The 229,393-nt window shown below is 54.3% G+C and carries 221 protein-coding genes, 3 tRNA genes, 2 rRNA genes, 1 other RNA gene and 3 pseudogenes (1 of these 230 cut by a window edge); 109 read left to right on the top strand and 121 right to left on the bottom strand.

Going from position 1 to position 229,393, the window contains the following annotated elements:
• The 20 genes from L466_RS17655 to L466_RS17730 form a co-directional block, all read right to left on the bottom strand.
• Nucleotides 1–532 carry the 5' end (the start) of a phage late control D family protein gene (locus L466_RS17655; protein WP_032680260.1) on the bottom strand. It extends 566 nt beyond the left edge of the window, so 532 of the gene's 1,098 nt are visible here — the first part of the coding sequence; its start codon is at nt 530–532; the stop codon falls past the left edge of the window.
• Nucleotides 532–1,014, bottom strand: coding sequence for a phage tail protein (locus L466_RS17660; RefSeq protein ID WP_032680258.1), 483 nt, complete (start codon nt 1,012–1,014; stop codon nt 532–534). The genes L466_RS17655 and L466_RS17660 overlap by 1 nt, the downstream gene beginning before the upstream one ends.
• Nucleotides 1,011–3,812 carry a phage tail tape measure protein gene (locus L466_RS17665; protein ID WP_032680257.1) on the bottom strand — a complete coding sequence of 934 codons (2,802 nt, stop codon included), beginning with the start codon at nt 3,810–3,812 and terminating at the stop codon, nt 1,011–1,013. The genes L466_RS17660 and L466_RS17665 overlap by 4 nt, the downstream gene beginning before the upstream one ends.
• Entirely contained in the window at nt 3,805–3,924 is a 120-nt protein-coding gene (locus tag L466_RS0122295; protein ID WP_032680256.1) for a GpE family phage tail protein, read from the bottom strand. Before L466_RS0122295 ends, L466_RS17665 begins: the two co-directional genes overlap by 8 nt.
• A gap of 14 nt (nt 3,925–3,938) precedes the next feature.
• Entirely contained in the window at nt 3,939–4,241 is a 303-nt protein-coding gene (locus L466_RS17670) for a phage tail assembly protein (protein ID WP_032680255.1), read from the bottom strand.
• Between the two features lie 55 nt (nt 4,242–4,296).
• Nucleotides 4,297–4,812 (bottom strand): phage major tail tube protein, encoded by a 516-nt coding sequence (locus L466_RS17675; protein WP_032680254.1) that lies wholly within the window; start codon nt 4,810–4,812, stop codon nt 4,297–4,299.
• Between the two features lie 9 nt (nt 4,813–4,821).
• Nucleotides 4,822–5,994 carry a phage tail sheath protein gene (locus L466_RS17680; protein ID WP_032680253.1) on the bottom strand — a complete coding sequence of 391 codons (1,173 nt, stop codon included), beginning with the start codon at nt 5,992–5,994 and terminating at the stop codon, nt 4,822–4,824.
• Between the two features lie 151 nt (nt 5,995–6,145).
• Nucleotides 6,146–7,231 (bottom strand): acyltransferase family protein, encoded by a 1,086-nt coding sequence (locus tag L466_RS17685; protein ID WP_032680252.1) that lies wholly within the window; start codon nt 7,229–7,231, stop codon nt 6,146–6,148.
• 60 nt (nt 7,232–7,291) lie between these two features.
• Nucleotides 7,292–7,498 (bottom strand): tail fiber assembly protein, encoded by a 207-nt coding sequence (locus L466_RS17690; RefSeq protein ID WP_071993095.1) that lies wholly within the window; start codon nt 7,496–7,498, stop codon nt 7,292–7,294.
• Nucleotides 7,495–7,680 (bottom strand): hypothetical protein, encoded by a 186-nt coding sequence (locus L466_RS22740; protein WP_050594862.1) that lies wholly within the window; start codon nt 7,678–7,680, stop codon nt 7,495–7,497. The genes L466_RS17690 and L466_RS22740 overlap by 4 nt, the downstream gene beginning before the upstream one ends.
• The gene (locus L466_RS17695; RefSeq protein WP_032680251.1) at nt 7,677–9,026 is read right to left on the bottom strand and encodes a phage tail protein; all 1,350 of its coding nucleotides are present in this window, start codon (nt 9,024–9,026) and stop codon (nt 7,677–7,679) included. Before L466_RS17695 ends, L466_RS22740 begins: the two co-directional genes overlap by 4 nt.
• Complete coding sequence (locus tag L466_RS17700; protein WP_032680249.1) at nt 9,023–9,628, bottom strand: phage tail protein I; 606 nt, start codon at nt 9,626–9,628, stop codon at nt 9,023–9,025. The genes L466_RS17695 and L466_RS17700 overlap by 4 nt, the downstream gene beginning before the upstream one ends.
• Nucleotides 9,621–10,547 carry a baseplate assembly protein gene (locus tag L466_RS0122290; protein WP_369797144.1) on the bottom strand — a complete coding sequence of 309 codons (927 nt, stop codon included), beginning with the start codon at nt 10,545–10,547 and terminating at the stop codon, nt 9,621–9,623. The genes L466_RS17700 and L466_RS0122290 overlap by 8 nt, the downstream gene beginning before the upstream one ends.
• 20 nt (nt 10,548–10,567) lie before the next feature.
• On the bottom strand, nt 10,568–11,425 hold the full coding sequence (locus tag L466_RS17705) for a DNA adenine methylase (RefSeq protein WP_081750640.1): 858 nt from the start codon (nt 11,423–11,425) through the stop codon (nt 10,568–10,570).
• On the bottom strand, nt 11,422–11,649 hold the full coding sequence (locus L466_RS17710) for a TraR/DksA family transcriptional regulator (RefSeq protein ID WP_032680248.1): 228 nt from the start codon (nt 11,647–11,649) through the stop codon (nt 11,422–11,424). The genes L466_RS17705 and L466_RS17710 overlap by 4 nt, the downstream gene beginning before the upstream one ends.
• Nucleotides 11,649–11,882, bottom strand: a complete 234-nt coding sequence (locus L466_RS17715; protein ID WP_032680246.1) for a DUF2732 family protein — start codon at nt 11,880–11,882, stop codon at nt 11,649–11,651. The genes L466_RS17710 and L466_RS17715 overlap by 1 nt, the downstream gene beginning before the upstream one ends.
• A gap of 66 nt (nt 11,883–11,948) precedes the next feature.
• Nucleotides 11,949–12,290 (bottom strand): DUF5347 family protein, encoded by a 342-nt coding sequence (locus L466_RS17720; RefSeq protein ID WP_032680244.1) that lies wholly within the window; start codon nt 12,288–12,290, stop codon nt 11,949–11,951.
• A complete protein-coding gene (locus L466_RS22930) occupies nt 12,254–12,454 on the bottom strand; it encodes a phage filamentation protein Fil family protein (RefSeq protein ID WP_071993118.1) in 201 nt (66 codons plus the stop codon). Before L466_RS22930 ends, L466_RS17720 begins: the two co-directional genes overlap by 37 nt.
• Nucleotides 12,455–12,461: 7 nt before the next feature.
• Nucleotides 12,462–12,971, bottom strand: coding sequence for a phage regulatory CII family protein (locus L466_RS17725; protein WP_032680242.1), 510 nt, complete (start codon nt 12,969–12,971; stop codon nt 12,462–12,464).
• Nucleotides 12,972–13,006: 35 nt separating this feature from the next.
• Nucleotides 13,007–13,243 carry a hypothetical protein gene (locus L466_RS17730; RefSeq protein WP_032680241.1) on the bottom strand — a complete coding sequence of 79 codons (237 nt, stop codon included), beginning with the start codon at nt 13,241–13,243 and terminating at the stop codon, nt 13,007–13,009.
• Nucleotides 13,244–13,344: 101 nt separating this feature from the next.
• On the opposite strand from L466_RS17730, the gene L466_RS17735 reads away from it, so the two are divergent.
• The 4 genes from L466_RS17735 (at nt 13,345) to L466_RS17750 (ending at nt 17,353) form a co-directional block, all read left to right on the top strand.
• The gene (locus L466_RS17735; protein ID WP_032680240.1) at nt 13,345–13,971 is read left to right on the top strand and encodes a phage repressor protein CI; all 627 of its coding nucleotides are present in this window, start codon (nt 13,345–13,347) and stop codon (nt 13,969–13,971) included.
• Nucleotides 13,972–13,982: 11 nt separating this feature from the next.
• The gene (locus L466_RS17740) at nt 13,983–14,876 is read left to right on the top strand and encodes a BRCT domain-containing protein (RefSeq protein WP_032680239.1); all 894 of its coding nucleotides are present in this window, start codon (nt 13,983–13,985) and stop codon (nt 14,874–14,876) included.
• A gap of 3 nt (nt 14,877–14,879) precedes the next feature.
• Nucleotides 14,880–15,917: a phage integrase gene (locus tag L466_RS17745; protein WP_032680238.1), complete on the top strand. Its 1,038-nt coding sequence runs from the start codon at nt 14,880–14,882 to the stop codon at nt 15,915–15,917.
• An 86-nt stretch (nt 15,918–16,003) separates the two neighbouring features.
• Nucleotides 16,004–17,353 carry an AAA family ATPase gene (locus L466_RS17750; protein WP_032680236.1) on the top strand — a complete coding sequence of 450 codons (1,350 nt, stop codon included), beginning with the start codon at nt 16,004–16,006 and terminating at the stop codon, nt 17,351–17,353.
• 422 nt (nt 17,354–17,775) lie between these two features.
• Here L466_RS17750 and L466_RS0122285 read toward each other — a convergent pair whose 3' ends face one another.
• Nucleotides 17,776–18,423 (bottom strand): hypothetical protein, encoded by a 648-nt coding sequence (locus L466_RS0122285; protein ID WP_155962748.1) that lies wholly within the window; start codon nt 18,421–18,423, stop codon nt 17,776–17,778.
• 177 nt (nt 18,424–18,600) lie between these two features.
• On the opposite strand from L466_RS0122285, the gene L466_RS23905 reads away from it, so the two are divergent.
• Nucleotides 18,601–18,735: a hypothetical protein gene (locus L466_RS23905; RefSeq protein WP_255320647.1), complete on the top strand. Its 135-nt coding sequence runs from the start codon at nt 18,601–18,603 to the stop codon at nt 18,733–18,735.
• Nucleotides 18,736–18,793: 58 nt separating this feature from the next.
• Here the strand turns inward: L466_RS23905 and L466_RS23575 are convergent, their stop codons facing one another.
• Nucleotides 18,794–19,159 (bottom strand): hypothetical protein, encoded by a 366-nt coding sequence (locus tag L466_RS23575; RefSeq protein ID WP_155962746.1) that lies wholly within the window; start codon nt 19,157–19,159, stop codon nt 18,794–18,796.
• A gap of 38 nt (nt 19,160–19,197) precedes the next feature.
• Nucleotides 19,198–19,806: pseudogene (locus L466_RS17755) on the bottom strand (hypothetical protein); the annotation flags it as partial.
• 64 nt (nt 19,807–19,870) lie between these two features.
• Here L466_RS17755 and L466_RS17760 point away from each other — a divergent pair.
• Both L466_RS17760 and L466_RS22735 read left to right on the top strand, forming a co-directional pair.
• Nucleotides 19,871–20,656 carry a hypothetical protein gene (locus L466_RS17760; protein WP_032680234.1) on the top strand — a complete coding sequence of 262 codons (786 nt, stop codon included), beginning with the start codon at nt 19,871–19,873 and terminating at the stop codon, nt 20,654–20,656.
• A 309-nt stretch (nt 20,657–20,965) separates the two neighbouring features.
• A complete protein-coding gene (locus L466_RS22735) occupies nt 20,966–21,841 on the top strand; it encodes a TIR domain-containing protein (protein WP_050594859.1) in 876 nt (291 codons plus the stop codon).
• Nucleotides 21,842–22,185: 344 nt separating this feature from the next.
• On the opposite strand, the pseudogene L466_RS22925 reads toward L466_RS22735, so the two are convergent.
• A pseudogene (locus L466_RS22925) lies at nt 22,186–22,535 on the bottom strand (terminase large subunit domain-containing protein); the annotation flags it as partial.
• Between L466_RS22925 and L466_RS0122270 the strand changes: the two are divergent.
• Both L466_RS0122270 and L466_RS17765 read left to right on the top strand, forming a co-directional pair.
• Nucleotides 22,515–23,009, top strand: a pseudogene (locus tag L466_RS0122270) (helix-turn-helix domain-containing protein); the annotation flags it as partial. The pseudogenes L466_RS22925 and L466_RS0122270 overlap by 21 nt on opposite strands.
• A 271-nt stretch (nt 23,010–23,280) precedes the next feature.
• Nucleotides 23,281–24,450: a coiled-coil domain-containing protein gene (locus L466_RS17765; RefSeq protein ID WP_032680232.1), complete on the top strand. Its 1,170-nt coding sequence runs from the start codon at nt 23,281–23,283 to the stop codon at nt 24,448–24,450.
• On the opposite strand, the gene L466_RS17770 is transcribed toward L466_RS17765, so the two are convergent.
• Nucleotides 24,451–25,215: a siderophore-interacting protein gene (locus L466_RS17770; protein WP_032680231.1), complete on the bottom strand. Its 765-nt coding sequence runs from the start codon at nt 25,213–25,215 to the stop codon at nt 24,451–24,453.
• 146 nt (nt 25,216–25,361) lie between these two features.
• On the opposite strand from L466_RS17770, the gene L466_RS17775 reads away from it, so the two are divergent.
• Nucleotides 25,362–25,856: a PadR family transcriptional regulator gene (locus tag L466_RS17775; protein WP_032680230.1), complete on the top strand. Its 495-nt coding sequence runs from the start codon at nt 25,362–25,364 to the stop codon at nt 25,854–25,856.
• Here L466_RS17775 and L466_RS17780 read toward each other — a convergent pair.
• Nucleotides 25,853–27,412 (bottom strand): methyl-accepting chemotaxis protein, encoded by a 1,560-nt coding sequence (locus L466_RS17780; RefSeq protein ID WP_032679007.1) that lies wholly within the window; start codon nt 27,410–27,412, stop codon nt 25,853–25,855. The genes L466_RS17775 and L466_RS17780 overlap by 4 nt on opposite strands.
• A 335-nt stretch (nt 27,413–27,747) precedes the next feature.
• Nucleotides 27,748–29,268, bottom strand: a complete 1,521-nt coding sequence (locus tag L466_RS17785; protein ID WP_032680229.1) for a methyl-accepting chemotaxis protein — start codon at nt 29,266–29,268, stop codon at nt 27,748–27,750.
• A 435-nt stretch (nt 29,269–29,703) separates the two neighbouring features.
• Here L466_RS17785 and ygjG point away from each other — a divergent pair, with 435 nt between their 5' ends.
• Complete coding sequence (gene ygjG / locus L466_RS17790) at nt 29,704–31,083, top strand: putrescine aminotransferase (RefSeq protein WP_020883590.1); 1,380 nt, start codon at nt 29,704–29,706, stop codon at nt 31,081–31,083.
• Nucleotides 31,084–31,116: 33 nt separating this feature from the next.
• Here ygjG and L466_RS17795 read toward each other — a convergent pair whose 3' ends face one another.
• Nucleotides 31,117–31,719 carry a helix-turn-helix domain-containing protein gene (locus L466_RS17795; RefSeq protein ID WP_032680228.1) on the bottom strand — a complete coding sequence of 201 codons (603 nt, stop codon included), beginning with the start codon at nt 31,717–31,719 and terminating at the stop codon, nt 31,117–31,119.
• A gap of 42 nt (nt 31,720–31,761) precedes the next feature.
• On the opposite strand from L466_RS17795, the gene L466_RS17800 reads away from it, so the two are divergent.
• The gene (locus L466_RS17800; RefSeq protein ID WP_032680227.1) at nt 31,762–32,448 is read left to right on the top strand and encodes a B3/B4 domain-containing protein; all 687 of its coding nucleotides are present in this window, start codon (nt 31,762–31,764) and stop codon (nt 32,446–32,448) included.
• A gap of 12 nt (nt 32,449–32,460) precedes the next feature.
• Nucleotides 32,461–33,309, top strand: a complete 849-nt coding sequence (locus L466_RS17805; protein WP_032680226.1) for a dihydrodipicolinate synthase family protein — start codon at nt 32,461–32,463, stop codon at nt 33,307–33,309.
• Nucleotides 33,310–33,347: 38 nt separating this feature from the next.
• Here L466_RS17805 and lsrG read toward each other — a convergent pair whose 3' ends face one another.
• The 6 genes from lsrG to lsrA are packed head-to-tail and all read right to left on the bottom strand — an operon-like array spanning nt 33,348 to nt 39,034.
• On the bottom strand, nt 33,348–33,641 hold the full coding sequence (gene lsrG / locus L466_RS17810) for a (4S)-4-hydroxy-5-phosphonooxypentane-2,3-dione isomerase (RefSeq protein WP_020883586.1): 294 nt from the start codon (nt 33,639–33,641) through the stop codon (nt 33,348–33,350).
• The gene (gene lsrF, locus L466_RS17815; protein ID WP_014171710.1) at nt 33,638–34,525 is read right to left on the bottom strand and encodes a 3-hydroxy-5-phosphonooxypentane-2,4-dione thiolase; all 888 of its coding nucleotides are present in this window, start codon (nt 34,523–34,525) and stop codon (nt 33,638–33,640) included. The genes lsrG and lsrF overlap by 4 nt, the downstream gene beginning before the upstream one ends.
• Before the next feature lie 11 nt (nt 34,526–34,536).
• Nucleotides 34,537–35,538, bottom strand: a complete 1,002-nt coding sequence (gene lsrB / locus L466_RS17820; protein WP_025202959.1) for an autoinducer 2 ABC transporter substrate-binding protein LsrB — start codon at nt 35,536–35,538, stop codon at nt 34,537–34,539.
• The gene (gene lsrD / locus L466_RS17825; RefSeq protein WP_014171712.1) at nt 35,535–36,518 is read right to left on the bottom strand and encodes an autoinducer 2 ABC transporter permease LsrD; all 984 of its coding nucleotides are present in this window, start codon (nt 36,516–36,518) and stop codon (nt 35,535–35,537) included. Before lsrD ends, lsrB begins: the two co-directional genes overlap by 4 nt.
• Nucleotides 36,519–37,550 carry an autoinducer 2 ABC transporter permease LsrC gene (lsrC, locus tag L466_RS17830; RefSeq protein WP_014171713.1) on the bottom strand — a complete coding sequence of 344 codons (1,032 nt, stop codon included), beginning with the start codon at nt 37,548–37,550 and terminating at the stop codon, nt 36,519–36,521.
• Nucleotides 37,547–39,034: an autoinducer 2 ABC transporter ATP-binding protein LsrA gene (gene lsrA, locus L466_RS17835; RefSeq protein ID WP_032680225.1), complete on the bottom strand. Its 1,488-nt coding sequence runs from the start codon at nt 39,032–39,034 to the stop codon at nt 37,547–37,549. The genes lsrC and lsrA overlap by 4 nt, the downstream gene beginning before the upstream one ends.
• A gap of 215 nt (nt 39,035–39,249) precedes the next feature.
• Here lsrA and lsrR point away from each other — a divergent pair, with 215 nt between their 5' ends.
• The 3 genes from lsrR to L466_RS17850 all read left to right on the top strand — a co-directional run bounded on the left by lsrR (nt 39,250) and on the right by L466_RS17850 (nt 44,017).
• Complete coding sequence (gene lsrR, locus L466_RS17840) at nt 39,250–40,221, top strand: transcriptional regulator LsrR (protein ID WP_032680224.1); 972 nt, start codon at nt 39,250–39,252, stop codon at nt 40,219–40,221.
• A 33-nt stretch (nt 40,222–40,254) separates the two neighbouring features.
• The gene (gene lsrK / locus L466_RS17845; RefSeq protein ID WP_020883580.1) at nt 40,255–41,835 is read left to right on the top strand and encodes an autoinducer-2 kinase; all 1,581 of its coding nucleotides are present in this window, start codon (nt 40,255–40,257) and stop codon (nt 41,833–41,835) included.
• 160 nt (nt 41,836–41,995) lie between these two features.
• On the top strand, nt 41,996–44,017 hold the full coding sequence (locus L466_RS17850) for an NADPH-dependent 2,4-dienoyl-CoA reductase (protein ID WP_032680223.1): 2,022 nt from the start codon (nt 41,996–41,998) through the stop codon (nt 44,015–44,017).
• Nucleotides 44,018–44,078: 61 nt separating this feature from the next.
• Here the strand turns inward: L466_RS17850 and rlmG are convergent, their stop codons facing one another.
• Entirely contained in the window at nt 44,079–45,215 is a 1,137-nt protein-coding gene (gene rlmG, locus L466_RS17855; protein ID WP_014171718.1) for a 23S rRNA (guanine(1835)-N(2))-methyltransferase RlmG, read from the bottom strand.
• A gap of 85 nt (nt 45,216–45,300) precedes the next feature.
• Here rlmG and L466_RS17860 point away from each other — a divergent pair, with 85 nt between their 5' ends.
• From L466_RS17860 to sstT, 4 genes are all read left to right on the top strand, one after another.
• The gene (locus L466_RS17860; protein WP_025202954.1) at nt 45,301–45,804 is read left to right on the top strand and encodes a YgjP-like metallopeptidase domain-containing protein; all 504 of its coding nucleotides are present in this window, start codon (nt 45,301–45,303) and stop codon (nt 45,802–45,804) included.
• Nucleotides 45,805–45,874: 70 nt separating this feature from the next.
• The gene (locus L466_RS17865; RefSeq protein WP_014171720.1) at nt 45,875–46,873 is read left to right on the top strand and encodes a Gfo/Idh/MocA family protein; all 999 of its coding nucleotides are present in this window, start codon (nt 45,875–45,877) and stop codon (nt 46,871–46,873) included.
• A 263-nt stretch (nt 46,874–47,136) separates the two neighbouring features.
• Nucleotides 47,137–48,105: a TerC family protein gene (locus L466_RS17870; protein WP_025202952.1), complete on the top strand. Its 969-nt coding sequence runs from the start codon at nt 47,137–47,139 to the stop codon at nt 48,103–48,105.
• A gap of 235 nt (nt 48,106–48,340) precedes the next feature.
• Complete coding sequence (gene sstT / locus L466_RS17875; RefSeq protein WP_014171722.1) at nt 48,341–49,582, top strand: serine/threonine transporter SstT; 1,242 nt, start codon at nt 48,341–48,343, stop codon at nt 49,580–49,582.
• A gap of 102 nt (nt 49,583–49,684) precedes the next feature.
• On the opposite strand, the gene L466_RS17880 is transcribed toward sstT, so the two are convergent.
• Nucleotides 49,685–51,172: a UxaA family hydrolase gene (locus tag L466_RS17880; RefSeq protein WP_014171723.1), complete on the bottom strand. Its 1,488-nt coding sequence runs from the start codon at nt 51,170–51,172 to the stop codon at nt 49,685–49,687.
• A gap of 17 nt (nt 51,173–51,189) precedes the next feature.
• Nucleotides 51,190–52,602 (bottom strand): glucuronate isomerase, encoded by a 1,413-nt coding sequence (gene uxaC, locus L466_RS17885; protein ID WP_032680221.1) that lies wholly within the window; start codon nt 52,600–52,602, stop codon nt 51,190–51,192.
• Nucleotides 52,603–53,075: 473 nt separating this feature from the next.
• On the opposite strand from uxaC, the gene L466_RS17890 reads away from it, so the two are divergent.
• The 11 genes from L466_RS17890 (at nt 53,076) to L466_RS17940 (ending at nt 60,334) form a co-directional block, all read left to right on the top strand.
• Nucleotides 53,076–54,374 carry an MFS transporter gene (locus L466_RS17890; protein ID WP_014171725.1) on the top strand — a complete coding sequence of 433 codons (1,299 nt, stop codon included), beginning with the start codon at nt 53,076–53,078 and terminating at the stop codon, nt 54,372–54,374.
• Between the two features lie 117 nt (nt 54,375–54,491).
• On the top strand, nt 54,492–55,268 hold the full coding sequence (exuR, locus tag L466_RS17895) for a transcriptional regulator ExuR (protein ID WP_014171726.1): 777 nt from the start codon (nt 54,492–54,494) through the stop codon (nt 55,266–55,268).
• A gap of 344 nt (nt 55,269–55,612) precedes the next feature.
• A complete protein-coding gene (gene yqjA / locus L466_RS17900) occupies nt 55,613–56,275 on the top strand; it encodes a DedA family general envelope maintenance protein YqjA (protein WP_014171727.1) in 663 nt (220 codons plus the stop codon).
• Between the two features lie 2 nt (nt 56,276–56,277).
• The gene (mzrA, locus tag L466_RS17905) at nt 56,278–56,661 is read left to right on the top strand and encodes an EnvZ/OmpR regulon moderator MzrA (protein WP_020883575.1); all 384 of its coding nucleotides are present in this window, start codon (nt 56,278–56,280) and stop codon (nt 56,659–56,661) included.
• A gap of 143 nt (nt 56,662–56,804) precedes the next feature.
• Entirely contained in the window at nt 56,805–57,173 is a 369-nt protein-coding gene (locus L466_RS17910) for a DUF1090 domain-containing protein (protein WP_014171729.1), read from the top strand.
• A gap of 29 nt (nt 57,174–57,202) precedes the next feature.
• Entirely contained in the window at nt 57,203–57,508 is a 306-nt protein-coding gene (locus L466_RS17915; protein WP_003862645.1) for an ElaB/YgaM/YqjD family protein, read from the top strand.
• A gap of 1 nt (nt 57,509) precedes the next feature.
• The gene (locus tag L466_RS17920) at nt 57,510–57,908 is read left to right on the top strand and encodes a phage holin family protein (RefSeq protein ID WP_013098867.1); all 399 of its coding nucleotides are present in this window, start codon (nt 57,510–57,512) and stop codon (nt 57,906–57,908) included.
• Entirely contained in the window at nt 57,905–58,201 is a 297-nt protein-coding gene (locus L466_RS17925; RefSeq protein WP_020883574.1) for a YqjK-like family protein, read from the top strand. The genes L466_RS17920 and L466_RS17925 overlap by 4 nt, the downstream gene beginning before the upstream one ends.
• Nucleotides 58,202–58,410: 209 nt before the next feature.
• On the top strand, nt 58,411–58,803 hold the full coding sequence (locus tag L466_RS17930; protein WP_006178691.1) for a DoxX family protein: 393 nt from the start codon (nt 58,411–58,413) through the stop codon (nt 58,801–58,803).
• 72 nt (nt 58,804–58,875) lie between these two features.
• On the top strand, nt 58,876–59,862 hold the full coding sequence (locus L466_RS17935; RefSeq protein ID WP_020883573.1) for a glutathione S-transferase family protein: 987 nt from the start codon (nt 58,876–58,878) through the stop codon (nt 59,860–59,862).
• 106 nt (nt 59,863–59,968) lie between these two features.
• Nucleotides 59,969–60,334 (top strand): DUF805 domain-containing protein, encoded by a 366-nt coding sequence (locus L466_RS17940; protein ID WP_014171733.1) that lies wholly within the window; start codon nt 59,969–59,971, stop codon nt 60,332–60,334.
• Between the two features lie 40 nt (nt 60,335–60,374).
• On the opposite strand, the gene L466_RS17945 is transcribed toward L466_RS17940, so the two are convergent.
• A complete protein-coding gene (locus L466_RS17945) occupies nt 60,375–61,277 on the bottom strand; it encodes a LysR family transcriptional regulator (RefSeq protein WP_014171734.1) in 903 nt (300 codons plus the stop codon).
• 103 nt (nt 61,278–61,380) lie between these two features.
• Between L466_RS17945 and L466_RS17950 the strand changes: the two genes are divergently transcribed.
• The gene (locus L466_RS17950; protein ID WP_020883572.1) at nt 61,381–62,082 is read left to right on the top strand and encodes a pirin family protein; all 702 of its coding nucleotides are present in this window, start codon (nt 61,381–61,383) and stop codon (nt 62,080–62,082) included.
• Between the two features lie 42 nt (nt 62,083–62,124).
• On the opposite strand, the gene L466_RS17955 is transcribed toward L466_RS17950, so the two are convergent.
• The 12 genes from L466_RS17955 to garL form a co-directional block, all read right to left on the bottom strand.
• Nucleotides 62,125–63,426, bottom strand: coding sequence for an L-cysteine desulfidase family protein (locus L466_RS17955; RefSeq protein ID WP_020883571.1), 1,302 nt, complete (start codon nt 63,424–63,426; stop codon nt 62,125–62,127).
• A 20-nt stretch (nt 63,427–63,446) separates the two neighbouring features.
• Nucleotides 63,447–64,778 (bottom strand): SLC5/6 family protein, encoded by a 1,332-nt coding sequence (locus L466_RS17960; protein WP_025202948.1) that lies wholly within the window; start codon nt 64,776–64,778, stop codon nt 63,447–63,449.
• 262 nt (nt 64,779–65,040) lie between these two features.
• On the bottom strand, nt 65,041–65,451 hold the full coding sequence (locus L466_RS17965) for a Spy/CpxP family protein refolding chaperone (protein WP_014171738.1): 411 nt from the start codon (nt 65,449–65,451) through the stop codon (nt 65,041–65,043).
• 151 nt (nt 65,452–65,602) lie between these two features.
• Nucleotides 65,603–67,897, bottom strand: coding sequence for a formate C-acetyltransferase (pflB, locus tag L466_RS17970; protein WP_032680220.1), 2,295 nt, complete (start codon nt 67,895–67,897; stop codon nt 65,603–65,605).
• A gap of 15 nt (nt 67,898–67,912) precedes the next feature.
• Nucleotides 67,913–69,121: a propionate kinase gene (gene tdcD / locus L466_RS17975; protein ID WP_032680219.1), complete on the bottom strand. Its 1,209-nt coding sequence runs from the start codon at nt 69,119–69,121 to the stop codon at nt 67,913–67,915.
• A gap of 30 nt (nt 69,122–69,151) precedes the next feature.
• Nucleotides 69,152–70,483, bottom strand: coding sequence for a threonine/serine transporter TdcC (tdcC, locus tag L466_RS17980; protein ID WP_014171741.1), 1,332 nt, complete (start codon nt 70,481–70,483; stop codon nt 69,152–69,154).
• Nucleotides 70,484–70,493: 10 nt separating this feature from the next.
• Nucleotides 70,494–71,483: a bifunctional threonine ammonia-lyase/L-serine ammonia-lyase TdcB gene (tdcB, locus tag L466_RS17985; RefSeq protein WP_032679736.1), complete on the bottom strand. Its 990-nt coding sequence runs from the start codon at nt 71,481–71,483 to the stop codon at nt 70,494–70,496.
• A gap of 116 nt (nt 71,484–71,599) precedes the next feature.
• Nucleotides 71,600–72,520, bottom strand: coding sequence for a transcriptional regulator TdcA (tdcA, locus tag L466_RS17990; protein WP_014171743.1), 921 nt, complete (start codon nt 72,518–72,520; stop codon nt 71,600–71,602).
• Between the two features lie 795 nt (nt 72,521–73,315).
• Nucleotides 73,316–73,694: RNase P RNA component class A (gene rnpB, locus L466_RS22775), an RNA gene on the bottom strand.
• A gap of 32 nt (nt 73,695–73,726) precedes the next feature.
• The gene (gene garK / locus L466_RS17995; RefSeq protein ID WP_032680218.1) at nt 73,727–74,872 is read right to left on the bottom strand and encodes a glycerate 2-kinase; all 1,146 of its coding nucleotides are present in this window, start codon (nt 74,870–74,872) and stop codon (nt 73,727–73,729) included.
• Nucleotides 74,873–74,932: 60 nt separating this feature from the next.
• Entirely contained in the window at nt 74,933–75,823 is an 891-nt protein-coding gene (gene garR / locus L466_RS18000; RefSeq protein WP_020883565.1) for a 2-hydroxy-3-oxopropionate reductase, read from the bottom strand.
• Between the two features lie 21 nt (nt 75,824–75,844).
• Nucleotides 75,845–76,615, bottom strand: a complete 771-nt coding sequence (gene garL, locus L466_RS18005) for a 2-dehydro-3-deoxyglucarate aldolase (protein ID WP_032680216.1) — start codon at nt 76,613–76,615, stop codon at nt 75,845–75,847.
• Nucleotides 76,616–77,022: 407 nt separating this feature from the next.
• On the opposite strand from garL, the gene garD reads away from it, so the two are divergent.
• A complete protein-coding gene (gene garD / locus L466_RS18010) occupies nt 77,023–78,594 on the top strand; it encodes a galactarate dehydratase (RefSeq protein WP_032680215.1) in 1,572 nt (523 codons plus the stop codon).
• Between the two features lie 34 nt (nt 78,595–78,628).
• Here the strand turns inward: garD and L466_RS18015 are convergent, their stop codons facing one another.
• The gene (locus tag L466_RS18015; protein WP_020883561.1) at nt 78,629–79,438 is read right to left on the bottom strand and encodes a DeoR family transcriptional regulator; all 810 of its coding nucleotides are present in this window, start codon (nt 79,436–79,438) and stop codon (nt 78,629–78,631) included.
• A 251-nt stretch (nt 79,439–79,689) separates the two neighbouring features.
• Here L466_RS18015 and kbaZ point away from each other — a divergent pair, with 251 nt between their 5' ends.
• The 11 genes from kbaZ to L466_RS18070 all read left to right on the top strand — a co-directional run bounded on the left by kbaZ (nt 79,690) and on the right by L466_RS18070 (nt 91,777).
• Nucleotides 79,690–80,985: a tagatose-bisphosphate aldolase subunit KbaZ gene (kbaZ, locus tag L466_RS18020; RefSeq protein ID WP_020883560.1), complete on the top strand. Its 1,296-nt coding sequence runs from the start codon at nt 79,690–79,692 to the stop codon at nt 80,983–80,985.
• A gap of 19 nt (nt 80,986–81,004) precedes the next feature.
• Complete coding sequence (gene agaV, locus L466_RS18025; RefSeq protein ID WP_032680213.1) at nt 81,005–81,478, top strand: PTS N-acetylgalactosamine transporter subunit IIB; 474 nt, start codon at nt 81,005–81,007, stop codon at nt 81,476–81,478.
• A gap of 10 nt (nt 81,479–81,488) precedes the next feature.
• On the top strand, nt 81,489–82,268 hold the full coding sequence (gene agaW / locus L466_RS18030) for a PTS N-acetylgalactosamine transporter subunit IIC (RefSeq protein WP_032680212.1): 780 nt from the start codon (nt 81,489–81,491) through the stop codon (nt 82,266–82,268).
• Complete coding sequence (gene agaE, locus L466_RS18035; RefSeq protein ID WP_020883558.1) at nt 82,258–83,136, top strand: PTS N-acetylgalactosamine transporter subunit IID; 879 nt, start codon at nt 82,258–82,260, stop codon at nt 83,134–83,136. The genes agaW and agaE overlap by 11 nt, the downstream gene beginning before the upstream one ends.
• Nucleotides 83,137–83,151: 15 nt before the next feature.
• Nucleotides 83,152–83,586 (top strand): PTS galactosamine/N-acetylgalactosamine transporter subunit IIA, encoded by a 435-nt coding sequence (agaF, locus tag L466_RS18040; protein ID WP_032680211.1) that lies wholly within the window; start codon nt 83,152–83,154, stop codon nt 83,584–83,586.
• Nucleotides 83,583–84,716: an N-acetylglucosamine-6-phosphate deacetylase gene (gene nagA, locus L466_RS18045; protein ID WP_032680210.1), complete on the top strand. Its 1,134-nt coding sequence runs from the start codon at nt 83,583–83,585 to the stop codon at nt 84,714–84,716. Before agaF ends, nagA begins: the two co-directional genes overlap by 4 nt.
• Nucleotides 84,717–84,962: 246 nt before the next feature.
• Nucleotides 84,963–86,111 carry an SIS domain-containing protein gene (locus L466_RS18050; RefSeq protein ID WP_032680208.1) on the top strand — a complete coding sequence of 383 codons (1,149 nt, stop codon included), beginning with the start codon at nt 84,963–84,965 and terminating at the stop codon, nt 86,109–86,111.
• A gap of 12 nt (nt 86,112–86,123) precedes the next feature.
• Nucleotides 86,124–86,996 carry a tagatose-bisphosphate aldolase subunit KbaY gene (kbaY, locus tag L466_RS18055; protein ID WP_032680207.1) on the top strand — a complete coding sequence of 291 codons (873 nt, stop codon included), beginning with the start codon at nt 86,124–86,126 and terminating at the stop codon, nt 86,994–86,996.
• Nucleotides 86,997–87,114: 118 nt separating this feature from the next.
• The gene (gene malX, locus L466_RS18060) at nt 87,115–88,686 is read left to right on the top strand and encodes a maltose/glucose-specific PTS transporter subunit IIBC (RefSeq protein WP_032679035.1); all 1,572 of its coding nucleotides are present in this window, start codon (nt 87,115–87,117) and stop codon (nt 88,684–88,686) included.
• 12 nt (nt 88,687–88,698) lie between these two features.
• Nucleotides 88,699–89,871, top strand: a complete 1,173-nt coding sequence (locus L466_RS18065; RefSeq protein WP_032680206.1) for a MalY/PatB family protein — start codon at nt 88,699–88,701, stop codon at nt 89,869–89,871.
• A gap of 16 nt (nt 89,872–89,887) precedes the next feature.
• A complete protein-coding gene (locus L466_RS18070) occupies nt 89,888–91,777 on the top strand; it encodes an alpha-galactosidase (protein ID WP_032680204.1) in 1,890 nt (629 codons plus the stop codon).
• Between the two features lie 36 nt (nt 91,778–91,813).
• On the opposite strand, the gene rsmI is transcribed toward L466_RS18070, so the two are convergent.
• On the bottom strand, nt 91,814–92,674 hold the full coding sequence (gene rsmI, locus L466_RS18075) for a 16S rRNA (cytidine(1402)-2'-O)-methyltransferase (protein ID WP_032680203.1): 861 nt from the start codon (nt 92,672–92,674) through the stop codon (nt 91,814–91,816).
• Nucleotides 92,675–92,736: 62 nt separating this feature from the next.
• Between rsmI and L466_RS18080 the strand changes: the two genes are divergently transcribed.
• The 4 genes from L466_RS18080 to dolP are packed head-to-tail and all read left to right on the top strand — an operon-like array spanning nt 92,737 to nt 96,518.
• Nucleotides 92,737–94,968 (top strand): penicillin-binding protein activator, encoded by a 2,232-nt coding sequence (locus L466_RS18080; RefSeq protein WP_032680202.1) that lies wholly within the window; start codon nt 92,737–92,739, stop codon nt 94,966–94,968.
• Nucleotides 94,926–95,321 (top strand): YraN family protein, encoded by a 396-nt coding sequence (locus L466_RS23570; RefSeq protein WP_020883549.1) that lies wholly within the window; start codon nt 94,926–94,928, stop codon nt 95,319–95,321. Before L466_RS18080 ends, L466_RS23570 begins: the two co-directional genes overlap by 43 nt.
• 21 nt (nt 95,322–95,342) lie before the next feature.
• Nucleotides 95,343–95,933 carry a DnaA initiator-associating protein DiaA gene (diaA, locus tag L466_RS23565; RefSeq protein ID WP_003861754.1) on the top strand — a complete coding sequence of 197 codons (591 nt, stop codon included), beginning with the start codon at nt 95,343–95,345 and terminating at the stop codon, nt 95,931–95,933.
• A gap of 9 nt (nt 95,934–95,942) precedes the next feature.
• Entirely contained in the window at nt 95,943–96,518 is a 576-nt protein-coding gene (gene dolP / locus L466_RS18095; protein ID WP_014171764.1) for a division/outer membrane stress-associated lipid-binding lipoprotein, read from the top strand.
• A gap of 51 nt (nt 96,519–96,569) precedes the next feature.
• On the opposite strand, the gene L466_RS18100 is transcribed toward dolP, so the two are convergent.
• Entirely contained in the window at nt 96,570–97,607 is a 1,038-nt protein-coding gene (locus L466_RS18100; RefSeq protein WP_032680201.1) for a permease, read from the bottom strand.
• A 40-nt stretch (nt 97,608–97,647) separates the two neighbouring features.
• Nucleotides 97,648–98,292 (bottom strand): NAD(P)H-binding protein, encoded by a 645-nt coding sequence (locus tag L466_RS18105; protein WP_025202931.1) that lies wholly within the window; start codon nt 98,290–98,292, stop codon nt 97,648–97,650.
• A gap of 130 nt (nt 98,293–98,422) precedes the next feature.
• Here L466_RS18105 and L466_RS18110 point away from each other — a divergent pair, with 130 nt between their 5' ends.
• Complete coding sequence (locus L466_RS18110) at nt 98,423–98,941, top strand: type 1 glutamine amidotransferase domain-containing protein (protein ID WP_014171767.1); 519 nt, start codon at nt 98,423–98,425, stop codon at nt 98,939–98,941.
• On the opposite strand, the gene L466_RS18115 is transcribed toward L466_RS18110, so the two are convergent.
• On the bottom strand, nt 98,921–99,355 hold the full coding sequence (locus L466_RS18115; protein WP_032680200.1) for a YhbP family protein: 435 nt from the start codon (nt 99,353–99,355) through the stop codon (nt 98,921–98,923). The genes L466_RS18110 and L466_RS18115 overlap by 21 nt on opposite strands.
• Nucleotides 99,356–99,369: 14 nt before the next feature.
• On the opposite strand from L466_RS18115, the gene L466_RS18120 reads away from it, so the two are divergent.
• A complete protein-coding gene (locus tag L466_RS18120) occupies nt 99,370–99,699 on the top strand; it encodes a GIY-YIG nuclease family protein (protein WP_014171769.1) in 330 nt (109 codons plus the stop codon).
• On the opposite strand, the gene L466_RS18125 is transcribed toward L466_RS18120, so the two are convergent.
• Both L466_RS18125 and L466_RS18130 read right to left on the bottom strand, forming a co-directional pair.
• Complete coding sequence (locus L466_RS18125) at nt 99,686–100,189, bottom strand: GNAT family N-acetyltransferase (protein WP_014171770.1); 504 nt, start codon at nt 100,187–100,189, stop codon at nt 99,686–99,688. The genes L466_RS18120 and L466_RS18125 overlap by 14 nt on opposite strands.
• Entirely contained in the window at nt 100,183–100,707 is a 525-nt protein-coding gene (locus tag L466_RS18130; RefSeq protein WP_020883544.1) for a ubiquinone anaerobic biosynthesis accessory factor UbiT, read from the bottom strand. Before L466_RS18130 ends, L466_RS18125 begins: the two co-directional genes overlap by 7 nt.
• Nucleotides 100,708–100,918: 211 nt before the next feature.
• On the opposite strand from L466_RS18130, the gene L466_RS18135 reads away from it, so the two are divergent.
• The 3 genes from L466_RS18135 to L466_RS18145 all read left to right on the top strand — a co-directional run bounded on the left by L466_RS18135 (nt 100,919) and on the right by L466_RS18145 (nt 103,897).
• A complete protein-coding gene (locus L466_RS18135) occupies nt 100,919–101,914 on the top strand; it encodes a ubiquinone anaerobic biosynthesis protein UbiU (RefSeq protein WP_020883543.1) in 996 nt (331 codons plus the stop codon).
• Between the two features lie 7 nt (nt 101,915–101,921).
• Entirely contained in the window at nt 101,922–102,800 is an 879-nt protein-coding gene (locus L466_RS18140; protein WP_032680199.1) for a U32 family peptidase, read from the top strand.
• Nucleotides 102,801–102,889: 89 nt separating this feature from the next.
• Nucleotides 102,890–103,897 (top strand): luciferase-like monooxygenase, encoded by a 1,008-nt coding sequence (locus L466_RS18145; protein ID WP_032680198.1) that lies wholly within the window; start codon nt 102,890–102,892, stop codon nt 103,895–103,897.
• Nucleotides 103,898–103,942: 45 nt separating this feature from the next.
• Here L466_RS18145 and mtr read toward each other — a convergent pair whose 3' ends face one another.
• The 12 genes from mtr to L466_RS18200 form a co-directional block, all read right to left on the bottom strand.
• On the bottom strand, nt 103,943–105,187 hold the full coding sequence (gene mtr / locus L466_RS18150; protein WP_032681935.1) for a tryptophan permease: 1,245 nt from the start codon (nt 105,185–105,187) through the stop codon (nt 103,943–103,945).
• Between the two features lie 142 nt (nt 105,188–105,329).
• On the bottom strand, nt 105,330–107,234 hold the full coding sequence (locus tag L466_RS18155; RefSeq protein ID WP_020883539.1) for a DEAD/DEAH family ATP-dependent RNA helicase: 1,905 nt from the start codon (nt 107,232–107,234) through the stop codon (nt 105,330–105,332).
• The gene (gene yrbN, locus L466_RS24095) at nt 107,227–107,307 is read right to left on the bottom strand and encodes a protein YrbN (RefSeq protein ID WP_100122156.1); all 81 of its coding nucleotides are present in this window, start codon (nt 107,305–107,307) and stop codon (nt 107,227–107,229) included. The genes L466_RS18155 and yrbN overlap by 8 nt, the downstream gene beginning before the upstream one ends.
• 107 nt (nt 107,308–107,414) lie before the next feature.
• Nucleotides 107,415–108,299, bottom strand: a complete 885-nt coding sequence (gene nlpI, locus L466_RS18160) for a lipoprotein NlpI (protein ID WP_013098912.1) — start codon at nt 108,297–108,299, stop codon at nt 107,415–107,417.
• A 108-nt stretch (nt 108,300–108,407) separates the two neighbouring features.
• The gene (gene pnp / locus L466_RS18165; RefSeq protein ID WP_014171780.1) at nt 108,408–110,546 is read right to left on the bottom strand and encodes a polyribonucleotide nucleotidyltransferase; all 2,139 of its coding nucleotides are present in this window, start codon (nt 110,544–110,546) and stop codon (nt 108,408–108,410) included.
• A 242-nt stretch (nt 110,547–110,788) separates the two neighbouring features.
• Nucleotides 110,789–111,058: a 30S ribosomal protein S15 gene (gene rpsO / locus L466_RS18170; RefSeq protein WP_013098914.1), complete on the bottom strand. Its 270-nt coding sequence runs from the start codon at nt 111,056–111,058 to the stop codon at nt 110,789–110,791.
• A 155-nt stretch (nt 111,059–111,213) separates the two neighbouring features.
• A complete protein-coding gene (gene truB, locus L466_RS18175; protein ID WP_014171782.1) occupies nt 111,214–112,164 on the bottom strand; it encodes a tRNA pseudouridine(55) synthase TruB in 951 nt (316 codons plus the stop codon).
• A complete protein-coding gene (gene rbfA, locus L466_RS18180) occupies nt 112,164–112,568 on the bottom strand; it encodes a 30S ribosome-binding factor RbfA (RefSeq protein ID WP_014171783.1) in 405 nt (134 codons plus the stop codon). Before rbfA ends, truB begins: the two co-directional genes overlap by 1 nt.
• An 88-nt stretch (nt 112,569–112,656) precedes the next feature.
• Nucleotides 112,657–115,344, bottom strand: coding sequence for a translation initiation factor IF-2 (gene infB, locus L466_RS18185; RefSeq protein ID WP_014171784.1), 2,688 nt, complete (start codon nt 115,342–115,344; stop codon nt 112,657–112,659).
• Between the two features lie 24 nt (nt 115,345–115,368).
• Entirely contained in the window at nt 115,369–116,871 is a 1,503-nt protein-coding gene (gene nusA, locus L466_RS18190) for a transcription termination factor NusA (protein WP_014171785.1), read from the bottom strand.
• Nucleotides 116,872–116,899: 28 nt separating this feature from the next.
• The gene (gene rimP, locus L466_RS18195) at nt 116,900–117,352 is read right to left on the bottom strand and encodes a ribosome maturation factor RimP (RefSeq protein ID WP_014833432.1); all 453 of its coding nucleotides are present in this window, start codon (nt 117,350–117,352) and stop codon (nt 116,900–116,902) included.
• Between the two features lie 207 nt (nt 117,353–117,559).
• Nucleotides 117,560–117,636: transfer RNA gene (locus L466_RS18200), tRNA-Met, on the bottom strand.
• A gap of 287 nt (nt 117,637–117,923) precedes the next feature.
• On the opposite strand from L466_RS18200, the gene argG reads away from it, so the two are divergent.
• Nucleotides 117,924–119,270, top strand: coding sequence for an argininosuccinate synthase (gene argG, locus L466_RS18205; RefSeq protein ID WP_020883538.1), 1,347 nt, complete (start codon nt 117,924–117,926; stop codon nt 119,268–119,270).
• 165 nt (nt 119,271–119,435) lie between these two features.
• On the opposite strand, the gene L466_RS18210 is transcribed toward argG, so the two are convergent.
• The 6 genes from L466_RS18210 to rlmE form a co-directional block, all read right to left on the bottom strand.
• Nucleotides 119,436–119,522 (bottom strand) — tRNA-Leu (locus L466_RS18210).
• 9 nt (nt 119,523–119,531) lie between these two features.
• The gene (gene secG / locus L466_RS18215; protein ID WP_020883537.1) at nt 119,532–119,864 is read right to left on the bottom strand and encodes a preprotein translocase subunit SecG; all 333 of its coding nucleotides are present in this window, start codon (nt 119,862–119,864) and stop codon (nt 119,532–119,534) included.
• 223 nt (nt 119,865–120,087) lie between these two features.
• The gene (glmM, locus tag L466_RS18220) at nt 120,088–121,425 is read right to left on the bottom strand and encodes a phosphoglucosamine mutase (protein ID WP_014171789.1); all 1,338 of its coding nucleotides are present in this window, start codon (nt 121,423–121,425) and stop codon (nt 120,088–120,090) included.
• Nucleotides 121,418–122,266, bottom strand: coding sequence for a dihydropteroate synthase (folP, locus tag L466_RS18225; protein ID WP_020883535.1), 849 nt, complete (start codon nt 122,264–122,266; stop codon nt 121,418–121,420). Before folP ends, glmM begins: the two co-directional genes overlap by 8 nt.
• 98 nt (nt 122,267–122,364) lie before the next feature.
• Nucleotides 122,365–124,299, bottom strand: a complete 1,935-nt coding sequence (gene ftsH, locus L466_RS18230) for an ATP-dependent zinc metalloprotease FtsH (RefSeq protein ID WP_025202925.1) — start codon at nt 124,297–124,299, stop codon at nt 122,365–122,367.
• A gap of 102 nt (nt 124,300–124,401) precedes the next feature.
• The gene (gene rlmE / locus L466_RS18235; protein ID WP_014171792.1) at nt 124,402–125,028 is read right to left on the bottom strand and encodes a 23S rRNA (uridine(2552)-2'-O)-methyltransferase RlmE; all 627 of its coding nucleotides are present in this window, start codon (nt 125,026–125,028) and stop codon (nt 124,402–124,404) included.
• Nucleotides 125,029–125,155: 127 nt separating this feature from the next.
• Here rlmE and yhbY point away from each other — a divergent pair, with 127 nt between their 5' ends.
• Nucleotides 125,156–125,449, top strand: coding sequence for a ribosome assembly RNA-binding protein YhbY (gene yhbY, locus L466_RS18240; protein WP_003861814.1), 294 nt, complete (start codon nt 125,156–125,158; stop codon nt 125,447–125,449).
• A gap of 151 nt (nt 125,450–125,600) precedes the next feature.
• Here yhbY and greA read toward each other — a convergent pair whose 3' ends face one another.
• A complete protein-coding gene (greA, locus tag L466_RS18245) occupies nt 125,601–126,077 on the bottom strand; it encodes a transcription elongation factor GreA (protein WP_014171793.1) in 477 nt (158 codons plus the stop codon).
• Between the two features lie 227 nt (nt 126,078–126,304).
• On the opposite strand from greA, the gene dacB reads away from it, so the two are divergent.
• The 3 genes from dacB to pmrB are packed head-to-tail and all read left to right on the top strand — an operon-like array spanning nt 126,305 to nt 129,443.
• On the top strand, nt 126,305–127,738 hold the full coding sequence (gene dacB, locus L466_RS18250; RefSeq protein WP_025202924.1) for a serine-type D-Ala-D-Ala carboxypeptidase: 1,434 nt from the start codon (nt 126,305–126,307) through the stop codon (nt 127,736–127,738).
• A 2-nt stretch (nt 127,739–127,740) separates the two neighbouring features.
• Entirely contained in the window at nt 127,741–128,403 is a 663-nt protein-coding gene (gene pmrA / locus L466_RS18255; RefSeq protein ID WP_014171795.1) for a two-component system response regulator PmrA, read from the top strand.
• Complete coding sequence (pmrB, locus tag L466_RS18260; protein WP_020883533.1) at nt 128,400–129,443, top strand: two-component system sensor histidine kinase PmrB; 1,044 nt, start codon at nt 128,400–128,402, stop codon at nt 129,441–129,443. Before pmrA ends, pmrB begins: the two co-directional genes overlap by 4 nt.
• Before the next feature lie 32 nt (nt 129,444–129,475).
• On the opposite strand, the gene cgtA is transcribed toward pmrB, so the two are convergent.
• From cgtA to rplU, 4 genes are all read right to left on the bottom strand, one after another.
• A complete protein-coding gene (gene cgtA, locus L466_RS18265) occupies nt 129,476–130,648 on the bottom strand; it encodes an Obg family GTPase CgtA (RefSeq protein WP_014171797.1) in 1,173 nt (390 codons plus the stop codon).
• Nucleotides 130,649–130,663: 15 nt separating this feature from the next.
• Complete coding sequence (locus tag L466_RS18270; RefSeq protein ID WP_014171799.1) at nt 130,664–131,629, bottom strand: DMT family transporter; 966 nt, start codon at nt 131,627–131,629, stop codon at nt 130,664–130,666.
• 96 nt (nt 131,630–131,725) lie between these two features.
• Nucleotides 131,726–131,983: a 50S ribosomal protein L27 gene (gene rpmA / locus L466_RS18275; protein WP_004385076.1), complete on the bottom strand. Its 258-nt coding sequence runs from the start codon at nt 131,981–131,983 to the stop codon at nt 131,726–131,728.
• Between the two features lie 19 nt (nt 131,984–132,002).
• Nucleotides 132,003–132,314: a 50S ribosomal protein L21 gene (rplU, locus tag L466_RS18280; protein ID WP_003025032.1), complete on the bottom strand. Its 312-nt coding sequence runs from the start codon at nt 132,312–132,314 to the stop codon at nt 132,003–132,005.
• A 256-nt stretch (nt 132,315–132,570) separates the two neighbouring features.
• On the opposite strand from rplU, the gene ispB reads away from it, so the two are divergent.
• Complete coding sequence (gene ispB, locus L466_RS18285) at nt 132,571–133,542, top strand: octaprenyl diphosphate synthase (protein ID WP_032680196.1); 972 nt, start codon at nt 132,571–132,573, stop codon at nt 133,540–133,542.
• A 231-nt stretch (nt 133,543–133,773) separates the two neighbouring features.
• Nucleotides 133,774–134,061 (top strand): DNA-binding transcriptional regulator SfsB, encoded by a 288-nt coding sequence (gene sfsB, locus L466_RS18290; protein ID WP_014171802.1) that lies wholly within the window; start codon nt 133,774–133,776, stop codon nt 134,059–134,061.
• 61 nt (nt 134,062–134,122) lie between these two features.
• Here the strand turns inward: sfsB and murA are convergent, their stop codons facing one another.
• The 7 genes from murA to mlaF all read right to left on the bottom strand — a co-directional run bounded on the left by murA (nt 134,123) and on the right by mlaF (nt 138,916).
• Nucleotides 134,123–135,382 carry a UDP-N-acetylglucosamine 1-carboxyvinyltransferase gene (gene murA / locus L466_RS18295; protein ID WP_020883531.1) on the bottom strand — a complete coding sequence of 420 codons (1,260 nt, stop codon included), beginning with the start codon at nt 135,380–135,382 and terminating at the stop codon, nt 134,123–134,125.
• Nucleotides 135,383–135,432: 50 nt separating this feature from the next.
• Nucleotides 135,433–135,687 (bottom strand): BolA family iron metabolism protein IbaG, encoded by a 255-nt coding sequence (gene ibaG, locus L466_RS18300; protein ID WP_008501458.1) that lies wholly within the window; start codon nt 135,685–135,687, stop codon nt 135,433–135,435.
• A 126-nt stretch (nt 135,688–135,813) separates the two neighbouring features.
• Nucleotides 135,814–136,107 carry a lipid asymmetry maintenance protein MlaB gene (gene mlaB, locus L466_RS18305; protein WP_014171806.1) on the bottom strand — a complete coding sequence of 98 codons (294 nt, stop codon included), beginning with the start codon at nt 136,105–136,107 and terminating at the stop codon, nt 135,814–135,816.
• Complete coding sequence (gene mlaC, locus L466_RS18310) at nt 136,107–136,742, bottom strand: phospholipid-binding protein MlaC (protein WP_032680195.1); 636 nt, start codon at nt 136,740–136,742, stop codon at nt 136,107–136,109. Before mlaC ends, mlaB begins: the two co-directional genes overlap by 1 nt.
• Nucleotides 136,743–136,760: 18 nt before the next feature.
• Nucleotides 136,761–137,309 (bottom strand): outer membrane lipid asymmetry maintenance protein MlaD, encoded by a 549-nt coding sequence (mlaD, locus tag L466_RS18315; RefSeq protein ID WP_025202923.1) that lies wholly within the window; start codon nt 137,307–137,309, stop codon nt 136,761–136,763.
• Nucleotides 137,310–137,313: 4 nt separating this feature from the next.
• Nucleotides 137,314–138,096, bottom strand: a complete 783-nt coding sequence (gene mlaE, locus L466_RS18320; RefSeq protein WP_010436044.1) for a lipid asymmetry maintenance ABC transporter permease subunit MlaE — start codon at nt 138,094–138,096, stop codon at nt 137,314–137,316.
• 7 nt (nt 138,097–138,103) lie between these two features.
• On the bottom strand, nt 138,104–138,916 hold the full coding sequence (mlaF, locus tag L466_RS18325) for a phospholipid ABC transporter ATP-binding protein MlaF (RefSeq protein WP_020883529.1): 813 nt from the start codon (nt 138,914–138,916) through the stop codon (nt 138,104–138,106).
• Nucleotides 138,917–139,147: 231 nt separating this feature from the next.
• Between mlaF and L466_RS18330 the strand changes: the two genes are divergently transcribed.
• The 11 genes from L466_RS18330 (at nt 139,148) to npr (ending at nt 147,067) form a co-directional block, all read left to right on the top strand.
• Entirely contained in the window at nt 139,148–140,125 is a 978-nt protein-coding gene (locus tag L466_RS18330; RefSeq protein ID WP_020883528.1) for a calcium/sodium antiporter, read from the top strand.
• Between the two features lie 13 nt (nt 140,126–140,138).
• The gene (kdsD, locus tag L466_RS18335; RefSeq protein WP_020883527.1) at nt 140,139–141,125 is read left to right on the top strand and encodes an arabinose-5-phosphate isomerase KdsD; all 987 of its coding nucleotides are present in this window, start codon (nt 140,139–140,141) and stop codon (nt 141,123–141,125) included.
• 14 nt (nt 141,126–141,139) lie between these two features.
• Nucleotides 141,140–141,706: a 3-deoxy-manno-octulosonate-8-phosphatase KdsC gene (gene kdsC / locus L466_RS18340; RefSeq protein ID WP_032680194.1), complete on the top strand. Its 567-nt coding sequence runs from the start codon at nt 141,140–141,142 to the stop codon at nt 141,704–141,706.
• Nucleotides 141,703–142,278: an LPS export ABC transporter periplasmic protein LptC gene (gene lptC / locus L466_RS18345; protein ID WP_014171814.1), complete on the top strand. Its 576-nt coding sequence runs from the start codon at nt 141,703–141,705 to the stop codon at nt 142,276–142,278. The genes kdsC and lptC overlap by 4 nt, the downstream gene beginning before the upstream one ends.
• Nucleotides 142,247–142,801: a lipopolysaccharide ABC transporter substrate-binding protein LptA gene (gene lptA, locus L466_RS18350; RefSeq protein WP_020883526.1), complete on the top strand. Its 555-nt coding sequence runs from the start codon at nt 142,247–142,249 to the stop codon at nt 142,799–142,801. Before lptC ends, lptA begins: the two co-directional genes overlap by 32 nt.
• Before the next feature lie 6 nt (nt 142,802–142,807).
• The gene (gene lptB, locus L466_RS18355; protein ID WP_014171816.1) at nt 142,808–143,533 is read left to right on the top strand and encodes an LPS export ABC transporter ATP-binding protein; all 726 of its coding nucleotides are present in this window, start codon (nt 142,808–142,810) and stop codon (nt 143,531–143,533) included.
• 47 nt (nt 143,534–143,580) lie between these two features.
• A complete protein-coding gene (gene rpoN, locus L466_RS18360) occupies nt 143,581–145,014 on the top strand; it encodes an RNA polymerase factor sigma-54 (RefSeq protein WP_014171817.1) in 1,434 nt (477 codons plus the stop codon).
• Between the two features lie 22 nt (nt 145,015–145,036).
• Nucleotides 145,037–145,324: a ribosome hibernation promoting factor gene (gene hpf, locus L466_RS18365; protein WP_014171818.1), complete on the top strand. Its 288-nt coding sequence runs from the start codon at nt 145,037–145,039 to the stop codon at nt 145,322–145,324.
• An 82-nt stretch (nt 145,325–145,406) separates the two neighbouring features.
• Nucleotides 145,407–145,898: a PTS IIA-like nitrogen regulatory protein PtsN gene (gene ptsN / locus L466_RS18370; protein WP_014171819.1), complete on the top strand. Its 492-nt coding sequence runs from the start codon at nt 145,407–145,409 to the stop codon at nt 145,896–145,898.
• Nucleotides 145,899–145,943: 45 nt separating this feature from the next.
• Nucleotides 145,944–146,798, top strand: coding sequence for an RNase adapter RapZ (gene rapZ, locus L466_RS18375; RefSeq protein WP_014171820.1), 855 nt, complete (start codon nt 145,944–145,946; stop codon nt 146,796–146,798).
• Nucleotides 146,795–147,067 carry a PTS phosphocarrier protein NPr gene (gene npr, locus L466_RS18380; protein ID WP_003861872.1) on the top strand — a complete coding sequence of 91 codons (273 nt, stop codon included), beginning with the start codon at nt 146,795–146,797 and terminating at the stop codon, nt 147,065–147,067. Before rapZ ends, npr begins: the two co-directional genes overlap by 4 nt.
• A 38-nt stretch (nt 147,068–147,105) precedes the next feature.
• Here npr and mtgA read toward each other — a convergent pair whose 3' ends face one another.
• From mtgA to lptF, 5 genes are all read right to left on the bottom strand, one after another.
• Nucleotides 147,106–147,831: a monofunctional biosynthetic peptidoglycan transglycosylase gene (mtgA, locus tag L466_RS18385; RefSeq protein WP_032680193.1), complete on the bottom strand. Its 726-nt coding sequence runs from the start codon at nt 147,829–147,831 to the stop codon at nt 147,106–147,108.
• Nucleotides 147,828–148,481: an isoprenoid biosynthesis glyoxalase ElbB gene (gene elbB / locus L466_RS18390; protein WP_032670144.1), complete on the bottom strand. Its 654-nt coding sequence runs from the start codon at nt 148,479–148,481 to the stop codon at nt 147,828–147,830. Before elbB ends, mtgA begins: the two co-directional genes overlap by 4 nt.
• 231 nt (nt 148,482–148,712) lie before the next feature.
• Nucleotides 148,713–151,046 (bottom strand): aerobic respiration two-component sensor histidine kinase ArcB, encoded by a 2,334-nt coding sequence (gene arcB / locus L466_RS18395; protein ID WP_032679053.1) that lies wholly within the window; start codon nt 151,044–151,046, stop codon nt 148,713–148,715.
• 135 nt (nt 151,047–151,181) lie between these two features.
• Nucleotides 151,182–152,264 (bottom strand): LPS export ABC transporter permease LptG, encoded by a 1,083-nt coding sequence (lptG, locus tag L466_RS18400; RefSeq protein ID WP_020883523.1) that lies wholly within the window; start codon nt 152,262–152,264, stop codon nt 151,182–151,184.
• Nucleotides 152,264–153,364, bottom strand: a complete 1,101-nt coding sequence (gene lptF, locus L466_RS18405; protein WP_014171825.1) for an LPS export ABC transporter permease LptF — start codon at nt 153,362–153,364, stop codon at nt 152,264–152,266. Before lptF ends, lptG begins: the two co-directional genes overlap by 1 nt.
• Nucleotides 153,365–153,630: 266 nt before the next feature.
• Between lptF and pepA the strand changes: the two genes are divergently transcribed.
• The 5 genes from pepA (at nt 153,631) to L466_RS18430 (ending at nt 160,282) form a co-directional block, all read left to right on the top strand.
• Nucleotides 153,631–155,142, top strand: coding sequence for a leucyl aminopeptidase (gene pepA / locus L466_RS18410; protein WP_014171826.1), 1,512 nt, complete (start codon nt 153,631–153,633; stop codon nt 155,140–155,142).
• Nucleotides 155,143–155,253: 111 nt separating this feature from the next.
• A complete protein-coding gene (gene holC, locus L466_RS18415; RefSeq protein WP_008502815.1) occupies nt 155,254–155,697 on the top strand; it encodes a DNA polymerase III subunit chi in 444 nt (147 codons plus the stop codon).
• Nucleotides 155,697–158,552, top strand: coding sequence for a valine--tRNA ligase (locus L466_RS18420; RefSeq protein ID WP_020883522.1), 2,856 nt, complete (start codon nt 155,697–155,699; stop codon nt 158,550–158,552). The genes holC and L466_RS18420 overlap by 1 nt, the downstream gene beginning before the upstream one ends.
• A gap of 123 nt (nt 158,553–158,675) precedes the next feature.
• Entirely contained in the window at nt 158,676–159,179 is a 504-nt protein-coding gene (locus L466_RS18425; RefSeq protein WP_020883521.1) for a GNAT family N-acetyltransferase, read from the top strand.
• A gap of 83 nt (nt 159,180–159,262) precedes the next feature.
• Nucleotides 159,263–160,282 (top strand): NADPH-dependent aldehyde reductase Ahr, encoded by a 1,020-nt coding sequence (locus tag L466_RS18430; protein WP_032680192.1) that lies wholly within the window; start codon nt 159,263–159,265, stop codon nt 160,280–160,282.
• A 91-nt stretch (nt 160,283–160,373) separates the two neighbouring features.
• Here the strand turns inward: L466_RS18430 and L466_RS18435 are convergent, their stop codons facing one another.
• Nucleotides 160,374–162,020: a glycerone kinase gene (locus tag L466_RS18435; protein WP_032680191.1), complete on the bottom strand. Its 1,647-nt coding sequence runs from the start codon at nt 162,018–162,020 to the stop codon at nt 160,374–160,376.
• Nucleotides 162,021–162,157: 137 nt separating this feature from the next.
• Between L466_RS18435 and L466_RS18440 the strand changes: the two genes are divergently transcribed.
• Complete coding sequence (locus tag L466_RS18440) at nt 162,158–163,660, top strand: helicase HerA-like C-terminal domain-containing protein (protein WP_032680190.1); 1,503 nt, start codon at nt 162,158–162,160, stop codon at nt 163,658–163,660.
• On the opposite strand, the gene L466_RS18445 is transcribed toward L466_RS18440, so the two are convergent.
• Entirely contained in the window at nt 163,640–164,581 is a 942-nt protein-coding gene (locus tag L466_RS18445) for a tRNA modification radical SAM protein MnmL/YtqA (protein ID WP_123266848.1), read from the bottom strand. The genes L466_RS18440 and L466_RS18445 overlap by 21 nt on opposite strands.
• 682 nt (nt 164,582–165,263) lie before the next feature.
• On the opposite strand from L466_RS18445, the gene gltB reads away from it, so the two are divergent.
• Nucleotides 165,264–169,724: a glutamate synthase large subunit gene (gltB, locus tag L466_RS18450; RefSeq protein WP_032679060.1), complete on the top strand. Its 4,461-nt coding sequence runs from the start codon at nt 165,264–165,266 to the stop codon at nt 169,722–169,724.
• Between the two features lie 9 nt (nt 169,725–169,733).
• Nucleotides 169,734–171,152, top strand: coding sequence for a glutamate synthase small subunit (locus L466_RS18455; RefSeq protein ID WP_014171835.1), 1,419 nt, complete (start codon nt 169,734–169,736; stop codon nt 171,150–171,152).
• Nucleotides 171,153–171,257: 105 nt separating this feature from the next.
• Here the strand turns inward: L466_RS18455 and L466_RS18460 are convergent, their stop codons facing one another.
• From L466_RS18460 to sspA, 6 genes are all read right to left on the bottom strand, one after another.
• Nucleotides 171,258–171,818, bottom strand: coding sequence for a DUF1120 domain-containing protein (locus L466_RS18460; protein ID WP_032680188.1), 561 nt, complete (start codon nt 171,816–171,818; stop codon nt 171,258–171,260).
• Nucleotides 171,815–174,235 carry a fimbrial biogenesis outer membrane usher protein gene (locus tag L466_RS18465; RefSeq protein WP_032680187.1) on the bottom strand — a complete coding sequence of 807 codons (2,421 nt, stop codon included), beginning with the start codon at nt 174,233–174,235 and terminating at the stop codon, nt 171,815–171,817. The genes L466_RS18460 and L466_RS18465 overlap by 4 nt, the downstream gene beginning before the upstream one ends.
• A gap of 9 nt (nt 174,236–174,244) precedes the next feature.
• Complete coding sequence (locus L466_RS18470) at nt 174,245–174,949, bottom strand: fimbria/pilus chaperone family protein (protein WP_032680186.1); 705 nt, start codon at nt 174,947–174,949, stop codon at nt 174,245–174,247.
• Nucleotides 174,950–175,069: 120 nt separating this feature from the next.
• The gene (locus L466_RS18475; RefSeq protein WP_020883513.1) at nt 175,070–175,753 is read right to left on the bottom strand and encodes a DUF1120 domain-containing protein; all 684 of its coding nucleotides are present in this window, start codon (nt 175,751–175,753) and stop codon (nt 175,070–175,072) included.
• A 379-nt stretch (nt 175,754–176,132) separates the two neighbouring features.
• Nucleotides 176,133–176,624 (bottom strand): ClpXP protease specificity-enhancing factor, encoded by a 492-nt coding sequence (sspB, locus tag L466_RS18480; protein ID WP_025202910.1) that lies wholly within the window; start codon nt 176,622–176,624, stop codon nt 176,133–176,135.
• 5 nt (nt 176,625–176,629) lie between these two features.
• A complete protein-coding gene (gene sspA, locus L466_RS18485; RefSeq protein ID WP_014071978.1) occupies nt 176,630–177,268 on the bottom strand; it encodes a stringent starvation protein SspA in 639 nt (212 codons plus the stop codon).
• Between sspA and L466_RS23555 the strand changes: the two genes are divergently transcribed.
• Nucleotides 177,267–177,569, top strand: a complete 303-nt coding sequence (locus tag L466_RS23555) for a hypothetical protein (RefSeq protein WP_136342246.1) — start codon at nt 177,267–177,269, stop codon at nt 177,567–177,569. The two genes, sspA and L466_RS23555, sit on opposite strands and share 2 nt — an antisense overlap.
• A gap of 11 nt (nt 177,570–177,580) precedes the next feature.
• On the opposite strand, the gene rpsI is transcribed toward L466_RS23555, so the two are convergent.
• The 3 genes from rpsI to zapE all read right to left on the bottom strand — a co-directional run bounded on the left by rpsI (nt 177,581) and on the right by zapE (nt 179,831).
• Entirely contained in the window at nt 177,581–177,973 is a 393-nt protein-coding gene (gene rpsI / locus L466_RS18490; protein ID WP_003860436.1) for a 30S ribosomal protein S9, read from the bottom strand.
• Nucleotides 177,974–177,988: 15 nt separating this feature from the next.
• Nucleotides 177,989–178,417, bottom strand: a complete 429-nt coding sequence (gene rplM, locus L466_RS18495) for a 50S ribosomal protein L13 (protein WP_003860434.1) — start codon at nt 178,415–178,417, stop codon at nt 177,989–177,991.
• A 289-nt stretch (nt 178,418–178,706) separates the two neighbouring features.
• Nucleotides 178,707–179,831 (bottom strand): cell division protein ZapE, encoded by a 1,125-nt coding sequence (gene zapE / locus L466_RS18500; protein ID WP_032680185.1) that lies wholly within the window; start codon nt 179,829–179,831, stop codon nt 178,707–178,709.
• 189 nt (nt 179,832–180,020) lie between these two features.
• Here zapE and zapG point away from each other — a divergent pair, with 189 nt between their 5' ends.
• The 3 genes from zapG to degS all read left to right on the top strand — a co-directional run bounded on the left by zapG (nt 180,021) and on the right by degS (nt 183,116).
• Nucleotides 180,021–180,419: a Z-ring associated protein ZapG gene (gene zapG, locus L466_RS18505; protein WP_014171843.1), complete on the top strand. Its 399-nt coding sequence runs from the start codon at nt 180,021–180,023 to the stop codon at nt 180,417–180,419.
• Between the two features lie 169 nt (nt 180,420–180,588).
• The gene (degQ, locus tag L466_RS18510; protein WP_014171844.1) at nt 180,589–181,956 is read left to right on the top strand and encodes a serine endoprotease DegQ; all 1,368 of its coding nucleotides are present in this window, start codon (nt 180,589–180,591) and stop codon (nt 181,954–181,956) included.
• A 92-nt stretch (nt 181,957–182,048) separates the two neighbouring features.
• A complete protein-coding gene (gene degS, locus L466_RS18515) occupies nt 182,049–183,116 on the top strand; it encodes an outer membrane-stress sensor serine endopeptidase DegS (RefSeq protein WP_020883511.1) in 1,068 nt (355 codons plus the stop codon).
• 83 nt (nt 183,117–183,199) lie between these two features.
• Here degS and mdh read toward each other — a convergent pair whose 3' ends face one another.
• The gene (gene mdh / locus L466_RS18520; RefSeq protein WP_014171846.1) at nt 183,200–184,138 is read right to left on the bottom strand and encodes a malate dehydrogenase; all 939 of its coding nucleotides are present in this window, start codon (nt 184,136–184,138) and stop codon (nt 183,200–183,202) included.
• A gap of 397 nt (nt 184,139–184,535) precedes the next feature.
• Between mdh and argR the strand changes: the two genes are divergently transcribed.
• The 3 genes from argR (at nt 184,536) to yhcN (L466_RS18535) (ending at nt 186,024) form a co-directional block, all read left to right on the top strand.
• A complete protein-coding gene (argR, locus tag L466_RS18525; protein ID WP_014171847.1) occupies nt 184,536–185,006 on the top strand; it encodes a transcriptional regulator ArgR in 471 nt (156 codons plus the stop codon).
• Between the two features lie 377 nt (nt 185,007–185,383).
• The gene (gene yhcN, locus L466_RS18530) at nt 185,384–185,647 is read left to right on the top strand and encodes a peroxide/acid stress response protein YhcN (protein WP_014171848.1); all 264 of its coding nucleotides are present in this window, start codon (nt 185,384–185,386) and stop codon (nt 185,645–185,647) included.
• A gap of 110 nt (nt 185,648–185,757) precedes the next feature.
• Entirely contained in the window at nt 185,758–186,024 is a 267-nt protein-coding gene (gene yhcN, locus L466_RS18535; protein ID WP_014171849.1) for a peroxide/acid stress response protein YhcN, read from the top strand.
• A gap of 67 nt (nt 186,025–186,091) precedes the next feature.
• On the opposite strand, the gene L466_RS18540 is transcribed toward yhcN (L466_RS18535), so the two are convergent.
• The 5 genes from L466_RS18540 to aaeX form a co-directional block, all read right to left on the bottom strand.
• Nucleotides 186,092–186,364, bottom strand: a complete 273-nt coding sequence (locus L466_RS18540) for a barstar family protein (RefSeq protein WP_014171850.1) — start codon at nt 186,362–186,364, stop codon at nt 186,092–186,094.
• 45 nt (nt 186,365–186,409) lie between these two features.
• Entirely contained in the window at nt 186,410–187,864 is a 1,455-nt protein-coding gene (locus tag L466_RS18545) for an NAD-dependent succinate-semialdehyde dehydrogenase (RefSeq protein WP_025202906.1), read from the bottom strand.
• 89 nt (nt 187,865–187,953) lie between these two features.
• Complete coding sequence (aaeB, locus tag L466_RS18550) at nt 187,954–189,921, bottom strand: p-hydroxybenzoic acid efflux pump subunit AaeB (RefSeq protein ID WP_014171852.1); 1,968 nt, start codon at nt 189,919–189,921, stop codon at nt 187,954–187,956.
• 5 nt (nt 189,922–189,926) lie between these two features.
• Nucleotides 189,927–190,859 (bottom strand): p-hydroxybenzoic acid efflux pump subunit AaeA, encoded by a 933-nt coding sequence (aaeA, locus tag L466_RS18555; RefSeq protein ID WP_020883509.1) that lies wholly within the window; start codon nt 190,857–190,859, stop codon nt 189,927–189,929.
• 7 nt (nt 190,860–190,866) lie between these two features.
• Nucleotides 190,867–191,070: a p-hydroxybenzoic acid efflux pump operon protein AaeX gene (gene aaeX, locus L466_RS18560; protein ID WP_003860416.1), complete on the bottom strand. Its 204-nt coding sequence runs from the start codon at nt 191,068–191,070 to the stop codon at nt 190,867–190,869.
• A gap of 179 nt (nt 191,071–191,249) precedes the next feature.
• Between aaeX and aaeR the strand changes: the two genes are divergently transcribed.
• Together aaeR and L466_RS18570 are read left to right on the top strand one after the other, a co-directional pair.
• On the top strand, nt 191,250–192,176 hold the full coding sequence (gene aaeR, locus L466_RS18565) for an HTH-type transcriptional activator AaeR (protein WP_014171854.1): 927 nt from the start codon (nt 191,250–191,252) through the stop codon (nt 192,174–192,176).
• Between the two features lie 218 nt (nt 192,177–192,394).
• A complete protein-coding gene (locus L466_RS18570) occupies nt 192,395–193,009 on the top strand; it encodes a YagU family protein (protein WP_032680184.1) in 615 nt (204 codons plus the stop codon).
• A 51-nt stretch (nt 193,010–193,060) separates the two neighbouring features.
• Here the strand turns inward: L466_RS18570 and tldD are convergent, their stop codons facing one another.
• From tldD to csrD, 8 genes are all read right to left on the bottom strand, one after another.
• The gene (gene tldD / locus L466_RS18575) at nt 193,061–194,506 is read right to left on the bottom strand and encodes a metalloprotease TldD (RefSeq protein WP_014171856.1); all 1,446 of its coding nucleotides are present in this window, start codon (nt 194,504–194,506) and stop codon (nt 193,061–193,063) included.
• Between the two features lie 84 nt (nt 194,507–194,590).
• Nucleotides 194,591–198,391, bottom strand: a complete 3,801-nt coding sequence (gene yhdP / locus L466_RS18580) for an AsmA2 domain-containing protein YhdP (protein ID WP_032680182.1) — start codon at nt 198,389–198,391, stop codon at nt 194,591–194,593.
• A gap of 42 nt (nt 198,392–198,433) precedes the next feature.
• Complete coding sequence (gene rng / locus L466_RS18585; RefSeq protein ID WP_014885432.1) at nt 198,434–199,903, bottom strand: ribonuclease G; 1,470 nt, start codon at nt 199,901–199,903, stop codon at nt 198,434–198,436.
• On the bottom strand, nt 199,893–200,486 hold the full coding sequence (locus L466_RS18590) for a Maf family protein (RefSeq protein ID WP_014171859.1): 594 nt from the start codon (nt 200,484–200,486) through the stop codon (nt 199,893–199,895). The genes rng and L466_RS18590 overlap by 11 nt, the downstream gene beginning before the upstream one ends.
• Nucleotides 200,487–200,495: 9 nt before the next feature.
• Nucleotides 200,496–200,984 carry a rod shape-determining protein MreD gene (gene mreD / locus L466_RS18595; protein ID WP_014071997.1) on the bottom strand — a complete coding sequence of 163 codons (489 nt, stop codon included), beginning with the start codon at nt 200,982–200,984 and terminating at the stop codon, nt 200,496–200,498.
• On the bottom strand, nt 200,984–202,000 hold the full coding sequence (mreC, locus tag L466_RS18600; protein ID WP_014171860.1) for a rod shape-determining protein MreC: 1,017 nt from the start codon (nt 201,998–202,000) through the stop codon (nt 200,984–200,986). Before mreC ends, mreD begins: the two co-directional genes overlap by 1 nt.
• A gap of 61 nt (nt 202,001–202,061) precedes the next feature.
• Nucleotides 202,062–203,105, bottom strand: a complete 1,044-nt coding sequence (mreB, locus tag L466_RS18605) for a rod shape-determining protein MreB (protein WP_000913396.1) — start codon at nt 203,103–203,105, stop codon at nt 202,062–202,064.
• Between the two features lie 281 nt (nt 203,106–203,386).
• Nucleotides 203,387–205,327 carry an RNase E specificity factor CsrD gene (csrD, locus tag L466_RS18610; RefSeq protein ID WP_032680181.1) on the bottom strand — a complete coding sequence of 647 codons (1,941 nt, stop codon included), beginning with the start codon at nt 205,325–205,327 and terminating at the stop codon, nt 203,387–203,389.
• A 182-nt stretch (nt 205,328–205,509) separates the two neighbouring features.
• On the opposite strand from csrD, the gene L466_RS18615 reads away from it, so the two are divergent.
• The 14 genes from L466_RS18615 to L466_RS18680 all read left to right on the top strand — a co-directional run bounded on the left by L466_RS18615 (nt 205,510) and on the right by L466_RS18680 (nt 218,452).
• On the top strand, nt 205,510–206,484 hold the full coding sequence (locus tag L466_RS18615) for an acrylyl-CoA reductase (NADPH) (RefSeq protein ID WP_020883505.1): 975 nt from the start codon (nt 205,510–205,512) through the stop codon (nt 206,482–206,484).
• 77 nt (nt 206,485–206,561) lie between these two features.
• A complete protein-coding gene (msrP, locus tag L466_RS18620) occupies nt 206,562–207,563 on the top strand; it encodes a protein-methionine-sulfoxide reductase catalytic subunit MsrP (RefSeq protein ID WP_020883504.1) in 1,002 nt (333 codons plus the stop codon).
• Nucleotides 207,564–208,163 carry a protein-methionine-sulfoxide reductase heme-binding subunit MsrQ gene (msrQ, locus tag L466_RS18625; RefSeq protein WP_014171864.1) on the top strand — a complete coding sequence of 200 codons (600 nt, stop codon included), beginning with the start codon at nt 207,564–207,566 and terminating at the stop codon, nt 208,161–208,163.
• Between the two features lie 234 nt (nt 208,164–208,397).
• Nucleotides 208,398–208,850, top strand: coding sequence for a type II 3-dehydroquinate dehydratase (gene aroQ / locus L466_RS18630; protein ID WP_014171865.1), 453 nt, complete (start codon nt 208,398–208,400; stop codon nt 208,848–208,850).
• A gap of 21 nt (nt 208,851–208,871) precedes the next feature.
• Nucleotides 208,872–209,333, top strand: a complete 462-nt coding sequence (accB, locus tag L466_RS18635; protein ID WP_014171866.1) for an acetyl-CoA carboxylase biotin carboxyl carrier protein — start codon at nt 208,872–208,874, stop codon at nt 209,331–209,333.
• A gap of 10 nt (nt 209,334–209,343) precedes the next feature.
• A complete protein-coding gene (gene accC / locus L466_RS18640) occupies nt 209,344–210,693 on the top strand; it encodes an acetyl-CoA carboxylase biotin carboxylase subunit (RefSeq protein ID WP_020883502.1) in 1,350 nt (449 codons plus the stop codon).
• Nucleotides 210,694–210,803: 110 nt separating this feature from the next.
• The gene (locus L466_RS18645) at nt 210,804–211,046 is read left to right on the top strand and encodes a YhdT family protein (RefSeq protein WP_006178860.1); all 243 of its coding nucleotides are present in this window, start codon (nt 210,804–210,806) and stop codon (nt 211,044–211,046) included.
• Nucleotides 211,036–212,487, top strand: coding sequence for a sodium/pantothenate symporter (panF, locus tag L466_RS18650; RefSeq protein WP_020883501.1), 1,452 nt, complete (start codon nt 211,036–211,038; stop codon nt 212,485–212,487). Before L466_RS18645 ends, panF begins: the two co-directional genes overlap by 11 nt.
• Before the next feature lie 11 nt (nt 212,488–212,498).
• A complete protein-coding gene (gene prmA, locus L466_RS18655) occupies nt 212,499–213,380 on the top strand; it encodes a 50S ribosomal protein L11 methyltransferase (RefSeq protein ID WP_014171869.1) in 882 nt (293 codons plus the stop codon).
• Nucleotides 213,381–213,517: 137 nt separating this feature from the next.
• Nucleotides 213,518–214,258, top strand: coding sequence for a carbonic anhydrase (locus L466_RS18660; RefSeq protein WP_032680180.1), 741 nt, complete (start codon nt 213,518–213,520; stop codon nt 214,256–214,258).
• A gap of 330 nt (nt 214,259–214,588) precedes the next feature.
• On the top strand, nt 214,589–215,554 hold the full coding sequence (gene dusB, locus L466_RS18665; RefSeq protein WP_014171871.1) for a tRNA dihydrouridine synthase DusB: 966 nt from the start codon (nt 214,589–214,591) through the stop codon (nt 215,552–215,554).
• Nucleotides 215,555–215,577: 23 nt separating this feature from the next.
• Nucleotides 215,578–215,874 carry a DNA-binding transcriptional regulator Fis gene (fis, locus tag L466_RS18670; protein ID WP_000462905.1) on the top strand — a complete coding sequence of 99 codons (297 nt, stop codon included), beginning with the start codon at nt 215,578–215,580 and terminating at the stop codon, nt 215,872–215,874.
• A 180-nt stretch (nt 215,875–216,054) separates the two neighbouring features.
• A complete protein-coding gene (locus L466_RS18675) occupies nt 216,055–216,219 on the top strand; it encodes a DUF2556 family protein (RefSeq protein ID WP_020883498.1) in 165 nt (54 codons plus the stop codon).
• 139 nt (nt 216,220–216,358) lie between these two features.
• A complete protein-coding gene (locus L466_RS18680; RefSeq protein ID WP_032680178.1) occupies nt 216,359–218,452 on the top strand; it encodes a putative bifunctional diguanylate cyclase/phosphodiesterase in 2,094 nt (697 codons plus the stop codon).
• Here the strand turns inward: L466_RS18680 and envR are convergent.
• Nucleotides 218,356–219,075 (bottom strand): acrEF/envCD operon transcriptional regulator, encoded by a 720-nt coding sequence (envR, locus tag L466_RS18685; protein WP_032680177.1) that lies wholly within the window; start codon nt 219,073–219,075, stop codon nt 218,356–218,358. The genes L466_RS18680 and envR overlap by 97 nt on opposite strands.
• 383 nt (nt 219,076–219,458) lie before the next feature.
• On the opposite strand from envR, the gene L466_RS18690 reads away from it, so the two are divergent.
• The 7 genes from L466_RS18690 (at nt 219,459) to L466_RS18720 (ending at nt 228,889) form a co-directional block, all read left to right on the top strand.
• On the top strand, nt 219,459–220,598 hold the full coding sequence (locus tag L466_RS18690) for an efflux RND transporter periplasmic adaptor subunit (protein WP_032680176.1): 1,140 nt from the start codon (nt 219,459–219,461) through the stop codon (nt 220,596–220,598).
• Between the two features lie 11 nt (nt 220,599–220,609).
• Nucleotides 220,610–223,723 carry an efflux RND transporter permease subunit gene (locus L466_RS18695; RefSeq protein ID WP_032680175.1) on the top strand — a complete coding sequence of 1,038 codons (3,114 nt, stop codon included), beginning with the start codon at nt 220,610–220,612 and terminating at the stop codon, nt 223,721–223,723.
• Nucleotides 223,724–224,026: 303 nt separating this feature from the next.
• Entirely contained in the window at nt 224,027–224,248 is a 222-nt protein-coding gene (locus L466_RS18700; protein ID WP_008502867.1) for a lipoprotein, read from the top strand.
• Between the two features lie 487 nt (nt 224,249–224,735).
• Nucleotides 224,736–225,761 (top strand): amino acid ABC transporter substrate-binding protein, encoded by a 1,026-nt coding sequence (locus L466_RS18705; protein WP_014171877.1) that lies wholly within the window; start codon nt 224,736–224,738, stop codon nt 225,759–225,761.
• Nucleotides 225,762–225,828: 67 nt separating this feature from the next.
• A complete protein-coding gene (locus tag L466_RS18710; protein WP_014171878.1) occupies nt 225,829–227,010 on the top strand; it encodes an amino acid ABC transporter permease in 1,182 nt (393 codons plus the stop codon).
• A gap of 9 nt (nt 227,011–227,019) precedes the next feature.
• Entirely contained in the window at nt 227,020–228,123 is a 1,104-nt protein-coding gene (locus L466_RS18715) for an amino acid ABC transporter permease (protein ID WP_032679078.1), read from the top strand.
• Between the two features lie 7 nt (nt 228,124–228,130).
• The gene (locus L466_RS18720; protein ID WP_014171880.1) at nt 228,131–228,889 is read left to right on the top strand and encodes an amino acid ABC transporter ATP-binding protein; all 759 of its coding nucleotides are present in this window, start codon (nt 228,131–228,133) and stop codon (nt 228,887–228,889) included.
• Nucleotides 228,890–228,992: 103 nt separating this feature from the next.
• On the opposite strand, the gene rrf (L466_RS18725) is transcribed toward L466_RS18720, so the two are convergent.
• The 3 genes from rrf (L466_RS18725) to rrf (L466_RS18735) form a co-directional block, all read right to left on the bottom strand.
• Nucleotides 228,993–229,108, bottom strand: a 5S ribosomal RNA gene (gene rrf, locus L466_RS18725).
• 43 nt (nt 229,109–229,151) lie between these two features.
• Nucleotides 229,152–229,227: transfer RNA gene (locus L466_RS18730), tRNA-Thr, on the bottom strand.
• Between the two features lie 14 nt (nt 229,228–229,241).
• Nucleotides 229,242–229,357, bottom strand: a 5S ribosomal RNA gene (gene rrf / locus L466_RS18735).
• Nucleotides 229,358–229,393 lie beyond the last annotated feature (36 nt).

Raw genomic sequence — 229,393 nt, 5'->3', positions numbered from 1 at the left:
CAATGGCCCCAAACTGTCGCGCCAGCTTCATCAAAAAACTTGCGTCGCTTTCGTTGGTCTGGTCCAGGTGATCCAGTGGCTTATCGGTCAGGTCTTTGCCCAGGGCCATTGTAAGATTGTGGCGGGCGGCAATATCTTTCACCACGTCGCCCACCGTGGTCTGATGCCAGGATTTCTCCCGCCGGGTGTTCAGGGTTTCCCGGAAGTCAGCACTGCGGGCGCGGATGGTCAGTCTGTCCGGCGCGCCTGCGTGTTCAATTTCATCCACCGTGAAGCTCCCCTTCGGGAAAAGTGGCTGGCCCTTCCAGCCCAGCGCCAGGGTGATCACCGCCCCGCGTCGGGGCAGCACAATCTGCCCGTCCGCGTCGTCCAGTTCCAGATCGAGCTGGTCAGCGTCAAAACCCCGGTTGTCCGTCAGAGTCAGGCTCATCAGGCGCTTATCCAGCACCTCCGTCACGTTCTTACCCTCAATCACGATACTGAAAGCGGGCGTTTTGTTGCTCAGGTCCAGCTGTTCCGAGCTGATATTCATTACAGCAGCCCTCCAACGGTACTGGTGATATTCCTGATGGCTGACGCGGCAGAGTCCTGCAGGTTGCTCAGCTGGTCGCTGAGGCTGCCGAACATTTCAGACAGGGATTCATCCACCCGCTTGAGAGTCAGTGAAAACTCAATCCGGCGCGCCTCACCTCCGTCGAAAAACTCCGTTTTAGTCTGGCTCAGGCTCTCGATCACAAACATGCCGTAGATCGTGCCGCTGCCCTCAATCAGGGGCCAAGCCTTGCCCAGCTCCGCCATCTGCTCCAGCGCCAGCAGGGACAGCCTGCCGCCCGTGATTTCAGGCAGCAGGACGCCGGAAAGCGTCAGTGGATCATTGTCCGGACCCAGAAACTGCGTTGAAGGTCGGCGGCTCACCCGGCTGTTGGTCGCATAACGCCAGCTGCGCTGATACTGCAGCTCCTGGTAAGGCACGGTGCGCAGCTGAAAAACATATAACCCCAGCACCATCATCATGATTCATATCCCCCCTGATCGCTGTAGTTGCTGCGGGCTTTCGCCCTGGCGCGGCGTTCCCGTTCGTCCAGCTGCCTTGCCACCTCGCGGGCAATGTCCTGCACGCTTTGCCCCGGCTGGGCGACAATATGAATGGGCGCGTTGATTTCGTAGCGCACAGATGGCGGCTGGCTGGCGGCTTTCTCCTGGGGGGCGCGATACGTCGCGGCTGGCAGGCTCATTGGATGGAGTGGTGCAGCCTCTGCAAGTATTGCGGCGGTGCCCATCATTCCGGCAACGACTGATGCCAGCGCTGCCGTACGCCTTCGGCTGGTCACATTCGCCGGACCGTTAACAATCTCCGGGCCATTCTCCCCGACAATGCCAAACTGACCGCGCGGGATAGCTCCGCCCCTGTCATACATCCCGGCAAACGGAACCGCTGCAGCAGCTGCGCCGCCGACCACCTGCACCTGCGTTTTTCCCGGTGCTTTATTATTTCCGGTCATCCAGTCCGGCAGGTAATCGGTCACAGAGGACAGCTTGCTTTTTAGCGTCTCCCACTTCGCATTGATGCCGCTCAGAATGCTGTCAATAATGGCGCCGCTCATCTCCTGGAACTTTGCCGGGAGGGCGGCGACGTCAGCCAGAATCGCAGCCCATTTATCACTGATGGTTTGCCGGACAGTGGTCCATGCCTCAGACACTCCAGCCTTAATGGCATCCCAGTTTTTCGCAATCAGGCCTGGCAGTGTAAAGTTGAAGAACAGAAACTTAATACCCTCCCAGGCGACGCTCACCGCCTGCTTAATCCAGGCCCAGGCGGCATCCGTGGCAGCGCAAACCGCATCCCACATGGCCTTGAATTTCGGCCCCAGCGTGTCCCAGTTCTGCCAGATTAGAATCGCCCCCATGGCAATCAGCCCGATCACCGCCAGGATAGGGTTTGCCATCATCAGGCGGCCCAGCCACATAATCCCGCTCCCGACACCACTGATGGCTTTTGTGATCAGACCAAATGCACTGCCACCCTTAATGCCCAGGATGGAAAACTGCAGGCGCATCAGCGCCAGCGGCCCCAACACAGCAGCGATTGCCAGCATCACAGTGCCCAGCACCACCGCAATAGACGCCAGCGCAGCCACCACTTTAAGCAGCCCGCCTGCCAGCTTCGGGTTTTCTTCCACCCAGCGGCGGAATGAGCCAGTGACCTGCTTCACCGTGTTCATTATTGCCATCAGTGGCTCCCGCAGTGTTTCGCCCAAGCTGCTAAACGTATTTTGCGCGCCTGTTTTGACCAGCAACCACTGCGCAGACAGGGAGTCTTTATTGATGTCAGATTCTTTCTGCATAGAGCCAGCAGCATCGCTGCCGGAGGTGAGCTTGAGCTGGCGCTGCAGCTCCGGCAGGTTGTTGGCAAGTTTCGCCGCATCATCACCAAACTCCTTGCCAAAAATCAGCGTCATCGCGCCCAGGCGTTTGTCTTTCGGCAGGTTGTTGACCTTCTCCAGCACGCGCTGAATGGTGCCCATTGCATCCTGGGTCATCTCTTTTTCAATCTGTGCCGGGTTCAGCTTCAGCAAATCCATACCTGCAAAAAAGCTTTTGCTCTGCATGGTGGCAATGGACAGCTCACGCACCATGGCATTTGCCGCACTGGCAGCCACTTCCGGCGCGGTGCCGAGGGAAAGGAACGTGGAGCCGAGCGCCGCAGCCTTGCGATAATCCAGACGGTCAGCCACGCCACCCATACGCTGCAGGACGTCGATAATGTCCCCGCCCTTTGACATGGCGTTATCGTCCAGATAGTTCAGCGCATCGCCCAACTGCTCAATGTTGCGGGTCGGGACTTTGTAGAGTTGGGCAATTTTACCCAGGCTTTCGGAAAGTTCATCTGCCGGAAGTTCAAACGCTGTGGACGCTTTCGCCGCCGTGGCAGCGAAGGCCAGCAGATCACGCTTTTGGTCAGCCCAGGAGTCATTGAGGTTTGCCACGTTCATGCGTGCGCCGCCCTCGACCAGCGCGGCAAAGTCCACCGCGCCGTTTTCCATCGGCAGCTGCTCGCTGGCGGCCTTGATGGCGTCCTGCATTTCATAGAACCGGGCGGTACGGTTGCCGTTATCATCGCGCAGGCCATTAACCTGTTTCGCCACCCCTTTCATGGCATCTTCCATGCTGGCGTAGCTTTTCACGGCAGCCATTACCGGCGCGCCCATCCCTACCCCGGCGGCAGTGGTCGCCGCCCCGGCCCCGGCAATCCGATCACGAACCTCCAGACGGCGGGAATAGTCCGCACGGGCAGCGTGCATTTTCCGCTGCTGCTCCCCTAACCGTTTTAGCCTCGCCTCCTGCACAGACAGCTGGCTATTGTAGCGTTCCGTTTCACGGGTAATTCTGGCGGTGGCGCTCGCCCCCTCCTTTGCAGAAATGCCCGTCCGGTAAAGCTCAGCACGAACCAGCGCACTCTGGCGCTGCAGTTTTTGCTGTTTTTCTTCCAGCCGTTGCACCGCCAGCCGCTGACGCTCCAGCGCAACAATCTGACGCTGCGACGGCGGCCCCATCGCGCCCAGCTCATTTCTCAACAAAGAAGAACGCTGGCGGGCGTAGCTCAGCCTGTCGCCCAGCTTCTGGCTTTCGGTCTGCAGTTTGCGGAAGTTGTCCAGGCTGCTTCCGGCCTGGTCGAGCTGTTTAATGGCGTCACGGGATTTTTTGACTGCGCAGGCCAGCTCTTTTGAGCTGGCCTGCGCATTCCGAAATGGGCGGGTGAGTTTATCAACCGCATTCAGTACCACCTGCAGGCGCAGGTTATTGTCACTCATCGCTGGCCCCGCTTCTCAGGATTGCTTTATGCCGCCACTCCAGCACCTCTGTCAGCGGCATAACGTCAGTGACGGACGGCGGCCAGTGAAAAATGGTGGCAATGTCTGCCACCAGATCATCAACCGTCAGGCTGTCGGCAAATCGGCAAGCACCGACTTCTTCAACAAAAAAGTGACCACCTCCACGGACATAGCGGTGAGGTCCGCCGGGTCCAGCTCAGCCATTTCCTGTGGGGTCAGCGTGGGGCTGGAGATACGCGGAATGATGGTCATCATCGCGCTCACATCCATATCCATAATGGCCTGCAGGCGGGTGCCACGTAGTGCACCGGATTGCGGCTTACGCAGCACCACCTCTTTGATTTCGCTTTTACCGCGCAGGATTGGCGTATCGAGCACCACGGTTTTTTCGTTTACTTTGTCGCTCATTTTCATGTCCTTACATCGAAAAACAGGGCGCGGAAGCCCGCGCCGTTAGGGGTTATCAGAGGCCGATGGCGCGACGGTGCGCCTCCATCAGGTCCACGCCGTCCACGATTTCAACCATATTGATCGTGTCGACCTCATAGAGCACTTCGCCGTTAATGGTCAGTTTGGCGTAGCTGTTGGTGCTGCTGACTTTGGTAGTGTTGCTCTCCCCGGTTTTCAGTTCGCCGGAATCAATTTCTTTATGACGTCCGCGCACAACCAGCTCCACGGCCCACACTTCTCCGGTGTCATCACGCTGGATGGACGCGGTAAAGCGCAACTGCACGCCGTCGGCGGTGGTTTTGGCGAGCTGCTTAAAGATCAGCGACTCCATCCCGCCAATAGAAAATTCCGTGTCCAGCGCGCCGTCATCCAGCCCCATGTCCACATCCACCGCGCCAGCCATGCCGCCGCCGCGATACTTCTCAAACTTGCGGGTGAATTTCGGCAGGGTCAGGGACTCAACGATCCCCTGCCAGTTGTTCCCGTCGTTGAACAGGTTCAGGTGTTTTAACTTACGTGGTAAAGCCATGATGCCCCCTTATGCGCTGACCTGGCTGGCAAAGTTCATCAGGTACTGGTCAGTGATGCGCTGGCGTAACAGCAGATTTTCCAGTGGTGGCACTGGCGTGTAGTCGTAATCGATCAGCAGCTTCCCGGCCTTGAGCGTGTCCTTATCGTTCACGGCCTCATCCAGCCAGCAGTCACCGCCGATGAGATAGCCCTGGCTCACCAGGCTGCGCATTTTGGCGCGGATACCTTCGATAATGTCGCGGGCCAGCGACGGGTTAAGCGGCTTATCCACCGCCCACATATGCGCCTCTGCCATGGTGTCAGCCAGCACCTGCGCCGTGCGGGTGTAGCTTTCAAACTGGAACAGCGGATCGTCGCTAAGGCTGCGGGAACCCCAGAAACGGAAGCCGTCTTTGCGGATAAGCGTGGTGACGTCGTTCTGGTTCAGCAGCCCCGCATCCGTTGCCGGGTCCTGCAGATCCCAGAACACATCCGCAGACAGTCCGGTGACACCGTTCACGCCGACGTTGGACAGGGTTTTGTGCCACCCGGTCTGTTCGTCAATTTTGGCGCGCAGGCCCAGGGCGCGGGCCGTGGCAAACGCGGTGGCATCGGCCTGCAGCACGGTGTCAAAGTTGATGAAATCAGGCCAGATCAGCATCCCCTCACGCTGGCTGAAGTTTTCACGATAGGTGATCGCTTCTTCCACAGTTTTGCAGCCGTAGGCGGACAGGTACGCAAACCCGCGCAGACTCTGCGCCACGCCCAGCAGTTCAGTCGCCACCGCCTGGTTGTCATGGCCCGGCACGCCGAGGATGCGCGGCTTAACGCCCAGCTGCGACTGCGCAGACAACAGCGCCTTGATACCCGTTTTTTTGCCGTCAGAGGTCACGCCGCCGATGATGTTGGTGGTGGTTTCCGCTTCGGTTTCGCCCTGTTCCACGAGGACAACCACGGTGACAGGTTTGGCCTGGTCGGCAATTGCATCAAGCGATCGGGCCAGCGTGCCGGACTCGCCCGCTTTGCCGCTGGCAGTCAGCACATCAGTCAGTAAGACAGGTTTATTGAGGGGAAACACAGACGGATCGGCGTCGTCCCCGGTACAGACCATTCCCACAATGGCGGTGCTCACCGTGGTAATGGTGCGGGTGCCCTCGTTGATTTCCTCAACGCGCACCCCGTGGTGGTAATCCTGAGCCATAAGGCATTTCTCCGGTTTACAGGGGTGCGTCTATGTTCTGGTGGTTGCGTGCGTGGCGCACGTGCAGGGCTTTGTGTGGTAGTTGGTACAATGTGAGGATGACGAGGATTGAAAATGCACGCCCATGACAAGTGGACGTGCTTCTCAGAATTTAGGCTGACGTTTTTAAGTTATTCTGTGCTTTGCTGGTCGATAAACGCTTACTCATCCTGATGATTGGCTTTTCAATACCGATATGGCAGAGCCAGGATAGAATCAGCAATAGCCCCAGCAGTCCGAGACCAGATAAAATAAGTTGTTGATCGGTCATTCCCGGCGTAACAATAAGTTTTCTGAAATAAAGAAACGAAACCCCATGCAGCAAATATAACGGATAGGATACATCGCCTAAGAATTTTAACAGTAGATGCAAAGGTTTAATGCTCTGCAAATCCCCAACAAGAAAAAACGCTGAACACAGCCCTAATATTAAAAGACTAAAAACGATCTTTGTCGAACTTGTAATAATATTAATCTGATCACCACTTGCGGGGTAACACACAAAGGCTATGAACAATAACAATGCAGCCAGGACTATTATTTTTCTTTTTTCCCCAACATGCGGCAAAAGCCATTTTGCGGCAAGCACCCCAAGGGAAAAGTAGTACACCTGATTCATTGGATCAATATAGATTGCCCATTGTTTAGAGAGTGTGGCCGTTGGGTCTATAAAATAAAATGCGCAATAAACGAGCAAAGCCGCTGATGCAGAAAGTAGCAAAACGGACAACATTTTATTATTTGCCATCAAAATAAAGATAGGGAACAGTAAGTAAAACACAACCTCATTGCCAATGGACCAGCCCCCCATAATCATATATTCGGTGGGATTAGTAAGACCGAAAATGAGAAATATATTCTGAAAATACTTCCAGCCATCTATAACAAAGCCGTTATAATACTGAAAACAAAAAACAGTATAAACAATGAGCGGAACCCAATATACCGGGGCGAGCCTTAAAAATCGCCGTAAGATAAATACTCCATACTGAGGGACGGTCCATTTATCTTTACGATGCGCAAGATAAAGTGCCATTCCACTGATAACATAAAATGCCGTCACAGCATAAATCCCCAGCCGCCCTAAAACAGTGCTGGAATCTGTCATGCCCCAAGTGGTGAACTGCGTCGAAAAGTGGTAAATCACAATACTCAGTGACATCAAACCACGTAAATAGTCAATTGATTGAATACGCATAACCAAGTCTCAAAATGCTCTATGCGCATAATCTACCAAACCAGAAGATGAATGCCCAACTTATGCCATCGGTTTATCTGGCCATAAGATATGCGGCGCGAGACTTACATCTACACGCCGAAGCATTACACGGTAAGCTTTCCATTTCAGAAGCAGTTCTTTTTCTGCTTCATTCGCCATTTTGAGATCGGCAGCATCCTGTAATGTATCAATAATCATGGTGCAGTCGGTTAGCAAAGCGCTTTTTGTCTGCTCTGCCTCCATCATGGCATCAACACCAGATTGCTCAGACTCTGCTGGCGGTGTAAAAAGCTGCCAATCACACAATTGTCAGAATTACAGGCAACGACTTCCATGCCAGCAGGGCAATCCCACTCTGACACCCCGTCCCATTGAATGGTATTGAGAACCAAGCCCGCACTATCAATGACCGCATAAAAATTCATCATGAGTACTCCCACACAACGACAATCCCATTTGCCCCACTGCCGCCTGCATATGCAACATCAGCCCCACCCGCTATCCAGCTTTTAGCACCAGAACCACCTGAGCCGTATGCAACAGCATTAGCCCCGGCTCCAGAACCTGTGCCAGATCCACCACCTGCGCCAAAAAAAGAGCGCCCGCCCATTCCCGTAACTCCACCTACTGCGTAAGCAGTGCTTAGTCGGATGGCAAAATAAAACGTCCCCGCATAACCGCTTGAGAAAAGATTAGCGCCCGTCACTGTTGGTGGTGTTGGCAAGGTTGACCCATCAATACCGATGACTGAAACGCTGGCCCCATCATTCATCCGGCCGCCACCATATCCCCCACCAGCAGAAAGAAGACTGCCAAATGAAGTCGTTCCGCCGCCGCCGCCATTGCCTCCAACAACACCTTTCCCTCCGGTTCCAATCGTCACGGAGTAACTGGCTCCCAGGCCAGTAAAAAGCAATTTACCATAACACCCCTCAGCCCCTCCCGATCCCAAACTCACATTCCCTGATGTGGTTGCAGAACTGCCACCACCTGCACCGCCACCTCCCTGCGCCTCAACAATGATCGTTTTTGTCCCTTTAGTCGGGGTATAAGTCCCCGAAGAGGTGAAAGTCTGGACATTCAGGAGGCGACCCAAAAACTTTTCATCCGATAAACTCAGAGCCGAGATCGCCGCTTGAACAAACGCCGTGGTGGCAAGCTGAGTAGTATTACTCCCTGCCGCTGCCGTCGGCGCTTTTGGCGTGCCGGTTAACGTCGGGCTGGCCTTTGGTGCATACTGCGTGTGAGGGTCAGCGGCAGCGATATGCTTTGCCATCTGGTCATCCACGTACAGCTTTAACTCCAGCACCTTGTCATCCACATACTTGCGGGTTGCCAGCACCACCGCCGGGTCAATTTTCAGGGTGATATTATCGGTGCTACTGGTGATCAGTACCATGCGCACCGTCTGTGTGCGCCCGCTGCCCTCTGCCAGCTGCGGCTTATAACTCTCCGGGCAGTTGCCAACGGCAATCAGCGCGCCTGTCTCATCGAACAGGCCAACCTCACGAATCCACCAACCGCCCTCCGTTTCGGGAATAACCTGCTCTGCAATAATCTGGCTGCTGTTCTGCGGGTCGATGTACAGCATATTGAGATCGGCACGGCGCTTTTCAGCAACCAGCGTCGTCTGCTGTGCGTTAGGTGTCGGCAGCACACCGCCGCCATCACCCACCGCCATTTTGGTAATTTTCAACGGCACGCCGAGCGCGGCGGCGCTTGCCAGTTTCGCCGCGCCGATTTCCGTCAGCAGGGTATAAAATTTTGCGCTCATGGGTTCACTCTCACTGTGTCAATAACATGTACCGCGCCGCCCTCATACAGGGCACCGCCGGAAACAATGGTTTCGTTGATGTACGGATAGATGGTGATTTCTTCCCCGATATAGGTCCCCGCCCCCACCCAATACGGGCCGCTGGTCTGCAGGTTGATGGACATGCCGATCAGGTGGCGGCTGCATGGCTTCGCATCGCAGATCAGGCGCTCCAGCTCCAGATATGTTTCCTCCGTGATGCCCTGGTCCTGCACGCCAATATCCAGCCTGAACGTGCCGGGGGCCTCATTGGTCTGCCACCACTCCAGGATGCGGATCAGAAAGCCGAATGGCTCCACCACACGGCGCACGGCGCTGGTTGTTCCTTTGCGCTGATGGACATAAAACGCATCCTGCACCACCCGGCGCTTAACGCTCTCCGTCCAGCTTTCGTCCCAGCGATCTACGGAAAACGCCCAGGCCAGATACGGCAGAAAACGGACCGGGCACGTCGCGGGGTTCCACAGGTCGCGCAGCGACACCTGCAGATCGGAAATACCGCTGCAGCTCTGCGCCAGGCGGCGCTCAAGCGCTGACGAACCCGGCGGCAACAGGCTATTCATCGGTTCCCCCGTTGGTCACACTCCACGCTGTGCAGGAGGCCGCCTGGGTTTTATCCAGCACCACATCATCCAGCGGGGAGGCCAGCTCAACGCGCTGCACCCCCTCAACATGCAGGGCAGCATAGATGGCGCTAAGGCGAATATCCCGCCCCAGGCGTGTCTGGCTGGCGATGTATTTCTGCAGACTGGCGCTGGCCTCTGCCATTACCGGCTCCGCCTCCGGCCCCGGATAAATAAAGATCGTGGCAAACACGCTGTACGGGATGATTTCAGCGCTGCGTACCGTCAGACGGTCAGCCACAGGGCGCACGCTCTCGCTGTTCAGCGCCTTATCAACCACCGCCAGCAGATCAGCGCCTGCCGTGCCGTCCCCCTCACGACTCAGGACGGTAAGCACCACCTCCGCCGGGGCCGGGCTGGTTGCGCTGGCATCCGCCACGCGCCCGTCCGCACTTTTGGCATGAAACTCATAAGCCGCTATTGGCCCGGCGACAGACAGCCCTTCAAAGGCTTCCGGGATACGCGGGCGCAGTTCTTCGTCAGACTCGTACACCGCCGGGACAGGTGGCACGGCGTTATCATCGGCAGGCGTCACAAGCAGGCGCTTCACATTGCAGTTGGCGGCGAGCTGCTCACGGGCCATTTTTGCCCGGCTGATGAGGTTATCCTGCTCCATTTCTCGCTGGACAGGATCGCGGGACTCATTGAAGAAATAACGCTCCCAAACCTCATCACTCAGTGCCTCACTACGCAGTTGCTCCTGCTCGTTGTCGGCAGCGTACAGAGTGATCAGGTTTGAAAGTGCTGAACCCGACGCTACTTCTGCCGGGTCAAGGTATGGATTAACTGCTTTTTTCGGGGCGCTCCAGGAAAAAATCCCGGCGGCCTCTTTTGAGCCGCCAGCCGTTTGTTGAGCCAAGGATACAGATTTGCTTGCCGTCACGCCCTAGCCTCATCAATTCCAGGGCAAACCCGTGCAAGGCAGGAATGAGTACGGCGAGATCGCAGCCCCCTGGATACAGCAATAATTTCCTCTGCGGACTTACGCTCCCCCGCGTCAACGCCCATGCTCCGCTTGGCCATGATGCCGTGAAGGTTGAAGTTGCGATAAAGCGAACGCGTCAGCGAGGTGTCACTGTTTGAAACGACAACCGGGTGCCCTTCTGATGAGCGGCACTCAAGAATTGAGGCCAGGTGATACTGGTCATCCTCGTTAAAGCCCGCAGTGTGATATGCAGTGAAAGTGCCGTCGTACGGTGGATCGCAGTAAACCACATCACCTGCCTGCAGCATTGCCAGTGTTTCGTCATAGCTGGCGCAGATGAACGTGGCCCGGCGGGCCTTTTCCGCAAAGGTGAGGATTTCAGCGTGAGGGAAATAGGGCTTTTTATAGTTACCAAACGGAACATTAAACTGCCCGCTCAAGTTGTAACGGCACAGCCCGCGATAACAATGACGATTCAAATATACAAACAGTGCCGCGCGCTCCAGCGCGGTCAGCGTCGTATCGGTATTGAATCGCAGGCGATGCTGGTAATAACTTTCAGCGTTATTGTCTTCACTGAAAAATACCAGCGCACATGCAATTAACGCCTCAGTGTGCTGCGCAACTTTCTGATAAAGGTTGATTAAGTCGGCGTTAATATCCGCGACAAGATAATGAGGATAGTCTGTCGCCATCATCACAGCGCAAGAACCTGCAAACGGCTCAACCAGTCGAGAACCGGCAGGCAGGTGCTGCATCAACTCAGGCATGACAGCGGTTTTATTGCCCGCCCATTTCAGGATGGTGCTCATACCGCACCTCTGTTGTAGTGCTTGCCTTTCAGTTCAGCGATTTCCTGACAAGTGATGCAGCACTGCACGCCCGGAATGGCGCGGCGGCGAGCTGGCGGGATCGGTGCATCGCAATCAATGCAGAGAACACGGGAAAAGCCCGGTACTTTGGCGCGGGCGTTGTGGATGTGGCGCTGGAGGTCTTCTTCCACGCGCTGCTGCACGAGGTCCATTGAATCAGCCATCAGTGGATCTCCTGCGCTTCGTTCTGGATGGTTTCAGCAGCGTTACGCAGCAGCTCTGCAGCTTCGGTGCCGTTGAGTTTGCCGCGAGTGATATGCACCGCCAGCTTTTCCAGATGAGCAGCAAATACATCAGCGCGTCCCCGGCGTTCTTCCATGCGCGCCGTAGTCAACATCAGATTAAGCCCGGCATCATCTGGTTCGGTTTTGGTGGTTAGGGTTTCAATATTTCGCATTGTGTTTCTCCTGAATTTGGGCAATAAGAAGCCCGGCGGGTTTACGCCATTAATTTCTGTTTTGGTTTAATTCGGCATGGTTAGCCGTTTTGGAAATAAGCTCACCACTGCACGAAAATGATTCATTGCCTTTATCAGCTCCCGCTTTTCGTCAGTCGTCAGCTCACTAATTTTGACGCCGTGACGCTCTGCCGGAATGTTAGCCATGAAAAATATGGCGGCTAATGCGCGCTTGTTCTGTTTATTATTTGCGTCCCGTGGGTCGCTCATTTCGTTAATAAACCGATCAAGCTCTGACTCAATGTTAATTCCAAATACCTTTGCCCTTAATTCCGCTATGTGGTTCAACCCTTCATAGCGTTCACCTGGGCTTATCGTGCGAGTCGCTGTAGCACCTTCAATAGCCATGGTTTCCCCTGTTTGATGGTTGACAGGTCAGCCAGCAATTCAGCCTGCGAGTGGCACGGGTGCCAACGCTTGCCATCTTTACCTGCAATCCAGCCATGGCCAAAGTGCATTCCTGGGCTTTTCTTAACAAGTATTGATGCAAATGACGGTTCGTTATTCAGCATAAGCACCTCAAATCAGACCAAATGAAGCGCCCAGACCCGTCACGGTATCAATCGCACTTGCCATTGCCGGGCTTGCCTGCAGCCTGGCGTGCATAGAAACAGCCGTCAGCGCCATCAAACGAGTAACAGAGTTGATGCTGTCGATCACCTGCCGACGGCTGGCGGTGGTTTGTGGCTCGCCAGAGACTGCGCTGGCAGCAACACGCCCGATCTCTGCTGTAGCATTCAGCACGTAATGCGGCATCTTCTCGCTTGCCACTTCGTTCAACGGGACACACGGCAGGCAGTGAATCTGTGCCAGAAAGCCATCAACTAGAGTTGAGTCCTCAGTGAGATCGGTAAGCAGCCAGATTTCCGGCGCGGTGAGCTGGTGCGGCTGTTCCGGGTTCAGCTTGTTGCGCAGTGTCTGAACGTTCATTTCTGCACGCTCTGCCAACTTTGCCATGTTGTGACGTAAAGCAAAGGCCCGGCAGGCTTCATTAAAGTGCGGATGTTTAGAAACGCGATAATCAAATATGTCGTAATTCCTTTTCTTATCTCAAAATGGAACTATCAAGCTTGCATTGCGATTTCACAGCCCTGGGCTGCTTCCATCGTCAAAGCGAACATGTTGATTTCGATGAGGCTGTTAACACCCGCTTTCTTTCTAATTGGCAGGCGGTTTTCACGGATCATCTGGCGGGCATAGCTTGGCTTATAGCCAGTACGACGGCAGAACTCATCCAGTGTGATGTAAGGCTCAGACACCACAAGATTGATGCTAGGGCGCATTGAAAAATTTCGATTCATGATGCACTATCTCTCGGTTTGACACCAAATCTTCACTATTTGGTGTTATTGAACGCTATACAACATATCAACAACCAAGATACTAGGATCTCATTTAGAGAATGTCAACAATCAAAAAAATCTCCATTAGTGAATCAACCAAAGAGACACGCTTAGTCATCGAGAGTAACAAGGGTGGCAAAGAGACCATTGATCGCATAATGGAGGCTTATGGATTCAGTACAAAAATCTCTCTTTGTAATCATCTTGGCGTATCACAAAGTACCTTAGCTAACAGGTACTTAAGGGATACCATGCCCAATGATTGGGTTGTTATCTGTAATCTTGAAACAGGTGCAAAGCTTGAGTGGCTGCTGACAGGCAAAGGGCCAATGTTCGCTTCACTCAACGCATCACAACCATCTCAACTTGAGCTAACAACCATTAAAAATGGGAAACTGGAAAACCCAATTGAGGTATCTCTAAGCTCTGACTTGCTTCCTGATCATGTAAGCGATGCTTTTTTTATCAAAAATGACCAATCGGTGTTCGTCGTAGAAAGAGCATTCAATGTAATTAACGATGGAAAATGGGTAGTTGAGATTGATGGCCTAGTGAGTATCAGGGAGTTATATCGTTTGCCTGGTGGAAGATTGCGGGTCGAAAGCGGGCCATCGTCATTTGAGTGCCAAGCAGACGACATTAAAATTTTGGGCAAAGTAATTGGTATAACTGAGTTTATAGAATAAGGAGATTGAATATGAGTCAGTTCAGCGCATTTAATTACTCACAAAACAGAGACAAAGCTATTGCTAACCTCATTAATATTATTGAGGGAATGACCTGTGATGGAAAAATCAGCGAGAAGGAAATGATTTTTCTTGATACATGGCTGCTGGAATCAGAGGTTCTCTCACAGAACTACTATGTAAATTGCATAAGAGAAAAAATCTCTGACATCCTTTCTGACGGCATTGTGGAACAAAGCGAGCTGGATGATTTGAAAGAACTCTTACTCGAAATGCAGCGCGGTTTGATGGATACGCCAAACATTGACCTCTATTCGACGGATTCAGACAAACATCTTCTGGAAGGCTTATGCAAAGGGATGGCGTCTGATTATCATCTGAGTGATGAAGAAATCGGCTATCTTAACTGGTTCCTATCCACAAACGCCGCCCTCAAAAGCAATTATCCAGGCAAACATTTATATTCAATAGTTCAGTCAATCCTGTCTGATGGCGTCATTACAGAGGATGAGAGAGTATCGCTTCTGGAAGAAATCACAGCATTCACTGGCTCTAATATTTCAGAGGGTATTGTGGATGGATATTCCACAACATCCCCCGTCGATCTCATCGACCAGTTTTACCTGGAAGATAGCAAAGTGTGCCTCACAGGTAAGTTCCTTTGCGGTTCACGCCGTCAGTGTGAAGCAGATCTAGTTAAACTCGGATGCACAATATCCGATCGGGTAACCCAAGATTTAGACTACCTCATCATCGGAGCACTCAGCTCGAAGGATTGGAAATTTCAGAGTTTCGGCAGAAAAATTGAGCAGGCCATCGATTATCGAGACAACAAAGGCACCCCCCTTAAAATCCTTAGCGAGGAACACTGGCAGAGCCTAATGCGCGCAGCAGAACAAGGCTAAGCCATGGCAGTAAATAAATTAAGTAATGGAAAATGGCAGGCACAGGTTTTTCCTAATGGGCGAGATGGGCGGCGAGTGCGCCGCCAGTTTGCTACCAAAGGGGAAGCATTAGCATTTGAGCGCCACCTGAAAGAGCAGTCTCAAGAAAAGCCCTGGCTGGGTGAGAAGGTGGACAGACGCCGAGTCACTGATCTCGTTGAAACATGGTTCAATGCTCACGGCGTGACTCTGTCAGATGGAGTGAAACGAAAGGGGGCGATGGAGTTTGCCTGCTTGGCTATGGGCAACCCTTTAGCGACTGAGTTCAACGCAAAGCTTTTTGCAACCTACCGCGAGCAACGATTAAGCGGAAAAATCACCCGCTCAGATCGTGTGAAGTCCGTTACCCCACGCACAGTTAATCTTGAGCTAGCCTATTTCCGGGCCATGTTTAACGAACTGAAAAGGCTTGATGATTGGATAGCACCGAACCCTCTGGAGAATGTACGCGAGTTTAAGATCAGCGAATCAGAGATGGCATATCTCACCATTGAGGAAATCAAAACCCTACTCTCCGAATGTGAGAAAAGCCGATCTAAAGATCTCACAACTATTGTGAAAATCTGTCTGGCAACAGGGGCGCGATGGAGTGAGGCCGAAGGGCTGAAGGGAAACCAAATCCGCGTCGGTCAGATCATATATGTAAAAACGAAAGGCAAGAAAAATCGGGCGGTGCCGATAACTGAAAAATTACAGGCTGATTTACCATCAATCAGGGATGCGCAAATGCTCTTTAAACCTTGCTATTCAGCTTTCAGAAAGGCATTGCAGAGAGCCGGGATCGAGACGCCTGCCGGGCAGCTAACGCATGTTTTGCGCCACACCTTTGCGTCTCATTTCATGATGAACGGCGGCAACGTACTTGTACTTCAGCGGATATTGGGACACACCGACATCAAGGTCACGATGCGGTATGCACATTTTGCACCGGATCATTTGTCCGAAGCAATGTTACTCAATCCTCTGAATCAGATAGAGTTGTTAACCAAAGCAAAATCCTAAAATTTAAACAGAGGCTTCAGCTTTGTGAAGACATTAACAGCCAATTTATAATGCAAACTCTTTAAAATACTAAAACGGATTAAGAAATGAATCTTAGAAAGATAAAATGGGTAAATCATCCAGTATTAGGTGATCTGACATTAGATTTCATCAACCCTAAAACAGGAAAAGTATACAATACTATACTTTTAGCGGGTGAAAATGGAACAGGTAAATCAACAATTCTTGAATCAATTAGTACCTTTTTAAATTACGGTTCATATGAATATTTTGATTACATCGAGTATGAGGTTAATAGTGACATATATAGAACTGCAAATAATAGCGGAATTACATACACGAAAAACTTTTTCAATATAATCACACCAAATGGCGAAATCCATCCCATAACATATGATAGAATGTACGATGCTAGTAGTATAGGTTCAGACAATAAAGATTTGAGAAATTATGGCTGCGTATATTCCAGAGCGCGCGCAGATTATAAAACACAAAAAATAACTTCAACCACCATCAGTGAGCTTGATAAAAGCAAGCACGACATTGATACAGTTGAGGATTTTACCTCACTAAAACAGCTTATAATTGATATTGTAAATCAAGACAACTCAGCATATGTAGAAGAAAATAAAACGTTAGGCAATACCCCTAAGCCTTGGGATGTATTCTTTAAAACCTCAAAATTATTTAGATTTCAAAATGCATTTGACAATTTTTTTGAAAAGATTAAATATGGGCACGTTGATGATATTGATGATGAAAAAACTATCCTATTTAAAAAGAATAACAAACTAATTCCAGTTGATAAACTAAGCACTGGCGAAAAGCAAGTTGTATTCAGAGGTGCATTTTTACTGAGGAATACAAGCATACTAAATGGTGCATCAGTCATGATTGATGAACCTGAGTTGAGTATGCATCCTAAGTGGGAAAGAAAAATATTCAGCTACTACAAAAAATTATTCTCAATGAGTGGACAACAAACTGCTCAAATAATTTTCGCCACACACTCAGATCATGTTCTCAAAGAAGCTTTAATTGATACTATTAATAATCTTGTTATCACTTTAGTAGAAAGAAATGGCTTAATAAACTGTCAGCATATTAATGCCCCATCAGTGTTACCTTCAGTAACCAATGCTGAAACAACGTACTTAGCTTTCGATGTGGTTTCAAATGATTACCATATTGAGCTCTACGGATGGCTTCAAGATAAGGAAGGAAAAAATAAAGTTAAGGACTGTGATACTTTCATAAAATCTCACATTAAATACGATCCTTCTAAACATGCAAAGCAATCAGGTCATAATACAATTACGTATGATACACTTTGCACATATGTTAGAAACTGCATCCATCATCCAGATTCTGGGAATACTTTCACAGAGCAGGAATTGAGGACATCAATCGAGTTACTCATTGAGATGTGTAAATAATAATCTTTGCTAATTAAAGAATTGTATAGTTAGAATCCACTTAATGTACAGTGGGTTCTAACTTACAAGAGCAAATTTAAAAATATTACATTAATAATATTGAATTAATGACAGTTCTAAAGTTAATGTGCTTTACGAAAATTTTAGGTTTTAGGAATTGGCAGCAAAGTGGCAGCAGAGCTATTCACTATGCTTTCATATTTGGCATTATTCGATGCAGCAACTATCTGAAAACAAAGTAACTTATTGTTTTATAAGACTTCAGCTTGGGACTCATAATCGCTTGGTCGCTGGTTCAAGTCCAGCAGGGGCCACCAAATTTAAGCAGTAAATACATACAGTTAGGCCACTCTCGCGAGTGGCCTTTTTGTTTATTGATGTTTGAGTGTCGCAAAAGTGTCGCAGCAGTTGCTATTACAAGCTCATCTATCAGCGCCTCTATCACCATTCCTCTGATTTTCCTGCTGAAGCTTTTTAATCATCGGAATGAGCTTTTTCGCCTTTTCTTCTGCATAGTTGTCAAGATGAGGTTGCAAGCGCTCGTCAAATGATGTTTCTGACCGCTTTAGGAGTGTAGTTTCTGGGGGCACAAATTTACTCTTTCCGGGACTTTGATCAGCCATCAAAAGCCGCCCATCTTCCAGGGTAAAACTTAATTCCGCAAAAATATATTTGTGACCGCCAATGTATTCAAAGGCTCTTGCTTCAAAGGAGTGGCTGAACAATGTTCGATGGCCTTCAAGCATAAAATAATCTACCATTTGAGGGGTATTATCGATGAACTCTCTAATCTGAGGCGTTGATATGATTCCGGAAACATCACGTCCGTTTATAGAAACTTCAACAACTATTTGCTCTGGCGATTCAATCCACTTATTTTCAGACAAGCCTTCAAAATCTTCTCCTGGATAAGAGGAGGACCATGAGCCTTCAAGTGTCGGACTAGACATAACCCATTCTTTAGCAAGATTATAATTATCAATGAGTTGCTTGGAGTCCATAGTTGCCACCATGAACAAAGAAGATGCCACTACAGCAAGTACTGCCCACCATTTTTTAATAATTTGCATTTACCGTAACCAAAATTCCCAAAGATAGTATTAATTTACAGCGCGAAGGCACTAATTAGAAATAGTATATTAAACTCTCAATCAGGTTGTAATCTGAATACGATTTCATAAAGATGTGGCTTGCTATCGTGTAATGAAAATTAGCATTGAATCTTGATTACCATCGGGCATTGCTGAATGAATTACACACAATTTGGTTCGAATAATACTGAAAATTTTTTCAGTCTTTTTAAAATGCTGATCTCGGTTCAAACCCGCACCAACCACGGCTTTGCAGGTTTTTCTTTGTCTGCCGCCTATCGCGCCACTTGATCTTCCTTCCTCACATAAAATAGAAAATTCCCTTACTTATCTGTTGGTTGCGTTTTCGTTAGATCCTCCGCAGATCCATAAAACTGAAAAACACTGAAATTCTTTTCAATCTTTTCAGTTCTGGCTTTACGCAAAGCCGCCAGCACTGGCGCGGTCTGGCGGTCTGGTTTGTAGAAAAATAAAACTGAAAAATTTTTATGATCCAAAAACCGCAGGCGGGTGCGGTGTAGTGCGATTTTGGTCTGCGAAAGATTTTTTTTGCCATGCTGTGACGCGCCAGCGCTCTGCTGTGCGCACGATCTGTTTTAAGGGTGGCTCTGAGCGCCTCAAAAGACTGAACGCGGTACAGCGCCGCTGGCAGCGCGCAGCGATAGCCGCTTGTGAGGAAAGAAAAGAGATATCCCCGGCAGGGGATGAAGGGCATAAAAAAACCCGCTTTCGCGGGTAATGTTCTGGACAGGTTTACTTGCCAATCACCGGGGAGTATTTGCCGTTCAGCGTGTCCGCTTTTGTTCCGGTGTTCCGGATGGCTTCCGCGTTGGTCGGTGCTCCCGTATTGCTGTGCGTGTGGCTTGCCGTTTGCTCTGCCAGCTCTTTCACCACGTCGAGCGTGTCGAGCATCAGCTGCGCCACGTTGATTGTGCCAGAGCCAATCCACACTACCGGGGCAATAATCTGCTGTTGTACTGCCGCCACGCTTTTACGTATCTGGCCGATTTTCTCGATCAGGTCTTTACCCGTTGTGATGGTCTGGCTCCCGGCAATGTCCGTTTCATCATTGCCGCCGATACTCGCCACGCGGTTATTTACTGCCTGGCTGTAATCACCCGTGCATACCTGCTGAATGGCTCCGGCCAGCAGTGTGGACGTGCCCAGCACGGTAATTTTATCCGTGGCCTTAACCGTGGTTTCGCGGCTGACCAGCTCCCGCTGTTCTGTATCGGCCTGAACCACGCGTGCCATAGAAGTTTCACTGATCGTCTGGTCTGTCTGCCTCACCCAGTCACCCGCCTGGGTAACGCGCTGCGACACTTCCGCACGCTGCTGTTGCAGCTGTTCGCCAGGCTGGATATGCTCATTTTGCCCCAAATCATTTAGAATAAGCTCTATTACTCAATCCTTTGGTAAAAAGATTATGAATATAGAACTAAAAATAACATTATGGGCGCTTGCATGCGCGTATGCTTTAGGAAATTCTTTTATTTACTCATGGACATTTTGGACGGCATTTGACATTGACATATTGCAATTCGCCTCTTTAACAGACTTGATCCCTTCGATTATTTATAACCTGACTATTCCTTTTGTTATAGTGGTTTTGGCCGTTATAGTCGCTGAAGTTTGGATTAGGCTAAAAACAAGAATTGAAGAAATTATAGATGCGTATCTGTCCTCATACATAAAAAACTATGAAAAAGTTAAGCTGATGTCTAGTCTTATAGCTAGTTTTATATTTGCTATAATAGGAGTCATAGGAGCTATCTATAGTTTTAAAACAATACCTCCCCGCCCATCATCAGAAGATTTCCCTTGGTTAGATGTATTAAAAATCGGCGTACCTATTCCGTTAACCTTCTTTATTATTTATATAATCATTGAAAACACTTCGTTCTTTTCAAACATTAAATACAGGAGATTAGTAATATTTTGCTTGTGCATTGTCCCTGTAACGAGCTATTTTTGGGGCGTGATAAACTCCCAAAAGATTAAACAAGGTAAAAATACCTTCATAGTTAAATCAGACACTCAATGTAAATCAACACCTGGAACACAGTTTCGATATATATCTTCTGTATCTGACAAAGCATTTGCCTTATCTTTAAGAGACGGTTCAGTCTGTATATTCAAATATAACAATCTTGAATTAATACCAGAAATCAATTATCACTACACGATATCGCTTGAAAGCAAGGCAATCTAAAAGTGTCGCAAGAGTGTCGCAACAACTTAATGATATTGGCATATATAGGTGGACATTGGTTTTTTAAGTAACTGATTTTACGCTAACTTATTGTTTTTACTTTGCCTGTTATGGTTCTCATAATCGCTTGGTCGCTGGTTCAAGTCCAGCAGGGGCCACCAAATTTTTCAATGAGTTACAGAAAAATTCTTTAAGTGACACTTCAGCCAGGATACCTATAGGATACCGTAGTTAAGTAATCAGGAGTATCTTTGTAAATATCCTTGCCATTGCTACACACCTCCCAATTTTACAAAAGCAGGATTCTTGATGAACGTATTCATAAGTTGGTCTGGCGATACAAGTCATCGTGTTGCAAAAGTGCTAAGGGGCTGGATACCTAGTGTTATTCAAGCCGTTGAGCCTTATGTTTCTTCAGAAGATATTGACAAAGGGACCAGATGGTCCAGTGACATAGCGACAGAACTTGATAAATCATCTTATGGTATTATTTGTCTTACAAAACAGAATATTCACGCACCATGGATCAATTTTGAAGCTGGTGCATTAGGAAAAAGTGTTGATAAAAGCAAGGTCAGCCCTTTTCTATTTCGAATGAATCCATCAGATGTCAATGGACCACTCTTACAATATCAGTCAACTCGGCATGAAAAAGATGACATCTATAAACTGATGATGTCCATCAACACCTCCTGTGGTGAGCAGACCCTTGATAATGAGAGGTTAAGTAAGATATTTGAAGTTTGGTGGCCAAATTTAGAGCAAAATTTGAAGGATATTCCTCAAGAGGTAGTTGAGCAGCCAGCAACTAAACAAGGCACAGGAAAATCAGCAGATCTAGAGAGATTCTCTAAAATCTTTGAAGAATTATTAGATCTTAGCCGAACCAATCATCAACTGTTGCGCTCTCCTGAAGCAATTTTACCTAAAGATTATTTAGATTATATTTTAACCAATGTTAATAAAGATCTTTCAGGAGAATTGCCAGACGTCATTAGTGATGCCGTGGATAGACTAAAGGATCTGGAAACAACAGTGCTTGAATTGGAGCTTTCGACAGATATAAATCTTTCTGAATTAAGAAAATCAATCGAAGTTCTTAAACGGCCAATAAATTACTTATCTAGTAGTTACGGCGGCGCTAAAAGGCTCCGTTCGAGAAGATTAATTAGACAAACTAACTGATATAATCAGGCACACATCGTGTGCCTGATTCATTAACCATTTAATACATTGATTTTTGGTATTTTTTTCATAAAAATATTATCAACAAGCTCATTTTATGCTTAGTCACTTCCTTCCAAAATTGGTTCTAGCGGACGCCAAAATAATCACGCCCATGGTCCGATAATACGTTGTATTTGTCGTTTTACCATCTATCAGATACCGTTAAATCTCGCCAACCTTTTTTTATGGCTCACACTCGTCTCAAATACAAAATCCTCATGCTCAGCCTGAAATGTTCCAATTGCCATTAGCGCTGATACTGCTGGGTCAATCTTGTTGGAAGACTTCTTCTTGTTGGGTTTGATACCCAGCTCAAGCGCGGAATAAACGCCGTTATCCGGGTGAAGGTGGTATTCATCGACAATCGCCAAGCTGGGGTTAGTCCCCTCAATGGTGGCCGTTTTGCCGCCAGCGGCTTTAACAGGCTGTTGCTCTTCGGGAAAATGACCTTATGCGCCTGAATACTGACGCGCTTTTTTAGCGGTTTTGACAGCAGGCACATCTGGCGGGCATCGTCGAACACGATTCGGGCCTGATCCCGGCTCACCGCAGCCGTGTAGATATCCTGCTGGCCCTTCTCCATCACCAGAAACCAGTTAGCCAGCATGGCGGCCACGGTGGACTTGGCATTCTTGCGCGGCACCTCAATATTGCCGCCAGTTCCCTTCAGAACCGCTACGCGCGCGGCACCATCTCCTACGACTTCGCGGTACAATGTGCACTGGACACAGGGGCCAGCCTGCGCTGGTTGATGACCGGACAAGGTGCCCAGTTTGAAGGTAACCCTGCACCTGGCGATCCCGTTGCTGTTGTTACATTCACTCTCAGTGATGGTCAGCTGGAAGAAAATTCCACTTTGAGTATCGATTCACATCTCTTTAGCAAACCGCTCACTCGCGGTATCGCAGTCCGGTCTGAGGCAAAGCTCCACTTTGTTGAAAAAGGGGCGCCATTAACCGACGGGCTATGGCTGGTTGAGATTGAAGGCACTATCAGTCTTCGTGATTTAACCCTGCTGCCGGGGAAAAAACTCCACGTCGCGGGCGGCAAAGTCCCCTTTGAATGCGGTATCGATGAGATAAAAACACTGAGCCGTGTGGTGGGCATCTACAGCGAGGTGAACTGATGGCGGGTCGTATGGTACGTATAGCATCATTCGATTTCGCTATGCAGGGCATTCAGCCTTAGGTATTCCTTCAGGACTGGCAGAACAAGAACCGGGGCCAACGCTCCCCCGCCAGCCTTTCGGCTTCCTGTTCGTGCCACTCTTCTTCACAAACCCTAAAAACTAAAGAAATCCCCCATCGCGCCGATCATCATCCGTGTGTATTATTTCCTGTAGCGTTTACAACAATTAACCTTAACTCAAATACTTAAGCGCCAAAGCGAAAGGCATCATGAGCACACCGATCAAACGGCTAGAAATCATAAAAAATGCGATTGAGCTGGAAGACGACGACATCATCCAGAGCCAGCTGACACGGCTGAAAAATGAAGCGTTTGACGATGAGCTACAGGCAATCGTCGCGGCGCTTGAGCAGAAAAACTATACCGTTGCCATGGCGGCGATCGCTGCCTGGCTACAGGGCCAGCGCGCCATGACGCAATGGCGTGACCCGCAGGTGGCGGCCAGCAAGATGGAGCTGAAAGCGCTGGAAGAGCGCCTCAGGGATTTGATTGACCGTCGCAATGCCCGCGTGCAACAGCTCGATGAATTCAACGATCTCTATTTCTCCCGCCTCGGACCGCTGATGCAGCAGATCCTCGCCCTGCGTAAAACGCTGGCGGAGCTGAACCTGCGACGTCAGCAGGCGGAGGCGCGTCGACGTGAGGAAGATTACCGTCGCTGCCAGCGCTATATGGCGCAGGCGGTGGAGGTGCTGGCGATGCTGACCCAGCGCTGGCGCGATCTGCCTGCGGATTCCGTACAGGCCGCCGAGGCGCGTAAGCAACTGCAGCAGCAAAGCAATCTGATTGCTAACCTGCTGGCCGAAGCGCTGGAGCTGGAGAGTGGCTTAACGCGCGAAGAAGAGCCTGCACGTCAGGCGCGCGACGAAGCCAATGAAGAGTACGAGAAATACCGCGAGCAGCATCACGATGCCGAAATGCGTCTGCGTAAAGGCAAGAACCTCTCCGAGGAAGATCAGAACGAACTGAAGCGTCTCTGGCGTCAGGCGAGCAAGCTCTGCCATCCGGACCTGGTCGCTGACGATCTGAAAGAAGAAGCCAACGCGATGATGGTGCAACTCAACCAAGCCAAACAGCGTGGTGACGTTAAAGCCATTCGTTCGCTGGTGGCACGTCTGCAGCAGGGCTTTGAGCCGCTGATGGCCAGCGACAGGCTGAACGATCTGGAACGTATCCGCAAAAAAATGGCGCAGGTTCGCGAGCAGATTGACACGTTAGTGAACGAGCTGGCGGAGCTGGAGAAAGAGGAGTCCTGGCTGCTGGTCTCGTCGCTAAGCAATATGGAAACCTACTTTGCCCAGCAGGAGAAGGCGCTGCACGACGTTCGCGCCTCGCTCGAACATCAGGTGAGCGAAGCGCAGCTGGAGTCCGCAGCCTGATTATTTAGCGTGCCAGTATGCACTGGCACGCACCAGCTGCTGGTCGATTGCGTCGGTTTCAAACTGACGGCTCAGGTTTTTCACCACCTTCCCTTCCCCGGTCAGCCAGATAAAATAATCTTCCGCAGGCACCGTCAACGCCGCCAGACGCTCGGCCACCGCCTGTTCGCTGTGGCCGACAACCCAGGTGATGTTGAACGCGCTCAGATGGGCCAGATAGTCCTGATACGACGCATCACCGACCGTCACCACCGCATGAATGTCCGGGCGAACCGGCAGTGTTGCGATGCTTTCCAGGCGACGGCGCAGCGCGGGCATGCCGGATTCATCGCACACGTACAGTTGCCAGGCATAATCTTCCGGCACAACCAGCGAACCGCGCGGGCCGCCAATCGTGAGCGTGTCACCCACTTTTGCCTCTGTCGCCCAGTGACTGGCAACGCCGCCATCGTGTATGAAGAAATCGAGCACCAGCTCATGCCGTTCGGCATCGTACAGAGGTGTATAGTCTCGCGCCTGCGGACGCACACCGTCGCCCCAGTCGATACCTTCATCGGTAACAACCGGTGGTACAAAGGTCGCCCCCGGGGCCGGGAAAAACACTTTTGTGTGGTCGTCGAAACCGCGAGAGCTAAAGCCCTCCAGCGCCTCGCCGCCTAAAACAATGCGCTGGAAACCTGCGCTGACACGCTCAACGCGAAGCACGTCCAGCTTGCGAAAACGGAGATCATTACGAACACGTTGTGGGTAACGGGTGGATGTCATGGTGAGACCCTTCTCAGGTGAATACGATATATCTAAATCAATTTTAAATGATAATGATTGCTAATCAGCAAGAATGCAAGATCTTTTAGATTGCATCTGAATATATCTAAGATATAGTTTAGATATATCAATTTGAAGGGATGAGTATGCGAAACGAACACGACGGCGGCGGACGCCGACCACGCTTTTTTGGTCACGGCGATCTGCGTCTGGTGATACTGGATATCCTGACCCACAACGCGAGCCATGGCTACGAGTTGATCAAGGCGATCGAGAACATGACGCAGGGGAATTACACCCCAAGCCCTGGCGTTATCTACCCGACCCTCGATTACCTTCAGGATCAGACCTATATCACCATCACCCAAGAAGAGAATGGCCGCAAGAGAATTGCGATTACCGTGGCCGGCCAGCAGTGGCTGGATGAAAATCAGGAGCAGCTGGCGCAGATTCAGGCGCGTATTAAAGCGCGCTCCGTCGGCTTCCAGCTGAGAAAAAACCCGCAAATGAAGCGGGCTCTGGATAACTTCAAAGCGGTGTTAGACCTGAAGGTGAACCAGGGCGAACTCAGCGATGCGCAGCTCAAGCAGATCATCGGCGTGATCGACCGCGCAGCGCTGGAGATCTCCCAGCTGGATTAAGCCAGTACGCGATCGCTCACGCGGAAGACGCGGACAAGGTCTTTCAGGTGCATCGCCTGTTCGTTCAGGGACGCTGCTGCCGCGACAGACTCCTCCACCAGGGCGGAGTTCTGCTGCGTGGTGGCATCAATCAGACCAATCGCGCTGTTAATTTGCGAGATCCCTTCCGTCTGCTCATGGCTGGCCTGGCGGATCTCACGCAGAATGACGTCCATCTCTTCCACGTTGCCGACCATACCGTTAATCAACTCGCTCGCTTTCTCGACCAGGTTCATCCCGTCCTGCGTCTGGCTGGTAGAACTTTCGATCAGCTGACGAATTTCACTGGCAGATGACGCACTCTTCTGCGCAAGCTGACGCACTTCGCCCGCCACCACCGCAAAACCACGACCGTGCTCGCCCGCACGTGCCGCTTCCACCGCCGCGTTCAGCGCCAGAATGTTGGTCTGGAAAGCGATGGCATCGATCAGGTCGATGATGTCGGACATCCGGTTAGAGGTCTCGTTAATCAGGCGCATTTTGCTGGTGACCTGCTTCATCATCTCGCCGTTGTTTTTGACCACCATGGCGGCGTCCGCCGAGAGGTGAGTTGCTTCTCCGGTGTGTGAGGCGGTGTTTTTTACCGTCGCCGTGATCTGCTCCATCGAGGCAGCGGTCTGTTCAACAGAGCTGGCCTGCTCTTCGGTGCGCGCGGCAAGATCCTGGTTCCCCGCGACAATCTGCGCGGCGGCACTCGAGATATTCTCCGAACCGGTCTGGACCTGCTGCACAATGTCCAGCAGACGCGTTTTCATCTCCATCAGCGCATGCAGCAGCAGGCCGGTTTCGTCTTTACCGTGCGGCGTGATGCTGCCGGTCAGATCGCCTTCGGCAATGGCTTTTGCAAAATCCACTGCCTGGCCCAGCGGACGCGTGATTGAGCGCACGATAAACCAGCCAATCAGGCTGCCGGTCGCGACGCTAAAGAGCGTGATCAGGATCAGCAGCAGGCGGTTCGATTTGAAATCGCCCTCGACCTGCACTCCTGCGCTTTGCATTTCCTGGTTCTGAATCGCGATCAACGCCTGCACGTTGGCTTTATAGGCCTGCTGTAGCTTCAGGGTGTTGGTCATCATCTCCTGAATAGCGCCCGCCCGATCGTTATTCTGCACCGCCTGCAAAATGCGATAACGCGAGTCCAGATACTGCTGACGCACGCCGCGTATCTCAGCAAGAACCCGCTGTGATTCAGGATCCTGCAGCGCAGTATTCAGCTCGCCGAGGATCACCGTAATCTGTTCGCTGATCGCTTTAAGACGCTGCTGTGACTGCGCTGTATACGTTCCCTGTTCATCCAGTAACATCAGCTGCTGAGTGCCAATAAATTCCTGGAAGTTGTCGATTAACTGGTTCGCTTTTACCGTGGTCGGATAATCACGGGTAATGATGGATTGCATTCCGTTGTTCGCCCGGTTCAGGCTTAGCAAGGATAAACTCGCACTGACCACCATCAGGACAATAAAGAATCCAAACGCCAGAAATAATTTCGTGCCGATCTTTACGTCATGTAAGAACATATTTTCTCCATCGATGTGATTATTTCTCAGACGATCACCGTTATCGGTAACGAAACCGCTAACTTTATGACTTTGATCGTTTTTTTATTTCATAACCACGACAATGGATAGGTGTAGGCTATTAATATCCGTAAATCGATCGTTACACCACCCTCTGATGAGGCATTTTCAAAATAGCATCGGGGAAAACGGACTTAGGCTGGGGTAAATATCTGATGTGCTTTCTTTAGTTATTTAATATAAAGTTAACAACAAAAGACATTAATAATTACATTCAGAAAAAATAAAGCCGCTTATTCCTGATGAAATAAACGGCTTTCTGGAACCTTACTGGCTCAATGGAGCACGGTTACCGCATCCTTAAGACGCCCGGCGCGATGCTTCACCATTGCGGATATGTGGGCACTTTCCTCAACCAGATCGGCATTTTTCTGCGTGATGCTGTCCAGCTCGGCCACCGCACGGGTGAGCTCTGACAAGCCGGTAGCCTGTTCAGAGGTCGAGTGGCTGATCTGCGCGATAAGCTGCGTCACGTTTTTCACCTGCTCGACGATATCATCCATTGTACGGCCGGCGGCATGAACCTGCTCAGAGCCGGACTGCACCTTGCTGGCGCTGGCATCAATCAGCTTGCGAATATCGTTGGCTGCACTGGCGCTACGGCTGGCGAGATGGCGCACTTCGCCGGCGACAACCGCAAAGCCTTTCCCCTGCTCACCGGCTCTTGCCGCCTCCACCGCCGCATTCAGCGCCAGAATATTGGTCTGAAACGCGATGTCGTTAATAAGGGAGGTAATCGAGCCAATCCGCTGCGTGCTATCCGCGATGTCATCCATGGTTTTCACCACCGTCTGCATCGCGTTTCCGCCTTTGGTCGCCGCGCTGCTGGCGGCCACTGACAGCTTGTCCACTTCGGCGGCGGTTTCTGAATTACTCTGCACGGAGGCGGCCATCTGGTTCATTGTCGCCACGGTCTGCTGCACATTGGCCACGGTCTGACGCGTCCGATCGTTCAGATCTTCATTCCCCTTTGCCAGCCTGTCGCTGCCATCACGCACGCTCACCACCTGGCTTGACACATCGTTAATCAACCAGCGGCACATCAGCCCCAGCTGCCCTACCGCACGCAGGGTCAACCCCAGCTCGTCGCTGCGGTTCAGGTGCTGCACGCTGTTGCGCTCGCCGGTGGCGACTTTCAGCGCCTGACGCGCCACGTTTTCGATCGGACGAACAATCTGCTGCTCAAACAGCAGCGTGCCCAGCAGCATGACTACCGCGGCGGCAGCCAGCGGGTACGCACCCGCGGAGGTGGCCACCAGCGTGGCAGCCAGCACCGCAAACAGCCCCGCCATCACGCTGCGCACACGCCAGCGCAGCGGCATTGCCGGAAGTTTCCCCAGCCAGCCTTTACTTACCACCAGTCCTTTATGAATACGTTTCTTGCAGCGCCCGTCATTCAAAGCCCGATAGAGCGGCTCCACGCCAGCAATCTCTTCTGCCGTGGCTTTGGTGCGAATCGACATATAGCCCGTCACCTGCCCGTGACGCACCATCGGCACCGCGTTGGCGCGCACCCAGTAGTGGTCGCCATTTTTACGTCGGTTTTTGACAATGCCGCTCCACGGCTCGCCCTTTTGCAGGGTGTACCACATATCGGCAAACGCCGCTTTTGGCATATCGGGGTGGCGCACCAGATTGTGCGGCTGGCCCATCAGCTCATCAAGCTGATAGCCACTCACCTGCACAAAGGTGTCGTTGGCGTGGGTCAGGTAACTGTGGATATCGGTGGTCGACATTAAGGTGGTGTCATCGTCCAGAGGATATTCATTCTGGGTGACAAAGGTTGGAGCGGACATCGTGAGCATCCCTTGCAGGTTATTTGAATGTTAATTTTGTGGATTAATGTTTTTTCGGCGGTAAAGAATTTATCTTTAGTTGTTAAAGTTGATAGAGATCGCAGATTTCACTTAAACCGCACTTTTTGTGAGATTTTATAATTCATTGATTTCAAATACTTTCACAGAGAAATTACCTGCAGAGTATGACGCGTTAACGCCCACTTAAGTCGCAGCGTCTGCACTCTATAAGTGCAATTGCCTCTTGTTCGCACCTCCCCAGCCTTTTCCGCCGTACCGCTAAATCCCGTATCGGTTATATCGGCATGATTAAATTTTGCGCAACATAATGTTAACCTGGTGTTTATCCTGATTTTCGTTAAGGCATCTGAAGTGGCGTAATCCCTGCAATACTTAATCCAGTATCATGTGATACGCGATCCCCGGGAGCACATTTTGAACAGGTTACCTTCCAGCGCCTCGGCTCTTGCCTGTACCGCGCACGCACTGAATCTCATTGAGAAGCGAACGCTTGATCATGAGGAGATGAAACAACTTAACCGAGAGGTCATCGATTACTTTAAAGAGCATGTCAATCCAGGGTTTTTGGAGTATCGCAAATCTGTTACCGCCGGCGGGGATTACGGAGCCGTAGAGTGGCAAGCGGGAAGTCTTAATACGCTTGTCGACACCCAGGGACAGGAGTTTATAGATTGCCTGGGTGGTTTTGGAATTTTCAACGTGGGGCACCGTAATCCAGTTGTGGTTTCCGCCGTACAGAATCAACTTGCGAAACAACCTCTCCATAGCCAGGAACTGCTCGATCCACTTCGCGCTATGCTCGCGAAAACGCTCGCGGCCTTAACGCCCGGCAAACTGAAGTACAGCTTCTTTAGCAACAGCGGCACGGAATCGGTCGAAGCGGCGATTAAACTCGCCAAAGCGTACCAGTCGCCGCGCGGCAAATTCACGTTTATCGCCACCAGCGGCGCGTTCCACGGAAAATCCCTGGGCGCACTGTCGGCTACCGCCAAATCTACCTTCCGCAAACCGTTTATGCCGCTGCTGCCGGGCTTCCGCCACGTGCCGTTTGGTGACATTAGCGCTATGCGCACCATGCTGAGCGAATGCCGTAAAACCGGCGACGACGTGGCAGCGGTGATCCTGGAGCCTATTCAGGGTGAGGGTGGCGTGATCCTGCCCCCGCAGGGCTATCTGCCTGCTGTGCGTCAGTTGTGCGATGAGTTTGGCGCACTGCTGATCCTCGACGAAGTCCAAACCGGGATGGGGCGTACGGGCAAGATGTTTGCCTGCGAGCATGAGAACGTCCAGCCGGACATTCTCTGTCTGGCAAAAGCGCTGGGCGGCGGCGTGATGCCGATTGGCGCGACGGTGGCAACCGAAGAGGTCTTCTCGGTGCTGTTCGATAACCCGTTCCTGCACACCACTACGTTTGGCGGTAACCCGCTGGCCTGCGCGGCCGCGCTGGCGACCATCAACGTGCTGCTGGATCAAAACCTGCCTGCACAGGCGGAACAGAAAGGCGATATGCTGCTGGACGGTTTCCGCCAGCTGGGCCGGGAATATCCGGATCTGGTGCAGGATGCGCGGGGTAAAGGGTTGCTAATGGCCATTGAGTTTGTCGACAACGAAATCGGCTACAGCTTCGCGAGCGAGATGTTCCGCCAGCGTGTCCTGGTTGCCGGAACGCTCAACAACTCGAAGACCATTCGCATTGAACCGCCGCTGACGCTGACGGTTGAACAGTGTGAGCAGGTGCTGAAAGCGGCGCGTAAAGCGCTGGCAGCCCTGCGGGTAAGCGTGGAAGAAGCGTGATATCCCCTCCCCCTCCTGACGGAGGGGGCGTTTTTAGCGGTGAAACTCCGCCACCGTCATGGTAAACCGCAACACATTTTCGCCCTCATTCGCGTAGCCGTGTGCCGCTTCCGTTTTCGCCACCGCCGAAGCGCCTGCCGCCACCTGCGTCACCGCCTCTTCGACCGTCAGGGTCAATCCTCCCTCAGTGACATGCAGCAGCTCAAACGTTCCCGCCGGATGCCCCGGTGAGGTAAAACGCTCCCCCGGATGCATCACCCACTGCCAGAGTTCAATCATATCCGGGCCAGACGTGCCCGCGAGCAGCCGGGCATATCCGCCCTGTGGGCCCTGCCACAGAACCGGGATCGCCGCTGCTTCTATGACGTGCACCCGCGGCTCGCTGGAGACGTTTACGATATCCGCCACCGAAACGCCCAGCGCGGCAGCCAGCTTGCAGAGAATGGCAATGCTGGGATTCGCCGCCCCTTTTTCAATCTCCACCAGCATGCCTTTGCTGACGCTGGCGCGGCGTGAAAGCTCATCCAGCGACAGTTTTTTCTCTTTGCGCCAGTTGCGAATGCGGGTGGCGACGGCCAGGCTTACCTGGGCGATATCGGCACCCGAATCGGTCATTATATTGACTTTATCAGTCATTGGTCACTACCATAGTATAAAACAGTCAATACAGGATTATTTATGTCTCTCGTTACGCCGTCAATAGACCCGCGTCTTGCCGGGATTGCCCCCGGCTTTCGGGCGCTGAGCATTCTGGTTGAAGCCGCCCCGATAACCCAGCCGGACGTGGCCTCTGCCGCGCTGGCACAGGCCTGCCAGCAGGTCCTCACTGATGATGTCGTCTGGGCGGAAGCGCACCTCAGCGCCTGGGATGACGTGTTCAGGGCATTTGGTGCGAAACCGAAACGCACGCCCTGCTCGGCATCGGCCCTGCGTAAGCGAGTGCTGAAAGAGGGCGCACTGCCCCCGCTCGATCCAGTGGTCGATATTTACAATGCCATCAGCATTCGTTACGCCATTCCCGTCGGGGGTGAGAACCTTGCCGCTTATGCAGGCGCACCGCGTCTGACGCTTGCCGAAGGTAATGAACCGTTTGATACCCTGAAAGAGGGCCAGCCGGTTATCGAATACCCGGATGCGGGCGAAGTTATCTGGCGCGATGATATTGGCGTCACCTGCCGTCGCTGGAACTGGCGCCAGGGCGTGCGTACACGTCTCGATAGCCAGGCGCAACACATGTGGTTTATTCTCGAAAGTCTGCCGTCGATGCCGTTATCGGCGTTGCAGGAGGCTGGCGATGAGTTAGTCAGCAACCTGCAGCGGCTGATGCCGGGCTCCACTGCTCACCTTCAACTGATTGAACTCTAAAAGGATAAGCGGATGTTTCACGGGTTAAGCGCATTCCCTCTGACGCCATTGCGAGAGGGGAAATTTGATGAGCAGGCGTTTGTGCAGTTGCTGCGCCCGCTGGTGGATGCCGGTGTCGATTCGCTGGGGATCCTCGGTTCGACGGGCAGTTACGCGTATCTGATGCCTGAAGAGCGCACGCATATCACCCGTTGCGCCGTGGCGCATGCCGACAACATTCCGGTGAGCGTAAGTATTGGCGCGCTTCGCCTCGACGATATTCTCCGTCTGGCGGATGAGGCGCAAAGCGCCGGCGCCCGCGGGGTGTTACTGGCCCCCGTGTCGTACCAGCGCCTGACGGCAGAGGAAGTGTTTACCCTGTATGAGACGGTGACCCACCGGATCTCTGTTCCGCTGTGCATTTACGACAACCCGGCCACCACCGGGTTCGAGTTTAACGACGATTTGCTGTATGCCGTGGCGGCGCTACCGAACGTCAAATCCGTCAAGCTCGGGCGCATACCGGACGATATCGCCCACATGCGTGCCCATCTTCCTGAAAACGTCACCCTGGGCATCAGCGGCGACTGGCGGGCGGCGTCAGCCCTGCAGGCCGGATTTGATGTCTGGTATTCGGTTATCGCAGGGCTGTATCCGCAGACGGCACTGGCGATTGCACGAGCCAAAGACACCGCCCCCTCTGACCGGCTGGCACCGCTGTGGGCGCTGTTCCGCCAGTACGGCAGTTTGCGGGTGATGGCCGCAGCAGCAGAAATGTCAGGGAAAGTGGCCGCGCCTGCACTGCCGTTCCCGCTTGCGTCGCTGAGCGGGAAACCGCGCGAAACGCTGGCGGCGATCCTGGCGGAACTGGCCCTCGCCTGAGCATCGCCGGGCTAGCGTAAGCGCTACCCGGCGGTCTGTTACGCCGGCAACAACCCGACAAAACTGCGTTTTTTGCGCGGCTCTGACATCAGGTCCTCAAGCTTATCCACGCAGGCAAGATAGTGCGGGGTTTTCTTGTGCGCCAGCACCGCCTCTTCATCCTTGTAGGCCTCGTAGATAAAGAACCGGGTTTTCACGCGCGGATCCTGTAAAACATCAAAGCGCAGATTGCCCGGCTCCTGAATCGCCCCTTCGTGGTTAGCGCGAAACACCTCCAGAAACTCATCGACCCGCTCGGGTTTGATGTTGATTTCCACTAATGTCACGTTCATTTTGCTTCTCCCTGTTTCTCTTCCTGCCAGAACTGGAACGCGTCCCGCGCGCTCATGTTCTCATGTACCACTTTTTTCACCGCTTTCAGCATGGCCAGCGGGGCGCTGGACTGGAAGATATTGCGGCCCATGTCAACGCCGGACGCCCCCTGGTCAATCGCCCGCCAGCACATCTCCAGCGCGTCGTGCTCCGGCAGCTTTTTGCCTCCGGCAATCACGATCGGCACCGGGCAGCTGGCGGTTACTTTTTCAAACCCTTCGTCGACATAATAGGTTTTGACGAACTGCGCCCCCATCTCGGCCGCGATACGGCTGGCAAGCGAGAAATACCGCGCGTCGCGCGCCATCTCTTTGCCAACGCCCGTCACCGCCAGGGTCGGCATGCCATAGCGCGCACCGGCATCCACCAGTTTGATGATGTTGTTGATCGACTGATGTTCAAACTCACTGCCGATGTACACCTGCGCCGCCACCGCGCAGACGTTCAGGCGCAGCGCATCTTCCATCGCCACCGCCACGCACTCGTTGGAAAGTTCCCCTAAAATCGAATTGCCGCCGGAGGCGCGCAACACGACGGGTTTATTGGTGGCGACAGGCACCTGGCTGCGCAAAATACCGCGGGTGCACATCAGCACGTCGGTTTCCCCAAACAGCGGGGCGATAGAGAGATCGATACGCTCAAGGCCGGTCGTCGGTCCCTGGAAATAGCCGTGGTCAAAGGCCAGCATCACCGTGCGGTTGCTTTTTGGGTTGAAGATGCGCGCCAGCCTGGACTGCATTCCCCAGTCCAGCGAGCCGCACCCCTTCAGGGTAAACGGCACGTTCTGCTGCGGTGTGCCGATGCCAAAATCTTTGCCGTCTTTGATGTCGTCTAAATCAGCCATTTGCTCCCCCGTCAGAAATCGTATTTGTTGATGTTCTCTTTGGTAAACACCACCCGCTCCGGCAGCAGCACAATGCCGTTGCCCTTCGCTTCATACTGGTAGCCCTGCACGCTGTTCGGCTCGACCTTCAGCGTACCGATATCTTTCACGTCCACGCTGTCGCCAACGTTAAGATCGCCTTTTTTCAACAACCGATCGGCGACATTGACCGCAATTTTGCCCTGTTGCACCACATCCCACAGGCCGAAGGCTTTCACCGTGCCGCGCTCTACGTACGGACGCATCACGTTAGGCGTGCTGAAGCCGACAATCGCCACCCCTTCTCGCTTCAGGTTTTCCGCCGCCTGCGCCGCCGCCGGCAGGGCGTTGGCATCCGGGGCGATGATCGCATCCAGATCCGGATACGCTTTTAAGATCCCCTCGGCGGTTTGTAGCGATTTGGTGGCATCGTTATAGCCAAACTGCGTGGTCACGACCTGCCACTGCGGATGATCTTTCTCGATTTTGGCCTTCGCCTCTTTCACCCACTGGTTCTGGTCGGTAACGGTCGGGCTGGAGTAAAAGAACGCCACTTTGGCATTCGGTTTGGTGACCTGTTTACCGGCCATGTCGACCAGCAGGCCGCCAAGCTGCGCCGGGGTGCCCTGGTTGATGTAGATGCTGCGGCATTCCGGTTTGGTGTCGGAGTCCCAGGTCAGTACTTTGACGCCACGCTGCATCGCGCGCTTCAGCGCCGGGCAGAGGCCATCCGGCGACACCGCCGAAACGATAATGGCGTTATAGCCCTGGTTAACGAAGTTGTTGATAAGCTGCACCTGGCCTGAGACGCTGGGCTCGGTCGGGCCGTCGTAGGTGACGTCCACGCCGAGATCTTTACCCGCCTCTTTCGCGCCATTGCCGCCGCTGGTAAAGAAGCCAACGCCCACCAGCTTGGGGATAAAGGCGATGCGGTCCGCGGCCTGTGCCGACGCGAAGCTGAGTGCCATCGCCAGGACTATCAGTTTTGTTTTCATCTTACGCTCCGGGTATGTTTTGTGAGGAGAGAGCGCACCCATTCACGGTGCAAACTCAGTGAACGTCCCATCACCACCACAACCAACAGCGCCCCTGACAGCGCGCTCGACACCTGGTTGGGGATGCCGACCATCTGTAAACCCTGCTGCAGATACCCCACCAGCAACGCCGCCAGGGCCGTACCGATTACCGACCCCGAACCGCCATAGATATTGGCGCCCCCGAGGACCGCTGCGGTCAGTGCAGGCATCAGTAAATCGCGTCCCAAATCCGAACGGGCCGAACCGAAATAGGAGACCATCACCAGCGCAGCAATGGCCGAAGCGACGCCCACCAGGCCATACAGGGCGTAGGGCATCCCGTTGACCGAGAGCGCCGCATAGCGCGCCGCGCGCGGGTTCTGCCCAATCAAAAACAGATGGCGGCCAAAGCGTCCGCGATGGGTAATCAGCCAGAAGAAGACGGTAATCACGGCGAACAGCACCAGCGGGATTGGCAACCCCAGGAACGTGAGGTTAGCGAACGCGGTAAAGCTGTCCGGGAAGCCACCGATGCCTTCGTAACCGGTCGCCCCCGCCATGCCGGAGAGCAGCAGTGCGCCACCGCCGTAGAGATAGAGCGTGCCGAGGGTGATAACCAGTGGGCTGATGCCGGTGTAGTGGATCAGCGCAGCGTTGACCAGACCGCACAGCAGGCCGAGCAGCAACGTCAACGGTATCGCCAGCGCCATCGGCCAGCCCGCCTGCATCATCACCCCCAGCGCGATGGCACACAGGCCGATGGTCGAACCGAGAGAAATATCAATGCCGCCGCTGATGATCACCAGGGTGAGCGGCAGCGCCACAATGCCAATGCAGATAAAATCACTGGTGCTGAACAGCAGCATGTTGATATCGAGCATGCGCGGATTGATGGCCCCAAAGAGCAGGATTTCCAGCACCAGTAATATCAGCAGCGCGCTTTCCCAGTTAAGCTTCATTTACGCCACCTCTTTTTTGTGTTTCGTAAACGGGGTGACATGCTTCCCCCCTTTGTTACCGGGCTGGAAGCGGCTGTACTTAAGTGCGCGCTGATGCCGGGCCAGCGCCTGGCGCAAGCGCCCGTCGAGCACCAGCACACCGAGCAACACCAGCCCGGCGATAAAGTCATTCCACCACGCGGGCAGCCTGAACAGCACCAGCACGGTGTCGATTTGAGTCAGGAAAAAAGCCCCCAGTAAGGCGCCAATAAGCGTCCCGGTACCGCCCAGCAGAGAGATCCCCCCGAGTACGCAGGCGGCAATGGCTTTCATCTCCAGCCCGCTGCCGGTCTGGTTAGGTACAAAGCCAATCTGCGAAGCGAAGACAATCCCCGCACACGCGGCCAGCATGCCGTTCAGCGTAAAAGCGATCATTCGCGTCCGGTTCACCGCCACGCCCAGCTGGCGTGCGGCGGTAAGGTTATCGCCCACGGCGTAGAAATCGCGTCCGAAGGCGGTGCGCGACAACGTCCATGCGCCGACCGCGGCTAAAAACACCACGCCCATTCCGAGCGGTGAAATACCCATAGCGGCAGGTTCAGAGAGCGATTTCAGGCTCGGCGGTAGCCCTTCAATCCACTTTCCTCCCGTCCACAGCAGCATCGCCCCGCGATAGAGGCCCAGCGTGCCGAGGGTGGCCACAATTGCCGGAATACGCAGCCCCACCACCAGAAAACCGTTAAATGCTCCCGCCAGTGCGCCAATCGACAGCGCAAAGAGGATCGATACCGGCAGGGTGTAGCCGCTGTTCAGGGCCACCCCCACGGCAATGGCAGACAGCCCGACGGTAGAGCCGACGGAAACATCAATATTGCGGGTCAACATCACCAGCGCGGCGCCGAGCGCCAGCAGGATCAGGATTTGCGAACTGGCGAAGATCATCCCCAGCGTTTGCAGGCTGAAATAGGCCGGATTGAGCCCCACCAGCACCGCGAACAACGCCAGAATGGCGATGAACGCGCTCAGTTCGCGATTTTTCAGTAAGGTCTTCATGACTGCCCTCCGAATGCCAGCGCCATCATTCTGTCGAGACTGACCGCGTGCCGGGACAACTCGCCGCTGAGCACGCCCTGGTGCATCACCAGCACGCGATCGGCAAGCCCGGGGAACTCATCCAGATCGCTTGAGATCATCAGCACCGCCACGTTCTGCGCCGCCACGCTTTTGATGAGCTGATAGATATCGGCCCGCGCCGACACATCCACTCCGCGTGTCGGTTCATCGACGATCAGCAGCAGCGGGTTCGCCTCCAGACAGCGCGCCAGCAACACCTTCTGCTGGTTGCCGCCGGAGAGCGTGCGCACGGTTTGATCCGCATGGTTAAGCTTGATCCCCAGCGCCCGGTGATAGCGCTCCACCACCGCCGACTCCCGTTTGCGCTGCTGCCAGACCGAGGGCTCATTCAGCGCCACGGTGTTCCAGCGAATCGGCGCATCCAGGAACAAGCCGGAAACCTGTCGGTCCTCTGGCAGGTAGACCAACCCTTTCTCCAGCCGTGCCGCCACGGGTTCGCCGGTTATTTCCTGATTTTCCAGCCAGACTCGCCCGCCGCGCACCGGGCGCAGCCCATACAGCGTTTCCGCAAACTCGGTGCGCCCGGAGCCGACCAGCCCGGCGAGGCCAACTATTTCCCCGGCATAGATTTCCATGCTGAGATCGATAAACCCCTCACCGGTAAGCTCTTCCACCCGCAGCACCGGGAAATCCTGCGGCTGCGTGCGGCGATTGCCCGGCAGTGCCAGCCACAGTTTTTGCGCATCACTTAATCCTTTTTCGCGGCTCACCGGCGTCATGGCCGCAATCAGGGCGTTATCGTCGAACTGTGCAGTTTCACCGCTGAGCACGATCGCGCCGTCGCGCATTACCGAGACGTGGCTCGCCAGCTGGCGGATCTCCGGTAATTTGTGCGAGATAAAAACAATGCCGACGCCCAGCGCCTGCAACGCGCGGATCTGGCGGAACAGCCGTTCGGTTTCCCCCGGGGTGAGCGACGCCGTGGGTTCATCAAGGATCAGGATCTTCGCGTTACGCATCAGGCCGCGCAGGATCTCCACCATCTGTTGATCCGCCACTTCCAGGGTGCTGGCGGTGGCATCAAGATTGAGCTGACACTGCAGCTGCTGGAGTTTCTCCGCCAGCCGTTCCCCCATACCGGCCTCACGCGGCAGGCGGAAAAGGATGTTTTCCCGCACCGTCAGGTTGGGGAAAAGCAGGGGTTCCTGCGGCACCAGATAAATCCCCAGCCTGTGGGCCTGCGCGGGCGAAAGCCGCGCAAACGCGTGGCCGTCAACCGAAAGTTCGCCACTGTCCGGTGTTTCCACCCCGGCGATGATTTTCATCAGCGTTGATTTTCCCGCGCCGTTACCGCCCATCAGCGCATGCACCTGACCCGTAAGCAGCGTGAAATGAATACCTTTCAGGACCGGTACGCCGGAGAACTGCTTGCTGATATCACGTGCTTCGATAAGTGGCGTCATTATCGCTCCGCTATTGAACAAATGATTTTTAGATTTAATAATGTTCAAAAGCGTAGACGGTGAACTATATTTAGAACCGTGCAGGGATCACAAATTTATCGATTAAGATCCACACAGACACAAATCAATCTAAAAGATCTGTTTTGTCGCGTGGTTCACACTTTCTTTCTGCGCGATCACGAACATATGATCTAAATTTTTATAAGAGTTCAATTATGAGCGATAAACGCACTGCGGAAGAAGGTCGTTTTGCCGGGCTGGCACTGGCGGAAGAAGAGCTGGTTGCCCGCGTCGCCTGGTGCTACTACCACGACGGATTAACCCAGAATGACATCGGCGAGCGGCTCGGACTGCCGCGCCTGAAGATCTCGCGTCTGCTGGAGAAAGGACGCCAGTCCGGGGTGATCCGCGTGCAGATCAACTCCCGCTATGAGGGGTGTCTGGCGCTGGAAACCGAGCTGCAGCAACGCTTCGGGCTCAAGCTGGTTCGCGTGTTGCCGGCCCTGAATACCCCGCCCATGAATGTCCGGCTGGGCATTGGCGCAGCGCAATCGCTGATGGGCGTGCTGGAGCCCGGCCAGCTGCTGGCGGTGGGATTTGGTGAAACCACCATGAGCAGCCTGCAGCACTTAAGCGGTTTTATCAGCTCGCAGCATATCCGCCTGGTGACGCTCTCCGGCGGCGTTGGGCCGTATATGACGGGCATCGGTCAGCTTGATGCCGCCTGCAGCGTCAGCATGATCCCCGCCCCGCTTCGCGTTTCCTCCGCCGAAGTGGCCGGGATCCTAAAACGTGAATCCAGCGTGCGGGACGTGATCCTCGCCGCCGCCGCGGCCGATGTGGCGGTGGTAGGCATTGGTTCGGTGAACCAGCGCCGGGACGCCACCATATTGCGCTCCGGCTATATCAGCGAAGGTGAACAGCTGATGTACGCCCGCAAAGGGGCGGTGGGCGATATCCTCGGCTATTTCCTGAACGCCGAAGGGGAATGCGTGCACGAGCTGGAGATCCACCGGGAGTTACTGGGCGTCACGCTCGATGAACTGGCGCAGTTGCCCACCATCGTTGGCGTGGCCGGAGGTGAAGAGAAAGCCGATGCGATTTATGCCGCACTCAAAGGCCGCCGTATTAATGGCCTGGTGACGGAGGAGACGACAGCCCGCGCGGTGCTGGCTCTGGCGAGCTAAGAGCCTGTCCTGCGCCTGACACGAGGCATGCTCATGAGTTACCTTTTAGCGTTAGATGCAGGGACAGGCAGCGTTCGCGCCGTAATTTTCGATTTGCAGGGCAACCAGGTTGCCGTTGGCCAGGCCGAGTGGAAACACCTGAGCGTGGAGAATGTGCCGGGCTCGATGGAGTTTGATCTCGACATTAACTGGCGGCTCACCTGCCAGTGTATTCATCAGGCGCTGGAGCGCGCCCGCCTGAGCGCAGCGGATATCCAGTCCGTGGCCTGCTGCTCAATGCGCGAGGGGATCGTGCTGTATGACCGCAACGGCGACGCCATCTGGGCGTGCGCCAACGTCGATGCCCGCGCCAGCCGCGAGGTAGCCGAACTCAAAGAGATCCACGACTACCGTTTTGAATCCGAAGTGTATGACGTCTCTGGCCAGACCCTGGCCCTGAGCGCCATGCCGCGCCTGCTGTGGCTGGCGCACCATCGTCCGGACATCTATCGCAAAGCCGCCACGATCACCATGATAAGCGACTGGCTGGCGGCAAAACTGTCCGGCGAGCTGGCCGTTGATCCGTCCAATGCCGGGACTACCGGTATGCTGGATCTCTTCTCCCGTGACTGGCGTCCGGCGCTGCTCGACATGGCCGGGCTGCGTGCCGATATCCTCTCTCCGGTGAAGGAGACCGGCACCGTGCTCGGTGCGATCACCAAAGATGCCGCACAGCAGAGCGGCCTGCGCGAAGGCACGCCGGTGGTGATGGGCGGTGGCGACGTGCAGCTTGGCTGTCTTGGGTTAGGCGTCGTGCGGGCCGGGCAAACGGCCGTGCTGGGCGGTACCTTCTGGCAGCAGGTGGTCAACCTGCCGCAGGTACGCACCGACCCGGAGATGAACATCCGCGTGAATCCGCATGTGATCCCCGGCATGGCGCAGGCGGAGTCGATCAGCTTCTTTACCGGCCTGACCATGCGCTGGTTCCGTGACGCCTTCTGCGCGGAAGAGAAACTCATCGCGGAGCGGATGGGAATGGACACTTACTCCCTGCTTGAGGAGATGGCCAGCCGCGTGCCTGCCGGTTCACACGGTGTTATGCCGATCTTCTCAGATGCTATGCACTTCAAGCAGTGGTATCACGCCGCGCCGTCTTTTATTAACCTCTCCATCGACCCGGAAAAATGCAACAAAGCCACGCTGTTCCGTGCGCTGGAAGAGAACGCGGCGATTGTCTCGGCGTGTAACCTGACGCAGATCTCACGGTTCTCAGGGGTAACGTTCGACGGTCTGGTGTTTGCAGGCGGTGGCTCGAAAGGCGCGTTGTGGAGCCAGATTTTAAGCGACGTGACCGGTCTGCCGGTGCGCGTCCCGCAAGTGAAAGAGGCGACAGCGCTGGGCTGTGCGATTGCTGCCGGAACGGGAGCCGGGCTGTTTTCGGATATGGCGGCGACAGGCGAACGGCTGGTGAAATGGAGCCGCGAGTTCACGCCGAACCCGGCGCACCGGGAGCTGTATGACGGTATGATGCAGAAGTGGCAGGCCGTTTATGCCGACCAGCTTGGGCTGGTGGACAGCGGACTGACGACATCGATGTGGCAGGCACCGGGTTTAGTGCGTGCCCCCTCTCCCTGAGAGCTATAACGCCCCCTCTCCCTCAGGGAGAGGGCATCAGGCCACACCAATATTTGAATCCCATCACAATCGCCGCATTCCCCTTTTCCCTTTTACTCATCGCTGGCTAAATTAGTAACTCATCCGACCACATAACAATAATTTTACACTGGAAGAGACTATGAGCCACTACCCGTCGTTATTTGCCCCCCTCGAGCTGGGGTTCACCACCCTTAAAAACCGCGTGCTGATGGGCTCAATGCATACCGGGCTTGAAGAACATCCGGACGGAGCCGAACGTCTGGCGGCCTTCTATGCCGAGCGCGCACGTCACGGGGTGGCGCTGATTGTTACCGGCGGGGTGGCCCCTGCGCCTTCTGGCGTGGGGATGGAAGGCGGTGCGGTGCTGAACGACGCCAGCCAGCTGCCGCAACATCGCGTGGTCACTGACGCCGTTCACCGGGAGGGCGGAAAAATTGCCCTGCAGATCCTGCACACCGGGCGTTACAGCTATCAACCGAATCTGGTCGCACCGTCGGCCATTCAGGCCCCGATTAACCGCTTTACGCCCCATGCCCTCAGCCACGATGAGATCCTGACGCTGATTGACGACTTCGCCCGCTGTGCGGCACTGGCGCGTGAAGCGGGCTATGACGGTGTTGAGGTGATGGGCTCGGAAGGCTACCTGATCAACGAATTCCTCGCGGCCCGCACAAACCAGCGCGACGATGAGTGGGGTGGCGATTACGCGCGCCGCATGCGCTTTGCAGTGGAAGTGGTGCGTGCCGTGCGTGAACGTGCCGGGGCGGATTTTATTATTATCTACCGCCTGTCGATGCTCGATCTGGTGGAAGGTGGCGGGACGTTCGACGAAACCGTGCAACTGGCGCAGGCGATTGAAGCCGCCGGCGCGACCATCATCAATACCGGCATCGGCTGGCACGAGGCGCGTATTCCGACCATCGCCACGCCGGTGCCACGCGCGGCGTTCAGCTGGGTCACGCGCAAGCTGAAAGGGAAAGTGTCTGTCCCGCTGGTGACCACTAACCGCATTAACGACCCGCAGGTGGCGGAAAATGTGATCGCCGCCGGTGATGCCGACATGGTCTCCATGGCGCGTCCGTTCCTTGCAGATGCCGAGCTGCTTTCCAAAGCACAGAGCGGACGTGCAGATGAGATTAACACCTGCATCGGCTGTAATCAGGCCTGTCTGGATCAGATTTTTGTTGGCAAGGTCACTTCGTGTCTGGTCAACCCCCGCGCCTGCCACGAAACCAAAATGCCGATTTTCCCGGCGGTGCATAAAAAACGCCTGGCCGTGGTCGGTGCCGGCCCGGCGGGTCTGGCGTTTGCGGTGAATGCCGCCTCGCGCGGTCACAGCGTGACGTTATTCGATGCCGCCGCTGAGATCGGCGGGCAGTTCAATATCGCCAAACAGATCCCGGGCAAAGAAGAATTTTACGAAACCCTGCGCTATTACCGCCGAATGCTCGACCTGACGGGCGTGGATCTGCGCCTCAACCAGTTTGTAAATCCGGCGGATGTAATGGATTACGATGAGGTGATCCTGGCAAGCGGGATTGCACCACGCAGGCCTGCGATCGAGGGCATCGATCATCCGAAAGTCCTGAGCTATCTGGACGTTTTGCGTGACAAAGCGCCGGTGGGGGCAAAAGTGGCGATCGTCGGCTGCGGCGGGATCGGGTTCGATACCGCGATGTACTTAAGTCAGCCCGGCGAACCCACCAGCCAGAACATTGCCGACTTCTGCGTAGAATGGGGTATCGACACCAGCCTTAACCAGTCCGGCGGCTTGCGACCGGAAGGACCCCAGCTGCCGAAAAGCCCGCGTCAGATCGTCATGCTGCAGCGTAAAGCCAGCAAACCCGGTGAAGGCCTGGGCAAAACCACGGGCTGGATCCATCGCGCAACCCTGCTCTCTCGCGGGGTGAAGATGATACCGTCGGTGAGCTATCAGAAGATCGATGACGCGGGGCTGCACGTGCTGATCGGCGGTGAGCCGCAGCTGCTGCAGGTGGATCATGTGATTTTGTGTGCGGGTCAGGAGCCGAAGCGCGATCTGGTGGATCCGCTACGTGAGGCGGGAAAAACGGTACACCTGATCGGCGGATGCGACGTGGCGATGGAGCTGGATGCGCGACGCGCCATTGCGCAGGGGACAACGCTGGCCTTGAGTCTCTGAGTGACGCAACGCTCACCGGGCCTGCACGCGAGGCAGGCCGGTGTAAACTCAGCGCCCCGCGTTAGCGGCGGCGACCCAGCTTGACGGATTTCAGCACCACGAACTTGTTGTTGGTGGCAACCGTGGTGCAGTTACCGAAGATTTTCTTCAGCTTGTGGAAGTAGTCCAGGTGACGGTTCGCCACGATATACAGCTCGCCGTTAATTTTCAGGCAGCGGCGTGCATGGTGGAACATCTCCCAGGCGACGTTATCCGTCAGGGCGTGTTTCTGGTGGAACGGGGGATTACAGAACACGGCATTAAAGCGGAACGGCTCAACGCCCGACAGCGCGTTGTTAATCATAAACTCGCAGCGATCCAGCGCGTCCGGCATGTTGGTTTCAACGTTCAGACGACTGGAGGCCACCGCCATCGGCGACTCATCACTAAATACAACGCTCGCGTCAGGGTTCTTCGCCAGCAGCGTCAGGCCAATCACACCGTTACCGCAGCCCAGATCGACGATTTCGCCTTCCAGGTTATCCGGCAGATTTTCAATAAAGAAACGCGCCCCGATATCAAGGCCGGTGCGGGAGAAGACGTTCGCGTGGTTGTGGATTGTCCAGTCAGTGCCTTCCAGCGTCCAGCTCAGGGTTTCTGGCGCGTCGGCCAGTTCCGGGGCACTGAAAGTACAGTTAATGAGACGCGCTTTTTTCCAGGCCAGCGTCGTGGTGGTTGGGCCGAGCACTTTCTCGAACAATTCCAGCGTTGAGGTATGGATATCACGCGCCTTGGCCCCCGCGATAATACGCGTTTGTGGGGTAACGACGTTGCGCAGTGCGCGCAATTGTTGTTCCAGCAGCGCCATTGTTTTCGGCACTTTGATCAGCACCACGCCCGGCGCCTGCGGGTAGTCCGCGGTACTGTCGAGGAACTTAACGCTGGATTCGTCGATGTCGTTGTGGCGCAGGTTTTCCCGCGTCGCCAGCTCGCTTAAGTAGGAATCACCGATGCTGTAAGGCGTGTGTTCAGCCAGAGCACAGCCCAGCGCGCCAAACGCGTCATTCAGGATCAAAACCGGGCCGCTGATTTCAGTGTCATCCAACTGTTGCAGCAGATATTCATCCGCCGCTTCCCACGCCTGAAGCGGGTTAACGTCGTCCGTTTCCGGGAAACGTTTAAGGTTGAGTGAACGGAAACCGTTGTCTAAGTGGCTCATCGGCCCTCCTGAATGGTAAAATTTCGGCGTTATCCCTGAAAAGGGTGCGTGAGTATACCCGTTTTATTGTCAAATTGGGGCGTTGATGAACCAACTAACTTATCTCCAGGGCTACCCGGAGAACTTACTTTCTCAGGTTCGCAGCTTGATTGCCGAGCAAAAGCTGGGCGCGGTGCTGGAAAAACGCTATCCGGGTACGCATGACTTCGCGACCGATAAGGCGCTCTGGCAGTATACCCAGGATCTGAAAAACACCTATCTGAAGAGCGCGCCACCCATCAATAAGGTGATGTACGACAACAAGATCCATGTGCTGAAAAACGCGCTCGGCCTGCACACTGCCGTTTCCCGTGTTCAGGGCGGCAAGCTCAAAGCGAAAGCGGAGATCCGCGTTGCCACCGTGTTTCGTCACGCGCCAGAAGCGTTCTTGCGGATGATCGTGGTGCATGAGCTGGCACACCTGAAGGAAAAAGAGCACGACAAGGCCTTCTACTCCCTGTGCTGCCATATGGAGCCGCAGTACCACCAGCTGGAGTTCGATACCCGTTTATGGCTTACGCATTTATCGTTAAAGAGTAATGCGCAGTAGCGCACTGGTTTTGCAATAATCACGTGCTACAGTGGCTAAAGGTTCCCTGCTACGGAGTACGTAAACGTTTATGATACGTTTCGCAGTTATTGGCACGAACTGGATCACCCGCCAGTTCGTCGACGCCGCCCATGAAACCGGCAAATTTAAGCTCACCGCAGTCTATTCCCGCAGCCTGGAGCAGGCGCAGAGTTTCGCGAACGACTATCTGGTTGAACATCTGTTCACGTCGCTCGATGAGATGGCGCAAAGTGACGCCATTGACGCGGTCTACATCGCCAGCCCAAACTCCCTGCACTTTCCGCAAACGTCGCTGTTTCTTAGCCATAAAAAACATGTGATTTGCGAGAAGCCGCTGGCCTCGAACATTCAGGAAGTGGAAGCCGCGATTCAGCTTGCCCGCGACAATCAGGTGGTGCTGTTCGAAGCGTTCAAAACCGCCAGCCTGCCAAACTTCCTGCTGTTACAGCAGTCTCTGCCGAAGATTGGCAAAGTGCGTAAAGCGTTTATTAATTACTGCCAGTACTCGTCGCGCTATCAACGTTATCTGGACGGTGAAAACCCGAACACCTTTAACCCGGCCTTCTCTAACGGCTCGATTATGGACATCGGTTTTTACTGTCTGGCCTCTGCCGTTGCGCTGTGGGGCGAGCCGCACGGCGTCACCGCCACGGCCAGCCTGCTGGAAAGCGGTGTGGATGCGCACGGCATCGTGGTGCTGGATTACGGTGATTTCAGCGTTACGCTGCAGCACTCCAAGGTGAGCGATTCCGTTCTGCCCAGCGAAATTCAGGGCGAAGCGGGCTCACTGGTTATCGAGAAGATTTCCGAGTGTCAGAAGCTGAGCATTGTCCCACGCGGCGGCAAAGCGCAGGAGCTGACGCAGCCTCAGCATATTAACACTATGCTCTATGAGGCAGAGGTCTTCGCCCGTCTGGTGGAAGACAACGAAGTGAATCACCCTGGGCTGGCGGTCAGCCGCACCACGGCGAAACTGCAAACCGAGATCCGCCGTCAAACCGGCGTGGTTTTCCCTGCAGATGGCGTGGGCGCAGAAGCTATCGCGTAAAGCTGTGTAATGAAACGGTGCAGACCATTGACGAAATCACTGGTCTGACATATTTTGTTACCTGCAAAGGGGAGTAACTTCCTTGCCGGTGGATCGTCATTACGATGCGTGCAAAACCGCATCCGGTCGCCGGGCAACCAAAAAGCCCGTCTTTTTGGTTGTAAGTGAGACCTTGCCGGAAGGCGAGGTCTATGCATAAAAAGCTAACGGCTATCGTCTTCTGACCATGGCCGTTTTTGTTTTTTATGTGTAAGGAAAATAGTATGCATTCTGTCGGCACTCCCATGTTGTGGGGCGGATTCGCGGTTGTCGTGCTCATCATGCTGGCGATCGACCTCTTTTTGCAGGGGCGTCGCGGCGCACATGGCATGACCATGAAACAGGCTGCGGCCTGGTCACTGGTGTGGGTCACCCTCTCCCTGCTCTTCTGTGCTGCCTTCTGGTGGTACCTGGCCTCAACGGAAGGCCGCGCGGTTGCCGATCCTCAGGCGCTCGCGTTCCTCACCGGCTATCTGATCGAAAAAGCCCTGGCGGTCGATAACGTCTTCGTCTGGCTGATGCTGTTCAGCTACTTTGCCGTGCCTGCGGCCCTGCAGCGTCGCGTGCTGGTGTACGGCGTGCTGGGCGCGATTATCCTGCGTACGATTATGATCTTCGCCGGAAGCTGGCTGATCACGCAGTTCGAATGGCTGCTGTATGTCTTCGGCGCATTCCTGCTGTTCACCGGGATCAAAATGGCGCTGGCAAAAGAAGATGGCTCCGCCATTGGCGACCGTCCGCTGGTGAAGTGGATCCGTGGTCATCTGCGCATGACCGACAAGATCGAGAGCGAGCACTTCTTCGTGCGTAAGAACGGCCTGCTTTTTGCCACGCCGCTGCTGCTGGTGCTGATTCTGGTTGAGCTGAGCGATGTGATTTTCGCGGTAGACAGCATTCCGGCTATCTTCGCGGTCACCACTGACCCGTTCATTGTGCTGACATCTAACCTGTTCGCCATCCTCGGTCTGCGTGCCATGTACTTCCTGCTGGCAGGCGCGGCTGAGCGCTTCTCAATGCTGAAATATGGTCTGTCGGTGATCCTGGTGTTTATCGGTATCAAGATGCTGATTGTCGATTTCTACCACATCCCTATCGCTATCTCGCTCGGTGTGGTGTTTGGCATTCTGATCGTGACGTTGCTTATCAATACCTGGGTTAATCGTCAGCACGATAAGAAGCAACAGGTGGAGTAATTACGGTCCTTCCTGCTGCCTTTACGCTGGCCCTCTTCCCCCCAGGGAGAGGGCCAGCACACTTTTGTAAATGAATAGTTAAAAACTATGACGCAACACGTAAAATGCAGCATTTTACGCTTCCCTCCGCATCCGGTTTCCCTATACTCAACCAGGCAAACATTTTCTTACATCCGGACATAAATGTGACTTAGAGCACATAAAGGATGGAACGCAATTTCACTTAGGAATTTTTATGAGCACACAATCAACTGGTCTCTTTGCGCGCCTGGCGCAAGGCAGTCTCGTTAAACAAATTCTGGTAGGGCTGGTACTGGGGATTCTGCTGGCAATGGTGTCAAAACCGGCTGCGGAAGCGACGGGGCTGCTTGGCACCATTTTCGTTGGCGCACTGAAAGCCGTCGCACCGGTGCTGGTGCTGATGCTGGTCATGGCGTCAATTGCCAATCATCAACACGGACAAAAAACCAACATTCGCCCTATCTTGTTCCTGTATCTGCTGGGCACCTTCTCTGCAGCCTTAACAGCCGTCGTTTTCAGCTTCCTGTTCCCGTCCTCGCTGCACCTGACCAGCGCTGCGGGTGATATCACCCCGCCATCCGGTATTGTGGAAGTGCTGCGCGGCCTGCTGATGAGCATGGTCTCTAACCCGATTACGGCACTGATGAACGCTAACTACATCGGCATCCTGGTCTGGGCGATCGGTCTTGGTTTTGCCCTGCGTCACGGCAACGAAACAACGAAAAACCTGGTCAACGACGTGTCGAACGCCGTGACCTTTATGGTCAAAATTGTGATTCGCTTTGCGCCAATCGGGATCTTCGGTCTGGTCTCTTCCACGCTGGCGACCACCGGCTTTGGCGCACTGCTGGGCTATGCGCAGTTGCTGGTGGTACTGATTGGTTGCATGCTGCTGGTTGCGCTGGTAATTAACCCGCTGCTGGTGTTCTGGCAGATCCGCCGTAACCCGTATCCGCTGGTGTTAACCTGCCTGCGCGAGAGCGGTGTGTATGCGTTCTTCACCCGCAGCTCTGCGGCAAACATTCCGGTTAACATGGCGCTGGCGGAGAAGCTGAATCTGGATCGCGACACCTACTCGGTTTCCATCCCGCTGGGTGCGACCGTGAATATGGCGGGTGCGGCAATTACCATTACCGTGCTGACGCTGGCGGCTGTGCATACGCTGGGCATTCCGGTCGATCTGCCCACGGCGCTGTTGCTGAGCGTGGTGGCGTCGCTGTGTGCGTGTGGTGCATCGGGTGTGGCGGGTGGTTCGCTGCTGCTGATCCCACTGGCGTGCAATATGTTCGGTATCCCGAATGAGATTGCCATGCAGGTAGTGGCCGTCGGCTTTATCATCGGTGTATTGCAGGACTCCTGCGAAACCGCGCTGAACTCCTCAACGGACGTGCTGTTCACCGCAGCGGCATGCCAGGCGGAAGACGCGCGTTTAGCGAAGAACGCGTTACGCGGGTAAACAAAAGCCCGGTGACAAAACGTAAAGCAAAACGGCAACCGAAGGTTGCCGTTTTAGTATTTGACCCTCTCCACAGGGGTGAGGGCATCACCCGCACCACACTTACAGCGTCACGCCACTCTTGAAGATCGCCAGTTCGCGGAAGTCATTCTTCTCGTTACAGGTCTGTCTGCCGTTGGCAAACTCCACAATGGTATCCACGAATTCCGTCAGCAACTGCGGCATCCCTTTGCCGTGGATTAACTGGCCTGCATCAAAGTCGATCCAGTGTTTTTTCTTCGCTGCCAGCTCGCTGTTGGTCGCGATTTTGACCGTCGGCACAAAGCCACCGTACGGTGTCCCGCGCCCGGTGCTGAACAGCACCATGTGACAGCCGGCGCCGGCCAGCGCGCTGGTCGCAACCGCATCGTTACCCGGTGCGCTGAGCAAATTCAGACCGTGCGTTTTCAGACGTTCACCGTAGCGCAGAACATCAACTACCGGGCTGGCACCCGCTTTTTGCGTGCAACCGAGAGACTTCTCTTCAAGCGTGGTGATCCCGCCCGCTTTGTTACCCGGAGACGGGTTTTCATAAATCGGCTGGTTGTGGGCGATAAAGTACTGTTTGAAGTCGTTCACCATCGTGACGGTCTTCTCAAACGTCTCTTCGTCGCGACAGTGGCTCATCAGAATACGTTCAGCGCCGAACATTTCCGGCACTTCTGTCAGCACCGTCGTACCGCCGTTGGCGATCACATAGTCTGAAAAGCGGCCCAGCATCGGGTTCGCGGTGATCCCGGACAGGCCATCAGACCCGCCGCACTCCAGGCCGAACTTCAGCTCGCTCAGCTTGCCCGGCTCACGCCTGTCGTGACGCATCACCTCATACAGCTGGTGAAGGTGCTCAATGCCCGCTTCCACTTCATCATCCTGGTGCTGACACACCATAAAGTGCACGCGCTCGGGGTCAAACTCACCCAGCGTGTCGCGAAACGCATCCACCTGATTGTTCTCGCAGCCCAGGCCAATCACCAGCACCGCGCCCGCGTTCGGGTGGCGGACCATGTTTTGCAGCATGGTGCGGGTGTTGATGTGGTCGTCGCCAAGCTGAGAACAGCCGTAGGTGTGGCTGAACAGGTGCACACCGTCCGTACCTTCGGCGTCGTGGGTCTCTTTCAGGAAACGCGTCTGGATTTGACGCGCGATCCCATTCACGCAGCCGACGGTGGGAAGGATCCACAGCTCGTTGCGGATCCCCACCTCACCGTTCGCCCGGCGGTAGATCTGTACCTCGCGATCCGCCGCCTGCGCTTCTTCCGCCGCTAAATCAGGTTGATAGCTGTACTCGTCCAGATCGCTCAGATTGGTGCGGGTGTTGTGGGAATGAATATGCTCACCCGGCGCAATATCCGCCAGCGCATGACCAATCGGGAGACCGTATTTAACAACGTTGTCTCCTTGGGCGATCGGCTTCACGGCAAACTTATGCCCGCGAGTCACCGCCTGACGCAGGGTTACCGTCTGGTTATCAACGGTGACAACTTCACCTTCGGCCAGATCCGCCAGCGCGACGGCAACGTTATCCAGCGAATGGATTTTGATGTATTGCATATCAACCTCAAACGGCCTTAGTTCAGTTCAATGGCGAAGTAGTCGCGCGCATTGTTAAAGCAGATGTTTCTCACCATTTCGCCCAGCAGCTGAATATCGGCAGGGGCCTCACCCGCGGTCACCCAGCGGCCAATCATCTGGCACAGAATGCGGCGGAAATATTCGTGGCGCGTGTAAGAAAGGAAGCTACGGCTGTCGGTCAGCATGCCCACAAAGCGGCTTAACAGACCCAGCTGTGCCAGCTGCGTCATTTGACGCTCCATCCCGTCTTTCTGGTCATTGAACCACCAGCCGGAACCGAACTGCATCTTGCCTGGCATACCTTCACCCTGGAAGTTACCGATCATGGTACCCACCACTTCGTTATCGCGCGGGTTCAGGCAGTAGAGGATGGTTTTTGGCAGCAGATTTTGCTCGTTCTGTTTGCTCAGCAGCTTAGAGAGCTCTTCCGCAAGCGGGCGATCGTTGATGGAGTCGAAGCCCACGTCCGCGCCCAGCAGTTTAAACTGACGCTGGTTGTTATTGCGCAGGGCACCAATGTGGTATTGCTGCACCCAACCGCGACGAGCATATTCCGCACCGAGGAAGACCAGCACCGCCGTTTTGAACTGTGCCACTTCGTGCTCGCTCAGGGATTCACCGGACAGGCGACGTGCCAGAATGCTATCAAGCTCAGCTTCATTTGATTCCGCAAACATCACCACATCCAGCGCGTGGTCAGAGACTTTACAGCCATGTGCCGCGAAGTGGTCCAGACGTTTGGTCAGCGCGCTCTGCAGGTCTGCAAAACGACGAATGTCGGTGTCAGACACTTCCGCCAGCTTCGCCATGTAATCATTGAACGTCGCCTGTTCGATATTAAAGGCTTTATCCGGACGCCAGCTTGGCAGCACTTTAATATCAAACGAGGTATCGCGGGCGACCACCGCGTGATGTTCCAGGGAGTCAATCGGATCGTCAGTGGTCCCCACCATCTTCACGTTCATCTGCTTCATGATACCGCGGGCGGAGAAGGTATCCTGTGCCAGTAATTCATTGCACCGATCCCAGATTTCATCGGCGGTAGCCGGGGAGAGCAGCTTTCCGGTGATGCCGAACGGACGGCGCAGCTCAAGGTGCGTCCAGTGATATAACGGGTTGCCGATGGTGTGCGGAACGGTCGCCGCCCAGGCGTCAAACTTCTCGCGGTCGCTTGCATCACCGGTACACAGGCGCTCCGCCACGCCGTTGGTGCGCATCGCACGCCATTTGTAGTGGTCACCTTTCAGCCAGATGTCATACAGGTTTTTGAAACGGTAATTTTCGGCAACCTGCTGCGGCGGTAAATGGCAGTGGTAGTCGAAAATTGGCTGGTCTTTGGCGTAGTCGTGGTACAGGCGGCGAGCAAATTCGGTATCTAACAGAAAATCTTCGGTCATAAACGGTGTCATTATCGTCTTCCTCGTAACGAGAGCGTCAGAAAGCTTATGCTCAGATGCTGCAAAGTTATCACACCAATTTCCAGAGACAGAACATTTTTTCGTGAGTTAGATCAATAAACGCAGACAAATTAATTACCTCAAATGAGGTAAACCCTTCGCCAGGCCGCGCCAGAACTGGCTTTATCCGTAACACATAATGTCCCTACAAATAATCATGCATTTGTGATGTCACTCACCTTTTAAAGTTGTATGACAAGTTATCTTTTCGCCGTCGCAAACACTAAGCCGACGGAATGCATTCCCGGTGTGAAAACATCGGTTTTAACGGTACGGATACCGACTTATGCACGCTTACTTATGGCAAGGTTCGGGCCGTTCCGGGACATCTCCCGGTTAAGCCCCTCCCGTTACACAACCGCTCCCGGACACGGTCGAGAGGTTGCCGTGCAAGGCACGGAATTAACATAACGATGAGGTTTTAGATGCGTAAAATTAAAGGGTTACGTTGGTATATGATCGCACTGGTGACGTTAGGCACCGTGCTGGGCTACCTGACACGTAACACCGTGGCAGCCGCAGCCCCGACGTTGATGGAAGAGCTGCATATCTCCACTCAGCAATATTCCTACATCATTGCTGCTTATTCCGCGGCTTACACCATCATGCAGCCTGTTGCAGGCTATGTTCTGGATATTCTCGGGACCAAAATCGGCTACGCCTTCTTCGCCATCGCCTGGGCTATTTTCTGCGGCGCCACAGCGCTGGCAGGCAGCTGGGGCGGTCTGGCGCTGGCACGTGGTGCGGTAGGTGCGGCGGAAGCGGCAATGATCCCGGCCGGGCTGAAAGCCAGCTCTGAGTGGTTCCCGGCGAAAGAGCGTTCTATTGCCGTCGGCTATTTCAACGTCGGTTCTTCCATCGGTGCGATGATTGCACCACCGCTGGTGGTGTGGGCTATCGTGATGCACAGCTGGCAGATGGCGTTCATTATCTCTGGTGTACTGAGCTTTGCGTGGGCCATGGCGTGGCTGATTTTCTATAAACACCCGCGCGATCAGAAAAAACTGTCTGAAGACGAACGCGAATACATCATTGGGGGTCAGGAAGCTCAGCATCAGACCAACAACGGCAAAAAAATGACGGTCTGGCAGATTCTGGGTACCCGTCAGTTCTGGGGGATCGCCCTGCCGCGCTTCCTCGCCGAACCCGCCTGGGGGACCTTCAACGCCTGGATCCCGCTGTTCATGTTTAAGGTCTACGGCTTTAACCTGAAAGAGATTGCGATGTTCGCGTGGATGCCAATGCTGTTTGCCGATCTGGGCTGTATCGTGGGCGGTTATCTGCCACCGCTGTTCCAGCGCTGGTTTGGCGTGAACCTGATCGTTTCCCGTAAAATGGTCGTGACGATGGGCGCAGTGCTGATGATTGGCCCGGGCATGATCGGCCTCTTCACCAGCCCGTATGTGGCAATCGCCCTGCTGTGCGTCGGTGGTTTTGCTCACCAGTCACTGTCCGGTGCGCTGATTACACTCTCTTCTGACGTCTTCGGGCGTAACGAAGTGGCCACCGCTAACGGCCTGACCGGTATGGCTGCCTGGACGGCGAGCACCCTGTTTGCTCTGGTGGTCGGTGCACTGGCGGACACCATCGGCTTCAGCCCGCTGTTTGCCGTACTGGCTATCTTCGACCTGATGGGTGCAGTGGTTATCTGGACGGTGCTGAAAAGTAAGTCGGCAGAAGAGGTGCTAAAAGAGTCCCTGGGGGGACCGGCAACGCAAAGTTAGCGCCCCTCCTGATGTCACAGAAGCCGCCTCCGGGCGGCTTTTTTCATGGCAAAATCTGGAGACTGGCACGCAAAAGTGGTATAACAAATAATCCGCCGTACCCTGCCTGGAGCGCATATGGAAATCACCGAACCACGTCGTTTATATCAACAACTTGCTGCCGAGCTGAAAGATCGCATCGAGCAAGGTGTCTACCTTGTCGGTGATAAACTCCCCGCTGAGCGCTTTATCGCTGATGAAAAAAGCGTAAGCCGCACCGTGGTGCGTGAAGCGATTATCATGCTGGAAGTGGAAGGCTACGTTGAAGTTCGCAAAGGCTCCGGCATTCACGTGATTTCTAATCAGCCGAAACACTCCCCGGTCGCCGACGAAAGTCTCGAATTCGCCAGCTACGGTCCGTTTGAACTGCTCCAGGCGCGCCAGCTTATCGAAAGCAATATTGCGGAATTTGCAGCGACCCAGGTGACCAAGCAGGACATCATGAAGCTGATGGAAATCCAGGAAAACGCGCGCAAGGAAAAATGTTTCCGTGATTCAGAGTGGGACCTGCAGTTCCACGTTCAGGTCGCGCTGGCAACGCAAAACACGGCGCTGGCGGCAATCGTGGAAAAAATGTGGACTCAGCGCGTTCACAACCCGTACTGGAAAAAACTGCACGATCACATCGATTCCCGCACCGTGGATAACTGGTGCGACGATCACGATCAGATCCTTAAAGCGCTGATTCGCAAAGATCCCCATGCGGCAAAACTGGCCATGTGGCAGCACCTGGAAAACACCAAGCAGATGCTGTTCAATGAAACCAGCGATGACTTCGAATTTAACGCTGACCGCTATCTTTTTGCCGATAATCCTGTCGTTCATCTCGATACGGCAGCCAGTGCGGCAAAATAGTTTACCTTTTCGCTGGCAGGCGCTTCGCTGCGCCTTCTGGCAGAGGTGGGTAAGCAAAACATATATAGTGTCAGCCTTTGTAAATCCCCTCGCTCCCCTCCATGGCTTACGCCAAAATCATCACACCCCTGCAAATTCTGTGACGCAGAACCTTGGGCTTTGTTACAATTGGATTCAATTCGTTATTTTGTAAGTTAGTGCTTGCTAACCAGCCAATTAACAGGGAACAGTGTTGGCCACACCTCAATGTGTCCGCGAGCGACCATAATGAAATCACAACAATGTCGCCGTGCTGTTTGTCCCGGATAACAGGCGTGACGTTAACCGATTTCCAGGAACACTGAATGGAACTTTTGACCCAACTACTGCATGCCCTCTGGGCGCAGGATTTTGAAACGCTGGCCAACCCTTCCATGATTGGCATGCTCTACTTCGTCTTATTTATGATTCTGTTCCTTGAGAACGGTTTACTGCCTGCCGCCTTTTTACCTGGCGACAGCTTACTGGTGCTCGTCGGCGTGCTGTGTGCCAAAGGGGCAATGGCCTTTCCGCAAACCATTTTATTACTGACCATCGCCGCCAGCCTTGGCTGCTGGGTGAGCTATATCCAGGGACGATGGCTGGGCAATACGCGTCTGGTGCAGAACTGGCTCTCCCACCTTCCTGCGCATTATCACCAGCGGGCGCACCATCTTTTCCATAAGCACGGGCTTTCCGCGCTCCTGATTGGCCGCTTCATCGCCTTTGTACGCACCCTGCTGCCTACTATTGCGGGTCTTTCCGGATTAAGCAGCACCCGTTTCCAGTTCTTCAACTGGATGAGCGGCCTGCTGTGGGTTCTGATCCTGACCACGCTGGGCTATGCGCTGGGCAAAACGCCGGTCTTCATGAAATATGAAGATCAGCTCATGTCCTGCCTGATGCTGTTACCGGTGGTTCTGCTGGTCTTTGGTCTGGTCGGTTCGCTGGTGGTGCTGTGGAAGAAGAAATACGGGGCCAGAGGTTAACGATGGTTATCTCACCGCTTGCCGTGCGCCGTTTTGCCGTGGCCATGATTGCCCTGGGGTTGCTCAGCCTCATGTTCCTGGCCTGGACGACGCTTTCGCATCAGGAATCGACGCTGGCCATTCGTCCGGTGAGTCAGGGTGTCAGCGTGCCTGACGGTTTTTCGGTGTGGCATCATCTTGATGCCAACGGCATCCGCTTTAAGAGCATCACCCCGCAGGACGATGTTTTACTGATTAAGTTTGATTCCCGCGCGCAGAGTGCCGCCGCGAAAGTGGTGCTCGACCGTACGCTGCCGCACGGTTATATCATTGCCCAGCAGGAAGATGACAACCAGCCTGCAGCCTGGCTGTCACTGATTCGCGATTCGTCGCATAGATTTGGATAATTACCAGGATTCCGAATCTTTTCACTCACTTTGGTGAATCCCCCGTTTACTTACTATGCTTAAGTACGCGGAGCACCCCATGTATGTACTCCGCTTGACTCTGGATAGCGGCTCACGCCGCAACACAATGGAAGGTTTCGATAATGAAATTCCGCATTACTCTGGCTCTGGCCCTTTTTTCTTTAAGCACAGCGTCCTTCGCCAACTCTCTCTGTCAGGAGAAAGAACAGGATATTCAGCGTGAGATCAGTTATGCCGAAAAGCATAACAATCAGCATCGTGTTGAGGGTCTCAAAAAAGCGCTGAGCGAAGTGAAAGCGAACTGTTCTGATAGCAAGCTACGTGCCGATCACCAGAAAAAAATCGCTGAACAGAAGGACGAGATAGCCGAGCGCCGTCACGACCTGCAGGAAGCGAAAGAGAAAGGGGATGCGGAAAAAATTGCTAAGCGCGAGAAGAAGTTGAAAGAAGCGCAGGACGACCTGAAAGCGCTGGAAGCTCGCGATTATTGAGTTAACGGAAATCTCAACAGGAGAGAATCATGTCAAAAGATACGACGTCTGAAAATCTGCGCGCTGAACTGAAATCCCTGGCCGATACCCTGGAAGAGGTGCTGAACTCCTCTGCAGATAAGTCAAAAGAAGAGGTCAGCAAATTGCGCAGCAAAGCTGAGCAGGCGCTGAAAGAGAGCCGTTATCGCCTGGGTGAAACCGGTGATGCACTGGCGAAACAGACCCGAGAAGCGGCAGCTCGCGCGGACGAATATGTTCGCGATAATCCGTGGACGGGTGTAGGGATTGGTGCCGCGGTAGGTGTGGTACTGGGTGTCCTCCTGACGCGTCGTTAATATGGAAGATCCTCGTCACGCACAAGGGCCTGCTAATAACGTCCTCGGCATCGGCCAGCGTATTCTGACGACGCTGGTCGGGATTGCCGAAACGCGCGTCCGACTGGCAGTGGTTGAACTGGAAGAGGAGAAAGCGAACCTTTTCCAGATGCTGCTGATGCTCGGGCTTACCATGCTCTTCGCCGCGTTTGGTCTGATGAGCCTGATGGTGTTAATCATCTGGGCCATTGACCCGCAATATCGACTCAACGCGATGATTGCCACCACCGTTGTTCTGCTGGTTGCGGCATTGATTGGCGGCATATGGACGATGCGTAAAGCACGCAAATCCACTTTCCTGCGCCATACGCGCCAGGAACTGGCCAACGATCGCGCCCTGCTGGAGGATGACAAGCCGTGAGCGATAAAGCCGAACGTCAGAAGCGAAAAGCATTCCTGCTCAGTCAGATCCAGCAGCAACGGCTGGATTTGTCTGCCAGTCGTCGCGACTGGGTTGACGCGACGCGTCGTTTTGACCGGGGCTGGAATACCTTCCTGAGCCTGCGCTCATGGGCGCTGGTCGGAAGCAGCGTGATGGCTATCTGGACGGTTCGTCATCCAAATATGCTGATCCGCTGGGCCCGCCGCGGCTTTGGTGCCTGGAGCGCCTGGCGTCTGGTGAAAGCGACGATTCGTCAACAACAGCTGCGTTAGTTCTTATGCCGGGTAGCGTTTCGCTTACCCGGCACACTTTCCCCCTTCCCCGTTACTCAATATCTTTGAAGAAGATTGACAGTTTTCCTTGCTAACAATTCCCATCTGCCCCGTTTACACTCCTCTCCATCGACAGCAAAGACGCGGTATCTACCCGAATTTGCACACAAATAAAGTTCAGCCGCTGATGTGGTTTCCTGGAGAGTAAAATGAAAAAATTAGAAGATGTTGGTGTTCTGGTAGCGCGTATTCTGATGCCGGTTCTGTTTATCACCGCAGGCTGGGGCAAAATCACCGGTTATGCGGGCACGCAGCAATACATGGAAGCCATGGGTGTTCCCGGGTTCCTGCTGCCACTGACTATTCTCCTTGAGTTCGGCGGCGGCCTGGCGGTACTGTTCGGCTTCCTGACCCGCACCACGGCACTGTTTACCGCAGGCTTCACCCTGCTGACGGCGTTCATCTTCCACAGCAACTTTGCGGAAGGCGTGAACTCCCTGATGTTCATGAAAAACCTGACCATCGCGGGTGGCTTCCTGCTGCTGGCCATCACTGGCCCAGGCGCATACAGCATCGACCGCGTTCTGAATAAGAAGTGGTAAGCACGCTATACTGAATGAACACAAAGCGAGGAGATATCTCCTCGCTTTTGCTTATTGACGGAGGAGTAAAAAATGGGACAACTCGTAGACGGCGTCTGGCAGGATGTCTGGTATGACACCAAATCCACCGGGGGACGCTTCAAGCGCTCTGTTTCGGCCTTCCGTAACTGGCTAACCGCCGATGGCGCACCGGGCCCAAGCGGCGAAGGCGGCTTTGCGGCTGAGAAAGACCGTTATCATCTCTATGTTTCTCTGGCCTGCCCGTGGGCGCACCGCACGCTGATTGTGCGCAAGCTGAAAGGACTCGAATCCTTAATTCCGGTTTCGGTGGTCAACCCCCTGATGCTGGAAAACGGCTGGACGTTTGACAGTGATTTCCCGGCCGCCACCGGTGATGACCTCTACCACCACGATTTTCTCTACCAGCTCTATCTGCGCGCCGATCCGCACTACACCGGACGCGTGACCGTACCCGTGCTGTGGGACAAGAAAAACCAGACCATTGTCAGCAATGAATCCGCAGAGATCATCCGCATGTTCAACACCGCGTTTGATGCCCACGGGGCCCGCGCCGGGGATTACTATCCGGTCGAGCTGCGCGATAAGATTGATGAGCTGAACAGCTGGATTTACGACAACGTGAATAACGGTGTCTACAAGGCCGGCTTTGCCACCAGCCAGGAAGCGTATGACGACGCGGTGGGAAAAGTGTTTGAATCGCTGGAGCGTCTTGAGCAGATCCTCGGCCAGCATCGCTACCTGACGGGCGACCGCCTGACGGAAGCAGACATTCGTCTGTGGACAACGCTGGTTCGCTTTGATCCTGTTTATGTCACCCACTTCAAGTGTGATAAACACCGCATCAGCGATTACCTGAACCTGTACGGTTTCCTGCGCGATATTTATCAGATGCCGGGCATTGCTGAAACGGTCGATTTCAACCATATCCGCACCCACTATTTCCGCAGCCATAAGACCATCAACCCGACGGGTATTATCTCGGTGGGCCCGTGGCAAGACCTGGATGAACCGCACGGTCGCGACGTGCGTTTCGGATAAATATCAAGGGCATCAATTGATGCCCTTTTTTAATTCACAATCTCCATCTATCCTTACCTCGATCGCTTAAAAAACAAGTGATTGACTGACTAATGAGGCAAGGAAAATGGACTGGTATTTAAAAGTACTGCGCAACTACATTGGATTTGGTGGCCGCGCTCGCCGTAAAGAGTATTGGATGTTCGTTCTGGTGAACTTCATCCTCATCATGGTGCTGGGCATTATCGATAAAATTCTCGGCTGGGAACGAGCCGGCGGTGAAGGTGTTCTCACCACGATTTACGGCCTGCTGGTCCTGCTTCCCTCATGGGCCGTACTGTTCCGACGGCTACACGATACCGATCGTTCAGCCTGGTGGTTACTGCTGCTGCTGATCCCGATTGTGGGCTGGCTGGTCATTCTGGTCTTCAACTGTCAGGCCGGCACGCCGGGCGAAAACCGCTTCGGGCCCGATCCAAAACTCAACGCATAAAACAAAGCCCGGTGGCGTTTCGCGTACCGGGCTCGATTTTTTATTTGTTGTGATGGGCAAAGAGCTTGGGTATTTCGCGCAGGCACCACGATTTGGCCTCACCCATGCTGTCGCGCCGCCACGCCATAATGATGTCCACTTCGCTGGTGTACTCCGGGCTGACCACGCGTAGCCGCCCTTCTGCAATATCTTTTTCGACAAACGGATACGGCATCGTTGCCACACCCAGGCCTGCCAGCAACGCCTGACGTTTGTCTTCAAGCGACGTGACGGTCAGACGCGGTTGTTTATCCAGCAACTGCACCGTTAACACCGGACGCTCGCGGGCTGTGTCTGCGACCGCGACCCCGCGGTATTTCACCCGCGTCACTTCCGAGAGCGGCTCCGGCTCCTGGTGAATCGGGTGATCCGGTGCGGCGACATAGACGTTCATCACGCTGTAGAGCTTGCGGGAGTTGATTTCAGATGAGGAACGGAAGTGCATATCCGGGGCAATGACGATATCCGCCCTGCCCGTCTCCAGTCGCTCCCAGGCCCCGGCCAGCACCTCGGTGATGATAGATAACTGGGTGTTTGCTTTGTCGGCCAGCCGGTTCACCAGCGGGAACAGCGCCTCGGTGGGCACCAGCGCTTCCGTCACCAGCGTCAGATGGGTTTCCCAGCCGCGCGCCAGCGCTTCGGCGTCCGTCGTCAGCTTGTCCGCCGCTTCCAGCAGGACGCGACCACGCTCCAGCAGCATCCGTCCGACGTTAGTGAATTTTGTTCGATGACCGGAGCGGTCAAAGAGCACCACGTCCAGCTCTTCCTCCAGCTTCTGCATGGTATAGCTGAGCGCAGACGGAACGCGCCCCAGTTCATCTGCCGCCGCGGCAAAACTGCCACGCCGGTCAATTGCGTCCATGACGCGAAGCGCCTCAAGCGTCAATGCTCTCTCTTTAGCCATCTCGTTCTCATTCAGGAAATTTGAACATACCGGGCAGAATATCTGGCTAACAATGAAGCGTCCATACCTTTACCATTGTTTAGTGTAAAGAGAGGTCAAGTTTATGATTACGACAAGAACAGCTAAACAGTGCGGACAAGCCGATTTCGGTTGGCTGCAGGCCCGCTACACCTTTTCCTTTGGACACTACTTTGACCCTAAACTGCTCGGTTACGCTTCATTGCGCGTATTGAATCAGGAAGTGCTCGCCCCAGGCGCGTCCTTCCAGCCGCGTACGTACCCGAAAGTCGATATCCTGAACCTGATCCTGGAAGGCGAAGCAGAATACCGCGACAGCGAGGGCAATCATGTCCAGGCGAAGGCCGGCGAAGCATTATTAATCTCCACGCAGCCGGGCATCAGTTACAGCGAGCATAACCTCAGCAAAGATAAAACGCTGACCCGTATGCAGCTGTGGCTGGATGCCTGCCCTGAGCGGGAAAACCCGCTGGTACAGAAGTTAGATTTGACGGGCGACAGGCAGCAGTTGATGGCCTCCCCGGACGGCAGTCAAGGCAGCCTGCAGTTGCGCCAGCAGGTGTGGCTGCACCATATCGAACTGAAGAAAGGGGAACAGGCGAGCTTCCAGCTTCATGGTCCGCGCGCCTATCTGCAATCGATTCACGGTACGGTGCATGCGGTGACGCATACGGAAGAGAAAGAAGCGCTCACCTGCGGTGACGGGGCGTTTATTCGTGACGAAGCGAATATCACGCTGGTTGCTGATTCGCCACTGCGCGCGCTGTTAATTGATTTACCGGTTTAACACCCGATGATCCTCTCTCCCCGGCGGGGAGAGAGGAAACCGTTACACCTTACGTGCCATAATCTCAATAATCTGCCGGTCCGTCGCCTGCATGGCGCGGCACGCCAGCGAACACAGGTTCGCGATCGACTGCTCCACATCGTGCGCCACAATCCCTTCATTGCCCGTTACAGCCGAATCATCCAGCGCCATCATCACCGCTTTCCAGGCACTGCCGACGCTGGTTGAGACCTTCATGGCACAACTGTTGGACGCGCCATCGCAGATCATCCCGCTGACATCGCCAATCATGCTGCTGATTGCCATTGAGAGCGTCTGATAGCTTCCGCCCATCAGCCAGGCCATGCCTGCCGCCGCCCCCATCGCCGCCGTGGTAGCCGCACACAGCGCCGACAGGCGCGGAAGCTGGGCGTGGATATAAATAGCCGAAAGGTGTGAAAGCATCAGCGCCCGGGCAAGGCGTTCATCATCCGCCTGGACATGTTCCGCCACCACCACAACCGGCATGGTGGCCGTGATCCCCTGGTTGCCCGATCCGGAATTGCTCATTGCCGGCAGCGTCGCACCGCCCATTCGGGCGTCCGAGGCCGCGCTGGTGCGAATGACAATATCCGAGCCCAGGTCCTGCGCTATCCATCCGCGAGCGCGCTGCTTATTGAGCGTCGCGCCAATATGCAGCCCCCATTTTCCGCTTAAACCTTCACGGGAGAGCGCATCATTTAATTGTCCGGCAGCCAGGATAAAGCGGATCGCGTCAAACGGCACCTGCTCCACAAACTCAAGGATCTGCGATAGCGTGGCGTTTGAAAGTACCGCCAGCGGATCGTCGTTCCTCTCATCGGGTTGAGAATCAAGCGTAAAGCGGGTTTCGCCCTGACAGACAATCTCCACCACCCGCGTATGCCCACCGGCGATGGTCACCATCGCCGAGGCCTGTCCGGCGTGAACGCAGGCGCGGGAGTAGAGGATGTCATCGCACGGCTCCTGCAGCTTGACCTGCACCTGTCCGGCGTCCAGCAGCGCTTTGGCACGCACCAGCGCATCAGCAGTGGCATCTTTCAGTACCTCCAGCCCGGCGTGCGCGTTGCCGCCAATGGCCCCCAGTGCCGCCGCAATCGGCAACCCAACCATCCCGGTGCCAGGTACCGTCACGCCAAGGCCATTTTTCATCAGATTCGGTGAAACCCACGCCTCAATCTGTGTGACGTCACCCGGCAGAAGCTCCGCGGCCATCGCACAAGCCAGCGCCAGAGAGATCGGCTCGGTACACCCCAGTGCAGGTTTAACTTCCTCCTGCACCGCCCGAATAAATTGATTCCATAAAGATTGAGTTTGCTCTGACATCGTTACGACCTTGTTTGCCCTTAAGAAAACGCGAGGAAAGGAGAAACACACAGCAGCAGACCGGTGATGATAATGATCACCAGCGACACGCCTTTATATTTGTGCAGCGCCGGCACTTTGTAGACCAGCCACGCCGGAATCAAACACCCCACCATGCCGAAGATGGGGCTGCAAATAGAGGTGAAGCTCAGTACCGGCGCGTTTAACACAATCGCGCTCCATGCCAGCAGAATGGCAAACAGCATGATGCCGCGCTGTACGGTGTTTTCGTTGATTTTCTCTGCCGGCATTTTGCGGCGCAGAATGTTCATTACAATGCCCTGCGTCGCTTCACGAAAGCCCAGGTACACGCCGAAGAACGCGGTCATGACGGCAAAAATATTCAGGATAACGCTGACAATTTTGACCCAGCCGGCACCGTCGCCACTGATAAACTGCGCGGCAATTGCCAGTGCGGAAATATTCTGTTCGTAGGCTTTGACCGCCTCATCATGCCCCATTGCCAGGGTGAACGAGACCGCGTAGAAAAAGACCGTCACGAAGAGGATCGCGAAGGCGATATTCATCGCCCGCAGCGCTTTATGGCGCGCCACTTCAACCGATTTTTCGCGTGAACGATAGGAGATCACCATCGGGCTTAATGTCTGAATAAACAGAATCGACGTTAAGGTAAACGGCAACGTGATAATCGCGTTTTTAATGAGTAGCCCCACGGGTGGCAGCATGCCCACGTTGGCTAAATGCCAGAGGCCAATCATCGACAACCCGAGCGCCGCCACCACAAATAACTTGGTCAGCACCATCAGGCTGGAGACTTTAAACAGCAGTTTCTCGCCACGGGAGGAGATCGCCACCAGGATGCAGATCAGGAACAGACCGTAGAACGGATTTTCAGAGAGCAGCCCCTCCGTCACGCCGAAGGTGTGTAAATAGGAAGCGCTGTCGTTGGTGATGGCGGTGGAGTAGACGAACATCCAGATAACCAGCATCACGAAATAGAGCGCACCTAATAAGATACCCCAGTTCTTACCGAGGTAGCCGCTGATGACGCTTGGATAATCTTTGCACTCCGGCGATTCTGCCAGCGTGTTAATAAACAGCCGCTGAAACAGGTACATGGCCGGATAGCCAATCACTGACGAAAGCAGAAACACCCACAGTCCCATCAGCCCCACCTGTACCGGGAGAAAAACAATCCCCGCGCCGATAGCCATTCCGATACTCATGATGACCCAGCCCGTATCGGTGCTGTCGAATTTAATGGCCTCCTGCCACTCGCTTTCACTCATCCCTGCCCGCTTCGCCGCGGGTGAATCGTTCACAATCACACTGCTGTTTGTTGCCGTATCCATAAGGCACTCGCTTATTTTGTAGGGTAACCAGTTGTTTTTATGGGATTCTGACCACCAGCGATAATGAGCCAGACTGCTGCAGGTGTGTGTTATTGGAATGGACAAATCATACGTGGAGAGCGGGAGAAAAAAGTCACAATATTTATAAGGCTTTTCGCAAGCGAGAGAAATAAATACTCTGAGATGATAAATAATCGATGGGTTTTTCTAAAAGTGATGCCGATCAAGAAATAAAAAACCCGCGACATGCGCGGGTGTGTCATCAGTTAGCCAGCGCGTTCGCCATATCGGTTTTCACCTGTTTACGCTGCTCCGCTGTCAGAACCTGGCTGACATCAAAGTAGTATTTGACGCGGTAATAGCGGGTCTGCTCTTCAATTTTACTGAATGCGGCAAGCTGGTTTTTCACCGTGCTTTCATCCCATTTCCCGGTCTGGAACATCTCGATCAGCGCACCGTCTTTCACGCCGGTCATCGGGATCTTGCTGACATTTTGTTCCAGCGTCTGATGCAGCGCGTCGATCTTCTTAATCTGATCGTTGCTCAGCTTGAGGTGTTGCACCAGCGGATCCTGCGCCGGAGAGGGGGCAGCTTCAACGTCAGCGGCCTGTGCGGCAAAACTGCACGCCACCAGCGAGGCAGCAACCAGGGTGATACGGGTCATTTTCATCATCTTACTGTCCTTACATACTGTTTCAGGGGAAAAGCAGGCGCATTGTTTTTCAGAAGCGGATGAAGATGTGTGAGTAATTATATAAACATTTTTGTATGTTCCGCGGACAAAAAAGCCCCCTTAACCAAAGGGGGCCTGTTTCAGACGACGATCACAGTGCCTGGGTAAACGTCCTTGAGATCACGTCCTGCTGCTGCTCGCGCGTCAGCGCATTAAAGCGCACCGCATACCCTGAGACACGAATGGTCAGGTTGGGATAGTTCTCCGGGTGCTCAATCGCCTCCATCAGCATCTCCCGGTTCATGACGTTAACGTTGAGGTGCTGTCCCCCCTCAATGGCCGCTTCGTGGTGGAAATACCCGTCCAGCAGCCCGACAAGGTTGGTTTTGCGCACCCTCTCATCCTTGCCCAGCGCCTGAGGCACGATGGAGAAGGTGTAAGAGATCCCGTCTTTCGCATAGGTGAACGGCAGCTTAGCGACGGAGGTTAACGAGGCCACCGCCCCTTTCCTGTCTCGTCCGTGCATCGGGTTCGCGCCCGGTGCGAATGGCGTACCGCCGCGGCGTCCGTCCGGCGTATTGCCGGTTTTCTGGCCGTAGACCACATTCGACGTAATGGTCAGGATCGACTGGGTCGGCACCGCGTTGCGGTAGGTCGGCAGCGCCTGAATTTTCTTCATAAAGCGTTCCACCAGGTCACAGGCAATGCTGTCCACGCGGTCATCATTGTTACCGTACTGCGGGTAGTCCCCTTCAATCACAAAATCGACCGCCAGGCCGGTATGGTCGCGTACGGGTTTTACCGTGGCATATTTGATGGCGGACAGCGAGTCCGCCGCCACCGACAGCCCGGCGATACCGCAGGCCATGGTGCGGTAAACGTCCCGGTCGTGCAGCGCCATCAGCGAGGCTTCGTAGCTGTACTTATCGTGCATGTAATGAATGAGATTCAGCGCGCTAATGTACTGCACCGCCAGCCAGTCCATAAAGTGATCCAGACTCGCCATCACGGTGTCGTAATCCAGCACCTCATCCAGCAGCGGCGCGGTTTTCGGCCCGACCTGGATCTTCAGCTTCTCATCCACCCCGCCGTTGATCGCATACAGCAGCGTTTTCGCCAGGTTAGCGCGGGCGCCAAAGAACTGCATTTGCTTGCCGATCACCATCGGGCTGACGCAGCAGGCAATGGCGTAGTCGTCGCTGTTGAAATCCACGCGCATCAGGTCGTCGTTCTCATACTGCAGCGACGAGGTGTCGATCGACATCTGTGCAGCGTATTTCTTGAATGCGACGGGCAGTTGTTCGGACCACAGGATCGTCAGGTTTGGCTCCGGTGCAGGTCCCATCGTGTGCAGGGTATGCAGGTAACGGAAGCTGTTTTTGGTGACCAGCGTGCGACCATCCAGCCCCATTCCGCCAATCACTTCGGTGGCCCAGACAGGATCGCCGGAGAAGAGCGTGTCGAACTCCGGAGTACGCAGGAAGCGCACCATGCGGATCTTCATGATGAAATGATCGATCAGTTCCTGCGCCTGGATCTCACTCAGGCGACCCGCCTGCATATCGCGTTCGAGATAAATATCCAGGAACGAGGCCGTGCGACCCAGCGACATCGCCCCGCCGTTCTGGGATTTCACTGCGGCCAGGTAGGCAAAGTAAACCCACTGTACCGCTTCCTGCGCATTCATCGCCGGGCGAGAAATATCGAAGCCATAGTTCGCTGCCATCTGCTGGATCTGCAGCAGTGCGCGTTTGTGTTCCGCCAGATCTTCACGCAGGCGGATCGTCGCCTCCAGATCTTCACCCCGCTCGAGTTTGCCCTGCAGATCCGCGAACTGGCGCTCACGCTCGTGCACCAGATAGCGGATGCCGTACAGCGCCACGCGACGGTAATCGCCGATGATGCGCCCGCGTCCGTAGCCGTCCGGTAGCCCGGTCAGCACGCCTGATTTACGGCAGCGCATCATCTCGGGGGAGTAAACGTCAAAGACACCCTGATTATGGGTTTTGCGGAGTTCGGTAAAAAGATATTCGAACTGCGGATCCATCTCGCGGCCATAGGCTTCGAATGAACTGCGGATCATATTGATCCCGCCGTACGGATGCAGCGCACGTTTGAGCGGCTTATCGGTTTGCAGGCCGACGATCGTCTCCAGCTGCTGGTCAATATAGCCAGGTCCGTGGGCCGTGATGGTGGTGGCAATGTTGGTGTCAAAATCCACCGGCGCATGGGTGGCATTCTCCTGACGAATGCCCACCATTACCTTCTCCCAGAGCGCCGTCGTTGCTGGCGTCGCCTGCGCGAGGAAAGTTTCGTCGCCTTCATAAGGGGTATAGTTATGCTGAATAAAATCGCGCACGTTGACGGTGTCTTTCCATTCTTCACCGCGAAACCCGGCCCATGCGTCGCTGTAAGGGGCAACGCGCGTATCGATTGCTACTTTCATGAATTTCTCGCTCTGTCAGGCATAAGCCGCAGCCGGAGTGACCTTCCCAAGACGGAGGGCATCCAGCGCGATCATTTTTTCTTCGTTGGTTGGGATCACCGCGCAGGCCACGCGGGACGAATCGGTAGTGATCACACGCTCACCTGCGCTGCCCGGCAGGGCATTTTTGGCTTCATCGAGGGTGATGCCAAAGACGGCCAGGTGTTCCGCCACCAGCGTGCGGATCAGTCTGGAGTTCTCACCAATCCCGCCGGTGAACACCACACCGTCCAGGCGGTGTAACGATGCCGCGTGCCCGGCAATATGCCGTGCGATACGGTGAACAAAGGTCTGGATCGCCAGCTGTGCCCGCTGATGTCCCTCATGCCAGGCCTTTTCGAGGGCTCGCAGATCGGAGGATATTCCCGAGATCCCCAGCAGGCCGGACTCTTTATTGACGACGCGTTCCAGATCCTCAAATGACTGTCCGGTCTGTTGGGCTATCCAGGCCATGGCACCGAAATCAACGTCGCCACAGCGGGTCCCCATGATCAGCCCTTCCAGCGGCGTCATGCCCATGGAGGTATCCACGCTCTCACCATTGCGTACCGCGCAGATGGATGCCCCGTTGCCGAGATGGGCAATCACCAGCCCGCTGTCCTCAGGCGAAATCCCGAGCAAGGCACGCGCCTGCCCGGCAACGTAGCGGTGGGACGTCCCGTGGAAGCCATAGCGCCGCACGCCAAGCTCTTCAAAATAGCGGTACGGCAGCCCGTACAGATAGGCCTGCGGGGCCAGCGTCTGGTGGAAGCTGGTGTCAAACACCGCCACCTGCTGTATGCCCGGAAACAGGCGTTCGGCTGCCTCGACGCCGCTTAAGTTGGCGTAATTATGCAGCGGCGCCAGCGAGGAAACCTGACGGATCTGCTCAATAACCTGTTCCGTGATAAGGGTCGACTCGCTGAAGAGGTCGCCGCCGTGCGCAATACGATGGCCAATCAGGGCCACGCTGCTCATCAGGTCACGCTTCTCCAGCTCCAGGGCGATGGCTGCCAGCGCCCCTTCGTAGTCATGGTGAGCCAGTCTGGCTGGCTCACCCCCGTTCACGGAAATAAAGGCTTTTTCAGTGTTAATCCCGTCTGCAATGCCCGTCATCAGGGCATCACAGCTGCTGGCATCGAGTACTGAAAACTTAACAGAGGACGATCCGCAGTTAATAACCAATACAACCGGAAACTCAATCATGGTGTTACTCCGCTCTTCCTGAGCCAGGGTTTAGAACAGTTTGTAGACGATGTTCAGGATGGTCAGCAGGCCCACAACCGTGACGAAGATGTTCTCGGGTCTGCCCTTATATTTCGCCATTGCCGGCGCTTTACGAATGGCATACATCGGCAACAGGCACAGCAGGGAGGCAATGATTGGCGCCCCCATGGCTTCGATAAGGTCAAGAATGTTCGGGTTGGCATAGGCAACGACCCAGGTCGACCCCATGATGAATACCATGCTGATAGTGTTCAGTTTGCCCACGGAGACTTTCTTCTTATCGCCCTTATAACCGAACTTCAGGATCAGGCCGTTCAGCCCTTCCAGCGTGCCCAGATAGTGGCCGAAGAAGGATTTGAAGATAGCGACCAGCGCAATGATGGAGGCACCGTATTCCAGCACCGTGGCAAACGTTGATTTAGTGCCTGACATGGTCGCAAAGTGGTTCGCCAGGTAAGAGAGCACGGGAATATTCTGCGCTTTGGCATCGGCCATGTTCTGCGGCGAGAGCGTGAACAGGCAGCTAAAGGCGAAGAACATCACCACCGCAACCATCAGCAAGCTGGCGCGACCGATGATTTTGGAACATTTCTGCTCGGTAAACGCTTTACCGAACTCGGGTTCGTACTCTTCACGTTTAGAGACCACAAACGAGGAGACGATGGGCGAGAAGTTGAAGGAGAAGACCATGATGGAGATCCCCAGCCAGACCGTCACCAGAATGCCGTCATGCCCGGTAAACGCGATATCGCTCAGATTGACCTGGTCAATCACCGACGAGTTCCAGTAAGGGATCAGCGACAGGGAAATCAGCACCAGGCTGGCGATAAACGGGAACACCAGGAAGCTCATCACCTTCACCATCAGGTCTTTACCAAACCAGATAACAAAGGCCATCAGCAGCAGCAGGAACAGCGCCACCACGCCGCGGTTAAGCGCGGGCAGCTGGAGCTGGTTTTCCCAGAAGGTCATAAAGGTGTTCGTAATGGTGACGCCGTAAATCCACAGCAGCGGGCAAATGGCGAAGAAGTAGAGGAACGTGATCACCACCCCACCGGTCTTACCAAAATGCTCTTCCACCGTTTCGGTGATGTTGCCAGACACGTTACTGCCGGACAGACACAGGCGTGCCAGCGCCCGGTGGCAATAAAACGCAATCGGGAAAGCGAGAACCAGCATCAGCAGGATAGGAATCAAGCCGCCGAAGCCTGCGCGAATCGGGAAGAACAGCACACCTGCGCCAATGGCGGTTCCAAACAGGCCAAGCGTCCAGGTGGTATCAGACTTACGCCAGGAGGACGTTTTTGTCTGGCCAACGATAATGCTTTCTGTGTTGCTCATAGGTCATCCTTTATGCGTCAACGAAGCCGGTAATTTGGGATACGCGGGAGAGATCGATATTGCCGCCGGAAATAATGCAGACGGTTTTACGACCCTGAATATAGTGATCAAGCTTGCCGCTTAATAACGCCGCACAGGCCAGTGCGCCAGCACCTTCTGTAACCACTTTATTTCGCTGAATGAGGGCAATCATGCTGTTACGAATATCGTCTTCGCTGACCAGCACAATGTCATCGACTAATTCACGAACAATCTCGAAGGTTAATTTACCCGGGCGAGACACATCACATCCGTCGGCTAATGTCCCGGTAACGCGGTGGTTAATGATTTCTCCTGCCTGATACGATGCGGCCATTCCATGTACGTTTTCAGACTGCACGCCGATAATATTAATGGTCGGGTTGATGGATTTAATGGCCGTTGCAATTCCGGCAATTAAACCACCACCGCCGATGGGTACAATCACGTTATCCACATCATACAAATCTTCGAGAATTTCCAGACCAATGGTGCCCTGGCCGGCAATCACTTTCGGATCGTCATACGGTGGGATAAAAATGCGCCCTTCCAGCTCCACGATTTCGCTGACTTTGGCGATGGTGTCGTTGAAGTTTTCGCCGTGCAGCACCACTTCAGCCGAGTAGTCACGGGTAGCGGCGACTTTAGATTTCGGCGCGCCCATCGGCATGACCACTTTGCCGTCGATACCGAGCATTGCGCAGGAGAGCGACACGCCCTGCGCATGGTTGCCTGCAGAACAGGCGACCACGCCTTTACGTTTTTCAGCCTCGGTCAGCGAACTTAATTTATTAAACGCACCGCGGATCTTGAAGGAGCCAGTACGCTGCATATTTTCAAACTTCAGGAATATCTCACCTTTACAGCGTTCGCTGAGATAATTTGAGCGCGGCATGCCGGTTTTATATATTTTTCCTGCCAGTCGTTTTCTGGCGTCCTGAATATCTTCAATGGTCACCGGGAGATCGTAGGTAATATGCATAATATCCTCGTTATAATAATTCATTTTCTTCAGGCAAAGTCAGGGTATCAGAGCACGGATAAAATAAGCTCTGGGTGTTTTTAAAAAGGTTAACGCGTTATCAGAGGGTTATTTAATCATCGTCGTCTTTCACTGGTCAGTGACGCGTATTGTTTTGCCAGTTCGACTAATACTGACGCCGATTTCTTAATTCTGTAATTTTTTGACCACACGGCGGCATAACGCGCTATGGGTAATTCATCTTCCACCGGCAGTACAATAAACTGGTCGGAACCGAATGGCGCAATCATGTCGCGGGGAATAACCGTCAGGTAATCGGCATTCAGGACAAGGTTATAAATGGTCACGACGGAATCGGTCTGGACGATGTTTTCAATGCTGATGTGATTGTCTTGCAGGGTGGTTAGAAGTTCTTTGTAGTAGCCCATATCGGTTTGCGGCATCACCCATTGTTCATCCGTGAGTGATGCCAGTGTAGTCGAGCCGGTGCACGTTCGTGATTTGTTGGCTACCAGGACAAACTCAGACTCAAACAGCGGCTCGACATGAAGATCCTGCAGCAGCATTTCATCACTTAAGGTGCCGATGGCAAAATCCAGCCGACCGTCGCGAATGGCCGGCAGGAAAGAGGACAGCTGAGCTTCGTACATCGAGACGCGCGCTTTCGGGAACACTTCCTTGAATTTTTTGATCATTTCGGACAGGAAGGTGAAGCCAATGAGCGACGGGTAACCAAAGGAGACATCCATGACGGTACTGAAACTGAGGCTGTTAATCTCGCTCACCATGTTTTTCATCTCGCGGGTGATCGACTCAGAATACGAGAGTAATACCTGGCCTGCCGCAGTCAGTTTAACGCCGGTGTTTTTGCGCACCATGACTTCAACGCCAAAGTAAGATTCGATATCGCTGATAATTTTGCTGACGGCAGGTTGCGTCAGGCCCAGTTGTCTTGCAGCAGAACCAATGGAGCCACTTTTAATGACTTCCTGAAATACCACGAGGTGCTGTGTTTTCGGTAGAATAATAGTGTTCATAATATTCTGCGCTTATTTCCCTATGACGGGGTGGATTCTACTCAATATGGCTGACGGGGGTATGTGCTGTTACTCACAATTTGCTTTTTCACACCCTTAATCAGCATAACGACAACCCTTTAAAACACCTTATTATCAATGAGTTACATTAAAATAAATACGCCATAACGCTGATATTGATCAACAAAAAGAGCAGTAATAAATTTATTTTATGGCGATAACACAGGTAAATTTTTCGGCGTTAAAAAAATCGATAAAGACTATCTTTCAGGCAATTAAAGATTAATAAATAACCGTAATTCGTTTAAAACATTCTTTCAATTTATCAAATTTGTCAGGGGTGATTTTGCTGACTTTCGGGAAACAGTGGAATGCATCACACATTCATGAGCTAAATGTTTTTGAATTCAATATACATATATCAAATAAGAAAACATTCACGATCATAAAAGCAACATTCATAACAAATTAACAATACTGCAGAATCAGGATTATTTAGCGAGAAATTTTGTGATTACGATCGCCAGCAGATGCGAAAAAGACACTGAAGGGATGAAAGCAGTGAAATGTGCTTAATGTCGCAAATGTGATAATTGATGTCGTGTGAGCGATGCATCGGGTGGCCCTTGCTTGCAATTTCTAAGGCCGATAAAAGAAAAACCCGCCGAAGCGGGGTTTTATAAAAAGTTGAAGCTGACCGATAAGCCGCGTTCTTTCATAGAAAGCGGAGTGGACAGTCATTCATCTCATTTAGTGCAGATAGCAAAAACCCCGCCGTAGCGGGGTTTTGTAAAAAGTTGAAGCTGACCGATAAGCCGGGTTCTGTCGTGGACAGTCATTCATCTAGGCCAGCAATCGCTCACTGGCTCAAGCAGCCTACCCGGGTTCAGTACGGGCCGTACCATGTGAACCCCTATTTGGCCTTGCTCCGGGTGGAGTTTACCGTGCCACGGACTGTTGCCAGCCGCGCGGTGCGCTCTTACCGCACCCTTTCACCCTTACCTGATCCCGCTTGCGCGGGCCATCGGCGGTTTGCTCTCTGTTGCACTGGTCGTGGGTTTCCCCCCCAGGCGTTACCTGGCACCCTGCCCTATGGAGCCCGGACTTTCCTCCCCTCCGCCCGTCTCCCCCCGAAAGGGGACGACGACGAAGCGGCGACTGTCTGGTCAGCTTCGGCGCGCAGTATAGAGGGTTTGTGCCCCGCTGTCACCCTTGGGCGTGCATCCCTATCTGCAAAGTGGCGGCGATATTGCGCGAGGCGCGGTAAATATTGTCAAACGCCCCACGGTAAGCCTCTTCCAGCGACTCGGCGCGGCTCAGCACGCTGAACACCGCGTCGATGCCATACTGATGCACGACCTCCACATCCCGGGTCAGACTGCCGGCAATGCCGATCACCGGCTTATGGTATTTTTTGGCGATACGGGCGATACCGACGGGCACTTTGCCCTGAATGCTCTGGCTGTCAATGCGCCCTTCGCCCGTCAGTACCAGCGTGCAGTCGTGAATATGTTCTTCGAGGTTAAGTGCCTGGGTGACAATCTCAATACCGCTCTTCAGTTCCGCGCCGAGGAAGGCCATCAGGGCCGCCCCCATGCCCCCCGCGGCACCCGCACCGGGAACCTGTTTCACGTCAATTCGCAGAGATTTTTTTATCACATCGGCATAGTGGCTGAGATTAGCGTCGAGAGTGAGGATCATCTCCTCTGTCGCCCCTTTTTGCGGGCCAAAGATACGGGAAGCGCCTCTCTCGCCAACCAGCGGATTCGTGACGTCGCACGCGACGTGGATTGTGCAATCTTTTAGCCTGGCGTCGAGGCCGGAGAGATCGACGCTGTTGAGCGCCATCAGGCTGCCGCCGCCATAACCCATTTCAGTACCGTTGGCGTCGCAGAGCGTGGCCCCCAGCGCCTGCATCATTCCGGCGCCGCCGTCGTTGGTGGCACTGCCGCCAATGCCGATAATGATATGTCGGGCACCTTTATCCAGCGCGCTGAGAATAAGCTCCCCGGTACCCCGGGACGTGGTGACGAGCGGGTTACGTTGGGTGGCCGGGACCAGTGACAGACCGCTGGCGGCGGCCATCTCAATAAATGCCGTGCTGCCATCGCCGGACATGCCCCAGCGGGCGTTTACCTGTTCACCCAACGGGCCCGTGACCCAAGCATACTGTTCTATGCCCTGGGTGGCGGCGATCATCGCGTCAACCGTACCTTCCCCGCCGTCAGCAACCGGCACCGAAACATAAAGTGCGTCGGGGAAAATTTCCCGAAATCCTTTTTCAATCGCCTGAGCAACCCCGGAGGCAGAAAGGCTTTCTTTCCAGGAATCTGGCGCGATTACGATTTTCATAGTTGTCGCCTGTTACCGCACTCGGCAAAAATAGCGGACGCGTTCCCGCGTCCGTTTTTATTAGCGAGAGACTTCCACCTTCGCCAGTTTTTCGTAGTAGCACGCAATCGCGCTGTGGTCGGCAGTGCCCAGACCATCCGCGCGCAGGGCCTGCATCATCTCCATGACGGCGGCGGTCAGCGGCAGCTGCGCGCCCACGCCGTGGGAGGTATCCAGGGCATTCGCCAGATCTTTAATGTGCAGGTCGATTCTAAAGCCGGGCTTGAAGTTACGATCCATCACCATGGGCGCTTTGGCATCCAGCACGGTGCTGCCCGCCAGGCCGCCACGGATCGCCTGATACACCAGATCAGGGTTAACGCCCGCTTTGGTGGCCAGCGTCAGCGCTTCCGACATTGCGGCAATGTTCAGCGCCACAATCACCTGGTTTGCCAGCTTGGTGACGTTACCCGCCCCGATATCGCCGGTATGCACCACGGAGCCCGCCATGGCTTTCATCAGGTCGTAGTATTTATCAAAAACAGCTTTGTCGCCGCCAACCATCACCGACAGGGTGCCGTCGATGGCTTTGGGCTCTCCGCCGCTGACCGGGGCATCCAGCATATCGACGCCCTTCGCATTTAGCGCCTCACTGATTTCACGGCTTGCCAGCGGCGCGATAGAACTCATGTCAATCACCACCAGGCCAGGTTTGGCACCGTCAATGATGCCGTTCTCCCCCAGGGCCACCTCTTTCACATGCGGGGAGTTTGGCAGCATGGTGATAATGACATCGCACTGCTCAGCAATCGCTTTGGCGTTTGCTGCGGTTTCTGCGCCTGCGGCAATCACCTCGGCCACGGCTTGCGGATTATGGTCTGCAACCACCAGGGAGTAACCTGCTTTGATGAGGTTTTTACTCATGGGTTTACCCATGATCCCAAGGCCAATAAAACCCACTTTCAGCGTCATAATTCGTTTCCTCAATGATGGTTATTTTTTAAAGGCGTCCGCTAACTTCTGCGTGGCCGAGCGGAATACGCCGAGGTCGCTACCGACGGCAACGAAGGTCGCGCCCCACTCCAGATAGCGGCGGGCATCCGCCTCAACCGGCGCCAGAATGCCGCACGGTTTGCCGTGCGCGTTGGCACGGGCAAAGATGTGCTGAATAGCGCGCTGCACCTCAGAATGACCCGCATTGCCCAGATGGCCGAATGCCGCAGCAAGATCGCTTGGACCAACGAAGATGCCATCCACACCGTCGGTGGCAGCGATAGCGTCGACGTTATCGACCCCCTGCTGGCTCTCAATCTGTACCAGGATGGTGATGTTGCTGTTGGACTGTGTGAAGTAGTCCGGGACGGTGCCAAACATGTTGGCGCGATGGGAAACGGAGACCCCGCGGATCCCTTCCGGCGGATAACGTGTTGACGCCACGGCCTGCACCGCCTGCTCTTCCGTTTCCACAAACGGGATCAGGAAGTTGTAGAACCCAATATCCAGCAGACGTTTGATGATTACCGGCTCGTTGGTCGGGACGCGAACCACTGGCGCGCTATGGCTCCCTTTGAGCGCCATTAACTGCGGAATAAAGGTGCTGATATCGTTCGGCGCATGTTCGCCGTCCAGCACCAGCCAGTCGAAACCGGCCAGGCCCAGTACTTCGGTGCTGATGGGGCTTGCCAGCGCGGACCAGCAGCCAATCTGGATCTGGTGCGCCGCGAGGGCCGCTTTAAACTTATTCGGGAAGATATCATTATTCATCACGTTTACCTTTTTAATTCCGCAGTCTTATTCAGGTTCATATTTATATTTTCAGACGCAGCGTCAGCGTTATATTTATTTCCTGACTTAATTTAGGCGTTATAAAATCGTCATTCAGTATAATCCTCACGTCATGACAGCACATTGTTTTAACGCTCAAGCATTGCGGCGTGTTTTGATAATATTTTGAGCATATGCACAACGTGATGGGCGCTGATGCACAGAATCAGGCATTGCTGGCCGGGTGGCATCTGCGCCGGGTTTAAGGAGCGATCGGGATCACATTTTGATATCTCGTCTCCTGACATTCTTTATTGACTCAAGCCGCGTCTTTATTTCTGCGATAAGAAAATAAACATCCCCTGGCTGCATTTACTATCAGACATTTTGCTGGAGAATATTGAACAATGGCCGACATTGAAATTCGACAAGCGTCGCCGACGGCGTTCTATATCAAAGTTCACGACACGGATAATGTGGCGATAATTGTTAACGACAACGGTCTAAAAGCGGGAACTCGTTTCCCGGATGGGCTGGAGCTGACTGAACATATTCCGCAGGGGCATAAAGTCGCTCTGGTGGATATCCCGGCCCACGGTGAAATCGTGCGGTATGGCGAAGTTATCGGGTATGCGGTTCGCGCCATTCCTCAGGGGAGCTGGATCGAGGAGTCGCTGGTTGAGCTACCCGAAGCGCCGCCGCTGAACACGCTCCCCCTGGCCACCCGGGTTCCTGAGCCACTGCCCCCGCTTGAAGGGTACACATTCGAAGGGTACAGGAATGCGGACGGCAGCGTAGGCACCAAGAATCTGCTCGGTATCACCACCAGCGTGCACTGTGTGGCAGGCGTGGTGGATTACGTGGTGAAAATCATTGAGCGCGACCTGCTGCCGAAATACCCGAATGTCGACGGCGTGGTAGGTCTGAACCATCTGTACGGCTGCGGCGTGGCCATCAATGCTCCGGCGGCCGTGGTACCGATTCGTACCATCCATAACATCGCGCTGAACCCGAATTTCGGTGGCGAAGTGATGGTCATTGGTCTCGGTTGCGAAAAGCTGCAGCCAGAGCGTCTGCTGCAGGGCACCGAAGATGTGAATGCCATTCCGGTCGACGAGGCCAGCATTGTTCGTTTACAGGATGCGCATCACGTCGGATTCCGTTCAATGGTTGACGATATCCTTCAGGTGGCGGAGCGCCATCTGGAAAAACTGAACCAGCGCCAGCGCGAGACCTGCCCGGCGTCAGAACTGGTGATAGGCACTCAGTGCGGCGGCAGCGATGCGTTTTCAGGCGTCACGGCGAACCCGGCGGTGGGCTATGCCTCGGATCTTTTTGTCCGCTGTGGCGCCACGGTGATGTTCTCCGAAGTGACCGAAGTGCGTGATGCCATCCATCTGCTCACCCCACGCGCCATCAATGAAGAGGTGGGCAAACGCCTGCTTGAGGAGATGGCCTGGTACGATAACTATCTCGACATGGGACAAACCGATCGCAGCGCCAACCCCTCTCCGGGCAATAAAAAAGGCGGTCTGGCGAACGTGGTGGAAAAAGCCCTCGGCTCGATTGCCAAATCCGGCCAGAGCGCCATTGTTGAAGTGCTCTCCCCGGGCCAGCGCCCCACCAGACGCGGCCTGATTTACGCCGCGACCCCGGCCAGCGACTTCGTCTGTGGCACACAGCAGGTGGCATCCGGCATTACGGTGCAGGTCTTTACCACCGGGCGCGGCACGCCGTACGGGCTGATGGCGGTACCGGTGATTAAAATGGCCACCCGTACCGAGCTGGCAAACCGCTGGTATGACCTAATGGACATCAACGCAGGCACCATTGCCACTGGCGAAGAGAGTATTGAGGATGTCGGCTGGAAGCTGTTCCGCTTCATTCTGGACGTGGCAAGCGGCCGTAAGAAGACGTTCTCCGATCAATGGGGATTACATAACCAGCTGGCGGTGTTTAACCCGGCACCGGTGACGTGACCGCTTTCCCCCTCTCCCGAAGAGAGGGGGCAACTTATCCCTTCACCAACACCACATCTATCCCGCTCTTACGCAGCCCTTCCAGGCTCTCAGGCGGAATCCCTTCATCGACGATAATCATATCGATTCTCTGGGTATCGATGATTTTATGCAGGCTCGAACGGTTAAATTTGCTGGAGTCAGTGACCACGATAATACGCTCTGCCACCTCGCACATCCGCCGGTTCAGTCGGGCTTCATCTTCATTGTGGGTACTGACGCCGCGATCGAGGTCGATGGCGTCGACCCCCAGAAAAAGCAGATCAAAGTGGTAATTCTGTAAGGACTGCTCTGCCTGGTCGCCGTAAAAGGATTGCGACTGGCGGCGCAAGTGCCCACCGGTCATCAGCAGCTCCACCCCTTCCGCTTCCAGTAATGCATTCGCCACGTTCATTCCGTTGGTCATGGCAATCACATCCGTGTGCTGACGCAGCATACGGGCGATTTCAAACGTCGTGGTTCCGGAATCCAGAATGATGCGATGACCCGGCTTCACCAGCGCGGCGGCCGCCTGCGCGATACTGCGCTTAACTGCAGTATTGAGCGAACTTTTGTCCTCCACGGAGGGTTCAGTGCCAGGCGCATTGCCTTCACAAATCAGCGCTCCGCCATAAGCACGAACGGCAATGCCCTGCTTCTCAAGAAACGCCAGGTCGTTACGGATCGTCACCGTGGAAACACCATATAAATGAGAAAGATCGTTAACCTGCACGCTTCCCTGTGCCCGCAACCGCTGAATGATCTGCTCTCGCCTTTCACTGGTGCCGGTGACGCGCTTCTCCGCGGATGAATCGGTGCTGCTCATGCGAGCTCCTTAATAAATGGTCTTTCGTTTCATTTCGTTTTGTCTATTAACGCCTTTCTTTTATGGGAATGCAAGCCCTGCCTGCTTCCAGTCAGCGCACTCTCTCGTCGCTGAAACCTTTCATTATGTTTCTTTTGTGAAACAGATCGGAAAACTATTATCTTTCGTTTTATTTTTATACCACCATGATGCAGGATTAAATGAAACAAAACGAAAGATGAAAACCATCACCATCCGAAATGGAGAGGAAAGTGAAACATCTGACAGAAATGGTGGAACAACATAAACGGGGGAATGCGAACGGGATTTATGCCGTTTGTTCCGCACATCCACTGGTACTTGAAGCCGCAATTCGTTACGCCCAACTGCATCACACGCCGCTGCTGATTGAAGCCACCTCTAATCAGGTGGATCAATTTGGCGGTTACACCGGTATGACACCCGCCGATTTTCACGGGTTCGTCTGTAAGCTGGCGGAATCCCTTGGTTTCCCGACATCGCAACTGATCCTCGGCGGCGATCATTTAGGGCCAAACCGCTGGCAAAACTTGCCTGCCCGGCAGGCGATGGCGAATGCCGAAGATCTGATCAGAAGCTATGTCGCTGCCGGGTTTAAAAAGATCCACCTCGACTGCAGCATGTCCTGCGAAGACGATCCAGTACCGTTAACCGACGCCATCGTTGCCGAGCGCGCGGCACGCCTGGCGAAAATTGCGGAGAAAACCAGCCTGGCGCACGCTGATGTCGCTGACCTGGTCTATGTCATCGGTACGGAAGTGCCGGTTCCGGGCGGCGCGCATGAAACGCTCACCGAGCTTGCCGTCACGACCCCTGAAGCCGCGCGTGCCACCCTTGAAGCTCACCGCCACGCGTTCGAGAAAGAAGGGTTAAGCGACATCTGGCCACGCATTATTGGCCTGGTGGTTCAGCCTGGCGTTGAGTTTGACCACGCACATGTGTGTGACTATCAACCGCAAAACGCCGTCGCCCTAAGTCATATGGTTGAAGCTTACGACACGCTGATATTTGAAGCGCACTCTACCGACTACCAGACACCGCAGGCGCTGCGCCAGCTGGTGAAAGATCACTTCGCCATCCTCAAAGTTGGCCCGGCACTAACCTTTGCCCTGCGTGAAGCGTTGTTCTCGCTGGCCGCCATTGAAGAAGAGTTGCTGCCTGCAAAAGCCTGTTCGGGCCTGCGTCATGTCCTGGAAAACGTGATGCTCGATCGCCCCGAATACTGGCAAAGCCATTATCACGGTGATGGCAATGCGCGACGCCTGGCACGCGGGTATAGCTACTCCGATCGGGTGCGCTATTACTGGCCGGACAGCCAGATCGACGAAGCCTTTGCGCGGCTGGTACGCAACCTGGCAGACGAACCGATCCCGCTGCCGCTGATCAGCCAGTACCTGCCGTTGCAGTACAGCAAAGTTCGCGAGGGTGCTCTCAAGTCGACACCACGGGACCTCATCCTCGACCACATTCAGGACATACTCCAGCAGTACCATGCCGCCTGCGAAGGCGTAACGACTCAAAACGCATAATTAAAAAGAGGAAAGCGCTATGCCAAACATTGTCTTATGCCGCATCGATGAACGCCTGATCCACGGTCAGGTAGGTGTGCAATGGGTTGGGTTTGCGGGGGCCAACCTGGTGCTGGTCGCTAATAATGAAGTCGCTGAGGATCCGGTTCAACAAAACCTGATGGAGATGGTGCTCGCAGAAGGGATCGCCGTGCGTTTCTGGTCGCTGCAAAAAGTGATCGACAACATTCATCGCGCTGCCGAGCGCCAGAAAATTCTGCTGGTCTGCAAATCACCCGCGGATTTTCTGACGCTGGTCGAAGGCGGCGTGCCCATCACCCGTATCAACGTAGGAAACCTGCATTACGCCAGTGGCAAAAAACAAATTGCCAAAACGGTCTCTGTCGATGCGAACGATATCGCCGCATTTAACGGCCTGAAAGCCGCCGGAGTGGAATGCTTCGTTCAGGGTGTTCCGACTGAGACTGCTTTGGATCTCTTTAAACTGCTCTGAGGGATTCACAATGGAAATTAGTCTCTTGCAGGCATTCGCGCTGGGCATTCTCGCCTTTATCGCGGGCCTGGATATGTTTAACGGGTTAACACACATGCACCGCCCGGTGGTGCTCGGGCCGCTGGTTGGCCTCATTCTGGGCGATCTGCACACCGGTATTTTAACGGGCGGTACGCTGGAGCTGGTCTGGATGGGGCTGGCTCCGCTGGCCGGCGCGCAACCGCCAAACGTCATTATCGGCACGATTGTCGGCACCACGTTCGCGATCAGCACCGGTGTGAAGCCGGATGTCGCCGTTGGGGTCGCCGTCCCGTTTGCGGTTGCGGTACAGATGGGGATCACTTTCCTGTTCTCCGTCATGTCCGGGGTGATGTCCCGCTGTGACCGCATGGCAGCCAATGCGGACACGAACGGCATCGAAAGGGTCAACTATCTGGCACTGCTGGCGCTCGGTATCTTCTATTTTCTGTGTGCCTTCCTGCCGATCTACTTTGGCGCTGAACACGCGAAAACCGCCATTGATGTGCTGCCGGAACGTCTGATTGACGGCCTCGGCATCGCCGGCGGCATCATGCCCGCGATTGGCTTCGCCGTATTGCTGAAAATCATGATGAAAAACGTCTATATCCCCTACTTTATCATCGGCTTTGTTGCCGCAGCCTGGTTGAAACTGCCGGTGCTGGCGATTGCCGCGGCTGCGCTGGCAATGGCGCTGATTGACCTGATGCGTAAATCGCCTGAACCGGCGACACCTGCAGCCCAGAAAGAGGAATTCGAAGATGGCATCTAATCAAACTACGCTGCCTGGCGTTTCTGAACACGAAGAGACGCTGCTCACGGGCGTGAATGAAAACGTCTATGAAGATCAACATATTGGTGCCGAGCTGACGAAAAAGGATATTAACCGTGTCGCCTGGCGTTCGATGCTGCTGCAGGCCTCGTTTAACTATGAACGTATGCAGGCTTCCGGCTGGCTGTATGGCCTGCTGCCCGCGCTGAAAAAGATCCATACCAACAAGCGGGATCTGGCCCGCGCCATGAAAGGCCATATGGGCTTCTTCAATACGCATCCATTTCTGGTGACATTTGTCATTGGCATCATCCTGGCGATGGAGCGCTCCAAGCAGGATGTCAACAGTATCCAGAGCACCAAGATCGCCGTGGGGGCACCGCTTGGCGGCATTGGCGATGCCATGTTCTGGCTTACGCTATTGCCAATTTGCGGCGGGATCGGCGCAAGCCTTGCCCTGCAAGGCTCCATACTGGGTGCGGTGGTCTTTATTGTGCTGTTTAACGTAGTGCATCTTGGCCTGCGTTTTGGCCTGGCACATTACGCCTACCGGATGGGTGTGGCTGCCATCCCGCTGATTAAAGCTAATACCAAAAAGGTCGGCCACGCGGCTTCCATCGTGGGGATGACGGTCATTGGCGCGCTGGTGGCAACCTACGTACGTCTCAACACCACGCTTGAAATCAAGGCCGGGGATGCGGTGGTCAAGCTGCAAGCCGACGTTATCGACAAACTGATGCCCGCTTTCCTGCCGCTGGTCTATACCCTGACCATGTTCTGGCTGGTTCGTCGCGGCTGGACCCCACTGCGCCTGATCGGTATCACCGTGGTGCTGGGGGTTGTCGGTAAGTTCTGTCACTTCCTGTAAAGCAAAGAGGTCGCAATGTTAGGCATTATTTTGACGGGTCACGGCGGGTTTGCCAGCGGGCTTGAACAGGCGATGAAACAAATCCTCGGCGAGCAGCCGCAGTTTATCGCCATCGATTTTCCTGAAAGCTCCACCACCGCGCGGCTGACCGCGCAGCTTGAACAGGCAGTCAGTGAACTGGACGAGCAGCACGATATTGTGTTTCTCACCGATCTGCTCGGGGGGACGCCGTTCCGGGTGGCATCAATACTCGCCATGAAAAGACCCGGCAGCGAAGTGATTACCGGTACAAACCTGCAGCTGTTGCTTGAGATGGTACTGGAGCGCGACGGGTTAAGCAGCGAAGCCTTTCGTCTGCAGGCCCTGGAATGCGGGCATCGCGGCCTGACCAGCCTGGTGGATGAGCTGGGGCGCTGTCGTGAGGAAGCCCCCGCTGAGGAAGGGATATGAGTCAGGTGCTGCGCGCGCGTCGTCTGCTGACCGAGCAGGGCTGGCTGGAGGATCACCAGCTACGCATGGAGAGCGGAATTATCACCGCCATCGAGCCGATCCCAGCTGGCGTGCATGCCCGGGATGCCGACCAGCTTTGCCCGGCGTATATCGATACCCACGTTCACGGTGGCGCGGGTGTGGACGTGATGGATAATGCCCCAGAGGTGCTGGACACGCTGGCGATGCATAAAGCGCGTGAAGGCACAGGGGCTTTTTTACCGACGACCGTCACCGCACCGCTGGAGACTGTCCACCGGGTGCTCGCACGCATCGCCCGGCGCTGTATGTCCGGGGGTCCTGGCGCGCAGATACTGGGCAGCTATCTTGAAGGTCCCTATTTTACGCCACAGAACAAAGGGGCACATCCGCCTGCGCTGTTTCGTGAACTGGATGTCAGCGAACTGGACTCGCTGATTGAAGTATCGCAACACACCCTCAGGGTTGTCGCTCTGGCACCGGAGAAACCCGGTGCGTTGCAGGCCATTCGCCACCTTAAGCAGCGTGGGATACGGGTCATGCTCGGCCACAGCGCCGCGACGTACGATCAAACGCTTGCCGCTTTTGAGGCGGGCGCTGATGGGCTGGTGCACTGTTATAACGGCATGACCGGGCTCCATCATCGTGAACCCGGTATGGTCGGTGCAGGCTTGACGGACCCGCGGGCATGGCTGGAACTGATTGCCGACGGGCATCACGTTCACCCGGGTGCTTTGCGGCTGTGCGCCTGCTGTGCCAAAGAGCGGATCGTTCTGATTACCGATGCCATGCAGGCCGCAGGGATGCCCGACGGACGTTACAGGCTATGTGGCGACGAGGTCAACATGCACGCTGGGGTGGTACGCACCGCTTCCGGTGGGCTTGCAGGCAGCACGCTGTCTCTCGATGCCGCCGTGCGCAATATGGTGGCGCAGGCGGGAATAACGCCAGCGGATGCGATCCATATGGCCTCGCTGCACCCTGCCCGCTTGCTGGGTATTGATCACCAGCTCGGTTCCTTAAAACCGGGCAAGCGTGCCAATATTATTGCGCTGGATGAAGGTTTCCACCTTCAGCAGATCTGGATCCAGGGTTTGGCTCTCCCCCTTTAGACCTTTCATTGTCCCGTTATTGGGCCTTGCGGCAAGCGATCGCAAGGTCTTTCTTTTCCTTTCCTTAATCATTGCCTTTTCTTTGCCGATCACACTTTTCGTTTTATTTCTTTTCTTTCATTGAACTTTCGATTTCTTTTCTATAGATTTTATTTAACTGCTTAAGTGAACAAGTGAAACGAAACGAAAGATAGCGACACGTTTGCCAGCGTCTGATGTGGAATTCACACGACTAAGGACTGAGTTATGTCAGAAACCAACACTACCGCCACCACCGGCACATGGACCGAAGAAGAGATCCGCCAGCAACCTGCCAGCTGGATCCGCTCACTCAACAATATCGATAACCTGCGCGCGTCGATCGATAACTTCCTGACGCCGCTGCTGCGCAAGCGCGAGCTGCGGATCGTGTTGACGGGGGCAGGCACCTCGGCCTTTATCGGCGACATCATTTCGCCCTGGCTCGCCAGCCACACCGGGAAAAACATTACCGCCGTACCGACGACCGATCTGGTCACGAATCCGATGGACTACCTGAGCGCCGCACACCCGCTGCTGCTGGTGTCGTTTGCCCGTTCCGGCAATAGTCCGGAAAGCGTAGCCGCCGTTGAACTGGCAAACCAGTGTGTGCCGGAGTGCTACCACCTGTCGATCACCTGTAATGAGGCGGGAAGCCTTTATCAGACCGCGGTAAACAGCGATAACGCGTATGCGCTGCTGATGCCTGCCGAAACACACGATCGCGGGTTCGCGATGACCAGCAGCATTACCACCATGATGGCAAGCTGCCTGGCAGTCTTCGCCCCGGAGACGATCAACAGCCATACCTTCCGCGATGTGGCCGATCGCTGCCAGACGATCCTCACGTCACTGGGCGATTTCAGCCAGAGCGTCTTTGGCAACGATCCGTGGAAAAGGATCGTCTATCTGGGAAGCGGGGGGCTGCAGGGAGCCGCTCGTGAATCGGCGCTGAAGGTGCTGGAGCTGACGGCAGGCAAGCTGGCGGCGTTCTACGATTCCCCAACCGGTTTCCGTCATGGCCCTAAATCGCTGGTGGATCGCGAAACGCTGGTGGTGGTGTTTGTCTCCAGCCACCCCTATACGCGGCAGTACGATCTGGATCTGCTTGCTGAGCTGCGCCGCGATCGTCAGGCCATGCGCGTGGTGGCCATTGCCGCCGAAACCGATCCGGTCATTGAGGCTGGCCCGCATATCCTGCTGCCCCCTGCCCGCACGTTTATCGATATGGAACAGGCCTTCTGCTTCCTGATGTACGCCCAGGTCTTTGCCCTGTCTCAGTCACTTCGTGTGGGCAATACCCCGGATACACCGTCCGCCAGCGGCACGGTTAACCGTGTCGTGCAGGGCGTGGTTATTCATCCGTGGCAGGCTTAAGAGGATCCGATCATGAGTATTATTTCGACAAAATATCTTCTGCTGGACGCCCAGGCGAAAGGCTACGCCGTACCGGCGTTCAACATCCATAACGCGGAGACGATCCAGGCGATCCTCGAAGTGTGTAGTGAAATGCGATCGCCGGTGATCCTCGCGGGCACGCCGGGCACCTTTAAGCACATTGCCCTGGAAGAGATCTACGCCCTGTGTAGCGCGTACTCCACCACTTACGACATGCCGCTGGCGCTGCACCTCGATCATCACGAATCGCTCGACGACATTCGTCGCAAAGTTAACGCGGGTGTGCGCAGCGCGATGATCGACGGCAGCCACTATCCGTTTGAGCACAACGTAAAGCTGGTGAAAGCAGTGGTCGACTTCTGCCACCTCAACGATTGCAGCGTTGAAGCCGAACTGGGCCGCCTGGGCGGCGTGGAAGATGACATGAGCGTGGACGCTGAAAGCGCGTTCCTGACCGACCCGCAGGAAGCAAAACGCTTCGTTGCGCTGACCGGCGTCGACAGCCTGGCTGTGGCCATCGGAACCGCTCACGGTCTTTATACCAAACGGCCAAAAATCGACTTTCGACGGCTGGCTGAAATCCGCGACGTGGTGAGCGTACCGCTGGTGCTGCACGGGGCGAGTGATGTGCCGGATGACGATGTTCGCCGCACCATAGAGCTGGGCGTCTGCAAAGTGAACGTGGCAACCGAGCTAAAAATTGCGTTCTCTGGCGCCGTTAAGGCCTGGTTTGCTGAGAACCCGCAGGGCAACGATCCGCGTTTCTACATGCGGGTTGGCATGGATGCCATGAAAGACGTGGTCAGAAGCAAAATCACCGTGTGCGGCTCGGCGAACCGATTGCTGCTCCCGGCGGAAGCCTGATCTCATCGCATAGAACATCAATAACTCAAAAATAACTATAAGCCTCGCAAATATGAAGGCGCGTCCTTAAGCCAGACAGCGCCTTCCATTACGATAAATAATTCCGAGGAGTCCCTACATGACACAGGAAAAGTCGTTTAAATCGAAAGCGTGGGAGTTTTTTCAGAGCCTGGGAAAGACCTTTATGTTCCCGGTCTCCCTTCTGGCCTTTATGGGGTTATTGCTGGGTATCGGTAGTTCTGTTACCAGCCCCTCCACCCTCAAAAGTTTCCCCTTTCTGGGCGGCGAATTAACTCAGCTCACCTTTGGCTTTATTGCCATGGTCGGCGGCTTCGCCTTTACCTATCTTCCCCTCATGTTTGCCATGGCGATCCCAATGGGGCTGGCCAGACGCAACAAAGCAGTGGGCGCTTTTTCCGGGTTTGTTGGCTATATGCTGATGAACATGAGCATCAATTATTACCTGATTGCGACCCACCAGCTTGCCGATGCCGCCTCCATGAGACAAGTCGGGCAATCGATGGTGCTGGGCATTCAAACCCTGGAGATGGGTGTGCTGGGCGGCATCGTGGTTGGGGTCATAACCTTTTTCCTGCACGAGCGTTTTCAGGATACCGTTTTACACGACGCGTTCGCCTTCTTTAGCGGCATTCGTTTTGTGCCGATTATCACCGCCCTCACCCTCTCACTGGTGGGGCTGTTTATTCCCCTGCTGTGGGAGTATGTTGCGCTGGGCATTACCGGGATTGGCCATATTATCCAGAGCACCAGCGTGTTCGGCCCGTTCCTCTACGGCGTGGGGGTACTACTGCTCAAACCCTTTGGCCTGCACCATATTTTGCTGGCGATGGTGCGCTTCACGCCCGCGGGCGGTATTGAAATGGTCAATGGTCATGAAGTCGCCGGGGCGCTGAACATTTTCTACGCCGAACTGAAAGCGGGTCTGCCGTTCAGCCCGCACGTTACCGCGTTCCTGTCGCAGGGCTTTATGCCGACCTTTATCTTCGGCTTACCGGCAGTGGCATACGCCATCTATCGCACGGCCCGCCCGGAAAACCGCCCGGTGATTAAAGGCCTGCTGCTCTCCGGCGTGCTGGTCTCCGTCGTCACCGGGATCTCCGAGCCAATTGAATTCCTGTTCCTGTTTATCGCCCCTGCCCTTTACGCCTTCCATATTGTGATGTCGGGCCTGGCCCTGATGGTCATGGCTCTGCTGGGGGTGACCATCGGCAACACCGACGGCGGCATTCTGGACCTGCTTATCTTCGGGGTCATGCAAGGGATGTCGACCAAATGGTATCTGGTATTCCCGGTAGGCATTGCCTGGTTTGCCCTCTACTTCTTCGTCTTCCGCTGGTACATCCTCAAACACGATATTAAAACGCCGGGCCGTGAAGTGGACACCCAGGGTGCACAGCAGGCCGTCGAGGCCAATACCCGGGCACGCGGAAAATCGAAATACGATCATGGGCTTATCCTGCGTGCGCTCGGCGGTAAAGAGAACATCGAGTCGCTTGATAATTGCATTACCCGGCTGCGTCTGGTGGTGAAAGACATGAGTCTCATCGACCAGCAGGCGTTAAAAGAGGCCGGTGCATTGTCCGTCGTGGTGCTGGATGCGCACAGCGTCCAGGTGATCATCGGCCCGCAGGTGCAAAGCGTAAAAACCGGCATTGAAGCCTTAATTTAACAGGGGGTTGTGGTGTTTAATTTTGACGAAATCATTGAGCGTAAAAGCGACCGGTGTCGAAAATGGGATCACGCCTTTGTCCGCTCGCGCTTTGGTGATGTGCCTGAAGGTTTTATCCCGCTGTGGATTGCCGATATGGATTTCACCTCCCCACCTGCCGTGACAGAAGGTTTCCAGCGCATCGTGGAGCATGGCACCTTCGGCTACACCTGGTGCTTTGACGAATTTTACGATGCGGTTATCGCCTTCCAGCGCGAACGTCATCAGGTTGACGTCGATAAATCGTGGATCACGCTGACGTACGGTACCGTCTCCACGCTGCATTATACGGTTCAGGCGTTTTGTAAACCTGGCGACACGGTGATGATGAACACACCGGTGTACGATCCGTTTGCCATGGCCGCCCAGCGTCAGGGGGTAGCGATACTGGCAAACCCGCTGTGCGTGAGGGAAAATCGCTACCAGCTTGATTTTAATCTGGTGGAAGAACAGCTCAGAACGCACCGTCCAAAACTGTGGTTCTTCTGCTCGCCGCATAACCCTTCCGGCAGGATCTGGCACGCCGATGAGATACGTCAGATTTCAGACCTCTGTCAACGCTACGGCACCCTTCTGGTGGTTGATGAGGTCCACGCTGAACATATTCTGGACGGTCATTTCGTCAGCTGTCTGGCATCCGGCTGCGCGGCGCAGGACAATCTGATCCTGCTGACCTCCCCGAATAAAGCGTTCAACCTTGGCGGGCTGAAAACCTCCTACGCCATCATTCCGGATGCCACCCTGCGCCAGCGCTTTCGCCACCAGCTTGAGAAGAACGCCATCACCTCACCCAATATATTCGGGATATGGGGAATTATTCTTGCCTACCAGCATGGTTTGCCGTGGCTCGACGCGCTGAACGGTTATCTGCGCCGTAACGCTGGCTATCTGGCAGAGGCCATCCAGACCCACTTCCCGGCCTGGAAAATGATGAACCCGGAATCATCGTATCTGGCCTGGGTTGACGTCAGCGCAGATGAACGTAGCGCCACTGAATTGACCCGACATTTCGCCCATCAGGCTGGCGTCGTCCTCGAAGATGGCAGCCACTACGTCCAAAACGGCGAACACTACCTGCGCATTAATTTCGGCACCCAGCGCTACTGGCTGGAGCAGTCCATCACCCGAATGCTGAAGCATTACTAATAAGGATCTTACCCTGATGAAAAAAGTGCTCACACTCTCGATGCTTGCCTTGTGTGTTTCTCATGGCGCGGCGGCAGCGCAATACGCGCTCGATAATGACTCCATTGCCCTCTCGTTTGATGACGCCAGTTCAACGGTGGTAGTGAAAGACAAAACGGCTAACCATCCGCTTACGCCGCAGGAGCTGTTCTTTCTGACCCTGCCGGATGAGACCAAAATTCATACTGCAGACTTTACAATTAAGCATGTAGAAAAACAGGCCAACGCGATTGTCATTGATTTCACCCGTCCGGATTTTAACGTGACGGTGAAGCTGAATCTGGTGAAGGGAAAATATGCCAGTATTGATTACACCATTGCGGCCGTCGGCCAGCCGCGAGAGGTGGCGAAAATCACCTTCTTCCCGACGAAAAAGCAGTCTCAGGCACCGTACGTTGATGGCGCCATCAACAGCTCGCCCATTATTGCTGATTCGTTCTTTATCCTGCCGGATAAGCCAATCGTTAATACGTATGCCTATGAAGCGACGACCAATCTGAACGTGGAGCTGAAAACGCCGGTTCAGCCTGACGCGCCGGTCAGCTTTACCACCTACTTTGGCACGTTCCCGGAAACCAGCCAGCTGCGCCGTAGCGTAAACCAGTTTATCGACGCCGTGCGTCCACGGGCGTACAAACCCTATCTGCACTACAACAGCTGGATGGATATCGGCTTCTTTAACCCCTACACCGAACAGGATGTGCTGGGGCGGATGGATGAGTGGAATAAAAAATTTATCACCGGACGCGGCGTGGCGCTGGATGCGTTCCTGCTGGACGATGGCTGGGACGATCGTACCGGACGCTGGCTGTTTGGCCCGGCCTTCAGCCACGGCTTTGGTAAGGTCAGGGAAAAAGCGGACAGTCTGCACAGCTCCGTCGGGCTGTGGCTCTCACCGTGGGGAGGTTATAATAAGCCGCGCGATATTCGCGTCTCCCATGCCAAAGAGTACGGCTTCGAAACGGTAGACGGGAAGCTGGCTCTCTCGGGCCCGCGCTACTTCAAAAACTTCAATGAGCAGATCATCAAGCTGATTAAAAACGAACATATCACCTCGTTTAAGCTCGACGGGATGGGCAACGCCAACTCGCATATTACTGGCAGCCAGTTCGCGTCCGATTTTGATGCGTCTATCGCCCTGCTGCATAACATGCGCAGCGCAAACCCCAATCTGTTTATCAACCTGACAACGGGTACCGACGCCAGCCCATCCTGGCTGTTCTATGCCGACTCCATCTGGCGTCAGGGGGATGACATCAACCTTTACGGCCCCGGCACGCCGGTACAGCAATGGATGACCTACCGCGATGCTGAAACATACCGCTCTATTGTGCGTAAAGGCCCACTGTTCCCGCTGAACTCGCTGATGTACCACGGGATAGTCAGCGCGGAAAATGCCTATTACGGACTGGAGAAGGTGCAAACGGACAGCGATTTTGCCGATCAGGTCTGGAGCTACTTCGCCACAGGGACGCAACTGCAGGAGTTATATATCACGCCATCAATGCTGAATAAGGCGAAATGGGACACCCTGGCGCAGGCAGCAAAATGGGCGCGAAATAACGCCAGCGTGCTGGTGGATACGCATTGGATCGGTGGCGACCCGACGGCGCTTGAGGTTTACGGCTGGGCCTCCTGGAGCAAAGACAAAGCCATTCTGGGCTTGCGAAACCCGTCAGATAAGCCGCAAAGCTATTATCTGGATTTGGCAAAAGACTTTGAAATCCCGACAGGGGGCATGGCGCAGTTCAGTCTGAACGCCGTGTACGGCAGTAACACAAGCGTACCAGGGGAGTATCGAAAGGCCGTGGTGATTACGCTGCAGCCGCTGGAAACGCTGGTGTACGAGGCCATTCCCGCGAAGTAAAATAAACTGGCCCGGCGTGATTGCCGGGCCGATATATTACCCCTGCTGCTCCAGCGCATATTTATACAGTGCGTTTTTCTTCACGCCGTGGATCTCTGCCGCCAGCGCAGCCGCTTTCTTGAGCGGCAGTTCAGCCTGCAGCAGCGCAAGTGTACGAAGCGCATCGGCAGGCAATGCGTCCTCCTGCGCCTTATGTCCTTCAACAATCAGCACCATCTCGCCCTTGCGGCGGTTTTCGTCTTCCTTCACCCACGCCAGCAGTTCTCCTACCGGTGCGCCGTGAATGGTTTCCCAGGTTTTGGTCAGCTCGCGTGCCAGCACCACGTAGCGGGCTTCCCCCCAGACGGTCACCATATCTTCCAGGCTTTCCAGCAGGCGATGCGTAGATTCGTAGAAAATCAGGGTGCGCGGTTCAGCTTCCAGCGCTTTTAACACGTCGCGGCGGCCTTTGGATTTGGCAGGCAGGAAACCTTCATAGCAGAAGCGGTCGGAAGGCAGACCCGCAGCGCTCAGCGCCGCGATAGCCGCACATGGGCCAGGCAGCGGCACCACGCGGATCCCGGCTTCACGGCAGGTACGCACCAGATGGTAGCCGGGGTCGTTAATCAGCGGCGTACCCGCATCGGAGACCAGGGCAATGTTCTGCCCCTCTTTCAGCTTCGCCACCAGCGTTTCGACTTTTTGTTGCTCATTGTGATCGTGTAACGCGAACAAACGCGCGCTAATGGCGAAGTGCTGGAGCAGTAAGCCTGTGTGTCGGGTATCTTCAGCGGCAATTAAATCAACAGCCTGCAATACGGTAAGCGCACGTTGGGTAATATCAGATAAATTCCCGATAGGAGTAGGTACAATATAGAGCTGGCCTTGAGAATTATCTGCCGTTTCGTGTTGTTTCATTGTTTCGTCCGTATTGCCGATTTAATATTGAGCATTGCGTAAAAAAAATCACTGGATACAGTATGGTACCGTTAACGTTTCTTCGAAAAAAAGCCACGCGCAGCGTGCCGCTCCTGCTGGCAGCCCTGATCTTTGCAGGCTGTGGCACCCAGGCACCCGACCAGAGCACCGCCCATTTGCAGGGTTCTGCTCAGGCTGACTCTGGCTTTTATCTGCAACAAATGTCGCAGAGCTCAAATGATACCAAGACCAACTGGCAATTACTCGCCATTCGTGCACTGCTGAAAGAGGGTAAAACCCAGCAGGCTGCCGAATTGTTCAACCAGTTGCCAAAAGATCTGAATGATGTTCAGCGTCGTGAGCAGAGCCTGCTCTCTGCCGAGCTGAAAGTCGCGCTGAAAGATTACGATGCCGCGAAAAAGATCCTCGGGGATATCGACGTGAGCGCGCTGGACAAAAATCAGCAGGCTCGCTTCTGGCAGGCGGGCATTACCGCTGAACAGGGCCGCCCTTCCCTGACGCTGCTCCGTGCGCTGATCGCCCAGGAGCCTCTGCTCGGCGGTGCTGATAAGCAGAAAAATATCGATGCCACGTGGCAGGCGCTGGCCTCTATGACGCAGGAACAGGCGCGTGCACTGGTGATCAATGCAGATGAAAACGTCCTGCAGGGCTGGCTGGATCTGCAGCAGATGTGGTTTAACAACCGCAACGATCCGAAGATGCTGAAAGCCGGTATCACTGACTGGCAGACCCGCTACCCGCAGAATCCGGGCGCGAAAATGCTGCCAACGCAGCTGGTAAACGTGCAGAACTTTAAGCCGGCCTCGACCAGCAAGATTGCACTCCTTCTGCCCTTAAACGGTCAGGCGGCGGTATTCGGTCGCACTATTCAACAAGGTTTTGAAGCCGCGAAAAACGGCACGACGCCAGTGACGGGCAGCGCAGTGCCGACCCAGGCGGCACAGGCGGCAAACGTGAATGACGTGGTTAGCCCTTCCGGCGCTGAAACCAGTGACCTGACCACCGCGCAGACGCCGGCACAGGGGACGATGCAGAACCCGGTAACGGCCCCTACGACGGCAACGCCAGCGCCGGCTGAAACGCAAGCAGCTCCGGCGACTGACACCGCTTCTGAACAACCTCAACCGCAGAACGTTCAGCCTGCACCGCCCGCCACGCCGGCTGAGACTCAAGCAGCCCCGGCGGCTGACACCGCGTCTGAACAACCTCAACCACAGAACGTTCAGCCTGCCCAGCCCGCAGAACAAACGGCACAACCTGCCGCGCAAACACCGTCGGTGGCCACCACCAGCGCGAACCCGGGGGCTGAGCTGAAAATCTACGACACCAGTTCGAAGCCGCTTGACCAGGTACTGGCGCAGGTTCAACAGGATGGTGCGAGCATCGTTGTCGGCCCGCTGCTGAAAAACAATGTCGAAGAGTTGATGAAGAGCAATACCACGCTGAACGTGCTGGCACTCAACCAGCCAGAGCAGGTTCAGAACCGGGCCAATATTTGCTACTTCGCGCTGTCGCCGGAAGATGAAGCCCGCGATGCGGCGCGTCATATTCACGAGCAGGGTAAACAGGCTCCGCTGTTGCTCATCCCACGCAGTACGCTGGGGGATCGCGTTGCTAATGCTTTTGCCGATGAGTGGCAGAAGTTGGGCGGCGGCATTGTGCTACAGCAGAAATTCGGCTCCGCGTCTGAACTGCGCGCGGGCGTCAATGGCGGAGCGGGCATTGCCCTCAACGGCAGCCCGGTCAGCGCAAGCCTGCCGCAGCAGCAGAGTGTGACCATTGGCGGTCTGTCGATCCCTGCACCACCTACCGACGCGCAGATCAGCGGTGGCGGTAAAGTGGATACAGCGTATATCGTTGCCACCCCGCAGGAAATCGCCTTCATCAAACCGATGATTGCAATGCGTAACGGCAGCCAGAGCGGCGCAACGCTGTACGCCAGTTCACGCAGCGCGCAAGGTACCGCCGGCCCGGATTTCCGTCTGGAGATGGACGGCCTGCAGTACAGCGAGATTCCCATGCTCGCAGGCAGCAACCCGGCACTGATGCAGCAGGCGCTGAGCACCGTCCGCAACGACTACTCTCTGGCACGTCTGTATGCCATGGGTGTCGATGCCTGGGCGCTGGCGAACCACTTTACCCAGATGCGTCAGGTGCCGGGCTTTGAGCTTAACGGCAATACCGGCGATCTGACGGCCACTCAGGATTGTGTGATTAACAGGAAGTTATCATGGCTCAAATACCAGCAGGGGCAAATCGTCCCGGCCAGTTAAGCCGTAAAGAGACCGGTGACGCGTGGGAATTAAAAGCGCGTCGCTGGCTTGAAGGCAAAGGACTGCACTTTATCGCCGCTAACGTTCGCGGACGTGGCGGCGAAATCGACCTCATCATGAAAGACGGTGAGGTCATCGTGTTTGTAGAAGTTCGCTACCGACAGTCTTCCCGTTTTGGCGGCGCTGCCGCCAGCGTGACGTTCGCCAAACAACATAAATTATTACAGACTGCCCACTTGTGGCTTGCCCGCCATAATGGGAGTTTTGATACTGTGGATTGCCGGTTCGATGTGGTAGCCTTCACCGGCAATGCGATCGAATGGCTGAAAAACGCTTTTGGCGAAGACGCATAATTAAGATTTAAAAGGGATAACGTGCTCGAAAGAATTAAAGTGTGCTTCACTGAAAGCATCCAGACTCAGATTGCAGCGGCGGAAGCCCTTCCGGACGCTATCTCTCGTGCCGCCATGACGCTGGTGCAATCCCTGCTCAACGGCAACAAAATCCTCTGTTGTGGCAATGGCACTTCAGCCGCCAACGCACAGCATTTTGCTGCCAGCATGATCAATCGTTTTGAAACAGAACGACCGAGTTTACCCGCCATTGCACTTAATACCGATAATGTGGTCTTAACAGCGATTGCTAACGATCGTCTGCATGATGAGATTTACGCAAAGCAGGTGCGAGCCCTGGGTCATGCCGGAGATGTTCTGCTGGCAATCTCCACGCGCGGCAACAGCCGGGACATTGTCAAAGCCGTTGAAGCCGCCGTCACCCGCGATATGACTATCGTTGCCTTAACAGGCTATGACGGTGGTGAGCTGGCGGGTTTGCTTGGGCCGCAGGATGTGGAAATCCGCATTCCCTCTCACCGTAGCGCGCGCATTCAGGAGATGCATATGCTCACGGTGAACTGCTTATGCGATTTGATCGATAACACGCTTTTCCCTCACCAGGATGATTAAGGAGTTCTTATGAAGGCTTTATCGACCCTCGCAGTCCTTATGTCTGCATTACTGCTTCAGGGATGTATCGCTGCGGCTGTCGTGGGTACCGCCGCGGTTGGTACTAAAGCGGCAACCGACCCGCGTTCCGTAGGGACACAGGTCGATGACGGTACGCTGGAGTTGCGCGTCAACAGTGCGCTGTCGAAAGACGAACAAATCAAGAAAGAAGCGCGTATCAACGTCACGGCCTATCAGGGCAAAGTGTTGCTGACGGGCCAGTCGCCGAATACCGAACTCTCCAGCCGCGCAAAACAGATCGCAATGGGCGTTGAGGGCACCACGGAAGTCTTCAATGAAATCCGTCAGGGGCAGCCAATCAGCCTGGGTACCGCGTCGTCTGATACCTGGATCACCACCAAAGTACGCTCCCAGCTGCTGGGCTCGGACCAGGTGAAATCCTCAAACGTGAAAGTGACAACGGAAAACGGCGAAGTGTTCCTGCTGGGTCTGGTCACCGACCGTGAAGGGAAAGCGGCGGCCGATATCGCCAGCCGGGTGAGCGGCGTGAAACACGTCACCACCGCCTTCACCTACATCAAGTAACCAGAACGTCTGACAGAAAGCCCGGTAAGCAGTAACGCTACCGGGCTTTTTTTATACCAGTGCAATACTTCCTACCATCACTCCGCTCAGTGCCACCAGCCCCGCGGTCAGCCACAGCGCTTTCGCCGGGAATGACTTACGCAACATGACAAGCGACGGCAGGCTGATTGCAGGCAGGGTAATGAGCAGCGCCAGTGCAGGCGCGGTGCCCATCCCGGCCAGCATCATGGTCTGAACAATGGGAATTTCAGCGGCCGTTGGGATCACGAACAGGCAACCGGCAACCGCCATTGCAACGACCCACAGCAGCGTGTTGTCGATAGCCCCGTCCGCATGCGGGAACAGCCAGACGCGCGCCGCGCCCAGCACCAGAACCGCCAGGATATAGACCGGGATGGTGCTCCAGAAAAGTTGCCACAGCGCCCTGCCCCAGCGCGCGAAGAAGCCGCCCTGCGGTTCACTGATATCCACGTCAACTGACGCAGGCGCTACGGTTTTGTCTTTCACCAGATGTTGCACCAGTGTCGCCACGACCAGCACCGTCAGCAGCCCGGCCACCAGACGAATAAAGGCGAAATGCCAGCCCAGCACAAAGCCCATAAACACCAGCGTCGCCGGGTTTAACAACGGGTTCCCCATCCAGAAAGCAAGCGCACCGCCCATCGAGACGCGCTGACGACGCATCCCGGCGGCCACAGGCGCTGCACAGCACGAGCACATCATGCCCGGCAGGGAGAAAATCGTCCCCAGCAGCGTACCCTGAAAGCGGGGCTGACCGAGGGTTTTCACCAGCCAGTGACGCGGGATAAGCACCTGAATCAGCGAGCCCAGCAGGACGCCCAGTACCGCGGCTTTCCAGACGGCAAGGAAATAGACCATGGCGTAATCCCACGCCGCCTGAAGCGGGCTGGAATCAGCCTGAGCGAGAATAGATTTTCCGATACTGTGCGTTTCGGCGGCCGTAAAGGCTTTACCGTAGTACGGCTGCCATTTCACATACCAGAGGCCGATGATGACCACGAGAAAGAAGAGCGCGGGCTTCCACCATTGAACAGGTGAAGCCGCCTGAGATGAAGACTGACCAGTCATAGCATTCCCCGGAGAGTAGTAGGTTATTAGCCGGGGGAGTTTACGCCTCGCCCTGTGCGATTTCACGCAGTTTTGCCGACGGGATGATATTCACGCCCTCCTGCGATGGCGAGAGCCCTTCTTTTAGCATCGCACGCGCCACGTCCGCTGCCTCAATGGATTTCCAGTTACCCGGCAGGATGCGGAACAGAGGCGCGAAAAACGATTCGTTAAAACGGCGTTCATCCCGGTGCCCGAGCAGCATGGAGGGGCGAACAATGGTCAGTTGCTCCCACTTCTGGGCAATCAGCGCCTCTTCCATTTTGCCCTTCACCTTGTTGTAGAAAAAAGGTGACCCGGCATTGGCACCGAGCGAACTGACCACCACAAAATGTGTTGCCCCCAGCTTTTTAGCCGTCAGCGCCGTATCGACCACCAGCGTGTAGTCCGCATGCACAAACGCCTCTTTACTGCCCGCTTCACGCAGCGTTGTACCGAGGCAGCAAAAGGCGATATCCACAGGATCCTGCACCTGCGCCAGTGCATCGGTAAGCTGCGGGTCGTGGGGGTTAAAGACGCCGGAGATATCCGCGAGAGGCCGACGCGTCGGGGCGGCAATATAGTTAACCCGGTGCTCCTGAAGCAGCAGCCGCAGCAGATGCCCGCCCACCAGCCCGGTCGCGCCGGTAATCAGTACCTGACTCATTTCATCTCCCCTTTACAGAATTGTCCGTTTGCGAACTCAGCGTCGTCGACCACACTTAGAAGTCTGTTACAGGTAAGTATTTACCACAAGCGGAGAAAAATCTGTCTGAAGCCAAAACAACGGAGGAAGCATGGGCAAGAAAATCGCAGTCTTGATCACCGACGAGTTTGAAGATTCAGAATTCACCTCGCCAGCCGAGGCATTTCGCAAGGCAGGACATGAGGTCATCACCATTGAGAAAGAGGCGGGTAAAACGGTGAAAGGCCATAAGGGCGAAGCCAGCGTGACCATCGATGAAACCATCGATAACGTCAGCCCGTCAGATTTCGATGCCCTGCTGTTACCCGGCGGTCATTCACCGGATTCCCTGCGTGGGGATGAACGGTTCGTGACCTTCACGCGAGACTTTGTCTCGACGGGCAAACCGGTCTTTGCCATCTGCCACGGTCCGCAACTGCTCATCAGCGCAGATGTCGTGCGCGGGCGTAAACTCACGGCCGTAAAACCGATCGTTATCGATCTGAAAAATGCGGGGGCTGAGTTTTACGATCAGGAGGTTGTGAACGACAAAGACCAGCTGATCACCAGCAGGACCCCGGACGATCTGCCCGCGTTTAACCGTGAAGCGCTACGCCTGCTCGGCGCGTAGCCAGTGAAGCTTTGTGCCAAAGCCCAGGGTGTTGTCGGTAAATTTCAGCTCATCAAGGCGGATTTCCCACACCGGAGCTTTTAGCGCAATGGCAACCGGAAAGCGGCGCGTGTAGCGTTTTCGCTGCGCGTCGCTCTCTTCTCCGTCCAGACGGCGGATCTCCCCTTTAAACTGCAGGCCACGAATCAGCGCGACCGTTTTAGGCTGGCCGTTCACCGTGCCCGCCACCTTCGTCTGCGAACCCGACATTTGCGCATGACGGGTTTTATCCTCGCTCAGGACATAAAAGGCGACACGCTCGGGATCGTAATAATAAAACGCGTTTGCACACCACATTTCACCTTCGTCATACACGCACCAGGTGACGACATGCTGTTTTGCCAGCCAGCGGTTAATGGTGGTCAGAGTTTCCATTTTCGCTCTCTCTCATGCTAAGGTGCGTTCACCTTAACATACTGAATCTGTTTACCGTGTGCTGGTTTCTCTATCTTGTTCGTACCGCCGACAACGCCCTGTACACCGGGATCACTACCGATGTGGCGCGGCGTTTTCTGCAACATCAAACGGGGAAAGGTGCCAAAGCGCTGCGGGGGAAAGGGGAATTACAGCTCGCCTTTTCAGCGCCCGTTGGCGACAGGTCGCTGGCGCTCAGAATGGAATACCGCATTAAGCAACTGACGAAGCGTCAGAAAGAGCGCCTCGTCACCGGAGACGGCTCCTTTGAGGCGCTTCGCGAGAGCCTGATTAAAAGCGATTGAAATGGTCGTGGTACTCAACCAGACCGTTCACGCCGTTAAACGCGTCATCCGCCAGACGGTGCACCTGGAAGGCGGATTCCGTTCCCGGCCAGCGGCAGCGGAGATCGTAATGCGCTGCCGGTTCGAAGCCTAAACGGCCATAGAACGTAGCATCTCCCAGCGTCACCACGGCGGCATAGCCAAATTCGTTGAGCGAGTCCAGTCCTTCGTAAACCAGCTGGCGCGCCAGCCCCTGGCCGCGGTAGTGCTCATCAACCGCCAGCGGTGCCATTCCTACCCACTGTAGCTCTTCGCCCTGAACGGTAACCGGGCTGAAGGCAACATAGCCCACCACCTGACCTTCGTCATCGGTGGCAACCAGCCCCAGCGTAATCAGGCCGTCTTCGCGGAGATCGTGGACCAGTTGCGCTTCGTCATCCCGCGCAAAAGAGCGGCGTAACAACGCATCGATACCCGGTGCATCAATCCCAATTTCGACTCGAATCAGCATGGCTCACCTACTGAAGTGTGTTTACTTTCCGGCGGGGTTTTCAGCCCCGCCTCAACGAAATCTGCCATTTGCATCAACATCACACGCAGCGCTTTCGGCATCTGCTCCAGCTCAATGGCATCCATTAAATTCTTCACGTACAGACCAAGTTCCGTATCGCCTTCGATAACCAGTCGGCGCTGGAAGAAGAGTGTGTCCGGATCCTGCTTACGCGCGGCGATCATCAGCAGATCGCTGGCGCTGGCGCTAAAGCTCACATCCGCGTCGGCGGACTCACGGACGATCAGTTGGTCATTCTCAACAGAGGTAAACCAGCGCAGCCCGATATCGTGGACGTCAATGCTTAACCAGCGCCCTTCCAGGAACGCCAGCTCACCGTCCTGCAGTGCCTGGCGGAATTGCCAGCTCAGCACCTGCTCCAGCACCTGGCGTTTAAGCGCGAACGGGGCCAGTTTTACCGGCACGCTCAGCATTGATGGACCAAATTGTACGAGACGTGAACGCAGTTTATCCAGCACGAGCTTTACTCCCTGATAGCTATAGTCCTGCTATTTTGCCATATCCGAAGCACAACATAGCGGCGTAAATCAACAAACTGTCGTCAGGTGTACCTCATTATTGGTGCCATCAATACGCCATTAGCTGCCTTAAATCAAAAATTGTCGCGTATGGGTTAATTAAAATCCCAGCTCGTTAACAAATTTGCGATCGACTACATCAGGATAAATTATGGAGCTGCTCTGCCCAGCCGGAAATCTTCCGGCGCTTAAGGCGGCCATCGAAAATGGGGCCGATGCGGTCTATATCGGGCTGAAAGATGATACCAACGCCCGCCATTTTGCTGGCCTCAACTTTACGGAGAAAAAGCTTCAGGAAGCCGTTACCTTCGTCCACCAGCACCGCCGCAAACTGCATATCGCCATCAATACCTTCGCCCATCCTGATGGCTACGCCCGTTGGCAACGCGCGGTGGATATGGCAGCACAGCTGGGCGCCGATGCGCTGATCCTCGCCGACCTCGCTATGCTTGAGTATGCGGCAGAACGCTATCCCCATATTGAGCGTCACGTCTCCGTTCAGGCATCTGCCACTAACGAAGAGGCGGTGCGTTTTTATCATCGTCACTTTGATGTTGCCCGCGTGGTGCTGCCACGCGTGCTCTCTATTCATCAGGTTAAGCAACTCGCGCGCGTCACGCCAGTACCACTGGAAGTTTTTGCCTTTGGCAGCCTGTGTATCATGGCCGAAGGCCGTTGCTATCTCTCCTCCTATTTAACCGGCGAATCCCCCAATACCGTTGGGGCCTGCTCACCCGCCCGCTTTGTTCGCTGGCAACAGACGCCGCAGGGGCTGGAATCGCGCCTGAACGACGTGCTGATTGACCGCTATCAGGATGGCGAAAATGCCGGTTACCCGACGCTGTGCAAAGGCCGCTATCTGGTAGACGGCGAGCGTTACCACGCGCTGGAAGAGCCAACCAGCCTTAATACGCTGGAACTGCTGCCAGAACTGCTGGCCGCCAATATCGCCTCGGTGAAAATTGAGGGCCGCCAGCGCAGCCCGGCGTACGTAAGCCAGGTGGCGAAAGTCTGGCGCCAGGCTATCGATCGCTGCATGGCAGACCCGCAGAACTACGCACCGCAACCGGCGTGGATGGAGACACTCGGTGCGATGTCCGAGGGTACACAAACCACGCTTGGCGCGTATCACCGTAAATGGCAGTGAGATAATCATGAAATATTCATTAGGGCCGGTGCTCTACTACTGGCCAAAAGAGACGCTGGAAGATTTTTACCACCAGGCCGCGACCAGCAGCGCAGATGTGATTTACCTCGGGGAAGCGGTATGCAGCAAGCGCCGCGCCACCAAAGTGGGCGACTGGCTGGATATGGCGAAAAGCCTCGCCGGAAGCGGTAAACAGGTGGTGCTCTCAACGCTCGCCCTCGTCCAGGCCTCCTCCGAACTGGGTGAACTCAAACGCTACGTAGAGAACGGTGAATTCCTGCTGGAAGCCAGCGATCTGGGCGTAGTGAACATGTGCGCCGAACGCAGGCTGCCGTTTGTCGCAGGCCATGCGCTGAACTGCTATAACGCCGTGACGCTGCGCCTGCTGCTTAAACAGGGGATGACGCGCTGGTGCATGCCGGTCGAACTCTCGCGCGACTGGCTGGCTAACCTGCTCAACCAGTGCGAAACGCTGGGCATTCGCAATCAGTTTGAGGTGGAAGTACTGAGCTATGGTCATCTGCCGCTGGCCTATTCTGCCCGCTGCTTCACCGCCCGCTCTGAAGACCGTCCGAAAGACGAGTGTGAAACCTGCTGCATCAAGTACCCGAACGGGCGCAGCATGCTGTCGCAGGAAAATCAGCAGGTGTTCGTCCTGAACGGTATTCAGACCATGAGCGGCTATGTGTATAACCTCGGCAATGAACTGGCGTCGATGAACGGTCTGGTCGACATGGTGCGCCTGTCACCGATGGATACGGGCGTATTCGCCATGCTGGATGCCTTCCGCGCCAATGAAAACGGTGACGCTCCGCTGCCGTTAACCGCTAACAGCGACTGTAACGGCTACTGGAAACGCCTCCCCGGGCTGGTGCTACAGGGCTGAAGAAGAAATGTAAAAGCTCACTTTGTTAACAACGGTTATTAAATTTTAATGCACTATTAAAAGATTCACCGTCGACAAAGTGAGCTGTTATGACTGATAAAACCATTCCGTTTTCGGTGCTGGATCTGGCGCCGATCCCTCAAGGCTCCTCAGCACGAGAAGCCTTTACCCACTCTCTCGATCTCGCTCGCCTGGCAGAAAAACGCGGTTATCACCGTTACTGGCTGGCTGAGCACCACAATATGGTTGGTATCGCCAGTGCGGCGACCTCCGTGCTGATTAGTTACCTGGCGGCGAACACCACCACGCTGCACCTTGGCTCCGGTGGCGTGATGCTGCCGAACCACGCCCCGCTAGTGATTGCCGAGCAGTTTGGTACGCTGAATACCCTCTATCCTGGCCGTATCGACCTGGGTCTTGGCCGTGCGCCGGGCAGCGACCAGCCGACCATGCGCGCCCTGCGTCGCCATATGAGCGGCGACATCGATAACTTCCCGCGCGATGTGGCTGAACTGGTGGACTGGTTTGACGCGCGTGACCCTAACCCGCACGTGCGCCCGGTGCCAGGCTACGGTGAGAAGATCCCGGTGTGGCTGCTGGGTTCAAGCCTGTACAGCGCGCAGCTTGCCGCGCAGCTGGGGCTGCCGTTCGCCTTTGCCTCACACTTCGCGCCAGATATGCTCCATCAGGCGCTTCACCTCTATCGCACAAACTTCAAACCTTCAGAGCGTCTGGAAAAACCGTATGCGATGGTGTGCATTAACATCGTTGCCGCCGACAGCAATCGCGATGCGGAATTCCTGTTCACCTCCATGCAACAGGCTTTTGTGAAGCTGCGTCGCGGTGAGACCGGCCAACTGCCGCCGCCGGTGGAGAATATGCATCAGCTGTGGTCGGCATCCGAACAGTATGGCGTTCAGCAGGCGTTGAGCATGTCGCTGGTGGGGGATAAGGCAAAAGTGCGTCACGGGCTGGAGGCGGTGCTGCGTGAGACGCAGGCGGATGAAATTATGGTTAACGGCCAGATTTTCGATCATCAGGCACGCTTGCATTCGTTTGACCTGGCGATGCAGGTGAAAGAGGAAGTGTCAGGTTAGCGCGGTTTGTCACCCTCTCCCGTCGGGAGAGGGTGACAGGTGGTGTTACTGATACACCGGCAGCAGGTTAAAACTCGACAGGACATGCACCAGCGCGTTGCCAATACCGAACACCAGAATCAGCGCAATCATCGGCTTTCCGCCCCAGACGCGGAATTTCGGGCTGCCGAAGCGTTTACGTGATTTGCGTGCCAGCAGCGCAGGCACAATCGCCGCCCAGATGGTCGCCGCCAGCCCGGCATAGCCGATGGCATAGAGGAAACCATTCGGCCACAGCAGACCGCCAACAATCGGTGGCAGGAAAGTCAGCAGCGCGGTTTTAAAGCGCCCCATAGCGGAATCATCAAAACCAAACAGATCGGCCAGGTAGTCAAACAGGCCCAGTGTCACGCCGAGGAAAGAGCTCGCGACGGCAAAGTTAGAGAACACCACCAGCAACAGATCCAGACTGCGGCTGTTCAGTACGCCGCTCAACGCCTGTACCAGCACATCAATGTTACCGCCCTTCTGCGCAATGCCGATAAATTCAGGACGCGGGATATTGCCCATCGTCCCCAGCAGCCAAATCACGTACAGCGCCAGCGCCAGCAGCGTGCCGTAGATCAGGCACTTCACAATCGTGCGGGGATCTTTACCGTAATACTTCATCAGGCTCGGCACATTACCGTGGTAACCAAACGATGCGAGACAGAACGGCAGGGTCATCAGCAGGTACGGCGTGTAAGCGGTATTCGTCTCCGCCACGTTGAACAGCGTGGCCGGCGTAACGTGCCCAAGCAGGCTGCCGAAGGTCAGGAAAAAGGTGATCACCTTCGCGCCCAGCACAATCGCCGTCATGCGGCTCACCGCTTTGGTGCTCATCCAGACGATAAACGCGACGCCAAGCGCGAAGCACAAGCCCGCCACTCTTGCCGGCACGTTCAGCGACAACTCCGAGAATGTGTGATGCAGAATGGAGCCACTCGCTGAGATGTACGCGTAAGTCAGGATGTAGAGCACAAAGGCAATGGAGAGGCCGTTTACCAGGTTCCAGCCTTTGCCTAACAGGTCTTTAGTGATGGTGTCGAAGCTGGAGCCAATGCGGTAGTTCAGGTTGGCTTCGAGGATCATCAGCCCGGAATGAAGCATACAGAACCAGGTAAACACCAGTGCCGCCAGCGACCAGAAGAACCACGCACCGGACATAACCACAGGCAGGGAGAACATCCCGGCACCAATGATGGTTCCGCCGATGATCACCACGCCGCCAAGCAGCGAAGGTGACGTTTGGGTGGTGGTAAGTATCGCCATACAGCCTTTTCTCCAGTCAATAATGCGGTTATGCATGTTAATGCGCAGCACTGTACCAGTACAAGAGTACAAAAGAAATAAAAAAAGCCCCGACAGTGTTTATCGGGGCTGTATAGATTACTTTACGTCAGAAACGAAAGGCTTACGCGTCACCGAAACGACGACGAGCGGTACCTTCTTCACGACGTGGGCCGCGGCTTTCGCGACGCTCGCCAGAGAAACGACGACCTTCGCCTGCGCCAGCGCGGTTGCCTTCGCTACGACCGCCTTCACGACGTTCGCCACCGAAACCACGACCACCGCCACGACGTTCGCCACCACGGTCAGTACGTGGCTGGGCATCACCCATCAGCTGCATGTTCATCGGCTTGTTCAGGATGCGGGTGCGAGTAAAGTGCTGCAGTACTTCGCCCGGCATGCCTTTTGGCAGCTCGATAGTAGAGTGAGATGCGAACAGCTTGATGTTACCGATGTAACGGCTGCTGATGTCGCCTTCGTTAGCGATCGCGCCAACGATATGACGAACTTCAACACCATCATCACGGCCCACTTCAATGCGGTACAGTTCCATTTCGCCAGCGTCACGACGCTCACGACGTGGACGCTCTTCGCCACTGCGCTCTGGACGGTCAGCACGTGGACCACGATCGTTACGGTCGCCACGACGTTCGAAACGCTCGTCACGGTCACGGAACTCACGCTTAGGACGCATCGGTGCATCTGGTGGCACGATCAGGGTACGTTCGCCCTGTGCCATTTTCAGCAGTGCTGCGGCCAGCGTTTCCATATCCAGCTCTTCGCCTTCAGCGGTAGGCTGAATCTGTGCCAGCAGCGCACGATACTGGTCCAGGTCGCTGCTTTCCAGCTGCTGCTGTACTTTCGCGGCGAATTTTTCCAGACGGCGTTTGCCCAGCAGTTCTGCATTTGGCAGTTCCGCTTCTGGAATGGTCAGCTTCATGGTGCGTTCAATGTTACGCAGCAGACGACGCTCGCGGTTCTCAACGAACAGCAGAGCACGACCTGCACGACCCGCACGACCGGTACGACCGATACGGTGAACGTAGGACTCGGAGTCCATTGGAATATCGTAGTTCACAACCAGGCTGATACGCTCAACGTCCAGACCACGTGCTGCCACGTCGGTTGCAATCAGGATATCCAGACGACCGTCTTTCAGGCGCTCCAGCGTCTGCTCACGCAGAGCCTGGTTCATGTCACCGTTCAGCGCTGCGCTGTTGTAGCCGCTACGCTCCAGCGCTTCAGCCACTTCCAGGGTCGCGTTTTTGGTACGAACGAAGATAATCGCCGCATCAAAATCTTCCGCTTCCAGGAAACGAACCAGCGCTTCGTTTTTACGCATACCGTATACAGACCAGTAGCTCTGGCTGATGTCCGGGCGAGTGGTCACGCTGGACTGAATGCGCACTTCCTGCGGCTCTTTCATGAAGCGGCGGGTAATGCGACGAATCGCTTCTGGCATGGTTGCAGAGAACAGAGCGGTCTGATGACCTTCCGGGATCTGCGCCATAATCGTTTCTACGTCTTCGATGAAGCCCATACGCAGCATTTCATCTGCTTCATCCAGTACCAGACCGCTCAGTTTAGAGAGGTCAAGGGTACCGCGCTTCAGGTGATCCAGCAGACGGCCCGGCGTACCGACAACAATCTGTGGACCCTGGCGCAGGGCACGTAACTGCACGTCATAACGCTGGCCACCGTACAGGGCCACCACGTTTACGCCGCGCATATGTTTAGAGAAATCAGTCATAGCTTCTGCAACCTGAACAGCCAGTTCACGGGTTGGAGCCAGGACGAGGATCTGCGGTGCACGCAGTTCCGGATCGATGTTATGCAGCAGCGGCAGCGAGAACGCTGCGGTTTTGCCGCTACCAGTCTGGGCCATGCCCAGCACGTCACGACCAGACAACAGATGTGGGATACATTCTGCCTGGATCGGAGATGGTTTTTCGTAACCCAGATCGGTAAGGGCTTCAAGGATAGGAGCCTTCAGGCCCAGATCTGCAAAAGTGGTTTCGAATTCAGCCATGTAGTACGAGTGCCTCAATGTCAATGGCGGCCAGTCTACTTAGCTCATCGTGAAAATGATTAGCAATTTTCATTGAAAAGTGTGAACCGGCTCAAAGTAGATGTATTGACGAACAACAACGCCCTCACCAGTTAAGGTGATGGCAATCAAAAGATTACGGGCTGATGTTTATGTCGTCAGCTATTGCTGGTCCGATTCTGCCAGGTCGTCTTGCTCCTGGCCCAAGAGCGATAATTCCAACAATGCATAACGGTGCTCAACGAAGTTGTGTACGTTGTTAGCAACCGCTAATTTGAACAGTGCCGTAGCGCTGTCCTTATCCCCCAGACTTAGGTAGTACTTACCTAAATAGAAGTTGGTTTCACTGAGATGCTCAGCGAGCGAGGTGTTATCCGTTGCGTCCGCCTTGAGGCGTTCCATCAGCGTTGCTTCGCTAATGTTGCCCAGGTAGAACTCGACAATGTTCCATCCCCACTGTTCCTTGTCCGATTTATCGAAGCGCTGTTTCAGTGCTTCTTTTGCCTGCTTCTCATCGAGCTTCTGCTCAACGATGTATAACCACAGACTGCGGAAAGGATCATTAGGATCGTCTTGATAAAACGCCAGCAGATCATCTTGCGCTAACTTATCACGACCGCCGTAATACAGGGCGATACCGCGATTCAAGTGCGCGTAGTTGTAAGTTGGATCAAGCTCAAGTACAGAATCAAACGCTTCATAGGCAGCATCAAAATTGCCTGCCTGCGTTAAATAAATGCCTAAGTAATTGAATACTTCAGGCATATCAGGTCGGATTGCCAGCGCTTGTGAGAAATCATTCCGCGCTAATGCCCTCAGACCGAGACTATCATACAACACTCCGCGCTCATATAAAAGCTGTGCGCGTTCGTCATCGGTTAAAGCCCGACTGGCAAGAATTTGTTCCATGCGTGCCAGAATCACTTCCTGCTGCAAAGTCGGTTGCAATGGCACTGCGAGGACTTCGCTCTTACGCCAGGCAGAGTTGCTGCATCCTGCCAGCGTTAAAGCTGTCGCAACGAAACACCAGCGCAAAAAAGGCTTCATTTCCCACTCCCGAAGACAACTATTGGATGAACGTCCTGTCCCCCGGCGGCTTAACAAGGCGTCCTGCCTGATAATAGGCCCTCCGCCGAAGCGGAGGGCAAATGCAACTTACTCGCCTTGCTGTTCTGCTGCCGATGCTTCTGGCGCAGCAGCCGGCTGAGACTGCTCGGTTGCTTCTTTAATGCTCAGACGGATACGGCCCTGGCGGTCAACTTCCAGAACTTTAACCGGGACTTCCTGACCCATCTGCAGGTAATCGGTCACTTTCTCAACGCGCTTGTCAGCGATTTGAGAGATGTGAACCAGACCTTCTTTACCGCCACCGATGGCAACAAACGCGCCAAAGTCAACGATACGGGTCACTTTACCATTGTAGATACGGCCCACTTCGATTTCTGCAGTAATTTCTTCGATGCGACGAATAGCGAATTTCGCTTTCTCGCCGTCGGTCGCTGCAATTTTCACCGTACCGTCATCTTCGATTTCGATAGTGGTGCCAGTCTCTTCGGTCAGAGCACGGATAACGGAACCGCCCTTACCGATAACATCTTTGATCTTGTCTGGATTGATCTTGATGGTGTGGATACGCGGAGCGAACTGAGAAATGTCGCCACGTGGCGCGTTGATCGCCTGTTCCATCACGCCCAGGATGTGCAGACGAGCACCTTTAGCCTGGTTCAGCGCAACCTGCATGATCTCTTTGGTGATACCTTCAATTTTGATATCCATCTGCAGCGCAGAGATACCGTCGCGGGAACCCGCAACTTTGAAGTCCATATCGCCCAGGTGGTCTTCGTCGCCCAGAATGTCAGACAGAACAACAAAGTTCTCGCCTTCTTTCACCAGGCCCATTGCGATACCCGCAACGGCGGCTTTGATTGGCACGCCTGCATCCATCAGCGCCAGAGATGCGCCACACACGGAAGCCATGGAAGAAGAACCGTTAGATTCGGTGATTTCAGAAACCACACGAACGGTGTACGGGAATTTGTCAGCATCCGGCATCACTGCCAGCACACCACGCTTCGCCAGACGACCGTGACCAATTTCACGACGCTTAGGTGAACCCACCATACCGGTTTCACCTACGGAGTATGGAGGGAAGTTGTAGTGGAACAGGAAGCTGTCAGTACGCTCGCCCATCAGTTCGTCGATGTTCTGCGCGTCACGTGCTGTCCCCAGGGTCGCGGTAACCAGCGCCTGCGTTTCGCCACGGGTGAACAGTGCAGAACCGTGAGTACGTGGCAGAACGCCAGTACGCACGTCCAGACCACGAATCATGTCTTTTTCGCGGCCATCGATACGCGGCTCACCCGCCAGGACGCGGCTACGAACCACGTTTTTCTCGATAGCGTGCAGAATTTCGCTCAGCTCGTTAGCATCCAGCGTTTCGTCTTCAGCAATCAGCGTTGCGATAGTTTCGTCTTTGATCACGTCAACCTGAGCATAACGCTCCTGTTTGTCGGTGATGCGATAAGCATCGCTCAGACGAGATTCAGCCAGCGCAGCAACGCGTGCATTCAGCGCGTCGTTGACGGCTTCAGGCTGCCAGTCCCAACGTGGTTTGCCCGCTTCTTTAACCAGATCGTTGATGTTCTGAATAACGATCTGCTGCTGATCGTGGCCAAAGACCACCGCGCCCAGCATCTGGTCTTCGCTCAGCAGTTCAGCTTCGGATTCAACCATCAGCACAGCCGCTTCAGTACCAGCAACAACCAGGTCCAGCTTACTTTCTTTCAGCTCTTCCTGCGTTGGGTTCAGCACGTACTGGTCGTTGATGTAACCAACGCGTGCAGCACCAATTGGGCCATTGAATGGAATACCAGACAGTGACAGGGCCGCGGAAGCACCGATCATCGCAACGATATCCGGGTTAACCTGTGGGTTAACGGAAACAACGGTCGCGATAACCTGCACTTCGTTCACGAAGCCTTCCGGGAACAGCGGACGAACCGGGCGGTCAATCAGACGCGCAATCAGGGTTTCGCCTTCGCTTGGACGGCCTTCACGACGGAAGAAGCCACCCGGAATTTTACCGGCAGCGTAGGTACGCTCCTGGTAGTTAACGGTCAGTGGGAAGAAGTCCTGACCTGGTTTTGCTTTTTTCTGGCCAACTACGGTTACGAATACCGCAGTGTCATCCATGCTTACCATAACGGCAGCAGTAGCCTGACGTGCCATCATGCCGGTTTCCAGCGTGACGGTGTGTTGACCATACTGGAATTTACGAACGATCGGATTCAGCAAAGTTCTGTCCTTTCTTAAATGTATGACAGCACACCACCGGTGTGCTGACGATTTAACCCGACCTTCTTCGCATCCTCGCGACTAATGACAACCAACACCCCCATGGGTGAAGCCTCTCATTAGCCGCGCGAACCTCTGCAATGAAGATCATTTATAGCAACAATACAATAGTTTCCAGTGAATTGCTGCCGTCTGGTTGAAAAAAGGGGCCATCAGGCCCCCTTTTCTGAAACTCGCAAGACTTAGCGACGCAGACCCAGACGCTCGATCAGCGCGGAGTAACGTGCAACATCTTTACGTTTCAGGTAGTCGAGCAGTTTACGACGCTGAGAAACCATACGCAGCAGACCACGACGGCTGTGGTGATCTTTTTTGTGCTCTGCAAAGTGACCCTGCAGGTGGTTAATCTGTGCAGTCAGCAGTGCAACCTGAACTTCGGTAGAACCGCTGTCGTTAGTACCACGACCAAACTCAGAAACGATTTTAGCTTTAGCTTCAACGCTTAGAGACATTTTCAAACTCCAGAATATAAAGAATGTAAGGATGCCGATCTCTAATTCAGCAATCCCAGTATACGTCCCGCAATATGTTAAACAATTTGCCGAACGTTAAGCCGCGATATTCTACTCGTCTCACCTGCTTATCGCAAGGCGAGCCGTTATCGCTATCAGGCTTCAACCGGATACTCAACGACCAGGCGACGCGGCGCGACGCGCCCTTCGCCATCCATTTCACCCATGCCTATAAACTTACCTTCATCCCCCTCGGTCACGCGTACCAGGCCTTCAGAAGGAGCACTGGTGGTACGAACCGGGTTTCCGTTCTTAAAGTAAACGGAGGATGTTAAAGGAAGATTAACAACCGGGAAATCGGCCGCCGGGCTGTCCATTGGCATTAGCAGCGGATCGAGCAAATCGGCAGGCGCAATCTCCTGCGCTTCCGCCTGCTCAACCAACTCGCGCAGATGTTCAAGGGTCACCATTCGCTCAACCGGGTACGTGCTGACAGCCAGGCGACGCAGGTAAATCACGTGCGCACCGCAACCCAGCTTTTCACCCAGGTCGTCAATGATGGTACGAATATAGGTGCCTTTCGAACAGTGAACTTCCAGCTCCAGCTCATCGCCTTCGTGACGAATAAAGAGCAGTTCGTACACGGTAATCGGACGGGGTTCGCGAGGAACGTCAATGCCCTGGCGTGCATATTCGTACAGTTTTTTACCCTGGTACTTCAGCGCCGAATACATTGATGGTACCTGCAGCGTGTCGCCACGGAAACTTTCCAGCGCGGCATCAAGTTGCTCCGCGCTGAAGGTCACCGGACGCTCTTCTACCACCTGACCATCGGCATCGGAGGTGTCCGTGCGCTGGCCTAGTCGGGCGATGACCCGATAGCGCTTATCGGAGTCCAGTAGGTACTGGGAAAACTTTGTCGCTTCCCCCAGGCAGATCGGCAACATGCCGGTCGCCAGCGGATCGAGCGCGCCCGTGTGGCCCGCACGGTTGGCGTTAAAAATACGCTTAACTTTTTGCAGCACGTCGTTGCTGGAAGCGCCCTGGGGTTTATCCAGCAGCAGCACACCATGCACGTCGCGACCGCGACGACGAGGACGACTCATTAGTCCTCCTTGCTGTCGTCCGTTGGGTTAACACGACGTTCGTCGTCATGTTTCACCACGCTGGTCACCAGGTTGGACATGCGCATACCTTCGACCAGAGAGTTGTCGTAGAAGAAGGTCAGCTCAGGTACGATACGAAGACGCATCGCTTTGCCGAGCAGAGAGCGGATGTAGCCAGAGGCTTCCTGCAGCGCTTTAATGCCGTTTTTTACCGCGGCTTCGTCCTGATCGTTCAGGAAGGTCACGAACACTTTGGCATACGCCAGGTCGCGGGACATTTCCACGCCGGACACGGTGGTCATCACACCCACGCGTGGATCTTTAATTTCACGTTGCAGGATGAGGGCGATCTCTTTCTGCATTTCTTGCGCTACGCGCTGCGGGCGACCAAATTCTTTCGCCATAATAAATTCTCCAGACAAAAAAGGGGCAAAAAGCCCCTTTTAAAATTATTACCGGGTGGCGCTTTGCTTACCCGGCCTGCATCGATGATTAAGCAATCGTACGCTGAATTTCGATGATCTCGAACACTTCGATCATGTCGCCAACGCGAACGTCGTTGTAGTTCTTCACGCCGATACCACATTCCATGCCGTTACGGACTTCGTTAACGTCATCTTTGAAGCGGCGCAGGGATTCCAGCTCGCCTTCGTAGATAACCACGTTGTCACGCAGTACGCGGATTGGGTTGTGACGTTTGATGATACCTTCGGTAACCATACAGCCCGCGATCGCACCAAATTTCGGTGATTTGAACACGTCACGCACTTCAGCCAGACCGATGATCTGCTGTTTCAGCTCTGGAGACAGCATGCCGCTCATCGCTGCTTTCACTTCGTCGATCAGGTTATAGATGACGGAGTAGTAACGCAGATCCAGACTTTCAGCATCAATCACTTTACGTGCAGATGCGTCAGCACGTACGTTGAAGCCGACCAGGATTGCATTGGATGCAGCAGCCAGGGTGGCGTCGGTTTCGGTGATACCACCTACGCCAGAACCGATGATCTTCACTTTAACTTCGTCAGTAGACAGTTTCAGCAAGGAGTCGGAGATCGCTTCCACGGAACCCTGAACGTCGGCTTTCAGAACGATGTTCACTTCGTGAACTTCGCCTTCGGTCATGTTCGCAAACATGTTCTCGAGTTTAGATTTCTGCTGACGAGCCAGTTTAACTTCACGGAATTTGCCCTGACGATACAGTGCAACTTCGCGCGCTTTCTTCTCGTCACGTACGACGGTCACTTCATCGCCCGCAGCCGGCACACCGGACAGGCCCAGGATTTCCACTGGAATGGACGGACCTGCTTCCAGAACTTCCTGACCCAGTTCGTTACGCATCGCACGAACACGACCGTATTCGAAACCACACAGGACGATATCGCCTTTATGCAGCGTACCTTCACGAACCAGAACGGTTGCAACCGGACCACGACCTTTATCCAGGAAGGATTCGATAACCGCGCCGCTCGCCATACCTTTACGAACCGCTTTCAGCTCCAGAACTTCAGCCTGCAGCAGGATAGCGTTCAGCAGGTCGTCGATACCGGTACCGGCTTTCGCAGATACTGGGATGAACTGCGCTTCACCGCCCCACTCTTCCGGCATAACACCGTACTGGGAGAGTTCGTTTTTAACGCGATCCATGTCAGCTTCTGGCTTATCGATCTTGTTCACTGCAACCACCAGAGGCACCTGCGCCGCTTTCGCGTGCTGGATAGCTTCAATGGTCTGTGGCATCACGCCGTCGTCTGCAGCAACAACCAGTACAACGATATCCGTTGCCTGAGCACCACGAGCACGCATAGAGGTAAACGCTGCGTGGCCCGGGGTATCCAGGAAGGTGATCATGCCGTTGTCGGTTTCTACGTGGTACGCACCGATGTGCTGGGTAATACCACCCGCTTCACCGGAGGCCACTTTCGTCGAACGAATGTAGTCGAGCAGAGAGGTTTTACCGTGGTCAACGTGACCCATGATGGTCACTACAGGCGCGCGCGGTTCTGCCGCTGCGCCGGTGTCACGGTCGCTCATTACTGCTTCTTCCAGCTCGTTTTCACGACGCAGGATAACTTTGTGGCCCATCTCTTCGGCTACCAGTTGCGCAGTTTCCTGGTCGATAACCTGGTTGATGGTGGCCATTGCGCCCAGTTTCATCATCGCTTTGATGACCTGAGAGCCTTTAACCGCCATTTTGTTGGCCAGATCGCCAACGGTGATGGTTTCACCAATCACTACGTCACGGTTAACAGCCTGAGCTGGCTTCTGGAAGCCCTGCTGCAGTGCGGAACCTTTACGCTTGCCGCCTTTACCACCGCGGATCGCTGCACGTGCTTCTTCACGGTCAGCTTTAGATTCAGCGTGCTTGTTGCCTTTTTTGGCTGGGCGAGCAGCTTTGGTGCTGCGAGTACGGCCACGACCACCTTCAACTTCACGGTCGTTATCGTCTTCTGCCTGGCGCGCATGCTGAGAAGTAGTGACGTGATAATCGCTGGTGTCTTCAGACGCTTCAGCAGGGTTCACACCGTTCTTCTCGTTTTCTTCAGCCATACGGCGCGCTTCTTCAGCTACACGGCGAGCTTCTTCTTCAAGCTTGCGGCGGGCTTCTTCTTCCGCTTTACGCTTCAGCTCGGCAGCTTCATTTTCACGGCGGGCTTTTTCAGCCTGGGCGGTTTTTGTCATTTCGTCGGTCTGTTGATTGCTCACTTTGTCTTTTTCCGCAGCTTCACGCTTCACTTTATCACTTGCGTCGCGTTTCGCTTTTTCTGCGGCCTCACGTTCAGCTTTTAATTCTGCTTCACGTTTGGCAGTCGCTTCTGCCTCACGCTGAGCTTGTTCTTCCGCTTCACGCTGTGCCTGCTCTTCCGCAGCAAGGCGTTCTGCCTCTTGCGGATCACGTTTTACAAAGGTGCGTGTCTTGCGGACTTCAATTTGTACCGATTTGCTTTTACCACCGGTACCAGGGATATTCAACGTGCTACGCGTTTTGCGCTGCAGCGTCAGCTTGTCAGGCGTCGAACCGTGTTCACGGTTCAGGTGCGCTAACAAGGTTTGTTTTTCTTGCGCGTTCACCGAGTCATCAGCGGACTTCGGGATCCCTGCATCAGCAAATTGCTGTACCAGGCGGTCCACGGAGGTCTGAATCTCGGCAGCCAGCGATTTTACAGTTACATCAGTCATGCTGTTCCTTCCTGCTACAGTTTATTACGCTTCGTCGCCGAACCAGCAAATATTACGTGCGGCCATGATGAGTTCGCCGGCTTTCTCGTCGGTTAAACCTTCGATATCAGCCAGGTCATCAACGCCTTGCTCAGCGAGATCTTCCAGCGTACAAACACCACGGGCAGCCAGCTTGAACGCAATCGCACGATCAAGACCTTCCAGATTCAGCAGGTCATCAGCCGGCTTCTTATCGCCAAGGCTTTCTTCCTGAGCCAGTGCCAGGGTGGTCAGTGCGTTTTTAGCGCGTTCACGCAGGGCTTCAACGGTGGCTTCATCAAGACCGTCGATTTCCAGCAGCTCTTTCATTGGCACATAGGCCAGTTCTTCAAGGGTAGAGAAACCTTCTTCAACCAGAACAGTGGCGAAATCTTCGTCAATATCCAGGTATTTCGTGAAGGTATCGATCGCCGCATGGGCTTCAGCCTGATGCTTAGCCTGCAGGTCATCAACGGTCATTACGTTGAGTTCCCAGCCGCTCAGCTGTGACGCCAGGCGTACGTTCTGACCGTTACGGCCGATTGCCTGCGCCAGGTTGCCCGCTTCAACAGCGATATCCATGGTGTGTTTGTCTTCGTCAACAACGATAGACGCCACATCCGCCGGAGCCATTGCGTTAATCACGAATTGCGCCGGGTTGTCGTCCCACAGGACGATATCGATACGCTCGCCGCCCAGTTCGGTAGAAACCGCCTGAACACGCGCACCGCGCATACCTACGCAAGCACCGACCGGGTCGATACGCTTGTCGTTGGTTTTCACCGCGATTTTCGCGCGTGAACCCGGATCGCGGGCAGCCGCTTTAATTTCGATAACTTCTTCGCCGATTTCCGGTACTTCGATACGGAACAGTTCAATCAGCATCTCTGGCTTGGAACGGGTCACAAACAGCTGTGCACCACGCGCTTCAGGGCGTACGGCATACAGAACGCCACGAATACGGTCACCCGGGCGGAAGTTTTCACGCGGCAGCATGTCTTCACGCAGGATAACGGCTTCAGCGTTACCTGGCAGCCCTTCAGATTTGATTTCCAGAGAGATGTTGTCGCGGTTTACTTTCTTCACCACGCCGGTAATGATCTCACCTTCCTGATCGCGGAACTGATCGACAACCAGCGCGCGCTCAGCTTCACGGACTTTCTGGACGATAACCTGTTTTGCGGTTTGCGTGGTGATACGGTCGAAGGTGACAGATTCAATCTGGTCTTCAACATAGTCACCCACGTTCAGGCTTTCGTCTTCAAAACGCGCCGCTTCCAGGGTGATCTCTTTCGTCGGCTGGGTCACCTCTTCAACGATTACCCAACGACGGAATGTATCGAAGTCACCGCTTTTACGATCGATTTCTACGCGAACATCGATCTCTTGTTCGTATTTTTTCTTGGTTGCTGTAGCCAGTGCACTTTCCAGCGCTTCGAAAATCTTCTCACGCGGCAGTGATTTCTCGTTGGAGACGGCTTCAACAACAGCCAAAATTTCTTTGTTCATCGCGGGCTTTTCACCTCAATCCAGACTGTTAAAAGTGGGGAACCAGGTTCGCCTTCTGGATATTACTCAGCGCGAACACTTCATCTTTGCCTTCGACTGTAACCGTGATCATTTCACCATCAACGGCTTTGATAATTCCCTGCCATTTACGGCGGTTCTGTACGGCCATACGCAGAACGAGAGCCACTTCTTCACCGGTAAAGCGCACATAGTGCTCGGCCGTGAACATCGGGCGATCGAGGCCGGGTGAGGAAACTTCCAGGTTGTACGCAACGGTAATCGGGTCTTCAACATCAAGAACCGCACTCACCTGGTGGCTAACATCAGCACAATCATCAACATTGATGCCATCTTCACTATCAATATAGATGCGCAGCGTCGATGTACGGCCGCGAACGAATTCGATGCCGACCAGTTCGTAGCCCAGTGCTTCGACCGGTGCAGTAATCATCTCTGTTAATTTTTGCTCTAATGTGGACAAGCCCACCCCCAAGACATAAAAAAAGGGCGTAAAGCCCAGTTATTCTGTAGTCAGATAACAAAAAACCCCGATAAATCGGGGCTTTAGATAACTGAACCCTATAGCCGCAACTGCGGCCTGGAGCACTCTCCGAAAGAATTTTTTCAAATCCAGCTACGAAGGCTCTAAGTCTTCACAGTATATTTGAAAAAGAACTTTATGGGAAAGTGGTTGCGGGGGCCGGATTTGAACCGACGACCTTCGGGTTATGAGCCCGACGAGCTACCAGGCTGCTCCACCCCGCGCCTGAAACGTGGCAAATTCTACGCGTTTTGGAGAGAATTTGCAAATAATGCTGGGATTTGGTACCGAAGACGGGACGTAAAATCGGCGTTTAGTATATTGATAGTGAACCCCACCTGTCAAGCCAGTTTCCGCCAGGTCAAACAAAGGGAAAATTTTACAAAAAACGCACGAGTCTCTTCCGGTCATCGACAAAAGATGATTAAATGAATACTCACTTATTTTGCATAAACATGCATCGAGAGCGAAAGCGGTCTCTTAATCAGTCAATCAAGCAGGGTTTTATTTTATGACGACGATTCTCAAGCATCTTCCGGTAGGACAACGTATTGGCATCGCTTTTTCAGGCGGCCTGGATACCAGCGCTGCACTGCTGTGGATGCGCCAGAAGGGAGCGGTTCCGTATGCATATACTGCGAACCTGGGTCAGCCGGATGAGGACGATTATGATGCAATCCCTCGTCGCGCTAAAGAGTATGGCGCAGAGAACGCGCGCCTGATTGACTGCCGTAAGCAACTGGTCGCTGAAGGTATTGCTGCTATTCAGTGTGGTGCTTTCCATAACACTACCGGCGGCCTGACCTATTTCAATACCACCCCGCTTGGCCGTGCAGTGACCGGTACCATGCTGGTTGCCGCCATGAAAGAAGATGGCGTAAACATCTGGGGTGATGGCAGTACGTATAAAGGAAACGATATCGAACGTTTCTATCGTTATGGCCTGCTGACCAACGCCGAGCTGCAGATTTATAAACCGTGGCTCGATACCGACTTTATCGACGAGCTGGGCGGCCGTCATGAAATGTCCGAGTTTATGATCGCCTGTGGCTTTGACTATAAGATGTCCGTTGAGAAAGCCTACTCTACCGATTCCAATATGCTGGGTGCGACGCACGAAGCGAAAGACCTGGAATTCCTGAACTCCAGCGTGAAGATCGTTAACCCGATCATGGGTGTGAAGTTCTGGGACGAAAACGTCAAAATCCAGGCGGAAGAAGTCACCGTTCGTTTCGAGCGCGGCCACCCGGTTGCCCTGAACGGCAAGACCTTCTCTGACGATGTGGAACTGATGCTGGAAGCTAACCGTATCGGTGGCCGTCACGGTCTGGGCATGAGCGATCAAATTGAGAACCGTATTATTGAAGCAAAAAGCCGTGGCATCTATGAAGCCCCTGGGATGGCGCTGCTGCACATCGCTTATGAGCGTCTGCTGACCGGTATTCACAACGAAGACACCATCGAGCAGTATCACTCTCATGGTCGTCAGCTCGGTAAACTGCTGTACCAGGGCCGTTGGTTCGACCCACAGGCCCTGATGCTGCGCGATGCACTGCAACGTTGGGTGGCAAGCGCGATCACCGGCGAAGTGACGCTGGAGCTGCGTCGCGGGAATGACTACTCGATTCTGAACACCGTGTCCGACAACCTGACTTATAAAGCAGAACGTCTGACCATGGAGAAAGGTGAATCCGTGTTCTCTCCGGACGATCGTATTGGCCAGCTGACCATGCGTAACCTGGACATCACCGATACCCGTGAGAAGCTGTTCAACTACGTTGAGAATGGCCTGCTCTCCGCAAGCGCCGGTAATGGCCTACCGCAGGTTGAAAACCTGGAGCACAGCGTTAAGAAGTAAGGCTTACGCAGAAATGCAAAAGGCGCCCAGTGGGCGCCTTTTTTACGATCGCTGCAGAACCGGTCCCGCTGGCACGAACGTACCCGCCGACGAAAACGCTCCTTCTACAGACGAAATCTACAGACGAAAAAAAAGACGTCTTTCGACGTCTTTCTTCTGGAATATTGGTACCGAGGATGGGACTCGAACCCACAAGCCCGTTAGGGCACTACCACCTCAAGGTAGCGTGTCTACCAATTCCACCACCTCGGTACTGAATACTTAGTGCGGGATATCGCTGGTCGGCTTAGCCGGTGCAGCTGGCTGAGTCTGCTCAGTTTTCGCTGGCGCGCTCAGATTTTCCCACTCGCTTCCTTTGCTGGTCTTGTTGCTGTTGATATTGCCAAGCGCCAGACTGATGATGAAGAACAGCGTAGCCAGAATCGCCGTTGTGCGGGTCATGAAGTTCGCAGAACCACTTGAACCGAACAGCGTACCGGAAGCGCCTGCTCCGAAGGAGGCTCCCATATCAGCGCCTTTACCTTGCTGCAGCATGATCAGCGCTACGAGAGCGATGGCTACAATAAGGAAAATAACTAAAAGAGCTTCGTACATAATCAACCTGTTCCTTGCGGATTTGCCGCATACCAATGCTTCGACCAATTAGCAGGATTTTTGTTTCCCACTGAAGCGGGTGTGAATACTAACCAAAGCGAATGTGCTTCGCAAGGGCAATTTTGACGCATTGTATCAACTGCGGAAAAAAACAGCAAAAAGCCATCAATTGCTCAAAACAAAGGCGGCAAGCGCCGCCTTTTTAATCACTTAACGTGAAAAACTATGCAGCTTTTACGGCATCCGCAATACGGTGCGCAAATTCATTCACCTGCGCCTCGTCTTCGCCTTCCACCATTACGCGGATCAGCGGTTCAGTTCCAGACTTACGCAGCAGCACACGCCCACGGTTGCCCAGCGCGGCTTCAACGTCAGCCATCACCGCTTTCACATTTTCATTTTCCAGCGGGTCGCCTTTACCGGCGGTGAAACGCACATTCACCAGGATCTGCGGGAACATTTTCATGCCGCTGCAGAGATCGTGCAGGCTCATATGGTTGCGCGCCATGGCGGCAACAACCTGCAGCGCAGCGACGATACCGTCTCCGGTGGTGGTTTTATCCAGCAGGATCACGTGGCCTGAGTTTTCAGCCCCGATGCGCCAGCCTTTTTCCTGCAGTTTTTCCAGCACATAGCGGTCGCCCACTTTTGCACGGACAAACGGAATACCCAGCTGTTTCAGCGCCAGCTCCAGACCCATGTTGCTCATCAGCGTGCCTACTGCACCGCCGCGCAACTGGCCCTGACGCAGACCTTCACGCGCAATGATATAGAGGATCTGGTCGCCGTCGACCTTATTACCTTCGTGATCGACCATGATCACGCGATCGCCGTCGCCATCCAGTGCGATGCCCAGATCGGCTTTTTCCGCCAGAACGCGCGCCTGCAGAGCACGAACGTCAGTCGCACCCACCTGTTCGTTAATATTCAGGCCATCAGGCTCACAGCCGATGGTAATCACGTTCGCACCCAGTTCGCGGAAAACATTCGGCGCAATGTGATAGGTCGCACCGTTGGCGCAGTCCACCACAATTTTAAGATGGGCCAGGCTCAGTTCATTCGGGAAAGTACCTTTGCAGAATTCGATGTAACGACCCGCGGCATCGACAATGCGGTTCGCTTTACCCAGCTCGGCGGAGTCGACACAGGTGATCTCTTTTTCCATCTCCGCTTCGATCGCCTCTTCCACTTCATCCGGCAGCTTAGTGCCGTCGATGGAGAAGAATTTAATGCCGTTGTCATAAAACGGGTTATGCGAGGCCGAAATCACAATCCCTGCTTCAGCACGGAAAGTACGCGTCAGATATGCCACAGCAGGCGTTGGCATTGGGCCAGTGAAGGAAGCGGAAAGCCCCGCGGCAGCCAGACCGGCCTCCAGCGCTGACTCCAGCATATACCCGGAGATACGGGTATCTTTACCAATGATGATTTTACGGGAGCCATGACGCGCAAGGACTTTACCCGCTGCCCAGCCCAGTTTCAGTACAAAATCAGGGGTGATTGGCGCATCACCCACGCGCCCACGAATACCATCGGTACCAAAATATTTACGATTACTCATAGCGTTTGTTTTCCTTCGCTGCCAGTGTAGCTTCCACTACACGCATGGCTTCTACTGTTTCTTTAACGTCATGGACACGAATAATGTGCGCGCCCTGCATCGCCGCAATTACAGCGCAGGCCAGGCTTCCGCTCAGACGTTCGCTCGGCCCTACATTCAGTAACTGACCAATCATCGACTTTCTCGACATACCAACCAGCAATGGCAGGTCGAAATGATGGAATTCCGATAAGCGCGCAAGCAGCTCATAATTGTGAGAGAGATTTTTACCGAAACCGAACCCCGGGTCGAGCAGCAATTTCTCTTTTGCGATACCCGCACGTTCACAACGTGCAATATGCTCAATAAAGAAGCGATTTACGTCGGCATAAACATCGTCATACTTTGGCGCTTCCTGCATGGTTTTCGGCTGTCCTTGCATGTGCATCAGGCAAACCGGTAGCCCGGTCTCCGCGGCCGCCTCCAGTGCGCCAGGCTCCGTCAGCGAACGAATATCATTGATGATGTGAGCACCCACTCTCGCGACTTCACGGATCACTTCAGGTTTAGACGTATCGACGGAGATCCACACCTCGAACCGCTGTGCGATAGCTTCAACCACAGGCACCACGCGCGCCAGTTCTTCTTCCACCGAAACGTCTGCCGCCCCCGGGCGCGTCGATTCCCCACCTACGTCAATGATGGTGGCGCCCGCGTTAATCATCAAATTTGCGTGCTTCACAGCCTCGATAAGCGTGTTATGCGTGCCGCCGTCAGAGAAGGAGTCAGGCGTGACATTCAGGATACCCATCACATGCGGATGTGAGAGATCGAGATGTGAGTCCTGGGCGAATAGTTTCATGGTCAAATCCCTGGTATCAATATGGTTTTACAGAAAAGAAAAACCCCGGAGCAAGCTCCAGGGTTTGAGGTGCAAACATAGACTTCAACAGCAGTGACTTACTTGTCGCCCAACTGTTCTGACATGGTGTTGCCCGGGTTCGGCGTACGCGGTTCATCGACCGGACGCGGCGCACGCGGTGTGCCATTGTTGTCAGAATTGTTGGAAGCGCCTGGGTCTTCCCAACCCGCTGGCGGACGCACTTCGCGGCGAGCCATCAAGTCGTCAATCTGCGGAGCATCAATGGTCTCATATTTCATGAGCGCATCTTTCATCGAATGAAGAATGTCCAGGTTATCGTTCAGGATCTGACGGGCGCGATTGTAGTTACGCTCGATCAGCAGCTTCACTTCCTGGTCAATGATACGTGCGGTTTCATCGGACATGTGTTTCGCTTTCGCCACGGAGCGGCCCAGGAACACTTCGCCTTCTTCTTCCGCATACAGCAGGGGACCCAGCTTCTCGGAGAAGCCCCATTGGGTCACCATGTTACGCGCCAGGTTGGTCGCGACTTTAATGTCGTTGGACGCACCGGTCGAAACATGTTCCGCGCCGTAAATAATCTCTTCAGCCAGACGACCGCCGTAAAGAGTTGAAATCTGACTTTCCAGCTTCTGACGACTGGCGCTGATGGCATCACCTTCCGGCAGGAAGAACGTCACACCCAACGCACGACCGCGCGGAATAATCGTCACTTTATGCACCGGATCGTGTTCCGGCACCAGGCGACCGATAATCGCGTGACCGGCTTCGTGGTAAGCCGTGGACTCTTTCTGCGCTTCCGTCATCACCATGGAGCGACGTTCCGCACCCATCATGATTTTGTCTTTCGCTTTCTCGAACTCCACCATCGACACAACGCGTTTGTTACCGCGAGCAGCGAACAGTGCAGCTTCGTTGACCAGGTTTGCCAGGTCAGCACCGGAGAAGCCCGGCGTACCACGCGCGATGATCGCCGCGTCGACATCCGGTGCCAGCGGTACGCGACGCATGTGAACTTTCAGAATCTGTTCACGACCACGTACATCCGGCAGACCAACCACAACCTGACGGTCGAAGCGGCCTGGACGCAGCAGCGCAGGGTCAAGAACGTCCGGACGGTTAGTCGCCGCGATAACGATAATACCTTCGTTACCTTCGAAGCCATCCATCTCAACCAGCATCTGGTTCAGCGTCTGTTCACGTTCATCGTGACCACCGCCCAGGCCTGCGCCACGCTGGCGGCCTACGGCGTCGATTTCATCGATGAAGATAATGCACGGTGCTGCCTTCTTGGCCTGCTCGAACATGTCACGCACACGAGATGCACCAACACCCACGAACATTTCAACGAAGTCAGAACCTGAAATAGTAAAGAACGGCACCTTCGCTTCACCCGCGATGGCTTTCGCCAGCAGGGTTTTACCGGTACCCGGAGGCCCCACCATCAGAACGCCTTTCGGGATCTTACCGCCCAGTTTCTGGAAACGGCTCGGCTCGCGCAGGTATTCAACCAGTTCGCCCACTTCTTCTTTTGCTTCGTCGCAACCTGCAACGTCGGCAAACGTGGTCTTGATCTGATCTTCCGTTAGCATACGCGCCTTGCTCTTACCGAACGACATGGCACCTTTGCCACCGCCGCCCTGCATCTGGCGCATAAAGAAGATCCAGACGCCAATAAGAAGTAGCATCGGGAACCAGGAGATGAAGATAGAAGCCAGCAGGCTTGGTTCTTCTGGCGGCTCGCCTACCACCTTGACGTTTTTGGTCAGAAGGTTATCAAGCAGCTTAGGATCGTTCACCGGGATGTAAGTCGTGTAACGGTTACTATCTTTCTTGGTAACGTTGATCTCACGTCCGTTGATACGCGCTTCGCGAACCTGGTCCTGATTGACCTCCTGCAGGAAGGTAGAATAATCCACCTTGCGGCCATTCGACTCGCTGGGCCCAAAGCTCTGGAATACTGACATCAGCACAACGGCAATGACCAGCCAGAGTATTAGGTTTTTCGCCATGTCACTCAAGGGATTAACCTCATATTACAACTGTGTTAAAAACAGCGTCAGGATACTCTATATCCCGTGTCATTCAAACTTTCGTCTGAAAGACGCGGGTTATCATTTTCGCCCGGTCGCTACAATATACACTTCTCGGGAACGGGCCCGGGAAGAGTCCGGCTTACGAACTTTAACCTTCGCAAACAGGGAGCGAATTTCCTTAAGATACTCCTCGAAACCTTCGCCCTGAAACACCTTCACAACAAAACTACCACCAGGCGCTAGTACATCACGACACATTTCTAACGCTAGCTCCACCAAATACATGGCGCGGGGGATATCCACCGCCGGTGTTCCACACATATTTGGTGCCATATCTGACATGACAACCTGGACCTTACTATCACCTACACGCTCAAGTAGCGCTTTCAGCACTAATTCATCACGAAAGTCGCCCTGAAGGAAGTCGACACCGACGATGGGATCCATTGGTAAAAGGTCGCATGCGATGATTCGGCCCGTTCCGCCGATCTGCGTAACCGCATACTGGGACCATCCGCCAGGTGCTGCACCGAGATCGACAACCGTCATTCCCGGCTTAAAAAGTTTGTCACTTTGCTGTATTTCATCAAGTTTAAACCAGGCACGGGAACGCAACCCCTTTTTCTGTGCCTGTTGAACATATTTATCGCTAAAGTGTTCCTGAAGCCAGCGGCTGGAGCTGGCAGAACGCTTTTTACCTGTCATTTAACATTTCCGTCCTGGTTCATCGTTACTTGCCTGTGACGTAAATTTCTACGCAGCTATTTGGCGATATAAGGGAGATGGCGGTAGAATGAACCGTTTTCAATCCCAACGTAAGCAAAAATATACGATGAATCTGAGTACTAAACAAAAACAGCACCTTAAAGGTCTGGCACATCCGCTCAAGCCTGTAGTCATGCTTGGCAACAATGGTTTGACCGAAGGGGTGCTTGCCGAGATTGAACAAGCGCTGGAACACCACGAGCTGATCAAGGTGAAAATCGCCTCTGAAGACCGAGACACTAAAAACCTGATCGTGGAAGCCATCGTGCGTGAAACGGGTGCCTGTAATGTACAGGTCATCGGTAAAACGCTGGTGCTCTATCGCCCATCTAAAGAGCGTAAAATCTCGCTGCCACGCTAAGGATATCCTGAATCGAACACATTTTCTGTGTAAAACGAGGGATTTCTGTCAGCAGGTGAGCAAAATGCCACGCTCCTTGAGTTGATAAAAGGCCGCTATGCGGCCTTTTTCTTTTCTTTACAATGTATCAACATCTTAGTCGAGATGCGAATTACAGGTATTCAACCTTAATAATTTCGTATTCCACTTCGCCACCCGGGGTGCGGATAGTGACAACATCATCCTGCTCTTTGCCAATCAGGCCGCGAGCAATCGGGGAGTTCACCGAAATGAGATTCTGTTTAAAGTCCGCTTCATCATCACCCACGATACGATAAGTCTGCTCTTCGTCATTGTCCAGGTTCAGCACGGTAACGGTTGAACCAAAAATGACGCGGCCATTGTTAGGCATTTTGGTGATATCGATAACCTGCGCATTGGACAGTTTTGCTTCGATATCTTTAATACGCCCTTCACAGAAGCCCTGCTGCTCACGCGCCGCGTGGTATTCAGCATTCTCTTTCAGGTCGCCATGCTCACGCGCATCCGCGATAGCGGCGATGATTTCAGGGCGACGAACGGATTTCAGAAAATCCAGCTCTTCGCGCAGTTTTTCGGCACCACGTAAGGTCATCGGAATAGCTTGCATTTGTTATACCTCTTAAACATTCCTGTTGGGAGCAGTGTTCCCTGCCCCGGCCCCCATGAGCGGGCCAGAAGCAAAAAGAAAACCGACCCGGGAGCGAAGCCCCAGGTCAGCAACAATTTTCAATTTGATACGCATTTTACCGCGAAGTTCACTATGGGTCATCGTTTACTTTGCAGTGCTATGCACCGTAGTATGACGGTTTGTTTTCGGGTTGTTAGCGCGAGATTATGCGATTTTCCAGATTTATCATCGGATTGACTACCAGTATAGCGTTCAGCGTTCAGGCCGCGAATGTTGATGAGTACATTAATCAGCTCCCCGCAGGTGCCAACCTTGCCTTGATGGTGCAGAAGGTCGGGGCGCAGTCGCCAGAGATTGACTATCACAGTCAACAGATGGCGCTGCCTGCCAGTACCCAGAAGGTGATCACCGCACTCGCCGCCCTGCTTCAGCTTGGACCTGACTTCCGTTTTACCACCACGCTCGAGACCAAAGGCAACATCGAGGGTGGCGAACTGAAAGGCGATCTTATCGCTCGTTTCGGGGGAGATCCTACGTTTAAACGCCAGGATATCCGCAACATGGTCGCGTCGCTGAAAAAATCTGGCGTGCAGAAGATTGATGGCAATGTGTTGATCGACACCTCTATTTTTGCCAGCCACGATAAAGCGCCAGGATGGCCGTGGAACGACATGACGCAGTGCTTTAGCGCTCCGCCAGCCGCCGCGATTGTGGATCGTAACTGCTTCTCCATTTCACTCTATAGCGCGCCAAAACCGGATGACTTAGCGTTTATTCGCGTGGCGTCTTACTACCCGGTGACGATGTTTAGCCAGGTTCGTACCCTCGCAAAAGGCTCCCCGGATGCGCAGTATTGCGAGCTGGACGTGGTGCCAGGCGATCTTAACCGCTTCACGCTGACCGGGTGCCTGACACAGCGCGCCGACCCGCTGCCGCTGGCCTTTGCGATACAGGATGGCGCAAGCTATGCGGGTGCCATTCTCAAGGATGAACTGAAGCAGGCGGGAATAACCTATTCCGGTACCCTGCTGCGCCAGACGCAGGTCAATCAACCCGGTACGGTCATCGCCAGCAAACAATCTGCGCCGCTGCACGATTTGCTACGGATTATGCTGAAAAAGTCTGACAACATGATTGCTGACACGGTGTTCCGCATGATTGGTCACGCGCGTTTCGGCGTGCCAGGAACCTGGCGTGCGGGTTCCGACGCCGTGCGTCAGATCCTGCGCCAACAGGCGGGGATCGATCTTGGCAACACCATTGCCGTCGATGGCTCCGGGTTATCGCGGCATAATTTGATCTCCCCGGCAACGATGATGCAAGTACTTCAGTACATTGCACAACATGACACTGAGCTAAACTTTATTTCGATGCTGCCACTCGCCGGGCATGACGGTTCACTTCAGTACCGTGCCGGCCTTCATGCGGCCGGGGTGGACGGAAAAGTTTCAGCCAAGACAGGTTCACTGCAGGGGGTTTATAACCTTGCAGGCTTCATCACTACCGCCAGCGGGCAACGCATGGCATTCGTGCAGTATCTTTCCGGCTATGCCGTCGAACCGACCGACCAGCGTAATCGTCGTATTCCACTGGTTCGCTTCGAAAGCAGGCTTTATAAGGACATCTACCAGAATAACTAGCGATGAAACTACTCATAGTTGAAGACGATCTGTTATTGCAGGAAGGGCTGGCTCTGGCGCTGGCCAATGAAGGATATGCCCTCGACTGCGCCGCCACGGCGGCTGAGGCGGATGCCCTGATCCAGAGCGGCGAATACAGTCTGGTGATCCTCGATTTAGGCTTACCGGATAAAGACGGCGCTACGCAGCTAAGCCAGTGGCGCCGCCGGGGTATCGCCAATCCGGTATTGATCCTGACGGCACGGGATGCCATTGAAGATCGTATCAACGGCCTCGATTCTGGCGCTGATGATTACCTGGTGAAACCGTTTGCCCTTGCGGAGCTTCAGGCGCGGGTACGGGCGTTGATTCGTCGTTATCAGGGACACAGCGATAACTTACTGACCGACGGCGATATTACGCTGAATCTGCAAACCCAGCAGGTGCTGTGCCAGTCCCTACCGGTTGAAGTAACCCCTAAAGAGTTCGCGCTGCTGACGCGCCTGATTATGCGCAGCGGACAAACGGTACACCGCGAAACCCTGCAGCAGGATATTTACTCCTGGCAGGACGATCCGGGCTCAAATACCCTCGAAGTGCATATTCACAATCTGCGTCGCAAACTGGGTAAAGACCGGATTAAAACTGTCCGTGGCGTAGGCTATCGTCTGGAGAGCCAGAAATGAACAGCATGCGTCGGCGATTAATGGTTCTGCTGGCGGTCATTCTGTTATTTTTCCAGCTGATAAGCGTGATCTGGCTCTGGCATGAAAGCCGTGAACAGATTGGTTTTCTGGTCAACGAAACGCTCTCGGCGAAATCGCGCAATAATCATGTCGAGAAAGAGATCCGTGAAGCGATTGCCTCGCTGCTGGTCCCCTCTCTGGTGATGGTCGGTTTTACGCTGTGCTTCTCATTCTGGGCGGTCACCTGGATAACCCGGCCGCTGAATCAACTGCGCGTCAGCCTGGCGAACCGCTCGGCGGATAACTTAACCCCGCTCCCTGTCTATTCCGACATGGAAGAAATTGGTGCCGTCACAACCTCGCTCAACCAGCTCCTCGCCCGTTTGGATCACACCATTCAACAGGAACGTCTCTTCACCGCGGACGCCGCTCACGAGCTGCGAACGCCGCTTGCGGGGATCAGACTGCATCTGGAACTGATGGCACAGTCTGGCTCTCCACAGGCCACGACGTTAATTACCCGTATCGATCAGCTGATGCACACGGTTGAGCAACTGCTGATGTTGTCCCGTGCCGGACAGGCGATGGCGAGCGGTCACTATGAAACCGTCAACTGGACAGACGATATCATCATGCCGCTCGGTCTTGGACATGAAGCCAAAGAGCACACGGTGATATGGCCGGACAAAAGTCCGCTCACGGTGCAGGGTGATGCGGTACTTCTGCGTTTGATGCTGCGCAATCTGCTTGAGAACGCCGGGCGCTACAGTCCGTCAGGCACAACGATTCGCGTGACTCTGGCCGACGTTGACGGGGGAACACAGGTCAGCGTTATCGATCAGGGGCCGGGGATAGATGAAGCGCACCGCCAGTTGATTACTGAACCGTTCCGTCGTCTTGACCAGCGCTACGGTGGCAGCGGCCTGGGGCTGAGCATTGTGCAACGTATCGTGCAGCTCCACCACGGCAAGCTGACGCTGGAGAATGGTGCTGAGGGCGGCTTAATCGCCAGCTGCTGGTTGCCGTCCAGCCTGCAATAAAAAAGCCCCCTTCCGGGGGCTTTAAACTGCGATTAGTGCTTGTAGATGAACTCGACACCTTCTTCGTCGTCTTCATCCCAGTCGTCGTCCCAGTCTTCTTCCTCTTCCACTTCCAGCTCTTCGAGCTGTTGGCGGTGGTAGTCATCCCACATGAATTCGACTTTTTCTGGCTGTTTCGCTTCTTCAGCCTGAACAACCGGGTTCTCGATGATAAAGGTCATCACATCCCAGCACAGATCTTTCACGCCAACCTGGCTTGCCGCGGAGATCAGGTAGTATTTATCTTCCCAGCCCATCGCTTCAGCAATGGCTTTCGCTTTCGCTTCCGCTTCGGCTTTATCCATCAGATCGATCTTGTTAAAGACCAGCCAGCGCGGCTTGTTCGCCAGTTTTTCGCTGTATTTTTCCAGCTCGCCGATAATGATGCGGGCATTTTCTACCGGATCGGAACCGTCGATTGGATCGATATCGATGAGATGCAGCAGTACGCGGCAGCGCTCAAGGTGTTTCAGGAAGCGGATACCCAGACCGGCACCTTCTGCAGCACCTTCAATCAGACCCGGGATATCAGCAACCACAAAGCTCTTCTCGTTATCCATACGGACAACGCCCAGGCTTGGTACCAGCGTGGTAAACGGATAATCCGCCACTTTTGGCTTGGCTGCAGAGACCGCACGAATAAACGTCGATTTACCGGCGTTTGGCATACCCAGCATCCCGACATCGGCCAGAAGCATCAGCTCCAGCTGCAGATCGCGCTTGTCGCCCGGCGTACCCATCGTTTTCTGACGCGGGGTACGGTTTACGGACGATTTGAAACGGCTGTTACCCAGACCGTGCCAGCCGCCTTTCGCCACCATCAGACGCTGACCGTGTTTGGTCATATCGCCCATGGTTTCGCCCGTCCCCTGGTCAATCACACGCGTACCGACCGGAACCTTAATGGTCACGTCTTTACCGCGTTTGCCCGTACAGTCACGGCTTTGACCGTTCTGACCACGCTCAGCGCGGAAGGATTTTTCGAAACGGTAGTCGATCAGCGTGTTGAGGTTCTCATCCGCCTCCAGCCACACGTCACCGCCGTCCCCGCCGTCACCGCCGTCAGGACCGCCACGTGGAATATATTTCTCACGGCGGAAGCTCACGCAACCATTGCCGCCATCACCTGCCACGACCAGGATTGTCGCTTCATCAACAAACTTCATTTTACTCTCCGTAACTCATTCGCCTGAGCGGGGGACTACTACGACCGCTTCATTTTTGCGCCAACGCCCCCAAAGACGATGACCAATGGCGGAATACATCGCGCCCGCAACCACGACAAACGCACCGAGATAGCCCAACATGTTGAGCATCGGTCTGACGAAGACATCGGGCCAGGCCATTGATAACAAATCTGAAAATAACAGCGTAAACAGCGGGGTAAGCGTAATGAGTGCGCTCACCTGTGCTGCCTGCCAGCGCGCCATCGCTTCGGCCAGCGCGCCATAACCGACCAGCGTGTTCAGCCCACAAAAAATGAGGCACGCCAGTTGCCAGTCGCTAAGCTGGGTAATCACACCCGGTTTTGCTAACGGCAATAATGCTATTGTACACAAAGTGTACAGCAAAAAGAGGATCTGCTGTGAGGCCAAACGACGCAATAACACCTTTTGCGCGACGCCATAACTCACCCAAACCGTTGCTGCTCCCACTCCGAAGATCACACCCCAGGTGTAATCCGTCAGTCGGGTAAAAATCTCTATCAGACTGGTGTTGAAGAACATCACCAGACCACAGAGCAACATGCTCGCCCCGATAATTTGCGTGCCACGCATCTTCTCTTTGAGGATAAAGACGCTGGCGACCATCATGCCGACCGGTGAAAGCTGACCAATCACCTGCGACGCCGTGGGGCTAAGATACTGCAGGGAAGAACTGAACAGTATGAAGTTACCGAACAGGCCACCCGTCGCGATAGCCAGCAACACCAGCCAGCGCGGTTTACGGAAGATACGCAACGGCGGAAGCTTACCTTTGATCGCGAGGATGGCCCCAAGGCCGATACTTGCCATCAGAAAGCGATAAAATACCACCGTTGGCGGCTCCATCACTTCCAGTACCTGCTTCATTGCAATCGGCAGCGCACCCCAGCACATTGCGGTCGTGAGCGCCAAAAGAATACCAATGCCGGCCTGCTGCTTCATGCCCGTTTTCCCTACAGAAAAAATTACCGGGTTTCCAATGTAAAAAGCCCCGCAACAGGTTGCGGGGCTTTAATCCGTTACCGGACCGAGAAAACCTTACTCAGCAACGATGCTGATGTATTTACGGTTGTTCGGGCCTTTAACTTCAAATTTCACTTTACCGTCTGCTTTAGCAAACAGAGTGTGGTCACGACCGCAACCTACGTTGTTGCCAGCGTGGAATTTGGTGCCACGTTGACGAACAATGATGCTACCCGCCAGAACGGATTCGCCACCGAAACGCTTAACGCCCAGGCGTTTAGCTTCTGAATCGCGACCGTTACGTGTGGAGCCGCCAGCCTTTTTATGTGCCATTTAAATCTCTCCTCAGGTCTTAGGCGCTGATGCCAGTAATTTTCACATCAGTGAACCACTGACGGTGGCCCTGCTGCTTACGGTAGTGTTTACGACGACGAAACTTAACGATTTTAACTTTCTCGCCACGACCGTGAGCAACAACTTCAGCTTTGATAACGCCGCCATCAACGAAAGGAACGCCGATTTTGACTTCTTCACCGTTTGCGATCATCAGAACTTCTGCGAACTCAACAGATTCGCCAGTTGCGATGTCCAGCTTTTCCAGGCGAACGGTCTGACCTTCGCTTACTCGGTGTTGTTTACCACCACTTTGGAAAACCGCGTACATATAAACTCCGCTTCCGCGCACATCCTCGTATGAATCAGAGTGCGCTATAAATATTCACAATAGGGCGCGAATATTACGCAAAACGCGAGCCTTTGACAAGTGCTACCATCAATACATGAAGAAAAAAAACACAACGCGTAAGGTAACGTTTATCTGAGCCGTTTTTTCAGTACAATCAGCACTACTATTGATAAACCTAACCCTTCGTTACCCCATTGAAGATGGGATAAACAGGATAAAAAGCCCGGCTTTTGCGATGAATTTAGAAAAAATCAACGAGTTAACCGCGCGAGATATGGCGGGTGTGAATGCAGCAATCCTGGAGCAACTCAATTCTGACGTTCAGCTGATCAATCAGTTGGGCTATTACATCGTCAGCGGCGGCGGTAAACGCATTCGCCCGATGATTGCCATCCTGGCCGCCCGAGCCGTCGGCTATCAGGGAAATGCTCACGTCACGATCGCGGCACTGATCGAATTTATTCACACTGCGACGCTTCTTCATGATGATGTTGTGGATGAATCAGACATGCGCCGGGGTAAAGCCACCGCCAACGCCGCCTTTGGCAATGCTGCCAGCGTCCTGGTGGGGGATTTTATCTATACCCGTGCCTTCCAGATGATGACCAGCCTGGGTTCGCTGAAAGTGCTGGAGGTCATGTCTGAAGCCGTTAACGTGATTGCTGAGGGCGAAGTGCTTCAGTTGATGAACGTCAACGACCCTGACATCACCGAAGAAAACTACATGCGCGTGATTTACAGCAAAACTGCGCGCCTGTTTGAAGCGGCTGCACAGTGTTCCGGCATTCTGGCTGGCTGTAGCGAAGCCCAGGAAAAAGGGCTGCAGGACTATGGCCGTTATCTGGGCACCGCATTCCAGCTGATTGATGATTTGCTGGATTACAGTGCAGACGGTGAAACGCTCGGCAAAAACGTGGGCGATGACCTGAACGAAGGCAAACCGACGCTGCCGCTACTCCACGCGATGCGCAACGGGTCAGCCGACCAGGCGAAAATGATCCGTGAAGCGATCGAGCAGGGAAATGGTCGTCATCTTCTGGAACCCGTGCTGGAAACAATGGCCATTTGCGGATCGCTGGACTGGACGCGTCAGCGTGCCGAAGAAGAGGCGGATAAAGCCATCGCCGCACTTCAGGTCATTCCGGACAGCCCATGGCGCGATGCGCTCATTGGCCTTGCCCATATCGCCGTTCAGCGCGACCGTTAATCCTGCACTCCCCTCCCCGCGGACCTCGCGGGGAGATTCCAGTACACACCTGTATATTCCTCTTTCACGTAAATGCACCGGTTTACAGACCGCATGAATAAAGCCATGCCTTATTCTGAATATCCCTACCAGTAACGCGAACTTTTTAGAACAAGAAATTGAAATGGGTATAGTAAGGCCAGTCGTTTCAGACGAAATGGCGTAAGTGAATCCGAACTTAAGGACAGCGTTATGGACACGAAATTTATCGACTGGCACACAGCAGATATCATTGCGGCACTGCGCAAAAAAGGCACATCACTGGCTGCGGAATCTCGCCGCCATGGCCTGAGTTCTTCAACCCTGGCAAATGCCCTGACGCGCCCCTGGCCGAAGGGAGAATTGATCATTGCGACGGCGCTGGATACGCATCCGTGGGTGATCTGGCCTTCGCGTTACCACGATCCCATTACCCATGAATTTATCGACAGATCGCGCATGATCCGCCAGAGGAAAGTGAAGAAAGACCCGCAGGAATAGCGGTTTTTTTGACAGGAACAGCAACCCCCCGGTCATTTCTGGCAGGGGGCTGCCGGAACGATTACTCGCCCTTCACACGCTCGATATTCGCACCCAGCGCTCGCAGTTTATCTTCGATACGTTCATAGCCACGATCGATGTGATAAATACGATCAACGACCGTCGTCCCTTCCGCAATACAACCCGCCAGCACCAGGCTTGCAGATGCACGCAGATCGGTTGCCATCACCTGAGCACCAGACAGTTTCTCAACGCCGTGGCAAATCACGGTATTACTCTCGATCTCAGCATGTGCGCCCATACGGATCAGTTCCGGTACGTGCATAAAGCGGTTTTCAAAGATGGTCTCGGTAATGAACCCCGTCCCTTCTGCCACCAGGTTTAACAGGGTGAACTGCGCCTGCATATCAGTCGGGAAAGCAGGATGCGGAGCTGTACGCACGTTTACCGCTTTTGGACGGTTGCCGTGCATGTCCAGGCTGATCCAGTCTTCACCGATTTCGATATCAGCGCCTGCGTCACGCAGTTTCGCCAGCACCGCATCCAGGGTATCTGGCTGCGCGTTGCGGCAGGTAATTTTCCCGCCTGAAATCGCGGCAGCAACCAGGAACGTCCCGGTTTCGATACGGTCTGGCAGGACGCGGTACACACCGCCGCCCAGACGCTCAACGCCTTCGATGGTGATACGGTCGGTGCCCTGGCCGGTAATCTTCGCACCCAGCGCTACGAGGAAGTTCGCGGTATCCACAATCTCCGGTTCACGCGCGGCGTTTTCGATGATGGTAGTACCTTCTGCCAGCGTTGCCGCAGACATGATGGTGACGGTGGCACCAACGCTCACTTTGTCCATGACAATGTGCGCGCCTTTCAGGCGGCCATTCACAGACGCTTTAACATAACCTTCTTCGAGTTTGATCTCGGCGCCCAGTTTCTCCAGGCCAAAGATGTGCAGATCAACCGGACGTGCGCCGATTGCGCAGCCACCCGGCAGGGAAACCTGACCCTGACCAAAACGTGCCACCAGCGGGCCAAGCGCCCAGATGGATGCACGCATGGTTTTCACCAGATCGTAAGGTGCAGAAAAGTTGTTAACGTTGCTGGCGTCGATCCAGACGGAACCGTTACGCTCAACTTTGGTGCCCAGCTGGCTGAGCAACTTCATGGTGGTGTCGATATCTTTCAGCTTCGGTACGTTCTGAATTTCTACCGGCTCTTCCGCGAGCAGCGCAGCAAAGAGGATGGGCAGCGCGGCATTTTTTGCGCCAGAAATTGTGACTTCGCCCTGGAGACGCGTTGGCCCCTGTACACGAAATTTATCCATTGTGTGCTCTCTTATAAATTCAACCGTGCTGCGGGCGTGTCGCCCACAACTCAAAAACCGTTTAGTTTGCGATCGCGTGCCCACTCTTGAGGGGTGAACGCTTTAATCGACAGGGCATGGATGCGGTTATCCGCAATGTATTCCATCAGCGGCGCGTATACAGCCTGCTGTTTCTTCACACGGCTCATACCGTCGAACATCTCACCCACAGCAATAACCTGGAAGTGACTGCCATCGCCAGTGACGTGGGCTTCCTGAAGGGAGAGTGCATTCATCAGCACTGTCTGGATTTCATGATTTTCCATGGGTTCTTAATCATCTGATAGTGAAAACAAGCCCAACATCTTAGAGCAAAGTGGCGTCGTCTTAAACAAGCAAAAAGCCCCGACGATGAATCTGTCAGGGCTTTCAGAAGTAACGCACTGAAAATATTAACGAGGCAGTACGTCCTGAGGGAGATTATAGAGCTGGGCCAGGGTGACCACATTATCGCTCGCCGCGTGCAGCGTAACGCTTGTCCCCTGCTTTTTCCCCACGGCAACAAGATGGGCCAGCAGCGCGACGCCTGCCGTGTCCACCCGTGAAATGCCGCTCAGATCGATAACCGTCACGCCCTGCATCGCTTCAAAACGTTTGTCCCAGAGCGGGTTCAGCAGATCCTGGTCGAGTTCACCCGTCAGCTTCAACGTCTCACCCTCACGCGACCAGCTCAGTTGATCCGACATTACTTCTTCTCGTCCAGAGAGATTTTCTGACGCGAGATAGACTGCAGCTGTGCGGTCAGGCCATCAATGCCTTTGGTGCGCAGCAGGTCACTCCACTCGTTCTGTTTAGTGGTGATCATGCTCACCCCTTCCGCAATCATGTCATAGGCCTGCCAGTGACCGGTCTGGCTGTTTTTACGCCACTGGAAGTCCAGGCGCACTGGCGGACGGCCATTAGGATCGATAATCGTGACGCGGATAGGAATGATAGTCGCGTCGCCCAGCGGCTGCTCTGGCGCAATTTGATAGGTCTGACCGTGATACATCGCCAGTGCCTGACCGTAAGCCTGTTTCAGGTATTCACGGAACGCGGCAAAATAGGCGTCGCGCTGCGCCGGGGTCGCGTCTTTGTAGTAACGGCCCAGAACCAGCGCACCCGCATATTTGATCTGCACATACGGCAGCAGCTCTTGATCAACCACGTCGCGCAGATAATCAGGATTGGAACGAATTTTCGGCTGTTCGTTTTTAAGCCGGTCGAAGGTCTTCTTCGCAGCCTCATCCATCAGTTTGTACGGGTTACTCTGATCCGCAGCATGCACCGCGGTGAGAGGGGCAATGACCAGCATGGCAACCATTAACAGTCGTTTAAACATGAATGACTTCTCCTGAAATTAATTCGTCGTGCCTGGTGTCGGTGCGACACTGGCAGGATCTTCGCTCTGCGCAGGGGCAGCGTCGGACTTCTTATCATCTCCTTTACTGTTATAAAGGAACTGACCAATCATATCCTCCAGTACCATCGCGGACTTCGTATCCTGGATTACGCTACCGTCTTTAAGGATAGTCGTTCCCAGCTCCGGGTCTTCAAAACCGACGTTAAGCGCCAGATATTGCTCACCCAACAGGCCGGAAGTGCGGATAGAAAGCGAGCTGGTGTCCGGGATATGGTTATAACGCTCTTCAATATCCATCGACACGCGCGGCAGATAGGTTTTCTCATCAAGCGTAATGTCAGAGACGCGCCCGATGACCACCCCGCCTATACGTACCGGCGAGCGCGCCTTCAGCCCGCCGATGTTATCAAAGGTCGCATAAATGCGATAAGTCGGCTCGGTGCGCACAGACGTGATATCCGCCGCTCTCAGGCAGATAAACAGCGCGGCCAGCAACGCCAGTAACAGGAACACGCCGACCCAAATTTCATTTTTTCTCGTTTGCATGAACTCAATTCCCAAACATCAGTGCGGTGAGCACAAAATCCAGACCCAGTACGGCCAGCGACGAATGTACGACAGTACGTGTAGTTGCACGGCTGATGCCCGCCGAGGTCGGGATCGCATCATAGCCATTGAACAAGGCGATCCAGGTGACCGTAATGGCAAATACCACGCTTTTAATCAGACAGTTAACCAGATCCATTCGCAGATCGATGGCGTCCTGCATGGCCGACCAGAAGAAGCCCGCATCGATGCCCTTCCAGTGAACGCCAACCAGCGAGCCGCCCCAGATACCCACGGCGACAAAGAGAATTGTCAGGAGCGGTAAGGAAATCACCCCCGCCCAGAAGCGTGGCGAGATCACGCGACGCAGCGGGTCGACCGCCATCATCTCCATGCTGGAAAGCTGCTCGGTCGCACGCATCAGGCCAATTTCAGCGGTCAAAGCCGACCCTGCACGCCCGGCGAACAACAGCGCCGCCACCACCGGCCCCAGTTCACGCAGCAGCGACAGCGCCACCAGCATGCCGAGGCTGGTTTCGGCGCTGTAGGTCGTCAGAACGAGGTAGCCCTGCAGCCCCAGCACCATGCCGATAAACAGACCGGAGACAATGATGATGAGCATCGACAGCACGCCGACATTATAGAGCTGCCGCACCAGTAGCGGTGCATGCTTACGAAATTCCGGCTTGCCGACCAGCGCGTTGAACAACATCAATCCGGCGCGCCCGAACGTCCTGATGGTTTTTATGCCACGGTGTCCAAGAGCGGCCAATGCATTTAACAGCATCAGTGGCTTAACTCCCTATTCCCAGTAAATCGTCACGATAGTCGCCCGCCGGATAGCGGAACGGCACAGGCCCATCCGCAATGCCGTCGAGGAACTGCCGTACACGCGGATCGCAGTTTTCCTGCAACGCCTGAGCGCTGCCATGCGCGACGATCCTTTTGTCTGCCACAATGTAGGCATAGTCGGCGATGCTCAACACTTCCGGTACATCGTGAGAAACCACTATGCAGGTTACGCCGAGCGCGCTGTTCAGTTCAGAGATGAGCTTCACCAGCACGCCCATCGTAATAGGGTCCTGCCCGACGAACGGTTCGTCGAACATGATTAAATCGGGTTCTAAGGCGATGGCGCGTGCCAGCGCAGCGCGGCGTGCCATACCGCCGGACAGCTCTGAGGGCATCAGTTTTGCAGCCCCTCGCAGTCCCACGGCTTCAAGCTTCATCATCACCGTACTTTTCAGCAGCTCTGGCGGCAGACTGGTGTGTTCGCGCAGCGGATAAGCCACGTTATCAAAGACGTTCATGTCCGTGAACAACGCTCCCGACTGGAAAAGCATACTCATGCGTTTACGAACAGTATACAGGCGCGATCGTGACATCTCCGGGATGTTTTCGCCGTCAAAGAGGATTTCACCGCTATCGGGTGGGATCTGACCACCAATAAGGCGCAGCAGGGTCGTTTTACCGATCCCGGACGGCCCCATGATGGCAGTGATCTTGCCACGCGGTACGGTCAACGAAATATCATCGAATATCAATCTGTTGGCGCGAGAAAAACTCACACCCCGGACATCAACTAAATTCGCCATAGTTTGGCTCATTTATGGTTCCTTTCTTACCCTGCTCACGTTAAGCATGCAGACTGAATCAGCCCTAAACTCAGCATTTTTACAGAATATTAGCCGTTGAGGTTAGCGAAAGCTGGCATTTGTTTTACTTTTCCGGCGCATAAAGTCAAAATTAGGAATTCGTTACGCCTCAGACTGTATGCAGTCCTGCCATTCCATTCCTGCGCGATGGACCGACGAGTATACCTGAAGAAAGGACTTTTGATGCTTTTAGCAACAGCACTGTTAATAATTGGTTTACTTTTGGTGGTCTACAGTGCTGACCGTTTGGTATTTGCTGCATCTATCCTGTGCCGCCTGACAGGCGTACCGCCTGTCGTCATCGGGATGACCGTGGTCAGTGTCGGCACCTCGCTTCCTGAAATCATCGTCTCTGTCACGGCATCACTGCACGGTCAGTTAGACCTTGCCGTCGGCACCGCGATTGGTTCCAACATCGTCAATATCTTACTGATCCTTGGCCTGGCGGCCCTGCTCCATCCATTTCGCGTGCATTCTGATGTTCTGCGCCGTGAATTGCCGCTAATGTTAATCGTAAGCCTGCTGGCAGGGTGCGTATTTTATGATGGCGTACTGAGCTACGGTGACGGCATTTTCTTGCTGGCGCTGGCCGTTATCTGGCTGCTGTATAGTGTTAAAATCGCCCGTCTGGCAGAAAAACAGGGCCAGGACAGCCTGACGCGAGAGCAGGTCGCCGAACTCCCGCGTGAAGGCACGCTGCCTGTGGCGCTGCTGTGGCTCGGCGTCGCGCTGATCATCATGCCGATGGCCACGCGCATGGTCGTCGATAACGCCACGGTGCTGGCGAACTATTTCGCCATGAGTGAGCTCACCATTGGCCTGACGGTCATTGCCATTGGCACCAGTCTGCCAGAACTTGCCACCGCTATCGCAGGGGCACGTAAAGGTGAAGATGACATTGCCATAGGCAATATTATCGGTTCAAACATTTTTAATATCGCCATCGTGATGGGCCTGCCGGCCCTGATAACGCCCGGGCCTTTTAACCCCCTGGCATTCTCACGCGATTACGGGGTGATGTTGCTGGTCAGCGTCATTTTTGCCCTGCTCTGCTGGCGGCGGCAACGACAGATCGGCAAAGGCGCAGGGGCGCTGCTGACGGGTGGATTTATCGTATGGATGGCGATGCTGTACTGGCTTTCGCCTCTTCTCTCTGGGTAAACGGAAACGCATTATGTCGCAAATAGAATTGCAGCCGGGTTTTGACTTTCAGAAAGCAGGTAAAGAGGTTCTGGAGATTGAACGTGAAGGTCTGGCGCAGTTAGATCAGTACATTAATCAGGATTTTAGTCTGGCATGTGAGAAGATGTTCTACTGTGCCGGTAAAGTCGTGGTGATGGGCATGGGCAAGTCCGGTCACATTGGGCGCAAAATGGCGGCAACGTTTGCCAGCACCGGAACCTCTTCCTTCTTTGTACACCCGGGGGAAGCCGCGCACGGCGATCTGGGCATGGTAACGCCGCAGGATATCGTCATCGCGCTATCGAACTCCGGTGAGTCTAATGAGATCCTGGCGCTGATCCCCGTGCTGAAGCGGCTGCGGGTTCCGCTTATTTGCATGACCAGCCGCCCGGAAAGTAGCATGGCGCGCGCGGCAGATATTCATCTGTGCGTGAAAGTGCCTAAAGAAGCCTGCCCGCTGGGTCTTGCTCCAACGTCCAGTACGACCGCTGCGCTGGTCATGGGCGATGCGCTTGCCGTTGCGTTGCTGGAAGCCCGCGGTTTTACCCCGGAAGATTTCGCGCTTTCCCACCCAGGCGGCGCGCTCGGGCGTAAGCTTCTGCTTCGGGTTAACGATATTATGCACACTGGCGATGAGATCCCTCACGTCAGTAAAGAGGCCTCCCTGCGCGATGCGCTGCTGGAGATCACCCGCAAGAATCTGGGTATGACGGTTGTGTGCGACGACCTGATGAAGATCCAGGGGATCTTCACCGATGGCGACCTGCGCCGCGTGTTCGACATGGGTGTTGATGTTCGCACGCTGGGCATCGCTGATGTGATGACGTCCGGCGGTATCCGTGTTCGTCCGGGTACGCTGGCGGTGGATGTGCTGAACCTGATGCAGTCCCGTCATATCACCTCAGTGATGGTTGCCGATGGCGACCAGTTGCTGGGTGTGGTACATATGCATGATCTGCTGCGCGCAGGCGTAGTGTAATGAAGGATAAGACAATGAGTAATGCGGGTGCATCCCTTGCAACCTGTTATGGTCCGGTCAGTACCCATATGATGACAAAGGCGGAAAACATTCGCCTGCTCATCCTGGATGTGGATGGGGTACTCTCTGATGGCCTGATTTACATGGGCAATAATGGTGAAGAGTTGAAAGCGTTTAACGTTCGCGATGGCTACGGTATTCGTTGTGCGCTCACATCAGGCATCGACGTTGCCATCATCACCGGTCGGAAAGCTAAACTGGTAGAAGACCGTTGTGAAACGTTAGGCATTACCCATCTGTATCAGGGTCAGTCCGATAAGATGGCGGCGTTCAACGATTTACTGGGTAAACTGGCCGTCGCGCCGGAAAACGTGGCCTATGTCGGGGACGATCTGATTGACTGGCCGGTGATGGCTGAAGTCGGTCTGAGTATCGCCGTGGCCGATGCGCATCCGCTGCTGATCCCGCGCGCTGACTATGTCACCCATATCAACGGTGGCCGTGGTGCCGTACGTGAAGTCTGCGATCTGCTTTTGCTGGCGCAGGGCAAGCTTGATGAGGCCAAAGGGCAATCGATATGAGTAAAACCAGACGTTGGGTTATCATTCTGCTTTCGCTTGTCGCACTGGTATTGATTGGCGTGAACCTTGCCGATCGCGACGATACGCAGACGGAAGTGGTCAATACGAGCGAGCCAACCTATAAAAGCGATCACAGTGACACCGTGGTCTACAGCCCGGAAGGTGCGCTGAACTATCGCCTGATTGCCCAGCATGTTGAATATTTTTCAGATGACGGTATTTCGTGGTTTACCCAGCCTGTCATGACCACGTTTGATAAAGACAAAGTGCCGACGTGGTCGATTAAATCTGACCGGGCAAAACTGACGAATGACCGTATGCTTTATCTGTATGGCCACGTTGAAGTCAACGCCCTGACCGCTGACTCACAACTGCGCAAAATCACGACGGATAATGCACAGATCAACCTCGTGACCCAGGACGTGACGTCGCAGGATCTGGTCACACTGTATGGCACAACATTTAATTCCAGCGGTTTAAGAATGCGCGGGAACTTACGCAGCAAAAACGCCGAGCTGATTGAAAAGGTTAGAACCTCCTATGAAATTCAAAACAAACAAACTCAGCCTTAAAGTAATTATCGCCAGTGCGATGCTGGCGACCAGTCTTCCCGCGCTTGCTGTAACGGGCGATACTGACCAGCCTATCCATATCGAGTCCGACACGCAGTCGCTTGATATGCAAGGCAATGTCGTTACCTTTACCGGTAACGTCGTCATGACCCAGGGCACCATTAAAATCAACGCCGACAAAGTGGTCGTCACCCGTCCCGGTGGCGAGCAAGGCAAAGAGATCATTGATGGCTATGGCAACCCGGCAACCTTCTACCAGATGCAGGATAACGGCAAACCCGTGAAAGGCCGCGCCACACATATGCACTATGAGCTGGCGAAGGACCTGGTCATCCTGACCGGTAACGCTTATCTGGAACAGCTGGACAGCAACATCACCGGCGACCAGATCACCTATCTGGTGAAAGAGCAAAAAATGCAGGCCTCCAGCGAGAAAGGCAAACGCGTAACCACCGTGCTGGTTCCGTCGCAGCTGCAGGACAAAGGTAAGGGTCAGGCCCCGGCACAGAAGAAGAGTAACTAATTCGTTATGGCAACATTAACTGCAAAAAATCTCGCGAAGGCATATAAGGGCCGCCGTGTCGTAGAAGATGTCAGTCTGACCGTCAACTCCGGCGAAATTGTAGGCCTGCTTGGCCCTAACGGTGCGGGCAAGACCACAACCTTCTACATGGTCGTTGGCATTGTGTCGCGCGATGCGGGCAACATCGTCATTGATGATGAAGATATCAGTCTTCTGCCGCTGCATGCGCGTGCGCGTCGCGGTATCGGCTATCTGCCGCAGGAAGCCTCCATTTTCCGCCGCCTGAGCGTCTTTGATAACCTGATGGCCGTCCTGCAAATTCGTGACGATCTGACCAGCGAACAGCGTCAGGACCGGGCTAACGAGCTGATGGAAGAGTTCCATATCGAACATCTGCGCGACAGCCTCGGTCAGGCGCTGTCCGGCGGTGAACGCCGTCGCGTTGAGATTGCGCGTGCGCTGGCTGCAAACCCGAAATTTATCCTTCTGGATGAACCGTTTGCAGGCGTTGACCCCATCTCCGTTATCGACATTAAACGTATCATTGAGCATCTGCGCGACAGCGGGCTTGGCGTACTGATCACTGACCATAACGTCCGTGAAACGCTGGCCGTGTGCGAACGCGCATACATCGTGAGCCAGGGCAATCTGATCGCCCACGGTACGCCGCAGCAGATCCTCGAAGATGATCATGTTAAGCGTGTCTACCTTGGGGAAGACTTCAGACTCTGATAGGGTAGAGGTAATGTAACGCCGAACCGGAGAAAAATGCTCTGAACATGAAGCAAGGTTTGCAATTACGGCTCAGCCAACAACTGGCGATGACGCCGCAGCTACAGCAGGCGATTCGCCTGTTGCAACTGTCCACCTTAGAACTCCAGCAGGAGCTCCAGCAAGCGCTGGATAGCAATCCGTTGCTGGAGCAAGCCGATCTTCATGAAGAGGTAGATACCCAGCAGTCGCAGGATACTGAAGCACTCGACACCGCCGATGCGCTCGAACAAAAAGAGATGCCGGACGAGCTTCCGCTGGATGCCAGCTGGGATGAAATCTACACCGCCGGAACCCCTTCCGGTACGCGTGCAGACTACCAGGACGATGAGCTACCGGTTTATCAGGGTGAAACTACCCAGTCACTGCAGGATTACCTGATGTGGCAGGTGGAACTTACCCCCTTCTCCGATACTGACCGCGCGATAGCGACATCCATTGTCGATGCCGTGGATGACACTGGTTATCTGACCGTCACGCTGGACGAAATTCTGGAAAGCATGGGTGACGAAGAGATTGAACTCGAGGAGATAGAAGCCGTTCTGAAGCGCATTCAGCGTTTCGATCCGGTTGGGGTGGCCGCAAAAGATCTGCGCGACTGCCTGCTTATCCAGCTTTCTCAGTTCAGCAAAGAGACACCATGGCTTGATGAAGCCCGCTTGATCATCAGCGACCATCTGGATCTTCTGGCCAATCACGATTTCCGCAGCCTGATGCGCGTCACGCGCCTGAAAGAAGAGGTGCTGAAAGAGGCGGTCAATCTGATTCAGTCCCTCGATCCGCGCCCCGGTCAGTCCATTCAGACCAGCGAACCCGAGTACGTCATCCCGGATGTGCTGGTCAGAAAACACAATGACCGCTGGGTCGTTGAACTGAACTCAGACAGCATTCCTCGCCTGCAAATCAACCAGCAGTATGCCTCCATGTGCACCAGCGTGCGTAACGACTCCGATAATCAATACATTCGTAGCAATTTGCAGGAAGCGCGATGGTTGATCAAAAGTCTGGAGAGCCGAAATGATACGCTGCTCCGCGTAAGCCGCTGTATTGTCGAACAGCAGCAGGCGTTCTTTGAGCAGGGCGAAGAGTATATGAAACCGATGGTGCTGGCGGATATCGCCCAGGCCGTCGAGATGCATGAATCAACCATTTCCCGCGTGACCACGCAGAAGTATCTGCACAGTCCACGCGGTATTTTTGAGCTTAAGTATTTCTTCTCCAGCCATGTGAATACCGAGGGCGGCGGTGAAGCGTCGTCAACGGCCATTCGCGCCCTGGTGAAGAAGTTGATCGCCGCGGAGAACCCCGCGAAGCCACTGAGCGACAGTAAGTTAACCACCATACTGTCCGACCAGGGTATTATGGTGGCACGCCGAACTGTTGCGAAGTATCGAGAGTCTTTATCCATTCCGCCGTCTAACCAGCGTAAACAGCTGGTCTGACACAACCGATAAGGAAGACACTATGCAGCTCAATATCACAGGACATAACGTCGAGATTACTGAGGCTTTACGTGATTTTGTGAATGCTAAATTCGCGAAACTCGAGCAGTATTTCGAAAGGATCAACCAGGTCTATGTTGTATTGAAAGTGGAGAAAGTGACTCATATCTCGGATGCGACCCTGCATGTCAACGGGGGTGAGCTCCATGCCAGTGCGGAAGGGCAAGACATGTACGCTGCTATCGACGGCTTGATTGATAAGCTTGCACGACAGCTCAATAAACATAAAGACAAACTGAAACAACACTAATTGTCCGGGCAGTTAACGGGTGCAGGAAGGCCTGTTGTGAAACACAACAGGCCGTTTGTACAGTTAGCGCTTAGGTGAAATTATGATGAACAACGATTCCGCTCTTCAACTGAGCAATGTCCTTAACCAGGAATGTACGCGCAGTGCTGTTCACTGCCAGAGCAAAAAACGTGCGCTGGAGATCATCAGTGAACTGGCCGCAAAACAGCTGGGCCTGCCGCCGCAGGTCGTGTTCGAAGCGATCCTGACCCGTGAAAAAATGGGCAGTACCGGCATCGGCAACGGCATCGCGATCCCGCACGGCAAACTGGAAGAGGACACCCTGCGTGCCGTCGGTGTGTTTGTGCAGCTGGAGACGCCTATCGCCTTCGATGCCATCGATAATCAGCCCGTCGATCTCCTCTTCGCGCTGCTGGTGCCTGCCGACCAGACGAAAACCCATTTGCATACGCTTTCGCTGGTCGCAAAACGCCTGGCCGATAAAACCATTTGCCGTCGACTGCGCGCAGCCCAAAGTGATGAAGAGCTATATCAAATTATCACTGAAGCAGAAGGCAATCAGGATGATGCATAACCAGGAGATGGCCTTCACATCTGTTGTCCTGAGGAGAAACGGAACATGGTGCTGATGATTGTCAGTGGCCGTTCAGGGTCCGGGAAATCCGTGGCCCTGCGCGCGCTGGAAGACATGGGGTTTTACTGCGTAGATAACCTGCCGGTCGTGCTGTTGCCAGACCTGGCACGCACACTTGCGGAGAGGCAAATCTCTGCCGCCGTCAGTATCGACGTTCGTAACATGCCTGAATCGCCAGAAATTTTTGAACAGGCAATGAGCAACCTGCCTGATTCATTCTCGCCTCAGCTGCTGTTCCTCGATGCAGACCGCAATACTCTGATCCGTCGCTACAGCGATACCCGTCGTTTGCACCCGCTTTCCAGCAAGAACCTCTCACTGGAAAGTGCTATCGACGAAGAGAGCGATCTGCTGGAACCGCTGCGTTCCCGTGCTGACCTGATTGTCGATACATCCGAAATGTCCGTGCATGAGCTGGCGGAAATGCTGCGTACCCGTTTACTGGGCAAACGCGAGCGTGAACTGACGATGGTGTTCGAGTCATTCGGCTTTAAGCACGGTATTCCTATCGATGCGGATTATGTTTTCGACGTGCGCTTCCTGCCGAACCCGCACTGGGATCCGAAGCTGCGTCCAATGACCGGTCTCGATAAGCCCGTCGCGGCCTTCCTCGACAGACACACAGAAGTTCACAATTTTATCTACCAGACGCGAAGCTACCTTGAGCTATGGTTACCTATGCTGGAGACAAACAATCGTAGCTACCTGACCGTGGCGATTGGCTGTACCGGCGGTAAACATCGTTCGGTCTATATCGCCGAACAGCTGGCCGACTATTTCCGCTCACGCGGAAAGAACGTTCAGTCCCGTCATCGCACGCTGGAAAAACGTAAAACATGACCGTAAAACAAACCGTTGAGATCACCAATAAGCTGGGCATGCATGCACGTCCGGCGATGAAACTGTTTGAGTTGATGCAGGGTTTCGATGCAGAAGTTCTGCTGCGTAACGATGAAGGTACCGAGGCGGAAGCGAACAGCGTGATTGCGCTGCTGATGCTGGACTCCGCCAAAGGCCGCCAGATTGAAGTAGAAGCTACCGGTCCACAGGAAGAGGAAGCGCTGGCGGCGGTGATTGCGCTGTTTAACGCCGGGTTTGACGAAGACTAACGCCTCTTTCATGGCGGGTAGCGCTACGCTTACCCGCCTTACATCAATTTATTTCTCGCCATAAACCCTTCCCCTCCCAGCTGCCGCATCTGGCGCATGATCCACGCCTGTCGGTTTCGCACATAGCCTGAGGGTGCATTGGCCTTAAAGCGAATTGGGTTAGGCAAGACCGCGGCCAACAGCGCAGCTTCAGAGAGGCTCAGCCGGCTGGCAGGTTTATTGAAATATCGCTGCGAGGCGGCTTCGACACCAAACACGCCATCACCAAACTCGGCAATGTTCAGATAGACCGTCAGAATACGTTTCTTGCTCCAGACCGTTTCCATCCCCAGGGTCAATCCGGCTTCCAGCCCTTTTCGCACCCAGCTGCGGCCATCCCACAAAAAAAGGTTTTTGGCCGTCTGTTGTGACAGCGTCGATGCGCCGCGCACGCGGTTTTCATGGCGTTCGTTATGGGCAAGCGCTTTCTCGATTGCCGCCACGTCAAACCCCCAGTGCTCCGGGAATTTCTGATCCTCCGCCGCTATCACCGCCAGCCCCATCCACGCGGAGATTTCATCTGTGCTCACCCAGTCAGAGTGGGCAACATAGCTGAAGTCACCGGTGAACCACGCGCTCAGCTGACGCTCAACCATCACGGCAGAAAACGGAACCGGCAGAATGCTGAATAATGCCAGTCCGCCGCCCCAGAACACCGCCAGCACCAGCACGGTACGCCAAAGAATACGTTTTACCCAGGCGCCTGCGGCGAATTGACGCCTCATTCAGTCAGCACCAGCACTCTGGCCACCAGCTTTTCAATGCCTGAAGCGGCTTCCGCGATAGTCTGCGCCAGCATATACGCAGGTGTGGTGACGATTTTATTGTCTTCATCCACCACAATGTCATCCACCGGACAAGGGATGTGCTCGCCTCCCATCTCCTCGATGATTTCCGCTGTATCAATATCGGTCCCGATGGTCAGGCGCAGCGGGAAATCAAAAATTGTCGGAAGCATGGCCGGAGCGATGCAGATAAAGCCCTGCGGTTTACCCGCCGCATGCATGGCCTGTGATAACGCTTTTAAATGCGGATCAACCTGACACCCGGCGCCTTGCGTGGCAAACGTGCTGAGGTTTTTAGCCGCCCCAAACCCGCCCGGCACAATTAACGCATCAAGCTCTGCCGCGTCCGCCTGAATCAGAGGATGAATTTCGCCACGCGCAATACGCGCGGCTTCAATCAGGACGTTACGAGTTTCCGCCATCGGCTCCCCGGTCAGATGATTAATGACATCAGCCTGATTTTTGTCTGGCGCGAAGCAAATGACTTCAGCCCCCTCTCTTGCCAGGGCCAGCAATGTGATGACGGCTTCGTGTATCTCAGAACCATCGTAAACGCCACATCCGCTCAGTACGACACCAATCTTTTTCATCATGACGATCCTTCTCTGCAACTCGCTGAAGCACATAATTAATTTTGATTAAAACGCTATGCTTCACACATTTCACTGATTCCTGTAACAAACCATTTAAGATTTGCTATCTTATTTGCGTGCGGCCTAAATTTTCAGGCGGCGTCCATACGAAAACAACACAAAAAAACAGGCGCAGCCACAATTTCCCTGGTGTTGGCGCAGTATTCGCGCACCCCGGTTAAGCCGGGGTCATTTTTTTCTGGCGTCCACCCAGGCTTTAAGCACCGCCACATCGTTCTGCCATTCTTGTTTCATCTCTTCAACCCAATCACCTACGTTATCTTCCCAGGCAGGTAAATCAGGTGACTGAATCTGTTGTCCCAGCTGCTGCAGGTGACGTAAGCCGACCGAGCCGGCCGCACCTTTGATTTTATGCCCTTCTTCCACAATGCCTTTCTGATCCCGCGCTGTCAGATTTGACTCCAGCACGCTCAGATAGCCCGGCATCATTTTTTCAAATACTGCCAGACCGTCGGTAATCAGTTTTGGACCAACCAGATCGATGTACTGCTCCAGCATCGCGGTATCGAGTATCGTTTGGGCTTTCGCGCTATCCACAGACGTCATGGTGTTCTCCTCTTCATCATGGGTATCCCAGAACTTCTTGATCATGGCGGTCAGGGCAGGCACCGCCAGCGGCTTGCTAAGTACATCATCCATACCGGCATCGAGGTACTCTTTTTTATCTTTCAGCACGTTCGCCGTCAACGCCACCAGCGGCGGCAGTTCGTCGGCAGCGTACTGGCTCGTCAGTTCACGGGAAATATCCAGCCCGGTCATGTCCGGCAACTGAATATCCAGCAGAACGAGATCATATTCACCCGGCTTAAACATCTCCAGCGCGGCTTTACCGGTCATCGCCACATCCACGCTGTTGCCCAGTTTTTCCAGGACAGAGCGTGCGACAATTACGTTAAGCTCAATATCTTCCACCAGCAGGACATGCAGCGCAGGCAGCGGCATATCGTCGTTTTCGAAGGTATCTTCCACCTCTTCCGCCACCGCCGGCGCGTGCACCGTCAACGTGAAGGTTGAGCCTTTGCCCGGATGGCTGGCGACGGTAATATCACCGCCCATGCTCTTCGCAAGGCGTTTAGACACCGCCAGACCAATTCCTGTGCCGGTCGCGGGCTTGCCGCCGTTGCTGTCCTTCACCTGATAGTACATCGCAAAGATTTTGTCCTGCTCTTCCTGCGGAATCCCAATGCCGGAATCTTCCACCTCAAAGTGCAGCATGTCGCCCTGGTCATAGCGAATACGTACCGAGACCTGCCCCTTCTGGGTAAATTTGACCGCATTGCTGATAAGGTTCCACAGGATCTGGCGCAGACGCGTGCCGTCGGTAACCACCTTGTGCGGCAGCGGCAGCGTGGGATCCATGACAAAGCTCAGCCCCTTCTGTTGCGCCTGCAAACCCGACAGGTTTTCCAGATCGGCCAGGAAACCGGTGAAATCAACCGGCTGGTTATCAAGCTGCACTTTGCGGCGTTCCATCTTATCCATATCGATAATATCGTTGAAGATATTCCCCAGCGTGACCGCTGAGACATGGATGGTTTTGAGGTATTTTTCCTGTTCTGCGGTGAGATCGGTGTCCAGCAGAATGCGGCTCAGGCCGACAATTCCGTTAAGCGGCGTACGCAGTTCATGGCTGATGGTGGAGATGAAGGTGGTTTTATCGCGGCTGGCACGTTCAAGGGCATCCTGATAGCGCTTACGTTCGGTGATATCACGGCCAAACCCCATCAGACCGTGGCGTTTCCCCACGCGGTCGTAGTACGGCACCTTACGGATCTCAAAGCAGGCTTTGCGCCCGTCGGGGTAATCCAGCCACTGTTCATAGGTCAGTGAGACGTTATGACGGAACACTTTTTCGTCCGTCTCCATCACTTTGGCGGCCGCCTCTTCGGAGTATACGTCCTGCGGCTTCAGGTGAATCAGCTGCTTCTCGCTCTTCCCGGTCAGCAGTTCCATCGCCCGGTTACAGCCGGAAAACTCTTTATCTTCATTACGGTAGAAAACCAGATCCGGCGATGCATCAAGGAACGAGCGCAGGAAAGAGGATTGCTGCTCAAGCTGGATCTGCGTCACCTCGCGCTCTTTCATTTCGATTTTCAGCTGCTCCAGCGTCGCCTGGCGCTCAGCCTCCGCCTTCTCACGATCCGAAATCTCCTGGTTCAGTTGGGCGATATTATCCTTTAGCTGAACGTTGAGCTTCAGATCGCGATCGCGCATCTCTTCCAGTTTATCGACCAGTTTTGACAGGCGCTGACGGGACTCCTCCAGTTGTTCAACCACCACGGAGAGGAAATAGACCGCCCAGGGTGTAATCAGCAAGCCAAAGAAGATAGAGCGGATCACGTCGATACTCTCGACCTGACCGTGCAGAACCATGGTTACGGCCATCTGCACGACAATGGCCAGAACGACCAGCGCCAGTGCCAGCAGCATGGAGAAACGCACCAGCCCAAGCTTCATCATCAGATCGACGTAGTACTGGGCCAGCATTCGAATTTGCTTCATAGAGGATCCCTTCACGACTTTATCGCTCAATAATACTCAAATTCGCGGCGGGGCGTTGAAGGTTGTGAGAAAAAGTGCGGGGTGAAACAGGAGATTAGCCTCGCTTCCGGTTCTCCGGAAGCGAGGAGAGGTCTGTCAGGAGCGTTTCAGCATCAGCCAGAGGCTGATCAGGAAGAAGCTGGCGCTCGGCAGCAGCGCGCCGATAACAGGCGGAATGCCATAAACCAGCGTCAGCGGGCCGAAGATCTGATCGAGAACGTAGAATACAAAGCCGAAGCTGATCCCGGTCACCACGCGCACGCCCATCGGCACGCTACGCAACGGGCCAAAGATAAACGACAGGGCCATCAGCATCATCACCGCCACGGACAACGGCTGGAAGATTTTGCTCCACATGTTGAGCTGATAACGTCCGGCGTCCTGTCCGCTCGACTTCAGGTATTTCACGTAGTTGTGCAAACCACTGATGGAGAGAGCGTCAGGATCCAGCGCCACCACGCCGAGTTTGTCCGGCGTGAGTTTGGTTTTCCACATGCCCGACACCGTCTGAGAGCCGGAGATCTGTTTTGGATCGGTCAGGTCTGACTCATCCACCTGCGACAACCGCCACTGCTTATGCTCGGCGTCAAACTTGGCCGAAGAGGCGTGACGCACGGAGAGCAAACGACGATCGTCATTGAAGGTGTAAATACTCACGCCTCCCAGTTCGTCATCGCCCTTCACACGTTCGATATAGACGAAGCTGTCACCATCTTTTGCCCACAACCCTTGCTGCGTTGAGAGCAATGAGCCACCGTACATCGCCTGCGCACGATAGTTACGCGCCATCTGCTCACCCTGCGGTGCCACCCACTCGCCAATTGCCATGGTCAACAGCACCAGCGGGATCGCGGTTTTCATCACCGACAGCGCAACCTGCATACGGGTGAAGCCCGAAGCCTGCATAACAACCAGTTCACTGCGCTGTGCCAGCATCCCTAAGCCCAACAACGCACCCAGCAGGGCCGCCATCGGGAAGAAGATCTGCACATCTTTTGGCACGCTGAGCAGGGTATACATGCCCGCACCCAGCGCGTCATAGCTCCCCTGCCCGGCTTTTTTCAACTGATCGACAAATTTGATAATGCCGGAGAGCGACACCAGCATGAACAACGTCATCATGATGGTGGAAAAAATAGTTTTACCGATATAGCGGTCAAGAACGCCAAACGCCTGCATTAGAGGGCTCCTTTACGCGAGAAGCGGGCACGAATGCGGCGCACAGGCACCGTATCCCACAGGTTGAGTCCCACCGCCAGCAGCAGATACAGACCATTGACTACCCAGGTCCAGACGAACGGGTCAATTTTACCCTTACCACCGTTAGACTTAATTGAGGTCTGCAACAGGAAGAACACCAGGTACAGCAGCATGGCTGGCAACATTGACAGCACGCGTCCCTGACGTGGGTTAACCACACTCAGCGGAACGACCATCAGAGCCATCATAAATACGGCGAATACTAGCGTGATACGCCAGTGCAGTTCGGCACGCGCACGGTTGTTGTCCGTATTGAACAGGGTACGCATATCCATTTGCTCGGTATCACTTGGATCGAGCGCCACGGTCTGGTGACCAATAATGGCCTGGTAGTTCTGGAAATCGGTGATGCGGAAATCGCGCAGCATCGCAGTGCCTTCGAAGCGCGTGCCTTTATTCAGCGTCACTACCTGAGAGCCATCTTTACGCTGTGACAGTTGACCCGAATCGGCCACCACGACGGAAGGACGGGCATTCCCTTTGGTGCGGAGCTGAGCAAGGAACACATCGTTAAAGCGGCTACCATCCACGCTTTCGATAAATAGAACAGAATTCCCGTCCGTCGCCTGCTGGAACTGGCCCTGCGCCAGTGCGGCCATACCCGGGTTTGCTTTGGCTTCTGCCAGCACTTCATCCTGGTGACGGGAAGACGTTGGGCCCGCCCACATCACATTCACCGCCGCAACGATACCTGTGAAAAGCGCCAGAACCATAGCGGCTTTCACCAGTACGGCTTTACTCAAGCCGCAGGCGTGCATCACGGTGATTTCACTCTCGGTATAAAGCTTGCCGAGCGTCATGAGCAGACCGAGGAAAAGACTTAGCGGCAGGATAAGCTGCGCCATTTCCGGGATCCCTAAACCAAGCAGGGAAAGCACCAGATTCGTAGGAATTTCGCCGTCAACGGCCGCACCGAGGATCCTGACCAGCTTCTGACAGAAAAAAATCAGCAGCAGGATGAAGAGGATCGCCAGCTGGCTTTTGAGCGTCTCCCGCACCAGATATCTTATGATTATCACTTTAAATACGCCCGTAAAAACCCGTCTCTTTGCTGGAAAATCGCTTGTTTCATGGCTTAAACGTCATTTATTCTCTTGAGTCGTCGAAATCATCGCTAAGATTAAAACATCCGGCGGATTCACGCTTCAGGACTTTTTCTGACGTGTCGAAACCGTAGTAACGTAAGATTAACACGAAGTCACCACAACAGCGGACATGAGTTACGAAAGGTTTCAATTCTATCTGTAGCAGCCGCTGTTGTCTTTAAGATTCAGGAGCGTAGTGCATGGAGTTCAGTGTAAAAAGCGGTAGCCCGGAGAAACAGCGGAGTGCCTGCATCGTTGTGGGCGTCTTTGAACCACGCCGACTCTCCCCGATCGCCGAGCAACTCGATAAGATCAGTGATGGCTACATCAGCGCCCTGCTGCGCCGTGGCGAACTGGAAGGCAAACCTGGGCAGACGCTGTTACTGCACCATGTTCCAAACGTACTGTCCGAACGTATTCTGCTGATTGGCTGCGGTAAAGAGCGCGAGCTGGATGAACGTCAGTATAAGCAGGTTATTCAGAAAACGATTAATACGCTGAATGATACCGGCTCAATGGAAGCCGTTTGCTTCCTGACCGAGCTGCACGTCAAAGGCCGTAACACCTACTGGAAAGTGCGTCAGGCGGTCGAAACGGCAAAAGAGAGCCTGTACAGCTTCGACCAGCTGAAAACCAACAAAAGCGAGCCACGTCGTCCGCTGCGTAAGATGGTCTTTAACGTACCGACCCGTCGCGAGCTGACCAGCGGTGAACGCGCTATCCAGCACGGTCTGGCGATTGCTGCCGGGATTAAAGCCGCAAAAGATCTGGGCAATATGCCGCCTAACATCTGTAACGCAGCCTATCTGGCCTCTCAGGCACGTCAGCTGGCTGACGCCTACAGTAAGAATGTCATCACCCGCGTCATCGGCGAACAGCAGATGAAAGAGCTGGGAATGCACTCCTATCTGGCAGTCGGCAACGGCTCCCAGAATGAGTCGCTGATGTCGGTTATCGAGTACAAAGGTAACCCGTCTGAAGATGCGCGTCCGATTGTGCTGGTTGGTAAGGGTCTGACCTTCGATTCCGGCGGTATCTCCATCAAGCCTGCCGAAGGCATGGACGAGATGAAGTACGACATGTGTGGTGCAGCAGCAGTGTATGGCGTGATGCGTATGGTGGCGGAACTTCAGCTGCCGATAAACGTCATTGGCGTGCTGGCGGGCTGTGAAAACATGCCTGGCGGTCGTGCGTACCGTCCGGGTGACGTTCTGACGACCATGTCCGGCCAGACCGTTGAAGTGCTGAACACCGACGCCGAAGGCCGTCTGGTGCTGTGCGACGTGCTGACCTACGTTGAGCGCTTCGAGCCTGAAGCGGTCATTGACGTGGCCACGCTGACCGGTGCCTGTGTGATTGCGCTGGGTCATCACATCACCGGGCTGATGTCGAACCACAATCCTCTGGCGCACGAGCTGATTGGCGCGTCCGAACAGGCCGGTGACCGCGCATGGCGTCTGCCGCTGGGTGACGAGTACCAGGAACAGCTGGAGTCTAATTTCGCCGATATGGCGAACATCGGCGGTCGTCCTGGCGGGGCAATTACTGCGGGCTGCTTCCTGGCGCGCTTTACCCGTAAGTACAACTGGGCGCATCTGGATATCGCAGGTACCGCCTGGCGTTCCGGTAAGGCCAAAGGCGCAACCGGTCGTCCGGTCGCGTTACTGTCGCAGTTCCTGCTCAATCGTGCGGGTTTTAACGGCGAAGAGTAATTGCCGTCAGATGCCCGGTAGCGCTACGCTTACCGGGCCTACGGAAAGATGCCGTTTGTAGGCCGGGTCAGCCCGGCCTTGCATTTAAATCCACAACAAGAAGCCCCATATATGAAGAATGCAACGTTCTACCTTCTGGACAACGACACCCATCAGGACGGCCTCAGCGCAGTTGAACAGCTGGTGTGTGAAATTGCCGCAGAACGTTGGCGCGCAGGTAAACGCGTTTTGATTGCCTGCGAAGATGAGCAGCAGGCCATCCGCCTTGACGAAGCACTCTGGGCACGCCCGCCGGAGAGTTTTGTTCCGCATAATCTGTCTGGCGAAGGCCCTCGTGGCGGCGCACCGGTAGAGATTGCCTGGCCGCAAAAGCGCAACAGCAGCGCGCGCGATATTCTGATTAGCCTGCGGATAGATTTTGCAGATTTTGCCACCGCTTTCACAGAAGTGGTAGACTTTGTCCCTTACGAAGAATCTTTGAAACAACTGGCGCGCGAACGCTATAAAGCGTACCGCCTGGCTGGTTTTAACCTGAATACGGCAACCTGGAAATAATGGAAAAGACATATAACCCACGCGATATCGAACAGCCGCTTTACGAGCACTGGGAACAGCAGGGCTATTTCAAGCCTAACGGCGATGAAAGCAAAGAGTCCTTCTGCATCATGATCCCACCGCCGAACGTCACCGGCAGTTTGCATATGGGTCATGCCTTCCAGCAGACCATCATGGATACCATGATCCGCTACCAGCGCATGCAGGGCAAAAACACCCTGTGGCAGGCGGGGACTGACCACGCGGGTATCGCGACCCAGATGGTGGTTGAGCGTAAAATTGCCGCTGAAGAAGGTAAAACCCGCCACGACTACGGTCGCGACGCGTTCATCGATAAAATCTGGCAGTGGAAAGCAGAATCCGGCGGTACCATCACCCGTCAGATGCGCCGTCTTGGCAACTCCGTGGACTGGGAGCGCGAGCGCTTCACCATGGACGAAGGTCTTTCCAACGCCGTTAAAGAAGTGTTTGTCCGTCTGTACAAAGAAGATCTGATTTACCGTGGCAAGCGCCTGGTAAACTGGGACCCTAAACTGCGCACCGCTATCTCCGACCTGGAAGTGGAAAACCGTGAGTCTAAAGGCTCCATGTGGCATATCCGCTATCCGCTGGCCGACGGCGCTAAAACGGCAGATGGTAAAGATTACCTGGTGGTAGCGACCACCCGTCCGGAAACCCTGCTGGGCGATACCGGCGTGGCCGTTAACCCGGAAGATCCGCGTTATAAAGATCTGATTGGCAAATTCGTGGTGCTGCCACTGGTTAACCGCCGCATTCCCGTTGTGGGCGATGAACACGCCGACATGGAAAAAGGCACCGGCTGTGTGAAAATCACCCCGGCACACGACTTCAACGACTACGAAGTGGGCCGTCGTCACGCCCTGCCAATGATCAACATTCTGACGTTCGACGGTGATATCCGTGAAAGCGCGGAAGTGTATGACACCAAAGGTAACGAATCCGACGTTTACTCCAGCGACATTCCGGCTGAATTCCAGAAAATGGAACGTTTTGCCGCGCGTAAAGCGATTGTCGCTGCAGTGGATGCACTCGGCCTGCTGGAAGAGATCAAACCTCACGATCTGACCGTGCCGTACGGTGACCGTGGTGGTGTTGTTATCGAGCCAATGCTGACCGACCAGTGGTACGTGCGCGCCGACGTGCTGGCGAAACCGGCTGTTGAAGCGGTTGAGAACGGCGACATCCAGTTCGTGCCGAAGCAGTATGAAAACATGTACTTCTCCTGGATGCGTGATATTCAGGACTGGTGTATCTCCCGTCAGCTGTGGTGGGGCCACCGTATCCCGGCCTGGTACGACAGCGAAGGCAACGTCTATGTTGGCCGCAGCGAAGATGAAGTTCGTCAGGAAAACAACCTGAGTGCCGATGTCGCCCTGCGTCAGGACGAAGACGTACTGGACACCTGGTTCTCCTCCGCACTGTGGACCTTCTCCACGCTGGGCTGGCCGGAGAACACCGACGCGCTGCGTCAGTTCCACCCAACCAGCGTGATGGTGTCCGGCTTCGACATCATCTTCTTCTGGATCGCCCGCATGATCATGATGACCATGCACTTCATCAAAGATGAAAACGGCAAGCCACAGGTTCCGTTCCATACCGTCTACATGACCGGTCTGATTCGTGACGACGAAGGCCAGAAGATGTCCAAATCCAAGGGTAACGTTATCGACCCGCTGGACATGGTTGACGGTATCTCCCTCGAAGAGCTGCTGGAAAAACGTACCGGCAACATGATGCAACCGCAGCTGGCGGAGAAGATCCGCAAACGTACTGAGAAACAGTTCCCGAATGGGATCGAACCTCACGGTACTGATGCCCTGCGTTTCACTCTGGCGGCACTGGCTTCAACCGGTCGTGACATCAACTGGGACATGAAGCGCCTGGAAGGTTACCGTAACTTCTGTAACAAGCTGTGGAACGCCAGCCGCTTCGTGCTGATGAACACCGAAGATCAGGATTGCGGCTTCAACGGCGGCGAGATGACCCTGTCTCTGGCCGATCGCTGGATCCTGGCAGAGTTCAACCAGACGGTAAAAGCCTTCCGCGAAGCGCTGGACAGCTACCGCTTCGATATCGCGGCGGGCATTCTCTATGAATTCACCTGGAACCAGTTCTGTGACTGGTACCTGGAGCTGGCAAAACCGGTAATGAACGGCGGTTCTGAAGCGGAACTGCGCGGTACGCGCAACACGCTGATTACCGTTCTGGAAGGTCTGCTGCGTCTGGCGCACCCGATTATTCCATTCATCACCGAAACCATCTGGCAGCGTGTGAAAGTGATTGCCGGCATCAACGCCGACACCATCATGCTGCAGCCGTTCCCGGAATTCGATGCGGCGAAAGTCGATGAAGCGGCGTCAGCCGATACCGAATGGTTGAAACAGGCGATCGTGGCGGTACGTAATATTCGTGCCGAAATGAACATCGCCCCGGGTAAACCTCTGGAGCTGCTGCTGCGCGGTTGCAGTGAGGCTGCTGTTCGCCGTGTCACCGAGAACAACACCTTCCTGAAAACCATGGCGCGTCTGGAAAGCATCACCGTGCTGCCTGCGGATGACAAAGGTCCGGTATCCGTGACCAAAATCATCGACGGCGCCGAACTGCTGATCCCGATGGCAGGTCTTATTGACAAAGACGCTGAGTTGGCTCGTCTGGCAAAAGAAGTGGCTAAGGTCGATGTGGAAATTGGCAAAATCGAAAGCAAACTGGCGAACGAAGGCTTTGTTGCCCGTGCGCCGGAAGCGGTTATCGCGAAAGAGCGTGAGCGTCTGGTTGCCTTCGCCGATGCTAAGACCAAACTGATCGAGCAGCAGGCGGTTATTGCAGCCCTGTAATGCTTTTACCCCTTACGCTTCAGGGCGTAAGGGGGATCCTTCCTGAAAACTCCTCGCTTGCGCTCCCTTTACTGCGGTGCTATTAACAGCAGTTGTGTGTCAATTTTTGTAATGAGTAAGACTATGAGCGTGATTACCCCCGTCGCGACGACGATGCGTCGGATCACTGAGCAGGACAACCCGGCTATTGCCGCCGTTATCCGAACGGTTTCCGCTGAGTATGGCCTGACCGCCGACAAAGGCTATACCGTTGCCGACCCGAATCTGGATGAGCTGTTTCAGCTGTACAGCCAGCCGGGCTACGCCTATTGGGTTATTGAGCAGAACGGCCAGGTCGTGGGCGGCGGTGGCGTGGCGCCTTTAAGCTGCAGCGAGCCGGATATCTGCGAACTGCAAAAAATGTATTTTCTGCCGTCGGTACGCGGGCAAGGGCTGGCGAAAAAGCTGGCGCTTATCGCCCTTGAACATGCGCGTACTCAGGGTTTTAAACGCTGTTACCTGGAAACAACCGCCTTCCTCAAAGAGGCCATTGGCCTGTATGAACATCTGGGCTTTACGCATATTGATGCGCCGCTGGGCTGTACCGGCCACGTCGATTGCGAAGTCAGGATGCTGAAAACTCTGTAAAGGGCATTCCTGCCCTCTTCTGTTAAGCGACTGTAAACTGAATGCTCTACACTCTCAGTTCACACCATAACGGGGGAAACACGATGTCGAAGATAAAAAGCTACGCCGCACCGCAGGCGGGTGCAGAACTTGAGCTGTACGAATACGATGCGGGCGACCTAAAAGCAGAAGACGTCGAAGTGCAGGTTGATTACTGCGGGATCTGCCACTCCGATCTCTCCATGATCGACAATGAATGGGGCTTCTCACAGTATCCACTGATTGCTGGCCACGAAGTCATTGGCCGCGTTGTGGCGCTCGGTAGCGCCGCACAGGACAAAGGGCTGAAGATCGGCCAGCGCGTGGGGATTGGCTGGACGGCGCGCAGCTGTGGTCACTGCGATGCCTGTATCAGCGGTAACCAAATCAACTGCCTCGAAGGCGCAGTCCCTACCATTCTGAACAAAGGCGGTTTCGCCGATAAACTGCGTGCCGACTGGCAATGGGTTATTCCCCTGCCGGACAGCATTGATATCGAATCTGCCGGTCCGCTGCTGTGCGGCGGTATCACCGTATTCAAACCGCTGCTGATGCATCATGTCACCGCCACCAGCCGTGTGGGTGTCATCGGGATTGGTGGTCTGGGCCATATCGCAATCAAACTGCTGCACGCGATGGGCTGTGAAGTCACGGCGTTTAGCTCGAACCCGGCCAAAGAGAAAGAAGTGCTGGCGATGGGGGCGGATAAGGTAGTCAACAGCCGCGATCCGCAAGCGCTCAAATCGCTGGCAGGTCAGTTTGATCTGATCATCAATACCGTTAACGTCGATCTCGACTGGCAACCGTACTTTGAAGCGCTGGCCCACGGCGGTAACTTCCACACCGTCGGTGCAGTGATGAAACCGCTGCCGGTGCCTGCGTTTACGCTGATCGGGGGGGATCGCAGCGTCTCCGGTTCAGCAACCGGTACGCCGTTCGAATTGCGCAAACTGATGAAGTTTGCCGGGCGCACTAAAGTGGCGCCCACCACCGAACTGTATCCGATGTCTAAAATCAACGAAGCTATCCAGCATGTGCGTGACGGTAAAGCCCGTTATCGCGTGGTGTTGAAAGCGGATTTTTGATGTGAACGCGCGGGGTGCGTGCGGCCTGATTGCACGCATCTCCACCCTCTCCCATCGGGAGAGGGTGTAATACTCAAAACGCTAACGGGTGTTACCGTTTTGCTGCGGTCATTGCCTTGAACACCTCTGCCACCGCCACGGCCCCCGGGTCGGTCACCCCCTCCAGGTTCTCTTTGTTGACATACGACGAACGTCCGGCACCCGCTTTCACCATATTCGCTGTCGCCTCAGCGCCCGCGTTCGCAGCCTGCGCAGCAGCCTGAAGGTCGCCTTTCTGCAATGCCTCCAGCGCCGGTTGCAGGGCATCGATCAAGGTGCGATCGCCAAGATCTGCCCCACCATACTGCTTCATCTGCGCCAGCCCGCTTAAGAGCGCTTCCGGCAACGGCTGACCATCGTGCAGCGTCTGCCCGGCAGCGGTAAAGAAGATCGACATCAGCACACCGCTTGAGCCCCCCATAACCGTTGCCAGCCGCTCGCCAACCAGCAGCAACAGCGTCGACACATCATTTAGCGGAAGCTGTTTCTTCTCCAGACGCTGCGCAATATCCCGCGCCCCTTGCGCAAAGGTAGAGCCCGTATCGCCATCACCCACTTTGGCATCCAGCGCATTGAGGCGGTTTTCCAGCTGGATCAGCGTCTGCGTGACCGTGGAGACGATCTCTGCGACCCGTGGATTGTCCGAGGCGGTATATTCCACGCGGTCATGGATCGCGCTATGTTCCTGCACGCGCAGCGGCGCAAACGCCACCGGCTTCTGCCAGCCCAACGTCTCCACCTCTTCATGGAGAGCTTTTTCGAACAGATCGTTAAGCTTCAGCAACGTCAGCGAAAAGCCTTTCATATCCAGGGCACTCACCAGCGGTGCCGGACCAATCAGATAAGCGATATTCTCTTTCAGCGCCGAGTGGGCCAGCTCTTTGGTGAGCAACGCCATCTCCAGCGCCGACACGCCGCCGAGGTTATTGATAAGCACCGCAAAACGCCCGTTACCTGCCTGCGCTTTGAGCGGCTCGACCAGCGTGTCGATGATGGCTTTGCTGTTTTGCGTATCGACAACCGAGGCACCAGGCTCCCCGTGGATCCCAAGCCCCAGCTCCACGTGCCCCTGCTTGATCCGCCCCTCTTCATCATCACTGCCCGGCAGGTTACAGGTTTGCATTGCCACGCCCAGGCTCCAGAGATTATCGCAAGCCTGCTGCGCGATATCGCGCACCTCGGTCAGCGATTTTCCGTGCTCTGCCGCATAGCCAGCGATTTTATGAACCAGTGCCGTACCGGCGATACCGCGCGGCTGCTTGTTATCCGGCAGGGCAATATCATCGGCGACAATGACCATCTCGACCTTCAGGCCATAGCGCTTGGCTTTTTCTGCCGCCAGGCCGAAATTAAGCCGGTCGCCGGTGTAATTTTTCACGATCAGCAGACAACCCCGATCGCCCGTTACCGCCACAATGGCGTTCAGCACCGCATCAACGCTCGGCGAAGCAAAAAGATCCCCGCACACCGCTGCCGTGAGCATCCCTTTGCCGACAAACCCGGCGTGTGCAGGTTCGTGACCAGAGCCACCGCCTGAAATAACCGCCACCCGGCTTTTATCCCAGTCGCTGCGCGCCACCACCCGAATGGCCGGATCGATATCAAGTTTGACGAGATTAGCGTGTGGTGCCGAAATCAGTATGCCTTCGATGGCGTCGTTGACCAGCTGTTTGCGATCGTTAAAGAAGAATCTGGACATAGTTTTCCAAAATTTTGTGAACCGTATGCAAAAGCATAGTCCGCGCTGGATAATGCGCCGCAAAGTCAGCAATTTACTCAGCCATTTTGCCGTCAGGTTGCCTATACTCGACCGAGGACTAAGAGAGGAAGCGCATTATGAGTACACCATTGTTAATTGCCCGCACGCTGGACAAAGAGCTGTTTTTACTGCCCGCGATGGCCAACCGCCACGGTCTCATCACCGGGGCCACCGGGACGGGGAAAACCGTGACCCTGCAGAAGCTGGCAGAGTCGCTTTCAGAGATCGGCGTACCGGTCTTTATGGCCGATGTAAAAGGCGATTTAACCGGTGTGGCTCAGGAAGGCACTCCGTCCGAAAAACTGCTCGACCGACTCAAAAATATCGGCATCACGGACTGGACACCGCACAACAATCCGGTCGTGTTATGGGATATCTTTGGTGAGAAAGGTCACCCGGTACGTGCAACCGTCTCCGATCTCGGTCCGCTGCTGCTGGCTCGTTTGCTCAACCTCAACGATGTGCAGTCCGGTGTGCTGAACATCATCTTCCGTATTGCCGACGACCAGGGTCTGCTGCTGCTTGATTTCAAAGATCTGCGGGCCATTACCCAGTACATCGGTGATAACGCCAAATCGTTCCAGAACCAGTACGGTAATATCAGCAGCGCCTCAGTCGGGGCCATCCAGCGCGGGTTACTGACCCTGGAGCAACAGGGTGCCGAACATTTCTTTGGCGAGCCGATGCTGGATATCAAGGACTGGATGCGCACCGACAGCAACGGGAAAGGCATCATCAATATTCTGAGCTCAGAGAAGCTTTACCAGATGCCGAAGCTCTACGCCGCCAGCCTGCTGTGGATGCTCTCTGAACTGTACGAGCAGTTACCTGAAGCCGGCGATCTCGACAAACCCAAGCTGGTCTTCTTCTTCGACGAAGCGCACCTGCTGTTTAACGATGCGCCACAGGTTCTGCTGGATAAGATTGAACAGGTGATCCGCCTGATCCGCTCTAAAGGCGTCGGCGTCTGGTTTGTTTCGCAAAACCCGTCCGATATTCCTGACAACGTGCTGGGACAGCTTGGCAACCGCGTACAGCATGCCCTGCGCGCCTTTACGCCGAAAGATCAGAAGGCCGTCAAAGCCGCCGCACAAACCATGCGAGCGAACCCGGCATTTGATACCGAAGCGGCCATCCAGGCGTTGGGCACCGGTGAAGCGCTTATCTCTTTCCTGGATGCAAAAGGCAGCCCGTCCGTTGTGGAGCGCACAATGGTAATTGCCCCTTGCTCCCGTATGGGGCCCGTGACGGACGATGAACGCAACGGCCTGATTAACCGCTCCCCGCTGTATGGTAAGTATGAGGACGACGTGGATCGCGAGTCGGCATTCGAGATACTGCAAAAAGGGGTACAGGCCACCACCGAATCCCAGGACGCGCCTGCCGCCAAAGGCCAGTCTGTTGCCGTGGACGACGGCATCCTGGGCGGGCTTAAGGATATCCTGTTTGGTACAACCGGACCACGCGGCGGCAAACGCGATGGCGTCGTGCAGACCATGGCGAAAAGTGCAGCGCGTCAGGTCACGAATCAGATTGTACGCGGCATGCTGGGGAGCCTGTTAGGCGGTCGTCGCCGGTAAGCGGGGAACCCAGGGGCGACCAAGCGCCGATCCCTGTACGCCGTGCTCTTGCAGATAACGGTCGATTTCCACCATCCCCGTCCAGCGGTTCTCACACCAGAGCGGTGCAAGAAGCGTTGGACGGCGGGCGCTGGCGGAGATGCGGTGGTAGACAATCTCCGGCGGGGTGTGCCGAATCATCTCCCCCGCCGTCATCGTATACGCATCAAGCTCAATACCGGTTAAGCGCCCGGCTTCCCAGGCTTTGGCCATGATACTGCCCTTTACGATGTGCAGTGGATGCAGCTTAATTCCGTCTACACCGGTTTCGACCACCTTTTCCAGTGTCTTAAGACCGTGCTGCTGTCCTTCGCCTGGCAGGCCGACAATCAGGTGCGAGCACACCTTTAGCCCACGCTCACGCGCGAGACGTGTGGTGCGCTGGTAACAGGCGAAGTCATGTCCACGGTTGATGCGGTGCAGAGTTTTGTCGTGCGCACTTTGCAGGCCCAGCTCCAGCCAGATCTCATACCCCTGCTCCTTGTACTCGCTGAGCAGGTCCAGTACCGCTTCCGGCACGCAGTCCGGGCGGGTGCCCACACACAGCCCTACGATACTGGCCTGGCTTACCGCCTGCTGATACATGGAGCGCAAGACCTGTACTTCCGCCCATGTGCTGGTGTAGGCCTGGAAATAGGCCAGATACTGTTTCGCACGGTTGACCAGACTCGCCTGATGGGACAGCTGTTCGACGATGGAACGATGCTGCTGCGCTTCGTCAGCAAAAGACGCCACATTACAGAAAGTACAGCCACCGCGCCCGATCGTCCCGTCACGGTTCGGGCAGCTAAAACCGCCATGCAGCGTCAGCTTGTGAACCTTTTGCCCATAACGCTGCAAAAGATCCCCACCAAACATATTGACTAATTTCTGTAACTGCATAATCTGATAGACCGTCCCAAAGAAAGGGGACAAGCCTGCCATTTTTAGCCTCTGTCGGCGATGACCTGGATCAATCGCCCTGGACGGCCTTTATCTCTATGAATAAATACTCAGGATTACTGCAATTTCATTCACGCCAGTTGTGATTACTTTTCCTTATGTTCTGATTGTTTTTTTCACTTATAGCGTCAGCACTGAAAAACAGTGACTTTATGCGGGTTTGCATTTCATCGTAGAGAATTATTCTGCTAAAAAACGGCTATTCAGCACGCTACATCGATAATACCGCTTTCATATAGTGAGTCAGATCACACTCCGCTGCGTCTCACCACAGCTTACAAACGTTGTAAATAGAGTTGAATTTCTTTTATATACAAATAGTTAACAGCTCTTTAGCACATTTTTGTATAAATAAGATTGCCATTTGACCTGTGTACCAATTCCCGATAAGTTGGAAATCCGCTGGAAGCTTTCTGGATGAGCAGCCTGCTCATCATATTTATGCAGTAATTGAGATTCCCTCTGAAGCAAGTCCTCAAACTTGTTTACCTGCGCGAAAGGATGAAAAAGAGGGCGAATGCGAGGTACGCGTATGAAACGCAAACCCCGTCGCCATGCTCTTTCTGTGCCTGTGCGCCACGGTTCAGTGGGAAGCCCGACGAGCCTGGGGAGGTTCACTGATATGTTGTACGATAAATCCCTTGAGAAGGATAACTGTGGTTTCGGCCTGATCGCCCACATAGAAGGCGAACCTAGCCACAAGGTAGTGCGTACTGCTATTCACGCACTGGCCCGCATGCAGCACCGTGGTGCCATCCTTGCTGATGGTAAAACCGGCGACGGTTGCGGTCTGCTGCTGCAAAAACCGGATCGTTTCTTCCGTATCGTTGCGGAAGAGCGCGGCTGGCGTTTAGCCAAAAACTACGCTGTCGGTATGCTGTTCCTGAATCAGGATCCTGAAAAAGCTGCCGCCTCACGCCGCATCGTCGAAGAAGAACTTCAACGTGAAACCCTGTCTATTGTTGGCTGGCGCGATGTGCCAACCAACGAAGGGGTACTCGGCGAAATCGCCCTCTCCTCGCTGCCTCGAATTGAACAGATTTTTGTTAATGCCCCTGCGGGCTGGCGTCCGCGTGATATGGAACGCCGTCTGTTTATCGCCCGTCGTCGCATTGAAAAACGTCTCCAGGACGACAAGGAGTTCTACGTCTGTAGCCTCTCTAACCTGGTGAACATCTATAAAGGTCTGTGTATGCCGGCTGACCTGCCGCGCTTCTACCTGGACCTGGCGGACCTGCGTCTGGAATCGGCCATCTGCCTCTTCCACCAGCGCTTCTCCACCAACACCGTCCCTCGCTGGCCGCTGGCACAGCCGTTCCGCTACCTGGCGCACAACGGCGAGATCAATACCATTACCGGTAACCGCCAGTGGGCGCGTGCTCGTACCTATAAGTTCCAGACGCCACTGATCCCTGACCTGCACGATGCCGCGCCGTTCGTTAACGAAACTGGCTCTGACTCCAGCTCCATGGATAACATGCTGGAGCTGCTGCTGGCAGGCGGTATGGATATCGTGCGCGCCATGCGTCTGCTCGTGCCACCGGCATGGCAGAACAACCCGGATATGGATCCAGAGCTGCGTGCGTTCTTCGACTTTAACTCCATGCACATGGAGCCGTGGGATGGCCCGGCGGGCATCGTTATGTCCGACGGTCGCTTTGCTGCCTGTAACCTGGACCGTAACGGTCTGCGTCCGGCACGCTACGTCATCACCAAAGATAAGCTCATCACCTGCGCCTCTGAAGTCGGTATCTGGGATTACCAGCCTGACGAAGTGGTTGAGAAAGGCCGCGTTGGCCCGGGCGAGCTGATGGTTATCGACACCCGCGGTGGGCGCATTCTGCACTCTGCTGAAACCGATAACGATCTGAAGAGCCGCCATCCGTACAAAGAGTGGATGGAGAAAAACGTTCGTCGCCTGGTGCCATTCGAAGATCTGCCGGATGAAGAAGTGGGCAGTCGTGAGCTGGACGACGATACGCTCGCCAGCTTCCAGAAACAGTTTAACTACAGCGCCGAAGAGCTGGATTCCGTGATCCGCGTACTCGGTGAAAATGGCCAGGAAGCGGTCGGCTCCATGGGTGACGATACCCCGTTTGCCGTGCTCTCCAGCCAGCCACGCATCATTTATGATTACTTCCGTCAGCAGTTTGCGCAGGTGACCAACCCGCCAATCGATCCGCTGCGTGAAGCACACGTGATGTCACTGGCCACCAGCATCGGTCGCGAGATGAACGTCTTCTGCGAAGCTGAAGGCCAGGCGCACCGCCTAACCTTTAAATCGCCGATCCTGCTGTACTCTGATTTCAAACAGCTCACCACCCTGAAAGAGGATCACTACCGCGCCGACACGCTCGATATCACTTTCGACGTGACCGAAGCGACCCTCGAAGAGACGGTGAATGCGCTGTGTGACAAAGCGGAACAGATGGTGCGTAACGGTACCGTTCTGCTGGTGCTCTCTGACCGCAATATTGCGAAAAACCGTCTGCCGGTGCCGGCCCCCATGGCGGTAGGTGCTATCCAGACGCGTCTGGTCGATAAGAGCCTGCGCTGCGACGCCAACATCATTGTTGAAACCGCCAGCGCCCGCGATCCGCACCACTTTGCCGTGCTGTTAGGCTTTGGTGCGACGGCTATTTATCCGTACCTGGCCTACGAAACGCTGGCGCGTCTCGTGGATACCCGTGCTATCGACAAAGATTACCGCACGGTGATGCTGAACTACCGTAACGGCATCAACAAAGGCCTGTACAAAATCATGTCCAAAATGGGCATCTCGACCATCGCCTCCTACCGCTGCTCGAAGCTGTTTGAAGCGGTCGGTCTGCATGACGACGTGGCGACACTTTGCTTCCAGGGTGTTATCAGCCGTATCGGCGGTGCCGGATTCGCTGACTTCCAGCAGGATCTGATGAACCTGTCGAAACGCGCCTGGCTGGCACGTAAGCCGCTGGATCAAGGTGGTCTGCTGAAGTATGTCCACGGCGGTGAATATCACGCTTATAACCCGGACGTGGTGCGTACGCTGCAACAGGCCGTTCAGAGCGGCGAGTACAGCGATTACCAGCAGTATGCTGAACTGGTGAACAGCCGTCCGGCGGCGACGCTGCGCGACCTGCTGGCGCTGAACCCGGGTGATGAAGCCGTCAGCATTGACGACGTTGAGCCTGCCACTGAACTGTTTAAACGCTTTGACACCGCGGCAATGTCCATCGGTGCGCTCAGCCCGGAAGCTCACGAAGCGCTGGCTGAAGCGATGAACAGCATCGGCGGCAATTCAAACTCCGGTGAAGGTGGTGAAGACCCTGCCCGTTATGGCACCAACAAAGTCTCACGTATCAAGCAGGTTGCATCCGGTCGCTTTGGCGTCACGCCAGCGTATCTGGTTAACGCCGACGTGATTCAGATTAAAGTCGCTCAGGGTGCAAAACCGGGCGAAGGCGGCCAGTTACCGGGTGATAAAGTCACGCCGTATATCGCCAAATTACGCTACTCCGTACCGGGTGTGACGCTGATTTCTCCGCCACCGCATCACGATATTTATTCTATCGAGGATCTGGCGCAGCTGATTTTCGACCTGAAACAGGTCAACCCGAAAGCGATGATCTCCGTGAAGCTGGTTTCCGAACCGGGCGTTGGCACCATCGCGACCGGTGTGGCAAAAGCCTATGCGGACCTGATCACCATCGCCGGTTATGACGGTGGTACCGGGGCAAGCCCACTCTCCTCCGTGAAATACGCGGGCTGTCCGTGGGAGCTTGGCCTGGTGGAAACCCAGCAGGCGCTGGTGGCTAACGGTCTGCGTCATAAGATCCGTCTGCAGGTGGATGGCGGCCTGAAAACCGGCCTCGACATCATCAAGGCGGCGATTCTGGGTGCGGAAAGCTTTGGTTTCGGCACGGGCCCTATGGTCGCGCTCGGCTGTAAATACCTGCGTATTTGCCACCTGAACAACTGTGCAACCGGTGTTGCAACCCAGGACGAGAAGCTGCGTAAGAACCATTACCACGGCCTGCCGTTCAAAGTGACGAACTACTTTGATTTCATCGCCCGCGAAACCCGTGAGCTGATGGCACAGCTGGGCGTGAAACGCCTGGTGGATCTGATTGGCCGTACCGACCTGCTCAAAGAGCTGGAAGGCTTCACAGCCAAACAGCAGAAGCTTGAGCTGTCTAAGTTGCTGGAAACTGCCGAGCCACATCCTGGCAAAGCGGTCTACTGCACCGAGAATAACCCGCCGTTCGACAATGGCGTGCTGAACGCGCAGCTGCTGCAGCAAGCGAAGCCGTACGTGGATGACAAGCAGAGCAAAACGTTCTGGTTTGATATTCGCAACACTGACCGTTCTGTCGGTGCATCGCTTTCCGGTTACATCGCGCAAACGCACGGTGACCAGGGCCTGGCGGCCGACCCGATTACCGCGCACTTCAGCGGTACCGCGGGTCAGAGCTTCGGCGTGTGGAACGCCGGCGGCGTTGAACTGTATCTGACCGGTGATGCCAACGACTATGTCGGTAAAGGCATGGCGGGTGGTCTGCTGGCGGTGCGTCCGCCGGTCGGTTCAGCCTTCCGTAGCTGCGATGCCAGCATCATCGGTAACACCTGTCTGTACGGCGCGACCGGCGGTCGTCTGTTTGCAGCGGGTCGTGCAGGTGAACGTTTTGCCGTACGTAACTCCGGTGCCATCACCGTAGTTGAAGGTATCGGTGATAACGGTTGTGAATACATGACGGGCGGGATTGTGTGCGTCCTGGGTAAAACCGGCGTGAACTTTGGCGCAGGCATGACGGGCGGTTTTGCTTACGTCCTGGATGAAGACGGTGAGTTCCGCAAACGCGTGAACCCTGAACTGGTGGAAGTGCTGGACGTTGAAACGCTGGCTATCCACGAAGAACACCTGCGCGGTTTGATTACCGAACACGTGCAGCATACCGGTTCTTCGCGCGGCGAAGAGATCCTGGCCAACTGGCCGGCGTTCTCTGCGAAATTCGCGCTGGTTAAACCGAAGTCCAGCGATGTTAAAGCCCTGTTGGGTCACCGTAGTCGTAGCGCAGCAGAGCTGCGTGTGCAGGCGCAGTAAGGAATTCAGATGAGCCAGAACGTATACCAGTTTATCGACCTGCAGCGTGTTGATCCGCCAAAAAAACCGCTGAAGATCCGTAAAATTGAATTTGTAGAAATCTATGAGCCGTTTTCAGAAGGCCAGGCCAAAGCACAGGCAGACCGCTGCCTGTCCTGCGGTAACCCTTACTGCGAATGGAAATGTCCGGTCCATAACTACATCCCGAACTGGCTGAAACTGGCCAACGAAGGACGTATTTTTGAAGCTGCCGAGCTGTCTCACCAGACAAACACCCTGCCGGAAGTGTGCGGCCGCGTGTGTCCTCAGGACCGTCTGTGTGAAGGTTCCTGTACGCTGAACGACGAATTTGGCGCGGTGACCATCGGTAATATCGAACGCTATATCAACGATAAAGCCTTCGAAATGGGCTGGCGTCCGGATATGACCGGCGTGAAGCAAACCGACAAGCGTGTGGCGATCATCGGTGCGGGCCCGGCGGGCCTGGCCTGTGCGGACGTTCTGACCCGTAACGGCGTGAAGGCAGTGGTCTTTGACCGCCATCCGGAAATCGGCGGTCTGCTGACCTTCGGTATTCCGGCCTTCAAGCTGGAAAAAGAGGTCATGACCCGCCGCCGTGAAATCTTCACCGGTATGGGCATTGAGTTCAAACTGAACGTGGAAGTGGGTCGCGACGTGCAGCTCGACGACCTGCTGAAGGATTACGACGCCGTCTTCCTGGGCGTGGGAACCTATCAGTCCATGCGCGGTGGTCTGGAAAACGAAGATGCGCCGGGCGTATTCGACGCACTGCCGTTCCTGATTGCCAATACCAAACAGATCATGGGCTATGGCGAAACCGCCGATGAGCCGTATGTCAGCATGGAAGGCAAACGCGTGGTGGTGCTGGGTGGGGGTGATACCGCGATGGACTGCGTGCGTACCTCCATTCGCCAGAATGCGGCACACGTGATCTGCGCCTATCGTCGTGACGAAGAGAACATGCCGGGCTCTAAACGCGAAGTGAAAAACGCGCGTGAAGAGGGCGTGGAATTCCAGTTCAACATCCAGCCTCTGGGTATTGAAGTGAATGCCAACGGCAAAGTGAGCGGCGTGAAAATGGCGCGCACTGAGATGGGTGCACCGGATGCGAAAGGTCGTCGTCGCGCAGAGATCGTGGCAGGCTCCGAGCATGTGATCCCGGCCGATGCCGTAGTAATGGCGTTCGGTTTCCGTCCTCACAGCATGGAGTGGCTGGCGAAGCACAGCGTAGAGCTGGACTCTCAGGGTCGTGTTATTGCGCCGGAAGGCAACGAAAACGCGTTCCAGACCAGCAACCCGAAAATCTTTGCTGGCGGTGATATCGTTCGCGGTTCCGACCTGGTCGTTACCGCGATTGCCGAAGGCCGTAAAGCCGCTGACGGTATTCTGAACTACCTGGAAGTGTAAGAAATAAGCCGGATGGCAAATACCATCCGGCTTTTTTTATGCGGTTAACCGCCGTTGATTTTCCCCCTGCAGCTCCGCTTTTCTGTGGTGCCGCGAAAAGAAGGGTTACTTCGTCAATAAGCTCCAGGTCAAATCACTTTCCAGCGTAGTTTGATCTGTCAGATGGCTGAACGCGCTTTCGTTGAGTACCGGAGAGAGCGTTACGTTGAAACTCATCTGCTGGCCGGAAGGGACCTGGTTATTCTCAAGCGCAATCACCGCCTCGTTATTACGCAGATAGAACGGCGTCGGTGTACCGTTTTCCGGCGTAAAATTCAGCTGATCGACCGTTTTACCCACGGTGTAACTTTTGCCATCGACGGTCATGTTGTCAATTTTGACGGCGACACCGCCGGACTGCCCAAAAAGAAACCGCCCCTTATCTCCCGCTGTACCGCGCAGTATCACCGCCATCTGCTGAGACTGAGGGCAGAAAACGTTTACCGTGATGTCACGATCGGCCATTTTATGCCAGTCCTGCTGCGTCGTTTCGATCGTATCCCGGCGCATCTCATGATAATCCACCACCGGCTGTGAGAGACTGAGCTGGCACTCTTCAGCATGGGTTATTCCTGTCACGCCGAGCATCAGCAAGGCCACTAAGCCCGATAAGTGTCGACTGTTCATCGGCAGACTCCGTTCACTTCTTCATAGAAGGCATTTTCGTCACGCTTATCAGCCAGGGTGTAATCAATCTTACACAGTCGGTTATTGTCACCGTCTAGCGCGTAGAGCGCGCTCAGCTGATCGGCATCGTTAATAAAGACGTGGCCATCATCAACCGTGGTCACGATATAGTTACCTTTCTCATCAACAATCGAGATCCCTTTACTCAGGGGCTGACCGTCAGCCTGCTTAACACTTAGCATGACGCGGCGGCTGTTGAGTACTTTGAAATCAATCTCGCTGACCGAGGCATGGCCTGCGGCAATATATTTCGTGCCGTTAGCCAGCGTCATACTCTGCGGCAGCTTATTAGCATCAATTTCTATGCGGGAGTTATGCCATTCGTTGAGTGAAGGTACCACGGCCTGGCCCCATGGATCGGTCCAGACGGTACCTTGCGGAGTGGAGATTTCAACGCCGCTCTTCTTCTCGCTCAGTCTGGCAATCGCGAAGGTGTCCTGAATCGTATACGGCGAGAAAGTCACACCCTCTTTATGCATGGCCACGCCACCCGACAATGTCGCATTGTAGTTCCGCTGATTATCCCCACTGGTTCCGCCCCCCACGCTCAGTTGCGTATAGCGCAGGTTAGTGTTGATGTTGCCGTTGAAGCTGTTGTCTTTCGAATCCTGATCGCGATCGGCTGAGATGTAATAGTTCGTATTGTCTCCCAGCGAGCCGCTGTTAGACGCGCCATAGGAGGTGCTATCACCCTGTTTACGCATATAGGTACTGATGGACTGACTGCCGCCGAGCGGGATGCTCACGTTGACGTAGAACATCTCATTGTCCTGATCGTCATCGACATTACCGACCGCACTTTGCCAGTTCATGGATACTGACGCGTACGTAAAGGTCTTGCCCCATGACAGCAAGAGGTAACGTGAATCTTCACCGTCACCGCTGGTCTGGTTGTAGTTGAACCCTGCGCTAAACACCCCCGCCAGAGGGGAGGAGAAACGAACGTTGCCGGAATAGGTGTTGTCATATCCCTGATAATCATCGTCCATCGCATCAGCCAGTTCGCGATACTCTCCGCTGTAATGCGTCGCACTGCCTGAAAGACCGACGTACTCGTTCAGGATGTAATCACTTTGCAGCTCGGTTTTTACCCCGCTGCTGCTGTCACCAAAGCTCGCATTGCTGACTGCCGCACCCGTTGAAAGGGTCCAGTCATCGCTTATCAGGAACTCTGTCCTGCCGCCTGCCGCCTGGTAGTTTTCCGCAGCGGCACCTGAAGCCAGGAGATTCATCCACGGAGAGACATGCCAGCCGTCAGAGATGTTCATCACCAGCGGATCGTTATAATCGCTGTCAATGCTGCGCACCTGACCTACAGAAAGGGTTAGACCCTGCGGGCGTGAAAGGTTGCGTGCCCTTACCTGAGACGCCGGGACGATGAAACGGTTAGTTGCGCCGTCGGATTCCACCACCGAGACGTCCAGATCCACATTGTTGCGAACCACGGGCACGTCATCCAGCGTGAAGGGGCCGGCTGGCACAAGGGTACTGAAGACCAGTTGACCGTTCTGGCGGATTTCGACACGTGCCTGGGAAGACTGGGCAATACCGGAAACGCTCACGCCAGAGCTTGCTCTCGCCAGACCGCTGGTCGGCATAAACTGAACGCCGGTAATCGGCACCCCGCTCAACACGTTGGACATGGCGTTGATTTCACCCACCTGCATCGTCATTTTTTGCGCGGTAAAGACATGCTCTGCATAGGTGTAAATGCTTTCGGCATTTCGGCTACCGTCGTCATCCGTCAGGATATAACGGCTGCGCAGTGCCCAGTCCATCGTGTTGAATCCGGCTTCCAGGCTGGCCTGAGAGTAGCGGCTGCTGTCATTGTCACCATAGTCGTTATGGGTGCTGAACAATGAATAGTTCAGCAGCGCCGCCGTTCCGCCATGCTGGAAGTTTTTGATATCCGACGACAGACTGTTCACCGCTTCAGCTGGCAGATAGAGTTCAACGGCCTCCTGGTTAGGCAAGGCGTTGATGACGGCTTTAGGATAGTTATCCCGAATATCATGACACTCCTCACCGGACTTTATTGACACAGGCATCAGCCCAGCAAACTCCATGAGATCGTTATCAAAGCAAAGCATGCCGTCTTTGTTGAAACGAACTGCAGCCATTCCTCGCTCTTTCCCGTTGACCTTCACCGAAACGGAGTGGGTTCCGGGTAAAAAGCGCGGTGCTTCTGCGAAGTAATGGTTGAGATCTTTATTCAACCCCAGCGTTTGCATTATCCCCGTGTCGAAGGTGACCTCCCTCGCCAGTACGGATGTTGAATCAAGTAACACCAGAGGTAATGTACCGCAAAGAATGGCGCGGACACAAAGTGCAAGGCGGCTTTGTTTACTCACCGTCATATCCCTATTTTATTTATTTAATTCCGACGTAAAGCTCGGGACCTCAACGCCATAGCGGCTGGCCGGGAAAAACTTAACGCTGCTGTCACCACTGACTTTCTTACTCATATCAGCCGTTAGCGTTTCGCCAGGAAGAATGTAGGTTTTGGACAGAGAGGCACTCACCCCTGAAGGCAGCAGCATCACGTTCTGCCCAAGACGGACCACATATTTGCTGGGATTGTTCACGGTGACGGACGTGCCGTTTGAGGACCACTTCAGGAACTTCCAGGCATCAGTGACCACACCCAGAGATGCCGGTCGAATAAGCACGGGGATATCCTGGCGAATGTTAATGCCAATCTTTATTTTTTTATCATCGTTTTTAGGCGGAATACCGTCGAATGTGACGCGTTTATAATGCTCTACATCCAATGGCTGTTTGTTCTGAAGAATAAAGCGCAGCTGCTGCGTCTGACCTGGCTCAAGACGTACCACCGGCTGCGTTGCAATAAGCTTAAGACCGGTATCGTCCGGCAGGTCAACGACATTTGTATATAAAAGTGAAGGATGCGAATCGGTATTCTTGACGTTAATCGTTCCACTGTGCGTCGCTTCATCAATGATTAACAGACTGGTTTCAGGCACCATGCCTTCTGCATGTACAGCAACACTGGAAGATAATAACGCGGCAGTAATCAGCGTGTTAAATAAAGTGGATTTTAAACAATGCATAATAATATCTCCTTGAAAGCAACAACAGAACAGTCCATGTTTATCGCGCCGTTAAAAAGAGAGTAAATGCAGCGCATTTACTCTCCGGTTAATTAAATTACGTTTACTCGATTAAAAGTCTTACAGATAACGCAGGCTGATAGTCACCTGACCATCAAGCTGGGTGTCATCAGTGATCGCCAGCGTGGTGGTATCCTGGATCGCCAGAGAGGTCACCAGTGGGAAGGTTGCGGTCTGGAACGCCAGTGGAGCCAGGGTGCCAACAGTCGCAACGGTGAAATCACGATAGTTATCGCCCTGAGTTGTACCGTTGGTGCTCTTTGACCAGTTACCGGTAGCATTCTGCTGGTAAATTGGGTCAACTTTAGCGCCGTCAGCCATTACGCTGTCAGTTTTAACGAACAGCGAGTATGTTCCGATGTTCACTGGTGTTGTACCTGTTGTTTTACCTACACCGTAAGTCTGGCTTTCAGACGAATTAGAACCACCACCAAACATGCCATTCTCAACGGTGAGTTTCGCGTTAGAATCAGCGCGATCGTCAATCATATTCCAGGACACTTTTGTTGCTGCGGTGCAGGTAATAGTCAGATCGATGTCTTTCTGGCCCAGCTGGTTAACTGCCGTTGAGCTTAAACCACCCAAACTAACTGTGCCGTAGTCAACCGTTCCGCCGTTGCTTAACTGAGGCGTACAGGCTGAATTAGTCAGCGTACCTTTGACTTTCAGAACGGCAGTCGGGTTAGCCGCAAAAGCGGATGTCACACACAGAGAGAGCGCAGTAGCGAGTAAAACCTTTTTCACTTGTTATTCCTTAACATATGAGTAATTGCAATATTAAATACAGCAGGGATAAATAAATTTACCCCATACTGTTTATCGTCATGCTTGAGAGCATGCGTAGATAATATAATTTTTATAAATACAAGCAATTTAGAAAAATTAATTTATGGATTTAGAATAACGTTATCAATAAGTGATATTTATTTATAAGAGTGTATATAGCTTTAAAACGACATATTACATTCAGCGGAGATATAGCTTGAAATTATCCGAACGGTGGGGGCAAGCAAAAAAGAAGGGATGTATATAATTTACTTTATTAAACGTTTTGACATAAAAAGACATAAAAAAATCCAGCTAGTCTGAATAACTAACTGGATAGTCGATAAAAATGCTTTTACTACTTCACAACGCGCAGTGCCGGACGGCCTCCGCGCGGCGGCGGATCGTCATCAGGATCGTCATTGTGATCGGGCTTGTCACCCTCGATGACCGACATCAGCGTTTCGCTTTCGTTTTCCGAAGCGCCGTTTTCGTCATTCAGGCCGACAACATCCTCGTCATAAGCCGCTTCCGGCTCAAACATGGTGCCTGCACCGTTTTCACGCGCATAAATCGCCAGCACCGCAGCCAGCGGTACAGAAACCTGACGCGGCACACCGCCGAAACGCGCGTTAAAGCGCACTTCGTCGTTGGCCAGTTCAAGGTTACCCACCGCGCGCGGCGCGATGTTCAGTACGATCTGCCCGTCACGTGCATATTCCATAGGAACCTGCACGCCCGGCAACGTCACATCCACAACCAGGTGCGGCGTGAGCTGGTTATCCAGCAGCCATTCATAGAAGGCGCGCAGCAGATACGGACGGCGTGGGGTAAGTTGTGACATTTCCACAGTCATTAGCCTCGGCCGAGACGCATTTCACGTTCCGGTTCAGTTAAAGATGCCAGGAAAGAATCGCGTTCAAATACGCGAGTCATGTAGCCCTTCAGCTCTTTCGCGCCCGGACCGCTGAACTCTACGCCCAGGGTTGGCAGACGCCAGAGCAACGGCGCCAGGTAGCAATCTACCAGGCTGAACTCATCGCTCAGGAAGAATGGTTTCTGACCAAACACAGGGGCAATCGCCAGCAGCTCTTCACGCAGTTGCTTACGTGCAGCGTCTGCTTCAGAAGAGGAACCGTTGACGATAACGTTCATCAGCGTGTACCAGTCTTTTTCGATACGCTGCATGTACAGGCGGCTTTCACCACGTGCAACAGGGTAAACAGGCATCAGTGGTGGATGCGGGAAACGCTCATCCAGATATTCCATAATGATACGGGATTCCCACAGGGTCAGCTCGCGATCCACCAGCGTCGGTACGCTTTGGCTCGGGTTGAGATCGATCAGATCCTGAGGCGGGTTATCCTTTTCCACATGCTCGATCTCAAAACTGACACCTTTCTCGGCCAGCACGATACGAACCTGATGGCTATAAATGTCAGTAGGACCAGAAAACAGCGTCATTACCGAACGTTTGTTGGCAGCGACAGCCATGAAAACCTCCAGGTATATTCAGAATTTTTACTGCTACCAGCCCAAACAGGGCCAGCCAGATGTTGTATCGCCCATCCCAGAGAAAACACATTGTTCAAGAATCGAACAAAAAACGAGTATTCACCGATATTTGGGCAGAAAATTGGATGATAGTTTACCAGATTTTGATGGCTTTGTGGTGAGGGGATTCTGGAAATGTGGAAAAAGAGAAGATATATGCAGTGATGCTGTGGATAACCTGCACATTATCCATAAAAAAAAACCCGCCGAAGCGGGTTTTTCGCCAATCGTTTCTGCGTAAGCAGAAAAGGATTAACGTTTGGAGAACTGTGGACGACGACGTGCTTTACGCAGACCCACTTTCTTACGTTCAACCTGACGAGCGTCACGAGTAACGAAGCCAGCTTTACGCAGTTCAGAACGCAGGGATTCGTCGTACTCCATCAGAGCGCGGGTGATACCGTGACGGATCGCACCTGCCTGACCGGAGATACCACCACCTTTAACGGTGATGTACAGATCCAGTTTTTCTACCATATCAACCAGTTCCAGCGGCTGGCGAACTACCATGCGGGCAGTTTCACGACCGAAGTACTGTTCCAGAGAACGTTGGTTGATTACGATTTTACCACTGCCCGGTTTGATGAACACGCGAGCTGCGGAACTTTTGCGGCGACCAGTGCCGTAGTATTGATTTTCAGCCATTGCCTATAATCCCGATTAGATGTCAAGAACTTGCGGTTGCTGTGCCGCGTGGTTGTGCTCGTTACCTGCGTAAACTTTCAGTTTACGGAACATAGCACGACCCAGCGGGCCTTTTGGCAGCATGCCTTTAACCGCGATTTCAATCACACGCTCAGGACGGCGAGCAATCATCTCTTCAAAGGTCGCTTCTTTGATACCACCGATGTGGCCAGTGTGATGGTAGTACATTTTGTCTGTACGCTTGTTGCCGGTTACAGCAACTTTATCTGCGTTCAGAACGATGATGTAATCACCCGTATCAACGTGCGGAGTGTATTCCGCTTTATGCTTACCGCGCAGGCGACGAGCCAGTTCAGTAGCCAGACGGCCCAGAGTTTTACCGGTCGCGTCAACAACATACCAGTCGCGCTGTACGGTTTCTGGTTTAGCTGTAAAAGTTTTCATTAAAAGCTTACCCAAATAATAAGTTACACGTTGGTGAACACCCAAACGTTTAGTCAGTTGAGGTTCACACGACAAAGTCCGGCAAACCTACCCCTTCGAATAGCTAATGCCGACACATAGAAAGTTTCGGGAAAAAAACCTTCTCGTAACGTGGGGTCGCAAGATTATAGAGAAGTTGAGGTCAAAGATCGACCCTTAAATGTGATTCGAGGCGGGTTTTTCGGGGGTAAGGTTTTTGCGGTCTGCCGCCCTCACCCCCAGCCCCTCTCCCACGGGGAGAAGGTCGCATTTATGGCATATGCTGAAGCTTAAGATACTCCTCGCTTTGCATCTCCTGCAGGCGCGACAGACAGCGCTGGAACTCAAACTTCAGCCGCTCACCTTTATACACCTCATATAAAGGTACCTCGGCGCTGACCACAAGTTTCACGTGACGCTCATAGAACTCATCGACCAGCGCAATGAAGCGGCGCGCTTCGCTTTCCATCAGCGGCGTCATGACCGGCACGTTGAGCAGCATCACGGTATGGAACAAACGCGAGAGCGCGATGTAGTCATGCTGACTGCGGGCATCCACACAGAGCGTTGCAAAGGAGACGGCCAGGGTTTGATTTTCGACACCCAGGGTTTGCAGCGGGCGATGGTTAATCTCGAGCTCAGGGGCATGAGCCCGTTTTGCCCCCGCCAGCGCCAGCCACAGTTTATCCATCTGCTGCGTGGTCTCATCGTTTAAGGGAGAGAGCCACAGATGCGCCTGAGTTAAGGTACGCAGGCGGTAATCCACCCCGGCATCAACATTCATGATGTCGCAGTGCTGTTTGATGGCATCAATAGCGGGCAGGAAACGCGCGCGCTGCAGGCCATTGCGGTAAAGCTCATCCGGCGGGATATTCGAGGTCGCCACCAGCGTTATCCCGCGTGCGAACAGCGCTTTCATCAGGCCACCCAGCAGCATGGCGTCGGTAATATCAGAGACAAAAAACTCGTCAAAACAGAGTACGTCCGTTTCCGCCTTGAACCTGTCGGCCACAATCTCCAGCGGATCGCTTTTGCCCTGCAGTGCCGTCAGCTCTTCGTGAACCCGCAGCATAAAGCGGTGGAAATGCAGACGCTGCTTACGGGTACCCGGCAGGCTCAGATAAAAGAGGTCCATCAGCCAGGTTTTCCCGCGCCCGACGCCGCCCCACATATACAAACCGCGCACCGGTGCATGAGTCTGTGGCTCTTTTTTTCCAAGCAACCGCCCCAGAGCCGCCTTCAGCCCACCGCTCTGTTCACTCTCTGCAGGTTTTGCCGTGAGCTCCTGATAAATCGTATCCAGACGATTCACCGCTTCACGCTGAACGTCATCCGGCTGATGTGTACCCTCATTAAGGGCAAGTTGGTATCGCGATGCAGGGGACAGGTTTTGCATAAACGTATTGTTATTCCTTCAAATAATACTCACCAGCAGACGTGACTGATGAAAAAAAGGCCGTTCTACACTACGCGATGATACGTCAGGATTCCACTTCTGCGGAAATAGCGGTTATAGTGGCAATATCAGGCACAGGCAGGAGCCGAGCCAACACCCTACGGAACAACAAGACAACGGGAGAAGTTCATGACCTGGGAATATGCGCTAATCGGTTTAGTCGTCGGCATCGTCATTGGTGCTGTGGCCATGCGTTTCGGTAATCGCAAATTGCGTCAGCAGCAGTCACTGCAGTACGAACTGGAAAAGAACAAAGCCGAACTGGAAGAGTATCGTGAAGAGCTGGTCAGCCACTTTGCCCGTAGCGCCGAGCTGCTGGACAACATGGCGACCGACTATCGTCAGCTCTATCAACATATGGCAAAAAGCTCCAGCAGCCTGCTGCCAGAAATGACCGCGGAATCCAATCCATTCCGTAACCGTCTGGCCGACTCTGAAGCCGGTAACGATCAGGCCCCTGTTCAGATGCCACGCGACTATTCAGATGGCGCGTCTGGCCTGCTGCGCGGCGGTGCAAAACGCGATTAATCGCACAACCTGAATTTATTTTACGGGCGCTGCTATTGCGCCCGTCCTTTCTTCATGACCCCAGCTATTATTGAGTAAGCACTTCATTGTTCAGCGGTTTAAAATTCAATAACATCAACGTGTTTTAGGGCCGTTTTTCCTTTATTCCAGGTTACGAGAGTCAGCATCGATGAAGAAAAAAAACCAGCTGTTGAGCGCTATAGCGTTAAGTGTCGGGTTATCTCTCTCGGCGTCCTTCCCTGCATCTGCCGCCCTGCCTTCCCAGGTACCCGGCCAGGCGGCAATTCCAAGCCTTGCGCCAATGCTGGAAAAAGTTCTGCCTGCGGTAGTGAGCGTGCAGGTAGAAGGCACGGCATTACAAAATCAACGCGTACCTGAAGAACTGAAAAAATATTTTGGCGATGAGTCGCCCGACCAGCAGGCGCAGCCTTTTGAAGGTCTGGGTTCTGGCGTCATTATTGATGCGGCCAAAGGTTATATTCTGACCAACAATCATGTTATCAGTCAGGCCGATAAAATCAGCGTACAGCTGAACGATGGGCGTGAGTTTGAGGCCAAACTGATTGGCGGCGATGACCAGAGCGACATCGCGCTGCTGCAGGTGCAAAACCCGAGCAATTTGACTCAGATTGCCATTGCGGACTCCGATAAACTGCGTGTTGGTGATTTTGCTGTCGCCGTGGGGAATCCGTTTGGTTTAGGGCAAACCGCTACCTCCGGGATAATCTCGGCGCTGGGTCGCAGCGGTCTGAATCTGGAAGGCCTGGAAAACTTTATCCAGACCGACGCCTCAATTAACCGCGGGAACTCCGGCGGGGCATTGCTCAATCTCAACGGCGAGCTGATTGGGATTAACACCGCTATCCTGGCGCCGGGCGGCGGCAGTATCGGCATCGGTTTTGCTATCCCCAGCAATATGGCCAAAACGCTGGCGCAGCAGCTCATTCAGTTCGGTGAGGTCAAACGCGGGCTGTTGGGCATCAAAGGGATGGAGATGAGCGCTGACATCGCGAAAGCGTTCAACATCAATGTGCAGCGCGGTGCGTTTGTCAGTGAAGTGCTGCCAAACTCCGGCTCGGCAAAAGCTGGCGTGAAGTCGGGCGATGTGATTGTCAGCCTGAACGATAAACCGCTGAGCAGCTTTGCGGAACTGCGCTCGCGTATTGCCACCACCGAACCGGGTGCCAAAGTGAAGTTAGGCCTGATTCGTGATGGTAAGCCGCTGGATGTCGAAGTGACGCTTGATAAGAGCACCTCATCCTCTGCCAGCGCGGAGCTTATCGCCCCGGCGCTGCAAGGGGCAACGCTGAGCGATGGACAGCTGAAAGACGGGACGAAAGGGATTAGCGTCGATACCGTCGAGAAGAGCAGCCCTGCCGCGCAGGCCGGATTGCATCAGGATGATGTGATCATCGGCGTGAACCGCAATCGCGTGCAATCCATCGCAGAACTGCGCAAGGTGCTGGAAAGCAAACCGGCGGTCATTGCCCTGCAGGTTATGCGCGGCAACGAGTCTATCTATATTCTGTTGCGCTAAGCATTTGCGATTCCGGACATCACCGCTGCGTGTGATGTCCGGATAACTCATGTTATGCTGCAAATCGTTCCTTTATTAACGACACGCGCATCATGCTTTTAAAGCTCTTTCGTTCAATTGTCATCGGTTTGATTGTTGCCGGCCTGCTGCTGGTCGTCATGCCGTCTTTACGCCAGTTCAATAAGCTGTCGGCGCCTCAGTTCGACAGTGCGGATGAAACGCCTGCGACCTACAACCAGGCCGTTCGCCGTGCCGCGCCTGCCGTGGTTAACGTTTATAACCGTGGCCTCAATAGCTCAGCCCATAACCAGCTGGAGATCCGCACTCTCGGCTCCGGGGTAATTATGGACGAGCGCGGCTACATCATTACCAACAAACACGTGATTAACGATGCCGACCAGATCATCGTTGCCCTGCAGGATGGCCGCGTGTTTGAGGCCCTGCTGGTGGGCTCGGATAGCCTGACCGACCTGGCTGTTTTGAAGATCAACGCCACGGGCGGTTTACCGGTTATTCCTATTAACCGTAAACGAACCCCTCATATTGGCGACGTCGTGCTGGCTATCGGTAACCCTTATAACCTGGGCCAGACGATCACGCAGGGGATTATCAGCGCCACCGGTCGCATTGGCCTCAACCCGTCGGGACGGCAGAACTTCCTGCAAACCGATGCGTCCATCAACCACGGTAACTCCGGCGGTGCGCTGGTCAACTCGCTGGGCGAACTGATGGGTATCAATACCCTCTCGTTCGATAAGAGCAATGACGGTGAGACGCCGGAAGGGATTGGGTTCGCCATTCCCTTCCAGCTGGCGACCAAGATCATGGATAAGCTGATCCGCGATGGCCGTGTGATCCGCGGTTATATTGGTATTGGCGGTCGTGAAATTGCGCCTATGCATTCGCAGGGCGGCGGTATCGATCAGATTCAGGGCATCGTGGTCAACGAAGTGTCGCCTGGCGGCCCGGCGGCTAACGCGGGAATTCAGGTTAATGATGTCATCGTGTCGGTCAACGGCACACCAGCGGTATCGGCGCTGGAGACCATGGATCAGGTTGCGGAGATCCGTCCTGGCTCTATCATCCCGGTTGAAGTCATGCGTAACGATAAGAAGCTGACGCTGCAGGTGACGATTCAGGAATACCCGGCCACCAACTGACAGGCATAAAAAAACGGAGCGCATTGCTCCGTTTTTTTTGCCGGGCGGCATGACTGCTTACCCGGCCTGTGGGGACATCCGTTTTACTTGTTAACGAACTCTTCGCCCAGAGTGATATCTTTCTTCAGCGTATCCAGCATGCCTTCCATCGCGTTCTGTTCAAACGCGCTCAGCTTGCCAATCGGCTGATGTTCTTCGATACCGTTTTTACCCAGCAGCAGCGGCTGAGAGAAGAAACGAGCGTGTTCGCCGTCGCCTTCAACATACGCGCATTCAACAACGCCTTTCTCGCCCTGCAGTGCACGAACCAGTGACAGTCCAAAACGTGCCGCCGCCTGGCCCATAGACAGGGTTGCAGAACCGCCACCCGCCTTCGCTTCCACCACTTCGGTGCCCGCGTTCTGGATGCGTTTGGTCAGATCAGCCACTTCCTGCTCGGTGAAGCTAACACCAGGGATCTGCGACAGCAGAGGCAGAATGGTGACACCAGAGTGACCGCCGATAACCGGCACTTCAACTTCTGAAGGCTGTTTGCCTTTCAGTTCAGCCACAAAGGTGTTGGAACGAATGATGTCCAGCGTGGTCACGCCGAACAGTTTGTTCTTGTCGTAAACACCGGCTTTTTTCAGCACTTCTGCCGCGATAGCAACCGTGGTGTTCACCGGGTTAGTGATGATACCAATGCACGCTTTCGGGCAGGTTTCAGCAATCTGCTGCACCAGGTTTTTCACAATACCCGCGTTGACGTTGAACAGGTCTGAACGATCCATGCCTGGCTTACGCGCCACGCCAGCGGAGATCAGCACCACGTCCGCGCCCTGCAGGGCAGGACGAGCATCTTCACCGGAGAAGCCTTTGATTTTCACAGCTGTCGGGATGTGGCTCAGGTCAACCGCCACACCTGGGGTTACCGGAGCAATATCGTACAGGGAGAGTTCTGAGCCTGAAGGCAGTTGGGTTTTCAGTAGTAGGGCAAGCGCCTGGCCGATACCACCAGCAGCGCCGAGGACTGCGACTTTCATCCTAAACTCCTTATTATGGTTAACTTAAGTATCTGTAACTCCGTTGCGGCGACCATAATTCAGCAGGTAATTAATTACAATTTTCGTCACTAAATAATTTGAGGTCGCGCGACTTTATCTCTCACCAGAAGGCTATCTGACGACAGACGACAACGAATTAAGAGGGGGTTACAATACACCCTGCCACGCCACCAAAACAACATCATTTTGATAACATTTAATTTACTTTTAAGCTTATTTGCTTGCCGTGACCCAGGCATGTTTTCTGATAACGAAATCTGATAAAATCACTCCCTTTCATAACATTATTTCAGCCTAACCGCTGGCAGATAATTTGCATAAAAATTCATCCACATGCATAATAATGTTGTTTCTTTCGTCATATTCCGGGTGACTTATGCGAAGCTCGTCTAAGCAAGAAGATTTAGTGAAGGCGTTTAAAGCGCTACTCAAAGAAGAGATATTCAGTTCTCAGGGAGAAATTGTTCAGGCTTTACAGGAACAAGGCTTCGATAACATCAACCAGTCGAAAGTCTCCCGCATGTTAACCAAATTTGGTGCGGTACGTACGCGTAACGCCAAAATGGAGATGGTCTACTGCCTGCCTGCAGAACTTGGCGTGCCAACCACCTCCAGCCCGTTGAAGAATCTGGTTCTCGATATCGATTACAACGATGCCGTTGTCGTGATCCATACCAGCCCAGGTGCTGCACAGTTGATTGCACGTATGCTGGACTCGCTGGGTAAGCCCAAAGGCATCCTTGGGACGATTGCGGGTGACGATACCATCTTCACTACCCCCGCCAATGGCTTCTCAGTGAAAGATCTCTACGAAGCGATTCTGGACCTGTTCGAGCAGGAACTCTGATTACCCTCCCCGTGGCGTCCTGCTGCGGGGATCATTCTGCTTCTGCCGCGTTTCCCCCTGTTTTATCCCGCCCTTTACTTTAACAAATAGTGCTTTTTACCGCCCATTAACATTCACTTGGTGAATGATAAATCAAAAAATCGCACAAAAAATCAAAAGCTGATATCCATATGATTTTCTTAGATATACAGCCACACATTGAACAATAAACGCACAATTTTATGCCATTAGGTTATAAAAAACAGGTTAGTTAATACGTAATAACAACAGAAACAATTAGTCTGGTATTAATTTTTACCGTTATTAGTGTATACTTGATTTTGTGATGAGGGTCACGAAACAAAGACCCCACTAAAAATTCGACGAGGTAAAGAATCATGAAAATCAAAACTACTGTAGCGGCGCTCAGCGTCCTGTCTGTCCTGTCATTCGGTGCTTTCGCCGCTGACGCTATCAATGCCGAGCAGGCACAATCCCGCCAGGCAATCGGTACGGTTTCTGTCGGCGCAATCGGCACGTCTCCAATGGACATGCATGAGATGCTGAACAAAAAAGCGGAAGAACAAGGTGCGTCATCTTATCGCATCATTGAAGCGCGTTCAGGTGACCACTGGCACGCAACCGCTGAGCTGTACAAATAAGTTTTAGTAATAACTGAAGACCAAAATCTCTACTCAACGGCACCAGGCATAAAAATAGCAGTTCAACCCTTCTCGCCGTTGAGCAAAAACCCTATTCAGGAGCAAAAACTATGAAAACCAAATTCATCATCGCAACCCTCGGTCTGGCATCCGTTCTCTCTTTCGGCGCAAGTGCCGCCGTACAGCAAGTGAACGCTGACCAGGCGCAGAATCTGCAGTCTATGGGGAGTGTGTCTGTGACGTCCGTTACCGGCTCTCCAATGGATATCCGTCAGGCACTGGCCGCTAAAGCTGAAAAAGCAGGCGCCAGCAGCTATCGCGTCACCGAGCTGAACCAGGGTGACCACTGGCATGCAACGGCTCAACTGTATAAATAAACCCTCGTCGTATCTCATCATACGACTTGCCCCTGGCCTTCTGGTCAGGGGCTTTTTTATGGCTTGATCAATGGCGCGCGTTGAAGCGTAGCTGCCCTTCCAGCTCTTCTTCCGCTTCATCAAACAGCAAAATGAGTGCGCCAAACCGTCTGCGCAACTTTTCAGGCAGATGGATAAACTCAATTTCCAGCGGTAACGGCAGCAGGCTGCCGGTCACCACGTCCCACAGCGTGTCCAGATTGGTGACGCTTTCCCGTTCAAGATCAAACACCCGGATAAATTCACGATAGAAGTCATCCTGACTGTCGATCTCGTCAAAATCAAAGGTATAGGTTTTCATTGCCAGTCACCCAGTCCAGGCGAGCGGCCTGCGCCGCCCTGATTATTATAATCCCCCAATATGCAGGGTTTTGACTTCCAGATACTCTTCCAGCCCGAGCACGGACCCTTCACGCCCAAGGCCAGACTCTTTTACCCCACCAAACGGCCCCAGCTCTGTGGAGACGGCACATTCGTTAATTCCTATCATCCCGCTTTCGATGGCCTGCGACACGCGGAAGACACGTGCCAGATTTTGGGTATAGAAGTAAGCCGCCAGGCCATATGGCGTGTTGTTGGCACGCTGGATAACTTCATCTTCCGAGGTAAAACGGAAGCAGGCCGCAACCGGGCCAAACGTCTCTTCTTCAGCCAGTTTCATGCCTTCATGGCAATCGCCCAGGACAGTTGGCATCCAGAAATTGCCGCCAAGCGAATGGGGTTTACCGCCCGCCAGAACGGTCGCACCCCGGGCCACGGCATCTTCAACGTGTTCACGCACCTTATCGACGGCGGAGGATTCGATCAGCGGCCCCACGATGACGCCCTCTTCCAGACCATTCCCGACCTTCAGGGCCTTCACCGCATCGGCAAGCTTATTCACAAATTTGTCGTAGACGGTTTCCTGAATATAGAAACGGTTAACGCTGACGCAGACCTGGCCGGCATTGCGGAATTTATTGGCGATAGCCCCTTTAACGGCAGCCTCGATATCCGCATCTTCAAAGACGATATACGGCGCATTGCCTCCCAGCTCCATCGACACTTTCTTCATGGTTTCTGCGGCGTTACGCACCAGCGTTTTGCCGACGGAAGTCGAGCCGGTAAAGGAGATTTTCCGCACCTCATGGCTCGCCATAATCGCGTCACTGATTTCATGCGTATTCCCGGCTACGGCGTTGAGTACCCCATCCGGTACGCCGGCCTGTTTTGCCAGCGTAAGCAGCGCGAAGGCGCTGAGAGGTGTGTTATTTGCCGGTTTGATTACCCCGGTACACCCTGCCGCCAGCGCCGGACCTAATTTACGGGTGAGCATGGCCATCGGGAAGTTCCACGGCGTAATCGCCGCAACCACGCCGATGGGCTCGCGGGTCGCCAGGATGCGGGAGCCCGGTTTGATCGGTGGAATAATTTCGCCGTTCGCGCGCTTGGCCTCTTCGGCGAACCACTGGATAAAACTCGCGGCGTATTCCACCTCGCCTTCCGCTTCTTTCAGGGGCTTGCCCTGTTCGGTGGTCATTAAACGCCCGAGCCAGCTTTTGTTCTCAATGATCAGTTCGTACCAGCGGTAGAGAATTGCCGAACGCGCTTTCGCGGTTTTGGCGCGCCATGCCGGGAAGGCTTTGGCCGCCGCGGCAATGGCGTCTTCGGTTTCTGCTTTGCCGGCTTTGGCTACTCTGGCGATGACCTCACCGGTAGCCGGGTTCAGCACATCAAACGTCGTGTCCAGCGTTTTCCATATGCCGTTGACCAGATAACCGGTCTGAAAAAGGTGATTATCCTGAAGCGCCTGGGTTGTCATGTGTCCTCCCTTCCTGAATGTAAGAGCATGCTGGAATAAGTATAGCCACAAAAAAACCGACGCTTTTGGCGTCGGCTTTTTTACTTCAGTCAGTTATCCGTAAGGGCGTTCTGGTAGCGATGCAGCATAAACACCAGCCGTCCTACCGGCTCTGTCACCTGAGGCGGTGCTTCCCAGACTTTCAGCTTCTCCTGGTAGATATCCAGCTCTTCAAGCAGTTGCTTAAAGTAACGACGTCGTTTGTCATCGCTGGAGGCAGAAAGCACGTGGTCGGCCGTCCGACGCAGCTGGCGGTGGAAAGCCGACAGATCGTCATTGATGGGTACGGGGGCATTACGTAAACGCTGGTGCGCGATAATCATGGTCAAGGCCAGACGGAACTTGGCGATGTCACCCGGGAACTTGTTCAGCAGTAAAAACAGCTGCTGATAGAGCGCCGGCAGGTGGTTCTCTTTGCGACGCGCGGTATTGGTGGTCATGGACGACACGGCAGCCGAGACAAACTGATTCAACAGCACGCGGCCCGTCCGTGCCTGAGAGTTATCCCGCACCAGCAGAATGACCATCATCGCCAGGAAACAGCCCACCAGCTGACCTAAGGCGCTGTCTAAGAACTGGCTGAAATGGAAGGTCATCGGGTTATCCAGCACAATGATGTTAATCGTACTGGCCAGGGCACCCAATGAACCCAGCCGACGTTTTTGTACTTCGATTCCGATAAAGAACGCCATCACCGCAAGGCTAATACAGAGCAGTAACATGCTCTGCTGGGTCGAGGGAATGATCACCAGAAAATAGAACGCGCCAATCGGCAGTGCAGCAATTGTGCCGAACAGGAAATCAATGGCCACCATGCGCGGATTCGGAAGACGCATCGCCAACGCGGTAACGACGGCGATCATCACCATCGCGCCGCTGCCGGAGGTCCAGCCGGTCCACAGCCAGAACAGCGTGCCGAGCATACAGGCAAGCGTTGTACGCCAGAAGTTAACCATTGCGTGATGGCGTTCGGCGGATTCTGCCTTGATCACCACTTCACCCTGCAGCACCTCTTCTTCTACCGCGCTGATTTTGGTGTTACTGATCACACCGCGTTTCAGCAACAGGTAGCGCGTCGCGGCCCCGACCCAGGTATAGATCGTCACTGGCGTATCACGATCCCCGGTCCAGGCAATGACCCGGCGCATGCGTTTAAGCTGTTTGTGTACGTCCTGCACGGTTTCCACCGGCTCCGCAAACAGCTCGCGGAAGGTATCGGTTACCGCGTCCGGGCGGGTGTTTTGGATCAGATAGGTTTCACACGCCTGGGTAATCAGCGTTAAGGAGACGGTGTTGATGGCTTTAAGGCGGCGGTTGGCACGGGCCCAGCGCGAAGACTCCATGTTCAGGTTGCTGCGCATCCCTTCCAGCGCCGTGGTGCGGCGCACCAGAGCGCTCCAGGCTTTATCTACCTCTTCGCTGTCACCATGCTTAATACAGAGCTGCATCAACTGATACTGGGCAACAATCAGCGCATCCAGTTCACGATCCACTTCCTGCTTAATGGAGCGAGGAGAGAAAAGCAGGTCAGCGACAATGGCACTGACAATACCGATGACAATCTCACTGCAGCGCTCTACGGCAAACTGTGGGGCAAGCAGCGGTTCGCTTTGAATGGTGATGATAATAATCAGCGCGGTATAACCGGCCAGCCCCCAGGCGTAGGAGTTCTCCACCTTCACCAGTGACGAGAGCCAGGTGCAGAAGCCCGCCCAGATACAGCACACCATCAGCATCAGCAGCGGCGTGCGGATCATCAATATGATGATGGTCAGTGCGGCGAAACAACCGATAAATGTCCCAATGATGCGCAGCATCCCACGGTAGCGGATCGCTCCGGAGTAAGGTTCCCCGCCCGCAGCAAAGGCAGGCCCTGCCGCGACAATCGCTGCCGTCAGTACGGCCCAGCGGGGGGTTTCCAGCTGAAAGTGGAAGCCGACAAACAGCGCCAGCACAATGGCACACGCCAGCTTAACGGCGAAGCGAATGTGCTGGCTGGCGATGGAAAAGATACCCATAACGATTAACCAAACTCGCGCAGGCGATGGGCAATTTTACGGAAGATAGAGTCCTGGCTGGCGTCACGGTCTTTTTCACCGGTGATCACCACCGTCGCCGTGGTCCCGGCAGGCCACAGATTGCCCTGCTGTTCATCCAGATGGATACGCACCGGCACACGCTGGGCCAGACGTACCCATTCCAGGTTGGAATCCACCGTCGCCATCCCTTTAGTATCGTTAGAGCTGCTGGAGTTAGTGACCCCCGCGGCTACGCTGTCGACGGTACCTTTCAGCACACGGTTGCTGCCAAGCGGCGTAATTTCAGCCCGGAACCCCGGACGCACGCCTTCCAGTTTGGTCTCTTCCATATAGGCGAGCACGTAGAAGGAGTTCTGTTTAACCAGCGCCACGGCGGTTGAGCCGCGGGTGATAAACTCCCCGGCATAAACATTCAGGTTGGTGATCCAGCCATCGGCTGGTGCGCGGATCACGGTGCGCTCAAGATCGAGCCGGGCAAGATCGCGCGTCGCTTGCGCTTTGGCCAGCTGATGCAGCACGGTTTGCAGGACGTTATTGGACTGGTCAATCTCTTCGCGGGACATCGCCTGAACACCCAGTTGGTTACGGCGACCTGCCTCACGGCGTTTCTCGGAAGCCAGCGCCTGATAATAGGCCACATCCGCTTCAGCTTCTTCTAACGCTTTCTGATAACGCGGCTGGTCGATGGTGAAGAGTACCTGATCTTTTTTCACCAGCTGGTTATCGTGGACATTGACCGCAGTGATGAGACCCGCCACGTCGGGGGCGATTGCCACGACATCGGCGCTAAAGCGCGCATCTCGCGTCCACGGTGATTCAGTGTAATAGACCCAGGCGCGGAAAATAGCGATGAACGCGAGGATAACGAGCGCCATGGTGATGGCAGTGCGGGAGATTTTTCTTGTTAGCGTTTTCACATCAACCTCAGACAAACATGCGCGATATCAGGTAAAACAGGCAGCAATACAGCGCGGTATTGAACAATGCAGGATGCCAGACAAAATCGTAGATCCCGGTGGGGACCAGCACCTTGCGCACCAGCCAGAAAATCGCCAGTGATAAAAGAAGCTCGAAAAATATCGGTGGGAACGACAAACCGAACACCACGATAACGGGAAACAGACTCATGTTGACCTTGATTAGAGAGAGTGCAGGCTTCAGACTTTTTTAGCGCACGCCACCGCAGGAGAGCAAGAAACGCCGGGCGAGAATGGCGCAGCCGTTATGTAATTAATAATATATTAACGTAACTGTTATGCTGTTATCTATAATATGTGATCTAAATCACTTTTAAGTCAGAGTTAACAATGGAACGTCTAAAACGGATGTCGGTCTTTGCCAAAGTGGTTGAACTTGGCTCTTTTACCGCCGCTGCACGTCAGCTTCAGATGAGCGTCTCTTCCATCAGCCAGACCGTGTCCAAACTGGAAGATGAGCTGCAGGTCAAGCTACTCAACCGCAGCACCCGCAGCATTGGGCTGACGGAAGCGGGTAAGATTTACTATCAGGGTTGTCGCCGCATGCTGCTCGAAGTGCAGGATGTGCACGAACAACTTTACGCCTTCAACAACACGCCTATCGGTACGCTGCGCATCGGTTGTTCTTCAACTATGGCACAAAATGTTCTCGCCGCCATGACCGCTGACATGCTGAAAGAGTACCCGGGATTAACCGTCAATCTGGTCACGGGCATTCCCGCCCCGGACCTGATTGCCGACGGGCTGGACGTGGTGATCCGCGTGGGGGCATTACAGGACTCCAGCCTCTTCTCCCGGCGGCTAGGCAGTATGCCAATGGTGGTCTGCGCCTCGAAAAGCTATCTGGCTCAGTACGGGGTACCGGAGAAACCCGCCGATCTCACCAACCACTCCTGGCTGGAGTACAGCGTTCGCCCCGACAATGAATTTGAGCTGATTGCCCCGGAAGGGATTTCCACCAGACTGCTGCCGGAAGGACGGTTCGTCACCAACGATCCGATGACTATTTCGCGCTGGCTGGTGGCCGGTGCCGGGATCGCGTATGTGCCGTTAATGTGGGTGATCAACGAGATCAACAGCGGTGTACTGGAGATCCTCTTCCCGCGCTATCAATCCGATCCGCGTCCGGTGTACGCGTTGTATACCGAGAAAGACAAACTGCCGCTCAAGGTTCAGGTGTGCATAAACTATCTGACCGAGTATTTTGTGGACGTGGCGGAGTTGTTTCAGGGAATGCGCGAAAGACGAAAGGAATAACCTTTAATTTCCGAAATGTATATTTGTGATGAATATTCCAGGATGATACAGACCGTCATTCAGGAATATTCCTTCACCCCTGCCAGGAATAGCGAATTGACACTGCCGCCATCTGCGCCTTACCTTATAAACAGTCTGACAGTCAGGCTGTTATTAATTTGTTACCGATATGAATAATAAAATGTATTTCTCAGGATGACGTTAAACAAGGAAAAGAAATGAATCTATTTGAACAAACACCGCCTTCACGCAGGCGCTATGGACTCGCCGCGTTCATTGGTTTGATTGCAGGGATTGTCTCCGCCTTCGTAAAATGGGGAGCAGAGGTGCCGCTTCCGCCGCGAAGCCCTACCGATTTATTCACCAGCGCATGCGGACCGGAGCAATTAATAAGAGCCGCAGGTCAGATTGATTGTTCCCGCAATTTTTTAAATCCTCCTTATGTATTTTTACGCGACTGGCTGGGCATTGCTGACCCTAACGCCGCGGTTTATACCTTTGCCGGACATATATTTAACGCGGTCGGCGTAACACATATTATTTTCTCTATCGTCTTTGCTGTAGGGTATTGTGTAGTTGCTGAAGTCTTCCCGAAAATTAAACTCTGGCAAGGTTTACTGGCGGGTGCGTTAGCGCAGCTTTTTGTTCACATGATCTCCTTCCCGCTGATGGGGCTGACACCCCCGCTGTTCGAACTGCCCTGGTACGAACACGTCTCAGAGATCGTGGGGCATTTGATCTGGTTCTGGTCGATTGAAATAATTCGTCGTGACCTACGTAACCGCATCACGCACGAGCCCGACCCGGAAATCCCGCTGGGTAACGCACGTTAAAAAAAATGGCGCGACCTTTACAGTCGCGCCATTTTTTCAGATTGATTCAGGTCAGGCGGTGCCGCCCACCGTCAGGTTATCCACTTTCAGCGTTGGCTGACCGACGCCAACCGGCAGGCTCTGGCCCTCTTTACCGCAAACACCAACGCCGTTATCCAGTTTCAGATCGTTACCGACCATGGAGATTTGCTGCATGGCTTCAATACCGGAGCCAATCAGGGTCGCCCCTTTCACCGCTTTGGTCACTTTGCCTTTCTCAATCAGATACGCTTCTGAAGTGGAGAAGACGAACTTACCAGAGGTGATATCCACCTGACCGCCACCAAAGTTTGGCGCGAAGATGCCGTAATCAACGGACTCGATGATCTCCTGCGGTGTGGATTTACCCGGCAACATGTAGGTGTTTGTCATACGCGGCATCGGCAGATGCGCGTAGGATTCACGACGGCCGTTGCCCGTTGGCGCAACGCCCATCAGACGCGCGTTGAGTTTGTCCTGCATGTAGCCTTTCAGTACGCCATTTTCGATCAGCACGTTGTACTGCCCGGGCGTACCTTCATCGTCGATTGAAATCGAGCCACGGCGATCCTGCATCGTGCCGTCATCAACCACGGTACAGAGTTCAGAAGAGACGCGTTGTCCCATCTGGCCGCTGAATACGGAGGTGCCGCGACGGTTAAAATCGCCTTCCAGACCGTGGCCCACCGCTTCGTGCAGCAGCACACCAGGCCAGCCTGCGCCAAGTACCACCGGCAATGTACCGGCGGGTGCCGCCACGGCAGACAGGTTCACCAGCGCCATGCGCACGGCTTCTTTTGCCCACGCGTCAGCGCGTGCTTCACCGTCAACATCGCCCAGGAACCAGTCATAACCAAAACGACCGCCGCCACCGCTTGAACCGCGCTCACGTTTACCGTCGTCTTCAACCTGCACGCTGACAGAAAGACGTACCAGCGGACGCACATCCGCTGCCAGCGTGCCGTCTGTCGCCGCGACCAGGATCAGTTCATAGACACCGCTCAGGCTGGCAGAAACTTCCTGCACGCGTTTATCCGCAGCGCGTGCGACTTTATCCACGCGACGCAGGATATCCAGTTTCTCTTCACGGCTCATGCTCTGCAGGGGATCGATACTGGTATAGAGCGCAGAGTGCTGCACTTCACCCAGCGTCTTCACGCGACCGTCACCGGTTTCGCGCACGATAGTCCGCGCAGCCAGCGCGCTCTGCTCTAGTGCGGCCAGGCTAATCTGGTCGGCATAAGCAAAACCGGTTTTCTCGCCGCTGACGGCACGTACACCGACACCCTGGTCAATGTTATAAGAGCCATCTTTAATGATGCTGTCTTCTAAAACCCAGGATTCGTGATAGCTCGACTGGAAATAGAGATCGCCGTAGTCGAGACGGCGTTCGGTCAGTTGACCAAGAATGGAGAACAGGTCCTGATGGCTCAGGCCGTTCGCTGCGAGCAAATGTTCACTTACCAGGTTCAGACTCATCGTATTGCTACTCGTTCGTTGCCGCCCGTGGCGGTATATAAATCGTATTTATTGAGAGTGAGGCAATTACCTGCCCACGTCAAATCATTGCTGTGCATCTTTGCGCGGCTGGCGCAGCACTTCATTAATCTGCGGTTTATCCACCGGCCCGGTGATGCGATAGCGCAGAATAGAGACTTTGCTCCACAGCGGCCCCAACACTTTACTGGCGGCAAACACCGCCGCACCGACAATCGGGTTCACCACAAAAGCCGCCGCCACGCCGACGGTGGCAGAAATTTCAGGTGCCACCACCGCTTCCATATCCAGTTCGCGGCGCACGAGGTTGACCGAGCCTTTCATCGCAATATCCGCTTCCAGGCCGTCCACCAGCGTATCGTCGGTATGCAGCACCCCGTCTTTGATCCATGCCGTACTGCGGATAGAGTCGTAATAGAAACCTTCGCTGAAGGTATCGCTAAAGTCGAAACGCAGCTTACGCAGCAGGGCATCAAAGCTCAACAGACGCAGTATCTGGCCCGCATGCCCGGTACTCACATCGGCAATCTCACCCTTGCCAAAGCGGGTTTTCAGAATGCCGTTCAGCGAGGCTTCATCCGGCGTCCACGGTGCCGCACGCCAGTGGAGATCGTAATTCACGTCAAATGATGACCCCCGCAGCGGCGTGCTGATGCCAAAGAAGTTAGCCACGGAATCCAGTTTATTGCCCTTGATGTCGCCCTTCAAAGAGGTTCGCTGCTCGCCCGGGTTATTAACCCACTCCCCGGCGGCCCTCAGACGGCCAAAGCCGGTGTCGATAAGCCCGCCCGCAAGGCTCAGCGTATTCCCCTTAATGGCGAAATCGCCGTCAATACGGCCATACTTTTGACCCCAAAGCCAGCACTCAGCACAGCGTAACTGGAGATCGGGCCAGCCGCTGAAGTCGATACGGGTTGGGTTATTCAACGGCGCCGTATTTGACGGATGATCTTTTCCGCTCGCGGTGGCCGGGTTGTAGTAAAGATAGCGAATCGCCGCCTGCCACGGCGCATTGTCGCGCATGGTCAGCGTGCCATTGATCTCCCGGCCCTGGGCTTCGACTTTTGACCCGTTCGCCGTTGGCTGCGAAACAATGCTCAGGTTATTCCACTGCTGTCCACCCAGCATCAGCGACGGCGTACGAACAGTAATGCCCTGCGGGAACTGGGCAGCCTCATCAACGTTTTGGCCTACGCCCTTCTGGAACAGAGCCAGCCACTCGGCCCCGTCCATTGGCGGCAGATTAAGCTCAATGCCGGTGTGATCGGGCAGCGGCGGCGTGGTGCGGCTGTCCGTCGTCCAGATGGCTCTGTCGAGCGTGAGCTTGCGGTTAAGCAGCCAGCGGCTGTTGAAATGGTTTTTCTCACCCGCACTACCGGTCAGCGCGAAGCTGTTAAGATTGCCATCGACGTTAACCTTTATTGGCAGCGGTTGACCGGACGATTTATCCAGCGGTGCAGGCAACTGGCTCTGAATGTTTTTCAGATCGCCAGTGATATCAACTTTATAGCGCGCACCGGCGTGATAAGGCAGTTCAATTGCCACCTTGCCATTCCAGGAGACTGCACCATTAACGGACTCCTCGATCGGCTTCGGCAGAACATCCATGCGCGATGGCTGCCAGTTGCCGTCCAGGTTGACGGCTACCTGATAAGCTTTCTCGCCCTCGGTGGTCGAGAAATCAATATTCACAGGCTGATTAAACCAGCTGGCCGTGAGCGGCTCGCTCTTCAGATTACCGTTCTCAAAGCTAAACTGCCCGCTGAGGTTCTTCAGGGTGCTTTCAAGCGGCTTAATATACAGGCTGTTGTTATTGAGACGGACGTCGCCTTTGGCGGTGGTCATTTCACCGTCGAGCGGGATATCAAGATGTAAGCGAGCACTCACATCGCCATCCAGCTGCAGCTGCTGAAGGGTGGCTGCCAGGGACTCTTTCAGCGGCGTGTCTTCAAAATAGGGGCCGACCGCTTTCCCGGGGCCGTTAATGTCGGCATCAATCAAAAGCTTCTCTTTTGAGTAATCCGGAATGTTTGCCGTCAGGTTACTGGCCGTTACGCCGCCCAGCGCCACGTTGTCTGCCTTCATCCATAATCCGTCATTGATAAAATTAAGTTCAATGTCGAGATTTTTCAGCGCAGGCCAGCCCGGCTGGAAGGCAAAGGTGGCGTTGTGCAGCGGCACCAGCACCTGGAATTGACCTTCATTGTGCTTGTACGGGAAAAGATGCGGATTACCGCCGTAGACCAGGGTGGCATTATCCGCCTGACCGCCCTGGATCGCGCCGCTCAGATAGTCCACCAGCGCTTTGCCCATCAGGTTTTCGGGGAAGTAGCGCCAGGCCTGAGAACCGTCGTTAGTGCTGATCCCGGCCAGAATACCCAGCCACGGCTCTTCACCTTCAGGCTGCAGATAGCGGAAATCGCCACGCGCATGCACCGCTTTGGCTTTCACATCGATATGGCGCCCATCCAGCTGGAAGCCTTTATCGTTACGCAGCCAGTTGAGCACCGCATTGCCTTGTTCAATTTCCAGCGGCGCACGGAAGACCGTTTCGTAAGGCATTCTGGCGTCATGCATATCGACCGTTAACCTGCCGTTCTCAACGCTCCCTTCCAGCTTACCGCTGAAGTTTTCCGCCCCCGGTAACATCTTCCACTGCTTCCAGGCCAGACCTTTCCATGCGGCCTGAAAACGGGTCTTTTCCGTGGCCTGAAGCGGGATATCCAGCGCCAGCGAATCTATCTTTCCGCTTGGCTGCGTTGCCAGCCAGATCTCACCCAGGTCCGGAGAGAGCTTGGCGGCCATCGAGCGAAGACCTTCTATTGCGGCCAGATCGAGGTTGCTGGCGCGAATACGCAGCTCGTCACTGCGTTTGCTGGTCGCCCCACCGACATCCTGTTCCGGCATCCAGGCCAGCGTCAGAGCCCCGCGCGGCCAGGGTTTGTTATCCATGGTGATGCGTGTGTCCGGAATGGCAAACTGCCAGCCCTCTCTCTCTTTCGTCACGTGCGCGGTGAGGTTATCGACCGAAAGTTGATGCTGCTGTTTTTCGCCCTTCCAGCTTGCGCCCCCCTGCTTAAGCCAGATATCGCCGCTGGCAAATACCCCTTTCGTCAGGGTCATCCAGCCTTCAAGGCTAAAACGGGCGGTTTCCAGCTGCATATTTTGCTGTAACCAGTCGCCGAGCCACGGCTTAACATCCACGTCGTCGGCCTGCAGCCATACCTTGCCGTTATTTAACAAACCGTCGTCGTCGCGCAGATCCATACGAACCTGCATCACGCCGTGCTGGCCGTTCAGGCTGGAGAGATTCACCTGTCCTTCCGCACGATGGCGTTCTTTGCCGTTGAGCCAGGTCAGCTGTGGGATCGCCAGTTCAGCGCGCTGCCCGGAGAGGGTAATAAAGCTCACTTCACTATCGCGCAGATCGAAATGATCAAACTGACGCAGGAAGAGATCGCTGAAGCGGTTGGTTTCAAGGCTCTGATTGCTATCGCCGCCGGACAGCGGGGTATTGGTCAGAAACTGAAGCTGATAAAAGGTAAGATCGCGGAACTGCCAGCGAAAATGGAGCAGGCTTTGCCAGACATCCAGCGCCAGGGTGACGCGTTTGATTTTCAGATAGCCGCCATCTTTCAGGCTGGCATTGATATCCCGGACATCAAGCGTCGGGCCAAAATTCTGCCAGCTGGCGCTTATCTGGCTCACGTCCACCGGGACACCGGTGGTGGATTCGATTTTTGCCAGCAGCTGCGGACGCCAGCTGTCCAGATGTGGTAAAACGAGGCGCAGCCCGCTCACGAGCAACGCGACAATCACGACCAGCGTTGCCCCTGTAAGCAATAAAATCCCCGGCAATCGCCTCACTCATCTCTCCTTGTCAGCTTTGGTCACGCGGCGTACCGCGTCTTACATCATCACGACGTCAAACTGCTCCTGGTTATAGAGCGGTTCGATTTGAACTTTTACCTGTTTGCCGACAAAGATTTCCACTTCCGCCAGCGCGTGCGACTCTTCGCCTTTCAGCGCTTCAGCCACCGCAGGGGAAGCATAGACCAGAAAACGATCGGAGTCGTAGGCATGATGAACGCGAACGATTTCACGCATGATCTCGTAGCAGACGGTCTCAACCGTCTTTACTGTGCCACGTCCGTGGCAGGTTGGGCATTCATTGCACAGCACGTGCTCCACGCTTTCGCGGGTACGCTTACGCGTCATTTCCACCAGCCCCAGCTGTGAGAAGCCGTTGATGCTGGTTTTCACGCGATCTTTACTCAGCGCCTGCTCCAGCGAGTGCAGCACACGACGGCGATGGTCTTCATTACTCATATCGATAAAGTCGATGATGATAATGCCACCCAGATTGCGCAGGCGAAGCTGGCGGGCGATGGCCTGCGTGGCTTCGATGTTGGTATTAAAGATGGTGTCATCCAGGTTGCGATGGCCGACAAACGCGCCGGTGTTGATATCCACCGTCGTCATCGCTTCGGTCTGATCGATGATCAGATAGCCGCCGGACTTCAGTTCAACCTTGCGTTCCAGCGCTCGCTGGATCTCATTTTCGACGTCATAGAGATCGAAGATAGGCTGACGCCCCGTGTAATGCTCCAGCAGGCCAGGCATTTCGGGAATGTATTCGGCGGTAAATTCCAGCAGCGCTTCATAGGTCAGGCGGGAATCCACGCGAATTCTGTCGAGCTGTGCATCGGCAAAATCACGCAGGACGCGCTGAGCCAGCGCCAGTTCGCCGTAAAGCTGGTAGCGGGTCTGGTTGCGTTTTTTACGCTCCATGACTTTGGTCCAGACGCGCTTGAGGTAGGCCGCATCAGACGCCAGATCGTCTTCACTGATCCCTTCTGCGGCGGTACGGATGATAAATCCGCCCTGTTCATCGCAGTAAGCGCTGACCACTTTTTTAAGACGCTCGCGCTCGCTTTCGCTCTCAATGCGCTGCGAAACGCCCACGTGCGACGCGCCAGGCATAAAGACCAGATAGCGGGAAGGCAAGGTAATGTCGGTCGTCAGACGGGCGCCTTTTGTGCCCAGCGGATCTTTGACGACCTGTACCATCAGATCCTGGCCCTGACGCACCAGTTCGGAGATATCGCGCACGGCAAACTGCTTTTGCTCTTCGCCCGCGACGCACTCGGTATGCGGCATAATGTCGGAGGCATGTAAAAATGCCGCCTTATCCAGTCCAATATCTACAAAAGCCGCCTGCATACCCGGTAGTACACGACTGACACGACCTTTGTAGATATTGCCTACTATTCCGCGCCGCGCTTCACGCTCAATATGAATTTCCTGAAGAATGCCACCATCAATATAGGCCACACGGGTTTCCGATGGCGTTACGTTTACCAACAATTCAGCCGTCATAATTATCCCTTCCCTCACGCAGTGAGTTAAAATTGCTCAGCAACTCATACGTTTCCACCAGCGGTAAGCCGACTACGGCGTGATAGCTGCCATTAATCTTCCTGACAAAACAGCCACCCAGCCCCTGAATACCGTATGCACCTGCCTTATCCATCGGTTCACCGCTGGTGATATAAGCGGCGATCTCGTCGTCGGTAAGCACTCTGAATGTCACGTCCGTCACCACCAGGCAATCCAGCACGTGCTGGCTGTCCGCCAGCGCGACGGCGGTCATTACCTGATGTGTTTGTCCGGACATTTTGCGCAGCATGCGCGCCGCATGTTCAGCGTCGTGCGGTTTCTCAAGCACTTCACCGTTAAGAATAACGATGGTATCTGCCCCCAGCACCGGCAAGTCACGCGGCGTTTGCGCCACGCCTGCCTGCGCTTTCTCACGCGCCAGTCGAGAAACGTACTGCTGGGCACTTTCGCCTTCAGCGCGTTTCTCTTCGATGCCCGTAACAATGCGTTCAAAGGAGACGCCCAGTTGAGTGAGCAACTCCTGACGACGCGGAGAACCAGAAGCAAGATATAGAGACGTCATAGAAACCTTTTATTGCACAGCAAACTGCTGGCGAACCTTACGCATCAGCAGGAACAGCCACGGCCAGAGCACACCGTTTACTACACTACTCCAGAACACTTCCGGTCGGAAAGAGACGTTGATCACTAAAAACTCTGCCCAGAAAACAACGATATCCGCAGCAAGCGACAACAACATCACCACCAGCGCCTGTTGCCAGAGCGCGAGGTTACGAAAGAGCTGGAATTTAAGTGCGACGAGGTACGCAATAATACTCATGGACAAGGCGCGCACGCCAAGCGTAGAGCCACTAATGAGATCCAGTATGGCACCCATCACAAAACCTGTGCCGACATTTACGCGGTGCGGCAGGGCAAGGATCCAGTAGAGCAAAATGAGCAATACCCAGTTTGGCCGGAAAACGAGAATGTCGTCCGGCCAGGGCATGATTTGCAGTAACAGCGCAATGAGAAATGAGAGCCAGATAACCCAGCGTCCCTGGCTACGGTAACTTGCCACTACTGCCCTCCCGAGGAGAGTTTAGGCGGTGGCGGTGCATCCGGCAGCGGCTGCGTTAGCCCCGTAGCAGGGGCCGGTACTGGCGCAGGGGGTCCCATGGCATCCGGTGCCGGCAGAACCTGCGGCATCATTTGCATCAGGCGTTCATTCGCGACGCGATGAACATCTTCAGGCGTCATGGGGTTAGCACCATTGCGGTCGGCGCCCCACAGCAGCAGCAGGTAGCGAAGACGCTGTAAACCCGCGGTTGGACGCGCCTGAATCACGGTATAGGCACGCTGCGTATCAAGCTTCACCGAAGAGACAACCGCAACCGGATACCCTTCAGGGAAACGTCCACCCAGACCCGACGTCACCAGAACGTCGCCCACACGAATGTCCGTGTTAGCCGGCAGATGTTCCAGCTGGAGATCGTCGGTACACCCGTTACCGGCCGCGATGACGCGAATGTCATTACGCAGTACCTGAATCGGCAGCGCATGCGTGGCATCGCAGATCAGCAGAACGCGGCTGGTCAGTTTGGCCACAGCAACAACCTGGCCTACAACGCCTTTATCACTGATAACAGGCTGACCTTCATACACACCGTTCACGCTTCCTTTGTCGATCACCACCTGATCGCTGTAAGGATCGTTGACGGTGGAGATCACCTGCGTCACCATCTTCTGCTCATCCTGACGCAGCGGCGAGCCAAGCAGCTCGCGCAGACGCGCGTTTTCCTGCTTATATTGTCCCAGCATCAGCAGCTCGCTGTTTTTCAACAGCAGTTCCTGACGTAATGCCCGGTTTTCGAGTTCGAGTTGGTCACGTGAAGACAACGTTTGAGAAACGGAGTCGAGCAACTCACGGGGACCATTTGAAATAAAGTAGAAAGGACTGACGGCGGTATCCATGTACGTTCTGATCTGACTGAACGTACCGAGGCGGCTATCGGCAATAATGACCCCAAGCGCAACCAGGACCGCCAGAATGAGGCGAAACTGTAGCGATGGGCCACGGCTAAAAATTGGCTTCATAGGCTATGCGTATTCTCGTGTCAGAGAGAAAGGGTAGCGATACGCTACCCTTTCACAATGACTACTCTTCGCTGAACAAGTCGCCGCCGTGCATGTCGATCATTTCCAGCGCCTTGCCACCACCACGGGCGACGCAAGTCAGTGGATCTTCTGCAACTACGACAGGAATACCTGTCTCTTCCATTAACAGGCGGTCGAGGTTACGCAGCAGCGCACCACCACCGGTCAGAACCATACCGCGCTCGGAGATATCAGACGCCAGTTCTGGTGGGCACTGTTCCAGGGCAACCATCACTGCGCTCACGATACCGGTCAGAGGTTCCTGCAGCGCTTCCAGAATTTCGTTGGAGTTCAGGGTAAAGCCGCGTGGAACACCTTCAGCCAGGTTACGGCCGCGAACTTCGATTTCACGCACTTCATCGCCCGGGTAAGCGGAACCGATTTCATGCTTGATACGCTCAGCGGTCGCTTCGCCGATCAGGGAACCGTAGTTACGACGCACATAATTAATGATGGCTTCGTCGAAACGATCGCCACCGATACGCACGGAAGAGGAGTACACCACGCCGTTCAGGGAGATAACGGCCACTTCAGTGGTACCACCACCGATATCCACCACCATAGAACCGGTCGCTTCAGAAACAGGCAGACCCGCACCGATTGCCGCCGCCATTGGCTCTTCAATCAGGAACACTTCACGCGCGCCTGCACCCTGGGCTGATTCACGGATTGCGCGACGTTCAACCTGGGTGGCGCCAACCGGCACACACACCAGAACACGCGGGCTTGGGCGCATGAAGCTGTTGCTGTGAACCTGCTTGATGAAGTGCTGAAGCATTTTTTCAGTCACGAAGAAGTCAGCGATAACGCCGTCTTTCATTGGGCGGATTGCGGCGATGTTGCCAGGGGTACGTCCCAGCATCTGCTTCGCGTCATGACCCACAGCGGCTACGCTTTTCGGCGAGCCGGCACGATCCTGACGAATGGCCACAACGGAAGGCTCATTCAATACGATGCCTTGTCCTTTAACGTAAATAAGGGTATTCGCGGTACCCAGGTCAATGGACAGGTCATTGGAAAACATGCCACGAAATTTTTTCAACATACTAAGGGATAATCCTGAAAGCTGGGGCGGAAAACAAAATCCGCTTACTTTACCAACCACACGCAGCAGCGACAAGGCGCAAAAATCATCTGCAGCGGTGAAAATTTGTGCAGTACGTATCCTGATGTTACAAATCTTTCCCTGATTCCCTCAGGGCTGAGTACACAGTAGCGTCCCTCACTGACATTTGTAACCCGCTAAAGGTCGTTCACTGGCTTTTTGCTCGTCATACTCAAAGCTACAGGCGCGATATTCTACGTGAAAACGGATTAAACGGCAGGTCAAACAGAGTATCTTTGCAAATATTTTTTCACATTGGTGTCAAGCGGCTGAGAGGAGGCAAAAAAATCCCCCTGACCGCCCGTCACACCGCGCTCTGTCAACATCTGCCATTCGCTTCTGGAGCGCACGCCCGTGGCAAAGACTTGTGTTCGCGTTCCCTTGCACGCTTCCACCAGACTCTGTACCAGCAGCTGGTTTTCCGTGCGCTTTTCAATGTTCCTTACCAGCCCCGGATGCAGCTTTAATAACTCCACATCCAGTTCCTTAATCCAGTTAGTACTGACCAGCGTTAAACCCGCCTGCGTGACCGCGACACGGGCACCTAGCGCATTAATCAACCGTACTACCGGACGTAACCGGCTGATGTGTTGACCCACATCCGCCTCAGCAAGTTCAAAAATAATGTGTTTGCGTTGCGATTTTTCGCATTGCATTAATGTATCACGCAACCAGCGCTGAAAACGCGGGCGAATTAACGACTCCACGGTAACCTGTAGCGCCAGGTTTTCTTCGGGCCAGAAGGACAAAAACGGCATGAGTCGGGTGATCTGCTGGCGGTCATACTCTTCAGAAAGCCCAAACTGCAGCACTATCGGCAAATATTCCGCGGAGATGACCTCTTCCGTACCGTCAAAAATACGGCACATCAGCTCACGGTGATGAACGTTCCCGTTTTTCATCACCGCCGGTTTTTGATAAATGCGCGGCCCGCCGCGGCTGAGCATTTGCTCTATCAACGTTCGCCAGCGCACATTGCCGCGCCCTTTTTCCGGTAACGAATCGTCATACACAGCCCAGCCGTTAGCGCCCTGCAACACGGCGTTGCGGGTTGCCGCTTCAGCATGTTCCATCACCTGTTCCGTCGACTGGCCGCCGCGCCAGGCACAGATGCCCATATGAACCATATCGTCCCTGTCGAGCATTTTGCTCTGCGGCAGCGCATCCACCGCTTTCAGCAGCTGGCTGGCGATGCTTTCTGACTCTTTCAGCGTACGGTGAGGCAACAGCACGGCAAAGTCGCTGCGGTGATAACGAGCCAGCAGCGCACCCGGATAACGCATAATAAAGGTGGAGAGCAGGTTGATCAGCGTAAAGAGATTCTCTTCCGCCACGCGCTGTCCCCAGGTGTCGCGCAGCAGATCGAAATCGGGCAGGCGAATCATCATGACAACACCGTGCGTCCCGACTTTTTCCGGATCGTCCAGCAACGTGGCCAGTTGATTATCAAAGAAAAGACGGTTGTTCAGCCCGGTTTTATTATCCTGCGCAGCGTAAGAGCGGATCAGCGTGTCCATACGGCTGCGCTGGTCGCTGGCGAACTGAATTTCTGAGAGCAGCGTATCCAGCGCACTGCTGGCACGCGCAGGCCATTCATGGATCGAGCCACGCACCTGCGGGCCACGTTCACCGTTCAGTATTCGCACGGAACGCATCTCCAGCAGTTCCTGACCAGAGAGCTGACGGCGCAGCCAGCGAACCGCGAGGAAAATCAGCAGGACAATAAACGCGACGGCGACGGTGAGCGGCGCGGTGGTCATCATCGAGCGGAAGTAGCTGGCCATTGGATCGAGGTAGACCATGTTTATGGTCATGCCCGGGTTTTTAAGGGAGTGCACCGTCACTTCCCGGTACTGGCTTACCACGCCCGCAGGCCGATAGCTGTCCTGCCGGGCATGGCTTAAAACATTATGCTTTCCCTGCAGAATGTCGATTTGGACAATATCGACAGGCACCATCAACTCATCCAGTTCGCGGGACAGCACCGGCAGCGGGGTGGTGAGGAGACGATTATCAATCACCGACGCGACAGACTGCACCCGATTAACCAGCTTGTCCTGAATGGCGTTATAAAAGCTCAGTGAACAGCCAAGGAGCGTGACAAAAATGGTCAGCCCCGTCAGTAAGGTGATAAAAGCCGAGAACTTCGTCGTTAATCGCATCCTTGAGATAACTCCGTGGGTTGAGGGGTTAGCGAGTAAGCGCTAACTTGCATTTCAAATGCGGCATACTATCAAACCTGGCGTATCTGGCAATTTATTGCGTTAAATCGGCATTGCTTTTCCCTGAGGGAGTATAGTCTTCAGGAGCTATTTTCCAATCATCTGAGTCGTGAGGACCCTGTATGCAGGCTTTGATCTTAGAACAGCAGGACGGCAAAACGCTTGCCTCGGTGCAGGCCGTTGAAGAGAGCCGACTGCCGGCAGGCGAAGTGACCGTCGACATCGACTGGTCCAGTTTAAATTATAAAGATGCGCTGGCTATTACCGGGAAGGGTAAAATCATCCGAAATTTCCCTATGGTGCCAGGTATCGATTTTGCGGGCCGGGTTCATGCGAGCGAAGATCCGCGCTTCCATGCCGGCCAGCAGGTGCTGCTCACGGGCTGGGGCGTGGGTGAAAATCACTGGGGTGGGCTGGCGACACAGGCGCGCGTGAAAGGCGACTGGCTGGTGCCGATGCCACAAGGCCTGGATGGTCGTAAAGCGATGATCATCGGTACCGCAGGCTTTACCGCCATGCTGTGCGTGATGGCGCTGGAAGATGCCGGTATTCGCCCTGAATCGGGTGAGATCGTCGTGACCGGTGCCAGCGGTGGTGTGGGCAGCACGGCGGTGACATTGCTGCACAAACTGGGTTACCAGGTTGCGGCAGTTTCCGGGCGCGAGAGCACCCACGCGTACCTGCGTCAGCTCGGCGCTAATCGCATCCTGAGCCGCGACGAGTTTGCCGAAACCCGTCCACTGGAAAAACAGCTCTGGGCAGGTGCGGTAGATACCGTCGGTGACAAAGTGCTGGCAAAAGTGCTGGCGCAGATGAACTACGGCGGCTGCGTGGCAGCCTGTGGTCTGGCGGGCGGTTTTGCCCTGCCCACCACCGTGATGCCCTTTATTCTGCGTAACGTTCGCCTGCAGGGTGTTGATTCCGTAATGACTCCGGCGGCGCGCCGCATTGCGGCCTGGGAACGTCTGCAGCGCGATTTGCCGGACACGTTCTTCACTCAGAGCGCAACCGAAATCACGCTTAGCCAGGCGCCTGAATATGCCAGCAAGATCATGGACAACCAGTTCCACGGCCGCGCGCTGGTGAAAATTGCCTAATCTTCAAATTTTCGTGACATATTCGCGCTAATCCCTCTCCTCCGTCATGCTTAGAAAAACGCATGACGGAGGATGCCATGAAAACCCGAAAACTGACGGAAGCCGACGTAACGTCTGAATCTGTCTTTATGTTACAGCGCCGCCAGATCCTGAAAATGCTTGGCATCAGCGCCACCGCACTGACGCTTTCCCCTGCGGCTCATGCCGACCTGCTCGACTGGTTTAAAGGTAACGATCGCCCGAAAGCCCCTTCCGGCGCCCCGCTCACCTTTACGAAACCCGCTCAGTGGCAAAACACACTGACGCTGACGCCGGAAGACAAAGTGACCGGCTATAACAATTTCTACGAATTTGGTCTCGATAAGGCCGATCCTGCGGCCAACGCGGGGAGTATGAAAACCGATCCGTGGACGCTGAAAATCGACGGTGAAGTGGCAAAACCGCTGACGCTGGACCATCACGATCTCACTACCCGTTTTCCACTGGAAGAGCGTATCTACCGCATGCGCTGCGTGGAAGCCTGGTCGATGGTCGTGCCCTGGGTAGGCTTCCCGCTGCATAAACTGCTGGCGATGGTTGAACCCACCAGCAACGCAAAATATGTCTCTTTCCAGACGCGCTACGCCCCGGACGAGATGCCGGGCCAGAAAGATCGGTTTATCGGCGGTGGGCTTGCGTATCCGTATGTCGAAGGGTTACGGCTCGACGAAGCGATGCATCCTCTTACGCTGCTGACCGTCGGTGTTTACGGCAAAGCACTCCCGCCGCAGAACGGCGCGCCTGTTCGCTTAACGGTGCCGTGGAAGTACGGTTTTAAAGGGATTAAATCTATCGTCAGCATTAAGCTCACCCGCGAACGTCCCCCCACGACCTGGAACCTGGCGGCGCCCGACGAATATGGCTTTTTTGCCAATGTGAACCCGCACGTCGATCATCCCCGCTGGTCGCAGGCCACCGAGCGATTTATCGGTTCCGGCGGCGCGCTGGATGTGAAGCGTCAGCCAACGCTGTTGTTTAACGGCTACGCTGATGAAGTGGCGTCGCTTTACCGTGGCCTTAATTTACGGGAGAACTTCTGAGTGCGTTTAACGGCAAAACAGATAACCTGGCTGAAAGTGCTGTTGCACTTAGCCGGGTTGCTTCCTTTTATCTGGTTATTCTGGGCCGCCAGCCAGGGGCTTTTTAGCGCTGATCCGGCAAAGGATATCCAGCACTTTACCGGTCGGATGGCTCTGAAATTTTTACTGGCGACCTTGCTGGTGTCACCGTTAGCGCGCTACGCTAAACAGCCATTATTGATACGCACCCGCCGGCTTTTGGGACTATGGTGTTTTGCCTGGGCGACGCTCCATTTGACCAGCTACGCCTTGCTGGAACTGGGCATTAACAACCTGGCACTGCTGGGCCGCGAACTGGTCACCCGTCCGTACCTGACGTTAGGTATCGTGAGCTGGCTGGTGTTACTGGCATTAGCACTGACATCAACGCAATATGCACAACGTACATTGGGCAGGCGCTGGCAACTGCTGCACAACTTCGTCTATCTTGTCGCGATCCTCGCGCCCATCCATTATCTGTGGTCGGTGAAGATCCTCTCCCCGCAGCCCATACTCTACGCGCTGCTGGCTGTGGCGCTTTTAGCATGGCGTTACAAGAAGTTCCGTCAGTGGTTGCGATAATTCACGAAACTGTGCGTTTTCCCGCAGAATCCCTGTCAACCGCGAATCTTTTTCGGATAGCGGTTGATAATCTTCCCTGATAAGACCAGTATTTAGCTGCCAAATGCTACGAAATCGTTATAATGTGCGACTTTGGTTTACCCGACAGCGGTTTTAGGCCTCTGAAAAGGTGACAATCGTGCTTCGAAGGTATATTTTGTTTTTTACCGGAGAATCGCAGGAGATAGCGGCACAATGGCTGATAAGTTCCATATCTTAGTTTTAAACGGACCGAACCTGAACATGCTCGGCACCCGCGAGCCAGAGAAGTACGGCTCGCTAACATTGAGTGAAATTGTTAACCGTCTGAGCACGGAAGCAACGTCGCTGAATGTGGATTTGGATCATTTTCAGTCGAACGCGGAGTACGCAATCATCGACCGTATTCATCAGGCTAAAGACACTGTGGACTATATCCTGATCAATCCGGCCGCGTTTACGCACACCAGTGTTGCTATTCGCGACGCACTGCTCGCAGTGAGTATCCCGTTTATCGAGATCCACCTGAGCAATGTGCACGCCCGAGAGCCGTTCCGCCACCATTCCTATCTATCAGATATCGCCGCTGGCGTTATTTGCGGACTGGGCGCTGACGGCTATTCATACGCTTTACAGACAGCGGTAAAACGCTTGTCACAATCACACTAAACAAGAGTACGGAACCCACTCATGGATATTCGTAAGATTAAAAAACTGATCGAGCTGGTTGAAGAATCAGGCATCTCCGAACTGGAAATTTCTGAAGGCGAAGAGTCTGTACGCATCAGCCGTGCAGCCCCAGCCGCTAGCTTCCCGGTAATGCAGCAGGCTTATGCTGCGCCAGTGCAACAGCCTGCGCTTTCCGCAGCCGTTGCACCAGCAGCTGAAGCCGCACCTGCCGCTGCAGCAGAAATCAGTGGTCACATCGTACGTTCCCCAATGGTTGGTACTTTCTACCGCACCCCGAGCCCGGATGCGAAAGCGTTCATCGAAGTGGGTCAGAAAGTCAACGCAGGCGATACCCTGTGCATCGTTGAAGCGATGAAAATGATGAACCAGATCGAAGCAGACAAATCAGGCACTGTGAAAGCGATTCTGGTCGAAAGTGGTCAGCCGGTTGAATTTGACGAGCCGCTGGTCGTCATCGAGTAACGAGGCGAACATGCTGGATAAAATTGTTATCGCCAACCGCGGCGAGATTGCACTGCGTATTCTTCGTGCCTGTAAAGAACTGGGCATCAAGACCGTCGCTGTGCACTCAAGCGCGGATCGCGATTTAAAACACGTATTGCTGGCGGATGAGACGGTCTGTATTGGCCCGGCTCCGTCCGTAAAAAGCTATCTGAACATCCCGGCTATCATCAGCGCCGCTGAAATCACCGGCGCGGTGGCAATTCATCCGGGTTATGGCTTCCTCTCTGAGAACGCCAACTTTGCTGAGCAGGTTGAGCGCTCTGGCTTTATCTTCATCGGCCCGAAAGCTGACACTATCCGCCTGATGGGCGACAAAGTGTCCGCAATCACCGCGATGAAAAAAGCCGGTGTTCCAACCGTACCGGGCTCTGACGGTCCTCTGACCGACGACATGGATGCTAACCGTGCTCATGCGAAACGCATTGGCTATCCGGTTATCATCAAGGCGTCCGGCGGCGGCGGCGGTCGCGGTATGCGCGTTGTGCGTAGCGATGCTGAACTGGCTCAGTCCATCTCCATGACCAAAGCGGAAGCGAAAGCAGCTTTCAGCAATGACATGGTGTACATGGAAAAATACCTTGAAAACCCACGCCACATCGAAATTCAGGTGCTGGCTGACGGTCAGGGTAACGCTATCTATCTGGCAGAACGTGACTGCTCCATGCAGCGTCGTCACCAGAAAGTGGTTGAAGAAGCGCCAGCACCGGGCATTACGCCGGAACTGCGTCGCTACATCGGCGAGCGTTGTGCTAAAGCCTGTGTCGATATCGGCTATCGCGGTGCGGGTACTTTCGAGTTCCTGTTCGAAAACGGCGAGTTCTACTTCATTGAGATGAACACCCGTATTCAGGTAGAACACCCGGTTACCGAAATGATTACCGGCGTTGACCTGATCAAAGAACAGCTGCGTATCGCTGCGGGTCAGCCTCTGTCCATCAAACAGGAAGAAGTTGTGGTCAAAGGCCATGCGGTGGAATGCCGTATCAACGCCGAAGACCCGAATACCTTCCTGCCAAGCCCGGGTAAAATCACGCGTTTCCACGCGCCGGGTGGCTTTGGTGTGCGTTGGGAGTCTCATATCTACGCGGGTTACACCGTACCCCCGTACTATGACTCCATGATCGGTAAGCTTATCTGCTACGGCGAAAACCGTGACGTGGCAATTGCCCGCATGAAGAACGCCCTGCAGGAGCTGATCATCGACGGTATCAAAACCAACGTTGAACTGCAGATGCGTATCATGAGCGACGAGCACTTCCAGAATGGTGGGACTAACATCCACTATCTGGAGAAAAAACTCGGTCTGCAAGAGAAGTAATCGCGCAGTCACGCCAAAAAGGCCGGATAATCCGGCCTTTTTTTATTTCTGGGGATCGGAAAGCCCCATCATGTACAATCCCCGCTTTATTCATCCACAAGGGACAAAAAATGGACAAGCGTTTTGTTCAGGCCCATAAAGAAGCGCGATGGGCGCTGTGGCTGACCCTTCTCTATCTTGCCGCATGGTTGGTGACCGCTTACTTACCTGACTCGGCTATTGGCATTACCGGCCTGCCTCACTGGTTCGAAATGGCCTGCCTGCTGGTGCCGCTGGTCTTTATCCTGCTGTGCTGGGCAATGGTGAAATTTATCTACCGGGATATCCCGCTGGAGGATGATGATGCAGCTTGAAGTCATTCTGCCGCTGGTCGCGTATCTGGTGGTCGTGTTTGGTTTGTCCGTTTATGCAATGCGTAAGAGAACCACCGGCACTTTCCTGAATGAGTATTTCCTCGGCAGTCGCTCGATGGGCGGTGTCGTGCTGGCCATGACGCTTACCGCCACCTATATCAGCGCCAGCTCGTTTATCGGTGGCCCCGGTGCAGCCTATAAATACGGGTTAGGCTGGGTGCTGCTGGCAATGATTCAGCTGCCTGCCGTCTGGCTCTCACTGGGTATACTGGGTAAAAAGTTTGCCATTCTGGCACGCCGTTATAACGCCGTGACGCTCAACGATATGCTGTTTGCGCGCTACCAGAGCCGTCTGCTGGTGTGGCTGGCAAGCTTAAGCCTGCTGGTCGCGTTTATTGGTGCAATGACGGTGCAGTTCATCGGCGGGGCACGTCTGCTGGAAACCGCTGCAGGGATCCCCTATGAGACGGGCCTTATCATCTTTGGGGTGAGCATTGCGCTGTATACCGCGTTTGGCGGATTTCGCGCCAGCGTGCTGAACGATACGCTGCAGGGGATGGTGATGCTCGTTGGCACAATCGTTCTGCTGGTGGGAATTGTTCACGCCGCAGGTGGTCTGAGCCATGCCGTTGAAACTCTGGAAGCGATTGACCCGAAACTGATTTCCCCACAAGGTGCGGATGATATCCTTTCGCCAACATTTATGACGTCGTTCTGGGTGCTGGTGTGCTTTGGTGTTATTGGCCTGCCGCATACCGCCGTGCGTTGTATCTCATATAAAGACAGCAAAGCCGTTCACCGGGGTATTATTATCGGGACGGTCGTTGTTGCAATCCTGATGTTCGGCATGCATCTGGCGGGTGCGTTAGGACGTGCGGTTATCCCCGACCTTACGGTTCCCGATTTGGTGATCCCGACCCTGATGGTCAAAGTGCTTCCGCCTTTTGCCGCGGGGATATTCCTCGCCGCGCCAATGGCCGCCATAATGTCGACCATTAACGCCCAGCTACTGCAGAGTTCCGCTACGATCATTAAAGATCTCTATCTGAACCTGCGTCCTGAGCAGGTTCAAAATGAACGACGCCTGAAGCGTATGTCGGCGGTGATTACGCTCGTTTTAGGCGCGCTGCTGCTGTTAGCCGCATGGCGTCCGCCGGAGATGATCATCTGGCTGAACCTGCTGGCGTTTGGCGGCCTTGAAGCCGTCTTCCTGTGGCCGCTGGTATTGGGCCTCTACTGGGAGCGCGCCAACGCTGCCGGTGCCCTGAGCGGCATGATTGTCGGCGGTGTGCTGTATGCCGTGCTAGCTACATTTAAAATTCAGTACCTGGGCTTCCATCCTATTGTGCCTTCGTTACTGTTAAGTTTACTGGCGTTTGTGGTCGGGAACCGTTTCGGTCAGCCTGTCCCACAGCCCGCTACGATTTCTACTGATAAATAAAGAGTTTTGCCATGCCGTGGATCCAACTAAAACTGAATACAACCGGCGCTAACGCCGAAGAGCTAAGCGATGCGCTGATGGAAGCCGGTTCGGTCTCCATCACCTTCCAGGACACGCATGACACGCCGGTGTTTGAGCCACTGCCGGGCGAAACCCGCCTGTGGGGTGATACCGACGTTATTGGCCTGTTTGATGCAGAAACTGACATGAAAGAGGTTGTCGCGATCCTGGAAAATCATCCGCTGCTGGGTGCGGGTTTTGCACACAAAATCGAACAGCTGGAAGACAAAGACTGGGAACGTGAGTGGATGGATAACTTCCACCCGATGCAGTTCGGTAAACGTCTGTGGATCTGCCCGAGCTGGCGTGACGTTCCGGATGAAAACGCGGTAAACGTGATGCTGGATCCGGGCCTTGCATTTGGGACCGGTACTCACCCGACGACTTCTCTGTGCCTGCAGTGGCTGGACAGTCTGGATCTGGACGGCAAGACGGTGATCGACTTCGGATGCGGATCCGGGATCCTCGCTATCGCGGCGCTGAAACTGGGCGCGGCCAAAGCCATTGGGATCGATATCGATCCACAGGCTATTCAGGCCAGCCGTGATAACGCTGAACGCAACGGCGTTTCTGACCGCCTTGAACTGTATCTGCCGGATGCGCAGCCAGAAGCCATGAAAGCCGATGTGGTGGTGGCGAACATTCTGGCCGGCCCGTTACGCGAACTGGCCCCGTTAATCAGCGTACTGCCCGTTGACGGCGGTCTGCTGGGGCTTTCCGGGATCCTGGCAAGCCAGGCTGACAGCGTTTGCGAAGCCTACGCCGATCTTTTCGCCCTCGACCCGGTGGTCGAAAAAGAAGAGTGGTGTCGTATTACGGGCCGTAAAAAGTAAGCCATTGGCGTGGTCATCTGACCACGCCTCTCTTCCTCCGATAATCCTCTCTTCCCGTGCCCTTCTCCGGTAAAATACCCACACAAATCATATTGATAAAAATGGTTTGAACCACAATAATTCACCGGAAGAATACTATGACCCACTTTACTGGCAAGGCAGCGCTCTTTGCGCTGAGCATTATCTCGGCTTCAGCCTGCGCATCACACTGGAGCTACGAAGGCGAAGGCGCACCGGAACACTGGGGCGAACTGGACGAGGCTTACAAAACCTGTCAACGCGGGATGAATCAGTCCCCCATCAACATTGAATCCACTGCTAACGCGCACCTCTCCCCGCTGCAAACACATTACATTGATGGCCCTGTGACGCTGACGAACAACGGCCACACCATTCAGGCAAGTGAAAAGCCGGAAACCCGCGATACCCTTACTCTCGATAAGCAAACCTGGACCCTGCAACAGTTCCATTTCCACGCGCCGAGCGAAAACACCGTGCATGGCAAGAAATTTGCGATGGAAATGCATCTGGTGCACAAAAACGCGGCCGGTGAGCTGGCGGTGGTGGCGGTCATGTTCGATAAAGGGGCCGCGAACCCGGAGCTGGATAAGCCGTGGAGCGTCATGCCTGAGCAGGCCGAACAGAACGTCTCGATTAAGCAGGAGCTCAATCTGAACAAGCTGATTCCAAAAGATAAAACATACTGGCGCTTTAGCGGCTCGCTGACCACGCCGCCGTGCTCAGAGGGGGTAACCTGGATTGTACTGAAGCACCCGCTGACCGTCTCTGCAGAGCAGCTTGAGAAATTCTCCCACACGATGCACCACGAAAATAACCGCCCGGTACAACCCCTACATGGTCGCGTAGTCGTCGAATAATGCGCATTTTTCGCATGCAGATCATGTTCTAAAATGCGACTCAGATCGCAAACAAGCGGGATAATCTGCTGCTAAAAACAGCAGATTATCCCGCTCAAGTGATGCATTTATTCAGAAATGATGAGAAGTTACGGGAAATTGTAAGCGGCTATAAAATAATCATTCCATCATAACTTTATGATTTAACAGGTTTATAATTTTCACCTGAAGGACAGAGCGGCGATTCCTTGATCTACAACAGTGGATTGTTCAAAGTTTGGCCTTTCATCTCGTGCAAAAAATGCGTAATATACGCCGCCTTGCAGTCACAGTATGGTCATTTCTTAACTCATGCGCATCGGACACTACCAGCTCAGAAATCGCCTGATCGCAGCCCCAATGGCAGGTATTACCGACCGGCCGTTCAGGACGCTGTGCTATGAGATGGGGGCAGGTTTAACCGTTTCCGAGATGATGTCGTCTAACCCACAAGTGTGGGAAAGCGATAAGTCCCGCCTTCGGATGGTGCACGTTGATGAACCAGGTATTCGCACCGTGCAAATTGCCGGAAGCGTGCCTGAAGAGATGGCAGATGCCGCGCGGATTAACGTGGAAAGTGGCGCCCAGATTATTGATATCAATATGGGTTGCCCGGCCAAGAAAGTGAATCGCAAGCTTGCAGGTTCAGCCCTTCTGCAATACCCCGACCAGGTGAAGTCTATCCTGACCGCGGTTGTCAGCGCAGTGGACGTTCCTGTTACGTTGAAGATTCGCACGGGTTGGTCGCCGGAACACCGTAACTGTGTAGAGATTGCCCAACTGGCCGAAGACTGTGGCATTCAGGCCCTGACCATCCATGGACGCACTCGCGCCTGTTTGTTCAATGGTGAAGCTGAATACGACAGCATTCGGGCAGTTAAGCAGAAAGTTTCCATTCCGGTTATCGCGAATGGTGACATTACTGACCCGCTTAAAGCCAGAGCTGTGCTCGACTATACGGGAGCTGATGCTCTGATGATAGGACGTGCCGCTCAGGGAAGACCCTGGATCTTTCGGGAAATCCAGCATTATCTGGACACTGGGGAGTTGCTTGCCCCACTGCCACTGGCAGAGGTAAAGCGCTTGCTTTGTTCGCATGTTCGGGAATTGCATGACTTTTATGGTCAGGCAAAAGGGTACCGAATTGCGCGTAAACACGTATCCTGGTATCTCCAGGAGCACGCTCCAAATGACCAGTTTCGGCGCACATTCAACGCCATAGAGGATGCCAGCGTACAGCTGGAGGCGTTGGAGGCATACTTCGAAAATCTTGCGTAATGAAATAAAGAGCTGACAGAACTATGTTCGAACAACGCGTAAATTCTGACGTACTGACCGTTTCTACCGTTAACTCTCAGGATCAGGTAACTCAAAAGCCCCTGCGTGACTCGGTTAAACAGGCACTGAAGAACTATTTTGCTCAACTGAACGGTCAGGATGTTAATGACCTGTATGAGCTGGTACTGGCTGAAGTTGAACAGCCACTGTTGGACATGGTGATGCAATACACCCGCGGTAACCAAACCCGCGCTGCCCTGATGATGGGTATCAACCGTGGTACACTGCGTAAGAAACTGAAAAAATACGGCATGAACTAATTTCGGTTAGCGAAATGCTTGTTTAAAAAGGCGCTACCTGGCATGGGGATGCGCCTTTTTTATTGCCCGCGCCTGTCACCGTCAAGGCTGTGTAAACCTTCGTTTATCCCCCTTTTAAACCGCGACTTTTCGTGTATATTTCCACCACCTCACTGAACCTCTTTACCCGGAATGACACGCATGATTCGTAAATACTGGTGGCTGGTTGTATTTGCTGTCTCAGTTTTCCTCTTCGACGCGCTCCTGATGCAGTGGATTGAACTGATGAGCACTGAAGCCGATAAGTGTCGCAATATGAATTCCGTAAATCCGCTAAAATTAGTGAACTGCTCAGAACTCGACTAACCGCCTGACGTCGCTAAACTCACTGTTAAGACCCACTAAAAACGGGGATTTAAATCCCTTTGAGCCGTTACCTTACGATGATAATGTCTCGCCCTTCTCAACCGCGCCTGCGTAACCTCACACTCGAGTAGAACCGATCATGCTGGTTAGCCAATACAACCATATCCTCGTCGTCCTCTCCTTTGTTGTTGCTATCCTTGCTGCCTATACCGCGCTGAATATGGCTGCACGTGTTGCCGGGAGTCAGGGCGTGGCTGCGCGCGTCTGGCTGGCCGGCGGCGGTATTGCCATGGGGATTGGCGTGTGGGCCATGCATTTTATCGGCATGCTGGCGATGGACCTCTCCATGAGCATGCGCTACAACGCGACCCTGACGGTGCTATCCATGGTTATCGCCGTGGGCTCGTCACTGTTTGCGCTGTGGCTTGTTAGCTGTGAGCAGTTACGTTTGCGCCGTCTGCTGCCCGGTGCGTTAGTGATGGGCTGCGGCATTGTGGCGATGCATTACACCGGCATGGCGGCGCTGGAAGTCTCTCCCGGTATTATCTGGGACAAAACATGGGTGGCCATTTCGGTTGTCATTGCTCTTGCGGCTTCGCTCGCCGCATTATGGCTGACGTTCCGCTTGCGGCATGAAGCGTCTCAGGTGTCGCTGATGCGTCTTGCCGCCGCCGTTACGATGGGGATCGCCATTGCCGGTATGCACTATGCCGGGATGAAAGCCGCTCAGTTCCCCATGTCGACCATGACACATCATGAAGGTATTAACGGCAGCTGGCTGGCAGTACTGGTCAGCGTCGTCGCACTCGCCATACTGGGGATCACGCTGCTGGTCTCGATGCTGGATGCCCGCCTTCAGGCACGAACCTCTCTTCTGGCCTCATCACTTGCAGAAGCGAACCGCGAACTCGCTCAACTGGCTTTGCAGGATACGCTGACGCGTCTGCCGAACCGTGTTTTGCTGGAGGACCGACTCGATCAGGCCATCAGCAAAGCTGACCGTGAAGGCACCCATTTTGCACTGATGTTCATGGATCTCGACGGGTTTAAAACCATCAACGATGCGTACGGCCATGATGTCGGTGACAGACTGCTTGTCGCCGTGACGCAGCGCCTGCTCACGCCCCTGAAGGGTCAGTTCACCCTTGCCCGTATCGGTGGTGATGAGTTTGTTCTGCTGGCAGAAGGAGAAGGTCCGGATGATGCGGCCTCGCTGGCCAACTCGCTGGTTCGCGCTATCGATAGCCCATTCAATCTGGATCCCTATGAACTGGTGGTAACCCTTAGCATTGGTATCGCGCTCTATCCCCACGACGGTAAAACCGAGCGCGAGCTGATGTTTAACGCCGATGCGGCGATGTACCACACGAAGCACATGGGCCGAAACGGTTATCACTTTTTCCAGCCCTCCATGAACACCCTGGCGCAGACCCATCTCCAGTTGATGAACGATCTGTGGCTGGCTATCGATCGTAATGAACTGCGCCTGCTTTATCAGCCAAAATTCCACGCACCGGCGGGTCCTGTCCTTGGGTTCGAGGCGCTATTGCGCTGGCAACATCCGAAACAGGGATTGCTGACGCCAGACCTGTTCCTGCCGCTGGCGGAAAAAACGGGGCTGATCATCCCGATTGGCAACTGGGTACTTAATGAGGCCTGCCGTCAGTTGCGGGAGTGGCACCTTCAGGGTCATCAAAACTGGTCGATGGCGGTGAACCTGTCGACACTGCAGTTTGAACAACCTTCACTGGTTAAAACGGTGCTCGACTGCCTGACGCGTCACAGCGTACCGCCGGAGATGCTGATCCTTGAAGTGACGGAAACCACGGCGATGAGCAACCCGGATGAGAGTGTGCGCGTGCTGACAGAGCTGACGGACGCGGGCGTGAAAGCGTCCATTGATGATTTTGGTACCGGCTATTCCAGCCTGCTTTATCTCAAGCGCCTGCCGGCCTGTGAATTGAAAATCGACAGAGCGTTCGTGAAAGAGTTAAGCGGTGAATGCGAAGACGCCACCATTGTCTCAGCGATTGTGGCCCTGGCAAAAACGCTAAATCTGAAAGTCGTGGCGGAAGGGGTGGAAACCGAAGCACAGCAAACCTTTTTGACGGCGCTGGGCTGCAACACGCTTCAGGGCTATCTGTTGGGAAAACCGGTCAGTGCACAGACCATAGAAACGCTCTGCGCGCAAGGGGAAATGTTACCTGGCGCTGAGCTAAAATCATCCTCATGAGGCGACACCCGCACGACAGGGAGTGTCGCCAGAATACTATCGACCAGCGCAGGAGCCTGCTGGTAAAGATTAAAACTGCTGTTATTCATTAACCAGTTTTTAATGATCCCGCTGAAAAAACCGTGGAAAACAATCAGGGTCAGATCAACATTTACCTGTGACGAAATGAGGTTCCGCGAAATACAGTCCTGCAACGTGGCACGTAAAGACTCATAATTAAAACCAATACGTTTTCTGATTTCACACTCTGAAATCATATCGCTATTAAATTCACACTTATGATACAAAATTTGCAAAAGAGCGCATTGCCGAGGCTCATGTGCAATATATTGCAACGCAGCAATAAATTGCTCACGAAGCATTAACAAGGGATCGCTGCCTGCAGAAAGAGAAAGTCTGTCACGAATGATGTCACGAAACGGTAATTGCTGTTCCCAGATGGCATTAAATATTTCTGTTTTACTGGTAAAATGCCAATAGATGGCACCCCGTGTAACATTTGCTGCATCCGCGATATCCGTCAGCGTCGTGTTCGCCACGCCCCGCGTCGCAAACTGCCCGATAGCCGCTTCAATCAGCTGCTGACGGGTCTGTTGAGCCTCTTCTTTCTTTTTACGCGCCATAGACGACTACTCGTTACTCACAAGGTTTATATTTACACAGATCAGGTACACGAAAGTATTCACTACTTTGCGTTTTAATTTTGCACAAAAAAAGTCAAATCGCTTAATTAATAATTTAGACAAATGCATAGATATAATTAAATTCATGAGATGAATAATTGAGCCACGTTAAATGCCATTTATCTGATTAACCAGCCAGAACTATATCCCCGCTAACACCAGGTTTGATTCTGATTTTTGCCTTAAGGCCTGTTCATTCGCACTTATAAATTAAAAAACATTAATTACCCTCATTATTATACGCCCTACATTTTATTTTTATCCCTCTGCCCTGCTACCGATTCACGGCAAATATCGGTTCATGGGTATTTAAAGGAACAGTAATGACGAATTATTTCAGACGTTTGCCCTTATCCGGTTTTATTGTCTGCGCGGTACTGCTCACTGGATGCGATGGTCAGGAAAACCAACCACCACATCCGCAGGCGCCTCAGGTCAGCGTGCATATAGTGAAAAGCGCCCCTCTGGCTATCACCACCGAACTCCCGGGCAGAACAGATGCCTTTCGCGTTGCGGAGGTTCGTCCTCAGGTGAGCGGCATCATATTGCGTCGTAACTTCACAGAGGGAAGTGATGTAAAAGCCGGCGAGTCACTTTATCAGATCGATCCTGCCACCTATCAGGCCGCGTATGACAACGCGAAAGGTGAACTCGCGAAGGCCCAGGCGGCGGCTAACATTGCGCACCTGACGGTAAAACGTTATCTCACGCTGGTTGGCACGCAGTATGTCAGCAAGCAGGAATACGACCAGGCCGTGGCGACAGCGCAGCAAGCAGATGCCAGCGTCGTTGCCGCACAGGCAGGCGTTGAAAGCGCGCGCATTAATCTTGCCTATACCAAAGTGACGTCTCCCGTCGAGGGTCGCATCGGTAAATCCAGCGTCACCGAAGGCGCGCTGGTGACCAACGGGCAAGCCGCAGCCCTGGCAACGGTTCAGCAGCTTGATCCGATGTATGTCGACGTCACCCAGTCCAGCAGTGATTTTATGCGTCTGAAGCAGACGAGCCTGCAAAAAGGAGAGGCCACCAGCACCGTTGAGCTGGTGATGGAGAATGGTCAGCCCTACCCGTTGAAAGGTACGCTGCAGTTCTCGGATGTCACGGTCGACGAAAGTACCGGCTCTATCACCTTGCGCGCGATTTTCCCAAACCCACAGCACCTGCTGTTGCCTGGCATGTTTGTCCGGGCCCGCATTGATGAAGGCACACAGCCTGATGCGATTCTGGTCCCACAACAAGGCGTGACCCGCACGCCGCGCGGTGATGCATCCGTTCTGGTGGTTAACGATAAAAACCAGGTTGAGTCACGTACCATCGTTGCCCCTCAGGCGATTGGCGATCGCTGGCTGGTGACGGAAGGGCTGAAAAATGGCGACCGCGTCATTGTCAGCGGCTTACAAAAAGTCAGACCGGGCGCTACCGTCGTCGCGACGCCTGATACCACCACGACTCCAGCCGGTTAAGGGACGACGACATGGCTAATTTCTTTATCCAACGGCCGGTTTTCGCCTGGGTGCTTGCCATCATTTTGATGATTGCAGGCGGGCTGGCTATTCTCAAACTGCCCATCGCGCAGTATCCGACCATTGCCCCTCCCGCCGTGGCTATCACCGCAACGTATCCGGGTGCTGATGCGCAAACGGTGCAGGATACCGTAACGCAGGTTATCGAACAGAACATGAACGGTATCGATAACCTGATGTATATGTCATCCACCAGCGATTCCGCAGGTAATGTCACCATCACGCTGACCTTCCAGTCTGGAACAGACCCGGACATTGCGCAGGTACAGGTGCAGAACAAACTGCAGCTCGCCATGCCTCTGCTCCCCCAAGAGGTCCAGCAGCAAGGGATCGGTGTTGAGAAGTCCAGCAGCAGCTTCCTGCTGGTCGCAGGCTTTGTTTCCGATAACAAAGACCTCACGCAGGATGACATCTCTGACTATGTCGCATCTAACGTGAAAGATGCCATTAGCCGCACCACGGGAGTTGGTGATGTGCAGCTGTTTGGTGCCCAGTATGCGATGCGCATCTGGCTCGACAGCAACGCGATGAACAAATACCAGCTGACGCCACTGGATGTGATTAATCAGCTGAAAACGCAGAACGACCAGATAGCGGCCGGCCAGTTAGGCGGAACGCCGTCAGTACCGGGGCAGCAGTTGAACGCCTCGATCATTGCACAAACGCGTCTGAAATCTCCGGAAGAGTTTGGCCGCGTGACGCTCAAGGTGAACCAGGACGGCTCCATGGTTCATCTGAAAGATGTGGCCCGCATTGAGCTGGGGGGCGAAAACTACAATATGGTCACCAAAATCAACGGGCAAGCGGCAACCGGCCTGGGGATTAAGCTGGCTACCGGTGCAAACGCACTGGACACGGCCGCCGCCATCAAGAGCAAACTGGCCCAGCTCCAGCAGTTCTTCCCGCAAGGGCTGAAAGTAGTCTACCCCTATGACACCACGCCTTTTGTGAAGATCTCTATCCACGAAGTGGTGAAAACGCTGTTCGAAGCGATCATTCTCGTCTTCCTGGTGATGTATCTTTTCCTGCAAAACCTTCGGGCGACGCTTATCCCGACAATTGCGGTGCCGGTCGTGCTGTTGGGTACGTTTGCGATCCTGGCGGCGTTCGGTTTCTCCATAAACACCCTGACCATGTTCGGTATGGTGCTGGCGATTGGCCTGCTGGTTGATGACGCCATCGTGGTGGTTGAGAACGTCGAACGCGTCATGGTTGAGGACAAGCTGCCGCCAAAAGAGGCGACGCAGAAGTCGATGGGGCAGATACAGGGCGCACTGGTGGGTATCGCCATGGTGCTCTCGGCGGTCTTTATCCCCATGGCCTTTTTTGGCGGTTCAACGGGAGCCATCTATCGTCAGTTCTCGCTGACCATTGTCTCGGCTATGGCGCTGTCAGTGCTGGTCGCTCTGATTCTGACACCGGCACTGTGCGCCACCTTGCTTAAGCCCGTTTCCAGCGATCACCACGAAAAGAAAGGTGGCTTCTTCGGCTGGTTTAATGCGCTCTTTGACCGGAGCGTGGAGCATTACAGCAATAGTGTAAGCGGCATTTTGCGTAAGACCGGGCGCTATCTGGTGGTATACGTCATCATCGTCGGTGGTATGGCCGTACTGTTCCTGCGCTTACCCACCTCCTTCCTGCCCGAAGAGGATCAGGGGGTATTTATGACTATGGTCCAGCTCCCCGCCGGAGCCACCCAGATGCGTACCCAGCAGGTACTTGACCAGGTTCAAAATTATTATCTCAACAACGAGAAGGCTAACGTCGAATCGGTGTTTACCGTGAACGGCTTTAGCTTTAGTGGTCAGGGTCAGAACTCCGGTATTGCGTTCGTTAGCCTGAAGCCCTGGGAAGCGCGTCCCGGAGCAGAAAATAGCGTTGAGGCGATCGTAAGGCGTGCGACAAAGGCCTTTAGTCAGATTAAAGATGGCCTCGTGTTCCCGTTTAACCTGCCTGCGATTATCGAGCTGGGTACCGCAACGGGCTTTGACTTTGAGTTGATTGATCAAGCTAACCTGGGGCATACCCAACTGACCCAGGCGCGTAATCAACTGCTCGGCATGGTGAAAGCGCACCCCGATCTGCTGGTTCGCGTTCGTCCTAACGGTCTGGAAGATACCCCACAGTTCAAACTGGATGTCGATCAGGAGAAGGCACAGGCGCTGGGCGTCAGCCTCTCTGACGTCAACCAGACGATCTCGACGGCATTGGGGGGAACCTATGTGAACGACTTTATCGATCATGGACGCGTGAAAAAAGTGTACGTCCAGGCCGACGCTCACTTCCGTATGTTGCCAGGGGACATCAACAACCTCTACGTGCGCAGCGCGAACGGAGAAATGGTGCCGTTCTCCTCCTTTAGCAGCTCGCACTGGGTGTATGGCTCGCCTCGCCTGGAGCGCTACAACGGGATGCCTTCTATGGAGATCCTCGGTGAGTCCGCGCCGGGTAAAAGTACTGGTGAGGCGATGGCCTTGATGGAGAACCTCGCCGCAAAACTGCCTTCCGGTATCGGCCATGACTGGACGGGAATGTCTTATCAGGAACGACTGTCTGGTAACCAGGCACCTGCCCTGTACGCCATTTCACTGATTGTGGTGTTCCTGTGCCTGGCTGCGCTTTATGAAAGCTGGTCTATTCCCTTCTCGGTCATGCTGGTTGTGCCGCTGGGTGTCACGGGCGCGCTTCTCGCCGCATCGATTCGCGGGTTAAATAATGATGTCTATTTCCAGGTCGGCCTGCTGACAACGATTGGTCTGTCGGCGAAAAACGCCATTCTGATCGTCGAGTTTGCTAAGGATCTAATGGATAAAGAAGGTAAAGGGATCATTGAAGCCACACTGGAAGCATCCAGAATGCGCCTTCGACCGATCCTGATGACGTCGCTGGCCTTTATCCTTGGCGTGATGCCACTGGTCATCAGCAGAGGAGCCGGGAGCGGCGCGCAAAATGCTGTCGGGACAGGTGTTATGGGAGGGATGCTTTCCGCAACGCTTCTGGCTATTTTCTTCGTGCCCGTCTTCTTTGTGGTTGTCCGGCGCCGGTTTACGAAACATAAAGAGTAATGTTTCTCAAAAAAGGCACCTCAGGTGCCTTTTTTATTTTTAGCATAAACAATGAATTAGATATGTCATACTCACAGCATTAATAGTTAACCATTTGCATTAAGTAAAAACGCCGCGTTACGTCTTCATATTTTCTCCATTAATTCATCCTGACAGCGACTTTTCTCCACGATTTTTACAAACAACATAATTTGAGATTATTCCCCGTGCAACGTTGCCTTATCCCGGTGGTAAAATAGTCTCCAGTTCGTTAATAGCCCTCCTGGCTGTATAGCGAATGAGAAATAATACTGAGGTAACATCATGAAAAGATTCATTTCCGTTGCACTACTCGCTGCGCTGCTTGCTGGATGCGCGCACGACTCTCCATGTGTACCGGTATACGACGATCAAGGCCGACTGGTTCATACCAATACCTGTATGAAAGGCACCACTCAGGACAACTGGGAAACAGCAGGTGCTATCGCCGGTGGTGCTGCCGCGGTGGCAGGTTTGACGCTGGGTATCGTTGCTCTGACGAAGTAACATCAGAACGTATCATTTGTGTAGAAAGCGCGGCTCTGTCCGCGCTTTTGCTTTTAAAGAGTGCAGCGTTTTCAGATAAGTAAAAAAATAGCCCTGTCTTTACCCACCTTGTTTATTTCATCCTGCGGACAGTCACATATTTTTAATGCACAGCGTTAAATTACATATTCTATCGTGATGATTTTCACATATTAATTATATTTAATACCCTGCCAATATTCACCCCAGAAACTATCTCTTCTTTTTAAGGTATAGCCGCTGAAAGTTTTGCTCCGATTTGTGGCACAGGTTGTAATTTCGCACCGTTTCGGGGCGCTCTCTTTATTTAACCCTGTCTACACTCAGCATTATGCGTTCATTGGTCACCTATTTTGTTGAGCGCAAAACCTGGCATTACGTTTGCTTTATAAACGTTGGCCAAAGCCACAGACAGGTAAAGCGTTTAAAACGCCTCTATAACGATAAATTTCGCCACACAGGATGCATTATGAAAAAGACGATGATAGCCAGCCTGGCCGCCGCGGGCATGTTGTTTGCTGTAGCCGGTCAGGCCCATGCGGGTACGACACTGGATGCCGTTAAAAAGAAAGGGTTTGTTCAATGTGGGATCAGTGACGGTTTACCTGGCTTCTCTTATGCCGATGCAAACGGCAAATTTACCGGTATTGATGTTGATGTCTGCCGCGGTGTCGCCGCCGCCGTTTTCGGTGACGACAGTAAAGTAAAATATACCCCGCTGACGGCGAAAGAACGTTTTACTGCATTACAGTCTGGCGAAGTTGACATGCTTTCCCGTAATACCACCTGGACCTCCTCACGTGATGCAGGCATGGGAATGGCATTTACTGGCGTGACCTATTATGACGGTATCGGTTTCCTGACCCACAATAAAGCGGGCCTGAAAAGCGCCAAAGAGCTGGATGGCGCGACCGTTTGTATCCAGGCCGGTACCGATACCGAGCTGAACGTCGCGGATTATTTCAAAGCAAATAACATGAAATATACCCCTGTGACATTCGATCGCTCCGATGAATCGGCCAAAGCGCTGGAATCCGGTCGTTGCGACACGCTGGCTTCTGACCAGTCACAGCTGTACGCCTTGCGTATTAAGCTGAGCAACCCGGCGGAGTGGATTGTCCTGCCTGAAGTGATCTCCAAGGAGCCTCTTGGACCGGTTGTGCGTCGTGGCGATGAAGACTGGTTCTCCATTGTTCGCTGGACGCTGTTTGCCATGCTGAATGCTGAAGAGATGGGCATCAACTCGAAAAACGTCGACGAGAAAGCCGCTAAACCGTCCACGCCGGATATGGCTCATCTGCTGGGAACAGAGGGCGATTTCGGGAAGGATCTGAAGCTGGATAACAAGTGGGCTTACAACATCATCAAACAGGTGGGTAACTACGCTGAGATCTTTGAGCGCAACGTGGGATCGGAAAGCCCTCTGAAGATCAAACGCGGCCAGAACAATCTCTGGAACAACGGCGGTATTCAGTACGCGCCACCAGTACGTTAAGTCATTGCTGTAACGGGCACTGTTAAGGCAGTGCCCGCCCCAGAGTCATGGTTACCGAGGTTTCTTTATGTCCCATCGCCGCTCAGCCGTAAAAGGATCGCTATCCTTTTCTCATCCCGCGGTCCGCGCCTGGCTATTCCAGGTTATTGCGATTATTGCGGTTGTTCTTATCGCCGTGTATCTCATCCATAACACTATAACCAACCTGAATAATCGCGGTATTACCTCCGGCTTTGCTTTTCTGGATCGCAGCGCGGGGTTTGGCATTGTTCAACACCTTATTGATTATCAGGAAGGCGACACGTATGGACGCGTGTTCGTGGTCGGTTTACTGAATACGCTGCTGGTCTCTGCACTTTGTATTGTCTTTGCCTCCATACTGGGCTTCTTTATTGGTCTGGCACGTCTGTCCGAAAACTGGCTGCTGCGCAAACTGTCTACTTTTTATATTGAGACGTTCCGTAATATCCCGCCGCTGCTGCAGATCTTTTTCTGGTATTTTGCCGTGCTGCGCAACCTGCCGGGGCCACGTCAGGCTATTGATGCTCTTGATCTGTTTTTCCTGAGTAATCGCGGGTTGTATATTCCTTCTCCGCAGCCGGGTGAAGGGTTGTATGCCTTCATTGCCGCCCTTGTAATAGCGCTTGCTCTCTCAGCCGCCATGTTCCGCTATAACCGCAAGCATCAGTTCAAAACCGGGCAGCTTCGTAAAACCTGGCCAACCGCCGCAATCCTTATCATTGGCCTGCCACTTCTGACACACTGGCTGTTTGGGGCCGCCCTTCACTGGGATATTCCGCAGCTGCGTGGCTTTAACTTCCAGGGCGGAATGGTTTTAATTCCTGAGCTGGCAGCCCTGACGCTGGCGCTTTCGATTTATACCTCTGCATTTATCGCCGAGATTATTCGTGCGGGGATCCAGGCCGTTCCTTACGGACAACACGAGGCGGCACGCTCGCTGGGATTACCCCATACGGTGACGCTTCGTCAGGTCATTATTCCGCAAGCGTTACGGGTCATCATTCCGCCGCTGACCAGTCAATACCTCAATATTGTCAAAAACTCATCGCTGGCGGCCGCCATTGGTTACCCCGATATGGTGTCGCTGTTTGCCGGAACCGTGCTTAACCAGACCGGACAAGCCATTGAAACTATCGCCATCACAATGTCTGTCTATCTGATCATCAGCCTGGTGATTTCGTTGCTGATGAACCTCTATAACCGTCGTATAGCACTGGTCGAGCGCTAAGGATCTATGATGACAAAAGCGATACTGTCGCACTCCTCGCGCCCTGCCGGTTCGACAGGCGGACGTTTAATTCTCTGGGCGCGTAAGAATCTGTTCTCCAGCTGGAGTAACAGCCTGCTGACAATTGTATGTTTGTGGCTTATGTGGGAATTAATTCCACCGCTGCTGAACTGGGCTTTTTTACAGGCTAACTGGTCGGGATCCACTCGCGCAGACTGCACAAAAGCAGGGGCCTGCTGGGTGTTTATTCATGAGCGTTTTGGCCAGTTCATGTATGGATTGTATCCGCATGAACAGCGCTGGCGGATTAATCTGGCACTGGCCATCGGGCTGCTCTCCATCGCCGTAATGTTCTGGAAAAAACTGCCTCATCGGGGCCGTTATATTGCCTGTTGGGCAGTGGTGTATCCCATTATTGTTTGGGGGCTGTTGTATGGCGGCTTCCTGGGGCTGGAACGTGTTGAAACACGTCAGTGGGGTGGGTTAACGCTGACGCTGATTATCGCGTCCGTTGGGATAGCCGGCGCACTGCCATGGGGTATTTTGCTCGCGCTTGGGCGGCGCTCAAAAATGCCTGTCGTACGTGTGCTTTCGGTTATTTTCATTGAATTCTGGCGTGGCGTACCGCTTATCACCGTTCTGTTTATGTCTTCGGTCATGTTGCCGCTGTTTATGGCAGAAGGGACAACGATAGACAAACTGATCCGTGCCCTGGTCGGGGTCATCCTTTTCCAGTCCGCTTACGTTGCGGAAGTGGTGCGTGGGGGCCTGCAGGCTCTGCCTAAAGGTCAGTACGAAGCGGCGGAATCACTGGCGCTTGGCTACTGGAAAACGCAGGGACTGGTGATATTGCCACAAGCACTCAAGCTGGTTATCCCGGGCCTGGTCAATACCATCATTGCCCTCTTCAAAGATACCAGCCTGGTGATCATCATCGGGCTGTTCGATCTCTTTAGCAGCGTGCAACAGGCGACCGTTGACCCTGCCTGGCTGGGTATGTCCACCGAGGGATATGTCTTTGCTGCTCTGATCTACTGGATCTTTTGTTTTAGCATGTCGCGCTATAGCCAGCATCTGGAAAAGCGCTTTAACACCGGACGTACACCGCACTGAGGAAATTATGAGCCAGATTACTATGACACCTGCCGACGCGATGATTACGCTGGAAAACGTGAATAAATGGTACGGGCAGTTTCATGTTTTGAAAGACATTAACCTCAAGGTTAAGCAGGGAGAACGGATCGTTCTTTGTGGCCCTTCCGGGTCCGGAAAATCCACGACCATTCGCTGTATTAACCACCTTGAAGAACATCAGCAAGGGCGCATTGTTGTTGATGGCATCGAGCTGAATGAAGATATTCGTAACATCGAACGGGTGCGCCAGGAAGTGGGAATGGTGTTCCAGCACTTTAACCTGTTTCCCCATCTAACCGTTCTGCAGAACTGTACGCTTGCGCCAATTTGGGTACGAAAGATGCCTAAAAAGGAGGCTGAAGCACTGGCGATGCACTACCTGGAACGGGTACGAATCGCAGAGCACGCCAATAAATTTCCCGGCCAGATATCAGGCGGTCAGCAGCAGCGCGTGGCTATCGCCCGTTCGCTCTGTATGAAACCGAAAATTATGCTGTTTGATGAACCGACATCCGCCCTGGATCCGGAAATGGTGAAAGAGGTACTGGATACCATGATTGGACTGGCGCAGTCCGGGATGACCATGCTGTGTGTGACGCACGAAATGGGGTTTGCCAGAACCGTGGCCGATCGGGTGATCTTTATGGATCGTGGGGAAATCGTTGAGCAGGCACCGCCGGATGAGTTCTTCGCACATCCTAAATCTGAACGTACGCGGGCTTTCCTGTCACAAGTGATCCATTAAGCGTGTCTTAGCCCGGTGGCGCTTCGCTTACCGGGTCTGACTTTTTCCGGGAAACATAACGCAAAAAGGCCATCCTTTCGGATGGCCTCTTCACTTGTTTGATGTCTGGCAGTTCCCTACTCTCACATGGGGAGACCCCACACTACCATCGGCGCTACGGCGTTTCACTTCTGAGTTCGGCATGGGGTCAGGTGGGACCACCGCGCTAAAGCCGCCAGACAAATTCTTTTACTTCTTGCCGAACTTTAACCTAAGTATAAAGTGGTGCTGATACCCAGAGTCGAACTGGGGACCTCACCCTTACCAAGGGTGCGCTCTACCAACTGAGCCATATCAGCACGCTAAATTTGATGCCTGGCAGTTCCCTACTCTCACATGGGGAGACCCCACACTACCATCGGCGCTACGGCGTTTCACTTCTGAGTTCGGCATGGGGTCAGGTGGGACCACCGCGCTAAAGCCGCCAGACAAATTCTTTTACTTCTTGCCGAACTTTAACCTAAG

Origin of the sequence: Enterobacter sp. BIDMC 30 (genome assembly GCF_000534355.1) — a bacterium.
GTDB classification, from domain to species: Bacteria; Pseudomonadota; Gammaproteobacteria; order Enterobacterales; family Enterobacteriaceae; genus Enterobacter; species Enterobacter ludwigii.
Note: the sequence above shows the minus strand (reverse complement) of the source record. Positions and strands in the feature narration are given on the sequence as shown.

Excerpts from the sequence above, each read along its gene's own strand:
- L466_RS17660 (WP_032680258.1), bottom strand. The coding sequence starts at position 1,014 with ATGATGATGGTGCTGGGGTTATATGTTTTTCAGCTGCGCACCGTGCCT.
- L466_RS17665 (WP_032680257.1), bottom strand. The coding sequence starts at position 3,812 with ATGAGTGACAATAACCTGCGCCTGCAGGTGGTACTGAATGCGGTTGAT.
- L466_RS17670 (WP_032680255.1), bottom strand. The coding sequence starts at position 4,241 with ATGAGCGACAAAGTAAACGAAAAAACCGTGGTGCTCGATACGCCAATC.
- L466_RS17675 (WP_032680254.1), bottom strand. The coding sequence starts at position 4,812 with ATGGCTTTACCACGTAAGTTAAAACACCTGAACCTGTTCAACGACGGG.
- L466_RS17680 (WP_032680253.1), bottom strand. The coding sequence starts at position 5,994 with ATGGCTCAGGATTACCACCACGGGGTGCGCGTTGAGGAAATCAACGAG.
- L466_RS17685 (WP_032680252.1), bottom strand. The coding sequence starts at position 7,231 with ATGCGTATTCAATCAATTGACTATTTACGTGGTTTGATGTCACTGAGT.
- L466_RS17690 (WP_071993095.1), bottom strand. The coding sequence starts at position 7,498 with ATGATGGAGGCAGAGCAGACAAAAAGCGCTTTGCTAACCGACTGCACC.
- L466_RS22740 (WP_050594862.1), bottom strand. The coding sequence starts at position 7,680 with ATGATGAATTTTTATGCGGTCATTGATAGTGCGGGCTTGGTTCTCAAT.
- L466_RS17695 (WP_032680251.1), bottom strand. The coding sequence starts at position 9,026 with ATGAGCGCAAAATTTTATACCCTGCTGACGGAAATCGGCGCGGCGAAA.
- L466_RS17700 (WP_032680249.1), bottom strand. The coding sequence starts at position 9,628 with ATGAATAGCCTGTTGCCGCCGGGTTCGTCAGCGCTTGAGCGCCGCCTG.
- L466_RS17705 (WP_081750640.1), bottom strand. The coding sequence starts at position 11,425 with ATGAGCACCATCCTGAAATGGGCGGGCAATAAAACCGCTGTCATGCCT.
- L466_RS17710 (WP_032680248.1), bottom strand. The coding sequence starts at position 11,649 with ATGGCTGATTCAATGGACCTCGTGCAGCAGCGCGTGGAAGAAGACCTC.
- L466_RS17715 (WP_032680246.1), bottom strand. The coding sequence starts at position 11,882 with ATGCGAAATATTGAAACCCTAACCACCAAAACCGAACCAGATGATGCC.
- L466_RS17720 (WP_032680244.1), bottom strand. The coding sequence starts at position 12,290 with ATGGCTATTGAAGGTGCTACAGCGACTCGCACGATAAGCCCAGGTGAA.
- L466_RS22930 (WP_071993118.1), bottom strand. The coding sequence starts at position 12,454 with ATGCTGAATAACGAACCGTCATTTGCATCAATACTTGTTAAGAAAAGC.
- L466_RS17730 (WP_032680241.1), bottom strand. The coding sequence starts at position 13,243 with ATGAATCGAAATTTTTCAATGCGCCCTAGCATCAATCTTGTGGTGTCT.
- L466_RS17735 (WP_032680240.1), top strand. The coding sequence starts at position 13,345 with ATGTCAACAATCAAAAAAATCTCCATTAGTGAATCAACCAAAGAGACA.
- L466_RS17740 (WP_032680239.1), top strand. The coding sequence starts at position 13,983 with ATGAGTCAGTTCAGCGCATTTAATTACTCACAAAACAGAGACAAAGCT.
- L466_RS17745 (WP_032680238.1), top strand. The coding sequence starts at position 14,880 with ATGGCAGTAAATAAATTAAGTAATGGAAAATGGCAGGCACAGGTTTTT.
- L466_RS17750 (WP_032680236.1), top strand. The coding sequence starts at position 16,004 with ATGAATCTTAGAAAGATAAAATGGGTAAATCATCCAGTATTAGGTGAT.
- L466_RS0122285 (WP_155962748.1), bottom strand. The coding sequence starts at position 18,423 with ATGCAAATTATTAAAAAATGGTGGGCAGTACTTGCTGTAGTGGCATCT.
- L466_RS23905 (WP_255320647.1), top strand. The coding sequence starts at position 18,601 with ATGAATTACACACAATTTGGTTCGAATAATACTGAAAATTTTTTCAGT.
- L466_RS23575 (WP_155962746.1), bottom strand. The coding sequence starts at position 19,159 with ATGCCCTTCATCCCCTGCCGGGGATATCTCTTTTCTTTCCTCACAAGC.
- L466_RS17760 (WP_032680234.1), top strand. The coding sequence starts at position 19,871 with ATGAATATAGAACTAAAAATAACATTATGGGCGCTTGCATGCGCGTAT.
- L466_RS22735 (WP_050594859.1), top strand. The coding sequence starts at position 20,966 with ATGAACGTATTCATAAGTTGGTCTGGCGATACAAGTCATCGTGTTGCA.
- L466_RS17765 (WP_032680232.1), top strand. The coding sequence starts at position 23,281 with ATGAGCACACCGATCAAACGGCTAGAAATCATAAAAAATGCGATTGAG.
- L466_RS17770 (WP_032680231.1), bottom strand. The coding sequence starts at position 25,215 with ATGACATCCACCCGTTACCCACAACGTGTTCGTAATGATCTCCGTTTT.
- L466_RS17775 (WP_032680230.1), top strand. The coding sequence starts at position 25,362 with ATGCGAAACGAACACGACGGCGGCGGACGCCGACCACGCTTTTTTGGT.
- L466_RS17780 (WP_032679007.1), bottom strand. The coding sequence starts at position 27,412 with ATGTTCTTACATGACGTAAAGATCGGCACGAAATTATTTCTGGCGTTT.
- L466_RS17785 (WP_032680229.1), bottom strand. The coding sequence starts at position 29,268 with ATGTCCGCTCCAACCTTTGTCACCCAGAATGAATATCCTCTGGACGAT.
- L466_RS17795 (WP_032680228.1), bottom strand. The coding sequence starts at position 31,719 with ATGACTGATAAAGTCAATATAATGACCGATTCGGGTGCCGATATCGCC.
- L466_RS17800 (WP_032680227.1), top strand. The coding sequence starts at position 31,762 with ATGTCTCTCGTTACGCCGTCAATAGACCCGCGTCTTGCCGGGATTGCC.
- L466_RS17805 (WP_032680226.1), top strand. The coding sequence starts at position 32,461 with ATGTTTCACGGGTTAAGCGCATTCCCTCTGACGCCATTGCGAGAGGGG.
- lsrG (WP_020883586.1), bottom strand. The coding sequence starts at position 33,641 with ATGAACGTGACATTAGTGGAAATCAACATCAAACCCGAGCGGGTCGAT.
- lsrF (WP_014171710.1), bottom strand. The coding sequence starts at position 34,525 with ATGGCTGATTTAGACGACATCAAAGACGGCAAAGATTTTGGCATCGGC.
- lsrB (WP_025202959.1), bottom strand. The coding sequence starts at position 35,538 with ATGAAAACAAAACTGATAGTCCTGGCGATGGCACTCAGCTTCGCGTCG.
- lsrD (WP_014171712.1), bottom strand. The coding sequence starts at position 36,518 with ATGAAGCTTAACTGGGAAAGCGCGCTGCTGATATTACTGGTGCTGGAA.
- lsrC (WP_014171713.1), bottom strand. The coding sequence starts at position 37,550 with ATGAAGACCTTACTGAAAAATCGCGAACTGAGCGCGTTCATCGCCATT.
- lsrA (WP_032680225.1), bottom strand. The coding sequence starts at position 39,034 with ATGACGCCACTTATCGAAGCACGTGATATCAGCAAGCAGTTCTCCGGC.
- lsrR (WP_032680224.1), top strand. The coding sequence starts at position 39,250 with ATGAGCGATAAACGCACTGCGGAAGAAGGTCGTTTTGCCGGGCTGGCA.
- lsrK (WP_020883580.1), top strand. The coding sequence starts at position 40,255 with ATGAGTTACCTTTTAGCGTTAGATGCAGGGACAGGCAGCGTTCGCGCC.
- L466_RS17850 (WP_032680223.1), top strand. The coding sequence starts at position 41,996 with ATGAGCCACTACCCGTCGTTATTTGCCCCCCTCGAGCTGGGGTTCACC.
- rlmG (WP_014171718.1), bottom strand. The coding sequence starts at position 45,215 with ATGAGCCACTTAGACAACGGTTTCCGTTCACTCAACCTTAAACGTTTC.
- L466_RS17860 (WP_025202954.1), top strand. The coding sequence starts at position 45,301 with ATGAACCAACTAACTTATCTCCAGGGCTACCCGGAGAACTTACTTTCT.
- L466_RS17865 (WP_014171720.1), top strand. The coding sequence starts at position 45,875 with ATGATACGTTTCGCAGTTATTGGCACGAACTGGATCACCCGCCAGTTC.
- L466_RS17870 (WP_025202952.1), top strand. The coding sequence starts at position 47,137 with ATGCATTCTGTCGGCACTCCCATGTTGTGGGGCGGATTCGCGGTTGTC.
- sstT (WP_014171722.1), top strand. The coding sequence starts at position 48,341 with ATGAGCACACAATCAACTGGTCTCTTTGCGCGCCTGGCGCAAGGCAGT.
- L466_RS17880 (WP_014171723.1), bottom strand. The coding sequence starts at position 51,172 with ATGCAATACATCAAAATCCATTCGCTGGATAACGTTGCCGTCGCGCTG.
- uxaC (WP_032680221.1), bottom strand. The coding sequence starts at position 52,602 with ATGACACCGTTTATGACCGAAGATTTTCTGTTAGATACCGAATTTGCT.
- L466_RS17890 (WP_014171725.1), top strand. The coding sequence starts at position 53,076 with ATGCGTAAAATTAAAGGGTTACGTTGGTATATGATCGCACTGGTGACG.
- exuR (WP_014171726.1), top strand. The coding sequence starts at position 54,492 with ATGGAAATCACCGAACCACGTCGTTTATATCAACAACTTGCTGCCGAG.
- yqjA (WP_014171727.1), top strand. The coding sequence starts at position 55,613 with ATGGAACTTTTGACCCAACTACTGCATGCCCTCTGGGCGCAGGATTTT.
- mzrA (WP_020883575.1), top strand. The coding sequence starts at position 56,278 with ATGGTTATCTCACCGCTTGCCGTGCGCCGTTTTGCCGTGGCCATGATT.
- L466_RS17910 (WP_014171729.1), top strand. The coding sequence starts at position 56,805 with ATGAAATTCCGCATTACTCTGGCTCTGGCCCTTTTTTCTTTAAGCACA.
- L466_RS17915 (WP_003862645.1), top strand. The coding sequence starts at position 57,203 with ATGTCAAAAGATACGACGTCTGAAAATCTGCGCGCTGAACTGAAATCC.
- L466_RS17920 (WP_013098867.1), top strand. The coding sequence starts at position 57,510 with ATGGAAGATCCTCGTCACGCACAAGGGCCTGCTAATAACGTCCTCGGC.
- L466_RS17930 (WP_006178691.1), top strand. The coding sequence starts at position 58,411 with ATGAAAAAATTAGAAGATGTTGGTGTTCTGGTAGCGCGTATTCTGATG.
- L466_RS17935 (WP_020883573.1), top strand. The coding sequence starts at position 58,876 with ATGGGACAACTCGTAGACGGCGTCTGGCAGGATGTCTGGTATGACACC.
- L466_RS17940 (WP_014171733.1), top strand. The coding sequence starts at position 59,969 with ATGGACTGGTATTTAAAAGTACTGCGCAACTACATTGGATTTGGTGGC.
- L466_RS17945 (WP_014171734.1), bottom strand. The coding sequence starts at position 61,277 with ATGGCTAAAGAGAGAGCATTGACGCTTGAGGCGCTTCGCGTCATGGAC.
- L466_RS17950 (WP_020883572.1), top strand. The coding sequence starts at position 61,381 with ATGATTACGACAAGAACAGCTAAACAGTGCGGACAAGCCGATTTCGGT.
- L466_RS17955 (WP_020883571.1), bottom strand. The coding sequence starts at position 63,426 with ATGTCAGAGCAAACTCAATCTTTATGGAATCAATTTATTCGGGCGGTG.
- L466_RS17960 (WP_025202948.1), bottom strand. The coding sequence starts at position 64,778 with ATGGATACGGCAACAAACAGCAGTGTGATTGTGAACGATTCACCCGCG.
- L466_RS17965 (WP_014171738.1), bottom strand. The coding sequence starts at position 65,451 with ATGATGAAAATGACCCGTATCACCCTGGTTGCTGCCTCGCTGGTGGCG.
- pflB (WP_032680220.1), bottom strand. The coding sequence starts at position 67,897 with ATGAAAGTAGCAATCGATACGCGCGTTGCCCCTTACAGCGACGCATGG.
- tdcD (WP_032680219.1), bottom strand. The coding sequence starts at position 69,121 with ATGATTGAGTTTCCGGTTGTATTGGTTATTAACTGCGGATCGTCCTCT.
- tdcC (WP_014171741.1), bottom strand. The coding sequence starts at position 70,483 with ATGAGCAACACAGAAAGCATTATCGTTGGCCAGACAAAAACGTCCTCC.
- tdcB (WP_032679736.1), bottom strand. The coding sequence starts at position 71,483 with ATGCATATTACCTACGATCTCCCGGTGACCATTGAAGATATTCAGGAC.
- tdcA (WP_014171743.1), bottom strand. The coding sequence starts at position 72,520 with ATGAACACTATTATTCTACCGAAAACACAGCACCTCGTGGTATTTCAG.
- garK (WP_032680218.1), bottom strand. The coding sequence starts at position 74,872 with ATGAAAATCGTAATCGCGCCAGATTCCTGGAAAGAAAGCCTTTCTGCC.
- garR (WP_020883565.1), bottom strand. The coding sequence starts at position 75,823 with ATGACGCTGAAAGTGGGTTTTATTGGCCTTGGGATCATGGGTAAACCC.
- garL (WP_032680216.1), bottom strand. The coding sequence starts at position 76,615 with ATGAATAATGATATCTTCCCGAATAAGTTTAAAGCGGCCCTCGCGGCG.
- garD (WP_032680215.1), top strand. The coding sequence starts at position 77,023 with ATGGCCGACATTGAAATTCGACAAGCGTCGCCGACGGCGTTCTATATC.
- L466_RS18015 (WP_020883561.1), bottom strand. The coding sequence starts at position 79,438 with ATGAGCAGCACCGATTCATCCGCGGAGAAGCGCGTCACCGGCACCAGT.
- agaV (WP_032680213.1), top strand. The coding sequence starts at position 81,005 with ATGCCAAACATTGTCTTATGCCGCATCGATGAACGCCTGATCCACGGT.
- agaW (WP_032680212.1), top strand. The coding sequence starts at position 81,489 with ATGGAAATTAGTCTCTTGCAGGCATTCGCGCTGGGCATTCTCGCCTTT.
- agaE (WP_020883558.1), top strand. The coding sequence starts at position 82,258 with ATGGCATCTAATCAAACTACGCTGCCTGGCGTTTCTGAACACGAAGAG.
- agaF (WP_032680211.1), top strand. The coding sequence starts at position 83,152 with ATGTTAGGCATTATTTTGACGGGTCACGGCGGGTTTGCCAGCGGGCTT.
- nagA (WP_032680210.1), top strand. The coding sequence starts at position 83,583 with ATGAGTCAGGTGCTGCGCGCGCGTCGTCTGCTGACCGAGCAGGGCTGG.
- L466_RS18050 (WP_032680208.1), top strand. The coding sequence starts at position 84,963 with ATGTCAGAAACCAACACTACCGCCACCACCGGCACATGGACCGAAGAA.
- kbaY (WP_032680207.1), top strand. The coding sequence starts at position 86,124 with ATGAGTATTATTTCGACAAAATATCTTCTGCTGGACGCCCAGGCGAAA.
- malX (WP_032679035.1), top strand. The coding sequence starts at position 87,115 with ATGACACAGGAAAAGTCGTTTAAATCGAAAGCGTGGGAGTTTTTTCAG.
- L466_RS18070 (WP_032680204.1), top strand. The coding sequence starts at position 89,888 with ATGAAAAAAGTGCTCACACTCTCGATGCTTGCCTTGTGTGTTTCTCAT.
- rsmI (WP_032680203.1), bottom strand. The coding sequence starts at position 92,674 with ATGAAACAACACGAAACGGCAGATAATTCTCAAGGCCAGCTCTATATT.
- L466_RS18080 (WP_032680202.1), top strand. The coding sequence starts at position 92,737 with ATGGTACCGTTAACGTTTCTTCGAAAAAAAGCCACGCGCAGCGTGCCG.
- L466_RS23570 (WP_020883549.1), top strand. The coding sequence starts at position 94,926 with ATGGCTCAAATACCAGCAGGGGCAAATCGTCCCGGCCAGTTAAGCCGT.
- dolP (WP_014171764.1), top strand. The coding sequence starts at position 95,943 with ATGAAGGCTTTATCGACCCTCGCAGTCCTTATGTCTGCATTACTGCTT.
- L466_RS18100 (WP_032680201.1), bottom strand. The coding sequence starts at position 97,607 with ATGACTGGTCAGTCTTCATCTCAGGCGGCTTCACCTGTTCAATGGTGG.
- L466_RS18105 (WP_025202931.1), bottom strand. The coding sequence starts at position 98,292 with ATGAGTCAGGTACTGATTACCGGCGCGACCGGGCTGGTGGGCGGGCAT.
- L466_RS18110 (WP_014171767.1), top strand. The coding sequence starts at position 98,423 with ATGGGCAAGAAAATCGCAGTCTTGATCACCGACGAGTTTGAAGATTCA.
- L466_RS18115 (WP_032680200.1), bottom strand. The coding sequence starts at position 99,355 with ATGGAAACTCTGACCACCATTAACCGCTGGCTGGCAAAACAGCATGTC.
- L466_RS18120 (WP_014171769.1), top strand. The coding sequence starts at position 99,370 with ATGCTAAGGTGCGTTCACCTTAACATACTGAATCTGTTTACCGTGTGC.
- L466_RS18125 (WP_014171770.1), bottom strand. The coding sequence starts at position 100,189 with ATGCTGATTCGAGTCGAAATTGGGATTGATGCACCGGGTATCGATGCG.
- L466_RS18135 (WP_020883543.1), top strand. The coding sequence starts at position 100,919 with ATGGAGCTGCTCTGCCCAGCCGGAAATCTTCCGGCGCTTAAGGCGGCC.
- L466_RS18140 (WP_032680199.1), top strand. The coding sequence starts at position 101,922 with ATGAAATATTCATTAGGGCCGGTGCTCTACTACTGGCCAAAAGAGACG.
- L466_RS18145 (WP_032680198.1), top strand. The coding sequence starts at position 102,890 with ATGACTGATAAAACCATTCCGTTTTCGGTGCTGGATCTGGCGCCGATC.
- mtr (WP_032681935.1), bottom strand. The coding sequence starts at position 105,187 with ATGGCGATACTTACCACCACCCAAACGTCACCTTCGCTGCTTGGCGGC.
- L466_RS18155 (WP_020883539.1), bottom strand. The coding sequence starts at position 107,234 with ATGGCTGAATTCGAAACCACTTTTGCAGATCTGGGCCTGAAGGCTCCT.
- yrbN (WP_100122156.1), bottom strand. The coding sequence starts at position 107,307 with ATGAAAATTGCTAATCATTTTCACGATGAGCTAAGTAGACTGGCCGCC.
- nlpI (WP_013098912.1), bottom strand. The coding sequence starts at position 108,299 with ATGAAGCCTTTTTTGCGCTGGTGTTTCGTTGCGACAGCTTTAACGCTG.
- rpsO (WP_013098914.1), bottom strand. The coding sequence starts at position 111,058 with ATGTCTCTAAGCGTTGAAGCTAAAGCTAAAATCGTTTCTGAGTTTGGT.
- truB (WP_014171782.1), bottom strand. The coding sequence starts at position 112,164 with ATGAGTCGTCCTCGTCGTCGCGGTCGCGACGTGCATGGTGTGCTGCTG.
- rbfA (WP_014171783.1), bottom strand. The coding sequence starts at position 112,568 with ATGGCGAAAGAATTTGGTCGCCCGCAGCGCGTAGCGCAAGAAATGCAG.
- infB (WP_014171784.1), bottom strand. The coding sequence starts at position 115,344 with ATGACTGATGTAACTGTAAAATCGCTGGCTGCCGAGATTCAGACCTCC.
- nusA (WP_014171785.1), bottom strand. The coding sequence starts at position 116,871 with ATGAACAAAGAAATTTTGGCTGTTGTTGAAGCCGTCTCCAACGAGAAA.
- argG (WP_020883538.1), top strand. The coding sequence starts at position 117,924 with ATGACGACGATTCTCAAGCATCTTCCGGTAGGACAACGTATTGGCATC.
- secG (WP_020883537.1), bottom strand. The coding sequence starts at position 119,864 with ATGTACGAAGCTCTTTTAGTTATTTTCCTTATTGTAGCCATCGCTCTC.
- glmM (WP_014171789.1), bottom strand. The coding sequence starts at position 121,425 with ATGAGTAATCGTAAATATTTTGGTACCGATGGTATTCGTGGGCGCGTG.
- folP (WP_020883535.1), bottom strand. The coding sequence starts at position 122,266 with ATGAAACTATTCGCCCAGGACTCACATCTCGATCTCTCACATCCGCAT.
- ftsH (WP_025202925.1), bottom strand. The coding sequence starts at position 124,299 with ATGGCGAAAAACCTAATACTCTGGCTGGTCATTGCCGTTGTGCTGATG.
- rlmE (WP_014171792.1), bottom strand. The coding sequence starts at position 125,028 with ATGACAGGTAAAAAGCGTTCTGCCAGCTCCAGCCGCTGGCTTCAGGAA.
- yhbY (WP_003861814.1), top strand. The coding sequence starts at position 125,156 with ATGAATCTGAGTACTAAACAAAAACAGCACCTTAAAGGTCTGGCACAT.
- greA (WP_014171793.1), bottom strand. The coding sequence starts at position 126,077 with ATGCAAGCTATTCCGATGACCTTACGTGGTGCCGAAAAACTGCGCGAA.
- dacB (WP_025202924.1), top strand. The coding sequence starts at position 126,305 with ATGCGATTTTCCAGATTTATCATCGGATTGACTACCAGTATAGCGTTC.
- pmrA (WP_014171795.1), top strand. The coding sequence starts at position 127,741 with ATGAAACTACTCATAGTTGAAGACGATCTGTTATTGCAGGAAGGGCTG.
- pmrB (WP_020883533.1), top strand. The coding sequence starts at position 128,400 with ATGAACAGCATGCGTCGGCGATTAATGGTTCTGCTGGCGGTCATTCTG.
- cgtA (WP_014171797.1), bottom strand. The coding sequence starts at position 130,648 with ATGAAGTTTGTTGATGAAGCGACAATCCTGGTCGTGGCAGGTGATGGC.
- L466_RS18270 (WP_014171799.1), bottom strand. The coding sequence starts at position 131,629 with ATGAAGCAGCAGGCCGGCATTGGTATTCTTTTGGCGCTCACGACCGCA.
- rpmA (WP_004385076.1), bottom strand. The coding sequence starts at position 131,983 with ATGGCACATAAAAAGGCTGGCGGCTCCACACGTAACGGTCGCGATTCA.
- rplU (WP_003025032.1), bottom strand. The coding sequence starts at position 132,314 with ATGTACGCGGTTTTCCAAAGTGGTGGTAAACAACACCGAGTAAGCGAA.
- ispB (WP_032680196.1), top strand. The coding sequence starts at position 132,571 with ATGAATTTAGAAAAAATCAACGAGTTAACCGCGCGAGATATGGCGGGT.
- sfsB (WP_014171802.1), top strand. The coding sequence starts at position 133,774 with ATGGACACGAAATTTATCGACTGGCACACAGCAGATATCATTGCGGCA.
- murA (WP_020883531.1), bottom strand. The coding sequence starts at position 135,382 with ATGGATAAATTTCGTGTACAGGGGCCAACGCGTCTCCAGGGCGAAGTC.
- ibaG (WP_008501458.1), bottom strand. The coding sequence starts at position 135,687 with ATGGAAAATCATGAAATCCAGACAGTGCTGATGAATGCACTCTCCCTT.
- mlaB (WP_014171806.1), bottom strand. The coding sequence starts at position 136,107 with ATGTCGGATCAACTGAGCTGGTCGCGTGAGGGTGAGACGTTGAAGCTG.
- mlaC (WP_032680195.1), bottom strand. The coding sequence starts at position 136,742 with ATGTTTAAACGACTGTTAATGGTTGCCATGCTGGTCATTGCCCCTCTC.
- mlaD (WP_025202923.1), bottom strand. The coding sequence starts at position 137,309 with ATGCAAACGAGAAAAAATGAAATTTGGGTCGGCGTGTTCCTGTTACTG.
- mlaE (WP_010436044.1), bottom strand. The coding sequence starts at position 138,096 with ATGCTGTTAAATGCATTGGCCGCTCTTGGACACCGTGGCATAAAAACC.
- mlaF (WP_020883529.1), bottom strand. The coding sequence starts at position 138,916 with ATGAGCCAAACTATGGCGAATTTAGTTGATGTCCGGGGTGTGAGTTTT.
- L466_RS18330 (WP_020883528.1), top strand. The coding sequence starts at position 139,148 with ATGCTTTTAGCAACAGCACTGTTAATAATTGGTTTACTTTTGGTGGTC.
- kdsD (WP_020883527.1), top strand. The coding sequence starts at position 140,139 with ATGTCGCAAATAGAATTGCAGCCGGGTTTTGACTTTCAGAAAGCAGGT.
- kdsC (WP_032680194.1), top strand. The coding sequence starts at position 141,140 with ATGAGTAATGCGGGTGCATCCCTTGCAACCTGTTATGGTCCGGTCAGT.
- lptC (WP_014171814.1), top strand. The coding sequence starts at position 141,703 with ATGAGTAAAACCAGACGTTGGGTTATCATTCTGCTTTCGCTTGTCGCA.
- lptA (WP_020883526.1), top strand. The coding sequence starts at position 142,247 with ATGAAATTCAAAACAAACAAACTCAGCCTTAAAGTAATTATCGCCAGT.
- lptB (WP_014171816.1), top strand. The coding sequence starts at position 142,808 with ATGGCAACATTAACTGCAAAAAATCTCGCGAAGGCATATAAGGGCCGC.
- rpoN (WP_014171817.1), top strand. The coding sequence starts at position 143,581 with ATGAAGCAAGGTTTGCAATTACGGCTCAGCCAACAACTGGCGATGACG.
- hpf (WP_014171818.1), top strand. The coding sequence starts at position 145,037 with ATGCAGCTCAATATCACAGGACATAACGTCGAGATTACTGAGGCTTTA.
- ptsN (WP_014171819.1), top strand. The coding sequence starts at position 145,407 with ATGATGAACAACGATTCCGCTCTTCAACTGAGCAATGTCCTTAACCAG.
- rapZ (WP_014171820.1), top strand. The coding sequence starts at position 145,944 with ATGGTGCTGATGATTGTCAGTGGCCGTTCAGGGTCCGGGAAATCCGTG.
- npr (WP_003861872.1), top strand. The coding sequence starts at position 146,795 with ATGACCGTAAAACAAACCGTTGAGATCACCAATAAGCTGGGCATGCAT.
- mtgA (WP_032680193.1), bottom strand. The coding sequence starts at position 147,831 with ATGAGGCGTCAATTCGCCGCAGGCGCCTGGGTAAAACGTATTCTTTGG.
- elbB (WP_032670144.1), bottom strand. The coding sequence starts at position 148,481 with ATGAAAAAGATTGGTGTCGTACTGAGCGGATGTGGCGTTTACGATGGT.
- arcB (WP_032679053.1), bottom strand. The coding sequence starts at position 151,046 with ATGAAGCAAATTCGAATGCTGGCCCAGTACTACGTCGATCTGATGATG.
- lptG (WP_020883523.1), bottom strand. The coding sequence starts at position 152,264 with ATGCAGGCGTTTGGCGTTCTTGACCGCTATATCGGTAAAACTATTTTT.
- pepA (WP_014171826.1), top strand. The coding sequence starts at position 153,631 with ATGGAGTTCAGTGTAAAAAGCGGTAGCCCGGAGAAACAGCGGAGTGCC.
- holC (WP_008502815.1), top strand. The coding sequence starts at position 155,254 with ATGAAGAATGCAACGTTCTACCTTCTGGACAACGACACCCATCAGGAC.
- L466_RS18420 (WP_020883522.1), top strand. The coding sequence starts at position 155,697 with ATGGAAAAGACATATAACCCACGCGATATCGAACAGCCGCTTTACGAG.
- L466_RS18425 (WP_020883521.1), top strand. The coding sequence starts at position 158,676 with ATGAGCGTGATTACCCCCGTCGCGACGACGATGCGTCGGATCACTGAG.
- L466_RS18430 (WP_032680192.1), top strand. The coding sequence starts at position 159,263 with ATGTCGAAGATAAAAAGCTACGCCGCACCGCAGGCGGGTGCAGAACTT.
- L466_RS18435 (WP_032680191.1), bottom strand. The coding sequence starts at position 162,020 with ATGTCCAGATTCTTCTTTAACGATCGCAAACAGCTGGTCAACGACGCC.
- L466_RS18440 (WP_032680190.1), top strand. The coding sequence starts at position 162,158 with ATGAGTACACCATTGTTAATTGCCCGCACGCTGGACAAAGAGCTGTTT.
- L466_RS18445 (WP_123266848.1), bottom strand. The coding sequence starts at position 164,581 with ATGCAGTTACAGAAATTAGTCAATATGTTTGGTGGGGATCTTTTGCAG.
- gltB (WP_032679060.1), top strand. The coding sequence starts at position 165,264 with ATGTTGTACGATAAATCCCTTGAGAAGGATAACTGTGGTTTCGGCCTG.
- L466_RS18455 (WP_014171835.1), top strand. The coding sequence starts at position 169,734 with ATGAGCCAGAACGTATACCAGTTTATCGACCTGCAGCGTGTTGATCCG.
- L466_RS18460 (WP_032680188.1), bottom strand. The coding sequence starts at position 171,818 with ATGAACAGTCGACACTTATCGGGCTTAGTGGCCTTGCTGATGCTCGGC.
- L466_RS18465 (WP_032680187.1), bottom strand. The coding sequence starts at position 174,235 with ATGACGGTGAGTAAACAAAGCCGCCTTGCACTTTGTGTCCGCGCCATT.
- L466_RS18470 (WP_032680186.1), bottom strand. The coding sequence starts at position 174,949 with ATGCATTGTTTAAAATCCACTTTATTTAACACGCTGATTACTGCCGCG.
- L466_RS23555 (WP_136342246.1), top strand. The coding sequence starts at position 177,267 with ATGAAAACCTCCAGGTATATTCAGAATTTTTACTGCTACCAGCCCAAA.
- sspA (WP_014071978.1), bottom strand. The coding sequence starts at position 177,268 with ATGGCTGTCGCTGCCAACAAACGTTCGGTAATGACGCTGTTTTCTGGT.
- rpsI (WP_003860436.1), bottom strand. The coding sequence starts at position 177,973 with ATGGCTGAAAATCAATACTACGGCACTGGTCGCCGCAAAAGTTCCGCA.
- rplM (WP_003860434.1), bottom strand. The coding sequence starts at position 178,417 with ATGAAAACTTTTACAGCTAAACCAGAAACCGTACAGCGCGACTGGTAT.
- zapE (WP_032680185.1), bottom strand. The coding sequence starts at position 179,831 with ATGCAAAACCTGTCCCCTGCATCGCGATACCAACTTGCCCTTAATGAG.
- zapG (WP_014171843.1), top strand. The coding sequence starts at position 180,021 with ATGACCTGGGAATATGCGCTAATCGGTTTAGTCGTCGGCATCGTCATT.
- degQ (WP_014171844.1), top strand. The coding sequence starts at position 180,589 with ATGAAGAAAAAAAACCAGCTGTTGAGCGCTATAGCGTTAAGTGTCGGG.
- degS (WP_020883511.1), top strand. The coding sequence starts at position 182,049 with ATGCTTTTAAAGCTCTTTCGTTCAATTGTCATCGGTTTGATTGTTGCC.
- mdh (WP_014171846.1), bottom strand. The coding sequence starts at position 184,138 with ATGAAAGTCGCAGTCCTCGGCGCTGCTGGTGGTATCGGCCAGGCGCTT.
- argR (WP_014171847.1), top strand. The coding sequence starts at position 184,536 with ATGCGAAGCTCGTCTAAGCAAGAAGATTTAGTGAAGGCGTTTAAAGCG.
- yhcN (WP_014171848.1), top strand. The coding sequence starts at position 185,384 with ATGAAAATCAAAACTACTGTAGCGGCGCTCAGCGTCCTGTCTGTCCTG.
- yhcN (WP_014171849.1), top strand. The coding sequence starts at position 185,758 with ATGAAAACCAAATTCATCATCGCAACCCTCGGTCTGGCATCCGTTCTC.
- L466_RS18540 (WP_014171850.1), bottom strand. The coding sequence starts at position 186,364 with ATGAAAACCTATACCTTTGATTTTGACGAGATCGACAGTCAGGATGAC.
- L466_RS18545 (WP_025202906.1), bottom strand. The coding sequence starts at position 187,864 with ATGACAACCCAGGCGCTTCAGGATAATCACCTTTTTCAGACCGGTTAT.
- aaeB (WP_014171852.1), bottom strand. The coding sequence starts at position 189,921 with ATGGGTATCTTTTCCATCGCCAGCCAGCACATTCGCTTCGCCGTTAAG.
- aaeX (WP_003860416.1), bottom strand. The coding sequence starts at position 191,070 with ATGAGTCTGTTTCCCGTTATCGTGGTGTTCGGTTTGTCGTTCCCACCG.
- aaeR (WP_014171854.1), top strand. The coding sequence starts at position 191,250 with ATGGAACGTCTAAAACGGATGTCGGTCTTTGCCAAAGTGGTTGAACTT.
- L466_RS18570 (WP_032680184.1), top strand. The coding sequence starts at position 192,395 with ATGAATCTATTTGAACAAACACCGCCTTCACGCAGGCGCTATGGACTC.
- tldD (WP_014171856.1), bottom strand. The coding sequence starts at position 194,506 with ATGAGTCTGAACCTGGTAAGTGAACATTTGCTCGCAGCGAACGGCCTG.
- rng (WP_014885432.1), bottom strand. The coding sequence starts at position 199,903 with ATGACGGCTGAATTGTTGGTAAACGTAACGCCATCGGAAACCCGTGTG.
- L466_RS18590 (WP_014171859.1), bottom strand. The coding sequence starts at position 200,486 with ATGACGTCTCTATATCTTGCTTCTGGTTCTCCGCGTCGTCAGGAGTTG.
- mreC (WP_014171860.1), bottom strand. The coding sequence starts at position 202,000 with ATGAAGCCAATTTTTAGCCGTGGCCCATCGCTACAGTTTCGCCTCATT.
- mreB (WP_000913396.1), bottom strand. The coding sequence starts at position 203,105 with ATGTTGAAAAAATTTCGTGGCATGTTTTCCAATGACCTGTCCATTGAC.
- csrD (WP_032680181.1), bottom strand. The coding sequence starts at position 205,327 with ATGCGATTAACGACGAAGTTCTCGGCTTTTATCACCTTACTGACGGGG.
- L466_RS18615 (WP_020883505.1), top strand. The coding sequence starts at position 205,510 with ATGCAGGCTTTGATCTTAGAACAGCAGGACGGCAAAACGCTTGCCTCG.
- msrP (WP_020883504.1), top strand. The coding sequence starts at position 206,562 with ATGAAAACCCGAAAACTGACGGAAGCCGACGTAACGTCTGAATCTGTC.
- aroQ (WP_014171865.1), top strand. The coding sequence starts at position 208,398 with ATGGCTGATAAGTTCCATATCTTAGTTTTAAACGGACCGAACCTGAAC.
- accB (WP_014171866.1), top strand. The coding sequence starts at position 208,872 with ATGGATATTCGTAAGATTAAAAAACTGATCGAGCTGGTTGAAGAATCA.
- accC (WP_020883502.1), top strand. The coding sequence starts at position 209,344 with ATGCTGGATAAAATTGTTATCGCCAACCGCGGCGAGATTGCACTGCGT.
- L466_RS18645 (WP_006178860.1), top strand. The coding sequence starts at position 210,804 with ATGGACAAGCGTTTTGTTCAGGCCCATAAAGAAGCGCGATGGGCGCTG.
- panF (WP_020883501.1), top strand. The coding sequence starts at position 211,036 with ATGCAGCTTGAAGTCATTCTGCCGCTGGTCGCGTATCTGGTGGTCGTG.
- prmA (WP_014171869.1), top strand. The coding sequence starts at position 212,499 with ATGCCGTGGATCCAACTAAAACTGAATACAACCGGCGCTAACGCCGAA.
- L466_RS18660 (WP_032680180.1), top strand. The coding sequence starts at position 213,518 with ATGACCCACTTTACTGGCAAGGCAGCGCTCTTTGCGCTGAGCATTATC.
- dusB (WP_014171871.1), top strand. The coding sequence starts at position 214,589 with ATGCGCATCGGACACTACCAGCTCAGAAATCGCCTGATCGCAGCCCCA.
- fis (WP_000462905.1), top strand. The coding sequence starts at position 215,578 with ATGTTCGAACAACGCGTAAATTCTGACGTACTGACCGTTTCTACCGTT.
- L466_RS18675 (WP_020883498.1), top strand. The coding sequence starts at position 216,055 with ATGATTCGTAAATACTGGTGGCTGGTTGTATTTGCTGTCTCAGTTTTC.
- L466_RS18680 (WP_032680178.1), top strand. The coding sequence starts at position 216,359 with ATGCTGGTTAGCCAATACAACCATATCCTCGTCGTCCTCTCCTTTGTT.
- envR (WP_032680177.1), bottom strand. The coding sequence starts at position 219,075 with ATGGCGCGTAAAAAGAAAGAAGAGGCTCAACAGACCCGTCAGCAGCTG.
- L466_RS18690 (WP_032680176.1), top strand. The coding sequence starts at position 219,459 with ATGACGAATTATTTCAGACGTTTGCCCTTATCCGGTTTTATTGTCTGC.
- L466_RS18695 (WP_032680175.1), top strand. The coding sequence starts at position 220,610 with ATGGCTAATTTCTTTATCCAACGGCCGGTTTTCGCCTGGGTGCTTGCC.
- L466_RS18700 (WP_008502867.1), top strand. The coding sequence starts at position 224,027 with ATGAAAAGATTCATTTCCGTTGCACTACTCGCTGCGCTGCTTGCTGGA.
- L466_RS18705 (WP_014171877.1), top strand. The coding sequence starts at position 224,736 with ATGAAAAAGACGATGATAGCCAGCCTGGCCGCCGCGGGCATGTTGTTT.
- L466_RS18710 (WP_014171878.1), top strand. The coding sequence starts at position 225,829 with ATGTCCCATCGCCGCTCAGCCGTAAAAGGATCGCTATCCTTTTCTCAT.
- L466_RS18715 (WP_032679078.1), top strand. The coding sequence starts at position 227,020 with ATGACAAAAGCGATACTGTCGCACTCCTCGCGCCCTGCCGGTTCGACA.
- L466_RS18720 (WP_014171880.1), top strand. The coding sequence starts at position 228,131 with ATGAGCCAGATTACTATGACACCTGCCGACGCGATGATTACGCTGGAA.